Origin of the sequence: Amycolatopsis lurida (genome assembly GCF_900105055.1) — a bacterium.
GTDB classification, from domain to species: domain Bacteria; phylum Actinomycetota; class Actinomycetes; order Mycobacteriales; family Pseudonocardiaceae; genus Amycolatopsis; species Amycolatopsis lurida.
Window position 1 is genome coordinate 3,217,923 of the sequence record NZ_FNTA01000004.1, and the last position, 226,597, is coordinate 3,444,519.

Below are 226,597 nucleotides of genomic sequence, written 5' to 3' on the forward strand. Positions count from 1 at the left end.
TCGATCACCACCGGCTTCGCGGACGACGAAACCCTCCCGATCCTGCGTGACCTCCAGCGGAAGATCGCCCGGGCTCTCGGCTCGGCCCACTACCGCCCCCGGCGGCCAGAGCGCCTTTAGCGGGCTAAACGTGATACAGGAGGGACGCATGGGGCTGCTGGGACACCTGAGCACGAAAACGGCCCGGATCGCGTTTAGCGGGCTAAACGCGATCCGGGCCGGGAGCGAGCGTCAACGGCGGACGGTCAGGCCGACCCGCTGGAACTCCTTCAGGTCCGAGTAGCCCGTCTTCGCCATCGCGCGGCGAAGCGCGCCGAAGAGGTTCACGACGCCCTCAGCGTCCGAGGACGGCCCGAAGAGCAGCGTCTTCAGGTCGACGGCGTAGTCCGGCCCCAAGGCCACGCGCGAGCGCGGCAGCGACGGGTGCGCGGCCGCCGACGTCCAGTACAGGCCCTGCCCCGGCGCCTCGGAGGCGGCGGCCAGCGGCGCGCCCAGCATGACCGCGTCGGCACCGCAGGCGATCGCCTTGGCGATGTCGCCGGACGTGCTCATCCCGCCGTCGGCGAGCACGTGGACGTACCGGCCGCCGGTCTCGTCGAGGTAGTCACGCCGCGCGGCCGCGGCGTCGACGATCGCGGTCGCCATCGGCGTCCCGATCCCGAGCACGCTGTCGGTGCTCGTCACGCCGCGGCTGGCCCCGTGGCCGACGATGACGCCGGCCGCGCCGGTGCGCATCAGGTGCATCGCGGTGCGGTAGTCGCTGACGCCGCCCGCGATCACCGGGACGTCGAGCCGTCCGATGAAGTCCTTCAGGTCCAGCGGCTCGGCGTCCCGCTGGACGTGCTCGGCGGAAATGATCGTGCCCTGCACGACGAGGATCTCGACGCCCGCCGCGAGCAGGTCCGGCGTCAGCTCGGCGGCGTGCTGCGGGCTGACTCGCGCGGCCACGGTGACCCCGGACTCGCGGACGGTCTTGATCGCCTCGGTCAGCAGGTCCAGCCGGATCGGCGCGGAGTGCAGTTCCTGCAGCTCACGCACGATCGCGGTCGGGTCCTCGGTGTCCTCGGCCGCCCGGACGAGGCGGAAGATCGCGTCCTCGACGTTCGGGTGCCGCGCCCACAGCCCTTCGGCGTTGAGGACGCCGAGCCCGCCGAGTTCGCCGACGGCCACCGCGGTTCCCGGCGACACGATCGCGTCGGTGGGGTGGGTGACCAGCGGCAGCTCGAACCGGTACGCGTCGATCTGCCAGGCGGTGGACACGACCGAAGACGACCGGGTGCGCCGCGACGGCACGATCTCCACGTCATCGAGGTCATACGCCCGCCGCGCGGTGCGGCCCATGCCGATCTCGACCAGATCCCGCACGTCAAGTCCCTTCTCACCGACGACCGTTACACCCCATTGTCGCTAGGCCGCGTGGGTGACCTGCGCACGGGGCACCCGAACCGGGCCGGAAGTCACACCAGCCCCGTTCGCCCCACCCGTTTCACGTTTAGCCCGCTAAAGTCGCTCGGGTCAGAAGGAGACCTTCTCCACGGAGTCGGTCCGGAGGACGGATTCCTGCGCGAAGGTCTTCTTGTAGTCGGTCCGGATCTCTTCGATCTCGCGGTTCGCGTCGCGGTCGCTGAACGGGTACACGACGACGATCACCTTCGACTTCTCCCGCGAGATCACGCCATCCGAACCGCGCCACTGGCCGCGTCCGGTCAGCTCGGTGAACCCGTCCGGGAACCTCGGCGTGACGACCTTGTCGGTGAACGCGGCGAACTCGGCGTCGGTCAGCTCCCCGCCGCCCGGCTTCGTGGTCCCGAAGTACAGCTCGGTGCGCTTCCACACCTCGCCCGGCGACGTCTGAAAGGCGACGGCCTCGGGCGTGGACGGTGCGGCGGAAGCGGTGGGGACGGCGGAAGCGGCCACCCCGCCGCCGAGCCCGAGGGCCGCGGCGGCGAAGACGGCCAGAGCGGTCCGGCGCGACGTGAAAGACATCGGTTCCTCCCAGGAGACTTGATCAGCGAGCCAAGTCTCCCGGGAACGGAACCGGATGGGTAAGTGTCCTAAAGGGCGGACTAGCGGGTGGTGTAGTTCGGTGCCTCGACGGTCATCGTGATGTCGTGCGGGTGGCTCTCCTTGAGCCCGGCCGCGGTGATCCGCACCAGCTGCGCCTCCTGCAGCTCGGGAATCGTCGACGCGCCCGCGTAGCCCATGCCCGACCGCAGCCCGCCCACCAGCTGGTGGACGACGTTCGCGAGCGGCCCGCGGAACGGGATCCGTCCCTCGATGCCCTCGGGGACCAGCTTGTCTTCGCTCAGCACGTCGTCCTGGGCGTAACGGTCCTTCGAGTAGGACTTCGCCTGGCCGCGCGACTGCATGGCGCCCAGCGAGCCCATCCCGCGATAGGTCTTGAACTGCTTGCCGTTGACCAGGATCAGGTCGCCGGGCGATTCGGCGGTGCCCGCGAGCAGGCTGCCGAGCATCACGGTGGACGCGCCGGACGCGATCGCCTTCGCGATGTCGCCCGAGTACTGGATGCCGCCGTCGCCGATCACCGGGATCCCGGCCGGGCGCGCCGCCTGGTCGGCCTCGTAGATCGCGGAGATCTGCGGCACGCCGACCCCGGCGACGATGCGGGTGGTGCAGATGGAACCGGGGCCGACACCGACCTTGATCCCGTCGGCGCCCGCGTCCACCAGCGCCTGCGCGCCGGCCCGGGTCGCGACGTTGCCGCCGACGATGTCGACGGTGTCGCCCAGTTCCTTCTTCAGCAGCGCGACGGTCTCGACGACGGCGCGGGAGTGCCCGTGCGCGGTGTCGACCATCAGCACGTCGACCCCGGCGTCGGCCAGCGCCATCGCCCGCTTGTGCCCGTCCGGGCCGACGCCGACGGCGGCACCGACGATCAGGCGGCCGTTGGTGTCCTTGGAGGCGTTCGGGTACTGCTCGGTCTTGACGAAGTCCTTGACCGTGATCAGCCCGCGCAGCTTGCCGGCGCCGTCGACGATCGGCAGCTTCTCGATCTTGTGGCGGCGCAGCAGCCCGAGCGCGGCTTCCGCGGTGACCCCGACCTGCGCGGTGACCAGCGGCGGCTTGGTCATCACCTCATGCACCGGGCGGGTGTGGTCGACCTCGAACCGCATGTCGCGGTTGGTGATGATGCCCACCAGGCTTCCGGCCGCGTCCGTCACCGGGACACCGGAGATCCGGAACCGCGCGCACAGCGCGTCGACCTCGGCGAGGGTGTCCTCGGGCGAGCACGTGACCGGGTCGGTCACCATTCCCGCCTCGGAACGCTTCACGACCTCGACGGCGGCGGCCTGGTCGTCGATCGGCAGGTTGCGCTGCAGCACGCCCATTCCGCCCTGGCGCGCCATAGCGATCGCCATCCGGCCTTCGGTGACCGTGTCCATGGCGGCGGAGACCAGCGGGATGTTCAGGGTGACGTTGCGGGTGAGCCGGGTGCGGGTGCTGACCGCACTGGGCACCACGTCGGACTCGGCCGGCAGCAGCAGCACGTCGTCGAAGGTCAGCCCGAGCATGGCGAACTTGCTCGGGACGGGGGCGGTGACGCTGTCGCTGGTCATAGCAGGCGAACGGCCTTCCTAGCGGTGACTAATGGGGGCCGCCGTGGCTGGTGGCATCACGGCGAGGGCCTGCCCCTCATGATATCCGGGCCGGGCGGCCGCCCGGCCCGGGTGGGCGCCCGGTAGCGTGCAGGCGTGCCGCAAGATGCGTTGCCCCCAGACCCGTTCGCGGATGACCCGGACGACCCGGCCCGCGCGTTCATCGACGACGCCGACCGGCTGGACGAGCCGATCAGCGACGAAGAACGCACCGAGTTGCTGGCCGACCTCTCCGATCTCGCCGTCTACCAGGCGCTCCTCGAGCCGCGCGGAGTGCGCGGGATCGTGGTCGACTGCGGTGAATGCGACGAACCCCACTACCACGACTGGCATCTGCTGCGCGCCAGTCTCGAGCAGCTGCTCGCCGACGGCCGCATGCGACCGCATGAGCCCGCGTTCGACCCGAACCCCGGTGACTACGTGAGCTGGGACTACTGCCGCGGGTTCGCGGACGGTGTCACGGCCAACGAAAGCGCCTACTGATCGCGTTCAGCCCGCTAAAGGCGAAGGGCCTGGTGAGAGAGATCTCACCAGGCCCTTCGGCGTCTTCGGGGTGCTACGTCGTTTCGCCCGCGGCGGGCGCCTGCGCTCCGGCGCCCGGCGTCGGCTCGTTCCGCGAGCCACCGGGGTCGTTGCCCGAGGCCGGCGGCGTCGTGGACGTCGTGGGCGGTGGCGGCTCGCTGCTCGTGGTCGGCGGAGTCGGCGAGGGAGTCGTGGTGCCCGGCAGACTCGTGCCGGGGTTGCCGCCTCCGGGCAGCGACGTCGGCGGGGCGGTCGGCTGCGGGGTGGGCTGCGGAGTGGTCGCGACCGGCGTCTGCGTCGGCTGCTGCTGATCCGGCGGCAACGGCTGCTGGCCGGGGTTCTGCAGCTGAGCACTCAACTGGCGGTGCTGTTCGAGCAGCTGATCGCGGTTTTCTTCGTCGGTCACCTGGCTCAGCGCGGCCTGGGCCTCGTCGAGCGCCTTGCGGGCGTCGTCGAGGCGCCCACCGGCGAGCGCGAGGTTGGCCTTTTCGAGGTCGAGCTTGGCCGCTGCGGCGGCCTCGACCGACCGGGCGTGGTCGGCGTAAAGCACCTTGGTCAGGCCCCAGAGCGTGTCACCAGGCTGCGCGTCCTTCGCGGCGAGACCGGTACCGGCGAAGGCGATGGCCAGGACGGCCGCGGCGGCGGCCACCGGGACCAGCAGCCGGCGTCTTCCCCCGTGTTTGCGGGCGAGCGCGGCGGTCTTCACGGTGACGACGGCGGTGTCGACGTCGACGAGTTCCGCGAGCGGTTCGCTGTCGATGTCACGCCGCCAGGCCAGCAGCAGCGCGTTGAGCTCCTGATCGCCGAGGTCGTCGGCCATCTTCGGGTCCGAGCCGCCGAGGGCGTCGAGCAGCGCGTCATCGGCCTGGACGGCCGACAGATCCGCGGCGAACTCGGCCTCCGAGGGCGTCAGCCCTCTTTCGAAGGCCGTCAGTTCACGATCGGTCCCAGGGGAGAACCGATGGTCGCGATCGGTCACTCAGATCACCTCCTCAGCGGCCAGAACCTTACGTAGGCGCGCGAGGGCGCGATGCTGGGCCACCCGGACGGCGCCGGGCGTGGACCCCACGGCCTCGGCGGTCTCTTCGGCGGACAATCCCACGACCACCCGCAGGACCACGATCTCACGCTGTTTGTCGGGAAGGACGCGCAGCAGTTGCGACATGCGCTCGTTCAGCTCGCCCTGCAGGGCACGCTGCTCGGGGCCGACGCCGCCCTCGACCTCGTCGGGGACTTCGGCGACCGGTTCGGCGCGGTTGCGGGCCGCGGCGCGATGCGCGTCGGCCACCTTGTGCTGGGCGATCCCGTAGACGAAGGCCAGGAACGGGCGGCCCTGATCACGGTACGAAGGCAATGCCGTGAGCACCGCGAGACACACCTCCTGAGCAACGTCGTCTGCGGAAGCGAACGAACGCTCCTGCCTGCCAACCCGAGCGCGGCAGTACCGCACTACCAAAGGACGGATGGCCGCCAGCAACCGCTCGACCGCTTGAGGATCACCCTCAACAGCAGCGGCGACCGGCTCATCCAGTCCGTCCCCCACATTGGCCATCGCAGACAACAGTCCCAGTGTTACGTATAGGCGTGCAAAGAGTCCGGCGTGTGACTTCGGAATCCACTACCGGTGACAGCTACCGTACCGCTCGGGCTCGCCGCCTTCGTTGACGGCCGCCACCGGCGCGCCGCCCTGCGGCGAGCACGCTGAACCCGGATCTTCCTGGTCCCCTTCGCTCGTGGTCGAACTTTCAACGAGCCGGAACACAGTGGGGTACGACGGTCCACCCGGAGGCGGACTCGCTCGGGCCAGGGTGCCCGAGCGGTGAGCATAAATGCGCGAAGCGTGACAGGGAACACAGGTACGGGCCAGGGGTACACCCCCGGCCCGTTCGTCACCCGTTGTGCGATCTCGCCGTTGAAATCAAGAAAGCGTTGTCAGGAAACAAGCCCACGGCGGAATCCGTGGGCGACCGCCTGAGCGCGGTCTCGCACGCCGAGCTTGCGGAACAAGCGGCGGGCGTGGGTCTTCACAGTGTCTTCGGACAGATACAGCTCGCGGCCGATCTGCCCGTTGCTCTTGCCCTGGCTCATCCCGCGAAGCACCTGAAGCTCTCGCTCGGTGAGCTGGACGCCAGGGTCCGAGGGCTGACGCGGCGCCGGCACCGAAGTGCTGGCGAGGGTGTGCGCCAGCGCGGCGACCAGCTCGGGACGCGAGGCGTCCCAGCGCAGGTAGCCGCGAGCTCCGCCCGCGATGGCGGCGGCGATGCTGCCCGCGTCATCCGGGGCGCCGAACACGATCACGTTCGCTTGGGGGTTCGCCGAGACGAGCCGCCGGGTGGCTTCGACGCCGGTCGGGACGGCGCGCTGGGTACCGACCAGCACGACGTCGACCGGCTGACGGGAGTACCGGGCCAGCAGCTCGTCACCGTGCGCTACGCAGTCGATGCGACTGACCCCTGGGACCGCGGACATCACTCGAGTGAGCCCTTCGCGGACACTGCGTCGGTCGTCGCAGATCAAGACCGTCGTCACGGGGTTTCCTTCCTGCAGCCGGGTGACATTCCACTTCCCCTATCGGACGCTTTAGCCCGAACCTTGACACGATCCGGTGGCTTTTTTTGAAAGTTCTTAGCCCGGTTGCCGGAATGGGCCCTCCAACAGGCTAGACGCCCTCAGCGGGGGACCCACGGAGATTCCCGTGCGAGCCGCCTCCCGCAAGGATCTGCGTGCCGTAACACTGCGTGCAACAGTTCGGCGCCTCTGAATCGATACTCATCGGCGTGTCCTGCCCGGAAGTCGGCCTCGACCAGGCATGCCACCCACAGAAGTGAATTGAATTCGTATTTCTCGGCGGTTTCCCGCGCGCTCTCGACCAGCGCTTTCGCGCGGTCCCGCTCAGCGGAACCGGCATTCACGATCGTCACGCCGAGTACAAGCTGTGATTTGACGACGTGCCGCACGGCGCCCCGCGCCCGCGCCGTTTCCAACGCCATTTCCGCAGGTGCGATCCCCGCGGCGGAAATGTTACTCGCCAGTTCGATTTCCGCGCCCACCCAGCCGGCCCTGGTCCGGGTCCGCCAGTTGCCGGTGTGCACGACCGCACGGGCGAGCAACCTGCGGGCGGCGGCCAGCCTGCCGCGCCCGAGATTGTCCGCCGCGAGGCCGAGGAGCGCGTCCGCCCGCGCCCCCTCGGCGTCCAGACCGTCGGGATCGGGTTCACCTCGCGGCTCCTTGATCACCCGGGCAAGCGCCTCGCCATCGAGGGCGAGTGCCGCCGCGTGCCCGCCCAGCTGCCGCCGATGCGAAGCCAGCGCGCTCGCGGCCAGCGACGCGGCCACCGGCTCCTTGCCCGCACGCAAACCGTTCAGCAGCGTGGCCGCCGCCGCGTACCGGCCGCGGGCGCCGAGCCCGATCGCCGCGAGCAGCCGGCCACGAGGCGACGCGGGCACCGCGAAGGGGCTCGGCGGTGGCATGCCGTCGCCGAACGCGGCGGACCGCAAGGACGATTCCATGCGTCCTTTCTATCGCCTCGCACCGACAAGAACGTGCTCGATCCGGTCGGCGGCCGTCGACAGTTCGCCGAGCAGTTCGATCTTGTCCGGGAGGGCGGCGGGATCCCAGCCGGGACCGCACGCGAACAGCCTGCTGCGCTGACGGCCGCGGGAGATCCTGGCGAACAGGCGCGGGTCCGCGGTCGCGCGCCGTCCCGACCACAGCACCACCGCCGCCGGGACACTGCGGCGCACGGTCACCGCGAGCACTTCGGCAGGCAGGGCCGCACCGAACAGCTGGGCGCCGATCCGGCGTCCCGCCAGCGCCGCGGCGAGCGCGTACATCGGCATGTTGTCGCGCTCGTCCGGAACGCAGGTCAGCAGGACCGGGCGCTGGTTACGCGGTTCGCGCAGCACCGGCGTCGCGCGGACGAGGGCGGCGTACACGCATTCGGCGAGCAGGTACTCGACCTCGGCGCCGGCGCTGACACCGCGCCAGCGCGCGCCGAGCGCGGTCAGGACCGGCGACACGACACCGGTCCAGGCGGGCAGGACACCGAGTTCGCGGATCGTGTCGGCGAGCATCCGCTGGACCGCGCCGAAGTCCATCGCGAGCGCGGCGGTGCTCAAGCGTCTGGCGAGGCGGGAGGGGACGTCGTGGTCGTCAGCGGGCGGTGCGGCGGCCCGCTCCTCCACTTGGACCAGGTCGGCTTCCGGCGGCTCCGTCGCCGTCCGGGGCATCTGCTCCAGCGCGTACTTCGCCGCTTCAGCCGTCGACGCGCCGCGAAGCAACGCGCGCTGCATCAGTTCGAGGCGGCCGATGTCGGAACTGCCGTAGCGACGGTGACGGCCGTTGGTGTGGCGACTCGGTCCTACGCCGTATCTGCGGTCCCAGGTGCGAAGGGTGGACGGCGCGACCCCGAGCCGACGAGCGACCGAGGCCACCGGCAGGGTGGGTTCTTCACTGCTGATCCGAGATCCCACTCGACCCAATATCCAGGCAGGCAGGGACCGGGGCAACCGGAACGGAAAGTACCGCTCACACATCCGGGGGATGCCTAACGGCTGAATCGTCTCGAATCTCTTGAACAAGTATTGGCGCGCTTCTAACGTTACCGCCGTTGCACCGAATGGAGTATCCGCAGCGCAGCAGAGCAGGTAAACGCTTCGACCGGATGACGGAGGCGGTCAGGATGGCGGACACACGCAGGCTCCCGGGGCCCAACGCGGATGTATGGGACTGGCAGCTCGAAGGGTCGTGCCGAGGCATGGACAGCGCGTCCTTCTTTCACCCTGACGGCGAGCGCGGGCCGGCCAGAGCCCGCCGCGAGGCGAGGGCCAAAGCCGTGTGCCTGGCCTGTCCGGTACTGGCGATGTGCCGGAACCACGCGCTCGCCGTGCACGAGCCGTACGGGATCTGGGGCGGACTGTCGGAATCGGAACGCGAGCACATCATCAAGGCGGACAAGCGCCAATTGAGCATGTCGAACGGCTGATCCGGCCGAGTCGGCGACGCGGAAGGGCGGCATCCGGGTGGGGTGCCGCCCTTCCGCGTCTCCGGCCCCGGATCGCGTTTAGGGGGCTGAACGCAGGTCGGTGCGGCCGTGGGCACGCGCGCGACCCGGATCGCGTTTAGGGGGCTAAACGCAGGTCCCCGCCGCGTGCGCCCAGATCGCGTTTAGGGGGCTAAACGCAGGTCGGCGGTCGGCACAAAAACGGGGCGGCACTCCGGTTGGAGTACCGCCCCGCTTCAGGGGTGGAACTAGTGCGCGTGGCCGTGACCGGCCGCGGCGGGCTCCTCCTCGACCGGCTTCTCGACGATGGAGCTCTCCGTCGTGAGCACGAGCCGGGCGATGGAAGCGGCGTTCGCCACCGCGGACCGGGTCACCTTGACCGGGTCGACGATGCCGGCGGCCAGCAGGTCGGTGAGCTCACCGGTGGCGGCGTTGAAGCCGTGCCCCCAGCTCTGCTCCTGGACCTTGTTCACGATGACCGCGCCCTCGTGGCCCGCGTTGGTCGCGATCCAGAACAGCGGGGCGGACAGCGCGTCGCGGACGATGCGGACACCGGTCGCTTCGTCGCCCTCGAGGCCGAGGCCGCCGTCGAGCTCCTTGACCGCGTGCACCAGCGCCGAGCCACCGCCGGGCAGGATGCCCTCTTCGACGGCCGCCTTGGTCGAAGCCACGGCGTCCTCGATGCGGTGCTTGCGCTCGTTCAGCTCGGTCTCGGTGGCCGCGCCGACCTTGATCACCGCGACACCGCCGCCGAGCTTCGCCAGCCGCTCCTGCAGCTTCTCGCGGTCCCAGTCGGAGTCGGTGTTCTCGATCTCCTTGCGGATCTGCGCGACGCGCGCGGCGATGTCGTCCTTGGTGCCGGCACCGTCGACGAGCGTGGTGTCGTCCTTGGTGACGACGATCCGGCGCGCGTTGCCCAGCTGGGCCAGCGTGGTCTCGGACAGCTTGTGCCCGATCTCGGCCGAGATGACCTCGCCGCCGGTGACGACCGCGAGGTCGTCCAGGAACGCCTTGCGGCGGTCGCCGAAGAACGGCGCCTTGACCGCGACGGCGGTGATCGTCTTGCGCAGCGAGTTCACGACGAGGGTCGACAGCGCTTCACCGTCGACGTCCTCGGCGATGATCAGCAGCGGCTTCTTGGCCTCGACGACCTTCTCCAGCACCGGGAGCAGGTCGGCCAGCGCCGAGATCTTCTCGCGGACCAGCAGGATGTAGGCGTCCTCGAGGATCGCCTTCTGCTCCTCCGGGTTGGTCGCGAAGTGCGCCGACAGGAAACCCTTGTCGAACTGCACACCCTCGGTGATCACGAGCTCGGTCGCCAGCGTGGACGACTCCTCGATCGTGATGACACCGTCTTCGCCGACCCGCTCGACGGCCTCGCCGAGCAGGGCGCCGATGGCCGCGTCACGCGAGGTGACGGTGCCGACCTGGGCGATGTTGTCGCGACCCTTGACCGGGGTCGCCTTCTCCTTGAGGACCGCGATGACCTTCTCCGCGGCGGCCTCGATGCCGCGGCCGACGGCGGTCGGGTTGGCGCCGGCGGCGACGTTGCGCAGGCCGACCTTCACCAGTGACTGCGCGAGCACGGTCGCGGTCGTGGTGCCGTCACCGGCGACGTCGTTGGTCTTGGTGGCGACGCTCTTGGCGAGCTGGGCGCCGAGGTTCTCGAACGGGTCGTCGAGCTCGATCTCACGAGCGACGGTGACGCCGTCGAGGGTGATGGTCGGGCCACCGAACTTCTTGTCGAGCACGACGTGGCGACCGCGCGGGCCGAGGGTGACCTTGACCGCGTCGGCGAGCTTGTTCACCCCGCGCTCGAGCGCGCGACGAGCGTCCTCGTCGAAACTGATCTGCTTGGGCATGGCCTGTTCCGCTTACCTTCCAGTTCTAAAGCACGGAATACACGAACGCCCCGTCCCCCGGCAATGCGGGGCCCGGGGCGTCATGCGCTGAGAGCGGACGTCAGTTGATGACGGCCAGCACGTCGCGAGCGGAAAGGATCAAGTAGTCCTCACCGTTGTACTTCACTTCGGTGCCGCCGTACTTGGAGTAGATGACGACGTCGCCGACAGCCACGTCCAGCGGAACGCGGTTGCCCTTGTCGTCGATGCGGCCCGGGCCCACGGCCAGAACCTTGCCCTCCTGGGGCTTCTCCTTGGCGGTGTCGGGGATGACGAGGCCGGAAGCGGTCGTCTCCTCGGCCTCACTCGTCTGGACAACGATCTTGTCCTCGAGCGGCTTGATGTTCACGCTCACCGGGTTGACCTCCACGGTCGTCGAAAGCGTTGGCAGGATGAGTTACGGCTCCTACCACCCCCGCCGTCGCGGGTGCCGGGGCGTGTTCGGGCCGTGCAATTAGCACTCTAGCCATGTGAGTGCCAGCTTCGCAAGGAGGGTCCGCTCACCCCGCGAAAACTCGGCCCCCGAGCCCCTGACCGGCCGTTTCGTTCCGCCCGGTACCCCCGGATCGCGATTAGGGGGCTAAACGCAAGTCCGCGACGTCGGTCACCAGGGCATCGGGATGGAGGGCCCCTAGGGCCCTGCGCTTCGCTGGTGTCTTCGCCAGAGCGATCGAAGTGACGCCTGCGGCGCGAGCGGCCAGGATGTCCGCGGCCGAGTCGCCGACCATGACGCACTGCACCGGTGACGTGCCGAGAGCCGTCACAGCGGCATCGAGGAGCGCCGGCTGTGGCTTCAGCAGCGCCGGGTCGCTCGTCGTCCGCGCGCTGATCCCGCGAACGAACTCGACGAGGTCGTGCAGACCCAGGAAGGACCGGATCGCGTCGACGGAGTTGTTGCTGACGACCGTCACCGTGAACCCCTGCGCACGCCAGTCGCGCAGCACTTCCGCGATACCGGGAGCAGGCGAGATCAGGGCGACGGCCTCCCCCTCGAAGCGGGTGAGCTGCCGCTCGACGACGTGCGCGGCGTTCGGCCCGCACGAGGCCGCGAACCGGAGCACGTCGAACGGATCGGACGAGGCGATCACCTCGGGCTCGATGAGGCGTTGGAGCCGGTCCGCGACCTCGCTCGCCGGAAGCCTGGCGAACACGTCGCACACCGGCCCGTCGAAGTCGAGGAAGACGTGGTCCTTCTCGCGCAGGAGCTCCATCCCTCCACCTTGCCACCGACCTGCGTTTAGCCCCCTAATCGCGATCTGGAGGGACCTTACGGACGAAGCCGGTTTCTGGTTAGGTTCCGACCATTGGGGTCGGTCCTGTTCAGCAGACCTAGTCACTGGGGGTATACGCCCATGCCGCGTCCCTTCCGTCCCGTAACCCTCGAGCCGCTCCGGCGCCGGTCCAAACGGACCGCCGGGCTCGCGGTCCTCGCCCTCGCCGCCGGGCTCCTCGCCGCGGTCCCCGCCGAAGCCGCCCCCGCGGACCAGCAGCGTCAGCGGGACTTCGCGGCCGCCGCGCGGGAATTCGGCGTCCCGGAGAACGTCCTGCTCGGCGTCTCGTTCCTGGAGTCGCGCTGGGATTTCAACGCCGGCACCCCGAGCACGTCCGCCGGGTACGGCCCGATGCACCTGACCGACCTGCGCGAAGCGGGCACGGGCACGCATCACGACGAAGGTGAGGAGGATCCGCGCGGCGACGACGCCCGCCCGGCGAAACTCCCGGCGACCCCGGCGCCGAAGCCTCCCCCACCCGGCCTCCAGACCATCGACGAAGCGGCCACGCTGATCGGCCAGGACGTCGCGACGCTGCGAACGAACACCACCCAGAACATTCGCGGTGGCGCCGCCCTCCTGGCGAAGTATCAGCGCGAGACCGGCGACTGGAGGGCCGCCGTCGCGCGCTACAGCGGCGCGAAGGACGCCGAGGGAGCGCAGTCCTTCGCCGACGAAGTCTTCGACACCATCTCCAAGGGCGTCAGCCGCAGGACCGACGACGGCCAGAACGTCACCCTCGCCGCGTCACCGATGAGCCCGGCGCGCACCCAGGCCGAAGCCCCGAAGACGGAGTGCCCGAAGAAGGTCTCGTGCCTTTCGGTGCCGGCGCCGTACCAGGAGTTGCCGGACAACGACTACGGCAACCACGACAAGGCGGACCGGCCGAAGAGCCAGAAGGTCGAATACATCATCATCCACGACACCGAGGGCTACTGGGACACGGCGATGGACCTTGTCACCGACCCGACGTACGTGAGCTGGCACTACACGATCCGCTCGTCCGACGGCCAGATCGCGCAGCACGTGCCGACCAAGGACGTCGCCTGGCACGCGGGCAACTGGTACGTCAACGCGAAGTCCGTCGGCATCGAGCACGAGGGCTTCGCCGCGAAGGGCACTTGGTACACGGAGGCGATGTACCGCACGTCCGCGAAGCTGGTCGGCTACCTCGCGCGGAAATACGACATCCCGCTCGACCGCGCGCACATCCTCGGCCACGACAACGTCCCCGGCACGATCCCCTCGACGATCCGGGGCATGCACTGGGATCCGGGCCCGTACTGGGACTGGGCGCACTACTTCGAGCTGATGGGCGCGCCGCTTTCCGGCTTCGGCCGTCCGGGCTCACCGCTGGTGACCATCACGCCGGACTTCGCCACGAACCAGCCCGCGTTCACCGGCTGCGAGTCCGCCGGAAAGCCTTGCCCGGCAAGGGGTTCCGGTTCCGTCGTACTGCGCAGCGAGCCGAACGACTCGGCGCCGCTGCTCAAGGACATCGGCCTGCGCCCGGACGGTTCGGCGAGCACGATGGCCGTTTCCGACATCGGCAGCCGGGCGGAGACCGGCCAGCGGTACGTGGTCGCCGAGCGGCGTGACGGCTGGACGGCGATCTGGTACCTCGGACAGAAGGGCTGGTTCCGCGACCAGCGCACGACGAGCCCCGCGTTCGGCCTGGTCGTCACGCCGAAGCCCGGCCTGGCGACCGTGCCGGTGTTCGGGCGCGCGTATCCCGAAGCCGAGGCCTACCCGGCGAACGTGCCGGTGCAGCAGGTCATCCCGCTGCCGTACACGTTCTCGGCCGGGCAGCGGTACTCCGTCGGCAACGTGCTCGGTTCCGAGTACTACTCGGCGACGACGTTCGACCCGGCGAACCACGTGGTCGTCAAGGGCAAGACGAAATACGTGCAGATCCAGTTCGGACACCGCATCGCCTTCGTGAAGGCGGACGACGTCCGAATCCTGCCCGCCCTCTGAAACCGTCCCCGGGGTCAGGAGTCCAGCGCGACCTTGACCCCGGGGGCGTGCTCGGTGTTCCGCCGCGTCTTCGACCAGCCGTTGCGGCCGCGCACCAGCCGGAACAGCGCCCGCCACGACGTGATGTAGAACGTGTAGATGTACAGCGCGTAGGCGAAACCCATCCCGAGTCCACGTAGGACATTGCGGCTCTTCAGGCATTTGAACTGGTAGATCGGGCCCCACACGATGAACGGCAGCAGCCCGAACGAGCCGTAGATGGCGAACAGGATCCACGCGCCGTCGTCGGCGAACCAGGTCCAGACCTGCGCCGGATCGCCCGCGGTACTGAAGAGCAGCAGGATGAACGGGATCGGGTACAGCAGCGAGCCGAGCAGCTGCATCCACGGCTGCGCGAGGTAGTACATCATCTCCGCCGCGCCCAGCGTGCTCACATGCGGCGAATCCCAGATCCGCCGGAGATACCGCGAACACTGCATCGTGCCCTGGCCCCAGCGCGTGCGCTGCACCAGGAACCGCCGCAGGCTGTACAGACCTTCCTGCTTCACATGGGAATCCGGGGTGTAGCCGGTCCGCCAGCCCGCGGTCAGCAGGTGCACGCCGAGTTCGAAATCCTCCAGCAGCGAACCACGCCACGGCTGTTCGTCCGGCCCGGCGATCGAGTCCAATGCGGACAGCCGGGTGAACTGACCGTTGCCGCCCATGGAGATCGTGCCGGTGAAGCCGCGCGAGGTCTGGATGGCCGCGATGGCCGTGCGGAACTCGAGATCCTGCATCTGGGCCAGCTTCAGCCCGAAAGCGCGCGAAAACCAGTTCTTCCCCGGCGGGCGGGTGTCGGCGTTGCCCATCCAAACGTCGAGCTGGACGGCGCCGATCGTCTCGTCGCCGAAAAGATGGTCCGCCGCGCACACCTCGAGGCAGTTCGCCGCCGGCCGCCCGTCCGCGTCGACGACCACGACGACCACGTCGTCCCGGCTCGCGTCCGGTCCCATCCAGTCGTTGAGCGCCTGATAGGCCGCGTTGAGCGCGTCCCCCTTGCCCGTCCGCGCCTCCGGACGGCGCCGGGGAACGAGATGCAGGTACGGGTCGTAGCCGCCATTGCGGCGCCAGATCGACCTCACCACCCGCGCCGTGCGGTCCTCGGAGTCGTCGTCGACGACCCAGACGTGCGCGTGCCGGAACGTCGACCGCAGGTACCGCACGGTTTCCCGGATGACGGTCTGTTCGTCCCGGCATGGAACGAAGAAGTGCCAGGTGAAGTCGGCGGCGTCACCGACGGGCGCGGGTTTGCGCCGCAGGTACGGCACGACGATCACGACCACGTACACGATGAACGCCACGCTCATCGTGAGCGCGAACGCCTGCGTGATCGCCAGAAGGATCTTGATCGAGCCGCCGCCCATCAGGCGGCCACGCGTTCGGCACGGGGCTTGCGGGTGCTCAGCCAGACGAACAGCACGAGGGCGATCGCGCCGCCGAGGACGCTGACCATCGAACCGAGCAGGGTGTGTCCCCAGTAATAACCTTCGTCGATACCCATCACGTTCACGAGACCGACGATGGCCAAAACCCTCATCTGATTGACAAGAATGACGACGATCGCGGAAATGAGCAACGAAGTGAAGAGTCGCTTCGCATTTTTCGGCCGGAAATACAACATGACGGCGGTCACCAGCAGCAGTGGCAGCAACATGAATGCCGACGAGCATTCCGGAGTCATTCTTAACCCGAGTGGAGTATCGCCGGACAACCCAAAGTAGACAGTCTCGCGTTCACCGGCGACGAAGACACCCGATGTGGTGATAACCCTCAGTATCAGGCCCGAGAGCTGGACTTCGAAAACCCGGTACAGGCGTTCGGCCAGCACCAGGCCGACCGCGACGGCGAGCACCGCCAGTACCGCCATACGCAGCGGAAACCGGCTGGAACTCGGCAAAGGAGCGCTCGCAACGGCCACGATGACCCTCTCAGGAAAGACGCAGCAGACGACGGGACACGTCGAAGCGGACAGGGGACCTCGCCGACGAGAGTAAGTCAGCGAGAACCGGCCCTTTCGACCGGGGTTCGCCTTTTCAACGTGATCATGGGCCCTTTCGGCACGATCGTGGAGAAACTGACTAGGCCGAAAGAGTGACGCGATCGGCGACCTGCGGGAAATGTCCGCAAAGACCACCCGATCCGGTGATCCTCACAATTTTCTGTGCAATTTAAGAAACACTCGGCGATAGACGATCCGCGAGCCGAGTCAGGCCAGCTGAGGATTCGTCCGCGACGGTTGCGCCCTCGTGCCGACCGCAGATCCAGAGAAACTCCCCACGAATCAATTCGGAGGACCAGTTGAAGAACACGCACCTCTTGCGACGAGGTGGATTGCTCGCCGCTGTGGTGGCGAGCGTGGCCATCGCCGGCGCGGCGCCCGCCTCGGCGGCCCCCGGTGACGGCTCCGCGTACGGCGTCAAGGTCGATGTGAAGCTCCTCGGCCTCGACGCGGTGAAAGCCGGGCCGCTCGCCGAGGCGAAGACCTCCGGGCCGACCGCCAACAGCCTCGCGAAGGTCGACCTTACCGGCGTGCTCACCGCGGGCGCGATCAACACCGAAGCCAAGCGCGACGACAACTCCGGTGCCGTGACCGCCAAGGCCAGCACCGCCGATGTCGGCTTGCCGCTGCTGAAGAGCGCGCTCGGTACGGTCGGCGTCAAGGTCGTCGAAGCCACCTGCACCGCGACCCAGAAGGGTGTGCAGGGCGCGACGAACCTGGTCGACGCGAAACTCGGCAGCGCGGGGACGGTCGACTCGACGCCCGCCCCGAACACGCAGATCAAGGTCGGCCTCGGGACCGTCAACGTCGCGACGATCATCCTGAACGAACAGATCAAGAACAGCGACGGCAGCCTCACGGTCAACGCCATCCACGTGAAGCTGCTCGGCGAGGCCCTCACCCCGCTCGGGTCCGGCGACGTGATCGTCTCGTCGGCCACCTGCGGGCCCGCCGGCCTGCCCGTGCCGCTCGCTTCGGGCGCGGGGCTGTGGATCGGTCTCGGCCTGCTCGGTGCCGTCGCCATCCCGGTCGGTATCCGCGTCGTCCGCAACCGGCGTCCGGCGACCACCGCCTGACCAGGGTGAAGTGAGGTCGAAATGTACAAGTTGCCTGGCGCCGGAGTCGGCGTCGCCGGTGGCGGGGTGGGTGCCCTCGCCGCCACCGGGGCCGATGTCGGCTGGTGGCTGGCCGTCGGGGTGATCCTGCTGGTTCTCGGAACCATCGCGGTCATCGCGGGCTACCGCCGCACGAAACGGCTCGGCGAGATGGGGAGCTGACACTCCCCTGGACGAAACGGCCGCCGGCGTGGGCCCCTCGCACGCCGGCGGCCATCACCCGCGTTGTGCGGGACACTCGAAACGTGGATGAGGAGCGCGAACGCGTGGATGTGATGTTGCTGGCCGGAACGCGGCCGGAGGCGGTCAAGCTCGCGCCGCTGGCGTTGGCGCTGGCGGAGCACCCGCACCTACGGCCCTTCGTCGTCCACAGCGGACAGCATCAGGGCATGGTCGATCAGGCGTTGATCCCGTTCGGACTACCGGTCGACGCCTGGCTCGACACCCCGCCCAGGACCACCGGCTCCCAGGCGGAACTCGTTTCCGGGCTGCTGCCCGCGCTCGACGACCTGCTGCGCCGTGTCTCCCCGGCCGCGGTCGTCGTCCAGGGCGACACGACGACGGGACTGGCCGGCGCGCTCGCCGCGTTCTGGCGGGGAATCCCGGTCGTGCATCTGGAGGCGGGCCTGCGCACGCACGACCTCGCCGCACCGTTCCCCGAAGAGGGGACGCGGCAGATGATCTCGCGCATCGCCGCCCTGCATCTCGCGCCGACAGCGGCCGCCGCGGCCGCGCTGCGCACGGAAGGTGTTCCGCGCCAGCGGATCGCGGTCACCGGCAACACCGTCGTCGACGCCGTGATCGCGATCGCCGAGCGGGATCTCCCGGCGAGGGACACCGCGCTCGCCTTGCTGGAGATGGAAATCGCCGAGGCCGGCGAACGCCTGGTCCTCGTCACCTCGCATCGGCGTGAGTCCTGGGGCGAGCCGCTGAGCCGCACGCTCGCCGCCATCGAACTGATCGTCGCGGAGCACAGCGACGTCCAAGTACTGTTCCCGGTGCATCCCAATCCGGCCGTGCGGGACCAGGTGACGACCGCGCTCGGCGGGACCCCGCGGGTGACGATCACCGAGCCGCTCGAGTATCCCGACCTCGTGCGCGCGCTGCGGCTCGCCGAGCTCGTCCTGACCGATTCCGGTGGTATCCAAGAGGAAGCGCCGACGTTCGGCACGCCCGTCCTCGTGCTCCGCGACGTCACCGAACGGCGCGAAGCCATCGAGGCGGGCTGCGCCTGGCTGGTCGGGACGGACACCGGCCTCATCGCAGACACCGCGGCGAAGGTCCTGCGTGGCGATCTCCATCCGACGCACGCCGGAAACCCTTACGGCGACGGCAATGCCGCCACGTTGTCGGTGGCCGCGCTGGAGGAACTGCTCAACCTCGCCCCGGCGCCGCGCACCGCCGCCGAATCGCGTTAGATCGAGACGATCTGCACCGGCAGCGCCGGATTCGCGGAGAAATCGAGCGACGCACGTGGCCGTCCGGCGGCGACCACGTGCGCGCCGAGCGCGGCGATCATCGCGCCGTTGTCCGTGCACAGCCGCGGCCGCGGGACCCGCAGGGTGATCCCGGCTTCGGCGCAGCGCTCGGCGGCGAGTTCGGACAGCCGCGAATTCGCCGCCACGCCACCGGAGATCACCAGCGTGTCCACGCCGTGTTCCTTGGCGGCGCGGATCGCCTTCATGGTGAGCACGTCGGCGACGGCCTCCTGGAACGACGCGGCGACGTCGTCGACGGGAATGTCCTCGCCCCGGCGTTCGGCGCCTTCGACCCAGCGCGCGACGGCGGTTTTCAGGCCGGAGAAGGAGAAGTCGAATTTGGCGTCACGCGGGCCGGTCATCCCCCGAGGGAACGCGATCGCCGCCCCGTCACCGTTCTTGGCGGCCTTGTCGATGGGCGGGCCGCCGGGGTACGGCAGGCCGAGTACGCGGGCGACCTTGTCGTAGGCCTCGCCCGCCGCGTCGTCCACAGTGGACCCGAGTTCGGTGATCTCGGACGCGATGTCGTCCACCAGCAGCAATTGCGTGTGCCCGCCCGAAACGAGCAGGGCGAGGCAGCGGTCAGGCAGCGGGCCGTGCTGGAGCGTGTCGACGGCGATGTGCCCGGCCAGGTGATTCACGCCGTAAAGCGGGATGTCGAGCGCGGCGGCGTACGCCTTGGCCGCGGCGACGCCGACCAGGAGCGCGCCGGCGAGACCGGGTCCGGCGGTGACCGCGATCGCGTCCACATCGGACAGTTTGAGCCCGGCCTTTTCGAAGGCCCGCTCGACCGTCGGGACCATCGCCTCCAGGTGCGCGCGGCTGGCGACCTCGGGCACGACGCCGCCGAAGCGGGCGTGCTGGTCGACGCTGGAGGCGACCTCGTCTGCGAGGAGTTCGACGGTGTTGTCGTCGTGCAGGCGGACGAGGCCGACACCGGTCTCGTCGCACGAACTCTCGATGCCCATGATGATGCGCGACATCAGCCCGCCACCTCGTCTCGGACCTGGGCCCGCGGGCGGGCCATCGTGTAGGCGTCGGCCCCGGAGGGCTGGTAATAGCGCTTCCGGAGGCCGATGCGTTCGAAACCGTGTCGCTCGTAGAGCGTGATCGCCGCGTCGTTGTCGGTGCGGACTTCGAGGAAGACCGGCGCGGCGAGTTCGTCCGCGCGGTCGAGGAGCGCCTTCAGCAACGTGGTGCCGATGCCCTTGCGCTGGTGGCCGGGGTCGACGCCGATCGTGTGAATGCTCGCCTCGTAGTCGCCGCGGCGGCCGACGACGGCGAGCCCGGCGTAACCGATGACCTCGTCGCTTTCCTCCGGACGGGCGACCAGGTAGTAGCCGCCGCCGTCGAGTTCCGCGTGGAAGGCGTAAGCGCTCCACGGCGAATCGCCGGGGAAGAGGATCTTCTCTATCTCGACACAGCGGGGGATATCCTTGCGGCGTAAGGGTTCCAGCCTCACGGCGTGGTCACCTTCTTGCGCGCGGCCGGTTCGACGGCGTCCGGGCGGCGGAGGTAGAGCGGGGTGAGCGGGGCGGGCTCGTTGTCGAAGTCCTTGCGAGCGGCCTTGACCAGTCCGATAGGCGACGGAAAGCGCGGCTCGATCGGCTGGACGCCGAGGGCGTCCGCGTAAAGGAGGGCGCCGTCGCCCGCCGCGACCTTGATGGTGGTCTGGAGGTCGGCAGGCCGCTCGACGTGGGGGCCGTCGGTGCGCGAGCCGTCGGCGGCGTACGCGGCCCAGTAGACCTCGCGGCGCCTCGCGTCGGTGAGGACGAGGAAGGGCGCTTCGCCGGGGGCGACGTCGGCGGCGATCGCGTCGAGACTGCACACCGGGTACGCGGGGATGCCGAGGGCGTGGGCGAGCGACGCGGCGGTGGCCATGCCGGCGCGAAGGCCGGTGAAGGGGCCGGGGCCGACGCCGCAGACGATGGCGTCGAGGTCGCGAAGCGTGACGCCCGCGGCCTTGACGGCTTCGAGGGCGTGGGGCGTGATCAGCTCGCCGTGCGCGCGCGGGTCGACCGTGACGCGGTCGCCGCGCGACTCGAGGACGTCGCCGTCCAGGGCGACGAGGCCCGCGGTGACCGCCGGGGTCGAGGTGTCGATGGCCAGTACCAGCACGGTTACCCAGCCTACGACCAGCGCCCCGGATCGCGTTTAGCGGGCTGAACGCGATCGGGTGGCGCTCCCTCTCCCCCGCCGCCGAATCGCGTTTAGCCCGCTAAACGCGACGCGCGCCGGGGGCCTGCCTGCCGGGCCCAGGGCCTGCTGCCGGATCGCGATTAGGGGGCTAAAGTCGCTCCCCGCTCTTCGGCCCGCACGTCGCGTTTAGCGGGCTAAACGCGATCCGGTGGACTCGGCCCGCCAGACCCTCAGATCGCGATTAGGGGGCTAAACGCAGGTCGGCCCACCGTGTGAAGCAGGTCGCAGGGGTGCGGGTGGGCAGCGCGGTACGGTCCTCCGAGGGGCCACGCGCCCGGCCGGCGGAGTCGAGCAGGAGGTCACACGGTGCCCGATCGGTTGTTCCCCACGCTGGCGAGCGGCTCGGCCAAGGAGGCGCTCCGCTTCGGCGACATCTCCCTCACCTATGACGACGTCGCGGCCGTCGCCGGCACACTCGCCCGCGACCTCCCGAGCGGCCGCGTCGCCGTCTGGGCCACGCCGTCGGTGCACACCAGCGTCGCCGTAGTCGCCGCCCTGCTCGCCGGCGTCCCGGCCATCCCGCTCAACCCGAAGATCGGCGAGCGGGAACTCGCGCACATCCTCACCGACAGCGAGCCCGTCCTCGTGCTCGCCGAGCCGGGCGCCGATCTGCCCGTCGGCCTGGGCGGCCTGCCGCGCCGCGACATCGTCCTCGAAGGCACGTCCGTCGATCTCCCCGCGGAACCGGCCCTGATCGTCTACACCTCGGGCACCACCGGCCCGCCCAAGGGCGTCGTCCTCCCACGGCGCGCCATCTCGACGACTCTCGACGCACTCGAGGACGCCTGGGAATGGACCGCCGACGACGTCCTGGTCCACGGCCTACCGCTGTTCCACGTGCACGGCCTGATCCTCGGCATCCTCGGCCCGCTCCGGCGCGGCGGCTCGGTCCGGCATCTCGGTCGCTTCTCCACCGAAGGCGTCGCACGCGAACTCGCCTCCGGGGCGACGATGATGTTCGGCGTCCCGACCATGTACCACCGCATCGCGGGCGAAGTCGGTGAAGACCCATCACTCGCCGAAGCGCTCAGCAGCGCCCGGCTGCTCGTCTCCGGATCGGCCGCGCTGCCCGTCCACGACCATCAGCGCATCACCGCGGCGACCGGCCGGCGCGTGATCGAGCGCTACGGGATGACCGAGACCCTCATGAACACCAGCATCCGCGTCGACGGCGAGCACGTCCCCGGCACGGTCGGTGTCCCGCTGCGCGGCGTCGATCTCCGGCTGGTCGACGAAGCGGGCGAGCCCGTCGAGGAGATCGAGACCGTCGGCGAGATCCAGGTCCGCGGGCCGAACCTGTTCACCGAGTACCTCAACCGCCCCGACGCCACCGAAGCGGCCTTCGACGACGGCTGGTTCCGGACCGGCGACATGGCGACCCGCGACGCGGCCGGATACGTGAAGATCGTCGGCCGGAAGGCGACGGACCTGATCAAGAGCGGCGGTTACAAGATCGGCGCGGGTGAGATCGAGAACGCGCTGATGGAGCATCCCGGTGTCGCGGAGGTGGCGGTGACCGGCGAGCCCGACGACGACCTCGGCGAGCGCATCGTGGCCTGGGTGGTGCCCGAAGGAGATCGCCCGGCGGAGTCGGAACTCGCCGACCACGTCTCGCGCCTGTTGTCGCCACACAAACGGCCGCGGGTGGTCCGCTACCTGGAAGCGTTGCCGCGCAACGACATGGGCAAGGTCATGAAGCGGGCGCTCGGATGAGCAGGCCCTCGGCGCGGTCCGTCATCAAGGAGATCGCGACCGGTTTCGAGGATCTCGACGTTCCGCGTTCCGACGAGCCGGACGACGGGCCGATCGGCTGGCCGGGTTATCGCTCGGCACGCGAGGCCGCCGAAGAGCGGACCGGAGAAGACGAGTCCGTGCTGTGCGGGACCGCCAGGATCGGTGACGTCGACGCGGTCGTGATCGCCTTCGAGTTCGGCTTCCTGGGCGGGTCGATCGGTCAACGAACCGGTGATCGGGTCGAAGCGGCGTTCGCGCGGGCGGTGGAATCCCGGTTGCCGGTGGTATCGCTGATCGCGACCGGCGGCAGCCGCATGCAGCACGGGATGCGGGCGCTTTCGCAGTTGCAGCGCATCGCGCGAGCAGCGGCCGGAGCCCGATCGGTACCGCAGATCTCCGTACTGCGCGATCCGACCACGGGCGGCGGTTGGGCGACCCTCGGTGCGAGCGCCGACGTCGTTCTCGCGTTGCCCGGAGCTCAGGTCGGTTTCGCCGGGTCTCGCGTGCGGCCCGCCGACGCGCCCGCGGAGGCGTACACGGCCGAAGCGAAACTCGCGTGGGGCCAGGTCGACCAGATCGTGGCGCCTTCAGACCTTCCCTCGGCACTGGAACGGTGGCTGCGCCTCCTGACTTCGCCGACTGCGGACACAGCAGAGCCGCCCGGCGCGCTCGGAACGACGGACTTGCCCGACAGCGGATGGGACGCGGTCCAAGCCGCGCGCTCTGCCGAGAGGCCTCGGGCAGCGGAGTATCTCGACGCGTACTTCGACTGGCGTGAGGCCGTCTCGGGCGACAGGTGCGGCGGAGTCGACTCCGGCGTCTTGTGCGGCTTCGGCTGGCGAAGCGGCCGAGCGATCGCGTACGCGGCGCAGTGTGGGACGCCGACACTGCCCGCGGGCTTCCGGACGGCGGCACGTCTGGTGCGGCTCGCGTCGAGGCTCGGAGTCCCGGTCCTCACCCTCGTCGACACCCCGGGCGCGGCGAACGACGAGGCGGCCGAACGGGCGGGGGCCGGCGCGGCGATCGCGGAGTTGTTCGAGGCGGTCGCGAGTGCGACCGTGCCGATCACGACCCTCGTGATCGGGGAAGGTGGTTCCGGGGGCGCGCTCGCGTTCGCGGCGCCGGGGTCGACCTGGGTGACGCCCAACGCGTACTTCTCGGTGACGTCGCCCGAGGCGGCCGCGGCGATCCTCAAGTTGCCCACCGACGAAGTCCCCGCCCTCGCGGACCGGCTCCGCCTGCGCCCCCAAGACCTGGTGGACCTGGGAATCGCGCGCTCCGTGGTGGGCTCCGCGGACCTGCGTTTAGCCCCCTAATCGCGATCCGGTGCCACAGATCGCGATTAGGGGGCTAAACGCAAGTCGGCCCCGCAGATCGCGATTAGCCCGCTAAACGCAGGTCGGGCGTGCGGGAGGTCCAGGTGCCATGGGGCTCCAGGGTGACCATGCGGACATCGTCTTCGCGGCGCTCAAGGCGCACGATGAGGTAGTCGTCCGAGAGGCGTTCGGCGGACCCTTCGCCCCACTCGACGACCAACGCGGACCGCTCCAGTTCGGTATCGAGGTCCAGGTCGTCCAGCTGCGAGAGATCACCGCCGAGCCGGTACGCGTCCACGTGCACCAGGGCGACCCCAGAGGCCCCGGCCGGATGCACCCTGGCGAGCACGAACGTCGGCGAGCTGACCCGCCCACCGACCCCGAGACCGTCCGCGATCCCGCGGGTCAGCGTCGTCTTGCCCGCGCCGAGCGGCCCGGCGAGCAGCACCAGATCGCCCGCGCGCAGCGAGCGTCCGAGCTCACGCCCGAACTCCATCGTCGACTCGGGAGTCGGGAAAGCGAAATTCATCAGCGTTGCCACCACCAGGTCCGCCGTTCGGAAGTCTCACCATCGGTGCCGGTGCATCGTTGCACCAAGTCGATCAGGTGGCTGTTCACCAGTTCGGGTTGTTCCAGCTGCACCATGTGCCCCGCGCCGCGGACGCGCACCAGCTCCGCGTCCGGCAGCTCCGCCGCGATCCGCTCGGCGTGCGAGATCGGCGTGAATCGATCGGAATCCCCGCCGACGACCAGCACATGCGCGTGCTTCAAGCCGGCGAGCGCGGCGTACCGGTTGTGGCTGCCGAGCGTGTCGACGAAGTTCACGAGCCCGCGCACCGGCGTGACTTCGAGCATTTCCAGCATGAAGTCGACAAGTCGAGGGGACACGTCACGGCTGCCGAAAGCCAGCCTGCGCACGGCCTGCCGGGTCAGCTGGCCGCCTGCCGCGCGCACGAATTCGACGAGTCCCGGCTGCCACCCGGCCAGCCCGCCGACGCCTCGCGTGAGCGGGTTGTACTTCGAGAGCAGTGATCTCGGAAGCCCCCGAGCACCGACTTCACCCGCCGCGGTCGCGATGAACGCGACCCCACAGACACGGTCGTCGAACAGCTCGGGATGCTCCGCCGCGAGCTCCATGATCACCATGCCGCCCATCGAGTGCCCCATGAGCACGATGGGCCCCTCCGGCACCACCGAACGCAGGACCATGTCGAGGTCGCGCGCCAGCTGCTCGATGGTGCTGGTCTCGGCGGTCGCGGCACCGGATTGCCCGTGCCCGCGATGGTCGAAGTACACCTGACGCACGCGCGGCAGCCTCAGCGATGCGAGGTCTCGCCGCTGGAAGTGCCAGCAGCGCTTCGACAACGCGAATCCGTGCACGCCGACGACGGTCAACTCCGGTTCTCCTCCATCGCCCGGATCGATCTCCTCGACCGCGAGCGGCGTGCCGTCCTCCGCCGCCACTGTCGATGTCCGATCCGGTGCGAGATCCCCCAACGGCTCGTCCACGAACGGATCCTCACTCTGCCGCCGCTGCTGGGCGGCGACGGCGATCACGGCGGCGGTGCCGGTGGCCGCGGCCCCGACACCACCGACGATGGCCAGCAGTCTTCGTGAAGGTGTCACGAGCCTGCCTCCAGATACGTCCGGTGGACACGCGGGCGGTACATCGAAGTCACGATCTCGTAGTCGATCGTCCCCAGCTTGTCGGCCCATTCCCGCGCCGTGGGCTCGCCAAACGCGCCCTTGCCGAAAAGGATCACTTCGCTGCCGATGGACGGCTCGTCGTCTCCGCAGTCGACGATGAGCTGGTCCATGCAGACGCGGCCGACGACCGGCCGTCGCTTTCCGCCGAGCAGGACGTCCATCCGTCCGGACAGCGACCGCGGCACGCCGTCGGCGTATCCGACGGGAACCAGCGCGAGGGTGGTGTCGCGTTCGGCCGTCCAGCTGTGGCCGTACGAGACCGACTCGCCGGCCGGGAGCCGCTTCGTGAGCACGACCGACGACTTGAAGGTCATGGCCGGGCGGAGATCGTCACCGGTGGGCACCGGATTCAGCCCGTAGATCGCGATCCCGGGGCGAACGAGGTCGAAGTGCAGGTCGGGCCTGGTCAGCACGGCGGCGGAGTTCGCGATGTGCCGTATCGGGTTCAGACCGGCGGCACGCGCGATGTCGTAGGCCTCGTCGAACCGCTTGGCCTGCGCGTCGATAGAGGGGTGGCCGGGCTCGTCGGCGCAGGCGAGGTGCGACCAGATCGCGACGACCTCGATGAGCGGCTTCGCGGCCGCCGCGGCCTTGACCAACGCCGGCCATTCCGCAGGTGGGCAGCCGTTTCGGGACAGCCCTGTGTCGATCTTGAGGTGCACCCGGCAGATCGCGTTTAGCCCGCTGAAGTCGCGTGCGCGGCGAGCGCCGTCGGCCACGCGCGCCAGCTCGTCGAGGGAGCTGACGGCAACGTCGATGTCTTCGGCGACCGCGGGCGCGAAGTCGGCTTCAGGAGTGTCGAGCCAGCTGAAGAGCCGGGCTCCGATCCCCGCCCGGCGCAGCGCGAGCGCCTCGCCGAGGGAGCAGGTGCCCAGCCAGGTGGCGCCGCCCTCGACAGCGGCACGGGCGACCTCGAGGGCTCCGTGCCCGTAGCCGTCCGCCTTGACCACGGCCATGGTCTGGGCCGAGGGAGCGCGGGAGGCGAGCAGGGCGACGTTGTGCCGGATGGCGGACAGGTCGATGACGACCTCGGCACGCGGGAAACTGGCGGTCATAACGACCACCAGTTTCCCACGAACCGGCTCAGGACAGGCGCGCCCCGTCGGTGGCGGAGAACACGTGCAGCTCGTCGGGACGGATCCGCAGGTGCAGGGTGTCGCCCATGGCCGGCGGCTTGCGCGGGTCGACACGGGTGACGACGTTCGACTTCGTGCCTTCGGCGTCGGTCTCGGCCAGCTTGCCGTACACGTACGCGTCCGAGCCGAGTTCCTCGACGAGGTCGACCTTGACCGGCACGGTGCCGTCCTCGCTGGTGGTCACCTCGAGCGACTCCGGACGGAAGCCGAGGGTGACCGTGTCACCGTCGGCCTTGGCGAGGATCTCGCGGGTCAGCGGCACGCGCGCGCCACCCAGCTCGGCACCGTCTTCGGTGAGCTTCGCGGTGACGAGGTTCATCGCGGGCGAGCCGATGAATCCGGCGACGAAAGCGTTTGCGGGCCGGTCGTACAGGGCGCGCGGGGTGTCGCACTGCTGCAGGAGACCGTCCGAGAGGACCGCGACCCGGTCGCCCATCGTCATGGCCTCGACCTGGTCGTGCGTGACGTACACGGTGGTGACGCCGAGGCGGCGCTGCAGCGCGGCGATCTGGGTACGGGTGGAGACACGCAGCTTCGCGTCGAGGTTCGACAGCGGCTCGTCCATCAGGAAGACCTGCGGCTCACGCACAATGGCGCGGCCCATCGCGACACGCTGGCGCTGACCACCGGAGAGCGCTTTCGGCTTGCGGTCGAGGTACTGCTCGATGTCGAGCAGCTTGGCCGCGTCGAGCACCTTCTGCTTGATCTCCGACGCCGGGCGGCCCGCGATCTTCAGCGCGAAGCCCATGTTCTGGCCCACGGTCATGTGCGGGTACAGCGCGTAGTTCTGGAAGACCATCGCGATGTCGCGGGCACGCGGCGGCAGCTGCGTGACGTCGCGATCGCCGATCCACACGGCGCCTTCGTCGATGTCTTCAAGGCCGGCGAGCATCCGCAGGCTGGTGGACTTGCCACAGCCGGAAGGCCCGACCAGCACGAGAAACTCGCCGTCGGCGATCTCGAGGTCGAGTGCGTCCACGGCGGGCCGCTCGGAGCCCGCGTAGCGCCGGGTCGCCTTGTCGTAGGTGATCGTGGCCATCGGTTCAGTCCTCTTTCGGTTTCGCGGAAATGCCGTGCCCGAGTTCGCGGGCTTCGAGATGCCGTTGCTGGATCCGGTGCCCCTCGGCGCGGTCCGCCTCGGTCGGCTCGAGTGGGGTGTAGCCGTGCTGTTCCTGCCAGCGGGGAGGTTCCGTGCTGGAAGCGAGGGCCCAGGCCGCCTGCCGCGCGGCACCGACCGCGACGTACTCGGCGACTTCGGGGATGACGACGGGCACGCCGAACACGATCGGCGCGACCGCGCGGACGGCGGCCGACTGCGCGCCGCCACCGATCAGGAGCACGCGGCGGACTTCGAGCCCCTGCTCGCGCAGGGCGTCGAGACCGGCGGCGAGTCCACACAGCATGCCTTCGACGGCGGCGCGGGCAAGGTTCTCGGGCGTCATGTTCGCGCGGGTCAGGCCGAAGAGCGTGCCGTTGGCGTCGGGGAGGTTCGGCGTCCGCTCACCATCCAGATAAGGAAGGAAGGTGAGGCCGCCGGAGCCGGGCCCGGCCGTGAGCGCCAGCCTGTCGAACTCCGCGAGGTCGACGCCGAGCATCGCGGAAGTGGCCGTGAGCACGCGGGCGGCGTTGAGGGTGCAGGCCAGCGGGAGGAAGCGGCCGGTGGCGTCGGCGAATCCCGCGACGATTCCGGAGGGGTCGGCGCTCGGGGTTTCGGAGACTCCGAAGACGGTGCCGCTGGTGCCCAGCGAGACGACGACGTCGCCGGGGGCGAGTTCGAGACCGAAAGCGGCGGCCATGTTGTCGCCGGTCCCGGCCGAGACCAGGATCCCGTCCGGAGTGTGACCGGCGGCTTCGGCGGGGCCGATGACCTTGGGGAGTTCGGGCGTGCGGCCGCCGAAGGCATGCGCGAGGAGGTCTTGGCGGTACTCGCCGGTGGCGGGCGAGAAGTATCCGGTGCCGGAAGCATCGCCGCGGTCGGTGACCGGCTCGGCGCCGTCGCCCAGCAGCCGCCAGGTCAGCCAGTCGTGCGGGAGCAGGACCCGGGCGACGCGATCGGCCAGCTCTGGCTCGTTCTCGGCCATCCAGCGCAGTTTCGTGACGGTGAAGCTGGCGACCGGCACCGAGCCGACGGACTTCGCCCAGCTCTCCGGGCCGAGCTCGCCGCTGAGGTCTTCGGCCGCCTTCGCGGACCGGGTGTCGTTCCACAGCAATGCGGGCCGGACGACGGCGCCCGCCTCGTCGAGGGCGACCATGCCGTGCTGCTGACCACCGATGCCGATGGCGCCGACGCCCTCGAGCAGACCATTCGTGGCCTCGCGGAACGCATCCCACCAGGCGGCGGGGGCGACCTCCGTGCCGTCGGGGTGCGAGGCGCGGCCGGTGCGGACGATCTCGCCGGTGTTCGCATCGCAGACGACGACCTTCGTCGACTGGGTCGACGAGTCGATTCCGGCCACCAGATCAGAACTCATATTCCGGGCCCTCCGGTGCGCATTCGACCTGCTCGATGGCGGTTCCCGCGGTCAACGCCGCCTCGATCTCCTCGGTCGGCGCCTCTTCGTCGGTGATCAGGAGGTCGTAATCGCCGATGTCGCCGTACGCGTAGGTGGCGGTGCGGCCGAACTTGGAGTTGTCGACGACCAGGACGTTGCGGTCGGCGGTGCGCAGCGCGGCTTTCTTGAGCTCGGCGTAGTCCTGGACCGGGTGGAACAGACGGCCGACCGCCACCGCGGCGACCGAGACGAACGCGATGTCGGCGTGCGTGCGGTCGAGGAACGCGACGACGTCCGGGCCGGCGCACGAGTCGAACTCATGGTGATAGCGGCCGCCCGCCAGGACGACCTCGACGTTCTTGGCCGGGCCGAGGATGCGGGCGGCTTCGAGCGAGTTGGTGAGGACGGTGAGGTCTTCGACCTGGCCGAGGCGGCGGACGAGCGGGAAGAGCGTCGTCGAGTCGTCGACGAAGACCGTCTGGCCGGAGTGGACGTGCGCCGCGGCGGCCTCGCCCAGGGCATCCTTCGTGGCCTGGTTGAAGGTGTCGCGGAAGCGGGCGGCGGACTCGATGGTCGTCGCGGGGTAGGCCTCGACCTTGCCGCGGAGTTTGCGGAGGAGGCGGCGGTCCGCGAGGTCGTCGAGGTCGCGGTGCATCGTCATCAGGCTGACGCCGAAGCGGGTGGTGAGGTCGTCGATGCGGACCTCGCCGGTGGCGATGACGTGGTCGAGGATCTCCTGGCGCCGGTGCTCGACGGCGGCGTCCGAGGGCCTGGTCTTAGACATGGGTGACACCGTTCACGACCCGGACCATCGCGGTCTCGGCGGGGCGGGTGTCGGCGCTCACACCTGCTTCTTACCAGATTATTCGCCCGGAGTTAACACGTAACTCGATAACTCTCGCATTTTTTGCCATCTTCCTCCCCCGCCCCGCCGACCTGCGTTTAGCCCCCTAACTGCGCTCTGCGGGCGGGTGCCCTCAGAGCGCAGTTAGGGGGCTAAACGCAGGTCCGGGCTCTGGTCAGGAGGTCAGGGAGCGCACGGACCGGATGGCGTCCGGGACCGCGGCGAGGATGCCGGATGCCGAGGTCGGGGCGCCGTCGGCGGCGAGGGATCCGGCGAGGGAATGGACATGCGTGGCCGCGCCGGCCGCCAGCCACGGGTCGAGCCCCGAAGCGAGCAGCGCGCCGACCAGACCGGACAGCACGTCCCCCGAACCGGCCGTCGCGAGCCACGACCCCCGCGGCGTGTTCACCAGCGCCCGCCCATCCGGCGCCGCGATCACCGTGCAGTGCCCCTTCAACAGCACGACGGCGTCGTACTTGCGCGCGGCCGACCGCGCCGCCGCGACCCGGTCCGCACCCGGCGGCGCGCCCATGAGCCGCTCGAACTCCCCCGCGTGCGGAGTCAGCACGAGCGGCGTGCCCGGGTCGCGCGCGTCGAGCACGTCGGGCGAACGCGCGATGATCGTCGTCGCGTCGGCGTCCGCGCACACCGGCACACCGCGGCCGAGCACGAACCGCAGCACGTCCCGCCCCTCGTTCCCGGTGCCGATCCCGGGACCGACGACCCAGGCCTGCACCCGGCCCGCGTCGGTCACCGATCCCGTCGCGATGATCTCGGGCCACTGCCCGCGCACGACATCCGCCGCATGACCGGCGTAACGCACCAGCCCGGACGTCGCCCGCACCGCCGCACCCGCCGCGAGCACGGCCGCTCCCGGGTACGTCGCCGACCCGGCGGCGATCCCGACCACGCCCTGGCTGTACTTGTCGTCGTCCGGGCCGGGCACCGGCCACGCGGCGGCGACATCCGCCGTATCGAGCCGCTGCAGATCGGGGTCGGTGAGCCGCAATCCGATGTCCACCAGGAACACCTCACCGCACGACGCGGGCGCGAGGGCGTGCACCGGCTTAAGCGCGCCGAAGGTGACGGTCCGGTCGGCCACGACCGCCGGGCCGTCGACCGCACCCGTGTCCGGATCCACCCCGCTCGGCAAATCGACCGCGAGCACCGGCGAACCCACGTGCCCCAGCAACGCGGCGGCGTCCGGCCGCAACGACCCGCGCGCCGAAATACCGACGATCCCGTCGACGACGAGGTCGGCTCGACTGATCCACTGTGGACCGTCCTCAAGAGACACGATCTTGCCGCCGGATCGCTTCAAGGCGGCCAAACCGGGGCCGTGCGCACGTTCAGGCTTCAGCAGGATCGCCGAGACTGCCACATTGCGACGGCGCAGGAACGCGCCCGCCCACAAGGCGTCACCGCCGTTGTTGCCCGACCCGACCAGCAGCGTCACCCGCCGCCCGGAAACCGAACCCGTGTGCTCGGCCAGCATTTCGGCGGCGTGCACCGCGAGGCCGAAAGCCGCGCGCCGCATGAGCTCGCCGTCGGGAGTGACGGCGAGCAACCGGTCTTCCGCCGCGCGAATCCGTTCCGTGGTCCAGATTCCCTGCACGACGCCTCCGGTCTCTTACTCGACGGTGACCGACTTCGCCAGGTTACGCGGCTTGTCGACGTCGTACCCACGCGTGCGGGCGATCTCGGCGGCCAGCACCTGCAGCGGCACCGTGGAGACCAGCGGCTGCAACAGCGTCGGCACGGCCGGGATCTCGATCAGTTCGTCGGCGAACGGGCGGACGGTCTCGTCGCCCTCCTCCGCGATCACGATCGTGCGGGCGCCGCGCGCCTGGATCTCGCTGATGTTCGACACCAGCTTCGAGTGCAGCACCGCGCGGCCCTTCGGCGACGGCATCACCACGACGACGGGCAGGCCTTCTTCGATCAGCGCGATCGGGCCGTGCTTGAGCTCACCCGCGGCGAAGCCCTCGGCGTGCATGTACGCCAGTTCCTTGAGCTTCAGCGCGCCTTCGAGGGCGACCGGGAAACCGACGTGACGGCCGAGGAACAGCACAGCCTTCGAGTCGGCGATCCGGCGGCCGAGGTCACGGACCTGGTCCACAGTGGACAGGACCTTCTGCACCGCGGCGGGCATGGCCTCGAGCTCGGCGAACTCACGGGCGACCTCGTCCGGGTACTTGGTGCCGCGGGCCTGCGCGAGCGCCAGGCCGACCAGGTAGTTGGCCGCGATCTGCGCGAGGAACGCCTTCGTCGAGGCGACACCGATCTCCGGACCGGCGTGCGTATAGAGGACGGCGTCGGACTCGCGCGGGATCTGCGCGCCGTTGGTGTTGCAGACCGCCAGGACGCGGGCCTTCTGCTCGCGCGCGTGGCGGACGGCTTCGAGGGTGTCCGCGGTCTCGCCCGACTGGGAGACGGCGACGACCAGCGTCGCGCGGTCCAGCACCGGGTCGCGGTAGCGGAACTCGCTGGCCAGCTCGACCTCGACCGGGAGGCGGCACCAGTGCTCGATGGCGTACTTGGCGACGAGGCCCGAGTGGTACGCGGAACCACAGGCGACGACGAAGACCTTGTCGACGTCACGCAGATCCTGGTCGGAGATGCGCTGCTCGTCGAGGATGATCCGGCCGCCGTCGAAGTGGCCGCGCAGCGTGTTCGCCAGCGCCTCCGGCTGCTCCTCGATCTCCTTGAGCATGAAGTATTCGTGGCCGCCCTTTTCCGCGGCCGAGAGGTCCCAGTCGACGGTGAACGGCTTGGCCTGCGCGGCGTCGCCGTGGAAGTCGGTGACCTCGTAACCGTCGCGGGTGATCACGACGAGCTGGTCCTGACCGAGCTCGACCGCCTCGCGGGTGTGCTCGATGAACGCGGCGACGTCGGAGGCGACGAAGTGCTCGCCCTCGCCGACACCGACGACCAGCGGCGAAGAACGGCGGGCGGCGACGACGGTGTCCGGCTGGTCGGCGATGGTCACTACCAGGGTGAACGCGCCTTCGAGACGACGGCAGACCGCGGCGACGCTGGCCGCGAAGTCGCCCTTCGTGTCGCCCTCGGTGTAGGCGCGGGCGATCAAGTGCGCGGCGGTCTCGGAGTCGGTGTCGCTCGCCATTTCGACGCCTTCGGCCTCGAGCTCGGCGCGCAGTGCGGCGAAGTTCTCGATGATGCCGTTGTGCACGACGGCGACGCGCTGGGAGGCGTCGCGGTGTGGGTGCGAGTTGCGGTCGACCGGGGCGCCGTGCGTGGCCCAGCGGGTGTGCCCCATCCCGGCGGTACCGGTAAAGGCATCCCTGCCGACGGTGTCGAGCTGGGTCTCCAGGTTGGCCAGGCGGCCCGCTTTGCGCTCGACGTTCAGCGCGCCGGCGCCGTCGAGGACCGCGACGCCTGCCGAGTCATAGCCGCGGTACTCCATCCTGCGCAGGCCGCCGATGACGACGTCCAGGGCCGGGCGGTGTCCGACGTATCCCACGATTCCACACACGGCCACCAGCCTAACGACGGAAATTCGGCCCCTTCGCCCGGGCGCCCGCACCTGCGTTCAGCGGGCTAAACGCGACGCTTAGGCACGCTAAGCAGCGCGGTTAGCCCGCGAAAGGCGAACGCCGGGGCGGCGCGCGGGCCGGACGGGGGCGCGGGCAGTAAGGTCACGAACATGGCCAGCAAGCCCAAGCAGCTGCTCGCGGAGCTGTCCCACCCAGGTCCGCACGAGGTTCTGCGCGGCAACCTCGCCCTGGTCGGACTGCCCGGCGTCGTGTTCACCCCCCGTTCGGGACTCGGTCTGCCCGCGATCGCGTTCGGGCACGGCTGGTTACAGCCGACCGGGAGCTACCGGCATCTTCTCCGGCATCTCGCGAGCTGGGGCATCGTCGCGGCGGCCCCGGCCACGCAGCGCGGTCCGTTGCCTTCGCACCGGCTTCTGGCCGGTGACCTGCTCACGACGCTCGACTTGATCACGACGGTCCGCCTCGGGCCGGACGGCATCAGCGTCGACCCGGCGAAACTCGGCCTGGCCGGGCATTCGACCGGCGGCGGATCGGCGGTGCTGGCCGCCGCGCAGGCCGCAGCGAACGAAGAGCGACCCGAGATCCGCGCGGTCGCGACCATCACCCCCGCGCAGACTTTGCCGTCGGCGACGGTGTCGGCCCGCTCGGTGACCGCGCCCGGCCTGCATCTCGCGGCCGGCGAAGACCTGGTCGCGCCGCCCGTCGGACATGCCGAGGCCATCGCGGGCGCGTGGGGCGGGCCGGTGCAGCTGAGGACGCTCGGCAAATCGTCGCATCTCGGCGTCACCGAGGGCAGGCACTGGAGCCAGTTGCTGCTGCACGGGAAGCCGCACCGCGGGACCCAGCAGCTGACGCGGGCGCTCTTCACCGCGTTCTTTCTCACTCACCTGACGGGGACGACGAAGTACCAGCCCCTCCTGGACGCCGACGTCAAACGCGCCCCCATCGAGCTCCAGGACGAACCCGCCGCCTGACCGCCGGTTCGCGTTTAGCCCGCTAAACGCGATCCGGCGGTGAAGCCGGTCAGTCGACCATCCACGAGTTGTTCGAGAAGTCGTCGTCGTCGAATCCCTTGTCGTCACGGGCGTGACGACCGCGGCGACGCGCGGGCGTGCCGGGCTCTTCGGGCGCCGCGGCGCTGGGAGCGGGCGTCGGCGCCGCGGGCGGGACGTCCACCGTCGCCGGCATTCCGGGCACCCCCGGCGCGACCGGGAGAGGCGGCGGAGGCGGCGCCGGTCGCGACACGTCGGCGCGGGCACCGAACTCGGCGAACCGGGCGTCCGGCTTGTCGTCGTCCTCGATGTCGAAGCCGATCGTGTGGCTGCGGTCGGCGGTCGTCTTGCCGGTCAGCCAGCCGCCCGCCTCCTTGCTCCGCTTCCCCAGCTCCTGCATGTGCGCGGCGTACTTGTCGTGGATGGCGGCGTCCTTCTGCATGGTCTCCGCCGCCTGGGCCTTGGCATCGGCGAGATGCCGCTCCCGCAGCCCGCGCTGCTCCAACTGCTCCGTGATGGCGGCGTCCTGCCTGGACATGGCGGCCGCCAGCCGGTCAACAGCGCTCATCGGTCCTCCCTCGTTCCCCGGCTACCGATCATCGCTCGTAACTGATCGAACGGTCGCCGCCCTCGTCGTCGAGCGACCCGCTGATCCGGCCGCCCGCACCACTGGTCTCGAAAATGCCACCCTCGACGCGATACTGGCTCGACCCGCGCTGCGTGTCGCCCCCGCCGCCACCGGCCGCGCCGCCCATGGCGCCCATTCCGCCCATCATGCCGCCCATTCCGGCGGGCGAACTCGCGGCACCGGCGCTCGCGGGCGCCGGGTCCATCCCGCCGGGAGCCATCCCGAGACCACCTTCGGCCCCGGCAGGCTGCGCACCGCCGCCGGACTGCATGCCCGCTTCCAGGGAACCGGCTTCGTTCAGCGACCCCGACGAAGCACCTTCGAGGGGGCTTCCGATCGCGCCTTCGAAGCTGCCGCCGCCTCCCGCGGTCGGCACGGTGCCATCGCCGCCGGCACCCGACGCGCCACCCGCGCTGGCTTCGGCCCCCGCCGAGACCGAAGCGGTCCCTTCGGCGCCGACACCGACCTCGACTCCGCCCGGAGCGCTGAAGCCACCGCCGCCGCCACCACCGGGAGGAGCGATGCCGTCAGCCGGGGCGGGCATGGGACGAACGTCTTCGACCTTGCCGGGCTGCGGGTTGCCGGGGTTCCGGTCGTCGAGGCCGTTCTTGATGTCGTCGGTCTGGAGGGTGTCGCCGGGCTTGAGCTCCTTCTTCTCACCCTTTTCGTCGAGGGTGTAGGTGGTCGGCTCGCCCTTGCCGTCGTCGACGGTCACCACGGTCGGACCGTTCGGTCCCTGCGGCTGCTCGGCGGTGATCTTGAGGTTGCCGTCCTGGATGTGGATCTTGCCGTCCGGGCCGGGCCGGTAGACGCCGTCGGGGCCGGGCTCGCCCTCCTTGACGGTGCCCTTCGGCCCGAACTCGCCGTCCTTACCTTCTTCGCCGGGCTTGCCGTCCTTGCCCTCTTCGCCCTTCGGGTCGTCGAAGTCGAGCTTGTAGTCCTTCTCGTTGCCCTTGCCGTCGTCGACCTTGATGTCCATTTTGCCGTCTTTATCCGGCTCGGTCATCTCGATCTTGTTGTCGCCCTTTTGGACGGTCATGGTGTCCTGACCGTCGATGCCGTCCTTGATCGCCTCGCCCGTCGCCGGGTCGATCGGATACGGCTTGCCGGTCTCGGGGTCCAGCTCGAGCGGTTTGCCGGTGACCGGGTTCATGCCCTCCGCGGGCTTGTCCTCCGGCTTCGGCGTCTCGGGAACCGTGGCGGCGGGCGGGGTGCTGGCACCGCCGCCGCTTCCGCTTCCACCACCCGTTCCCCCACCGGTTCCCCCGCCAGTACCGCCGCCGGTGCCCCCACCGGTGTCACCGCCGCCACCCTTGTCCTTGCCCTTGCCGTCGTCGACGGGCGGCTTCTCGGACCCGGGCGCGGGGAACGGGTTCGTGTAGTCCTCCATGAACCGCGACAGCTCGTGATACTGCGTGTTGATCGTCTCGTTCGCGTTCTTGCAGAGCTTCTTGAAGTTCTCGAACCGCTCACCGAACTCGGTGGCGAACGAGCCCTTCAGCCACTGCTTCGCGGCCCCGATCGCGTAGTCCTTGTTCTCGTCGTTCAGCTTGCAGTCGTCGTCACGCAGCCGTTCGGCGAGATTGTTGCCCGGACACGCGGAGTCGAGCCAGTACGCGACGTCCATGAGCTTTTCTTTGGAATCGACCTTGCCGTTCGCGATCTCGACGACCTGCTTCGCCGTGAACAGCGGCGCCGTGGCGACTTTGTCGACTCGCAGCTTCAGCGTTTCGTCGACCTTCAGCTTGAGCGCGCTGTAGATCTTGTCGATGGTCGACGGCACCAGTTTGATGGCGCCGTCCATCTGCGCGATGAGCTCTTTCGCGTCGGGCTGGATCCGCTGCTCGTACTTGACCTTCGCGGCCGTCGCGCCCTTGCCCTTCCAGTCGTGGAAGAGCGTGGACAGCGCCGCCGACGCGTCCTTCTGAGTCTGCTCGACGGCCTTCTTCGCGTCGCCGAGATCTTCGACCTCGTCGAACATCTTCTGGAAGTTGATCTCGCGGTTCTCGTGGAACCGGTCCCAGATGTCGGTCTTGTAGCTGATCTCGTACGGCTTGTCCGGCATCTTGTTCCAGACCTGCTCGGCCCAGTCGGAGAAGAAGTCCAGCGCCGGCTTCCCGAGGTCGAGCACCTGGTCGGACTTGGTGGTGGAACCACCCGCGGCAGGCCGGGACATGGAGTCGAGATCCTTGTCGGCCTGTTTCGTGGCGGCCGCCTGCTTCTTGTCACCGGCCGCGTTCGAGTCACGTTCGGCGACGGCCTTCTTGTAGGCCTCTTCCCTGCCGCCGAACGACAACACCAACGCGTCTTTGGTGCCCTGAGTGACGTACGGGTCGTTCAGGATTTCCTTGATCTGTGCGGGCGTCGGTTCACTCATTACTGGGTTCCCGCCTTGTTGGCCGCCGCGGCGTTCGCCTGGTCGGATGAGGTGTAGCGGGTCGACGCGGTGCTGACCCCGCCGGCGAGCTGGGTGAGCTGGCCCGCGTAGCCCTTCATCGCGTCGGAAATGGCGAGAATTCCGGTGGCGTAGCCCTTTTGGTAGTCCTTGTGGATCCGGCCGAAGTCGGCGGGCTGGACCTGCGTCGGCCCTACCTTCCCCGCCTCGGACGTCGTGTTCTCAGCCGCGCGCTCCAACGACGTCGACGCCGTGAGCATCGCCTCTGAATCGGCTTTGTAGCCCCCGTCCGGCATGACCGGTGCCCCCTTCGTCCCGCTGTATCCGCCTCGTTGTCCTACCTACGACGCACGCCGGCGGCATCAGGTGCCATCGCATATGCACACAGAATGTACCCATCGGCCATCCGGACCGCAGGGACATTCACACCTTTGCTAACTCAAACGATTTCGGCGTAAGAAGCCTGGTAGACCGCGTTTTCGCGGTTTCGCGCCCGCGTCGATGGCTTCGGCGAGCACGGTGGCCGCGCCGCGGATGTCGACCAGGCGATCCAGCTCGTCGAGGTCGATGTCGATACCGAACTCCACCTCGACGGTCGCCAGGAGCCGGACGCGGCGCCGGGAGTCGACGCCCATCTCGGCGAAGGGCGTGTTCTCGTCGATGGTGTCCGGATCGACGTCGAAGGTTTCGCAGACGAGGGCCTTGATCTCGTCGACGTACTCGCTCCCGTCAGCTGCCATGGGGGAATTCTGTCCCATCCGCGGTCCAGTACCGCGTTCTGGCCGCGGAACGCGCGACCTTGCCGCTGGAGGTCCTGGGCAGGCCGCCGGGTTTCACCAGGAAGAAAGCACGAAGCCGCACGTCGTGCCGCTCGGCGACGGCGCGGGTGGCGGCCCGCGCGATCTCGGCTTCGTCGAAGTCAGGGGCTTTCCGCGCGCGTTCGGCGACCACGACGACGCCCTCCCCCTCATCGCCGTCGACCGAGAACGCGGCGACTCGGTCGGGCCCGAGAAGGGGGTGCGCGGCGGCGACCGTCTCCTCGATGTCGTGGGGGCTGTGATTGCGGCCGTCGATGATGATCAGATCCTTGATGCGACCGGTCACCGACAGCCTGCCGTCGCGGATCATGCCCAGGTCACCGGTGCGGAGCCAGCCGCCTTCGCCGTCGAGTTCGGCGCCGAACACCTCGGCGGTCAACTCCGGACGGCGCCAATACCCGGCGGCCACATTGGGCCCCTTGACCCAGATCTCGCCCGTGTCGACTTTAGCGGGCAAACTGCGATCCGGCGGTGGCACGACGCGGACCCGCTGCCCCCTGGGCCAGCCGATTTCGACGATTTCCCGGCCGTCCACTTCGGTCACCACCGGGCCGCCGGAATCGCCGCTGGCGACGTAGACCGTAGCCTCGGCCAGACCGTAGGACGGCCGGAACGCGCCCCTCGGGAAGCCGTGGGGTTCATAGGCGGCGAGGAACTCTCGCACGGTCGCCGCCCGGACCGGTTCACTGCCGCTGAGCGCGATCGACACCGTCGAGAGGTCGTACTCCGCGCGCTTCGACTCGGGCACGGCCTCGGTCACCAGGTCGTACGCGAAGTTCGGGGCCGCGGTGAGCGTGTTCGGATACGACGACATCAGCAGCAGCCAGCGCTCCGGGCGCCGGATGAACTCCAGTGGCGCGATGAACACCGTCCGGCCGCCGGCGTGCATCGTCCCCGCGAGCAGTTGCGCCAGCCCCATGTCGTGGAAGAACGGGATCCAGCCGACGCACGTGGTGTGCTCGCCGACGTCGTAGGCGTCGCAGATCTGCCAGCAGGCGGCCGACAACGCCCGATGCGTGATGATCACGCCGGCGGGTGATCGCGTCGTGCCGGAGGTGTACTGCAGGTAGGCGGGGTCTTCGGGGGAGACCGGCGACGGCGGCGACTGGTCGGCCGGGTCCAGCGTCAGGGTGTCGACGGCGATGATCTCGCGAGGCACCGGAACCGGCTCGGCCTCGGCGAACTCGGTCAGCCGCTCGACCAGGGCCTCCGACGTGAGCCAGATGTCGGCGTCGCAGTCGTTGAGGACCCCGACGAGCCGCTCGCGGTGAGCGCGGACGTCCGGTGCGGACAGTGGCACCGCGACAGCCCCGGCGTACAGCGCGCCGAAGAAGGCGACGACGTAAGAGAGGTCCTGCCGCGCAGTGATCGCGACGCGGTCTCCCGGCTGGATCACCTCACGCAGCTTCGCCGCGACAGCCCGGACGTGGACGAGCAGTTCGGCCCAGGTCAGCGTGTCCTCGACGGGCTCATGCCGGTTCGAGCAGTCGAGGTGCGTGTACGCCGGACGATCGACGTCGGCGCGTTCGAGCAGGCGGAACACGAGCGGCGTCCGCAACACTTCCTCGGGCACTTCTGGTGACACTGGCACATCCTCCGGCGGCGCATGGGCATCATACGAACGTGGACGACTTCTTCGTGCTGGACGATCCGGCGGATCGCGTCAAGGCCCTGCGCGACCGCGAGCTCAGCTCGAACCCGGGCGGTGCCGCCGCCGAGACGCCGAACCTCCTGCTGATGGACGGCTCGGACCACCGGCGGCTCCGCGCGGTCGTCAAGGAGGTCATCGCCCTGGTGGAACCCCTCCCGAATGCCCTGCTCACAGACCTGCGCGTCACGATTAGCCCGCTAAAGTCGAGTGCGCGCTTCGACCTGGTGGCCGATTTCGCCAGGCCGGTGGCGGCCAGGGTGACGGAGGCGGTGCTGGGCACGGTCGAGCCGCTCGGCGAAAAGCTCCTGACGAATCTTTCGGAGACCGCCGCGAATCTGGACGTCTGGTCGGGCGGGCCCGCCGGGGCCGACACCGCCGCGCTCAGGGTCGCGATGTTCTTCCTCAAGGCGAAGGCCGTCGACGGCGGCGGGCTGGCGCTGCTCCGCGAAGCGCACGAAGCGGGCCGGATCACCGAAGACGAGCTGATGATCACGCCGGTGATGCTCGCCCACGCGGCGTACGAGAACTCCATGAACTTCCTCGCCCTCGCCGGACTGGAACTCCTACGCCGTCCAGACGTCCTCGACGACGTACGCGGTTTGATCCACGAAATCGCCCCGACACGCTTCGCCGCCCGCCGCGTGACCACGCCGTTCTCCTTGGCGGGCAAGGACTTCACGACCGGGGACAAACTGGCCATCCCCCTGGGCCCCGGCGACGAACTCGCCTTCGGCCTCGGCAGGCACACCTGCCCCGGCTCGCGAGTGGCGGTCGCCGAGGGCGAAGTCGCGCTTCGCGCCCTTGCCGAGATCCTGACTCCCGACCACGTCGCCGAGGAGGTGCGGTACAAGACGCACGCCGTCTTCCACGGCGTCGAGCGGGCCATCGTCGCGCTGCGAACCTGACCGTTCAGGTCGCCAGCCAGTCGGTGTCGGCGAAATCGTCGTCGTCGCCTCGCGCTGCGGCCGCCCGCCGATGCCGCCCGGCCGGACGCTCGTCCGGCACAGGCGCCGGTGGCTGCGGCGGCGCGGGAACGGACGGAGCAGGCGGCCGGTACGCGATCGGCGGCTCCTCGGCCGTCCGATACCCGGCTCGGCGCTCGTTCTCGGTCTCGTCCTCCTCGAACCCGAAGTCGCCGTCGTCCTCGACCTTCTCGGAGAGCGTCGACTCGGTCGCCCAGCCACCCGCGGCCTTGGCCTTACGGTTGCGCTCCTGCAACCGGACGATGACACCGCCCTGGATCTTCGACTGTTTGTCGAATTTCTCCTTGGCCTCGGCGAGCGCCTCTTCACGGCGTTTGTCGAGCAGAGCCATCCGGGCGGAGTTCTCGCTCTCCAAGTTCGCCAATTTGCTCTTCATCGCGGCAAGCGCGTCTTCGGAACCCACGGTCAGTCCTCCCCTCGCTGATGCCGGCCGCTAGCGGAACCCGATGACACCGTCGTCGTCGAGAGAGCCACTGATCCGGCTGCTCGACGTCGCGGTGTCGAACAGGCCGCCGTCGACGCGGTAGCCGCTCGAGGTGCGCTGCTGATCCTCGCCACCGCCGCCCGCTCCGGCACCGCCCATCATGCCGCCGCCCATCATGCCCATTCCGCCGCCCATGGCCATGGCGGACTGATCGCCGCCGCCCGGCGCCGAGCCGAGGCCTGAGGATGCGGGCGTGGACGCGCCGCCGCCGGCACCCGCCGGGTCTGAGACCTCGCCGAGTCCGTCGTCGCCCATGGGATTGCCCAGCGACTGTGGCGAGGTCGACTCCGAATCCGCCGCCGGTGCGGTCTGCTCGGTGGCGGCCGCCGGGACTTCGACCGCGCCGGAAGCCGGAACGTCGTGCGGCCGCCCGGGCTGGCCTCCGTTTTGTGCTGCCGGCTCCGGATCGGCCTGCGGCGTCGCATGGTCCCTCGCCACCGCTTCGACCGGCTGACCGGGAACGTGCTCGGCGGCGTGCCTGCCACCCGGCACGGCGGCGTCCGAACGAGCTTCGGGAGCACCACCGCCGGCTGTCTTGGCCGGAGGGCTCTCTTCGCCGAGGGTGTAGGTCGTCGGCTTGCCGCTGCCGTCGTCGACCGTGACACGGGTGGGTCCATCGGGCCCGTCCGGCCGCTCGGCGGTGATCTTGAGGCCACCGTCCTCGATGTGGATCTTGCCGTCCTGGCCGGGTTTGAACGCCTGGTCGTCCGCGCGCGGAGCGTCCGGCGACTGAGCGGCGTCACCCCCGGGTCCGCGGTTCGGTGTGTCGAACGGCAACGGCCGCGAGTCACCGAAGTCGAGCTTGTACTCCTTCGGCTGTCCTGTGCCGTCTTCGACCGAGATCCCCATCTTGCCGTCCTTGCCGGGCTCGGCCATGGAGATCTTGTGATCGCCCTGCTCGACGGTGACGGATTCCGGGCTCTCCGGTTTGACCGCCTCGCCGGTGCGTGGATCGATCGGATACGCCTCGCCGGTCTCCGGGTCGACTTCGAGCGGCTTGTCCGTGACGGGGTTGATGTTCGGATCCGGCGGGGTCGGCGGCGCCGGAGGGGCGGGAGGCTTCGTGTCGCCGATCGGCGTGGTGTTGCCCCCGCCTCCACTACCCGGCCCGGCACCCGGTCCTCCGCTACGACCGCCGCCGTCGTCCGGTCCTCCGCCGGTCTTGAACCCACCGTCCGAGGTCCCGGCCGCCGCGTCGAGATTGACGAACGGGTTCTCTTCGAGCTGGCTGAAGAAGTCGGTCAAGCCCTGCCAAGCCCCCGCGACCGCGGCGTGCGTGTTGGCGCACATGGTCCGGAAGTCGGTCAGGTACTTCGAGTAGAACGCGTTGAAGGTGCCCGACAGATACGCCTTGACCTGCCCGATGATGTGATTGATCGTCTCGTCGTCGAGGTCGCAGTCCTCGTCGTTGATCATGTCGCGCGACTGCTGATCGAGGAACTTCGAGCAGTGCCTGAAATCGTCCTGGCTGGCGTTGTTGCCGAGCTCGGCGATGCGGATGATCCGGTCCAGATCCTGCGCGGTCACCTCGCCGAGACGGTCACACGACGCCTTGATCATCCAGTCGGCCTTGTCACGGCAGAACTTCGCGACCGAACCGGCCGCCGTCATCATCGCGACGGCGGCGTGTTCCGCGCCGTCGGCGACGACCTTCGTCTTGGCCTCGTAGTTCTGCTGATAGGTCCGCGCCTGGTCGGCGGCGGCACCCTCCCAGCCGCCGAGGTTCTTCTTCATCTCCCCGGAGACATCAGCGGAGGAAGTGGCGACCGCTTCCTTCAGCTTCGTGAACTCGTCGGCACCGGCCGCGAATTTGCCGAAAGGGATCTTCCGCTGCTGGTCGTACAGCTCACGCAGCTGGTTGATGTCGGCCGGAGTACCGGAACGCACCGCCGCGACCGAACGGTTGTAGAGCGGGACGAAGATCTCGATGTTCCGGAACGAGGGTTTGCCGAAGTCCAGGATCTGGTCCGAGGTCTCCGCGGCGGGGTTGGTCGCGGAGGCCTTGGAGGCCATCTGGTCGAGGCCCGTCCTGGCGTCGGCGTTGGCCTTCTGGTTCGCCTGACGCTCGTCCTCGGCGAACTTGTCGACATAGCCCTTGGCATTGCCGTACGCGACCTGGACGCTGTCTTCCAGGCTGTTGATCAGCTGGGTGTCGGAAAGCATCCCGCCCCAGAAGTTGTTCCCGTTGAGATCGCCTTCGCTGATCTTCATCTGCGCCTTTACGGCGTCACGGAAACCGTTCTTGTCCTCATCGCTGGCGAAGCCGACCTCATCAGGGTCTTCATCTTCGATGTAGTCGATGTACTGAAGGGCGAGATCACGCCGGACGTCCCACGGGATCCGCGTGTCGTTGATGATCTGCTCGACCTCGGCACGGGTCGGGAGGTCGTCTTCTTCCTGGGCGGTCACCGGCCGCTCGCCTTCACGGCCTGACTCGTGTCGGCTTCGTTGGCCTCGTACTTGCCGCCCGAAGCGTTCAGCTTCTGCGCGAACAGGTCAGCGGCCTTGAGGTAGCTGTCGGCCATATTGGCCAGCCGTGTGACGGCCGGCCGGTACGGGCCGTAGCTGTCCTGGTGCCCCTGCCCGAAATCCATCGCGGTCAGCTGGATGTCCTTGACCGCGGCCAACGGCTGTTCCAAAGCGTGCTTCGGAATGTCGCTCAGTGCCTTGGCCGCCTGCGTCAACGCCTGCGGATCGACCTTGTGGCCGCCGGCCATGTCTCCCCCTCACCCTGGGCAACGATCTGCGTCGGAGATCAGACGTGGCCCAAGCCCTCCCGGTGCCGCTCCTTGCACACGGAATGTACCGGGCCGGTAACCCCAGCGCAGCGACTTGGGGAGATCGTGAGAGGGGTTACGAGGCGGAGGAGACGACTCCCGCGAGCCGGTCCGCGGCCGCCTGTGCGGTGTCGTGCGCGGTGGCCTCGACCATGACGCGGACCAGCTGCTCGGTGCCCGACGGGCGCAGCAGGACACGGCCTTCTTCACCGAGTTCCGCCTCGACGGCGCCGACGGCGTCGCGGACCGCGGCCGAGACGGCGACGGCCGCCTTGTCCGCCACCGGGACGTTCACCAGCACCTGCGGCAGGCGGTTCATGACCGCGGCGAGCTCGGCGAGCGATTTGCCGGTGGACGCCATGCGGCTCATCACACGCAGCGCGGTGAGGAGGCCGTCGCCGGTGGTCGCGTAGGCGGGCAGGACGACGTGGCCCGACTGCTCGCCACCGAGCGCGAACCCGCTCGCGCGGAGCTCTTCGAGGACGTAGCGGTCTCCGACGGCGGTGGTGACGAGGTTGATGTCGTGCGCGCGCATCGCCAGATGCAGGCCGAGGTTGCTCATCACGGTCGCGACCAGGGTGTTCTTGGTCAGTTCGCCGGTCTCGGCGAGCGCGAGCGCGAGGACGGCCATGATCTGGTCGCCGTCGACGAGTTCACCCGCGGCGTCGACCGCGACACAGCGGTCCGCGTCACCGTCGTGCGCGATCCCGAGGTCGGCGCCGTGCTCGACGACGGCGGCGCGCAACGCTTCCGGGTGATTCGAACCACAGTGCTCGTTGATGTTCACGCCGTCCGGGTCGGCGTGGATCGCGATGACCTCGGCGCCGGCCTTGCGGTACACCTCGGGGGCGGCGAAGGAGGAGGCGCCGTTCGCGCAGTCGACGACGACCCGCAGCCCTGCGAGCGGGTGCGGGGTGGCCGACAGCAGGTGCTCGATGTAGCGGTCACCCGCGTCGGGGACGTCCTTCACCCGGCCGACGCCGATGCCGGTCGGGCGGGTGACGGGAGCGGAGAGACCGGCTTCGATCTCGTCCTCGATCCCGTCGGGCAGTTTGTGGCCACCCGCCGCGAAGAGCTTGATGCCGTTGTCGGGCATGGGGTTGTGGGAGGCGGAGATCATCACGCCGAGATCCGCTTCGAGCGCGCCGACCAGGTAGGCGACGGCGGGCGTCGGGAGGACGCCGAGGCGGAGCACGTCGGCACCCGCGGAGGTGAGGCCCGCCACGACGGCGGCCTCGAGCATCTCGCCGCTGGCGCGCGGGTCACGGCCGACGACCGCGACCGGGCGGTGCGAGCGGTCGTGGGCGGCCAGAACGCGGGCGGCGCTGGCGGCGAGCGAGAGCGCCAGCTCCGGGGTCAGCTCCTCGTTGGCGAGGCCACGTACGCCGTCGGTACCGAATAGACGAGCCATCTGTCGACCTCCTTGAAAAACCACCACGACAACCTAGCCAGTCCCCCTGCCGACCTGTCCACGCCCCCGTCTCGCCTTCAGCGGGCTAAACGCGACGCGCGCGACTTTAGCGGGCTAAACGTGACACGGGTGGGGCGCATGGGGTGGGTGTGACGGGTGGGGCTGGGGGCGAGAGGGGCCGAAGGACCCCGGAAACACGGAAGCGCCCATCCGAGAGACGGATGGGCGCTTCCGCGGGTTGCGCCAGAGGCGCGATCAGCGCTTGCTGTACTGCGGAGCCTTACGGGCCTTCTTGAGGCCGTACTTCTTCCGCTCCGTGGCGCGGGCGTCACGGGTCAGGAAGCCGGCCTTCTTCAGGGCCGGACGGTCGTCGGCGTCGACCTCGACGAGCGCACGGGCGATCGCGAGACGGAGCGCGCCGGCCTGGCCCGAGATCCCGCCACCGTGCAGGTTGGCGAAGATGTCGAACGAGTCGGGCTTGTCGACCGTCACCAGCGGCTCACGGATGAGCTGCTGGTGCACCTTGTTCGGGAAGTACTCTTCGAGCGTGCGGCCGTTGAGCTTGAACTCACCGGTACCGGGAACGACGCGCACCCGGACGACGGCTTCCTTACGACGGCCGACGGTCTGGGCGTTGCCACCGGCGGCACGCGACGGGCGCGGGGCGGCGGGGGTCTCGCTGGTCGCGACGGCGTCGCCCACCGGAGCGGTCTCCGTGGTCGCGACAGCCTCGACGGCCTCGGTCTCGGTGCTGGTCACAGACTGTTCCTCACTCACTGCGCGACCTGCGCGATCTTGGTGATCTCGCGCGCCTGCGGCTGCTGCGCGGCGTGCGGGTGCTCGGCACCGGCGTAGACCTTGAGCTTCTTCGCCTGGGCGCGGCCGAGCTTGTTCTTCGGGAGCATGCCCTTGACGACCTTCTCGAGCAGGTGCTCGGGCTTGGTGTCGAGCAGCTCGCCGAAGGAGCGCTTACGCAGACCACCGGGGTAACCGCTGTGCCGGTACGCGAACTTCTGCTCTCGCTTGTTACCGGTGAGCGCGACCTTCTCGGCGTTGACGATGATGACGAAGTCACCGGTGTCCACGTGCGGGGCGTAGGTCGGCTTGTGCTTGCCGCGCAGCAGCGTGGCGACCTCGGTCGCGAGCCGGCCGAGCACGACATCCTCGGCGTCGATCACGTGCCAGGCACGAGTGACGTCGCCGGGCTTGGGGCTGTACGTGGGCAAGGGTCTACCTCGTCGTCAACATTGCGTGTGGGTTCTGTGCGGGCCTAGCGCTTACGCGCCGCAGCGCACAACGACATATGAAGATACCCCCACGCCCGACCCTACTGCGAAGCGGGGGTCGGTCCGGGGTCCCATACTAGGACCGGCGCCCGGCGGGCGCCCCGCAACTGTACCCCGCCGGTGTGGCGGAACCGCCCACGGCATCGTCGTTCGCGGGAGAGGATGAGACGATCCGGACGCGCACCGCGCGCGGGGGACTCGATCAGGGGAACGGCGATGAACAAACGTCCAACGACCATCTTGTGCGTGCTGAGCGCCGTGCTGGCGCTCACCACCGCCTGCGGCCAGGGGCGGGCGGGCACCGCCGTGCCGAAGGGTGACGACGCGGCGACCTACGTCGGCACGAAGTTCGAAACGGCGATGAACAAGCTCCAGGACACCATCGGCCAGCAGCGCGACGTCACCAGCGAGTCGGGCGCCTACTTCCGGTTCGACGAGAAGTACATCCGCAGCACGATCTCCTCGGCCCGCACCGGTTCGCCGGAAGGCCGGGTCAGCCGTCAGCGCTCGCAGAAGAACCCGGACGACAGCATCGACTGGTACACGCCCGCCGACGGGACTGTCGAGTACGTGTACCTCGGCCCCGTCTACAAGAGCCTCGCCCCGACACCGTGGGTCTCGATGCCGAAGTCGGAGGCCGGGCTGGCGATCCCGTGCGCCTGGGTCGGGATCATCACCGCCTGCAAGATGGCCGACGCGATCGCCGTGTCCTACAACGCGGACAAGAAGATCGTGAAGGGCGCCAAAAGCCTTCCGGAGAACCGGATCGAGCTGACCGCCGACATCCCGTTCGGGAAGTTCATGGAACGGCGGGTGGAGATCCTGCCGCCCACGATCAGCGGGGCCGTCACGGCCGAGATGAAGAAGGCGCCGGTGCGCACCACCGTCTCCCTCAACTCGGACGGCACGCTGAACCAGATCGTCATGGACGCCAAGATCGAGGGTGGTGGGCACAAGATCGAGCTGCGCTACGACTTCCGCTTCACCGGCAAGGCGAGCGCGCAGGACCTGCCCAAGCTGCCCGACGCCTCGCAGATCACCGTGCTGCCGGACAAGGCGGCCAAGGACGACTTCAACCGCCGGTTCAGCGAGTTGAAGGGCGTCTGAGGCATGGCCCCCTTTCGTCCCGACGCCGTGAAGTTCCCGAAGTCCCGAGGTGACCACCGATGAGCCAGCCCCCCGAACAGCAGCCGCAGCAGCCGCAGCAGTGGTGGCAGCCGCCCGCCAATCCCGCGAACCAGCAACAGGGCTGGCAGCAGGAAGGGCAGGCCACCGGACCGCACGCCGGGCAGTGGCAGCAGAACGATCCGAACGCGGCGACCACCGGTTCCTACACGGGACAGTGGCAGCAGCAGCCCGGCGTCACCGGCTCCTTTTCCGGGCCCTGGCAGCAAAGCGGCACTCCCGCACCGGGGACGGCGTGGCAGCAACCGCAGCAGCAGCCCGCGCCACAGCAGGATTGGCAAGCACCGCACCAGGTTCCGGGCACTCCCCCGCAGGGACAGTACGGCGGCGGATTCCAGCCCGCCCAGTCCTCGCAGTACGGCGGGCTCGGCGCTTTCGGAACAGAGCCGGCGAAGAAGCCCAAGGCCTCCAAGAAGACCTTGCTGATCGGCGGGATCGCCGCGGCCGTCGTGATCGCGGGCGGCGTCGGCGCTTGGCTGCTCGGCGCGTTCGCGGGCGACACGCTCGATCAGAAGTCGGTCCAGGACGGTGTCGCGCGGGTGCTCAACGAGCACTACGGGGAGCCGGACGTGAAGAACGTGTCCTGTCCTTCCGGCCGGCCAGTGGAGAACGGCACCACGTTCGACTGCTCGATCGATCTTTCGGGGCAGCAGAAGAAAGTCACCGTCCGGGTGCTGAACACCACCCCGGAATTCGAGGTCGGCGCACCGCACTGACACGAAAAAGCCGCGACGGGTTTCCGTCGCGGCTTTTCCTTTGACACAAACGAAACGGCGGGCTCGGCATCCGAAGATGCCTGCCCGCCGTTGCTCGTTCGGAGCCGGAAGACTCAGAACAGGCCGGTGACGCCCTGTTCCGTGGCCTGGTAACCGTCGGCCAGCTGCGGCAGCACGCCGGCGACCTGCGCGAGCAGCTGCTTGAGCTCCTCGAACTTGTTGTCCCACTCGGTCTGCGCGGCGAGGTACGCGGTCTGCGCGTCACCCTGCCAGGTGTTGACCAGCGGAGCGAGGTCGCTCTTCAGCTGCCCGAAGAGGGACTCCAGCTCGCCGCCGGTGTTCTTGCAGTCGTCGGCCGCCGCGTGGATCGTGGCGTAATCGACCTTCATCTCGCCCATGAATTCCTCCAGTGATTAAGAAAAGTCTTGGATTGGTGCGGGGGTGGAGCCAGATCAGCCGAGGACGCCGAAGCCCTTGTTGACCGAGTTGATGAGTTCCTGCTGCTGCTGCTCGGAAGCGTTGTACTTCGAGCCGGCCTGCTCGAGCAGGTCACCGATGTTCTGGAGGGCCTGGTTGAGCCCACGGCCCGCCTCGTCGAAGCGCTTCATCACGTTGTTGAACGCGATCGAGGCGTCGCCGGTCCAGCCGGCGCGGGTGGCCTCGATGTTGTCGCGAAGCTTGCTCAGGTTCTGGTCCATCGAAACGCGAACCTCGGTCACCCGCTTCTCAGCCTGGGTGAACTGCTCGACATTCCCCTGAAAACCGCCAGCCATGGGAGCTACCCCCTTCGTTCGTGGTTATCCGTACTTGGTGAAGTTCGTTTGGTACGGACCTACGACGGAGACACTGCCACGTCTGGTTCCCTCTTGTCGCTCGTTGGTTTCAAGTAGTTGCTTGCGTTAACGCTCCCGGAGGGAACCCGACGCGGGAACTCGGCGCGCACGCTGCGTTCCGCGCGGAGAAAATGGCCCTCACCACGCGATTTAGCGATCGCACACAGGCCGTTCAATCGCCGCGGCTCATGATTCGCGACTGCGAAAAGTCCTCGTCGTCGTCACCCACTCGTGGCCGTCGGGGCGCCGGTTCTGTCCGAAGGGGAACCAAGTCCGCCGCCGAGGGCAATGCGGGAACCGGAAGACCGGCACCGACACGGAACCGTTTCGCGGCGTTCCGGACGGCGGCGGGCGTCGGCGCGGTCTCGCCGCCCGCGAGCCTTCCCTTGCCGAATTGCTTCGCCAGTTCAGCGTTCTCACCGCGGCGGCGTTCGTAGCGCGCCTTGGCCGTGCGGGCGACCTGCCGCGCATAAGTGACCGCGTCGCGCCCTGTACGCGCGAAGTGTTCGGCGGCGGTCTCGGGTTCGGGTGGCATATGCCTCCCCCTTCAGTTGATGACCACCATCGTCTTGACGACCTGCTCGCAGGCCGCGCTCACGCGTTGTTCGAGCGGCGAGCCGGTGCCGTACTGGCACCCGATGTGGACGCGAGTCTTCCCCTGCACGACGACGTACCAGTCGACGCGCGCGCTCGGCTTGGTCTCGCGGTAGTAGATGACGGTCTTCCCGGCGTACTGCGCGGCGCCGTTGAAGCCGCTGTACTTGTCCGGCTTCAGGCGCGCCAGCGCGGCGAGTTCGTCGACGAGCTTCTGCCTGTCGGCCGTCGCGTCGTAGTCCATCACGTTCTCCTGGGCGACCACGAGATCGTCGCCGGTGAGGGATTCGCTGGGGTGGATCACCACCTGGCGGTTGGCGACGCGGTCGTCGGTCTGTGTCCAGTCCGGCGGCGCGATGAAGCGGTAGTCGTACTGGGCGAGCGTGCGGCCCTCCGGCTCGGCCTCCCCGCCGTTGACCGCGAAGAGGATGCCTGTCACGGCCGCCGCGACGGCCACCACGGCCCCCGCGATGATCCAGGGCAGCTTCTTGTTCTTCCCGCCTTTCTCGGCGGCCTTGGGTTCCCGGGCGGGCTCACCCGGCCGCCACGGCGGCGGCGCTATCCCCTGCTGCCCCATCGGCGGCGACGGCGGCCCGTGCCGCGTCGCGTTTAGCGGGCTAAACGCGCTCTGCGGCGGGACGGGCTGGTGAGGGCCGGGCGGGAACGGGGGGCGCGGGGCATCGGGACGCCGGTCGGCCGCGACGGGCGCGGGGCCACCGCCGACGCGGGAGACCGCGGAGCCCGCGAGCGAACCCGTCCGGTCCGGATCGATCAGCACCGCGCGCAGGGCACCGCGGGCGACCACCGTCTCCGGCTGATCCAGGGTCGTGGGTACGACACCGGTCCGCTCGTGCACCAGCCGGGACACCATCGGGATCCGGCTGGACCCGCCCACGAGGAAGATCGCCGTCAGCTGTTTCGGCCGCAGCCCGGAATCGCCGATCGCGGCCACGGTCAGCTCGACCGCGCGGCCGAGCGGGCCCGCGATGAGCCGCTCGAGGTCTTCCCGGGTCACATGCGCGTCGGCGAACGGCGGCGGCATCGGGACGTCGGTGTACGCGTGCCGGGAGAGCGTCTCCTTCGCACCTCGCACGTCCTGCCGCAGGACGCGGCGCCGCCGTCTGTCCGTGAGCTCGCGGCCTTCGACCAGCTTCCGCCATTCCGGCGGGTCGACGGACGACACCAGCGACCCGACGTGCTCCAGGAGCGCCTGATCGACATCCGCTCCCCCGAAGCTCGGATCCCCCCGGGTGGCCAGCACCTGGAACCCAGCGCGTTTAGCGGGCGAACTGCGATCCGCCGGGCTGCCGGGCATGCGCTGCACCACGGAGACGTCGACGGTGCCACCGCCGAGGTCGAGTACCGCCAGCGCGTCGCCGGGGCGGCCGCTGAACTCGACGGTGCGCTCGGAATTGAGGTCGGCCGGGGCGAACGTCGCCGCGTGATAGACCGCCGCGGCGACCGGCTCCGGCACGAGCGCGACCTGACGCGCGAGCCCGCCCGCCGCCTGCCGGAGCAGCCGAGTGCGGGTCGCGCCCCAATCGGCGGGATGGGTCAGGACGAGCAGCTCGACCTCGGCGTCGCCGGCGAGCCGGCGCGCTTCGGTCACCGCACGCTTCAGCACGGCGTGGACGACGTCGGTCACGCGCAGGACGTTGTCGCCCAGCAGCAGGTCGCCTTCGTCGATCCGGCGCTTCGGGTTCGGCTCGTAGCGCGACGGATCCACCGCCGCCTGCCGCTCCGCCTCCTGGCCGACGAACAGCGTCCCGTCCGGCGCGGCGTAGACCGCCGACGACATCAAGGGCTGCCCGTCCACCACGACGACCTGCGGCTCGCGGCCGTTGATCGAAGCGACTACGCAGGTGCTCGATGTCCCGAAGTCCACCGCTACCCGCACTGTCACAAGCCACTCCCGCAGATCGTCGTCGTCACCCCACGCCCGGCCCTTGCCTCACCTGGTTCCGCGGGAGGTCAGTCCGGCTGAATCCACGAGACCTGCATGAGCTGCTTGCCGTGCTTCCGGGTCACGAGGTTGCCTCGGCCCGGCGGCATCTGGCTCGGCTTCACGTTGGCGACGAGGTTGCCTTCGTCTCGCGAGCCGTTCATGACCATACCGGGCGCCGCGATCTCCCTGAGCTTGCCGAGGATCGGGTCGAACATCGCCCGGCTCGCGCCACCACTGCGGCGCACGACGACGATGTGCAGACCGACGTCCTTCGCCTGCGCGAGGAATTCGGCGAGCGGCTTCAGCGGGTTGCTCGTCTGCGTGGCGACCAGGTCGTAGTCGTCGACGATGACGAACAGCTCCGGACCGGTCCACCAGGACCGGGTCTTGAGCTGTTCCTGCGTGACGTCCGGGCCGGGGAGGCGCCGGGTCATCGACCCGTGCACGTCCTTGACCATGCTCTCCAGCTGCGCGGCGGACACCGCGTAGCCGAGCAGCTGGTCCCCGCCGATGAAGCCGAGCATCGTGCGCCGGTAGTCGACGAGGATGATGACCGCTTCCTGCGTCGTGTACCGCTCGGTGATGCCCCTGGTGATCTGGCGCAGCAGGTTCGTCTTGCCTGACTCGCCGTCCGCGAACGCGTAGAAGTGCGAATCGGCGGCGAAGTCCAGGTAGATCGGCTGGAGGTCTTCCTCGTTGACGCCGATCGGAACCAGCTTCGTGTTGCGCTTGGTGTCGATGGACAGGACCTCGTCGTAGGTGACCATCTCCGGCAGCAGGCGGACCTGCGGCGCCGGGCGGCCCTTCCACGCGGCCTTGATCTTCGCGACCGCGTCGGCGACGCCGGCGGCGACGTCGTCCGGGTTGCTCGATCCGTCGATACGCGGAAGACCGGTCAGCAGGTGCAGCTTGTCCCTGGTGAGACCACGACCGGGGCGTCCGGCCGGGACGTTCACCGCGACCCGGCGGTCGATGTCCGACTCGCTCGGGTCACCGAGACGCAGCTCGAACCGGGTACCGATCATGTCCTTGATCGCCGGGCGGATGTCCGCCCACCGGTTCGCCGCGATGATGACGTGCACACCGTAGGAAAGACCCTGGGTGGCGAGCTTGGTGATCGAGGTCTCCAGCTCGTCGAAGTCGTCTCGCAGCGCCTTCCAGTTGTCGACGATCAGGAAGGCGTCACCGAAGGCGTCGTCCTCGGGCTTGATCTCGCCCCGCCGCTTACGGTTGCGGAACTCGTTCATCGAGTCGATGCCCATGGCACCGAACCGGCCTTCCCGCTCGGTGAGCAGGGTGGTCAGCTCGGCCACGATCCGGCGGGCCTTGTCCGGCTCGCGCCGGGCGACGGCCACGCCGCCGACGTGCGGCAGGCCCTGGAGACCGGCCAACGTACCGCCACCGAGGTCGAGCGCGTAGAACTGCGCTTCCTCGGGGGTGTGGGTCAGCGCCATCGACATGATCAGCGTCCGGAGCATGGTCGACTTGCCCGACTGCGGACCGCCGACGATCACACCGTGCCCGGCGCCACCGGAGAAGTCGGCCCACAGCAGGTCACGGCGCTGCTCGTACGGGCGGTCGACGATGCCCATCGGCACCTGGAGCCGTCCGTTGCCGAAGAACCCGACCGGGGAAAGACCGCGGTCGTCGGTGGGGTTTAGGTTCGGGAGCAGGGTGTCGAGCGAGTTCGGCTCCTTGAGCGGCGGCAGCCAGACCTCGTGCGCGGGCGGGCCCTGGCCGATCAGCCGGGACACGATCACGTCGAGCTCACTGGGCTCGACGGCCTCCTCCGACTTGGCCTCTTCCACCGGCGCGGCCTCGATCTGCTGCGGCTCCGGTTCCTTCGGCAGTTCGACGAAGTCCGGGACGAACAGCTGCGGGCGCTTGTCCGCGCGGACCACGGTCGCGACCGGGCCCGCCGCCTTGATGCCCGCGGGCCGGTACGGGCCCGAGACGTACGAGGCCTTGAAGCGGACCAGCGTCGAGGTGTCGTACTTGAGGTAACCGCCACCGGGCACGGACGGCAGCTCGAACGCGTCGGGCACGCCGATCGCGGCACGGGATTCCGCGGCGGAGAAGGTCTTCAGACCGATGCGGTAGGAGAGGTGCGAGTCGAGACCGCGCAGCTTGCCCTCTTCCAGCCGCTGCGACGCGAGGAGCATGTGCATCTGCAGTGACCGGCCAAGACGGCCGATGGCGACGAACAGGTCGATGAAGTCCGGTTTCGCGGCCAGCAGCTCGGAGAACTCGTCACAGACGATGAAGAGCGCGGGCAGCGGGTCGAGGTCGGCGCCGTTCTCGCGGGCCTTCTCGTACTCCCAGACGTTCTTGAAGTTACCGCCGTTCTTCAGCGCCTCCTGGCGCCTGTTCATTTCGCCCGCCAGCGCGTCCTTCATGCGGTCGACCAGCGTGACCTCGTCCGCGAGGTTGGTGATGACCGCGGAGACGTGCGGAGCGGCGTCCAAACCGAGGAACGTCGCACCACCCTTGAAGTCGACGAGGACGAAGTTCAGCGTGCTCGACGAGTGCGTGGCGAGCATGCCCAGCACCAGGGTGCGGAGGAACTCCGACTTACCGGAACCGGTCGCCCCGATGCACAGGCCGTGCGGGCCCATGCCCTCCATCGCGGCTTCCTTGATGTCCAGCTCGACCGGCTGGCCGTACTCGCCGACACCGAACGGGACGCGGTAGCGGTCTCGCACCGGGCGCGGCCGCCAGGCCTGCTGGACGTCGAAGGTCATCGGGTCGCCGGGGATGCCCAGCAGTTCGAGCAGACCGGGGTTGGACAGCAGCGGCTCTTCCTCGGCGGCGTCCTGCGCGGCGGTGCCGACGCGGTACGGCGCGAGAAGGCGTGCCAGCGCTTCGGCCTCGACCACGCTGAGCGTGTCCGGACGGCCGAACCACTCGACGCCGCCGGCGCTGCGCGCGCCGAGGCGGTCTTCCTCGACGACCAACCGCAGACCACGACGGGCCGCGAGGTTGCCGATGGAGTCGGAAAGGTCGATCAGGGTGACGCCGACCAGACCCTCTTCGAGGATGATCTGCTCCTCGCGGGTGACCTCGGCGTCGTCGACGATGATGACGACGTGCGGCTGGTCCGGGGCGGGCGTCGCGTTGCGGGAGAACCGCTGGCGGTCACGGAGTTCCTCGTCGAGCCACTGCTCGATCTGCGCGAGGGAGCCGGCCATCATCCGCAGCTGGCCGATACCGTCGGCGAGCGCCGGGTGCTGGGCGTGCGGCAGCCACTTCGCCCACTCCCACTCCTCTTTGGCGCGGCCCGCCGTGGCGACCGCGATGAGGACGTCGTCGGGGCTGTGGAAGGTGACCAGCTGGGCCAGCATCGCGCGGGTGAGGCCGCGGGTGAGGCCGCGATCGCCCTGCATGCTGACCGCGGCGAACCCGCGGAGGGTGATCTGGGTCGGCAGGTCCGGGACGATGGAATGCGCGCGGACGAACCGGCGCAGGGCGAGCGTCGCGATCGGCTCCAGCTCGTCGACCGGGCCGGTCTGCGGCGGCACCAGCCGCGTCGCGAGGCGGTGCGAGCTGCGGCCGACGCGGAGGTGGAGGAAGTCCTGGTCGTTCTGGCGGCGTTCCCACATCCGGCGGCTCGCGGCCAGCGACCACAGTGTCTGCGGGTCGGGGTGTACCCATTCGAGAGCGGCGCGCTGGTCGACCATGGCCTCGCGGGCCCTGTCGCGCATCTGGCCGAGGTAACGCAGGTAGTCCTTGCGGTCCTCGTCCATCTCGGCCTTTTTGGCGCCGCCGCCCTTGCCCGCGCCGCCGGCCATCATGCCGACGGTGCTGAGCACCATCATGCCGCCCATCATCATCATCATGGGATTGCGTCCACCCGTGGTGAACATGAAGATCATCATGCCGATGGAGGCGAAGATCATCACCGCGGGCAGCAGCTTCATGACGATGTTGCCCGGGATGGTGCGCGGCACCTCAGGCGGCGGTTCGAGATGCACCTCGCCGCCCGGCGGCCGCGGCGCCGCCAGACGCGGTGACTTCTTGAACTGCAGCGTGCTCATCGAAGGACCCCTCTTCAAACTCGACGATGGCGGCCACCGTTGGTGCGCGTACTGGTGCGCGAGACAACCTATCGAACGTGGCCGGCGAAATCCGGACAACGCCGAGAACGGCCCCGGCCGGGGCCGTACGCATGTCGGGAGTGTAGGGCTCCGGCTCCGCCGACGTGCGTTTAGCGGGCTAAGTGCGATCCGGCGGCCCAGAGGCCCGACGTGCGTTTAGCCCCCTAATCGCGATCCGGCGGCCCAGACGGCCCGACATGCGTTTAGCCCCCTAATCGCGATCCGGCGGTCGTGGGCACCCGGGGGCCCAAGGCTCCGGCGCGTCGCGATTAGGGGGCTAAAGTCGACGCGCCGGCAGCCGGTCTGAGGGGGCTCGGAGGCCTTTCCGAGGTCGCCTCTCCTACTTTTGCCGGTCTTTTTCCGACAGTCGATGATGTGGGCACCCGGGTTCGGTATAGGTTCCCCCGGGAGCAGACTCTCAGGGCAGGGGGAAGGCAGTGGCAACGGGCACGACGGTATTCAGCAGGGTGACGGTGGTCGCGCCACGCACCCGGATCGACGTGGCTTTGCCGGCTGACGTCGCGGTGGCGGACCTGCTGCCCATGCTGTTGGAGATGGCGAAGGAGGCGACGCCCGACGGCGGCGCCCGCCACGGCGGCTGGGCGCTGGCGAAGCTGGGCGACGCACCGCTCGACCCGAGCCGGACGCTCGCGTCCCTCGGCGTGGTCGACGGCGAACTGCTGCAGCTGCGCAAGCGCAACGAGAACCCGCCGCCTCCGCTTTACGACGACGTCGTCGACGCGATCGCCGAGTCGTCCCCGGACAGCTTCCGTCCGTGGACCAAGGAGACGGCACGCCGCTTCGGGCACATCGCGGGCGGCCTGTCGCTGTTCTTCGCCGCCCTCGCGCTCTTCACCAGCGGCTCTTTCTACGGCGGCAACGCGCTCGCCGCCGCGATCGCCGGCGGTGTCGGCGCGATCGCGTGCGTCGCGATCGGCGCGACGCTGGCCAAGGCCTACCAGGCCGAGGCGACCGGCGTGCTGATCGCCGCCGCGGGCGGTCTGCCGCTGGCGTTCGTCAGCGGGTTCTACATCGTGCCGGGGCTGTCCCTGTGGGCGAACCTGCTGCTCGCGAGCGCTCTCGTGATCATCGTGGCGGCGGTCTGCATCCTCGTCATCGGGCACGGGATCACCACCTTCATCGCGGCCGCGACGACGGCCACGATCTCGGCGCTGACCTTCCTGGCCGCGACGCTCATCGACACCCCGATCGCCGGGATCGCCGCCGGCGCCACCGCGTTCTCGCTGGCCTGCATTTCGATCCTGCCGCGCGCGACGATCAAGCTCGCCGCCCTTCCGACGCCTCACGTTCCTGGCAGTGCCGAAGAGCTCAAGGAAGACTCGGGCTTCCCGGACTACCGCGCCATCGAGCGCCGCACGGCGGTCGCTCACGAGTACATGACCGGCCTGCTGACCGGCTGCGGCGCGGCCACCGCGCTGTTCGCGATCATCGCCTCGACTTCGCCGACGGTCTTCGGCCCGATCCTCGGCGTGATCGCCACGCTCGTCCTGCTCCTCAGGGCGCGCGCGTACGCGAACGGCGCGCAGGCCATCGCCCTGCTGACCACCGGCATGGTGTCCGGCGCGGGCATCCTGCTCGGCTGGATGTGGTCGGCGAGCCCGCTGAACCGTGTCCTGTTCGTGTTCGGCGCACTGCTGCTCATCGGCGCCGGCGCGCTCGTGGTCGGCGTGATCTTCCCGAACCAGCGCTTCTCGCCGCCGTTGCGGCGGACGGTGGAGATCTTCGAGGCCGTCTTCATCGCGACGGTGCTCCCGCTGGCGCTCGGCGTCATGGATCTCTACACGACGCTGCGCCACCTCAACTTCAAGTGACGACCCGATCGGATGATGTTCTGATGGCCGTAGCGCGGAAGTCCAGGGGGACGCGCGTCCGCCACCTCGGCCTCGCCGGACGTACCGGAACGGTGCTGCTGGCGGCCGGGATCGGTGTTCTCTCGCCGGCGTCGGTGGCTCTTCCCGCGTGGGCGCAGCAAAGCAGCGTCGCGCCGGACGCCGGTGGCTACTACGCGACCCCGCCCCGGGTGGACCCGTCCAAGAAGCCGAACGACTCGGGGAAGCCGGACAAGACCTACGAGAAGAAGACCGAGTGCGTCCAGCGCAGCAAGCTCGGCGGCGACCAGGTCGACATCAAGAACCGGCCATGGGGCCAGGAGTACCTGCAGATCGAAAAGGTGCACCAGCTGATGCGCGGTGCCAAGAAGTCGGTCGGCGGGGGCATCAAGGTCGCCGTGATCGACACCGGCGTGTCCGCGCACCCGTACTTCGGGGGCCGGGTCGAATCGGGTGGCGACTACGTCGCGACCCCCGGTGGCGGCAAGGCGCCCGGGCTCGAGGATTGCGACGGCCACGGCACCGAGGTGGCGGGCATCATCGCCGCGAACCCGCCCGACGCGAGCATCGGCTTCCGAGGGGTGGCGCCGGACGCGACGATCCTGTCGATCCGCCAGTCCAGCCAGAACTACGAGGAAGCGGAAAAGAAGGAAGAGCCGCCGCCCGCGTCCAGCTCGGCTCCGCCGCCTTCGTCGAGCAACCCGGGATCGCAGCTTCCGCCGTCCTCGCAGGGGAATGGCGCTGTCGGCGGCGCGGCGGACGGGACCGCGCCCGGCCAGGACAGGGGCGGACGGCAACAGGAACAGGGCAAGACCGCCGGTACGCTGACCACGCTCGCGCAAGCTGTGGTCCGGGCCGTCGATCAGGGTTCCAATGTCATCAACATGTCGGTCGACAACTGCCGCTCGGCCACCGGCGGCATCACCAAGGGCGAGCAGGAGCTTCAGGCGGCGGTGAACTACGCCGTCAATCGCAATGTGGTCGTCGTCGCGGCAGCGGGCAACGTCGGCGACAAGTGCCCGCAGAACGATCAACCGGATCCAAAGGCCCCCAAGACGATCGTCACTCCGCCTTGGTTCTCCGAAGACGTGTTGTCGGTCGCGGCGATCGACGAGACCGGCGGTGTCGCGGAGTTCAGCGTCCACGGGCCGTGGGTCAGTGTCGCCGCGCCGGGCACCAAGATCATCTCGCTGGACCCCGCGGAGGGGTCCAGCAGCCTGGCCAACCTGACCATCGAGGGTGGCAAGGACCCCGGCCCCATCCAGGGGACCAGCTTCGCCGCCCCGTACGTCGCCGGCGTGGCCGCGCTCGTGCGCCAGAAGTTCCCGGAGCTGACAGCGCGTGAGGTGATGAACCGGATCATGGCGACGGCGCAGCACCCTGCGGCTCCGGGCGGGCGGGACAACTTCGTCGGCTTCGGCGTCATCGACCCGATCGCGGCGCTTACGGCGATCGTGCCGGCGGAGGCGGACAAGGCCAAACCGATCCAGCTGCCCGCGGACCTGCCGCCCGCGAACGACCGCGACCCGGCCCCGATGATCATCGCGCTCGCCGGAACGGGTGGGGGTCTGGTGGCCCTGCTCGTCACGCTGTTCGTGGTGCACTCGGTCCGCCGCAACCGGCCGACCGCCTCCTCAGGCCGCAAGACCCCGTAGGACCTGCGTTTAGCGGGCTAAGTGCGATCTGACGCGGACTCGCCTCCGAGCCGCCCAGATCGCACTTAGCCCGCTAAAGTCGCTCTGCCTACTTGGCGGGCTTGGGTTTCGGAGCGGGCTTCGCCGGCTTCTCGTCCTCACCGATCACGGGCGGGACGACCTGGCCGGGCTCACCGACCACATCGGACGGCTTCGACGCGGGCCGGGTCTTGGACTGGTGAGCCGTCTGGCCGCCCCCGCCCATGCCGCCCATCCCCATCATCGGCGCCATCCCCATCGGCATCATCGCCGAACCGGCCCCGGCGACCCCGTGCCCCTGAGCCGGAGCGGCCTGAACGGGCGCGATCTCCGGAACCAGCGCCTGCCCTTGCTCGATCAGCGGCTCGTGCGAGCCGGTCTGCCTGCCGTCGGCCGCGGACGGCGACGTCGACTGCTCCTCGGCCGCCGCCCCGGAATCCGCCTCAGCGGGGGCCTTCTCGGGCACCGGCGCACCCTGTGCCTCGGAATCGTCGTGAAGCTTGAACTCGTCCTGCGGGTACCGGTGCGCGATCGAAATGCTCCGCGAGCCGGCATCAGGATCGTCGACGCCGTCGCAAAACCGCACGAAGCCTTCGAGGACATTGCGCGCGGCTTCGTAGAGCGCTTTGGCCGACTCCTGCGCCTCCTCCAGCTGGGTCCGCGCACGCCGGACACCGCCGACCGGCAGCATCGCGGTCTCGGAGGTCAGTTCCGCCGTGTCGACCAGGACCTCGACGAGGTCGGTCAGGATGCGGCGGATCGACAGCACCAGTTCGTCGAGCGAGCTCGCCAGCGTGGTGAGGGCGTCTTCGACGTCGGAGCCCGCGGCGTTGATGTCCACGATGTACGCGACGAAGGCGTCAGCGTCCTTGCCGGACCACCCTGCGTCGAGACGTCCGAGGTCCTCTGACAGTTCCTTCGAGACGTTGCCCGCGGTCTTCGCCGCTTTCCGGAGCAGGTCTGCCTCGTCCTTCAAGTCCTCCCATCGCCCCACCAGCGGGGTCAGGTAGGCCTCGACCGGATCGATCAGCCCCAGATGCCCAGACAGCTCCGAAACGAAGGCGAGATGGGGCGCCGCGGACTCGATCAGCTCCTCACCGCCCGACCCCGTCGCGTTTAGCGGGCTAACCGCGATCGGGGGCGCCACGGGAGCCGCAGGGCGTGCGGCCGCCATCGGGTGCGGGATGGAATCCGTCGGGTTCTCCGATTCGGCGATCATGCGGTTCAGAGCTCCACTGCGCGCTTGATCGTCTGCGCGGCCTCGTCGTCGTGCCCGGCGTGCCGCGCGGTCACCGTGTGCAGGGCCTCCGACGCCGACCTCAGCGCGGCCGCGCCTTCCACCAGCTGCCGCCGGATGGCCTCGGCCGCACGCCCGTAGGACGCGCCGAGGCCCAGCTCCTCGCCCAGCGTGCCGTGGGACTCGACGGTGACGCCCTCACCCGTCACCTCCGCGGCCGCCAGGTCGAGTTCTCCGGCGGCCGCGTCCACCCGTTTCGCGTAGTCACCGACGACGTCGCCGTCGATCTTCAGGCCGGCCACTGCACCTCCACTCACCCGATTCCGCTCGGGCGTTGAGACGCTCGCGCCGTCCGAGGGGTTCCCGTGATCAGTTACCCGCCGGAGCCTGCGACTGCGTGGCGACCGAACCGGCCCTGTCGTCGATCGGCACCGTGTCGAACGTCCGGAGCACGTCCTGCGTGTTCAGCGAAGCGCCGGTGGGCAGGATCCTGACGATGGACTCGGGCGCGGGCACCCGCTTGTTCAGCCCGATCGAATCCGCCGTGACGGCGTCGGGGACGCCGTACCGGATCCCGCGATCGGAGATCAGCTGGATCGGCCCCTTGTCGAAGGTCTCCTTGCCGGTCGCCGACTGGACGACCGCGGCGAAGCCGGGCTCCATGTAGAAGCTGTTGATCGGCGCGCCGACCGGGCCGGGGGTACCGATCTTGACGCCGGGCGCGGATCCGTCGGCGTTCCGGCCCTTCGGCAGCTTGTCGTCGACGAACACGGCCGTGTGCGCGTCCCGGGAGCCGCCTTCGCCCGCGATGGACCAGCTCAGGCAGGAGACCCGGGAGCCCTGGGTCGCGTTGAGCACCGTCGGCACGGTCTGGGGGTACGCGTCGAGCTCGACGACCTGGGAAACCCGCGTGAGGTTGCGGATCGCGGCCAGCGGCACGGACGTGACCGAGGTGCTGCCGTCATTCTTCCCGGTCTTCACGATGTCCGCGACGGCGGGCGAGATGGACTGGATGCCTTCCCTCGTAATGAGGTAGAAGTCCTTCCGCCCTTCGGCCTGCTCCGTGGAGAACACGTCGCCGACCTTCATGCCTTCGATCTCGTAGCTCGGGCTCTCGCCCTTGCCCGGGACGTCCGGGAGTTTCAGCTCCGGCACCTCGGGGATCGCGTCCAGCAGGCCCTGCGAGATACCGCGGGGCTGATTGGGCAGCTTCAGCGCGGAACGGACGGCGTCGGCGTCAGGCTGGATCTCGGCCTTGACTGCGTTCGCGTTCCGGACGTTCGGGTCCGGCTTCTGCCGGTAGATCAGGTACTCACGGCCGTTGGCACCCTTGGCCAGCAACGCTTCGTTCTGGCCGAGCTCACGGCTTCCGAGCTGCTTCACGCCCGCGTAGACGGTCGTCTCCGTCTTCGTGAGGTCCGGCTGAGGCACGGACGGGTCGTACATGACCTCGTCGCACACGCCCCAGTCCGGGGAGACCCGCTGAGTGTCCGTCGGCATCAGCTGCGGGCCGTTCGGAATACCCATGAGCTGGCCGCGGGGGATGTTCTTCAGCTGTTCATCCGAGACGACTGTGGGGTTCTTCACTTCGGAGGCCTGTGCGGGCCCGGAAGGCTTGGCGCCCGCCTGCTGCGCCCCTTGTTTCGACTGCGCGATGATCAGCAGTCGCGCGGAGGCGAGGTTGAAGGTCGGGATCAATTTCTTCGGGTTCCCGGCCACGACGTAAACCGTTCCGGACTGCTCGCCGATGACGATGTTGCCCGCTTCCGGCACGGCAGGCTTCGGGCTCAGCAGGCCCCAGATGATGAAGACCAGGACGCCCAGCGCGGCCAGCACGACACCCACGATGGTCGCCCGCGTGTGCGTGCGCATCGGGTCGTGGAGCATGACGGCGTCGCGACGGACCAGCGCGGATTGCATCCGTCGCAGAACGAACTGATAAGCCTGAACTTGAGACTTAGTAGTCGGTGTTGATGGCATTCTCGACCTACAGTCCTCCCCGTCGCGGTACGGTTCCGCAGGATAGCCGTACGGGGACCGTCTGGTGTGGGGTTTCTACCAACTCCAGCTAGTGTCAAGTTCCTCGGGACCGGCTTTCCGGGTACGCAGCAAGCACGAGGGGAAGAGAAAGCGCGGATGTCCGTCACCACTCCTCCACGTCCGCCCGGCCCTCCGGGGCCGCAACCTCCCGGTCGTCCGCCGGGGCCGCCGCCCAGGCCCAGCAGACCGGGTGGTCCGGGCGGCCCGGCCGGAGGCCCGGGAGGTCCCGGTGTTCCTCGCGGTCCGGGGGGCCCAGGTGGCCCTGGAGGGCCTGGCGGACCGCAGGGTCCCGGCGGCCCTGGTGGTCCCGGTGGTCCCAAGGGCCCCGGCGGACCTGGGGGTCCAGGAGGGCCCGGTGGGCCTGGAGGGCCAGGCGGTCCTCCGTCCGGCGGCCCCGGCCCGCAGTCCGGTCCTCCGCCCGCTCCGGCGGTACGGATCGCGGCGCCCGCGCGGCGCCGGACCGGCGGGATCAACCTCGGCCCGCTGCCCGTGGCGAACCTGGTCGTGCTCGAACTCGGGCTCGCGATCGGCCTCGTCCTGCTAGCGATCGACATGAAGCTGAAGTACGTCGCCATCGGCGTGCTCGCGTTCGCGATCATCATCGCGTTCCTGCGCTGGGGCGGCCGCTGGTTCACCCAATGGGCTGGACTCACCATGCGGTACATGTTCCGGTCGCACGATCGGGTGGCGAATCCGCTTCCGCCGAGCAGCATCGAGTCGCTCGCGGCCGAAGAGGACGCCGTCACCGGTCCCGACGACGCCCGCGTGAACCTGCTTCGCCTCGCCGTTCCCGATCTCGTCGTCGCGCACGGTGTCGACCACGAGCGCCAGCAGGTCGGCATCGCGTGGAACGACGGCACGTGGACCGCCGTCCTGCTCGTCGAACCCGCGCCCGCGCTGATCACCCAGGCGGGTGGCGCGCCGAGCCTGCCGCTGTCCGCGCTCGCGCCGTGCCTCGAAGACCGCGGTGTGGTCCTCGACTCGATTCAGATGATCTGGCACTGCTACCCGGGCAGCGCCGCGCTTCCGTCGGACTCGCCCGCCCTCAGCTCCTACATGGAGGTGCTCGGCCCGCTCCCCGCGGCGGCGCGGCGGACGACATGGGTCGCCATCCGGCTCGACCCGCGCCGGTGCCCGGCGGCCATCCGCGAACGCGGCGGCGGTGTCGTGGGTGCGCATCGCGCCCTGATCGGCGCGCTCTCGCGCGTGCGCAACGCCTTGGAATCGCAGGGCGTGCCGACCCGGCCGCTCGACCCGGACGAGCTGCTGCGCTCCAGCATTTCGGCCGCGGAACTGACCGCGGTCGCCGGTTCGCAGGGCAAGGTCGGTCTGCAGGAACGCTGGACCGGCGTCACCGCGGCAGGCATCGGTCACGCGAGCTACGCGATCACCAGCTGGCCGAAGGGCAAGATCAGCGGCAGCCTGAACGCGCTGACCAGTGTCCGCGCGCTGTCGGCGACGGTGGCGATGTCGATCTCGCCGTCCGCGGACGAAGGCAAGATCGGCCTGCGGGGAATCGTTCGCCTGAGCGCGCGGAACCCGCGTGAACTGGACGCGGCCGACCAGCGGCTGCAAGGCGTCTCGGACCGGCTGGGTGTGACGCTGACGCCGCTGCGCGGACTGCAGATCTCCGGGTTCTCCGCGACTTTGCCGATCGGAGGCACGGCATGAGCACCCGCATGCGCGACGCCGGCCAGAGCGCCGGTGTCGCCCCGGAATTCACCGTCGACCCGGCGATGCTCGACGCGATCAGCCCTTCCGGCGATCGCGGCGGGATCGTCCTCGGCTCCGGGCTCAAGGGCGAGCCGCTGACGATCTCCGCGCTGCGCTCGACACCGACCAGGATCGTGCTCGTCGGCGGTCTCTATCTGGCTCGCCAGGTGGCGCTGCGGGCGATGGCGGTCGGGGCGTGGGTCGTCGTGGCGACCGGACGTCCGGCCGCGTGGCAGGTGCTCCCGCAGGCCGCGGGGAACCAGCCCAACGGCAGGCCTTCGCCGCTGGTGCAGATCCGGCGGCTGTCGCCGGTGGACCTTCCGCGGCCCTCCGAGGACGCGCCGCTGCTCGTGGTGACCGATGGTGGCCCGACGCCGCAAGACCTGTTCCCGCCGCGGTCGCCGTGGCAGACGACGATCTACGTGCTGCCGTACCTGCACCCGCAGGCCGGGGCGACCGCGAACGCGGCCGACCTGGTGTTGATGCAGCGGCTCCCGCCGGGACAGGCCGAGCTGGCCGCCCGGATCTGGCGGCTCCCGCCCCAGATGATGAAGCAGCTCACGACGCTGAAGGACGACCAGGTCGTCGCTCTGGGCCGGAACCTGTGGCGCCCTCTTCGCCTGGTCACCACGGCGAAAGAGCAGCAGATCCTGGGCCCCGTGCGCCGAGGCGACTAACCCGCCCGCGTCGACTTTAGCGGGCTAAGCGTGCTCTGCGGGGGCACTGTCCTTTTCGGACAGTGCCCCCGTTTTGCGTCCTGCCCGCGTCACGGTTAGGCCGCTAAACGCGATCCGATGCGTGGGGTTTCTCCGTCAAGGGGAAATCGCGTCGGCTGTGGATAGACCGGTGGTTGTGGATAAACCGCCCTCGAGCAGGCGGTCCCCGCCATGGGTTGCCGGTCATGTCGATCACCGTGTCGATATGACCAAACCCTTCGATTCGTCTCATCTTCCCGACGTCTTCCGTGGCTCGGAAGCGCGCAAGGCAGGCCTCATCACGGCCAGCCAGCTACGCGGCTCGAGTGTCCGACGGCTGTTCCAGGACGTCTACACACGCGCTGATGTCGAGGTCACGCACGAGTTGCGTTGTCGAGGAGCCGCGTTGCTGGCGCCTCCCGAAGCGGTGCTGACCGGGCGATCGGCCGCGACCGTTCAAGGTGTCGAGTTGGCGAAACCCCATGATCCGGTCGAGATGGTCGTACCGGAGAAACACCGCTTCGGCCCGATAGTCGGTATCAAGGTTCGGCGCACCGAAGTCACGCCCGAGGAATCGAGGCCGTGGAACGGCATTCGGATCGCCCGGAAAAGCCGAATCGCGCTGGATCTGCTTCTCCGGCTTTCTCCCCGCAAATCCGGTTGGGTGCGACGGCTCCGCATCGGCGTGCCGGATCTGGACCAGTTCATGAGGGCCGAGAGCCTGACCGATCTGCACCTCAACAGGGAGTTCTACGGCCGCCGCAACAGGGGAATCCGCTTGGCCAGACATGCTTTACGACTGTCCGACCCTCGCGCGGAGTCGCCCCCGGAGTCGGAGCTTCGCATCGTCCTGGCCGCCGGCGGTATCACGGCGACGCCTCAGCTTGAGGTCACCGCCCGAACCGGCCATTTTCTCGCTCGCCTCGACCTGGGGGACGAAAAGTTCAAGGTCGCCGTCGAATACGACGGCCGATGGCACAACACACCGAAGCAACGAGCCCACGATCGCAAACGCCGAAGACGCGTGGAGGCCGAAGGCTGGCGTTTCGTCATCGTCACCGCGGAGGACCTGGCGAACGACTTCGAAGGCATCGTCGAGTCCGTCTGGCGGGCTCGCCGCCGCGGCGCGTTTAGCCCGCTAACCGCGCCGCGCCCGGATCAGAAGGGAGTGCGCATGGCGCGCGTTTGATCGGCACGGGAGGCAAGCTCCGCGTCCGGCGGGTAGTCGACCGCCATCAGCGTCAGGCCGTGTGCGGGGGCCACCGCACTGTCGCGCGTCCGGCTTTCCAAAACGTCGCCGGGCCAGCCCAGCGGACGGCGGCCGTCACCGACCAAGAGCAGCGCTCCCACCAGGCTGCGCACCATCGAGTGGCAGAACGCGTCGGCGGAGACGGCGACCTCTACTGCATGCGGCCCGGTCCGCCGCCATTCGAGCCGCTGCAGCTCGCGAATGGTGGTCCCACCTTCTCGCTGCTTGCAGAAGGCCGCAAAATCCTGAAGGCCCAGGAGAGCCGTCGATGCCTCGTTCATCGCGTCGATCGATAGCGGACGGCCCCAGGCCAGGGTGTCGTGACGCCGCAACGGATCCACGCCCCAGGGCGCGTCCGAAACGCGGTAAAGGTAGTGACGCCGCACGGCCGAGAACCGCGCGTCGAACCCAGGCGCCGCGACCCGGGCATCCAACACCCGTACGTCGCCCGGCAGGTAGCGATTCCAGCGGTGACGCATCCGCCCCAGGTCAGGAATGCCCTGCTCGTCCAGTTCCAGACGACCGGATCGCGTTTTGCCCGCTAAAGGCGACGCGTCGACGTGGACCACCTGGCCGGCCGCGTGCACACCGGCATCGGTGCGGCCGGCGACGACAACGGACTTCGGGACCGAAGCTCCCGGAGGCTGCTTCGCGAGCGCCTCTTCGAGGACTCCCTGCACCGTGCGCCGTCCGGGCTGCCGCGCCCAACCGGAGAAATCGGTGCCGTCGTAGGAAACATCCAGACGCAGACGAACGAGCCCGCCCTCCGCAGTGGGAGTGGCGGGCTCGTCCGGGGTGTTCGGTGCCGTCAGGACGTCAGTCCTTCTTGCTGTCCGCGTCCGCGGCGGGGGCCTCAGCGGCCTCGTCGGCGGCGGGAGCCTCGGTGGCCTCCGGAGCCTCGGTGGCGGCCGTGTCGGCAGCCTCAGGGGCGTCGGTGGTCTCCTCGGCGGCCGGGGCGGCAGCCTTCGGCTCGTCCTTGGCGAACTTCGTCTTGCGCGCGGCCTCGGCCTCGGCGGTGACGGTCTTCTCGGCCACCAGCTCGATGACGGCCATGGGGGCGTTGTCGCCCTTACGTGCCATCGTCTTGGTGATCCGGGTGTAGCCACCCGGACGCTCCGCGAAGAACGGACCGATCTCGGCGATCAGCTTGTGCACGACGTCCTTGTCGCGCACGATGCGCTGGATCTGACGACGGTTGTGCAGGTCGCCCCGCTTCGCCTTCGTGATCAGCTTCTCGGCCAGCGGGCGCACCCGCCGGGCCTTCGCCTCGGTCGTCGTGATCTTGCCGTGCTCGAACAGCTGGGTGGCCAGGTTGGCCAGGATCAGCCGTTCGTGCGCGGGCGACCCGCCGAGACGGGGTCCCTTTGTGGGGGTGGGCATCGGTTCTCCTCGTTCAGCTCACAGCTGGAGGCCGTCGCTCCCCCACCCCTACTGGTGTGAGGGAGCCGTAGCTGGCCTTACAGCTGCTCCGTCTCTGCGTAGTCCTGGCCATCGTCGTGGCCGTTGTCCGAAATTCCGTCCGTGATGCTGTCGACGCCCTCGGACCAGCCTTCACCGTCGTAGCTGGCCGCGGCCGCGGTCGGGTCGAACCCGGGCGGGCTGTCCTTCAGCGCGAGGCCGAGACCGACGAGCTTGAGCTTGACCTCGTCGATCGACTTCGCACCGAAGTTGCGGATGTCCAGCAGGTCGGCCTCGCTGCGCGAGACCAGTTCGCCGACGGTGTGGATGCCCTCGCGCTTGAGGCAGTTGTACGACCGGACGGTGAGGTCCAGGTCCTCGATCGGCATCGCGTAGGCGGCGATGGTGTCCGCCTCCTGCGGCGACGGGCCGATCTCGATGCCTTCGGCGTCGACGTTCAGCTCGCGCGCGAGACCGAACAGCTCCACCAGCGTCTTACCGGCCGACGCGACAGCGTCCCGCGGCGTGATCGACGGCTTCGTCTCCACGTCCAGGATCAGCTTGTCGAAGTCGGTGCGCTGCTCGACACGAGTCGCCTCGACCTTGTAGGTCACCTTCAGCACCGGGGAGTAGATGGAGTCGACCGGGATCCGGCCGATCTCCGCGCCCGCCTGCTTGTTCTGCAGGGCCGGAACGTAACCGCGGCCGCGCTCGACGACGAGCTCGATCTCGAGCTTGCCCTTGCCGTTCAGCGACGCGATGTGCAGATCCGGGTTGTGCACGGTGACACCGGCCGGGGGCACGATGTCGGCGGCGGTGACCTCACCGGGGCCCTGCTTGCGCAGGTACATGGTGACCGGCTCGTCCTCTTCCGAGGAGACCACGAGCTCCTTGAGGTTCAGGATGATGTCGGTGACGTCTTCCTTCACCCCGGGAACGGTGGTGAACTCGTGCAGCACGCCGTCGATGCGGATGCTCGTCACGGCCGCGCCCGGAATGGACGACAGCAGCGTACGACGCAGCGAGTTGCCGAGCGTGTAGCCGAAGCCGGGCTCCAGCGGTTCGATGGTGAACCGGGAGCGGGTCTCGTTGACCGTCTCTTCGCCGAGAGCCGGTCGCTGGGAAATCAGCATCTTTCCTAATTCCTTTCCAAACGGCGCCCGCCATATGACACCGAAAGGGATGGCGAAACGGCGGCGCACTCCGGGCGCCGCCGCCCGTGCCCACATCGGGCCGGGGAAACCCCGGCCCGATGGTGGATCACTTCGAGTAGAGCTCGACGATCAGCTGTTCCTGGACCGGAACGTCGATCTGAGCGCGCTCCGGGAGCTGGTGGACCAGCACACGGAGGTTGGACGGAACGACCTGGAGCCACGCGGGAACGGGACGCTCGCCGAAGGACTCCTTGGCCGCGACGAAGGGCAGCATCGCGAACGACTTCGGCCGCACGTCGATGATGTCCCACTTCGTGACCTGGTAGGACGGGACGTTGACCTTGACGCCGTTGACCAGGAAGTGGCCGTGGCTCACCAGCTGACGCGCCTGACGGCGGGTGCGGGCGATGCCGGCGCGGTAGATCACGTTGTCCAGCCGGGACTCGAGGATCTGCAGCAGGTTCTCACCGGTCTTACCCGGACGCCGGACGGCTTCCTTGTAGTACCGGACGAACTGACGCTCGAGAACGCCGTAGGTGTAGCGAGCCTTCTGCTTCTCCTGCGACTGCAGGAGGTACTCGGACTCCTTGATGCGCCCGCGGCCGTGCTGGCCCGGCGGGTAGGGGCGACGCTCGAAAGCCTGGTCGCCGCCGATGAGGTCAACCTTGAGGCGACGCGAAATACGCGTCGCGGGGCCGGTGTAACGAGCCATTTCTTCTTACTCCTCCCCGTTCCTCAGACCCGGCGCCGCTTGGGCGGGCGGCAGCCGTTGTGAGGCTGCGGGGTCACGTCCTGGATGGTGCCGACCTCGAGGCCGGCCGCCTGCAGCGAGCGGATCGCCGTCTCGCGGCCCGAACCCGGGCCCTTCACGAACACGTCGACCTTCTTCATGCCGTGCTCGGCAGCCTTGCGGGCGGCGTTCTCGGCGGCCATCTGCGCGGCGAACGGGGTGGACTTACGCGAGCCCTTGAAGCCCACGTGACCACTCGACGCCCACGCGATCACGGCACCGGTCGGGTCCGTGATCGAGACGATGGTGTTGTTGAAGGTGCTCTTGATGTGCGCGTGACCGTGCGCGACATTCTTCTTTTCCTTACGGCGGACCTTCTTGGCCCCCGCCGCAGTACGAGACTTCGGTGGCATGTTTTGAGGGTTCTCCTGTTAGCGCGCGTTCTCTTGGTGAGCGGCGACCGCTTCGGCCTGTCCGCGCCGGATGATCGAACCGGCGTCGGTGTACAGGTTGCGGAGCGCCATCGGGCGGGCGTAGAGCGCCTTGGGCGAGACACAAGCCGAGCCACGACGGCGGACGCCGCCCATCTGCACGACCTTCTTGCCCTGGACGCTCACTTCTTGCCAGCCTTCTTCTTGCCGGCGACCGTCTTCTTCGGACCCTTACGGGTGCGGGCGTTCGTCTTGGTGCGCTGACCACGGACGGGAAGTCCGCGGCGCCAGCGAAGGCCCTCGTAGCACCCGATCTCGATCTTCCGACGGATGTCGGCGTTCACCTCGCGGCGAAGGTCACCCTCGACCTTGAAGTTCTCCTCGATGTAGACCCGCAGCTTCGCGAGGTCGTCATCGCTCAGATCCTTGACGCGAGTGTCCGCGTTGAGCTCGGCAGCCGCGATGAGCTGCTTCGAGCGGGTACGGCCGATGCCGTAGATGTAGGTCAGCGCGATCTCCAACCGCTTTTCGCGGGGGAGGTCTACGCCAGCGAGTCGTGCCATTGGCGTTGATGCTCCTTCATAGAATTCATCTTCAGGTCTGCTCCCCGTCCGGTCCCGGGACCGACTCGCCTGTCGTGCCCTCTGCTTGCGCTTCGGGTGTCCCGGCCTCGGCCTGAAGTCCGAGGGTGAACCGGGCCGTTCGCACGGCCCGGCAGGTGCGGGGAGATTGTGTAGCCGTCAATCCACTCTGTACGAGTGCGAGTGATCAGCCCTGCCGCTGCTTGTGCCGCAGGTTTTCGCAGATCACCATGATCCGGCCGTGACGGCGGATCACCTTGCACTTGTCGCAGATCTTCTTGACGCTCGGCTGAACCTTCACGTCTCCTGCTCTCCTGCTTGTGCTAACTCGTCGTGATCACTTGTAGCGATAGACGATGCGACCACGTGACAAGTCGTAGGGCGAGAGCTCCACGACAACCCTGTCCTCGGGCAGGATGCGGATGTAGTGCTGCCGCATCTTGCCGCTGATGTGTGCAAGGACCTTGTGGCCGTTCTCCAACTCGACGCGGAACATCGCGTTGGGGAGCGGCTCGACTACGCGGCCTTCGACCTCGATGGCCCCGTCTTTCTTGCCCATGTCCTCCGCATTTCCTGTCGCTACGCTGTGTTATCAGTCAGAGCTTGAGTGCTTGGCTGGGTGGTGCATCGGCACACTCCTGCCCGGGTCCAATGTCCGTTCGCGAGAAGTCACGAGCGCGCAGGATCCGGGCGCGATGAGTACACCGACTTGACAGTGTACGCAACCCGTGTCGCGAGCCCCAAACGGGGGTGACTGTGTTAGGTGGCCCCTGAGCCCGCCTGATGCGGCCTCCACCATCGTACGCCCTCGCCGACCTGCGTTTAGCGGGCTAATCGCGATCCGGCGGGCTCGCGACCTGGGGGCGCTCGGCGGACGAGGTGCACCCGATGGAGGCAGCCGGCAGGCACCTCAACGGCGGGCCCGGACGCTCCCCCGACAAGCGGACGCACTTGCGTTTAGCGGCCTAACTGCGATCTGTGGGCGCACTTGCGTTTAGCGGCCTAAACGCGATCCGGAGGGAGAGAAGCGAGGTCAGGCGTCTTCGGGGGCGGTCAGCACCCACGGGCCGTCATCGGTGATCGCGACGGTGTGCTCCCAGTGCGAGGCCCGCGAGCCGTCGGCGGTCACGACGGTCCACCCGTCCTCGAGCTCGACGGTCTCACCGCCACCACCGGTCAGCATCGGCTCGATCGCGAGCGCCATACCGGTCTTGAGCCGGGGTCCCTTGCCCGGCTTGCCCAGGTTCGGCAAGAACGGGTCCATGTGCATCTGGCGCCCGATGCCGTGGCCGCCGTACTCGACGATCATCCCGTATTCGGTGCCGTCTTCCCGGCCGGCCTTCTCGGCCGCGGTCTGCACCGCGTGCGAGATGTCTGTGAGCCGGCCCCCGGACGACACCGCGGCGATTCCCGCCCACATCGCCGCCTCGGTGGCGGCCGAGAGCGCGAGATCCGCCTTCGACACCTCGCCGATGGCGAGGGTGACCGCGGAGTCTCCGTGCCAGCCGTCGAGGATGGCGCCGCAGTCCACCGAGATGATGTCGCCGTCGTTCAAGACCTGGGTCTTCGACGGGATGCCGTGCACGATCTGCTCGTTCACCGAAGCGCAGATCGACGCCGGGAAGCCGTGGTATCCCTTGAACGAGGGCACCGCGCCCGCGTCACGGATCGTCTGCTCGGCGAGTTCGTCGAGATCGGCCGTGGTCACCCCTGGCTTGGCTAGCTCACGCACCGCGGTGAGAGTGCGCCAGACGACCAGTCCGGCGGCCCTCATCGCCTGAAGCTCGCCAGGGGTCTTGATTTCGATCATGCGCCCACGACGAAGCCGTTGCAGTACACGCAGTCCTCCGAGATTCACGTGCGGTCGCGCAGCGCTTCCAGCACGCGGGCGGAGATCTCGTCGACCGAGCCGACGCCGTCGACCCTGACCAGGATGTCCGAGTAGTACTCGAGCAGCGGAGCGGTCTCGGACACGTAGATCTGCTGGCGGCGGCGGATGACCTCTTCGGTGTCGTCCGACCGGCCGCGGGACAGCAGCCGATCGACGACGACGTCTTCCGAGACCTGGAGCTGGATGACCGCGTTGAGCTTGGCGTCGACCTCGCCGAGGATCTCACCGAGGACGTCGGCCTGCTTCGTGTTCCGGGGGAACCCGTCGAGCAGGAAACCGACCTTGGCGTCGGGTTCGGCGAGGCGTTCACGCACCATCTCGTTCGTGACCGAGTCGGGCACGAGTTCGCCGGAATCCAGGTAGCGCTTGGCTTCCTGGCCCAGCGGCGTCTGCTCGCCCACGTGGGCGCGGAACAGATCGCCGGTCGAGATGTGCGGGATCCGGAGCTTCTCCGACAGTGCTACCGCCTGAGTACCTTTGCCCGCGCCAGGAGGGCCAACGAGAACCAGGCGCGTCACTTCAAGAACCCTTCGTAGTTACGTTGCATCAGCTGGCTTTCGATCTGCTTCACGGTGTCGAGACCGACACCGACCATGATCAGCACAGCCGTGCCACCGAACGGGAAGTTCTGGTTGTTCCCGCTGCCGGTGACGGACAGGAAGAAGTTCGGAAGGATCGCGATGATGCCCAGGTACAGCGAGCCCGGCAGGGTGATGCGGCCGAGGACGTAGCTGAGGTACTCCGCGGTGGGTCGGCCCGGGCGGATACCCGGGATGAAGCCACCGAACTTCTTCATTTCTTCCGCACGCTCGTCCACGTTGAACGTGATCGTGATGTAGAAGTACGTGAAGAAGATGATCAACGCGAAGTACAGCAGGACGTGCGCCCAGCTGGACTGGTTGACGATGTAGTTCTGGATGAAGACCTGCCAGCCCGCGTTGCTGTTGGCGTCGCCGACGAGACGGCTGATCAGGTCCGGCAGGTAGAGCAGCGACGAGGCGAAGATGACCGGGATGACACCGGCCTGGTTCACCTTGATCGGCAGGTAGGTCGAGGTCCCGCCGTACATGCGGCGGCCGATCATGCGCTTGGCGTACTGCACCGGGATCCGGCGCTGGCCCTGCTCGACGAAGATGACGCTGGCGATGATCACCAGGCCGAACACACAGATCAGGGTGAAGACCACCGGCCCGGCGCTGCTGAGGATGTTGCCACCCTCGATCGGGATCCGGGCCGCGATGTTCAGGAAGATGAGGACGGACATGCCGTTGCCGACGCCGCGCTCGGTGATCAGCTCACCCAGCCACATCATGACGGCGGTACCGGCGGTCATCGTGATGACGATGATGGCCAGCGTGTAGACGCTGTTGTCCGGGATGATCGCGGTGTCGCACTGCGGGAAGAGCTGCTTGCGGTCGGCGAGTGCCACCACACCGGTCGCCTGCAGGATCGCGAGGGCGATCGTCAGATACCGGGTGTACTGGGTCAGCTTGCCCTGGCCGGCCTGGCCTTCCTTCTTCAGCTCCTCGAACCGCGGGATGACCACGGTGAGAAGCTGGACGATGATGCTCGCCGTGATGTACGGCATGATGCCGGTCGAGAACAGCGACAGCTGCAGCAGTGCACCGCCACTGAACAGGTTCAGCAGCTGATAGACGCCCTCCTGCGACCCGGTCTCCGTGCATTGCTGCACGGCGGAATACGAGATGCCCGGGGCCGGGATGGTGGCACCGATTCGGTAGACCGCGACGATGGCTAGCGTGAACAGGATCTTCTTACGTAGATCCGGCGTCGCTAGAGCCGAGCGGAAGGCGCTGAGCACGCGGGGAACCTCCTCGGCGTCGTCGGCTGTCTTACCGACGATCGGCTTGGCCGGCCTGGGGCCGGCGGGAACACACAGCTTTCTGGCACAAGCCAGGAACGCTTCGGGGCACACTCGTCCCGAAGCGTGTCGCCGACTCTAACAGCTTCACAGGGCGTGTCCGCAGTGCGTGTGGGTTTTCCGGACGAAGGTTGGTCCGCGGGGTTGATCGACCGCCGTTTCTCGCTCCGGGATCTTGACAGAACGCCTTGCCGCTCCTCACTTTTCCGGCCACCGGATCGCGATTAGGGGGCTAAACGCAACGTGATCAGGAGCCCGATGCGGCGAGGGCGCCCGCCATGCCGAGGAGCACGACGCCGGTGCCGCGGTCGACGTTGCGAGTCACCCGGCGGGACAACCGGAACGACTTCACGAGCGCGCCAGCACCGACGTAGGTCGCGCCCGCCACGAACTCGGCGAGCAGGTAGACGGCGCCGAGAATCGCGATCTGGCTGGGAAAGGAGCCGTGAGCTGCGTCGATGAACTGGGGTACGAACGCCGTGAAGATGAGGATCGCCTTCGGATTCGTGATCGCGACGACGAATTCCTTCCTCGCGATCCGGAGCGCAGGTACGGATTCGGTGCCTCGCGGCGCCTGGACCAGCGCGGTCCGCCCGGCACCGAACGTCGACCACAGCAGGCGCCCGCCGATCCAGACCAGGTAGGCGACGCCGGCCCACTTGATCACTGTGAGTGCAAGCTCCGAAGCCGCGAGGAGCTGTCCGAGCCCCGCGGCGACGGCCGCGATCAGGACCGTGAATGCGGCCAATCGGCCTAACAGGCCGGCGAGCCCCTTCCAGGCCCCCTGCGTCATGCCGTTGTGCATGCCGAGCAGATTGTTCGCCCCTGGCGTAAAAGCCACGAGGACCGCCGCTCCGAAGAACACCGCCGCCCAAGTCATCAGCCACCTCCTCCCCCACCGTATCGGCCGCCGCGAGCGCGTTTAGCGGGCTAATCGCGCTCTTTCGCGCCAGGGTCCGGCGGAGGCGCGAAGGCCGAATAGTCCGGTTTCTCGGGCTGCGGCTCCGGTGGGAGCACCATGATGGAGATGCCGTCCTTCGGTGTGGGCATGTCCGCGAGACTCGGGTCGCCACTCATCGGGACTTCGCCATCCTGGACGCGGTGGCTCATGACGGCCGCGCCCACCGCGGCCGCGACCGCGGCGAAGAGGGCCCACATCCCCGCTTCGAGAGTCAGGGTCACCTTGAGGTCGTCGCCCAACTGGCGTCCGGATCCCAGCGTGGCGACGCTGCTGACAGCTCCGGCGAGGAACACCGCCGCGATAGTGGTGAGCCACCTGTCCAAAGTGCCTGGACGTTGACGCCCGGCGACGCGCGTACTGACGACCGTGGCCGCCAGCAGGAGCGCCGCGGCGACCAAGAGCGGGATACCGATGGGCGCCGTCGACGTGGTGAAGGCAGGTTGGCCGGTCTGATAAGCCGTCGTGTCCCAAGCTCCTTGCACGAACACGATCTCGAGCAGGTCGCTGGCGTCGAAGCCGAACCGATGTTCGGTCTTGAAGTGCGGGAAGAAGCAGCCCACGAGGGTCAGCACCAGGGCCAAGGCGGCCAAGCCCGCTGCGACGAGCCTGCGGGGCTCAAGCCGACCGGACCGCACCGGTTCGTCCGGGGGATCCATGGGCCCTGAAACCGATACGACCATCGGCGGGGCGTCCGGCTGCTGCTGGAAGGGCTGCGGATCCTGCCCGGGAGGTATGGCCACCTAGCGATCCTTCCAGCCCAGGCCCCCTTCCGCCACGCCCTCGGCCTGGCGGCCGACCTGCGTTTCGCGGGCTAACCGCGATCTGGACGCCGGGCACCTGGGCGACCGACGGATCGCGTTTAGCCCGCGAAACGCAAGTCGGGTACCGGGAGGGCTACCCGCGCCCGGATCACGATTAGGGGGCTAAACGCAGGTGGGCGCGCAAGCGCACGCCCGAGGGACCAGATCGCGATTAGCCCGCGAAACGCAGGTCGGGCCGGCGCAAGCGAAAGGCCCGCCGGGCGGAGCCGGGCGGGCCTTTCGGTGAAGCGAGCGAAGAAAGCTCAGAGCGTGGTGGCGGAGCCACCGGCAGCGGAGAGCTTCTCCTTGGCGGAGCCGGAGAAAGCGTCGGCGGTGACGTCCAGCTTGACGCCGTTCACGTCGCCGTTGCCGAGCACCTTCACGAGCTTGCCCTTGCGGACCAGACCGTTCGCGACGAGCTCCTCGGCGCCGACCTTGCCACCCTCCGGGAAGACGCGGGCGATGTCGCCCACGTTCACCGGCTGGTACTCGGTGCGGAAGCGGTTCTTGAAGCCGCGAAGCTTCGGGAGCCGCATGTGGATGGGCATCTGCCCACCCTCGAAGCCGGCGGGCACGTTCTTCCGGGCCTTGGTGCCCTTGGTACCGCGACCGGCGGTCTTGCCCTTCGAGCCCTCACCACGGCCGACGCGGATCTTGTCGCGCTTCGCGCCCGGAGCCGGACGAAGGTGGTGGATCTTGATGGCAGTCATGCCTTGACCTCCTCGACCTCCACCAGGTGGCGGACGGTGTGGATAAGGCCGCGCACCTCGGGAGTGTCATCACGCACGACGCTCTGGCGGATCTTGCGCAGCCCGAGGGTGCGCAGCGACTCGCGGTGAGCGTGCTTCGTGCCGATCTTGCTCTTGACCTGGGTCACCTTGAGCTGAGTCATGTCAGACCCCCTGGCCCGCGCGCTGGCGCAGCATCCGAGCCGGAGCGACGTCCTCGAGCGGGAGACCGCGGCGGGCCGCGACCTCTTCGGGACGCTGCAGACCCTTCAGGGCCGCCACGGTCGCGTGCACGATGTTGATCGCGTTGTCGGAGCCGAGCGACTTCGACAGCACGTCGTGGACACCCGCGCACTCCAGCACCGCGCGCACCGGGCCACCGGCGATGACACCGGTACCGGCCGAGGCCGGACGGAGCAGCACGACACCGGCGGCTTCCTCACCCTGGATCGGGTGGGGGATGGTGCCGGCGACGCGGGGGACGCGGAAGAAGTTCTTCTTCGCTTCCTCGACGCCCTTGGCGATGGCCGCGGGAACTTCCTTGGCCTTGCCGTAGCCGACGCCGACCTGACCGTCGCCGTCACCGACGACCACCAGGGCGGTGAAGCTGAAGCGGCGACCACCCTTGACGACCTTGGCGACGCGGTTGATCGTCACGACCTTCTCGAGGTGCGGGGTCTTTTCCTGGCCGGCCCCGCCACGGCCGCTGTCGCGCCGGTCACGGCGGTCGCGACGGTCATTGCGGTCGTTGCCGCCCTGTCCGCCGGGTCCGCCCTGGCCACCGCCGAATTGCCGTGTACGTCCCGGCATCAGGCTTTCCTTCCATTCACGAGCATCTGCTGCATCAGAACTCCAACCCCGCCTCACGCGCGGCGTCGGCGAGCGCCGCGATGCGGCCGTGGTAGGCGTTGCCACCACGGTCGAACACCACGGTCGAGACACCGGCGTTCTTGGCGCGGGCGGCGACGAGTTCCCCGACCTTGGCGGCCTTGGCCTTCTTGTCGCCTTCCAGCGCGCGGACGTCCGCCTCGAGGGTGGACGCCGACGCCAGGGTCTTGCCGGCGAGGTCGTCGATCAGCTGCACGGCGATGTGCCGCGACGAACGCTTGACGACCAGGCGCGGACGCTGGTCCGTGCCGTTGATCTTCTTGCGAAGGCGGAAGTGCCGACGGGCCTTCGCGACGCGGCGGCGGGTCGAGATGTCCTTGCCGACCGGCTTGCGCTTCGTAGTCGTGTCGCTCATGATCACTTACCCGTCTTTCCGACCTTGCGGCGGATCTTCTCACCCTCGTAGCGCAGGCCCTTGCCCTTGTACGGGTCCGGGCGGCGCAGCTTGCGGATGACCGCGGCGATCTGGCCGACCTTCTGCTTGTCGATGCCCGAGACCGAGAACCGGGTGGGGGTCTCGACCTTGAAGGTGATGCCTTCCGGGGCCTCGATCTTCACCGGGTGGCTGTAGCCGAGGGCGAACTCGAGGTCCGAGCCCTTGGCCTGCACGCGGTAACCGACACCGTGGATCTCGAGCTTCTTCTCGTAGCCCTCGGTCACACCGACGACGAGGTTGTTGACCAGCGTCCGGGTGAGACCGTGCAGGGCACGGCTGGTGCGCTCCTCGTCGGGCCGCTTGACCTCGAGAGTGCCGTTCTCGGCCTTCTCGACGGTGATCGGCTCGGCGATGGTGTGCTCAAGGGTGCCCTTGGGCCCCTTGACCTTGATCTGCTGACCTTCGATGGTCACCTCGACCCCGGAGGGGACGGCGACCGGCAGCTTTCCAATGCGTGACATGTCTTTGCCCCCTTCCTTACCAGACGTAGGCGAGGACTTCGCCGCCCACGCTGTTTCGCTTGGCCTGACGGTCGGTCTGAAGGCCGGACGACGTCGAGATGATCGCGACGCCGAGGCCACCGAGAACCGACGGCAGTTCGGTCGATTTTGCGTAGACCCGCAGGCCGGGCTTGGACACGCGGCGGAGGCCGGCGATGCTGCGCTCACGGTTGGGGCCGTACTTCAGCTCCACGACGAGGTTCTTGTGCTTCTCGCCCGGCTCGTCGCGGTAGCCCGAGATGTAACCCTCGCGCTTGAGGATCTCGGCGATGTTCGCCTTGATCTTCGAGTGGGGAAGCACGACCTCGTCGTGGTACGCCGAGTTCGCGTTACGCAGACGGGTCAAGAAGTCTGCGATGGGGTCGGTCATCGTCATGGTGACCTGTCAACCTTTCTCGCCCTGGTTCCCTGCGATACGTGCGGGGCCTGTGGCGAAGTGGGAGTTAAAAAAGACTCTTACCAGCTGGACTTGCGGACGCCGGGCAGCTCGCCCGCGTGTGCCATCTCGCGAAGGCAGATCCGGCAGAGCCCGAACTTGCGGAACACCGAGTGCGGGCGACCGCACCGCTGGCAACGCGTGTAACCGCGAACCTTGAACTTCGGCGTCTTCGCGGCCTTGTGGACCAGTGCTTTCTTGGCCATCGACTCAGTTCTCCTTGAACGGGAAGCCGAGCTTGCGAAGCAGCGCGCGGCCCTCGTCGTCGGTGTTGGCGGTGGTGACGACAGTGACGTCCATACCGCGCGGGCGGTCGATGGCGTCCGGGTCGATCTCGTGGAACATGGACTGCTCGTTGAGACCGAACGTGTAGTTGCCGTTGCCGTCGAACTGCTTCGGCGAAAGCCCGCGGAAGTCACGGATACGCGGCAGCGCGATGGTCAGCAGCCGGTCGAGGAACTCCCACATCCGGTCGCCGCGCAGCGTGACGCGCGCACCGATCGGCTGGCCCTCACGCAGCTTGAACTGCGCGATGGACTTGCGAGCCTTGCGAACCTCGGGCTTCTGCCCGGTGATCGCGGCCAGGTCGCGGATGGCGCCTTCGATCAGCTTGCTGTCACGGGCGGCGTCACCGACACCCATGTTCACGACGACCTTGACGACGCCCGGGATCTGGTGGACGTTCTCGAAGGAGAACTCCTGCTGGAGCTGCCCCTTGATCTCCTCGCGGTACCGCACCTTGAGGCGCGGGGCGATCTTCTCTGCGGTGGTCATGATCAGATGTCCTTACCGTTCCGGCGCGAGACCCGGACCTTCTTGCCGTCCTCGCCGATGCGGTAGCCCACCCGGGTCGGCTTGCCGTCGGAGTCGACGACCATCACGTTCGAGACGTGGATGGGCGCTTCCTGCGTGACGATGCCGCCGGACTGCGCACCGCGCTGGGTCTGGGAGATCCGCGTGTGCTTCTTGATCCGGTTCACGCCCTCGACCAGCACGCGCTCGCGCTCGGGGTAGGCCTGGATGACCTTGCCCTTGGCACCCTTGTCCTTGCCGGCGATGACGACGACCGTGTCGCCCTTCTTCACCTTCATGCTCTACAACACCTCCGGCGCGAGCGAAATGATCTTCATGAACTTTCGGTCGCGCAGCTCGCGGCCGACCGGCCCGAAGATGCGGGTGCCGCGGGGCTCATTGTCGTTCTTGATGAGCACAGCAGCGTTCTCGTCGAAGCGGATGTAAGAACCGTCCGGACGACGGCGCTCCTTGCGCGTGCGAACGATGACCGCCTTGACGACGTCACCCTTCTTCACGCCGGCGGCCGGCATGGCGTCCTTCACGGTGGCGACGATGATGTCGCCGATGCCCGCGTAGCGCCGCCCCGAGCCACCGAGAACGCGGATGCAAAGGATCTCCTTCGCGCCCGTGTTGTCGGCAACCCGAAGCCGCGACTCCTGCTGGATCACGTCTACTCCTGTATGTCGCGCTGGTTCTCGCGCTGAAGCGCGAGCCTTGCGGAACTAAGGGACTCAGAGAGCCCTACTTACTTGGCCTTCTCCACGATCTGCACCAGACGCCAGCGCTTGGTCGCCGACAGCGGGCGGGTCTCCATCAGGGTGACCCGGTCGCCCACGCCCGCCTCGTTGTTCTCGTCGTGCACCTTGACCTTGCTGGTGCTGCGGAGAACCTTGGCGTAACGACGGTGCTTCTTGCGGTCTTCGAGCTCGACCACGATCGTCTTGTTCATCTTGTCCGAGACGACGTAACCCTCACGGACCTTGCGGTCGTTGCGGGGGGCCGCCTCAGCGTTGGGCTGCTCGCTCATGCGGCACCTTCACTCTCGGCGTCAGGGGAAACGGACAGGCCGAGTTCACGCTCGCGCATGACCGTGTAGATCCGCGCGATGTCCGTGCGGACGGTGCGCAGACGGCGGTTGTTGTCGAGCTGTCCGGTCGCCATCTGGAAGCGGAGGTTGAAGAGCTCCTCCTTGTATTCCTTCAGACGCAGAACGAGCTCTTCCGCGGTGAGCTCACGCAGCTCCGATGCCTGGGCGGCACCTGCCTTCGCCATCAGAACTCACCACCTTCACGGGTCACGATGCGGCACTTCATGGGCAGCTTGTGGATCGCGCGACGGAGCGCCTCACGGGCGGTCTCCTCGTTCGGGAACGAGATCTCGAACATCACGCGGCCGGGCTTCACGTTGGCGATCCACCACTCGGGCGAACCCTTACCGGAACCCATGCGGGTTTCCGCCGGCTTCTTGGTCAGCGGGCGGTCCGGGTAGATGGTCGTCCACACCTTGCCACCACGCTTGATGTGACGCGTCATGGCGATACGAGCGGACTCGATCTGCCGGTTGGTCACGTAGCTGTGCTCAAGCGCCTGGATGCCGTACTCGCCGAAGTTCACCTTCGTACCGCCCTTGGCGGCACCGTGGCGCTTCGGGGAGTGCTGCTTCCGGTGCTTGACCCTGCGCGGGATGAGCACGTGTCAGCCCTCCGTCTTTTCTGCAGTCTCAGCAGCCGGGGCCTCGGTGGCGGTGCCACTCTTGGGGGCGTCGTCGCTCTTGGCGGCGGCGGCCGCCCGGCCGGCTTCGGTCGAGGTCGGCGTCGTGCCCGACGAGCCGGAACGGCGCGGTCGGGACGGACGGTCACCACGGTCACGGCGCGGGGCGCGCTCGGCGGCCGCGGCGGCGTCACGCGCCTCCTTGGCCTTGAGGCCACCCACGAGCTCGCCCTTGTAGATCCACACCTTCACGCCGATGCGACCGAACGTCGTCTTGGCCTCGAAGAAGCCGTAGTCGATGTCGGCACGCAGCGTGTGCAGCGGGACGCGGCCATCGCGGTAGTGCTCGGAGCGGGACATCTCGGCACCGCCGAGACGACCGCCGCACTGCACGCGGATGCCCTTGACCTGCGGCGAACGCATGGAGGTCTGGATCGCCTTGCGCATCGCGCGGCGGAACGCCACACGGTTGCTCAGCTGCTCCGCGACACCCTGAGCGACGAGCTGGGCGTCGGCCTCGGGGTTCTTCACCTCGAGGATGTTCAGCTGGACCTGCTTGGCGGTCAGCTTCTCCAGCGCGCCGCGGATGCGGTCGGCCTCCGCGCCGCGACGGCCGATGACGATGCCCGGCCGGGCGGTGTGGATGTCGACGCGGACCCGGTCACGGGTGCGCTCGATCTCGACCTTGGAGATCCCGGCGCGCTCCATGCCCGTGGACAGCAGCTTCCGGATCTTGACGTCCTCGGCCACGTACTCCGCGTACTGCTTGTCGGCGTACCAACGCGACTTCCAGTCCGTGGTGATACCCAGGCGGAAGCCGTGCGGGTTGATCTTCTGGCCCACTACCGGCCACCTGCCTTCTTCTTGCCCTGTGCCTTCTTGGCCTCGGCCTTCGGACGCGACTCCACCTCGACGGTGATGTGGCTGGTCCGCTTGCGGATCCGGTACGCGCGGCCCTGGGCCCGCGGACGGATGCGCTTGAGGGTCGGGCCCTCGTCGGCGTAGGCGTTCTTGACCCAGAGGGTGTCCGGGTCGAGATCGAGGTTGTTTTCGGCGTTGGCCACGGCGCTGGCGAGCACCTTCGCGACCGGCTCGCTTGCCGCCTGCGGGGCGAACTGGAGCACGGCCAAGGCGTCGGCGGCGCTACGTCCCTTGATCAGCTCGATCACCCGGCGCACCTTGGTAGGCGAGTCCCGGACGAAGCGAGCCCGCGCGTAAGCCGTCGGCAGAGCCTCGGCCACGTCGTTCTGGGCGTTCATCGCTAGCTTCCTTGTTCTCTCGTGCCCGCTCAGCGGCGGCGCGACTTGCGGTCGTCCTTGATGTGGCCCTTGAAGGTCCTAGTCGGAGCGAACTCGCCCAACTTGTGACCCACCATCGCCTCGGTGACGAACACCGGGACGTGCTTGCGGCCGTCGTGCACCGCGATCGTGTGACCCAGGAAATCCGGGATGATCGTGGAACGACGCGACCACGTCTTGATCACGGTCTTCTTGCCCGACTCGTTGAGAGCGTCCACCTTCTTGAGCAGGTGGTCGTCCACGAAGGGGCCCTTTTTGAGGCTACGTGGCATGTTCTTCTACCTCCCTGCTCAGCGCTTCTTGCCGGTACGCCGGCGGCGGACGATCATGGCGTCGGAGGCCTTGCGGCGGCGGGTGCGGCCTTCGGGCTTTCCGTTCGGGTTCACCGGGTGGCGACCACCGGAGGTCTTACCCTCACCACCACCGTGCGGGTGGTCGACCGGGTTCATGACGACACCACGGACGGTGGGGCGCTTGCCGCGCCAGCGGTTACGGCCCGCCTTGCCCCAGTTGATGTTGGAGTGCTCGGAGTTGCCGACCTCGCCGATGGTGGCGCGGTTGCGCACGTCGACGTTGCGGATCTCGCCCGACGGGAGACGAAGCTGGGCGTACGGCCCGTCCTTCGCCACCAGCTGCACCTTGGCACCGGCGGACCGCGCCATCTTCGCGCCGCCACCGGGGCGGAGCTCGATCGCGTGGATCACGGTGCCGACCGGGATGTTGCGCAGCGGCAGGTTGTTACCCGGCTTGATGTCGGCCCGGGGGCCGTTCTCCACCGTGTCACCCTGCTTGAGCTTCTCCGGGGCGATGATGTAGCGCTTCTCGCCGTCGGCGTAGTGCAGGAGCGCGATACGAGCGGACCGGTTGGGGTCGTACTCGATGTGCGCGACCTTGGCGGGAACGCCGTCCTTGTCGTTCCGGCGGAAGTCGATCAGCCGGTACGCACGCTTGTGGCCACCGCCCTTGTGGCGGGTGGTGATCTTGCCGCTGGAGTTACGGCCGCCGGACTTGCTCAGCGGACGCAGCAGCGACTTCTCCGGGGTGGACCGAGTGATCTCGGCGAAGTCGGAGACGCTGGAACCGCGACGACCCGGGGTCGTCGGCTTGTACTTGCGGATGCCCATGTGTCAGCTCAGTCCTTTACGCGGTGGGTCCGCCGAAGATCTCGATCGGCTTGCTCTCAGCCGAAAGAGTCACGATGGCGCGCTTGGTGTCCTTGCGCTTGCCGAAGCCGGCGCGAGTCCGCTTACGCTTGCCCTGGCGGTTGGCCGTGTTGACGCTGACCACCTTGACGCCGAACACCTTCTCGACCGCGATCTTGATCTGGGTCTTGTTGGCGTCCGGGCGGACGATGAACGTGTACTTGTGGTCCTCGAGCAGCCCGTAGGACTTCTCGGAGATCACCGGCGCGAGCAAGATGTCGCGGGGATCGGGGATGGCGATCGCACTCACTGCTCGTCACTCCCTTCAACCTCGCTCGACCGAGCCGAAGCCTTCGCGCCCTTGCCCCGGACGGGGCCGGCGACGAACACGTCGTAAGCGGCCTTGGTGAACACCACGTCGTCGTTGACCAACACGTCGTAGGTGTTGAGCTGGTCGGGCGTGATGATGTGGACCTCGGCCAGGTTCCGCAGCGAGTTCCAGCTCAGCTCGTCGTCGCGGTGCAGCACCACGAGAACGCGCTTGGCCTGGGTCACCGCGGCGATGGCGGCCTTGGCGGACTTGGTGGACGGCTTCTCGCCGGTCACCAGTTCGGTGACGACGTGCAGCTGCCCGGCGCGGGCCCGGTCGGAGAGGGCGCCACGCAGGGCGGCGGCCTTCATCTTCTTCGGGGTGCGCTGGGTGTAGTCACGCGGCGTGGGGCCGTGGACGACGCCACCACCGGTGAACTGCGGCGCACGGGTCGAACCCTGGCGGGCGCGGCCGGTGCCCTTCTGGCGGTACGGCTTCTTGCCACCACCGCGGACTTCACCGCGGGTCTTGGTGTCATGCGTGCCCTGGCGAGCGGCGGCCAGCTGGCCCACCACGACCTGGTGCATGAGGGGCACGTTGGCCTGCACGTCGAAGATCTCCGAGGGGAGCTCGACCGTGCCGTCGGCTTTACCGGCCGGGGTCTTCAGCTCGACGCTGGTCATGTTCAGTTACCACCCTTCGCGGCGCTGCGAACGAACAGCAGGCCGCCCTTGGGACCGGGCACGGCGCCCTTGATCAGCAGCAGGCCGTCCTCGGCACGCACCGCGTGCACGGTCAGGTTCTGCGTGGTGACCCGGTCGTTGCCCATCCGGCCCGCCATGCGCAGGCCCTTGAAGACGCGGCCCGGGGTGGCGCAGCCACCGATCGAGCCGGGCTTGCGGTGCACGGCCTGGGCACCGTGGCTCGCGCCCTGGCCCTTGAAGCCGTGACGCTTCATGACACCGGCGTAGCCCTTGCCCTTGCTGGTACCGGTCACGTCGACCTCGATACCGGCCTCGAACACCTCGGCGGTGATCTCCTGGCCGACCTCGTAGGTCTCGGCGTCGGTGGTACGCAGCTCCGCAAGGTAACGACGCGGGGTCACGCTCGCCTTGTCGAAGTGGCCGGTGCGCGGCTTGTTCACCCGGCGCGGGTCGACCGCGCCGAAAGCCAGCTGCACGGCCTTGTAGCCGTCGTTCTCCTGGGTCCGAACCTGGGTGACCACGTTCGGCCCGGCCTGGACGACGGTCACCGGGACGACCCGGTTGTTCTCGTCGAAGACCTGGGTCATGCCGAGCTTGGTGCCCAGGATGCCCTTCACTTGCCTGTCAGACATGAGTCTCTTACTCTCCGCCGCTCGCCAGCCGCTGCTACTGGATGTTGACGTCGACGCTCGCCGGCAGGTCGATGCGCATGAGCGCGTCGACCGTCTTCGGCGTCGGGTCGAGGATGTCGATCAGACGCTTGTGCGTGCGCATCTCGAAGTGCTCGCGCGAGTCCTTGTACTTGTGCGGCGAGCGGATGACGCAGTAAACGTTCTTCTCGGTGGGCAGCGGCACCGGCCCGACAACACGGGCGCCGGTGCGCGTGACCGTCTCGACGATCTTGCGCGCCGAGGTGTCGATCGCCTCGTGGTCGTAGGCCTTGAGCCGGATGCGGATCTTCTGTCCCGCCATGGTGGCTGCTCGTTCCTTGTCGTCTCGTGCCGCTTTTGTCTTTTCAAACCTCAGTCTGACTGAGGTTTTCCCAGTTCAACGGCCCTGTCCCCGGTCCACGCGGTCGGGCGTGTCGAGCCCGACGCACAGACGGATCCCGCGGGATCTTCGTCTTGCCTGGTCTTCCTCAACGTGAGGAGGCATCGAGCCGGCGGAAAAGCTTGGATCGCCGTCTCAAACGCCCTTGCCCGCTAGCCTCACCCGAAGGAAGTGCTCCGCGGACCGTGGCCGCTCATACCAGGGCGGCCGGAACCTGCCTTCCGAAGAAGAACGAGTTCGGCCGCCCCAGGACGAGCAACCTGAATAGTGTCGCACACGTGATTTGACGCCTTGAACCCGGGGGTGTATCAGACCCCCGGGTCGGCGTTAAATCACTTGATGATCTTGGTGACCTGGCCGGCGCCGACGGTCCGTCCACCCTCACGGATGGCGAAACGCAGGCCCTCGTCCATGGCGACCGGCTGGATCAGCACGACGCTGATGTCCGTGTTGTCGCCCGGCATGACCATCTCGACACCCTCCTTGAGGGTGACGACGCCGGTCACGTCCGTGGTACGGAAGTAGAACTGCGGCCGGTAGTTGTTGAAGAACGGGGTGTGACGGCCACCCTCGTCCTTCGACAGGATGTAGACCGAGCCCTCGAACTCCGTGTGCGGGGTGGTGGTGCCCGGCTTCACGACGACCTGGCCGCGCTCGACGTCCTCGCGCTTGATACCGCGGACCAGCAGACCGACGTTGTCGCCGGCCTCGCCGGTGTCCAGCAGCTTGCGGAACATCTCGACACCGGTGACGGTGGTCTTGGTCGACTTCTCCTTGATGCCGACGATCTCGACCTCTTCGTTCACGTTGACGCGGCCACGCTCGATACGGCCGGTCACGACCGTGCCACGGCCGGTGATCGTGAAGACGTCTTCGATCGGCATCAGGAACGGCTTGTCGAGCTCACGCACCGGGTCCGGCACGTTCTCGTCGACGGCCGCCATGAGCTCGAGAACGCTCTCGCCCCACTTGGCGTCGCCCTCGAGGGCCTTCAGGCCGGAGACCTTGACGACCGGAGCGTCGTCACCAGGGAAGTCCTGGGAAGACAGCAGCTCGCGGACCTCGAGCTCGACGAGCTCCAGGATCTCCTCGTCGTCGACCATGTCGGCCTTGTTCAGCGCGACCACGATGTAGGGCACGCCGACCTGCTTCGCGAGCAGCACGTGCTCACGGGTCTGCGGCATCGGGCCGTCGGTCGCCGCGACCACGAGGATCGCGCCGTCCATCTGCGCCGCACCGGTGATCATGTTCTTGATGTAGTCCGCGTGACCGGGGGCGTCCACGTGGGCGTAGTGACGCTTCTCGGTCTGGTACTCGACGTGCGAGATGTTGATCGTGATACCGCGCTGCTTCTCTTCCGGCGCGTTGTCGATCTGGTCGAACGCCGACGCCGTGTTCAGCTCGGGGTACTTGTCGTGCAGAACCTTGGTGATCGCCGCGGTCAGAGTGGTCTTACCGTGGTCGACGTGACCGATGGTCCCGATGTTGACGTGCGGCTTGGTCCGCTCGAATTTCGCCTTCGCCACTGGAATGTCCTCCTGGACTGTTTTGCTTACTCACCGGCCAACGTGGCTGTCGGACGGGGATTCGTTTCTTGACGGATGCTGCGGACGTTCAGGAGTGTTCCTTATGCCCGCGAGCGGACGGGAACTACTCCCCCGTCGCCTTCGCGATGATTTCCTTCGCGACGTTCGCGGGAACCTCGGCGTAGGAGTCGAACACCATGGAGTAGTTGGCACGTCCCTGCGTACGCGAACGCAGGTCGCCGACGTAACCGAACATCTCCGACAGCGGGACCAGTGCCTTGACGACACGGGTACCGGCGCGCTCCTCCATGGCCTGGATCTGGCCACGGCGGGAGTTGAGATCGCCGATCACATCGCCCATGTAGTCCTCGGGCGTGGTGACCTCGACGGCCATCAGCGGCTCGAGGATGACCGGACCGGCCTTCTTCGCGGCTTCCTTCATCGCCATGGAGCCGGCGATCTTGAAGGCCATTTCCGAAGAGTCGACCTCGTGGTACGCGCCGTCCAACAAGGTGAACTTCAACCCGACGAGCGGGTAGCCGGCCAGCACGCCGTACTGCATGGCGTCCTGTGCGCCCGCGTCGACCGACGGGATGTACTCCCGCGGCACGCGGCCACCGGTGACCTTGTTGTCGAACTCGTAGAGGGCACCGTCGGTGGACTCGAGCGGCTCGAGCTTGACGATGACCTTCGCGAACTGACCGGAACCACCGGTCTGCTTCTTGTGCACGTAGTCGAGCTTCTCGACCGTCTTGCGCACCGTCTCGCGGTAGGCGACCTGCGGCTTACCGATGTTCGCCTCGACCTTGTAGTCGGACTTCATGCGGTTGACCAGCACCTCGAGGTGCAGCTCGCCCATACCCGCGATGATCGTCTGACCGGTGTCCTCGTCCAGGTTGACCTGGAACGTCGGGTCCTCTTCGGCCAGCTTCTGGATCGCCAGGGACAGCTTCTCCTGGTCGGCCTTGGTCTTCGGCTCGATCGCGACGCGGATGACCGGCGCCGGGAACGTCATCGACTCGAGGACGACCGGGTTCTGCGGGTCGGCGAGGGTGTCACCGGTGGTGGTGTCCTTCAGGCCGATGACCGCGTAGATGTGGCCCGCCTGGGCCTCGTCCACCGGGTTCTCCTTGTTGGAGTGCATCTGGAAGAGCTTCCCGATGCGCTCCTTGCGCTCCTTGGTGGCGTTGATCAGCTGCGCGCCGGAGGCGACCTTGCCCGAGTACACCCGGATGTAGGTCAGCTTGCCGAAGAACGGGTGCGCGGCGATCTTGAACGCCAGAGCGGAGAAGGGCTCCTCGGTCGACGGCTTGCGCGACACGACGGTCTCACCGTCGGGCAGCGTGCCCTCGACGGCCGGGACGTCCAGCGGCGACGGAAGGTAGTCGATGACCGCGTCGAGCATGGGCTGAACGCCCTTGTTCTTGAACGCGGAACCGGTGAGCACCGGGTACGCCTCGCGGTTCACGGTGAGCTTCCGGATGCCGGCCTTGATCTCGGCCTCGGTCAGCTCCTCACCCTCGAGGAACTTCTCCATCAGGGAGTCGTCGGTCTCGGCGATGGCCTCGACCAGCTTCTCCCGGTACTCGGCCGCCTTGTCGGCGAGCTCGGCCGGGATCTCCTCGACGGCGTAGTCCTCGCCCTTCTGGACCTCGCCGCGCCAGGTCAGCGCCTTCATGCGGACCAGGTCGACGACGCCTTCGAACTCGTTCTCGGCGCCGATCGGCAGCTGGATGACCAGCGGGCGGGCGCCGAGGCGCTCCTCGATGGTGCGGACGGTGAAGTAGAAGTCCGCGCCGAGCTTGTCCATCTTGTTGACGAAGCAGATACGAGGAACCTCGTACTTGTCCGCCTGACGCCAGACCTGCTCGGACTGCGGCTCGACACCCTCTTTGCCGTCGAAGACGGCGACGGCACCATCGAGCACGCGGAGCGAACGCTCCACCTCGACGGTGAAGTCGACGTGGCCCGGGGTGTCGATGATGTTGATCTGGTGATCGGCCCAGAAAGTGGTGGTGGCAGCCGAGGTGATGGTGATACCCCGCTTCTGCTCCTCCTCCATCCAGTCCATGGTGGCGGCGCCATCGTGGACTTCACCGATCTTGTAGTTGACCCCGGTGTAGAACAGGATCCGCTCGGTGGTGGTGGTCTTACCGGCGTCGATGTGGGCCATGATGCCGATGTTGCGGACCTTGTTCAGGTCGGTCAGCACTTCACGTGCCACGAGAGTGTTCCCCTGTCTCAAAATTGGGGCCCGGCAAGGCTTTGATCGGCAGCCGGGCGGACATCACCAGCGGTAGTGCGCGAAGGCCTTGTTGGACTCGGCCATCTTGTGCGTGTCCTCGCGCCGCTTCACGCTGGCGCCGAGGCCGTTGCTCGCGTCGAGGAGCTCGTTCTGCAGACGCTCGATCATGGTCTTCTCGCGACGAGCCTGCGAGAAGGAGACCAGCCAGCGAAGCGCGAGCGTGGTGGAGCGTCCCGGCTTGACCTCGATCGGCACCTGGTAGGTGGCACCACCGACGCGGCGGCTCTTCACCTCGATGGTGGGCTTCACGTTGTCGAGGGCGCGCTTCAGCGTGACGACCGGGTCGGTGCCGGTCTTCTCGCGAGCGCCTTCGAGGGCGCCGTAGACGATGCGCTCGGCCAGGGACCGCTTGCCGTCCTTCAGCACCTTGTTCACCAGCTGGGTGACCAGCGGGGATGCGTAGACGGGGTCAGAGATCAGCGGCCGCTTCGGGGCCGGACCCTTGCGGGGCATTAGCTCTTCTCCTTCTTCGCGCCATACCGGCTGCGCGCCTGCTTACGGTTCTTGACACCCTGGGTGTCGAGGGAACCGCGGATGATCTTGTAACGGACACCCGGCAGGTCCTTCACACGACCACCGCGCACGAGCACCATCGAGTGCTCCTGCAGGTTGTGGCCTTCACCGGGAATGTAGGCGGTGACCTCGATGCCGCTGGTCAGCTTCACACGAGCGACCTTGCGAAGCGCCGAGTTCGGCTTCTTGGGGGTTGTGGTGTACACGCGAGTGCACACGCCACGCCGCTGCGGGCTCCCCTTGAGGGCCGCGGTCTTCTGCTTGGCAGCCTTGTCCTGGCGGCCCTTACGGACCAGCTGCTGGATCGTGGGCAATGGACCAGCTTTCTGTTCGCGATCTTGCTACTACGTGTTGTCTCCGGCCCCCGCGGTCGGGCGTGTCGGCCCGCGTCACGGTCTTGCGACCGGTAACTTCCCGTAGGGATTTTCCGTCGGATCCCGCGTGGGCGAAGCCTTCGGACCGGATGCCTGAGCACCCCGTCCATGCCGCACGGCACACGGGACGGCCCGACGCCTGCCGGGCACGGTCTCCAAAGATACCCGGCCACTTCCGGACCGGCCAAATCGGGGGGTCGATAACTATATCGTGCCGGGCGCCACGCCGCGGCGACCCTGATGGAACGGCGTTTCGGCCGGTTTCATTCCACTCGCCGGGCTTGGCGTCGCACTTCCCGGCAGAGGCCTCATTCCTCGTCGGGCTTGGCGTGGTCCGCTCGGCCCGGATGCGGGTCCCGGGAGAGGTCGATCAACGGATGCACGGGTGCCCCCTCCGGCGCCGCGTGACTCCCCCGCCGGGGTTCTTCGCTGCTTTCCTTCTGCTCGGCGTCCACGACGCCTCCCCTCGTTCGTACTGATACCGCCCTGCTCGGCGGACCACGCTACCTATTCCCCTCTCGGGGGAGCCGGATGGATCCGGAATGGACACTGGCACCACGAGGCCTTCCGAGCCCTTTTCAGGACAGTCGACCTGAGCATTGGGACGCCCGCCCCAGACCGCGTTTAGCGGGCTAAACGCGGTCTGGGCTGCGGCGGAGAAGCCTGGAGGATGCTCTCTTCCCAATGAGTGAGCCGGGGTGGATCCAGGACTGATGACGTCGCGTCGAACCCGTGAATAGGTCACGATGACACCGATCACACGTAAGGCACGGGAGGTTCCATGTCGGCCGAGTTCGAACAGCTGGTCGCGGAATTCGACAAGTTCCAGTCCAAGCTCCAGAACGTCGACGATCGCTTGGCGAACATCGGCGGGATGCAAGACGAGCTGAGCAGGCTCGAGGCGACGGCGACCTCGCCCGACCGTTCGGTGACCGTGGTGGCGGGCCCCGGCGGCGCCATCATGGACGTCCGGTTCACCGAGGAGGCCCTGCGCCAGCGCCCCGAGGGCCTCTCGGCCGCGCTGATGTCGACCATCCAGCAGGCCGTGGCCGAATCGGCCCGTAAGCAGGCCACCATCGTCGAAGAGCACATGGGCGACGACCTCCACCTCGTCGACCAGGTGCTGGAGACCCAGGCGGAGCTGTTCGGGACCACGGTCGAGGACCTGAAGGCGCAGATGGAGGACGCGCCCGCGCGGGAACGGGCCGAGCAGCCCGACGACTACTCCGAGCGCTCGGTCCTGCGGTCCGAAGCGGAACCGCAGCAGCCCACCCCGCCGCCGGCCGCCGCCTCCGACGGCGACCGTTTCCTGAAGAACCTGTTCGACGAAGACGACCGCTGACCGGCGCCGATCGCCTTTAGCGGGCTGAACGCGATTTGAAGGTCCGGGGAACCGGGCACGGCGCCTCCGGGTCCAAGGGGCCGATCACGACGATCCGCACCGGAAAGGTGCTTGAGGAGGGTCACTGATGGGCGAGGGACACGCGGTGGTCATCAACGCTCTGCGCACTTACTCGGGCAAGCTCGCGCAGGACGTCCGGGTCCCGGCCGAGGTGGGGCGGCTGGTGCAGCAGTCCGACGTCGGTGACGAATCCTGGGGCGTGGTCGGCCTGTTCGTGAAGAACGAATACACGGGGATGCTCACCGACCTGCAGGATCTGCTGATCGAGATGTCGGCGGGGCTGACCGCGGCGTCGGAGAAGCTCGGCAGCGCGGCCACCATCTACGAGCGCAACGAAGAGGACAACGTCAAGTCGCTCAACGAGATCCTCAAGATGCTCGAGCAGCCCGCGCAATCGCGGACACCGAAAATCGGACCGGCCAAGTAAAAAGGGGGCACGATCGTGGCCGACCAGAAGATCACCGGCGAGCACACCGGCATCAAGATCAACGACTACAACCCGGACGTCATCCGCACGGACAAGATGCTGACGTCATTGCCCGGTCCGCTCGGCAGCGGGGTCAGCACCTTCAACACGGTCAAGAGCGCGACCGCGGACGGCTTTCAGGCGAGCGACATCGGCACCATCGCCGCGAGCGGGGCCGGTTTCATCAGTTCCTGCGCCGGCGTCGCGGACATCGCGAGCGATCCGATCGGCTGGCTGGTCGGCCAGGGGCTCAACTTCCTGATGAACGTGTGCCAGCCGATCCAGGACGCCATCCACATGGTCAGCGGCGACGGTCCGGCGTTGTCGAACGCGGCGAGCAACTTCAACAACATCGGTGTCTGGCTGCAGAAGTACAGCAAGGAATTCAGCGACAACGCGGTGCGGTCACTGTCCCAATGGGACGGTGACGCGGCGAACGCGGCCGGCGAGAAACTGGCGAAGTTCGGGCAGGGCATCGACGGGATCGCGGCACAGGCCGGGGACATCGCGCAACTGCTGCAGATCTCCAGCATGGTGATGACGGTGATCGAGGAGTTCATCAAGGCGATCCTCACCGAGTTCATCACCTGGCTGATCATGATCTGGATCCCCGCGCTGGCCGCGGCCGTCCCGACCTGCGGCGGCTCGACGGCGACGGCGGGCGGGCTGACGGCCACCCGCGCGGTCTCCACGACGTCGAAGGTGCAGAAGTTCCTGAACAAGCTTCGCCAGCTGCTCGACAAGATCAAGCAGTTCCTCGGCAAGCTCAAGGAGTTCTTCGGCAAGTGGAAGGGCAACTACAAGGACCTGATGGCCCACAACAAGGCCGCCGGGCAGCTGGCGGCGGGGCCGGGCGCGTCCGCGTGGGGCAAGTTCGCTTCGAAGGACGGCGCCATGGGCGGCAGGCTCGCGGACGGGTTCGGCGAGCGGATGACGTCGGCCACGAAGAAGGCCGCGTTGAACACCGTTGGGCTCGGCAAAGCCACAAACCCGGACGGCAGCTGGAAGACGCCCGAGACGGGCAGGGAGAAGGGCGAAGTCGCGGCCGGCGTCACCGGCAAGGTCGGCACGTACACGTCGGGCGGGATCAAGGCCGGCGAGTACGGTTCCGTGGGTGATGACGAGCAGACGACCGAGGAGACCAGCGACAACCTGGACTTCTGAGCTGTGACCGGGTGGATCGTCGCCATCGTCGCGGTGGCGCTGCCTCTCGTGCTGGCCGCTTGGTGGATCGCCGCCGGGGCGGCGAAGAAACGCGGGCTGGCCAAGCTGGCCAAGGAACGGGGCTGGGACTTCTTCAGCGGCGCCCGTCTCGGGTCCTCGGGCGGGCGGCACGAGCAGGCCGCAACGGGTCGGGCGCCCGCCCCCTTGCGGCGGACCGGCGAGTCGATCGACCAGGCCGTGGTGGGCACGCACCGCGGGGTGCCCTTCGGCGTCTACCGCTACCACCAGCCGGGTGCCGGGTTCCGTCAGGACGGCACCCGGGAGTCCGGTTCGCTGCGGACGGTCGTGCACGTCGAGGTGGGGACGGCCATGCCCGACTGCACGCTCTCCATCAGCGGATCCGAAGTGGACTGCTCGAATCCCGGATTCGTGCTGCGGCCCGAGGTCCGCGAATGGCTGCTGGCGAACGTCGGCCGGTGCCGCGAGTTCCACACGTCCGGCCGGACGGTGGCGGTGGTGCCGAAGTCGTTGCCGAGCGGGCCCAGGCTCCTGCGCACCTTGGACTACCTGACCGACGTCGCCGGCCAGGTACCCCTCAATCGCGTTTAGCGGGCTAAACGCGATCCGGCACGGCCGGGGCCAGGGACTTCGCGAAGTAGTGATGCGCGAAGGGGTCGTCGTTGAAGGGCTCGACCGTCTCGTAACCGAGGCGCGCGTACAGGGCCCTCGCCTCGACGAGGTCGTCGCGGGTGTCGAGGCGGATCAGCGTGGCGCCGAGGCCGCGGGCGACGTCTTCGGCGGCGGCCACGAGCAGCGCCGCGCCGCCCTTGCCGCGTTCGGACTTCCGCAGGAAGACGCGTTTGAGTTCGGTGATCTCGGGCGTCATCACCCGGAGCCCGGCACAGCCCGCGAGCACCCCGTCGCGCCACGCGAGAAGGAAGGCACCGGTCGGCGGGACCATGTCCCTGCTGTGCTGCTCCTCGAGCAGGACGTCGAGCTCGTCTTCGGTGACCTGGCGCTCGTAGTAGCGGGACGCGATCTCGTCCAAGTACTCGCGCAGCAGCTGGGCGGCGTCCGGGTGATCGACGGGGGTGACTTCAAAGATCCAGGTCATGGCTACATTCTGCCCATCCCTGGCCACCGGTTTTCGCCTGCCGCCAGATCGCGATTAGGGGGCTAAACGCAGGTCAGGAGGGGGCGAGGCGGCCGGCGCAGGTGGCGACCTCGCCCGGGGCCGACTTCTCCGAGGTGACGACGGCGCCGCCCACGGCCACCCGGCATTCGACGGCGCCCTCGCCCTGCCCCATCAGCTGGACGGTCGGCGGGGTGCCGGTGTTCTTCCACGTGAGCTCTTTGCGCCACGGCAGCCTCACCTGCAGCTCCTGGTGCACGAGCCCCAGCCCGTTCGAGTCGTAGACCACGGTCGCGGTCCCCGTCCCGGCCAGCTCGTAGGCGATCCGCCAATCGTTCGACACCGGCTGCGGCTGCGCCTGGCTGAGCGTCCGCGTGATCGTGCGATCCGGCCCCCGCGACGGCGCGGCCTCGGCCGGCTCGCCGACCACGGCCACGGTCTCGGCCTGCGGCTCCTCACCGCCGTTGAGCAGCACCACACAGGTCGCGAGCGCGGCCACCACGATCCCCGCGATGGCGATACGCCCGATCAGTTGTCTGTCAGCCATCTGTTCTCCTCGCCGAAGCGGCGGCGCGGCCCGAGAGCCGCGCCGCCGCGGAAGTCAGGACGGCAGCAGCCGGCCGGGGACGCCGTTGAGGGACTGGATGAGGCCAAGCACCGGGACGCCGAGCGGCGCGAACGTCCAGATGTTGTGGAGGTCGCTCGTGTCCGGTTCGTCGACGACCACGACATCGTTCGGGGCGTCCTGCGCGGCGAGCGCCGGAGCGGCCGAGCCGAGCACGACGAGACCGGCGAGCGCCGCGCCGGTGACCGCGCGGACGAAGGTCTTCTTCATGAGATTCTCCTTTGCTGGTAACGGTTTTACGAAATCGGCGTGATGATCCCGTAGATCGGGGCGAGGACGTCGGTGGGCACGGGGACGGTCGGGCCGAGCAGTCCGCCGAGGTCGACGCCGGGGATCAGCCAGAGCGCCGGATCGCCGCCACCGGTCGGCAGGGGGTCTGCCGAGGCGACCCCGCCGGCGAGTCCGGACAGCGCGCCCGCGACGGCGAGCGGCAGCAGCACACGGGCCGCGATTCGTTTCATTTCTCTTCTCCCTTTTCTTTCGGTGAAATCGGATCGTTCACCGCAGTACCGAGCTGACCGGCACGATCGTGCCGTCGGGGATCCATTGCCCCGCGTAGTTCCGATCGGCGATCATCCCGACGGCGTGCGGTTCGCCCGGGTACATCGGCATGGCATTGACCTGCGCCGCGGCGAAGATCTGGACGTCGCCGTTCACCGACCTCCACTGGTCGCCCAGCCAGCTCCGGAACCCGCCGAGCGTGGGGCTTTCGCCGCCGAAGGCGTTGCCCGCGGCGACCGCGAAACTCACGGCGACCTGCTCGCGCGGGTCGAACCTCAGCGGCACCGAAGAACTCGCGACGGAGTTGACGATCGGCCCGTTCAGGAGCCAGGGCGCCAGGTACAGGCCGTATTGATGGGTCGGCTTGAGCCGTTGGGACTCGGCCGCGCGGGTCATCGCCGTGTAGCCGCCGGCCCAGCCGGACACGACGACCAGCGCGGTGTTCGGCCCTGCCTCGGTTTGCACCGGCAGACCGGAACGCGCGGCGGTCTCTCGGACCAGCTTCGCGGCGGCCACACCGCGCCGAGAAGTGTCCTCGACGAGCGTGAGCGCGGAAGGCTTGCGCCCGGCGAGGAATTCGACGAGCTTGACGAGAGAACCGCTGTCCTCATTCGAAAGCGCGTCCGCCGGGCATGAGGTGAGGACTTCGCGGCGGTCGGCGACAAGGCCGCCCAGCGCCGCCGAAGCACACTCGGGTGCATCCGCGTCCTCGATGGCGGGGCCCGGCTCGTCCCCCGCGTCGACCTCGATCTTCGTCTTTTCCTCGCCGCGGCCGATGACGAGGTCGCTGCGGCCCTTCGGCAGGTCGACCTCGGCCCAGGTGCCCTCGGCGCCTGGGCGCACGATGGCCTTGGCGATCAGGCCACCTTCGATTCCGGCGGACAGGTCTTCTCCCGCGCTCGCGGGGAAATGGACGAGGTTCTTGCCAGGCCGCTGCGGACTCACCAGTACGGGCAATCGCTGTTCACCGAGGGAGGCCTCGGCGAGCAGCGCGACACCGGGAACCGGAAGCTCGGGTGGTTTGGGAATGGCCGCGAGGGCGCTCCACGCAATGAAGGCAACGGCCACGGCGACCGCGCCGAACCGGTAGACACGCGTGGAATCGTTGCGGGAGAAGAAGAAAACTGCGGCGAGCGGCAGCACAGCGGTCACCAGCAACGTGAGGCCGAAGAGGGTGCCGTAGATCCGGCGGTCGAACCCGAGCCCCGAGGTGAACAGCTGGACAGCGCCGGCGACGACGAGAAGCCCGCCCAGCGTCAGGGAAAGCGGGCCGAGCCGGAAGTTCGTCTGGCGCCATCGCTCGGCGGGAACCCAGACAGAGAGAACGGAGACGCCGAACCACAAGGCCGCGGCCGCGACGTAGACGGTGTCGATGGCGAATTCGACACCTGTCCGCCCGAGCGAGGTTTCGAGCACCACCAGCGCGGCGAGCGCGAGAGCGGCCCAGCGGCCTGCCGACGGCCTGCGGATCAGGACGGGAATAGCCAGCGCGAGCACGAGATGCACGATCAACGCGATGACGTTGACATCGGTCGCGAAGGCGGAAACCGCGGCCAGCGTGGCGGAAACCCCGCCGAGTACGGCGATCGTGAGATGGAGCCGTCGGGGCAGCTCACCCACCAGCGGGCGCAGGATCCCTGTGCCCGCGAGGAAAGCGGTTGCCAGCAGAAGTCCGAGCCGAAGCAGGACGAGGGCGATGTCGGCTCCGGCCGAACCCGAGCTAGCCGGTATGACGTGGTGATCCATGGGACCTTCTCCGAACAGATCGGCGGAGCCGTGGGTGACGGGGCGCGCCCGCCACCCACGGCCTTCCGCGCCGAGCAGGGTTACTTGAGATCCGCGTCCGCCACGACGAACAGTTCGGAGTGCGGCTTGGCGTTGCCGAAGGACCCGTGCGGCCAGGTCTTCCGGTTGAAGTTGATCCCGACCTGTCCGGTGAACTCGTCCCGGAAGTTCTGGTCGACCGCGACCTTTCCGTCCTCGCCGAGATTCAGCAGGTTGACCTTGTGGTCACCGTCCAAACCGGACCGTGCGACGAAGTAATTCGACACCGCGAGGTGCTGTGGCTTGTCGGTTTCGTGGTAGTAGCCGTCGTCGCCGAGCACGAAGTTGTCGTACGCGCCCCAGTGCGGGCCGCCGCCGGGCGTACCCGGGTTGATCGGTGCCGCGCCGACGACGGTCGGCAGGTCGCCGCCACCGCCCTGCTGGGACTTCTCCTTCGTGTCGATCCGGCCCTTGATGTTCTCGACCTTGTCGCCGGCGGCGACCAGCTTCTGGATGTCGAGGACGTACACGCCGCCGGTGGTGCCGGGGTCGTGCGGGCCGAGGGCGCCCTTGGAACGGCCGGTGATCGCGCGATAGAGGTACTTGTCGTCGGGGCTGGTCTGGATCCAGCCACCGTTGGAGCCACCGCCGTTGGAGTCGTTGCTCGGATGGATCGCCTTGTTGGCGGCACCGTCGTCGAACACCTGGATCCAGTGCGGTTCCTTGGCGGTGATGTCCGGCGTGTAGAACACCGCTCCGCCCTGCATCGTCTGGGCGAACGCGCCCTTGTGGCCGGGCAGGTTGGTCACCGTGGTCTCCATGACCGCGCGGCTTTCCGCGTGCAGCGGGTCCGCGGGATCGGCGCGAGGGCCGTCCGGCAGGTACGAGACCGCCTTGAGCTTCGGCTTGTTGCGATCGGAGATGTCCCAAGTGCGGACCGTCGGGCGCCGCAGGTACGGTGACGGCTGCTTCACCGGGTCGAGGATGATGTTGCGCGGCTCGGCGTAGTCGCTGGTGACCAGGGTGTCGAGATCCTCACGTGCCTGGATGCCGTGCGGGTTGGCGCAGGTCGGCTTGTCCAGCTGCGGAAGGTTGTCGCACAGCTTCTTGTTGTCGCCCTGCGGTGTGGCCGCCGGGGACTCGGAAAGCACCTGCGCGTTCTGGTCGAAGCGGACGACCTCACCGGGGCTGCCGGCGAAACCGTTGCCCACGACCGTGGAACCGTTGGCGTAGGTGTGCGGGCCGGGCACGACCGGGCCGCCCATGTAGGTGCCGTAGGCGGTGCCGTCCTTGAGCACCCAGTACGCGTCCGGCACGGAGCCGCCGAGGGTCTGCGTCGGGAGGCTGACGCCCTTGAGCTTCAGTTGCGGCAACGCGGAGACATCGAAGGCGTACGTCGCGGCGGCGAACAGCGCGCCGGCGTAGATCGTGTCTCCCTTGTGCCACACGTATTGCATGTGGTGCGGCTCGTTCTCGACGAGTGGTCCGACGGTGGCGGTGTTGACGACCTTGCCGTACGTCGGCGAACCCTGCGTCGCGTCGATCACGGCGAGGAAGTCCGGACCGGGCAAGGCGTTCTTGATCTTGTTCAGGCCGCCGCCGAGCGAACCCGGAAGGTTCTTGATGTCCTTGACCAGGGTGTCGGCGATGTTCTCGTCACCGGCCCAGACCAGCAGCCACTTCTTGCGCTTGCCGTCCGCGCTCCGGGATGCCGCGACGTCCTTGGACACCAGGTGGTTCTGAACCCAGTACTCCTTGCCGTCGGCCGCCTTCTTCGCGTCCTTGACGACCTGGACGTCGGCGTAGGCGCTCGTCGTGGAGCCGGTGTAGGTCACCGTGCCCACGGCGAGCGCCGCCGCCAAGGCGCCGATCACCACTTTTCGCCACTTGGGCGAGTTGGATAGCATTCTTTCTCCCTGTTTTCGCTAGCGAAGCGCCAGACAATTGGCACACCTCTCCCTTTTCGTGCAGGCGTCTCCACCGCGGATCGAAGGGAAAGCAATCAGCCGCCGGTTCCACCTGGGAACCGTTGCGGCACAGTGGAAAGCGTCAGCGTACGAGGAAATGTCACAGCCGTTGTGAATACGCTGATCGAGTAAGCCCGGAAAGGGTCAGGAATACATACACAGCGCGCTGGCTTGCTGCCGCAAGTCAACGTGCCGGCGCCACACCAAGGCGACTGGGGATTGCATGGGCGAAATACTCGTGTGAAGCCGTTGGAGTGTCAATCTCGTGATCAAAGAATGAGACATGCCACGGCAGAGTGAATTTCCCACGATGCGGATAGGCCGTTGAGCCGTATGGGTGGCGGTTTTCCGAGTATTGGGAATTAGGCCACCTGGGCGCACTACCGCACGTCACAACGGACCAGTAACCCACATCCAACCCAGCCGAGGCCGTTATGGTTTCGTTACGCTTTCCCGGGAACTCTGCTGCGTCCCGGGCCCTACGAGGCGGCGCGAGCGATCCGATACCGGGACTTCGTCGCGAGAAGAGGCCAAGGCGAACGGGCCCAGTCGAGGCAGCCGACCCCCGCACTCGCCGAGGCGTGGTGGCGCCCTTCCCGAACACCCGCTGACCTGCGGCCCCTCCGCCGGATCGCGATTAGGGGGCTAAACGCAGGTCGAGCGAAGAGGCGGGCGGCGGGCGGGCAGATCGCGATTAGCCCGCTAAACGCAAGAGGCCACCGGATCGCGTTTAGGAGGCTAAACGCGGTCCGGTGGCATCGGGCGCGGGCAGGTGACAGATCGCGATCAGGGGGCTAAACGCAGGTCAGTCGGCCTGGTGGCGACGGCGGCGCGAGGTGAAGACCAGACCCGCGCCGAGTACCAGGGTGGCCAGGGCGAGGGCCCCGAGGCCGAGGACGTCGGCGCCGGTGCGGGCCAGACCTGTTCCGCCGCCGGAAGCCTGGTTACCGGGCGCGCCGGGGGCGGGCGTGGTGGTTGCGGACGCGTCACAGCCAGGACGCCGGGTGGGCAAGGTGGGCGGCGGTTCGTCACCCTGTCCGGCTTCGACGTAAAGCCGGGCAGGATTGTCCACCGGACCGACGACGTAGATCGAGATCGGGTTGTCGTACAAGATCCGCCAGCCCTGCGGTGGGGCGAAGAAGAGGCGGTACTTCGGCCCCGGCACCAGGTTGGCGATCTTGAAGTGCCCCTCCGCGTCGGTCGCCGTCTCGACGATGGTCGGGCAGTCGCCGTCGGAGGCGAGTACGACCTTGACCCCGGCGAGCCCCTTCGCCGGTTTGTCCGGATCGGCGGTGTGGATCACCTGGCCCGCGAGGGTGGCGATCCCACCCGGCACCGCTGCTTCGTCGGACGCGTGCGGGTTGCCGCCGATGCCGACGTCGGTATAGCCGAAGTCGCACGACACCGAGACCCGGCCATGGTTCAGCGCGCCGTCCGGGATCTTCTCGGTCACGTCGAAGATCCGGGTCTGGCCTGGAGCGATCGTCGCCCCGGCGAAGTACTCGAGCTCTCCCCAACCTGGACCGCCCTTCAGGGCAAAGTCCACGCCTGCGCGATTGCAGCCGGCGACGATGCCGACGAGCGGGAGACGTCCGTAGTTCGTCAGCTTCACCGTGACATGGGCGAGCTCTCCGGGCTTGTAAGTGTCCTTTGTGAAGGACACCGACGCTTTGAGTGCGTCGTTCAACGGCCGCACCCCACGAATGGGCAAATCCGTGGTGTCCGCCCCGGCCCGAATGACCTTGAGCGGGAACAACCAGCCCTTGATCGAGTCGCCTCCGCCGCTGAGAAGATATTCGACAGCCGGGACGTCCCCGAAATCGATCTTCCCGTCGGCGTCGCTCGTGGCCTTGTACTCCTTGGAACCGATGGAGTACCGCAAGGTGAGCGGGATATCGGCCAGCTGTTCGCCGTCATCGAGCTTGCCGTTGCCGTTCTTGTCGCCGAACACGACACCCGCCACCCGGCCAGTGACCTTCGTGACGGGGACAGTGCCGTTGAACTCACCGGCGTTGAGCCCGGTCTCGTCGGAGACAAAGCCCCGGACGACCGCGATGTCCTTGTCGAGGTCCCCGATCTGGCCGGTGACGGTCACCTCTTTGGTCTCGTCGGGCTCGAGGCTCACCCCCGGCGCACGTCCCCACGCTCCCCAGCCCGGCTCGTAAGGAATCGACAAGGATCCCGGCTCGCTGAAGAATTGGTTCACCTGAAGTCCGACCGCGCGAGTTCCGCCGACGTTCTTGATCTTGAACGTGAAACGGACGTCTTCGCCGACCTTGTACGACGGTTTTTCGAAGGTGACCGAAGCTTCGACCCTCGCTCGCTCAGCCTCCGGCTTCGGCGCGGCGGGTGAAGAATTCTCCACTGGCGGCGCGCTGGGCGTCGGGGCCGGAGTGCTACTCGGCGTTTCGGACGTCGCCGGCGCGCTGGAGGTCGGCGCCGAAGGCTCCGGATCCGCCAAGGCGGGCGCGGCGAACACGCCGGTCAGCGCAGCGCCGGCGGCGATCGTCGCGAGATAGACCCCCGCGATACGCGCGATGGATCTCGCCCCAGGTGATTTGTTCACGCAGAGTCTCCCCAGATAACCCAATGGAACGCGCACAGCCCCCGAGCCGCGTGGAACCCGATCAATTTAGCGAGCGCTGAGGAGGGTGCGTACCCGTTTCGGGTGAAGAGAGCCGAATTGGAACATTCGGGGAAACGGGAAGGGCCCCCGCCGGATCGGCGGGGGCCCTTCTCGTGGATTTCACTTCGGTCAGCGGAAGTCGCGGCCGAAGTCGTAGTCGTCCAGCGGCACCGCGGCGCCCGGCGTGGAGCCGAACACATCCGGGGTGTAGTAGCCGTCGTCGTAGGACGGGATCGCGTAAGCGGCGACCCGCGCCTCCTCGGTCGGCTGCACCTGGATGTTGCGGTATTTGTTGATCCCGGTACCGGCCGGGATCAGCTTACCGATGATCACGTTCTCCTTGAGGCCCACGAGCTTGTCCGAGCGGCCGTTGATGGCCGCGTCGGTCAGGACCCGCGTGGTCTCCTGGAACGAGGCCGCCGACAGCCACGAGTCCGTGGTCAGCGAGGCCTTCGTGATCCCCATCAGCACCGGACGACCCGAGGCGGGCTCGCCGCCTTCGGCGACCGACGCGCGGTTCTTCGCCTCGAACTTGGTCCGCTCGGGCAGCTCGCCCGGCAGGAAGTCCGTGGCACCGGAGTCGATGATCGTCACCCGGCGCAGCATCTGCCGGACGATGACCTCGATGTGCTTGTCGTGGATCGACACACCCTGCGCCCGGTACACCTTCTGGACCTCGTCCACCAGGTGCATCTGCGCCTCGCGCGGCCCCATGACCCGCAGGACCTCGTGCGGGTCCGGCGTGCCTTCGAGCAGCTGCTGACCGACGTTGACGCGGTCACCGTCGCCCAGCGGGCCGTTCGGGGTGTTCGCGAGCCGCTGACGCTTGGACAGCTTGTCGAAGACGATCTCTTCGCTGCCGTCGTCCGGGATCAGCGTGATCTTCCAGAACCGCTCGCTCTCCTCGATGCGCACACGGCCATCGACGTCGGCGATCGGCGCCTTGCCCTTCGGGACCCGGGCCTCGAACAGCTCCTGGACACGGGGCAGACCGGTCGTGATGTCGTCACCGGCGACACCACCCTGGTGGAACGTACGCATCGTCAGCTGCGTACCCGGCTCACCGATCGACTGGGCCGCGACGATACCCACGGCCTCGCCGACGTCGACGAGCTGACCGGTCGCCATGGACCGGCCGTAGCAGGTGGCGCAGATACCGACGGCCGACTCGCAGGTCAGCACCGAACGCACCTTGACCTTGGAGATCCCGCTCGAGATGAGCTTGTCGATCGCCGGGTCACCGATGTCGTCACCGGCGTTGAGCACGACGTTGCCCTTGGCGTCGACCGCGTCGGTCGCCAGGTTCCGCGCGTACACGCTGGTCTCGACGTGCTGGTCGCGCAGGACCTTGCCGTCGCCGATGTCCTCGCCGATCGGCATGTTGATGCCGCGGGTGGTGCCACAGTCGATCTCGCGGACGATGACGTCCTGCGACACGTCCACCAGACGACGGGTCAGATAACCCGAGTCGGCGGTACGGAGCGCCGTGTCCGCCAGACCCTTACGGGCACCGTGCGTCGCGATGAAGTACTCCGCCACCGACAGGCCTTCACGGAAGTTGGCCTTGATCGGACGCGGGATGTACTCACCCTTCGGGTTCGACACCAGACCACGCATACCGGCCAGCGACCGGACCTGCGTCATGTTGCCCGCCGCGCCCGACTTCACGATCATCGCGATCGGGTTGTCGTCCGGCAGCGCCGTCTCCATGATCTTGTGGACCTCTTCGGTGGCCTGCGTCCACACCTTGACGAGCTCGTTGTTGCGCTCGGCGTGCGACAGCTGACCACGCTGGTACCGCTTCTCGACCTGGTCGGCCTTGCCTTCGTACTCGTCCAGAATGGCCTTCTTGCCGGTCGGGACGAGAACGTCGGAGATCGCGACCGTGACGCCCGAACGGGTCGCCCAGTAGAAACCGGCGTCCTTCAGGCGGTCCAGGGTCTGCGCGACCTGGGTCATCGAGTAGCGCTCGGCGAGGTCGTTCACGATCGCGGCCTGACGCTTCTTCGGCATCGGCTCGTTGATGAACGGGTAGTCCGCCGGCAGCAGCTCGTTGAACAGCACGCGGCCCAGGGTGGTCTCGGCCAGCCACGCCTTGCCCGGCTCCCAGCCCTTCTCCGCGAGCGCCGCTTCGTCGGCCTTGGCGGGCTGACGGTCGGTGATGCGGATCTTGACCGGGGCGTGCAGGCTCAGCGCCTTGCGGTCGAACGCCATGATCGCCTCGGCGGGCGACGAGTACGCGTTGCCCGCGCCCTCGGCGGTCTCGGTCAGGCGGGTGAGGTGGAACAGACCCGTCACCATGTCCAGACGCGGCATGGCGAGCGGACGGCCCGACGCCGGCGAAAGGATGTTGTTCGCCGACAGCATCAGGATGCGGGCCTCGGCCTGCGCCTCCGCGGACAGCGGGAGGTGCACGGCCATCTGGTCACCGTCGAAGTCCGCGTTGAACGCTTCACAGACCAGCGGGTGCAGCTGGATGGCCTTGCCTTCGACCAGCTGCGGCTCGAAGGCCTGGATACCGAGGCGGTGCAGGGTCGGCGCACGGTTCAGCATCACCGGGTGGCCGGTGATGACCTCTTCGAGCACGTCCCACACCTGCGGACGCGACCGCTCCACCATCCGCTTGGCGGACTTGATGTTCTGCGCGTGGTTCAGGTCGACCAGCCGCTTCATGACGAACGGCTTGAACAGCTCGAGCGCCATGTCCTTCGGCAGACCGCACTGGTGCAGCTTCAGCTGCGGACCGACGATGATGACCGAACGGCCTGAGTAGTCGACACGCTTGCCGAGCAGGTTCTGACGGAACCGGCCCTGCTTGCCCTTGAGCAGGTCGGACAGCGACTTCAGCGGGCGGTTACCGGGACCGGTGACCGGGCGGCCGCGGCGGCCGTTGTCGAACAGCGCGTCGACGGCCTCCTGCAGCATCCGCTTCTCGTTGTTGACGATGATCTCGGGCGCGCCGAGGTCGATCAGCCGCTTCAACCGGTTGTTCCGGTTGATGACCCGGCGGTAGAGGTCGTTCAGGTCGGAGGTGGCGAACCGGCCACCGTCGAGCTGGACCATCGGGCGCAGGTCCGGCGGGATCACCGGGACGGCGTCGAGCACCATGCCGCGCGGGTCGTTGCCGGTGGCCTGGAAGGCCGCGACGACCTTGAGCCGCTTCAGCGCGCGGAGCTTCTTCTGCCCCTTGCCGTTGCGGATGGTGTCGCGCAGGCTCTCGGCCTCCGCGGCGACGTCGAACTCGGTGGCCAGCTTCTGGATGGCCTCCGCGCCCATGCCGCCGGTGAAGTACTCGCCGTAGCGGTCGACGAGCTCGCGGTAGAGCAGCTCGTCGGCGATCAGCTGACGGGTGTCGAGCTTGGTGAAGGTCGTCCAGACCTCCTCGAGACGGTCCAGCTCGCGACCGGCGCGGTCACGCAGCTGACGCATCTCGCGCTCGCCGCCTTCCTTGACCTTGCGGCGGACGTCGGACTTGGCGCCCTCCGCCTCCAGCTCGGCCAGGTCGGCTTCCAGCTTCTGCGCCCGAGCCTCGATGTCCGCGTCACGCTTGGTCTCGAGGTTCTTGCGCTCGACACCGATCTCGTTCTCGAGGGTCGGCAGGTCGTTGTGCCGCAGCTCGGTGTTCACACCGGTGATCACGTAGGCCGCGAAGTAGATGATCTTCTCGAGGTCCTTCGGCGCCAGGTCGAGCAGGTAGCCCAGGCGGGAGGGAACACCCTTGAAGTACCAGATGTGGGTGACGGGAGCGGCCAGCTCGATGTGGCCCATCCGCTCACGACGCACCTTGGCGCGGGTGACCTCGACGCCACAGCGCTCGCAGATGATGCCCTTGAAGCGGACCCGCTTGTACTTACCGCAGTAGCACTCCCAGTCCCGGGTCGGGCCGAAGATCTTCTCGCAGAAGAGGCCGTCCTTCTCGGGCTTGAGCGTCCGGTAGTTGATGGTCTCCGGCTTCTTCACCTCACCGAAGGACCACTGACGAATGTCGTCGGCGGTGGCGAGGCCGATGCGGAGCTCATCGAAGAAGTTGACGTCCAGCACGTCTTTACATCCCCTTGGGGTTGATGCGACTAGAGGAGTTGGCGAGCGGAGGCGGGAGCCCACGGGAGGCAGGCTCCCGCCTCATCGCGAATCAGTGCACGACGTCGTCCACCGAGGGCGACTCGTTGCGGGACAGGTTGATGCCGAGGTTGGCCGCGGCGCGCTCGAGGTCCTCGTCGTCGGAGTCGCGCATCTCGATCGCGGCGCCGTCGCTCGACAGCACCTCGACGTTGAGGCAGAGCGACTGGAGCTCCTTGAGGAGCACCTTGAACGACTCGGGGATACCCGGCTCGGGGATGTTCTCCCCCTTGACGATGGCCTCGTACACCTTGACGCGGCCGACCACGTCGTCCGACTTGATCGTCAGGAGCTCCTGCAGGGTGTATGCGGCGCCGTACGCCTGCATCGCCCAGCACTCCATCTCGCCGAACCGCTGGCCACCGAACTGCGCCTTACCACCCAGCGGCTGCTGCGTGATCATCGAGTACGGACCGGTGGACCGGGCGTGGATCTTGTCGTCGACCAGGTGGTGCAGCTTCAGGATGTACATGTAGCCGACCGAGACCGGGTACGGGAACGGCTCGCCGGAGCGGCCGTCCAGCAGCGTGGCCTTGCCGTTCTGCTTGACCATGCGCTCGCCGTCGCGGTTCGGCTTGGTCGCGCCGAGCAGCCCGGTGAGCTCCTCTTCCTTGGCTCCGTCGAACACCGGGGTCGCGGTGTTCGTGCCGGGGTCGACGTCGTAGAGCTCCTCGTTGAGGTTCTTCGCCCAGTCCGGGTTGCCCTCGATCTTCCACCCCTGCGACGCCAGCCAGCCCAGGTGAAGCTCCAGGACCTGGCCGATGTTCATACGACGCGGGACACCGTGGGTGTTCAGGATGATGTCGACGGGCGTGCCGTCCTCCATGAACGGCATGTCCTCGGCGGGGAGGATCTTGCCGATGACACCCTTGTTCCCGTGGCGGCCGGCGAGCTTGTCACCCGGCTGGATCTTCCGCTTCTGGGCCACGTAGACGCGGACCAGTTCGTTGACGCCCGGGGGCAGCTCGTCGTCGTCTTCGCGCGAGAACACGCGGATGCCGATGACCTTGCCGGTCTCACCGTGCGGCACCTTCAGCGAGGTGTCGCGGACCTCACGGGCCTTCTCGCCGAAGATCGCGCGGAGCAGGCGCTCCTCCGGGGTCAGCTCGGTCTCGCCCTTGGGCGTGACCTTGCCGACCAGGATGTCGCCGTCGCGGACCTCGGCACCGATGCGGATGATGCCGCGCTCGTCGAGGTCGGCGAGGACCTCCTCGGAGACGTTCGGGATGTCCCGGGTGATCTCCTCGGCGCCCAGCTTGGTGTCGCGGGCGTCGATCTCGTGCTCCTCGATGTGGATCGACGTGAGCACGTCGTCCTGCACCAGGCGCTCGGAGAGGATGATCGCGTCCTCGTAGTTGTGGCCCTCCCACGGCATGACCGCGACGAGCAGGTTCTTGCCGAGCGCCATCTCACCGTTCTCGGTGGACGGGCCGTCGGCGATGACCTGACCCTGCTCGACCCGGTCGCCCTCGTTGACGATCGGGCGGTGGTTGAAGCAGGTGCCGTGGTTCGAGCGACGGAACTTGTACAGTCCGTAGCTCTTCCGCGTGCCGTCGTCGTGCATGACCGTGATCAGATCGGCCGAGAGCTCCTCGACGACACCGGACTGCTCGGCGACGAGCACGTCACCGGCGTCCACCGCGGCGCGCAGCTCCACACCGGTGCCGACGTACGGCGCCTGGTTGCGGAGCAGCGGCACGGCCTGACGCTGCATGTTCGCGCCCATCAGCGCGCGGTTCGCGTCGTCGTGCTCGAGGAACGGGATCATCGCCGTCGCGACCGAGACCATCTGCCGCGGCGAGACGTCCATGTAGTCCACGTCCAGCGGGTCGATCAGCTCGACCTCGCCGCCCTTCTTACGGACCAGGACGCGGTCTTCGACGAAGGTGCCGTCTTCCGAGATCGGCGCGTTCGCCTGCGCCTTCACGTAGCGGTCTTCCTCGTCCGCGGTGAGGTAGTCGACCTGGTCGGTGACGCGGCCCTCGACGACCTTGCGGTACGGGGTCTCGATGAAACCGAACGGGTTGACCCGCGCGTACGAGCAGAGCGAACCGATCAGGCCGATGTTCGGGCCTTCCGGCGTCTCGATCGGGCACATGCGGCCGTAGTGCGACGGGTGGACGTCACGGACCTCCATGCCGGCGCGCTCACGCGACAGACCACCCGGGCCGAGGGCGGACAGACGACGCTTGTGCGTCAGCCCCGACAGCGGGTTGTTCTGGTCCATGAACTGCGACAGCTGCGAAGTACCGAAGAACTCCTTGATCGCCGCCACGACGGGTCGGATGTTGATCAGGGTCTGCGGCGTGATCGCCTCGACGTCCTGGGTGGTCATCCGCTCGCGGACGACGCGCTCCATCCGGGACAGACCCACGCGGATCTGGTTCTGGATGAGCTCGCCGACGGTGCGGAGACGACGGTTGCCGAAGTGGTCGATGTCGTCGGTCTCGACCGGGATGACCTGGTCGCCGACGGTCGCCTTGTCCTCGCCCGCGTGCAGGCGGACCAGGTACTCGATCGTCGAGACGATGTCCTCTTCGGTCAGCGTCCCGGTGTCGTACGGCGTGGTCAGGCCGAGCTTCTTGTTCAGCTTGTACCGGCCGACCTTGGCCAGGTCGTAGCGCTTCGGCTTGAAGAACAGGTTCTCCAGCAGCGTCTGCGCGCTCTCCTTGGTGGGCGGTTCGCCCGGGCGCAGCTTGCGGTAGATGTCGAGGAGTGCCTCGTCGGTGCCGGCGGTGTGGTCCTTCTCGAGGGTGGCGAGCAGCGTCTCGGAGAAGGAGAAGCGCTCGCGGATCGCCTCGGTGGTCCAGCCGAGCGCCTTCAGCAGCACGGTGACCGGCTGGCGGCGCTTGCGGTCGATGCGGACGCCGACGGTGTCGCGCTTGTCGACGTCGAACTCCAGCCAGGCACCCCGGCTCGGGATGACGCGGACGTTGAAGACGTCCTTGTCGGTGGTCTTGTCGACGCTGGTGTCGAAGTACACACCCGGCGAACGGACCAGCTGGGACACGACGACACGCTCGGTGCCGTTGATGACGAAGGTGCCCTTGTCGGTCATCACCGGGAAGTCGCCCATGAAGACCGTCTGGCTCTTGATCTCGCCGGTGTTGTTGTTCACGAACTCGGCGGTCACGAACAGCGGGGCCGCGTACGTCATGTCCTTGTCCTTGCACTCCTCGACGGAGGCCTTGACCTCGTCGAAGCGCGGGTCGGAGAAGGACAGCGACATGGATCCGGAGAAGTCTTCGATCGGCGAGATCTCGTTGAGGACCTCTTCCAGGCCACCGACCGGGTTTTCTTCACCTTCTTCGACGCGGCGTTCGAACCACGCCTCGTCGCCGGTGAACCATTCAAAGGACCTGATCTGCACGTCGAGCAGGTTCGGGGTGCTGAGCGGCTCGCGAATCTTTGCGAAGGAGACCCGCTTGGGGGCTCCCGGGATTCCCGTGGACTCCGAGCGAGATACAGCCGAGGTGGTCGCAGCAGTGGCCTGGTTCGCGGGAGAGACTGCCAAGATGCGTCCTTCCGGGGACAATGAGCGGTGAGCAGCCGCGTCAGCAACAGCTGATGCGGTCTGTCAAGGGTGCCGTGTGCCCACTATCCTAACTACCGGCTCCGGGCAGCCTGAAAGAGGGCAGCGCAAAGAAGCAGTCTAGCCCGAACGTCGCGGTCTGTCCAGGGGGCGCTCCCGATGGGGCCCAGCCTGCATCGCAACGTCTTCAGGTATGCCTCTCCTCGGCCTCCCCGGACCGTCCCTCCCGCAAGGGCACCGCCGGTTCTCACCGTTGCCAGTAAGCGTGACCCCACAGGGGCTCTGAGTCAAGATGCCGCGCGGTGGTCCCGCCGGTTGGCGCAGCGTCGAAGTAGCTCCGGGCGGGACGCTTCACAGGACGATCATCCTGGTTACCGTCCGGTACGCGCAGGTGACGGCGACGGCGCGCCGACCTGCGTTTAGCGGGCTGATCGCGATCCGGCCGGCGGGGCTTCCCGGACGGTCACCGGGTCGGGCCAGGCAGGCGGCGGGGGTGCCCCGGACGGACTCGGGCCGTGTGACCGCTGTGACCGGTGGGCCGTCTGGTGCGGCGCACAGGCAGGGCGACGCACCTGCGTTCAGCGGGCTAATCGCGACGCGCGCCCGGCGGCCGGTGCCAGACTGGGCCGCGTGCGCGAAACGTGGGAGCAGGACGCCAGTGCCGAGGTGACGCCGACGATGCCCCCGGTCTTGTTGAAGCCGGAAGCCGAGCTGCGGCTGGCCGCGGAGCGGACCCCCCTCCTCGACGATGTCCGCGGATACGTCGCCGGGTTGGACGAGAACATGGAGCCGCGCGACGCGCTTACCCCTCGGTGGGCGGAGGCTTCCGGGCTGGTTCGGGTCGTCAAGGGCAAGCACGTGCCCTTGACGAGCCTCGACGACCCTCTCCGGCTCTGGGAGCGGCTGTTTTCGGCGATCGGTGAAGCCGGGCCGCCTGCCGCCGGCCAGCTGCTACCCCGAGCGGTCGCATCGATCTCACTCACGCTCTATCAGTCGGGTCAGGCCCAGGTGCCGGTCGAACTCCTTTTCGAAGCCGTCGAACTCGGGCAGGCACCAGACGAGTCGACGCGGTACGCGACGACCGTCGCGCTGGACCTGCTGGACCGGCTCGGCGCGATCGAGCAGGTCACCGCGGACCCGGCCGGGCTCGCGATGATCGCCGAGATCGCCGGCAAACCCGATCCGTTCCCGTTCCTCGTCAGCCTCACCCCGCTCGCCGTCTGGGCGATCAACAGGGAGCTCCGCGAGGCAGGAATGGACGCACCGGTCATCGGTGAAGCCTCGGGCGAGAGTCTCGGCGAGCTGAGCCTCCGCCTCATCGACTCCGCACCGGAGATCATCGACGCGGAGCTGAAGGCCTGGGTGCGGCACCGGTCACCCTCTGACGCGGCAGCGGAAGCGAGCGAGTTCCTCCGCGCGGCGCGGCTTCCCGAAGAACGACTGTTCGCCTTGATCGCGCTCGGAGAAACCGGCGAGATCGGCCTCGAGACCGTTGTGAGCGTCCGAGCCGAAGGCGGCCTGGTCGGCGCGGCCGCCGCGATGTGGCTGTCCGAACGTGGAGCGGTCGACCGGGAAACGATCACCCGCGACGAGGTGGTCCTCGGGATGGCCGACCATTTCGCGGCGATGCACGCGCTCGGCGCGTTCGTCCATCAACTCGCCGACATGGACGACGGCTTCGACGTAGTGGACCTGCTGACGTCCTCTCGCCATCCGGACAGACTCGAACTCCTGAACGTCGTCGGCGCGAACCATCCGGACCGGGACCTGGCCAAGAAGGCGCGGACGGCGAGCTTCAAGCTCCGGTCGAGCGGCGCGCAGACGCGTCACGCTTAGCCCGCTAAACGCAGGTCAGGGAGCGGGACGGCAGAAGCCGTGAAGGCCTCCTTGAGGGACTCTGGGTCCCTCAAGGAAGCCTTCACGGAACGGGCGCACGCGGCCGGACCCGGATCGCGTTTAGCGGGCTAAACGCGATCCCGGGGTTACTTGGAGGGGGCGGGCGAGGCGGGGGCCGAGGAAGCGGCCGGGTTGGGCGGAGCGGCGTAGGTGTTCATCGCCGTGATCTTCCACTTGTCGCCCTGCAGCTCCGCGTTCAAGTGCAGCTGCGCGCTCCCGGCGGTGGTCTTGTTCGTGTCGGCCCGCGTCGAGCTCTGGTCGACGAACACCATCACGTCGGCCCGGTCACCTTCCAGCCGGATGACGGCGCTGCGGGTGACCTTGCAGGTCACGACCATCTTCTGCTGCGGGGCCAGCCGCTTGACCTCGCCCATCAGCAGGTTGTACTTCGCCCGAACCTCGTCGTTGACCAGCAGGTCACCCGCCGCGGTCTCGGTCTTCGCGATGTTGTTGTAGTCGTACGAGAACAGCGCCTCGGTCGCTTTCGAGACCTGGTCCTTGACCTGCGCGGTCTTCGCGACGTCCAGCAGCGCGGTGTTGTTCGTCGAGCTGGACACCTCGTCGGCCTGGATCTTGAAGAGCACGGCGGTCGCGGCCAGCAGTAGTCCGACGACGACCAGCGCGCCCGCCAGGATCAGCTGCCTGGAGGCCGGCTTCTTCCCGGGCTCCGAAGATTCATCGGAAGCGACCTCGGCTTCGGCCTCTTCGAGGTCGTCCGGCTTGTCTTCGGCAGCCGCGCGGACCTTCGCACGCGGGCTCGGCTTCGCGACAACCTCGGCTCCGGAGACTTCGGAGTCTTCAGGAGCTTCGGGAGCCGCAGGCTCTTCAGGAGCCTCGACAGCGGCCACCTCAGGCTCAGGCTCAGCCGCCTCGACGACCTCGGGCTCCGGTTCGGGCGCAGGCGCGGGACGCGGAGCCGGCCGCGGCGACGGGCGGCGAACCGGCGTCGGCGTTTCGTCGGCCTTGACCTCTGAGACCTCTGCGGCAGGGACTTCCGGAGAGGCGGGAGCAGGAGACGCACCGGGCCGTCGCAGGCCGGCCACCCGGGGGCGGCGCACCGGCGGAGTGCTGCGAGGAGGCTGGCGACGGGAGGGGGGCACTACGTGGCTCCGTTCTAGGTGACGCTCTTACTGACCGGCCGCGACGAGGGGCACGTTGTCGATCCCGGACAGCTTCCACTCATCGCCGACCCTGGTCATCGAGACCTCCAGGCGCAGCGCCTTCGAGCTCGCCTTGTCGCCCTGGGTGACCTGCGTGGAGATGGCGGCGAGGAAGCTCGCCTTGCCCTCGTGGTCGTCGAGTTCCTCGACCGCGATGTCCTGGATGGTGGTCACGACCTTGGTCTTCGCGTCACCGAGCGCCTTGCGGTAGGTCGGCTCCAGCTGGGCCAGCTGCTGGCTCATCTTGTCGTCGGAGACGGCCTTCTGCCTGGCGAAGAACTCGTCGAGTTTCTCGAAGTCGACCTCGGTGTACGCCTTGATCGCGGTACCGCCCGCCTTGACCACGTCGTCCCGGGAGCGCGCCAGATCGGCGTTGTCGTCCGACGCTGCCACGGCCCACATGACACCGAAGATCGCCGCGGCGACGAAGGCGGCGAGCGCGAACGCCGCCGCCCCGAGGACCAGGGTCCGCGATCGAGAAGAACTCATGACACTCCAGGTTAGATATACGGTCTCGGCGTCAGCCGGGCAGGCCCAGCAGCGTGCCGAGGGTGGGCAGGCTGACCCCGGGGCTCTGCAGGACGCTCGGCATGCCCTGTGCCGCGCGCAGGCTGGCCAGTTCCTCGGCCGAGCGGTCGGCGTTCGCCGCGACGTCGCCCTCCGACGGGATCTGCGGGACCCCGTTGTACGGCGCGTTCTGCGAACCGCGCACGTTGATCGGGCTGCCCTTCGGCTCGGCACAGTACGCGTTGTCCTTGGGCGGACGCGGCGTCGTGTCGGTGCCTTCGCGGTACTTGTCGAGGCCGATGTAGCCCTTGGTGCACGACGGCGGGTTGAACAGGTTGAGCGCGAGCCCGAGGTGCGCGGTGCCGTCGTTGGCGACGGTGTTCGCACCGGCCGCGAGCATCGGGTACGTCACGAGGCCCTGTTCGAGCCCGTCGAGCCGCGTCACCAGCAGGTTCGACGTCGTGAGCAGGTTCGCCGTCAGCGCGCCCAGCCCCGGCCCGGATTCGGCGAGCACCGAGCTGATCTGGTTCGCCACCTGCGGGGTGATCCCGATCAGCTTCCGGATGTCGGCGTCGGAGTTCTTCAGGGTGCCGGAGAGCTTGTTGAGGTCCGCGCTGAACGACTTCATCGAGCTCGCCATGTCGTTCTGCGTTTCGAGGACCTGCCCGCCCTTTTCCAGCAGCTGGACGGTCTGCGGCAGGTAGTCCTGCGCGGTCGCGGTGAAGCTCCGCGCGGTGTCGAGCAGCCGCTGCAGGTCCGGGCCGGTGCCGTTGAAGGCGTTGTACGACTCGTCGACGACCTTGCGCAGCGAGTCGGTCGGCACCGAAGCCGCGAGACTGTCGAGGTCGCCGATGAGCTGCTCGGTGGGCACGGGCGTCTTGACCCTGTCGGCCGGGATGACCGAACCCGAGTTCAGGAACGGTCCCTTCTCGCTCTTGGGCTTCAGGTCGACGAACTGTTCGCCGACCGCCGACCGGTTCGCGACGACGGCGTCGAGATCCGCGGGCACCTGCGGGGCGTCCGGCGAGATGTTGAGGTCGGCCTCCAGCCCGGTCTTGGTCAGGCGCAGCTCTCCGACCCGGCCGATGTTGAAGCCCCGGTACGTGACCTCGGCGTTCTGGAAGATGCCGCCCGACTGCTTGAGCTGCAGTTTCACCGTGTAGCCCTCGTCGCCGAAGACCTGGCCGAGCCCGGCGAACCGGATCAGCGCGTACACGATGGCGACCACGGAGATGATCGCGAAGGCGACCAGCTGGATCTTCGTCCTACGGACCAGCATCAGCCGGCACCTCCCGACAGCACGCCGAAGATCCCGGCGGGTCCGGTCTGTCGCGGCTGTCCGCCGCCCTGCGGCGCGCTCGCCTGGCCTGCCTGGGTGCCGCCCACGCTGTTCGGGATCGGCAGCGGCGGGTTCTCGCCCGGTCCCTCGGTGCCCCCGGTCAGCCCCGGCACCGGGATGACGTCCTGGAGCGGGTTCTGACGGCTGCGGCCGAGGTTCTTGAGGATCTCGTTCAGGTTCAGGTCGATCTTCGCGAACAGGTTGAAGTAGTCGCCCTTGACGCCGTCGTAGGCGGCGTCGCTGAACGGGAAGGTCAGCAGGATCTCCAGCGCCTTCGGCAGATCCGAGCCCGCCTCGCCGAGCTTCTGCAGCGTCGGCTGCAGCGCCTTGAGGTCGGCGACGAGGTCTTCCTTGCTCTTGTTCACGGTGTCGACGGCGACCCCGGAGAGGTTGTTGAGCGCGTTCAGCATCGTCACCAGCTGGCCTCGCTGCTGCTCCAGCACGCCGAGGCCGGGGCCGAGGTTGTCGACCGCGCCGACCAGCTTGTCCTTCTGGCCGTTCAGGGTGAGCGAGAGCCGGTTCAGCCCGTCGAGCGCCCGCGTGATGTTCGCGGACTGCTTGTCCAGGTTCGTGACCAGCTCATTGGTGTTGTTCAGCAGCGCCTTGAGCTCCGGCGAGCGCCCGGTGGTGGCGTTGTTGAGTTCCTTGGTGATGGTGTTGAGCTGTTCGACCCCGCCGCCGTTGAGCAGCAGCGAGAGCGCGCCGAGCAGTTCTTCGACCTCGACGCTGCGGTTCGTACGGGCCAGCGGGATCACCGCGTTGTCGGCGAGCTTGCCCTGTCCGTCGGCGGGCGCCGCCAGCTCGACGTACTTCTCACCGAGGAGGCTCGACTGCTTGACGTTGGCGAGCGCGTTCGCCGGCAGCTTCACGTCGCCGTTGACCCGGAGGGTGACCTCGGCGTTCCAGCCGTCCGGGGTCAGCCCGATCGCTTCGACGCGGCCGATGGCGACCTCGTTGACCTTCACCCCGGCCTGCGGGGTCAGATCGAGGACGTCCCGGAACTGCACCTTGACCGTGTACGGGTGGTCGCCGAGTTCGGCGCCGCCGGGCAGCGGGACGTCGTAGATCCCGCTGAACCCGCAGCCGCTCAACGTCAGCGCCGCGACAGTCCCGGAGGCGATAAGAGCAAGTTTCTTCATCACTTGGCCGCCGTTCCATAGAGCTGCCCCGCGATCGGGAGCGGCAGCGGCGGCAGCTGACCCGCCTGCGAGGACTGGATCACCTGAGCGATGGACGGCAGCGGCACCAGCCCGTCGACCAGTCCGGCGACCCCCTTGCACGCGTCGCCCAGCGCGTCGAGCGCGTCCGGGGTCTGCTTGAGCAGGTTGCACACCATCACCAGCGGCGGCTGGGTGAGCTCGTTGAGGTTGGCCCGCGCGTCGAGCGTGCCCGACGAGGCGTTGTAGGTGTTGACCAGGTTCCCGAGGCCGACCGGGGCGACGTCGAGGATCTCGGCGAGCGCGCCGCGCTGGTCCACGAGCACCTTGGTCACACTGGCCAGCTTGTCCACATTGGACTTGAGCCGGTCGCGGTTCTTCTCGATGAACGCCTGCACCGCGGTGAGCGTGTCGGACAGCTGCTTCACCGTGGCGGAGAGGTTTTCCCGCTCCCCCGCGAGGAATCCGCTGACATCGGCGAGCTGACGTTCGAAGTCGCGGACCTGCTTGTCGCTGTTCACCAGCGTCTGCGAGAAGGAGCCGAGGTTCTCGACGGTCTTGAACAGGTCGTCCTTGTTGCCGGACAACGTGCCCGCGGCTTGGCCGAGTTTCGTGATCGTGTCGTGCAGCGCCTGCCCGTTGCCGTCGAAGTTCTTCGCGGCGGTGTCGAGCAGGTTCGACAGCGACCCGTTCTTGTTGGCGCCGTTGGGCCCGAGCGACTGGCTGACCCGCGAGAGGCTGGCGGCGAGCTCGTCGACTTCCAGCGGGACCTCGGTGCGGTCGAGCCCGATGACGGCGCCGTCGGCGATCCGCGGGCCGCCCTTGTAGGCCGGGGCGAGCTGCACGTAGCGGTCACTGACCAGCGACGGCGACACGATGATCGCCTTCGCGTCGGCGGGCACGGGCACCGAACGGTCGTACTCGAGTTCGACGCGGACCTGGTTGCCCATCGGCTGGATCTTGGTGACCGTGCCCATGTCCACGCCGAGCATGCGGACACTGTTGCCTTCGTAGAGGCCGACGGTGCCGGCGAAATACGCGGTCACGTGGTTGCGGCCGGCGTCCTTGAGCGTCCACCACAGCGCGCCGGCGACGACCAGCGCGAGCACGATCGCGATGGTGAAACCGCGGGCGAGGCCGGCTCCGAGACGGGTACTCATTTCTCGTAGCACCCCTTGTCGTTGATCGGCCCGAACGACGGCAGGACCAGTCCGCAGATGTAGTTGTCGAACCAGCGGCCGTTGCCGATCGTGTTCGTGAACACGCGGATGAACGGCGCGAAGCGCGCGATGCCCTGGCCGAGGGCGTCCTGGTTGCGCTGGAGCATCGAGGTCAGCTGGTCGAGCTGGGTGAGCACCGGGTCGAGCTGCGCGTCGTTGTCGTCGACCAGGCCCTTGAGCTGGGTGGCGAGATTGCGCGAACCGTCCAGCAACGCGGAGATCGCGTCCTTGCGCTTGGCCACCTCGCCGAGCAGCTTGTTGCCGTCGGCCAGGAGCTTCTGGAACTCGGCGTCACGGTCGACGAGCGTCTGCGAGACCTGCCGCGTGTTCGCGAGCAGGCTCGACAGCTGCGAGTCACGTTTGGCGATGGTGTCCGAAAGCCGGGAAAGGCCGTTCAGTGCGCCCTTCACGTCGGCTGGGGTGTCCGCGAAGGTCTCCGTGATGACGTCGAAGCTCTTCGCCAGCTGCGTCGTGTCGATGTCGTCGACGGTCTGCGAAAGCCCGCGGAAGGCGTCGAGGACGTCGAACGGCGACATCGTGCGCTCACGCGGGATCGTCGCGCTCGGGTCGAGCGTGCGCTGCCCCTGCGGGTCGAGCGCCAGGTACTTCTGGCCGAGCACGGTCTTGATCTTGATGGCGGCGCTGGTCTTGTCGCCCAGCCAGGCGTCCTTGACCTTGAAGGAGATCCGGACCTTGTCGCCGTCGAGCTTGATCTCGGAGACCTTGCCGACCTTCACGCCGGCGACCCGCACGTCGTTGTCCTCCTGCAGGCCCGAAGCCTCGCTGAAATCCGCGGAGTACGTCGTCCCGCCGCCGATGACCGGCAGGTCCTCGGAGTTGAGCGCGGCGAGGAAACCGAGCAGCAGCACCGAGATGCCGACCAGCGCGATCGGGATCGGATTGCGTTTCTGGAACGACTTCATGCCGTGCACCTCGCCCGGTTCACCGGCAGCAGCGGCAGGTTGATCGGTTCGTTGATCAGCGGAGGCAGGGCGACGGCTCCCGTCATCTCACAGGCGAAGAAGTTGAACCAGGAGCCGTAGTCGGCCGTGCGGGTCAGTGCCGTCACCTTCTGCGGCAGGAACTGGATGAAGTGCTCGACGATCGGCTGACTGTCGTTGAGGTTCTTCGTCAGCGTGCCGAGCGCGGCGATGTCCTGCTTGAGCGGCTCACGGGCCTCGCCGAGCAGACCGGACGTCGTCTGGGCGAGGGTGCCGAGCGAGTCGATGGCGTCGCCGATCGGCTCGCGGTCCGCGGCCAGCCCGGAGACCAGCTGCTGCAGTTTGACGATCAGGTCGTTCAGCTGCGGGGTGTGCGCGTTGACCGTGGTGAGCACCGAGTTCAGGTTGTCGATGACCTCGCCGATCACCTTGTCCTTGTCGGAGATCGTGGTGGCCAGCGACGCGGTGTGCTTCAACAGGCTTTCGACCGTGCCGCCCTCGCCCTGCAGGACCTGGATGACCTCGTAGGACAGCTTGTTGATGTCGTCCGGGTTGAGCGCGGTGAACAGCGGTTTGAACCCGTTGAACAACTGCGTCAGGTCGAGCGCGGGCGTGGTCCGCTCCAGCGGGATGTTCCCGCCGGGCTCCAGTGTCTTGCCGGAGCTGTCGGTGCCCTGCCCGAGCGAGAGGTAGCGCTGGCCGACCAGGTTCCGGAACTTGATCTGCGCGGTCACCCCGGCGGGCAGTTTGCGGCCAGCGTCCACTTCGAACTCGATCTCGGCCTGACGCCGGTCGACGATGCGGACCTCCTTCACCTGCCCGACCCGGACACCGGCGATGCGGACGTCGTCGTTGGGCAGCACGAGGGTCGCGTCGCTGAACCGTGCCTTGTAGGCGTTGGTGCTGGTGGTGTTCACGTTGGCGATGCTGATCCCGAGGATCGTCGTGAACAGCACGGTGACGACGATGAAGGCGCAGAGCTTGATCAGCGGAGCGAGTAGACCCCTCATTTGACGTGCACCTCCGCCCCGCGATAGAGCGGACCGACGAGCAGCGAGCCCCAGCCGGGCACGTCCGAGGCGGCCATGCCGACCTGCGGCGCGACCAGCCGTGCGAGGAAGTCCGATTCGGAAGCGCTGTAGGACGGGCTACCGCCGGGCGCTCCCCCGCCGTTGCCGTTGTAGCCGCCGTAGTTCGCGAAACCGTTCGACGGCGAGAGACCGTCGTTCGCCGAGCGCGCCGGCGCCTTGACCGTGCTGCCGTCCTTGATCGGGCCGTCCGGCGGGTACTGCGGGAACGGGTCCGGGAACTGCTTCAGGTCGTAGCAGCGCGGGCCGCGTTTGTCCTCGAACCGCGGCTCGTCCTTGCCGGGCAGGTACGGCCCTCGGTTGACGGTGACCTCGATGGTCGCGTGCAGACCGGGCCGGTCGGTGCCCTTGCCGAGGGCCTTGTCGATCTTCGGCAGGTTGTCCGCCATCTGCCCGATCACGCACGGGTATTCCGGCGCGTACTTCGCCAGCAGCTCCGCCGTCGGGCGGGCGGTGTCGGCGAGCCGGATCAGGTTGTCCGCGTTGTTCCGCAGGAACGTCTGCAGATCGACCGAAGCCTGGGTGACGTTGCCGTAGAGGTTCGCCAGGTTTATCTTCTGGTCCACCACGGTGCGGGTGGTGGTGCTCAGGTTGTCCAAGGTCTGCACCAGATCCGGGGCGACGGCGCCGAGGTTGTCCGAGAACTTCGCGAGTTCCTTGAGGTTCTGCTGGAGCTTGGGCTCGTGCGGGTTCAGTTCCCCGACGTAGCTGCCGAGCTGCGCGAGGGTGTCGCCGAGCTGGTCGCCGCGGCCGTTGAGCGCGGTCGAGATCGCCGAAAGCGTGCTCGACAGCTTCTGCGGCTGGACGGCCTGCAAGACCGGCATCAGATGGGCGAAGGCCTGTTCCAGCTCGACCGCGCCGGACGTACGGTCCTGGGTGATCACGTCGCCCTCGGCGATCGTCTTCTCCGAAGGCACGTCCGGGATCTCGAGGGAAACGAAACGCTCACCGAACAACGTCTTCGGCAGGAATCGCGCCGAAACGTTCTGCGGGATCAGTTTCGCCGACTCCGGATTCAGCGCGAGCGTGAGTTCGGCGCCGTCCGGGGTCGCGTTGATCTCCTTGACCGAGCCGACGATGAGCCCGCGGACCTTCACGTCGGACTGCTTCAGCAACTGGTTCCCGATGTTGCCCGACTGGAGCTTCACGCTGACGACGGGCGTGAACGCCCGTTGGTACAGCGCGATGCTCAGCGCCACTCCGCCGATGAGCACGGCGACCAGAAGCAGGCCCAACAGCCTGCGCCGCAGTGTTGTCACCAACCCATCCACCCCCGCATCATCCTGCGATCCTCACCGTGACGTCGGTTCCCCAGATCGCGAAACCGATGAAGAAGTTCATGATGGACACCGTGACGATGCTCAGCCGGACCGCCTTGCCGACCGCCACGCCGACACCGGCGGGGCCGCCGGAGGCCCGGTAACCGAAATAGCAATGGGACAGGATGATCAAGACGCTGAACAACAGCACCTTGATGAACGAATACAACACATCCTGTGGTGGTAGGAACAGGTCGAAGTAATGGTCGTAGGTACCCGCTGACTGGTTGTAGATGTAGATAACGACCAACCGCGACGCGAGATACGAACTCAGCAGGCCGATCACGTACAGCGGGATGACCGCGACGAAACCGGCGATGATCCGCGTGGTCACCAGGTACGGCAGGCTGGGCACGCCCATGACTTCGAGCGCGTCGATCTCCTCGGAGATCCGCATCGCGCCCAGCTGGGCGGTGAACCCGGCGCCGACCGTCGCCGAAAGCGCGAGACCGGCGACCAGCGGGGCGATCTCACGGGTGTTGAAGAACGCGGTCAGGAAGCCGGTGAAGGCCGACGTGCCGATCGAGTTCAGCGCCGAATAACCCTGAAGACCGACGAGGACACCGGTGAACAGCGTCAGGCCGACCATTACGCCGACCGTGCCGCCGATGACCGCGAGCGAGCCGGATCCGAAGCTCACCTCGGCCAGCAGCCGCAGAACTTCTTTCATGTAGCGGCGAAGCGTCCTCGGCGTCCACAGCAACGCACGGCCGTAGAACGACATCTGGTCACCGAGGTTGTCCAGAGTCTGCAAAGGACGGTTGGCGACCCGCTTGGCGCCCTGGAGGAAGGTCATGCGTCAGTCCAGCTTTCCGGGCACGATCTGCAGGTAGATCAGCGTGATCACGAAGTTCACCACGAACAGCATGAGGAACGTGATGACGACCGACTGGTTCACCGCGTCCCCGACGCCCTTCGGGCCGCCGGACGGGTTCAGTCCCCGGTAGGAGGCGACGACCGCGGCGATGAAGCCGAAGATCAGCGCCTTCAGCTCGCCGACCCAGAGGTCCGGCAGCTGGGCCAGCGCGGAGAAACTCGCCAGGTACGCACCCGGCGTCCCGCCCTGGAGGACGACGTTGAAGAAGTACCCGCCGAGCACGCCGATGACGCTGACCATGCCGTTCAGCAGGAGCGCCACCAGCATCATCGCGAGCACGCGCGGCACGATCAGGCGCTGCACCGCGGAGACGCCGAGCACCTCCATGGCGTCGATCTCTTCGCGGATCGTCCGCGCGCCGATGTCCGCGCAGACCGCGCTACCGCCGGCGCCCGCGACCAGCAGCGCCGTGACCAGCGGGCTGGCCTGCTGCACGGTGGCGAGCACCGACCCGGCGCCCGTGTAGGACTGGGCGCCGAGCTGGCGGGCGAGCGAACCGAACTGCAGTGAGATGACCGCGCCGAACGGGATCGCGACGAGCGCCGTCGGCAGGATCGTGACGCTCGCGATGAACCAGGCCTGCTGGATGAACTCCCGCAGCTGGAACGGGCGCTGGAAAATGCCACGAACGATGTCGAGGCCGAGAGCGAACAGGTTCCCGGTCTCGCGCAACATGCCGATCCCGGGAATCTTCGCCGATGAAGCGGAAGAGCTCACGCGCCACCTGACCCCGGATCTTGTGGCCGCAAGCGGTGGTTGCCCGCTCTCCCGGGATGCGGGATGTGGGCGACCTGGTCGTCGGGCAACTGGCCCTGGTGGTGGTTCGGGATCGAGGTCTCGGCCGGCGCGGACCGGTGGCCGGCGGTCGCGAGCCGCTGCGGGCGGACACCGTAGCGCTGCTGCTCCTCCGGGGAGAGCGACTCGATGATGCTCTGCTGCGCCTCGGCCGGGAGACCGTGCAGGATCTGCATGACGCGGTCCTTGCGGCGGACCGCGCCCATCCGGGTCGGCACGCCGGGCGTCGGCTGCATCTGCGGCGGCACCCCGCTGACGTCCTCGACACCACCCGCGTGGTGACCGGCCTCGAACATCGCGCGCTCCGCGGCGAGCTGGGCCGAGTCCTTCTCCTCGCTCATGCCGATGGGGCCGTCCATCTTGCCGTTGAGGAACTGCTTGACGACCGGTTCCTCGCTGGTCAGCAGCACCTCGCGCGGGCCGAACATGACCAGTTCCTTGCGGAAGAGCATGCCGAGGTTGTCCGGGACGGTGCGGGCGAGGTTGATGTTGTGCGTGACGATCAGGAACGTCGCGTCGATCTGCGCGTTGACGTCCAGGAAGAGCTGCGAGATGTAGGTGGTGCGGACCGGGTCGAGACCGGAGTCCGGCTCGTCGACCAGGATGATCTGCGGGTCCAGCACCAGGGCGCGGGCGAGCCCGGCGCGTTTGCGCATACCACCGGAGATCTCGCCGGGCAGCTTCTTGTCGGCGCCGTTGAGACCGGTCATCTCGAGCTTCTCGAGCACGATCCGGCGGACCTCGGTCTCCGACTTCTTCGTGTGCTCGCGCAGGGGGAACGCCACGTTGTCGTAGAGGTTCATCGAGCCGAAGAGCGCGCCGTCCTGGAAGAGGACGCCGAAGAGCTTGCGCACCTCGTAGAGCTGGTGTTCGGAGCACGTCACGATGTCGACGCCGTTGATCATGCACCGGCCACGGTCCGGCTTGAGCAGACCGATCATCGACTTCAAGAAGACGGACTTACCGGTTCCGGACGGGCCGAGCATCGCCGAAACCTCGCCCGGAGGCAGGGTCAGCGTGACGTCCCGCCAGATGGCCTGCTTACCGAAGGACTTGGAAAGACCTTCGATGACCACCTCGGCACCCATCGCACCTCCAGGAGCTGTTCCGCGTCGTCGCGCACTGCCGTCCCGTGCCACTGGCCCGGGAGGACGCATGCGTTCGCGCAGCGATCCCCGCGTCAACCAGGTGCAACGAGCTGAGTGCGAACAGGTTACTCACGAGTTTTCTTTTCTGGCCAGACCCGCGGGTAACTTTTCGCGCAGCCCGCCGCCTGCCCACGCACCGCTTGCAGCACCGTAGTGCACGTCACTCCGGTGCGCAGATCCACAGCGGGAGGTGCCCGGCCCGGATCGCGATTAGGGGGCTAAACGCAGGTCAGCGCCCCTGTCGCCGTCCGCACCGCGCGGATCGCGTTTAGCGGGCTAAACGCGATCCGGTGCCCAGATGCTTAGCGTGGCTACGCGTCGCGATCAGGGGGCTAAACGCAGGTCGGTGGCCGGAGACAGCGAAGGGGCGGGCATCCGTGTGGATGCCCGCCCCTTCGACGGTGCTGCGGTAGGCGCTGACGCGCCCGGGATCACTTGATGGTGATCTTGGCGCCCGCGGCCTCGAGCTTCTCCTTGGCGGCCTCGGCGGCCTCCTTGTCGACCTTCTCCAGGAGGGCCTTGGGAGCGGCCTCGACCAGCTCCTTGGCCTCCTTCAGGCCCAGACCGGAGACGACCTCACGGACGACCTTGATGACCTGGATCTTCTTGTCACCGGCGGACTCGAGGACGACGTCGAACTCGTCCTGCTCCTCGGCGGCCGCGGCGGGGGCGGCACCCGGGGCGGCGGCGACGACGGCAGCCGGGGCGGCCGCGGTCACGTCGAAGGTGGTCTCGAATTCCTTCACGAACTCGGACAGCTCAAGAAGGGTGAGCTCCTTGAAGGCGTCGATCAGCTCGGCGGTGCTCAGCTTCGCCATGGTGGCTTTCCTCTCTGAAACGAACTAAAAGTTCGGGGTGGGGGTGTTCAGCTCTCGGCGGGTGCTTCGGCTGCTTCGGTACCGGCGTTGCGCTGCTTCTCCTCCAGCGCGGCAGCCAGGCGGGCGACCTGGGACGCCGGCGCCTGGAACAGCGCGGCGGCCTGGGACAGCTTCGCCTTGAACGCGCCCGCCGCCTTGGCGAGCAGGACCTCACGGCTGTCGAGATCGGCGATCTTGGTGATCTCGTCCACGGACAGCGTCTTGCCGTCCATGTAGCCGCCCTTGATCACAAGCGCGTTGTTGTCCTTCGCGAAGTCGCGAAGCGCCTTCGCGGCGTCAACAGCTTCACCTTCGACGAAGGCGATCGCGGTCGGGCCGACGAACAGGTCCTCGAGACCCTCGATTCCGGCGTCCGTGGCGGCACGCTTGACGAGGGTGTTCTTCGCGACCCGGTACTTGGCATTGGTGCCGAGAGCGCGGCGCAGCTGGGACAGCTGGGACACGGAGAGGCCGGTGTACTGGGTAACGACTGTGGCCGAGCTGCTGCGGAAGCTCTCCGCGATCTCGGCGACGGCCGCCTCCTTGTCGGGCTTCGCCATGGTCGCCTCCTCTCTTGGCTAGTGGTCCACTGGCCTTGAGAGCCCTGAAACGACGAAACGCCCCAGCGCAGACAGGCGCGGGGCGTCAGGGCACACGACGACATGCGTCGTGGACGAGCCTCGTTCCTCCTGCGCGGGTCGCCCGCCCTAGCGGGGCCTTCGTTCTCCAGGCCAGATGACCGGGAGAAGACCAGCGGTCTTCGGTAGAACCTTGACAAGAATACGTGACCCTGATTTGCCTCCGGCGGCACCCCCTGCCAAATCGCGTTCAGCGGGCTAAACGCGACCGGCGGAGTGCGCGGAACGGCTCGCGAGGCATCATGGTGACGTGGCGGAGCAGCGTGATGACGGAAAGCCGGACAACGAGCCCGGCACGGACATCGAGCCCAAGGCGGGAGGTCAGCCCGCGCCCCGGCTGGATGAGGAGCAACTGCGCCAGTTCCAGCAGTTTCAGCAGTTCCAGGACTATCTGAAGTTCACCGAGGCGCAGCAGCAGGGTCTCGTGCCGACACAGCCCGCGCAGCCCATGACCCAGCACTACGGAGGACAGCCTCCGGCGCCTCCGGGCCCGCCGCATGGCGAGCTCGTGCATGCCCCTCGGCCACGCGTGCCGCGCTGGCTGCGGCGACTGGGCGGAAAGCTGCTCGCCTGGGTCATCGTGATCGTGCTGATCTGCGTCGGCGCCACCATCGTCTACCGGCAGTTCTTCCCCAGCGACGCCGGGCAGAACACGGCGACATTCGTCCAAGGCGGCGGTGGCAAGCACCGCACGAACCAGGTGCTTTCGACCAACCCATGGGAGGCCGTGCGGGCCATCTACGACACGATCGGCAAGCCGTACCCGCCTGCCACCCGCGTCGAAAAGGTCTGCCTGTCGATGAGTGAACAGGCGCAGGCCCAATTCGCCCGCGACCTCGGCTATCCGGACTGCGCGACCGCCGTCCCGGCCTTGAACGCGAAGGTCACCGACATCACGCCGTACATCTACGCCGTACGCCCGATGTCGAGCGTGGTCCCGCGGCAGAATCTGACGATCCACTCGTGCTGGTACACCATCCGCGGTGGCCCCCAGCTGGGCAGCTTCACCCTGCAGGAAGTCGAGATGGGCCAATGGTTGATCACCGGGCACTCGAACTCCCCCGACCCGTGCCCCGCCCCGCCCACCGGCAACTGACCTCGCGTCTTCACCCTCAGATCGCGTTTAGCCTGCTAAAGGCGACGTGCGCCCCGGATCGCGATTAGGGAGCTAAACGCAGGTCGGCCGCCAGATCGCGATTAGGGGGCTAAACGCAGGTCAGAGGTCGTGCGAAGTCAGGAAGCCGGTCAGGGCGGAGCCGAAGGCGGGGTGCATGACGGCGGCCATGTGGTCGCCGGGGACGCGGACGAGGCGGGCGCCGGCGATGGCGGCGGCCAGGCGTTCGGGTTCCGCGGCCAGCGGGTCGGTGTCCCCGGCGAGGATCAGGGTCGGCACCGCGATCGCCGTCAGGTCCAGTTTCGGATTCGCCGTCCCGCGCGCGACGGCCGCCAGCGCGATCCGGTCCGCCCGCAGGGCGTCGGCCAACAGACGAAACGGCGCCGAAGACGGCGGAAGCGTCGAAGGGTCCGAAGCGAGCAGCGCCTCGCTGATCGCCTCCGGCGTGACGACACGGGTGTCCACGCCGCCGAAGTCGACGATCCCCGAGCCGACCCCGCCGATCGCGAGACACCGGATCCGCGGGTCGGCGGCCACCGCGCCGAGCGCGATCATCGCGCCCATCGAGTAGCCGACCATCGACACCTCGTCGAGGTTCAGCGCGTCGAGCAGCGCCGAAACGTCGCGGACCATCGCGTCGTCGCCGTAGCTCGCCTCGTCGTGCGGTTTCGCCGATCGTCCGTGGCCGCGCGCGTCCAGGCTGATCACGGTCAACCCCGCGTCCTGGAGCGTGTCGACGACACCCGGCGCGATCCAGTTGGCGTTCGTGTCCGCGGCGAAGCCGTGTTGCAGCAGCACCGGACGCCCTCGGCCTTCCCAAACGGTGTAGCTCAGCTGAAGCCCGTCGAACGACGCGAAGGTAGGCATGCCCTCAAGCAAACACGAAAAAGGGGCGGCCCCGCCGTAGCGGGACCGCCCCCTTGTCAGTGATGTCTAACTCAGACTCACGCGTCCTCGGAGAGGAGGTTGCGGGTGCGGGCCGGGTCGACCGGGACACCCGGGCCCATCGTCGTGGAGATCGTGACCTTCTTCAGGTAGCGACCCTTCGCCGACGACGGCTTGGCGCGGAGGATCTCGTCCAGCGCGGCCGCGTAGTTCTCCACCAGCTTCTCGGTGTCGAACGAGGCCTTGCCGATGACGAAGTGCAGGTTGGCCTGCTTGTCCACGCGGAAGTTGATCTTACCGCCCTTGATGTCCGTCACGGCCTTCGCGACCGCGGGGGTCACGGTGCCGGTCTTCGGGTTCGGCATCAGGCCACGCGGGCCGAGGATGCGGGCGATACGGCCGACCTTCGCCATCTGGTCCGGCGTCGCGATCGCGGCGTCGAACTCGAGCCAGCCACCCTGGATGCGCTCGATCAGTTCGTCGGTGCCGACCACGTCCGCGCCGGCGGCCTCGGCCTCGGCGGCCTTGTCACCAACGGCGAAAACAATGACGCGGGCGGTCTTACCGGTGCCGTGCGGCAGGTTCACGGTGCCGCGGACCATCTGGTCGGCCTTGCGAGGGTCGACACCGAGGCGCATGGCGACCTCGACGGTGGCGTCCATCTTCGCGGAGGAAGTCTCCTTGGCCAGCTTCGCGGCCTCGAGCGGGGCGTAGAGCCGCTCGCGGTCCACCAGCTCAAGAGCCTTGCGGTAGGCCTTGCTGTGCTTGGGCATTGCTTCTGTCCTTAACTCTTCAACGGATCAGTGTGGTGTTGGAGCCAGCACTCGGCTCTCCCACGGTGGTGCTGGGTGGAACTCAGTCGACGACCGTGATGCCCATCGAGCGGGCGGTGCCGGCGATGATCTTCGCGGCCTGGTCGATGTCGTGCGCGTTCAGGTCGGATTCCTTGGTCTTCGCGATGTCGCGGACCTGGTCCCAGGTGACCTTGGCGACCTTGGTCTTGTGCGGCTCGCCGGAACCCTTCTCCACGCCCGCGGCCTTCAGCAGCAGCTTCGCGGCCGGCGGCGTCTTGAGCTTGAAGTCGAACGAACGGTCTTCGTACACGGAGATCTCGACCGGGACGACGTCCCCGCGCTGCGACTCGGTCGCGGCGTTGTAGGCCTTGCAGAACTCCATGATGTTGACGCCGTGCTGACCCAGCGCGGGGCCGACCGGCGGCGCGGGGTTGGCCGCACCCGCCTTGATCTGCAGCTTGATGATCGCCGCAAGCTTCTTCTTCTTGGGTGGCATTTCGTTTGTTCCTTCTTACTGACTTGAGTCCCCCGCACACCTGCCAGTACGCGGGGACTGCCGGCCGTCTGGCGGCCGTCAGATCTTGGAGACCTGGTTGAACGACAGCTCGACCGGGGTCTCCCGGCCGAAGATCGACACCAGGACCTTCAGCTTCTGTCCGTCCACGTTGACCTCGGAGATCGTCGCGGGCAGCGTCGCGAACGGGCCGTCCATGACGGTGACCGACTCGCCGACCTCGAAGTCCACCTCGACCGCGGGGCCGCCCAGCTGCGACTCGGAAGCGGCGGCCTCGCCCTTGCCGGATTTGGCGGGGGCGGCCGTCTCGACCTTGGGCGCGAGGAATTTGAGCACCTCGTCCACGGTCAGCGGCGACGGACGTGACGTGGCACCGACGAACCCGGTGACACCCGGCGTATTGCGCACCGCGCTCCACGAGGCGTCGTTCAGGTCCATGCGGACCAGGATGTAGCCGGGCAGCACCTTGCGCTGCACCTGCTTGCGCTGGCCGTTCTTGATCTCGGTGACCTCTTCGGTCGGGACCTCGATCTGGAAGATGTAGTCCTCGACGTCCAGCGTCTGGGTGCGGGTCTCGAGGTTGGTCTTCACCTTGTTCTCGTAACCCGCGTACGAGTGCACGACGTACCACTCACCGGGAGCGGCGTTGAGTTCCGCGCGCATCTTCGCGACCGGGTCGACGTCCTCGTCGGCTTCGGCGGCGGTGTCGTCGGCTTCGTCGGATGCCTCTTCGGCCTCCGCGACATCTCCGGCTTCGTCGACCTCGTCGCCTGCGGCGGGCACCTCGACGGAGTCCAGGTGCTCGGACTGCTCGTCACCGAGTGCCGCGTGCACCTGCTCGTCGGAAAGCTCGGTCAGCTCATGACCGGCTGCTGTGCCGTTGTCGGAGGTCACGTTCCGTCCTCTCAGTTGATCGGTTGCCGTGGCGCAGGCCACCGTGCGGTGCTCTCAGGCACCGCGGCCGGCTGCCTCAGCTGCCGAAGACGGCACCGACGACCTCTTTGAAGGCCAGGTCGAGGCCGCTCACCAGCGCCACCATGAACACCACGAAGACCAGCACCACCGCGGTGTAGGTGACCATCTGCTTGCGGTTCGGCCAGATGACCTTGCGCAGCTCGGCCCAGACCTCACGGATGAAGCGCATGAGCCGGGCGAAGATCGACGCCTGCTTCGGCTTGCGGTCGCGCTTCGGAGTCGCCGTGCCTTTGGCGTCCTTGGACTTCTCGGTCTTGTCCCCGGCCTTCGCCTTGCCGGCGGGGCGGGTCTTGTCGTCCGACTTGGCGTCGGCCTTACCGGACGGGCGCGCGGACGCACGGCGCTCACGCCGGGCAGCGGCGGTCACCGGGCGGGACTGTTCGTCGGGCTTCCGCCCGGCGCCGTCCTGCGCCTTCTCACCGCTGGCGTCGCTGTCGCTCACGACCACTCCTCCGCCTTCACCAGTTCGCTAACGCAGGGGTGACAGGACTTGAACCTGCAACCTGCGGTTTTGGAGACCGCTGCTCTGCCAATTGAGCTACACCCCTTTGGAACCCCGATGCTCTGAGGTCCCGAGGACGCATTCCATCGTCCCCACCGCCGTGGCGGGGATGACCGTAGTGCGTTCCGAGACCAGAAGTCTACGGCAACCCCCGAACAGCTTCGCAACCGCGCCCCTCAAAGCGGCGCGGAGCAGCCTTCCGCGGGGAAACTCCCCCACGGCCGACCCCATGATCGTGCCACGATGTCGCCATGAGCGCTCCCGCACCCTCGCCTTCGACTGCGACCCGCGTCTCGGCCCGCATCGGCGGCATCACGCCCTCGGCCACGCTGGCCGTCGACGCGAAGGCCCGGGAGCTCAAGGCGCAGGGCCGTCCGGTGATCGGGTTCGGCGCCGGGCAGCCGGACTTCCCCACCCCGGCGAACGTGCTCGAAGCAGCCGAAGCGGCCGTCCGGGACAAGGTCAATCACGGCTACACGGCCGCGGGCGGGCTCCCGGAGCTGCGCGAGGCGATCGCGGCGAAGACCGTCCGCGACTCCGGGTTCGAGGTCGACCCTGGCCGCGTCCTGGTGACCAACGGCGGCAAGCAGGCGGTCTACTCGGCGTTCGCGACACTGCTCGACCCCGGCGACGAGGTGCTGCTGCCCGCGCCGTACTGGACGACGTACCCGGAGTCGATCGCCCTCGCCGGCGGCGTCGCGGTGCAGGTCACGGCGGACGAGACGACGAGCTACCTGGTCACCGTCGAGCAGCTCGAAGCCGCCAGGACGCCCCGCACGAAGGTGCTGTTGCTCGTGTCGCCGTCGAACCCGACCGGCGCGGTGTACCCGCGCGAGCAGGTCGAGGCGATCGGGCGCTGGGCGCACGAGAACGGTCTCTGGGTCATCACCGACGAGATCTACGAGCACCTGGTCTACGACGGCACCGAAGCGCCTTCGCTGCCCGTGCTGGTCCCGGAGCTCGCGGACCGCACGATCGTCCTCAACGGCGTCGCGAAGACGTACTCGATGACCGGCTGGCGGGTGGGCTGGCTGCTCGGTCCGCAAGACGTGGTCAAGGCGGCGACGGCGTACCAGTCGCACTTGTGCGGCAACGTTTCGAACGTGGCGCAACGAGCCGCGCTGGCCGCGGTGAGCGGTCCGCTCGACGCCGTTTTCGCGATGCGCGAAGCGTTCGATGCCCGGCGAAAGGCCGCGCTTTCCCTGCTTTCCGAGATCCCGGGCGTGGAAACTCCGGTGCCGCTCGGCGCCTTCTATGTCTACCCGTCGGTGAAAGCGTTGCTGGGCAAGGAGATTCGCGGTGAACGCCCGGCCGACACGGTGGCGCTGGCCGATCTGATCCTGCGCGAGGCAGAGGTCGCCGTGGTGCCCGGTGAGGCGTTCGGGACACCGGGATACTTCCGGATTTCCTATGCGCTGGACGAAAACGAACTCACCGAAGGGATCTCCAGGATGGGCCGGCTGCTCGCGGAGGCACGGTGACCGTGATGCGCTTGGGAATCGCTCTTCCGCAGTATGGCCCCCTCGCGTCGATGGACGCCGTCACCGGCTTCGCCGCGGCCGCCGAGGAACTCGGGTACGAGTCCTTGTGGGTCGGGGATCGCGTGCTGGCCCCGGTGTCGCCGTCGGACTTCTACCCCGGCGGCACGCCGGAACGGCCGTACCCGCCCGAGTTCGTCACCTTCGCCGATCCGCTCATCTTGCTGACCGTCGCCGCGAGCGTCACGAACAAGGTCCGGCTGGGCACCAGCACACTCACCGGAACGGTGTATCCGGCCGTCGTGCTCGCCCGGATGCTCACGACACTGGATCAGGTGAGCGGCGGGCGTCTGGACGTCGGCCTGGGCATCGGCTGGCTTCGCGACGAGTACACGGCGACGGGCACGCCCTGGAAGGGCCGTGGCGGGCAGTTGGAGGAGCTTCTCGACGTCCTTCGGAAGTTCTGGACCGGCGACCCGCTCGAGCACGAAGGCGAGCGCTGGCGGATCCCGGCGGCGAAGGTGGGCTTGCGACCGGTGCAGAGCCCGCATCCGCCGGTGCTGCTGGGCGGGCTGTCGCCGGTGGCGCTGGACCGCGTCGGCCGCCGCGCGGACGGCTGGCTTCCCGCGGGACTGCCCGCGCCGTATCTGGCGAAGCTCTGGGAGACCGTGGTGAGCGCGGCCGAGAAAGCGGGCCGCGATCCCGGCACGTTGCGGCGGGTCCTGCGGGTCAACCCGAAGCCAGGAACCGCTCTCCAAGACGTCGCCACGCAGCTCAAGGCGGCTGCCGAGACCGGGATCGCCGAAGCCTTCGTCGACCCGCACTACCTCGCGCGGGACGTCGACCACGCACTCGATCTCGCCGCTGAACTGCGCGACCTCGTCCCCCACGGCTGAAGGCCCTCCCCGGTTCACCGGGAAGGGCCTTCCGAAGGTCAGGATTCGCCGTCGGCGAGCTGGACGAGCGCGTGGGCCTTAGCGGCGTACTTCCAGTTGCCGAGGTCCCGGACGGTCTTGATCTTGAGCTCGGCGAGGAGTTCGTCGTGCTTCTTGGTGAGGCCCTCGAGTGCGGACGGGGGCGCGTCCAGCAGCTCGTTGATCCCCTTGTCCTCCCACGCCTTGTCGACCAGCTTGGTCAAGTTCAGGCTCACGTTTTCGCCTTTCCTCGGTGCCAGGTACCCGCCCACTTTGAATGTGATCCATGTCTCAGGCAACCGGAGATCACCCGTTCACGCGTCGTTCACCGACGAGCGGACCGGTGACAAAGGTGACCCAGGTCGCGTACAACGAACGGGTGACGCAGCGGAGAACGGGCGGAGGCTGCCTCTTCCTGGTGATCGTGCTGTCCGCCCTGGGGATCGCTTACCACCTGTGGGAGCGTGGGACGTCGGTGACACCTGCCGGAGTGACCGTTTCGGACGGCTCAGGACGGTACGTGGCGCTGGGGGATTCCTACACGGCTTCGCCTGGCACCGGACGGCCCGTGGGCGCGCCGCCGGGTTGCGACCGCTCGGACAACAACTATCCGAGCCTGCTCGCCGCGAAGCTGCGCCCGGCCGAGTTCGTCGACGCGAGCTGCGGCGGCGCCACGACCGAACATCTCACCGGTGAGCAGAAGACCCGCGACGGCACGAACGCTCCGCAGCTCGACGCCGTCGACGGCGACACGACTCTCGTGACCGTCGGCATCGGCGGCAACGACGTGGGCTTCGTCGGCTTCGCGAGCCAGTGCTCGACGCAGGTGCAGACCGCTTCGCCCTGTAAGACCCAGCTGACCGCGGGCGGGCGCGACCAGCTGGCCGAGCGGATCACCGCCGCGGCGGGGCGGCTCGGCGGAATCCTGGACCAGATCCGCTCGAAAGCCCCTTCGGCGCGCATCGTGGTCGTGGGATACCCGACGGTGCTTCCGGACGACGACGCCGGTTGCTGGCCGGTCCTACCGGTCGGCGCGGGGGACGTGGCGTACTTCCGCGACTCGCTGAAACGACTGAACACCGTGCTGCAAGAGACGGCGAAGGACCACGAAGCGGGCTTCGCCGACATGTCGACAGCGAGCAAGGGGCGGGACATGTGCAGTGCCGCGAACCGGCGATGGATCGAAGGCCCCGCTCCCTCCGTACCCGCGGCGCCGCTGCACCCGAACGCGCGGGGTGCGGAAGGGATGGCGGAGGTCATCGGAAAGCTGCTCAAGCTGGCCTCGTGAGTGGCAAGGACGGTTCTAACCGTCCTTGCCACTCACGAGGGCTTGAGGTCAGACGCGGACGACCGCCTGCGCCTTGCCCAGGACGGCCTTGCCCTCGAACTTGGCGGTGATGTCGACGCGGGCGGTGCCGTCGTTGTTGACCACGGCGACCTTCCCGGTGAACTCGATCGTCGCCGCGCCGTCGTTCGGCACGACCACGGGGCGCGTGAAGCGCGCGAAGTAGTCGACGAGGCGGCCGGGGTCGCCGAGCCAGTCGGTGACGAGCCGCGCCCCGAGCGCCATCGTCAGCATCCCGTGCGCGATGACGTCCGGCAGGCCGACCTCCTTGGCGAAGGCCTCGTTCCAGTGGATGGGGTTGAAGTCCAGCGAGGCGCCGGCGTAGCGCACCAGCTGGTCGCGGGTGACGTCGATGGTCAGCGGGGTCAGTTCTTCCCCGGCGGTGAACGTGCTCACGCGTCCTCCCCTCGGACCACGAGCTGGGCGTTCGTGGTGGCGATCGGGCCGCCGTCGGCGCCGGAGATCTCGGCGCGCAGGTTGATGAAGTCGTTCCCGGCGCGGGTCATGATGTTGTCGATGTACGTGGTGAGCGACAGGACGTCGCCCGCGTGCACCGGCCGCGTGTAGGTGAACCGCTGGTCGCCGTGGACCATCCGCGAATAGTCGAGACCCAGCTCGGGGTCCGAGACGATCGCGTTGATCGAGGCGAGGTTGATGATCGTCAGGAACGTCGGCGGCGCGATGACGTCGGGGTAGCCGGCCGCCTTCGCCGCTTCGGTGTCGCGGTAGAGCGGGTTCGCGTCGCCGAGCGCGTCGGCGAACTCCCGGATCTTCTCGCGACTCACTTCATAGGTACTGGTCGGCGGGTACACCCGCCCGGTGAACGACTGGTCCAAGGCCACCCGAGCAGGCTACCGAACCCGGAAAAACCCGAAGCCGCCCTGGTGACCAGGGCGGCTTCGGGTGAGACAGGTAGAACCGCTAGACGCTCAGCGGGTCTCTTTGTGAGTCCGGTGCGTACCGCAGTTCGGGCAGAACTTCTTCATCTCCAGGCGATCCGGGTTGTTGCGCCGGTTCTTCTTGGTGATGTAGTTGCGGTGCTTGCACTCCTCACACGCGAGCGTGATCTTCGGTCGCACGTCAGTGGCAGCCACAGCATTTCCTTCTCTACTAGGCCTGGGATACCCAGGATTACCGCGTAGCGGTGGCCGGACTTGAACCGGCGACACAGCGATTATGAGCCGCTTGCTCTGCCAGCTGAGCTACACCGCCTTACATGAACCTGGCCGCGACACGCTTGCGTGACGCGGCTGAGGTTCTGAGCCCCTTTACGGAATCGAACCGTAGACCTTTTCCTTACCATGGAAACGCTCTGCCGACTGAGCTAAAGGGGCCTTGCCTCTCGCGAGGACTTGGAAAGATTAGCAGACTGGTTCAGGGGTCTTAACCGGGGGGCCGAGTACCGCAAAACCTCAGGTCAGCAGGGTCAGGACGGTCTCGGAGTGCCGCCCCGGCGAGCGTGCCGTGCGAGCCTGCAGCCATGCCTCCAGGCGGTCCTCCGGCAGCGGCCGCGAGATGAGGTAGCCCTGTGCCACGTCACACCCCATCGCCTCGAGCTGATCCCGCGCGACATCCTCCTCGACACCCTCCGCCACGACCGTGAGGCCGAGCGAGTGGCCCAGTTCGACGATGGAGCGCACCACGGCGAGGTCACCGAGGTCGGTGCCCATGCCGAGGACGAAGCTCTTGTCGATCTTGACCTGGTCGACCGGGAGCTGCCGCAGGTACGCCAGCGACGAGTAGCCGGTGCCGAAGTCGTCGACGGCGAGCACGATGCCCAGGGAGTGCAGCTCCCGCAGGATCGGCAGCGCCTTCTGCGGGTCGGACATCACACCCGACTCGGTCAGCTCGAAGGTGAGCAGCTCGGGCGGGATGCCGAAGCGGTCGAGTTCACGCGCGACCTTCGTCGGGAAGTCCTCGTCGGCCAGGTTCCGCACCGACAGGTTCACCGCGGCGGAGATGCGCAGACCTTCGTCGAGCCATTTGCGCACGCGCTTCAATGACTCTTCGAGCACGAACGACGTCAGGACACCGATGAGGCCTGCCGCTTCGATCGCTGGGACGAACTCGTCGGGGCCGAGCCTGCCGAACTCCGGATGCACCCAGCGCACGAGCGCCTCGACGCCTTGGATCTGGCGGTTCGGCAAGGTGATCTTCGGCTGGTAGTGGACGCTCAGCTGGCCTTCTTCCAGCGACTGCCGGAACTGCGTGACCATCTGGAACCGGCGCATGAAGATCTGGCCCATGCTGGCCATGTAGCCGCGGACCTCTTCGCCGCCCTTGGTCGCGCGGACGGCGACGTCGGCGCGCTGCAGGAGCCCGTCGACGTCGACCTGGTCGTCGTCTTCCGCCGACGAAGTGGCGTAGCCGATCATCGCGTTGGCTTCGACGGAGAGCCGGTCCACCGGGTACGGGGCGACGAGCTCCGCGCGCAGCAGTTCCGCGGCGGCCTGGGCGCGTTCCGGCGCGCAGCCGACGAGGAGCGCCGCGAAGGACGCGCCTTCGAGCCTGGCGAGCGGGACGTCGGGGCCGAGCGCGTCACGGATCCGGCGGCCCGCGGCGATGACCATCCGGTCGGCCCACACGTAGCCGAGTGCGTCGCTGACGGTGGAGAAGACGTCGAGGTCGATCCGGAGCACGACCGCGTCGACCTGTTCCCGCAACGGTTCCTTGGCGACCTGGCGGAAGCCCGGCCGGTTGAGCAGGCCGGTCAGCGGGTCGTGGTAGGCGTCGTGGCGCAGGGTCGCGAGGAGGCGCCGGTTGTCCAGCGACGTCGCGAGGTGGCTGGCCATCGTGCCCAGCAGCTGGACGTCGTACTTGCCGAACCCGCGCCAGCGGGACAGCCTGTCGTGCGCTTCGACGACGCCGAGGAGCTGGTTCGCGCTGCGCAACGGGACGACCAGCGCCTCCTGCGCGCCGCGGTCGAGCAACGCGGAGCGGACGTCGGGATTGGCTTCGGTGATCCGGAAATGCCGGACGTGCGCGCCGGGCAGGCGCAGCAGCGGGTCGTCGGCGGCCGGGTCGACGGGCGGCAGTTCGTCGCCCGCGACGACCATCCGCATGGTGTCCTTCGGTTCCAGCCGCAGCCTGAGCACGACCCGGCCGGCGGCGAGCTGGTCCTTGATGCGTTCGGCGATGGTCGCCCATTCACGGACGTCGACCCCGCCGACGAGTTCGTCGGCTCGCCCGGCGGGCCGCGCGGCGGCCTGTTGACCGGATCGCGCGACCATCAGGCTCACGTCGGACAGCGCTTCCATGTCGCGCTGCTCACGGAGCAGGTCCGAGTACGCCCAGTACAAAGCGGTGAGCCCGAGGAAGACGGCCAGTACGAGCGGCCAGGCCTTCGGCGTCCCGGAAATGACCAAATATCCGGAAAGACCGACCGAAGCGTTGACGAAGCCGACGACGAGGATGCGGCCGGTCAGCCGGATCGCGGTGCTGACCCGCATCCGTCGGCGCAGCACGCGGACGGCGGCGAGCGCGAGCAGCGTGCTGACCAGTGGCGCGGTCAAAGTGCCCGCCAGCGCGGCGATCCAGGTCATGTCGTGGGCGCCGGAGGCCTGCTTCACCAGTCCTGCCACGGCGAACGCGCCGGTGATCTCCAGCAGGAAGGCGCCGGCGTTGTAGAGCACGCGGCCCGCGACCTTGCGGGCCAGCAAGGTCCCGATGCCCGCCGCGAGATGGGCGGCGAGCACGACTTCGAAGGGAGCGACGAAGAATCCGATGACCAGCGGGATCTCGGTGAACGAGATCGTCCACGAGATACCGCTGCGGACGTCGACGTTGATGCCGAGCTGCTCGGCGAGGAGGAACGCGAGCGCGAGGATCGGCCCGATCCACAACAGGTCGTCCGAAGCCTCGAAGTCCAGCCAGAGACTGACCGCGGCCGCGGCGGCGATGCCCATGGTGAGGACCGCGAAGGTGTAGACGCGGAATCGTCGCTCGTCGGTACGAGCCTCCGTAACGGCGCCTCCCTTGCCCGCTGCCGCCTGTGCGGCGCTCCCGGGCCTGCCGTTCGTGTCCGGCATCCGACCTTCCTTCCCGGCTGCCCAACCGGTCTTGTCCTACCGCGACCTCGGGGACGAGGGCAATACAGTACCCCGGAGGGCGTACCCGAGTCCCATTCGAGACAGTATGAGATCACCCCAGGGTTAACAATGGGCGCGTCGCGCTGACCTGCGTGGACCAAGGGGTGAAATGGGAGCGTTATTCGCGTTCCTTCCGACTACCGGAAGTCACCTGGCGCCACGCCCCGGCCGATCTCGTGAAGTTCCCGGCGGACCCGTGAGTAGGGGCTTGAATAGCCCTATGAATAGCCACGCCATCGCCGCCGGGCATGCCGAGCGGCTCGCCACCGTGGACGCCCTGCTCCCCGAAATGCCTGCACTGGAGCCTGTCGAGGGCTCCGTGTCACTCTCCGCGACGGCAGGCGACTCGGCCGCCGCCGGATTGTCGGTACGGACCGAGGCGGGTCCCGATTCTGTTGACTCTCCGTGGCGGGCGCTCGTCGAACATCGCCTCGAAGCGCGACTCACCGGACCACGCCCGGAAGCGGCCCTTGACGCATTACTCACCCGATGGGATGAACATCTGAAGACCGTGGCCCCACCTGGGGATGTCGAGACCGCGGCGACCGTGGTGCGGCCCAGCCGGGACTCCCCCGGCTCGGCCGAACTGCTGCGCCGCGGCTTCGCGCCGGTGCTGGTGATCGCGGTCCGCCCGGCCGACCGGCTCGCCGTGACGGGACCGCCCGCCACTCCCGGAGTGCACATCCGGCCCGCCGTGGCGGATGATCTCGAAACCGCCGTCGGACTCGAACTGGAATTGCAGCGTTATGACGCGCAGTTCGGTTCTGTCACTTTGCGCGAAGGCGCGGAGGAAACGATCACGGCGGAGCTGTCGAAACACGTCGGCCGCGAAAATCCGACGTTGTGGATCGCCGAACTGTACGGCCGCCCGCTGGGCATGGTCCGGGTGCAGTTCCCCGGCGAGACGGGGTGGATCGGCGGCCGGGTGGCGGCCGACCGCGTCGGCTATCTGTCGTCGCTGGCGGTCGCCGAACCGGCGCGATCGAGCGGAGTGGGGACGGCGCTCGCCGCGCACGCGCACCAGGTCTTCGACGAATGCGGCACCGAAGCCGTGCTGCTGCACCACGCGTTGGCGAACCCGCGCTCGACGCCGTTCTGGTACGCGCAGGGCTACCGGCCGCTCTGGACGTACTGGCAGCGCCGACCCGCGGTGCCCTGATCCCGATAGGCTCATTTCGTGAAGAGGGACGATGACGCGGCCCCGGTGGCGCCGACCGGGGTCGACACCGAAAAGCCTTCCGCGGCGAGGATCTACGACTGGTTCCTCGGCGGGACCCACAACTGGGCGGTCGACCGCGAGTTCGCCCGTGCGCTGGAAAAGCAGTGGCGGTGGGTCAAACCCGGCGCGCGGCACAACCGCGAGTTCATGAACCGGGTCGTGCGCGCGGCCTTGAACGCCGGGATCCGGCAGTTCATCGATCTGGGCTCCGGTGTCCCGACCGCCGGGAACGTGCACGAGATCGTCCAGGAGGAACTGGAGCCGGGCGATACGGCGAAGGTCGTGTACGTCGACTACGAGCCAGTGGCGGTGGCGCACGCGGAGCTGATCCTCGAACGGCACGAGGCGACCGACTGGGCCGGGATCATCCAGGCGGACATGCGGCGGCCGAAGGACGTCCTGCGGCATCCGGAGACGCTGCGGCTGATCGATTTCGACCAGCCGGTGTGCCTGATGATGATGGCCGTCCTGCATTTCGCCGGGCCGCACGACGATCCGCCCGCGCTCGTCGCGACCTATCGGAACGCGCTGGCGCCCGGCAGCTGGCTGGGGCTGTCGCATATGAGCTTCGGCGGCCAGACGGGCCAGGACGCCGACGGGCTCCACTGGATGGTCGAGCAGTACCGGAAGACGAGCAACCCGGTGTGGATGCGGGACCGCGAAGAGATCGAGCCGCTCTTCGGGGACTGGCCGCTGCTGGAGCCCGGCGTCGTCCACCTACCCGACTGGCGGCCGGTGCGGGAGCTGCGGCGGGACGAGGAAGGTGCCCGGCCGTTCGCTTGGTGCGGGGTCGCCGTCCACCCCTGACATCCGACCTTTGCGTCCAACACGTCGCGTTTAGCCCCCTAAACGCGACGCGTTGCGCGCTAGAGGTCGGAGGGCAGGGTGATCGCTGACGGCGAACGCGGAAAGGAAACAAACGGGTCGATCGGAGAGTTGAGCTAGACAGACTCAACTAACCGAGGAGTGCACAGATGACCGACAACCGCCTCCTGCCCGTCCTCCCGCTCGATGACGACGTCGTGCTGCCGGGCATGATCGTCCCGCTCGACCTCGCCGACACGGAGACGCGCGCCGCGGTGGAGTCCGCCCAGGCCACCACGCCTGCCCAGGCTTCCTTCCCGGGGATCCGGTCCAGCGCCGCCACGAAGGCCGAAGTGCTGATCGTCCCCCGCGTCCACGGCGAGTACGCCGGACTCGGCACCATCGCGACCGTCGAGCGCATCGGGCGTGTGCCCGGCGGCAAGACCGCGGTACTGCTGCGCGGCACCCGCCGCGCCGTCGTCGGCCACATCGCCGACGGTCCCGGCGCCGCCCGCTGGGTGCACGCCGAGGTCGCCGCCGAGACCACCGACGACAACTCCGCGAAGCTCGCGTCCGAGTACAAGTCCGTCGTCATCGCGATCCTGCAGCAGCGCGGCGGCTGGCAGATGATCGACGCCGTCCAGGAGGTCGAGGAGCCATCCGCGCTCGCCGACCTGGCGGGCAACTCGTCCTACCTGAAGACCGAGCAGAAGCTCGAACTGCTGACCACGCTCGACGTCTCCACGCGGCTGGAGAAGGCGCTCGAATGGAGCCGCGAGCAGCTGGCCGAGCTCGAGGTCACCGACACCATCCGCAAGGACGTCCAGGAGGGCATGGAGAAGCAGCAGAAGGAGTTCCTGCTGCGCCGCCAGCTCGAAGCCATCCGCAAGGAGCTGGGCGAACTCGACGGGACCGCGAACGACGACGACTACCGCGCCCGCGTCGAGGCCGCCGAACTGCCGGAAGCGGTCAAGAAGGCCGCACTGTCCGAAGTGGACAAACTGGAGCGGACCTCCGACCAGTCCCCGGAGGGCGGCTGGATCCGCACGTGGCTGGACACCGTCCTCGAACTGCCGTGGAACGAGCGCACCACCGACGTCCACGACATCGCGGCCGCGCGCGACATCCTCGACGCCGACCACGCCGGTCTCGACGACGTGAAGGAACGCATCATCGAGTACCTGGCCGTGCGCAAGCGTCGCGCGGAGTCGGGGCTCGGCCCGGTCGGCGGCCGTCGTTCGGGGGCGGTGCTGGCGCTCGCCGGCCCTCCCGGGGTCGGCAAGACGTCGCTCGGCGAGTCCGTGGCGAAGGCGATGGGCCGCAAGTTCGTCCGGGTCGCGCTCGGTGGCATCCGCGACGAGGCCGAGATCCGCGGTCACCGCCGCACCTACGTCGGCGCGCTGCCCGGCCGGATCGTCCGCGCCATCAAGGAAGCCGGGTCGATGAACCCGGTCGTGCTGCTCGACGAGATCGACAAGGTCGGCGCCGACTACCGCGGCGACCCGACGGCCGCGCTGCTGGAGGTGCTGGACCCGGAGCAGAACCACACCTTCCGCGACCACTACCTCGAGGTCGAGCTGGACCTGTCCGACGTCGTGTTCCTGGCGACGGCGAACGCGCTCGAGACCATCCCCGGCCCGCTGCTGGACCGGATGGAGCTGGTCACCCTCGACGGCTACACCGAGCACGAGAAGGTCACCATCGCCCGCGACCACCTGCTCCCCCGCGAGCTGGAGCGTGCCGGTCTCGGCAAGGACGACGTCACGCTGACCGACGGCGCGTTCAGCCGCATCGCCGCCGAGTACACGCGGGAAGCCGGGGTGCGCAACGCGAACCGGACCATCGCGAAGGTGCTGCGGAAGGTGGCGACCAAGGTCGCACTGGACGAGGTCGAGCTGCCGCTGACGATCGACGCCGACGGCCTCGAGACCTACCTCGGCCGCCCGCGGCACCTGCCTGAATCCTCACTGCCCGCGTCGACGCAGCGCACGTCGACCCCTGGTGTGGCGACCGGCCTGGCCGTGACCGGCGCCGGCGGTGACGTCCTCTACATCGAGGCGTCGCTGGCGGATCCGGAGTCGGGCTCGACCGGGCTGTCGCTGACCGGCCAGCTGGGTGACGTGATGAAGGAGTCGGTGCAGATCGCGTTGTCGTACCTGCGCTCGCGCGGCGCCGAGCTGGAACTGCCGGTCGGCGATCTGAAGGACCGCGGCATCCACGTGCACGTCCCGGCGGGCGCGGTGCCCAAGGACGGGCCGAGCGCCGGAATCACGATGACGACCGCGCTGGCGTCCCTGCTTTCCGGCCGGGTCGTGAAGTCGGACGTCGCGATGACCGGTGAGGTGTCGCTGACCGGGCGCGTGCTGCCGATCGGCGGGGTCAAGCAGAAGCTGCTCGCCGCGCACCGGGCGGGGATGAAGACGGTGATCATCCCGCAGCGCAACGAACCCGATCTGGACGACGTGCCTGCCGAAGTGCTGGCGCAGCTGGACGTCCACGCCGTGGCGAACGTCCGCGACGTCCTGGACATCGCGCTGGCCCCGGCGACGGCTCCGGTCGCCCAGGCGGCGTAACAGCGCGAGGCCCGACAGCCCTGAAGCCCCGGATCCTGCCCAGGATCCGGGGCTTTCGGCGTTCCGAGATCCGGACGAACCCGGACATTGCTTCGCCTTAAACTCCCTATCACATTTTGATAACGTGTATTGCGTGCCACCCAGCAGGGGTGCGTGATCCTTGAGAGGGCAAGGTCATGAGTCAAGGAATTCTTTCCCCGTTGCGGCCGAGGCGCAGGTGCGTTTCAGCCGGTCAGATCGTCTGTCTGAGCATTCTCACCGGTTTCACCGCGGCGCTGACCTTCGCCGGCACCAGTGCCTCGATCGCCGCGGGCATCGCCATCGCCCTGTTCGGCGCCGTTCTCCGCCACCCTGTGCCCGCCAGGGTACCCAGGTGAACACCGAATCGGAGTTCATGGCGCGGCTGCGTGAACTTCGCGACCGAAGCGGCCTCAGCATCCGCGCGCTGGCCGCCGCGACCGGTTGGTCCCGCAGCACCTTGGCCGACCTGCTGGCCCGGAACACCTTGCCCGGCAATGAAAACCAGATGAGGGCCCTGCTGCGCGCGCTGCTCCGGTCGGTTCCCGGAGAGCCGGGGATCGACGAGTATCTCGCGGAGTGGCGTCACCTGATCGGACGTCGCCACCACCGCAATGGCGGATGCGCGCCGATCGATCGGATACTGCTCGCTTTGGCCGTCGCGGAACAGCGCGGCGGGGCCGACGCGCCGGGGCTCCGCAAAGCCCGGGAAATCGTGCTGAACGAGGGTTCCCTACGAAAGTTCTCTTCTCGCGGTGAATACGCCGCGAATTCACCTGGAAGTCCCGTTCCGCCCGTACTCTCCGACCCGCTCCTTCCCGCACCACCACATCAGCGGATGTCTCGGAGGCATGAGTGAAGCGACGGAATTTCCTGCGCGCGGCCGTGGTCGGCGCCGGTGTCACGGCGTTCGGAAACAGGCTCTCGGGAGCGGCTCTCGCCGCGCCCGCCCAGAATGGACCCAGCCCGTACGGCGCGCTCCAGGCGGCCGACGCGAACGGGATCCAGCTGCCGGCGGGATTCACCAGCCGCGTCATCGCGCGGTCCGGCCAGCAGGTCGCGAACACCGGGTACACCTGGCACAGCGCCCCGGACGGCGGCGCGGTGTTCGCCGACGGCAGCGGCTGGATCTACGTGTCGAATTCGGAGATCACGCCCGGCGGCGGGGCGAGCGCGATCAAATTCGACGCGAGCGGGAACATCACCGGCGCCCACCGCATCCTCTCGAACACGCGCCAAAACTGCGCGGGCGGCAAGACTCCTTGGAACACCTGGCTTTCCTGCGAGGAGATCGACCTCGGGTTCGTCTACGAGTGCCAGCCGAACGGCCCGGCCACGGCCGCCGTCCAGCGGCCCGCGATGGGGAAGTTCAAGCACGAGGCGGCGGCGGCCGACCCGGTGCGCAAGGTCGTCTACCTGACCGAGGACACCTCGGACGGCTGTTTCTATCGCTTCGTCCCGACGACGTGGGGCAACCTCTCCGCCGGAACACTGCAGGTGCTGAAGGCGGGCACGGGGACCTCGGGCAGCTTCACCTGGGCGAACGTGCCCGACCCTGACGGCTCCCCCACCGCCACCCGCAACCAGGTGTCCGGCGCGAAGCGGTTCAGCGGCGGCGAAGGACTGCACTACGCCAACGACACCGCGTGGTTCACCACCAAAGGTGACAACCGCGTCTGGCAGCTCAACCTCACGAACAACACCTACGAGCTGGCCTACGACGACTCGCTGGTCAGCCCCGGCTCGGCCCCGCTGACCGGCGTCGACAACGTCACCGGCACCTCCTCGGGTGACCTGTTCGTCGCCGAAGACGGCGGCAACATGGAGATCTGCATCATCACGCCGAACGACATCGTGGCGCCGTTCCTGCGGATCAACGGCCAGAGCTCGTCGGAGATCTGCGGCCCCGCGTTCACCCCGGCGGGGAACCGGCTGTACTTCTCGTCGCAACGCGGTACCTCCGGTTCGTCCTCCGGCGGGATCACCTACGAGGTGACCGGCCCCTTCCGTTCCTGAGTGCCTGTTGGTGAACCCGCGCCGCGATAGCGGGGCCTTCGGCCGGGCGGGTTCACGCGTGTCCCTTTTCGAGTCCATACCGCGTGCGGGGCGCCCGGCCGGGCGCCCCGCACGCGGTTCAGGCGTTGGTGCGGTTCTTCTCGCGCAGGCGGTTCACCACGAAGAGGGTCACCGCGACCGCCACGGCGGCGATCACGAAGTACTGGAAGAACCCGGCGTATTTCTCGACCAGGTGCCAGCTTTCCCCGAGGCCGTAGCCCGCCAGCACGAACACCGTGTTCCAGATCAGGCTGCCCAGCGTGGTCAGGGCCAGAAACCGCCAGAACGGCATGCGCTCGATCCCGGCGGGCAGCGAGATGAGGCTGCGGAAGATCGGCACCATCCTGCCGAAGAACACCGCCTTGGTGCCGTGTTTCTGGAACCAGGCCTCGGTCTTGTCGAAGTCGGAGGTCTTCACCAGCGGGATCTTCGCCATCCAGCGGCGGGTGCGGTCGCGGCCAAGCAGCTGTCCGAGGTAGTACACGATGATCGCGCCCGCGACCGAGCCGAACGTCGTCCACACCAGCGCTTCCACCAGGGTGAACGTGCCCTGGCTGGCGGAGAACCCGGCGAGCGGGAGCACCAGTTCGCTGGGGATCGGCGGGAACAGGTTGTCCAGGCCGACGATGATCGCGGCACCCGGACCGCCCAGCGCGTCCATCAGTGACACCGCCCAGCCGGCGAGTCCTCCCATCGATTCGCTGGCGGTTTGGGCGAGCAGGAGGTTCATGGCGGCCTTTCGTGGTCGTCTGCAGTTGCCAACGAACGTACGAATCACCCGGGTTCCGCACCCTGCGGTGAAGCGGCACAGATCACTGCGGAAAACCGCAATACCGCCCTTCGGATACCCCGCTAACCTGGCGCTATGCCTTTTCCGGCAGCGATGCGCCGCTACCTGCGCAAAGCACTCCGCGGCACCCTCGGCCTGGCGATCGGCGCCATGACCTCCGTCGCGGAGTTCTTCTACGTGCTCTTCGGCGGCTTGGCGCTCACGATTCCCGCCCTGCGGCAGCCCGTCTTCGCCGGTGCGCGCGTACTGTCCGAAGTGGAACGGCGGCGGCTGGAGAAGTACTTCGGCGAGGAGAACGCCACGGACTACACCGGCCGTCGCGCGATGGCCTACCTCGTCCCGCGATGCGTCATCGGACTGCTGTGCGCCGCGATCTTCCTCATGACCGTGCTGGGCGCCGGATCCGGCGTGATCATCGCCTCTCAGCTCCTCACCGGTCAGTCCCCCGGCGGGGGAGCGCCTGCCGACTGGTACGACCCGCTCACCACCGGACTCGTCGGCGCGCTGCTTGTTTTCCTCGCTTTGCAGGGGCTTCTCGGAGCCGCGACACTGGACGCCAGATTGGCGAGGCACTTTTTCGGGCCCAGCAAGAAGGAACAGTTGCGCCGCCGGGTCTCCGAACTCGCGACAAGCCGGGCCGAGGTGGTCGAGGCGGTCAACGGTGAGCGCCGCCGGATCGAACGGGATCTGCACGACGGCGTCCAGCAGCGGCTCGTCGCGCTCGGGATGCTGCTCGGCCGGGCACGGCGGGCCACCGACCCGGCGCACGCGTCGGACCTGCTCCGGCAAGCGCACGAGGAATCCCAGCGCGCCCTCGTCGACCTGCGCGAGGTCTCGTGGCGGGTGTATCCGATCGCGCTGGACGCGGACGGGCTGCATCCCGCGCTGGAAGCGCTCGCGGAACGCTCGGGGGTCCCGGTCCACCTGCGGGTCGACCTGCCGGAACGGCCACCGGCGGCCATCGAGACCGTCGTCTACTTCGTCGCGTCCGAGGCGGTCACCAATACGATCAAGCACGCCGCGGCGACGCGGATCGACATCGAGGCCGAACGAGACGGGGACAGGGTGCGGGTGCGGATCACCGATGACGGCACGGGCGGGGCCCGGGAGTCCGGCGGCGGCCTTTCCGGCCTCGCCCGGCGCGTCGCGGCCGCGGATGGGGAGTTCACTGTGGACAGTCCGCCCGGCGGCCCGACCGTGGTGACGGCGGTGCTGCCGTGCGGGTGATCCTCGCCGAGGACTCGACCCTGCTGCGCGAGGGGCTGGTCCGCCTGCTGGCCGAAGAGGGGCACGAGGTCGTGGCGTCGGTCGGCGACGGTGACGCGCTCCTCTCGACGACGGCCGCCTATCAGCCGGACGTGATCGTCACCGACGTCCGTATGCCGCCGACCCATACCGACGAGGGGCTTCGCGCGGCGCTCGAGATCCGGCAACGCTGGCCGGAAATCGGGGTGCTGGTGCTCTCGCAGTACGTCGAGAAGCGCTACGCCGCCGAGTTGATCACCGGCGACGGTGAGCGCGTCGGCTATCTCCTGAAGGACCGGGTCGCTCAAGTGGGCGAATTCCTGGACGCGCTCGACCGCGTCGCCGCGGGCGGGGCGGCGTTCGATCCGGAGGTCGTCCGGCGGCTGCTCGCGCGGACCACACACACCGATCCGCTCGCGAAACTGACCGTCCGCGAGCGCGAAGTGCTGGAGAAAATGGCGCAGGGCCACACGAACGCCGGGATCGCCGAGTCGCTGTTCGTGTCGCTGAGCGCCGTCGAGAAGCACGTGAACGCCATCTTCGACAAGCTCGGACTGGCCAGCACCGCCGGGTACAGCCGTCGCGTCCTCGCGATCCTGCGGTACCTCGGTTCCTGAGCCCTGAGGTTGACAGGCAAGTGACGACTTGCCTATAACTGCGGCGTGGACGGCGACCTGTTCAAGGCGATCGGCGACGCGACGCGACGCACCATCCTGGACGAGCTGACCGAAAAGGACGGTCAAACCCTGTTCGAGATCTGCGGCAGGCTGACCATGAAACACGGCCTGGCCTCGTCACGGCAGGCCATCTCGCAGCATCTCGCAATGCTCGAACAGGCGGGCTTGGTGCACACCCGGCGACAGGGCCGCTACAAGTTCCACCACATCGACACGAGCCCGTTGCGGTCGATCGTCGAGCGGTGGCCCATCGACCGAGAGGAACCGAACCCGTGATCCGGATCAACATCACCAGCGTCTTCGTCGACGACCAGGCCAAGGCGCTGGAGTTCTACACCGAAAAGCTGGGGTTCATCAAGAAACACGACGTGCCCACCGGCGACGCCCGCTGGCTCACCGTGGTCTCCCCCGCTAACCCCGACGGTGTCGAACTGCTACTGGAGCCGGACGGCCACCCCGCGGCGAAGCCGTTCAAGCAGGCACTGACCGACGACGGCATCCCGTTCACCCAGTTCGCCGTCGACGACGTGTACGCCGAGGTCGACCGGCTCAAGGGCCTGGGCGTCGAGTTCACGCAGGACGCCGTCGACATGGGGCCCGTGGTCACCGCCGTCTTCGACGACACCTGCGGCAACCTGATCCAGCTCGCCACGATGAAGTAGGCCAAGACACGAAAAGCGGGGCTTGGTCCACTGTGGACCAAGCCCCGCCGCGAATTTCCTTACTGCTGCACCCATTCCACGAGTTCCACGGGCACGCCGTTCGGGTCGGTGACCATAAGGAGGCGCTCTCCCCACGGCTCTTCCCGCAGCGGCAACGTGATCTCGACACCCTCTTCGCGCAGGCGCTTCTCCTCGGCTTCGAGGTCCTCGACCGTGAAGGCCACGATAACCCCGGACGCACGCTGCTGACGCAGGTTCTCCGGAAGGACCTCGATCCCCGCCCGAAGCAGGACGATGGTCATCTTCGCGGTTTCGTGCCCGAGGGAGACGAAGCCCTCCGCGGCCATCTGCTCGGTGAAGCCGAAGTGCTCGGTGAAGAAACGGCTGGATGCGGCGACGTCGTCGACGGTCAGCGAGACGGTGGAGGCAAGGACGTTCATGGGCTATCCCCTTCGGGTCGGCGGTGGGTTTCGGAGAAGCGGGCCGGTCAGTACGACCGGCGGCGCGGGACGCCGATCGAGCGGCGCGCCGGCATCGAGCGGCCCGGGAACGGCTGCTGGTGACGACGGTCGTTCCGGCGGGCCTGGGCGCGGTTGGCGCCTTCGTTGCCTTGGGGGATTCGAGCGGTCAAGGAGCCTCTTCTCTCACTGGTCGGTAGTACGGACGTAAGTTTACATCCGACGCACCGTAAGTCAAGGATATTTTTACGACGGTGGTAAACTTCGCTCATGACCAGCACGGATGTGGGTTTGCGCGAGCTCAAGAAGCAGGAGACACGGCAGCTGATCTCCGACCAGGCGACGCTGCTCTTCATCGAGAAGGGGTTCGAAGAGACGACGATCGCCGAGATCGCCGCGGCGGCGAGAGTCGCGAAGAAGACCGTCACGAACTACTTCGCACGCAAGGAGGACCTGGCGCTCGACCAGCACGAGGAGTTCACCAACGGGCTGGCGAACGCCGTCCGGGACCGGAAGCCGGGTGAGTCGGCGCTGGCCGCACTACGGCGCACCTTCCTGGACGCGGTGGCCGAGCACTCGCCCGTGATCGGCTTCACCGGGCCGGTTTTCGCCAAAATGGTGCTGGAGAGCCCGACCCTGACCGCCCGGCTGCGTGAACTGCACGAACTGCGGGAAGCGGCGCTCGCGGAACTGCTCGCGAGCGAGACCGGAGCCGCCCCGGACGACGTCACCCCGATCATGGCCGCCGCCGAGCTCAACGCGATCGACCGCGTCCTCTTCCGCGAGGTCCTCCGGCGCTCGCATGCCGGCGAGAGCAACGCCGAGATCGCCAAAGCGCTGACGAAGGCGACACGACGGGCTTTCGAGTTGCTGGAACCGGCGTTCGGTGACTATGCGATCCGTGAATAGCCCTGGGTTTTGTCGGTGGTTCACGCTAGGTTCCGCCTCATGTCTGAGGGGACCTTGCTGGACGTCGTCTATTGCGAAGGCTGGGATCCGGCCGCCGGCGCGGTGATCGGAAGACTCTCGTCCGGCACCGCGCGCGGGCGCGACGCCGCCGGAGAGCAGTACGCCGTCGCCTTGGTACGTCCTGGCACCGAGGTGCCGCTGGTGCTCCTCGAAATCGCGTGGAAGCACTGCTTCGCCCGCACGGTGCAGTTCGACGAGTCGGGCAGGCGCAGGGGTTTCTTCGAGTTCCGGGTATTGGAGGACGGCGCGCTGTTCCTCATGAAGGTCGAGCAGTGGACCTACCGGTTCGACGACCAGGAGGAGTTCGACAAGAAGAGCGCCGGCCATCTGGAGATGTCCTTCGGCCCGGACGGCAAGGGATGGATACATCAGGCGCCTCAGGGTTACGGCGGCGGCTCCAGCAGTGGCCAGGTGAGCAAGCAGGTGTCGGAGCTGACGATGCCGAAGCCCGCCTTCGGTGACTGGGAGCCTCTCGCGAATTCGGGGCCGTTGACCCTCCGGACCCCGGACGCGCCCGACGCCGATCCGTCGCTGCCGGTCGACGAACGTCCTTGGCGGCCGTCGGTTCCGCTGCGCCCTTCCGGCATTGACGAGATGTTCACCGCGGGCACGCGCTACTCGCTGAACGGCGACCACCGCCTCGTCGAGGTCGAACTCCAAGACGCCGGGAAGCTCCGCATGCCCAGCGGCAGGCTCGTGGCGGCGGACCCGGCGTTCCTGGACGCGGACGCGGAGTACTTCACGGTCACCGTGCCGCCCGGTGAGTACCAGGTCGAAGTCTCCGTGATCCGGTTCGTGGACGAGCCGGCCCACGAACGGGTCGCGGCCGCCAAACTCGTCGTCGCCGATATTCCCGTCGCCACCTGGGAAACCGCGCTCTGGCCCGGGCAGAACGCGCTTTTCCTCGGGGACGGGGAGTTCTACGGCTACGGCGTGGACAGCGGCACGGGCTGCTTCGCCGACGCGGCCGCCCTTCCCGAGGAAATGGGCGACGAACTCCTGGAGAAATTCGAGGAGGTGGACCCGTACATCGATGTCACTCCGGACGGAGCCGAGGGCAACATCATCGCGTTCACCACCGGCTGGGGCGACGGCAGCTATCCGACCTGGATCGGCCGGGCGGCCGACGGGACGCCGGTCTGCTTCGTCACCGACATGCTGGTCCTCAACCGCGCCCGGATGATGGCGTCATGACCTTTACAGACGATGAGATCGCATACCTGCGCTCGCAGCCTTTAGCCCGCTTCGCGACCCTCTCCGAGGACGGCGAACAGCCTGATGTCGTCCCGCTGGCGTTCGAATTCGACGGCACGCATTTCTGGGTCGGCGGAGTGGGCGCCTCGGTCCTCGCGACCCGGAAGTTCCGCAACATCCGGGCGGGGCGGAGCAAAGTCGCCCTGGTCATCGACGACATGGTCTCCTTCGATCCGTTCGTCGCCCGCGGTATCCGCGTCTACGGCGAGGCCGACGAGCCGATCGAACGAGTGGGAGCGGTCGGCCCGGGCATCTACGCGCGCGTGACGCCGAAGGTGTCGTGGAGCTGGAACATGGCGGGCGAACCCGCGGGCGAGACGTGGTACCCGTCGAGGCGAGTGGTGCACGGCGAGGCGTGACGCGCCGTTTTGTCGGTGGGCGGCGGTACGGTCTGGTCCATGCGGGAGCTGATCGTCACCGAAAACTGCACGATCGACGGCGTCATCGAACTGACGGGCGACTGGTTCAGCCCTGGCGACACGGATCCGGACGTGGACCGGTCGGACGTCCTGGCCGTGCTCGAAGAACAACGTGAGAACTCCGACGCGCTCCTCCTCGGACGCGTCACCTTCGAAGACATGCGCGGCTACTGGCCGAAGCAAACCGAAGACACGACGGGAATCTCCGCCTACCTCGACTCAGTGGACAGGTACGTGGTCTCGAGCACGCTGACGGAGCCGGCATGGCAGAACACGACGGTGCTCTCCGGTGAGGTGCGTTCGGAGATCGAGAAGCTGAAGGGCGCCGAAGGCAAGGACATCGTGACGACCGGCAGCATCTCGCTGGTGCGGGCGCTCATCGCCGAGGGACTGGTCGACGAGTACCGGCTTTTCGTCTATCCCGTCGTGGCCGGTGAAGGCCGCAGGTTGTTCGAGGGTGTTACCGGCGTTCCGAAGCTTCGCCTGGCGGAGGAGCGGACGTTCGCGTCGGGGATCGTGCTGCTGCGCTATCGGGCCGCGTCGCGCTGACGCCACCGAAAACGGGATGAGAAGCGCACGGTCGCGGGCGTAGCGTCGGCGACCGTGATCAGTGAGACGGACACGGGAGACGACCCGGCGGACGGCTGGTTCCCCGAGAGTGTGGCCGCGGGCTATGACGCGCCAGGCGGCGCGAACGCGCCCGAAGTGGTGACGCCCGCGGTGGACGTCCTCGAAGACTTGGCCGACGGTCCGGTGCTCGAGTTCGCCGCCGGGACCGGACGGATCGCGATCCCGCTGGCGGCACGCGGTGTACCGGTGAGCGGTCTCGAACTGAGCCGGGCGATGGCGGACCGGATCGCGGGCAAGCCGGGCGGCGACGCGGTCGAGGTCACGATCGGCGACATGACGAAAACCCGGGTGCCGGGCGAATTTTCGCTGGTGTACCTGGTCTACAACACGATCAGCAACGTGACCACCCAGGACGGCCAGGTCGACGTCTTCCGCAACGCGGCCACGCACCTGCGGCCGGGCGGGCTGTTCCTCATCGAGGTCGGCCTGCCGGAGCTGCGCCGCTTGCCGCCCGGTCAGGACATCGTCCCGTTCGCGATGGCGCCCGGCTACGTCGGGTTCGACCAGTACGACGTCGTCAGGCAGGAGTTCACTTCGAACCACGTCACGGTGTCACCGGAGGGAGAGGGGCGGTTCCGCCGCATTCCCTTCCGGTACGCGTGGCCCGCCGAAATGGACCTCATGGCGCGCATCGCCGGAATGCGCCTGAAGTACCGCTGGGCGGACTGGGACCGTTCGGAACTCACCGCCGAGAGCACCAAGCACGTGTCCGTGTGGGAGCGCGCCGTTCCGTCGTGATGATGACCGCGCTGACGACGAGCAACGGCAGCGCCCACAGAGCCGTCGTGAGATAGCCGTCCCGGGTGGGGAACAGCGCGCCGTCCGGAGTGGCGGCGCCGAGCAGCAACCCGGCGAGGGCGCTGCCCACGGCCATGCCGATACTGCGGGCGATCTGGTTGATCGAGAGCACACTGGCCGTTTCCCCTTGCGGCACACCGACGAGCACGAGTTCGGGCATCACCGCGAAGATGCCGCCGGCGGCGAATCCGAGCAGGGCGATCGCGGCGAGGACGAGAACGAACGACCGACTGCCGACGGCGAACAACAGCGCGCCTGCCACGGCGAACAGGGTCGAGACCAGGTACCTCCACCGCCCGTTGACGCGCGGAATCGCTTTCCCCGCGACGAATCCGAACAATGAGAACGGGATCAGCGCCGCGCCCGCGGCGACACCGGGGAGCGCGAATCCGTACTGGGCGTCCGCAGGCGTCTGCACGTAGCGGGTGAAGAGACTGAACAGGAGGTACAAACCCGCCCCGGCCACGAGAATCGCCAGGTTCGCGCGGAGGACGGAGCCTTGGCCGAGCAGCCGAAGGTCGACCAACGGCTCCGTCGTGCGCAGCTCGATGAACGCCCACACGGCCAGGAGCGCGGCGGTACCGGCGAGGAGACCACCGGCCTGCCACGTCGTCGCCCACAGGGAGGGCACGGCGATGAGCAGGAGGGCCCCGAGCGTGCCGAGAGCGAGGAGCAGCGCGCCGGGGACATCGATCCGGGGCGGTTCACCAGGCGCTTCGACAGGCAGCATCCGCCAGGCGATGAGGAACGCGACGGCCGAGAGGAGGAAGCCGAATCCGTACGCGACGCGCAGCCCCGCGAGCTGATCGAGGAGGCTGACCACCGGGTAGCCGACTCCGATGCCGACGGTCGACGCGACCGACAGCGCGGCGATCGTCGAGGTCGAGCGCTCGGGCGGCAGGTGCGCGCGGGCGACGCTCATCAACAGCGCCCCGGCCGCGACCCCGAGCCCCTGCAGGCCGCGGCCGATCACCAACGCCATGTACGGAAGCGGGAGCACCGTCAGCAATCCGCCGGCCATGACCAGGGCCAGGGTGACCAGGATCGTGGTGCGGCGGTACGGGCCGCCGCCGAGCCTGCCCAGGACCGGGCCCGCGATCGCGCCGCTGAACAACGTCACCGTCAACGTCCACTGCGCCGCGTCGAGGGACACGTGCAGCCCGGTGGCGACCGGGGTGATCAGCGGCGCCCCGACGCTGCCGATCACGGCCCCCGCCAACGCCGTGCACACGAGTGCGGCGCTCAGCCGTCCGTCGTGCCGGACGGGGGCACTCATCGGTTCGTCTCGGTGGTGACGTGTGTGAACAGGCCCGGCTGGATCCGGGTGCGAACCCCCTCGGCCCAGACCGCGTCGACCTGCCCGACGTCCATCGCGGCGCCGGCGTTCAGCAGCATCCCGAAGGCGAGGAACGTCTTCACGGTCACCGGGTCGAGCCCGGTGCCGTGCTCGGCCGTGTCCCACATCCGCGCGAAACACGACCGCACCACGTCACGTACCTCCGGGTCTCCGCACGCGGCGAAGCCCTGAAGCTGCAACAACAATCCAGTCCGATCGGCCAGCAGATCGAAGTATTGGGCACCCATCGCCGAAAGCGCGCCGAGGCCGGTCTCCCCTTCGCCCGCGTCTCGCATCGCGTCGCTGAGCCGCTCGAAAGCGGCCTGGACCAGCTCCAGGAACAGGGCCTTCTTCGTCCCGAACATCCGGAAGACGTACGCCTGCGTGATCCCCGCCGTCTTCGCGATCGCTTCCGTCGACGCCCCGTGCAGCCCGTGCCGCGCGAACTCCTCCGCGGCGATGGCCAGCACCTGGGCACGTCGTTCGGGTCCGCTCATCCGTACCGTCATAGCCCGAAGTTACTGGTTACTAACCACTAACCAAAGGTGTCTTGCGCTACAGCCTTCGGCACATCGATCGGAAACCCTGAACGCGATGATCCGGATGGCCAGTCGGGACGGCGGCGAGCTTCGGGGCCCACTCGGCGAGGGCAGCCGCGAGGGCCCGCGAAGCCGCACACAACGAAAGCGGCCCCTGGCCTGGTTTCCCAGTTCAGGAGCCGCTTCGGTGTGGCGAGTGAGGGATTCGAACCCCCGAAGGCTGTGCCGTCTGATTTACAGGGAAACGACCGCGGCGCCATGACCTGCGTGTTTGCCAAATTGCGCCCCCGTGCGCCCGTCATGCGCCCGTGGCGGGATCACCAGCCCCCCGCCCTTGTCCTCCGTGCCGCGGCCTCAGCGCGTCCGACAAGATCCACTGGCGGTGCCAGGTGGCGCCTTCGCCGGGAGTTCCGAGGGGATAGGCGACCCATCCGACCCAGTGCCCGGTGACCGTGACCCCCCACCTGTTTAGCGTTCCGGGGACAGTTCCGGTGAGGTCGAGCCCACCTGGAAGCGTTGCTCGGGGGGCGCCGATCGGGAAAACCTGACGCAGGTCAACCCATACAGGCTGAGGCGGTTCAACCGTGCGCAGGTACGCCGCACCCTGGGGCCTCAAGCCATCGCGATCGACCATAGGTTCGAGTATGCGCCTTGACGACGGGCAGACATACCCCCGCCTTCGACCTGCGGAAACCCGCCTTCAATCACGGATACGATCAAGTTCGTCACGTAGCGCAAATGCGTCAACTGAGTGACCCTGTGACAATCGAGAGCTTAACTCCGATACTGGAGGTGTGGTGACCAGAGTGGATGTGGAAGCAGACGTGATCGCGTGGGCACGCGATCGCTCTGGCTTGCCCGTAGCCGACCTGGAGCGCCGCTTCCCTCGCCTGCCCAGCTGGGTCGCCGGCTCCACCGCCCCAACGCTCAATCAGCTCGAAGAATTCGCCGAAGCCACCCACACGCCAGTCGGCTTCTTCTTTTTGAGTGAACCTCCAGTTGAGGACGTGCCATTACCAGATTTCCGAACGAGGCGCAGCTCGGGAGTGACTCACCCAAGCCCCGACTTGCTCGACACAATCTACCTCGTGCAACAGCGCCAGGAATGGTACCGGAACCACGTCATTTCCTTGGGGCAAGATCCAGTTTCGGTCGTTGGTTCCGCGACCATCCGAACCAGAGTAATTGACGCTGCGCAGCAAATTCGCGAAGCACTCCGCCCGGCAAGCGGGGAACCCTACAACCCGAGGGACGTCGGCGACGCGTTCCGACTAATAAGCGAGTCCGCAGAAGAGATCGGCGTACTCGTCATGGCTAACGGCGTAGTAGGAAGCAACACCCACCGGCGACTCAACCCAGACGAATTTCGAGGATTTGCGCTTGCCGATCGCTACGCTCCCGTCGTGTTCGTGAACGGCGCCGACACAAAATCTGCGCAAAACTTCACGCTCATCCATGAACTCGCGCACATATGGCTAGGCGAGACCGCCCTGAGCGGAATTGACCCACGTTCATCGGCAGATGAGAACGCGTCGGAGAAATGGTGTAACGCAGTTGCAGCCGAAGTCTTGGCTCCGCTAAGGGTTGTCCGCGATCTTTTCCAGCGACAAGCAGAGCTGCAAGGCGAAGCCCAAAGGCTTGCAAATATTTTCAAGGTCAGCACTCTCGTAATTCTGAGTCGATTACACGAGGCAGGGCTTGTCGATTGGACCACCTACCGCGCAGCGTATGCACAGGAAGAAGCGCGCCTACGCGCACTCCTTGCCAAACCCCGAGAGTCATCCGGCGGGAATTTCTACAACACACACGTCGTCCGCACTAGCCGAAACTTCGCCCGCGCTGTCTTAATTAGCGCCGCCGAAGGGAGCACCCTTCAGCGCGAGGCGATGCAATTACTTGGACTGAAGACCCGGGAAACGTTCGACAAGCTGGCAAACCACCTGGGGGTTTCCTAGCGTGTACCTACTTGATTCGAACGTTTTTATCGAAGCCAAGAACTCCTACTACGGATTCGACTTCTGCCCCGCTTTTTGGGATTGGCTTGTCAAGGCCAATGCGGCTAGGCGAGTTTGGAGCATCGAAAAGGTTCGCGACGAGTTGGTCGACGCGCAGGATGATCTTTCCAAATGGGTTCAGGGAATCTCTCCCGGCTTCTTCCTCAAACCAGTTTCCCAAAGTTTTCCAAATCTGGCAAAGGTAAGCAACTGGGCCAACACGAGAGGTTTCGATGCGGCAGCCGTGTCAACCTTTCTTGCGACTGCCGACTACTACCTCGTAGCAGAAGCACTGACATATGGCTTCACGGTCGTAACACGAGAAAAGTACGATGCAAACTGCAAGAAACGAATCAAGATTCCTAACGCCTGCAAGGAACTGGGCGTATCTTGCATAACATCACATGAACTTCTCAGGCGCGAAAAGCCTCAGTTCATACTAGGCCCCTAGTGCTCTATGCAGTAATTTCTTTTTCGATACTCCCCCGCAGACCGACCTTGCCGGTACATGGCTCCGTACTGTCCCCCGACAACATCCTGCATCACGATCTCATCCGGCCCAGAGGACGACCTCAAGTTCGGCCGGCCATTGGTGGACGACCTCACCGAAGTACCTTGCCGCCTCACCCCACGAGATGCCGCGCAGGATCACTTACCGGCCAGTTCCAAGACACACACATGTCCTTGCTGCTCAGACATGGTTGTCATCGTACTAAAAGCGCCAGACAGGCGGAAACGACCTCGCCACGCTGACCTGCACGTTTACCAGCTGCACCCCCGCGCGACAGCTCAGTCGTGACCGCATCGCCGAAGGCACACGCCTGGGGGCTTGCAGCCCAACAGGGCAATGACCAAGATCGACGAAATGAACGAGCTGGTGCTGACGGACGCACGTCGTAACGAGTTGGCAGCACTACTTGCCGATGAGCAGCGGTTTCGTGCTGAATACCCAAAGGTCGCCGACTACCTCGACATGGCCCCTCAATTGCAGGGAACCGGGGATGAGCGGACGGATGCGGCCTTCGATCTTCGAATGGTCCACTACCTGACCGCCGACGTACCTATCAGCTCAAATCCATACTGGGACATTGTTTCCCCCTTCGTGTTCGAGCATGAGGGGCGCCAAGTCGTGAACGGAGGCCAGACGGCAGGCAGCAGCCGACTCAGCTATGCGGCGATGCTATTGCAATCTACTTATGCATACGCAATACCATCGCCAGACACCCTTGACTGGATTGCCGCAGTGTCATCAGGGCGCTCGCTGATCGAACTGGGATCTGGCCGAGGATACTGGGCCGCCCAGATTGCTCAACATGGTTTGTCGATCGACGCATACGACGTCGATCCCCCAAAAGCAACAAATAATCCTTCATTCCCGACCGCCAAAGGACAGCGAAGTGAATGGCATAAAGTCGGGAGCATGGAGGACTTCAACCGCCAAAAAGGTGGCCAGGAAGACACAGTGCTTTTTCTCTGCTGGCCCCCCGGTTGGGGTAGCGAAATGGCCTCTAAATCCCTCGAAGACTTCGAGAGGGCTGGTGGCACCGAATTAATATTCATCGGCGAGCCGCGCGGCGGAAAAACAGGCGATAAAAGGTTTTTCGACCTATTATCGGAGAATTGGACACTTGCATCTCAAGATGCACGCTTTGTCTCGTGGTGGAATCTGAAGGACGCCGCCCAGCATTGGACCAAATCCTGAGCCGGGGCCAGAGGCGAAGCAAGTTCACCTCTGGCCCCAGCCCAGGTTTGCTATCAAGCTCGCTGCAAACCAGCGTTCCTAGTCAAGCGTCATCCGAAAGACGAACGCATCGTAGCGGTCACGCGGATAAGAAACGTCCGAAACCATGACGACTCCCCCGTCTGCATCAACGAACCGCTGATGGACCGACTTCACCAACCCTCCCGAGCTTACCTGCAGCCACTCTGCATGCTCAGCCGAGGGAATTCGATCCCTAATCGTCTCTTCGAGGACTTTTGCGGTCGAAATACCCTCAATTTGCGCAGGCTGATAGGTATCAGAAATTGAAATCGGCCGCCCTCCCTCTGAAGCCCGGGTAACAACCCGGGACACCTCAGAGCCAATTTCCAGGCCGAGCGCTTCGGCGATTTCCGACGTAGCGGCCACTTGCTCAATATCCCGCTCGACTCGAACCTCGCGTTCAGTCTCGTTGCCAAAAGTGGTCTCAGGATCTTGCATTTGCCGCTCGGGCGAGATTCGAACCAAGTTGGTACGACTGGCGACGAAAACTCCGCGACGCGACTCTGAGCGCACAAGCCCTTGGTTGCGCAACAACTCGATCGCCTTTCGGACCACGATATCCGAAACGCCGCTTCTTTGAGCAATTTCCCAGTAGCTCGGCAACTGAGTGCCCGGCGATAGTTCTCCCGTCCGGATACGACGCGCGTAATCGCCTGCAATGGATACATATGCTGGCTCCGCCACGATGCTTTGTCCCTTCATTGAACTCTGGCATCCCGCAGGACTCAAGCACAGTATACCCAACTTCGTATACGCAGGCTCACTCGCCGACAGCCAGTCGTCCGCCAAGTCCCACGGGGCACCCCCCAGACAAGGCATGGATCGGTTCATTTTTCGACTCCGCCCCAGGTCGGGCGCGTGATCGCTAGGCCAAACGAGTGAACTTAGCCCTCTGCGTATACGCAGATCTTGTGCGTATACGCAGCCTGCGTATACGTTGATTAAGCAAGCTAATCCGAACCACCGGCGGGACGCAGATCGACCGCGACACAAAGGACGAAAGTATGAGGAAAGTGCACAGTAGCCGCCGTCAGATCGAGATGGACGCCGTCGATCTGGACTTTGACTTCTTCGCTGACACGACCGGCCTGGCCGGCGACGTGACTACCGCGGTGACCTTCGGCGGCCTGGCCAACCTGGCCGACCTCTTCACGGAGATTGCGGAGTTCGATCGGGAGTTGGAGCTGATCGAGGCTGAGTTGCTGGCGCACGAGGCGCGTCACGCGGCGGACGACGCCCTTGTGCCCAGGCTCCAGGTGGGTGAGACCAGCATGGAGCGGGGGTGGGCAGCGTGATGACCATCGACCGGTTATTCGTTCCGGCCGCGTTCTGCGGGCTGGTGGCGACGATGCCGCCCGCATCGGCGACGCCGTTCGAGCGGCTGGATTGGCTGGACCGCACCGTTGACCAGCTGCGGGGGCAGGTTCGCGGCCCGCACGGCTTGAGCGCACTTCGCCTGGTCGAGGCGATCAACCAGGTCCGTCACGCCACGCACGACGAATTCGCTTCCGCCGCCTGACTTTCTGATTCTTGGCGCGTTTCCGCGCCGCATTCACGAAATTTCCCGCATTCGTTCCGGGGCACCGCCATGCCTTGTGCCGGTTCCTCTTGCTCGGAAGGACTTCCCATGACTCGCACGGTGAGCACCGAGATCGCCGCCCGGTTCCGCGACCTGGCCGACACGCTAGCCCGCAACGCCGCGGTGCTGTCCTCGGCTGGTCTGCCGGAGGTCGTGACCTCGGTCCGGGCGACGGTCTACGGCGACGTCGCTGCCCAGCTGCGGACGCTGGCCGAAGACGAGATGGCGCAGGCCGCGGGGAATCCGCTGGTGGTCCCCGCGGCCGAGAGCGAGATCGCCTCTGGGGTGGCTCGCCGGTTCGAGCAGCTGGCCGGGCTGCTGGCGGCGAACGCCCGTCTCCTGGTCCGCCGCACGACCGAGGCGGGGCTACTGGCCCGGGCCGGGGTGTACCGGGACGTCGCCGCGCAGGTCCGGATCCTGGCCGAGGAACACGCCCACCAGGCCACCATCCGCCCGGAGCGGGAAACCCGTCCGCCGCTGTCCAACCTCACCCCGCTGAGCCCGGTGGTGGTGCGGGCCGCGACCCGGGCGCCGAAGGTCCGGCCGGCGTTCCTGGAGCAGCTGGTCGCCGCGATCGCGAAGCGCCGCGCCCAGGGCTGGTCGGTAGCCCGGTTGACGCGCTGGTTGCGCGAGAGCCTGCGCGACCCGCAGACCGATCACGTGCACCCGTGCGCCCAGCGCTCGTTCGTCGCCTACGTCACCGGCCTGCTGACCACCCCGGCCGCGACTGTCCGCGCCGCCTGACCCTGCTCGGTTCCCGTCCGCTGCTGATCGTGTCCCGAAAGGACGTCCCCTGATGTCGCTGATTGGTTCGCTCGCCGCGAAGATCGCCGCGAGATTCGATGACCGTGACCCGGTGTTCTACGCCGCCGATGTGCTGCTGTTCGCCAAGTCCCGCACTGGCCTGCTGCACGTGCTCCTGATCGAACGGGGCTGGGACCCGCACAAGGGCAGGCTCGCCGCCCCGGGCGGCCACGTCGATGCCGGGGAGACCTCGGAACAGGCGGCCCGCCGGGAAGCCGCCGAGGAAACCGGCCTGGACCTGACCAGGGTGCCGCTGCACCGGGTCGGGATCTACGACCAGCCGGGCCGCGACGCTCGGGGCCGGTACGTGTCGGTGGCCTACACCGCGGTCCTGCCGGACATGCCCGCCCCGGTTGCCGGGGACGACGCGGCAGCAGCGGCCTGGATGCCCCTGCACGTCGCCACCCGGCTCGCCCAGCAGGGCAGGTTCGCGTTCGACCATGCCGACATGCTGTTCGACGCCTGCCGGATCCACGGGTGGTGAGCGGCATGACGGAGCTGATCTACCCCGCCACCGCCGTCCTGAATGGACAGCACCGGGTCCCGGTGTCCCTGATCTACGACCCGGCCGACCCGTGGGCGGTCACTCTCGCCGTCGGTGCGCGGCTGTGGCTGTTCGCCCGGGACCTGCTCGCTTCGGGCGTCTACGAACCCGCCGGGCACGGCGACGTCCAGGTCCGCCCCGACACCGGCGGCGCGGTCGACGCGGTGCTCGTGAGCCTGTCGAGCCCGTCCGGAACCGCCGAACTCGCCCTGCCGCGCGGCACCGTCGAAGCGCTGCTCGACGCCGCCGACGCGCTCGTGCCCGCCGGCCACGAGGAAATCGACTGGGACACCGAGTGGTCCCACCTCACCGAAGGTCCGGCCGCCGCCTGACTTCTGCGCACGTCCGATCAACCCCAACGTTCTTTCTGGAAAGGGAATTCGTCATGTCCTTGATCAAGCTCGATGCCCACTACGTCGAACGGTCCTGCGTGGGCGCGGTACACCTGTCGATCGCGTTGAACGACGGGACGACTGTGGTGTTCCCTGCCCCGTTCCTGCCGCTGACCGCGTCGCTCGCGATCACACCGCACTTCGCCCCGGAAGGTGATTCGGGGCTGCGGATCGACTTCACCCACTGGTCGCCGATGCGCTACGGCCTCACCGACACCGCCCGCTTCCCGGTAGCGCTGCCCTCGCAGGAACTCGCGATGCGGGTGGCACGAGCGTTCGACGCTGACCCGGCCACGACCTGGACTGACCCGCCTGAGCAGATGCAGGCGTGGCTGCGGTCGTGGACGGCAACCAACAACGCCGCACCGACGACCTGACGGAGGCCAAGTGATGAGCGTGTTCGAGATCGCAAAGGAGCACGGGTCCTGGCGGCTGGCCGGGTTCGCGGTAGCGGTGCTGCTGTTCCTGGCCGTCGGGTTGCTGCGCTGGCCGCTGCTGCTCACCGCGCGGCTGCTGCTGGCGGTGCAGTCCGGGTTGGACGCCCGGATCACCCACAGTTTCGCCGGGAACGTCCCGGCCCCACAGGAGACCGGGTGAAGGGAGAAACGATGACAGGCAACGAGATCCGTCACCGTGACCGCGGTGACCTGACCGCCCCCAGCGGGCCAAGGGTGGACCGGGCGATCGCCCGGGTCGGATGGTGGCTGCCCGAGGCCGCCGCCGCCGGGCTCCTGGCCGGTCTCGCCGCCTGGGCCGGATGGGGCTGGGCGCTCTGGCCCATCGGGATCGGCCTGGCGGTGCGGATCGGCTGGGAATGGACACCGGCCCGGCGCTCGGCCCGGTTCATCACCACGGTGATCGGCTGGCTCACCGGCCACATCCGCCAGTGGCGGCAGCGTCGCCACGACCGCACCGGCTCGGCCACCAGCCCGGAGCAACGAGGTGCGGCACAGCGGGACGAGGTCGCGTCGTGACCGCCCGCACGCCCCGCACCGCACCAGGTGTCCCTTCGAGACGCAGGACAGGAGGTGAATTCCCATGACGCTGCTGGGGAAAGTCGGCGCGGCCGCCGCGTTGTTCGTGATCGCCGCGGTCGCCGTCGGCTACACCAAGGACGAGGGCCTATTCAACGATGACGTGGGCCTGGCCGCCGAAGCCGGGCCCGGGGTGGCCGACATCCCGCCCGCCTACCTGGCCCGCTACCGGGCGGCGGCCGGGACATGCCCGAACCTGGACTGGGCGCTGCTGGCCGCGATCGGGAAGGTCGAGACCAACCACGGCCGGCTCAAGGCCCCGGGCGTGTCCTCGGGGGCGAACTTCGCCGGGGCGGCCGGGCCGATGCAGTTCCTGCCCGCCACCTTCGCCGGGGTCCGCAAGCGCCACCCCGGGCTCGGTGGCAACCTCTACGACCCCGACCACGCGATCCCGGCGGCCGCGCACTACCTGTGTGACTCCGGCCTGGCCCGTGGTGACGCGTACCGGGCGATCTTCGCCTACAACCACGCCGACTGGTACGTCGACAAAGTGCAGGCCCAGGCCGCCGCCTACCGGCGCGCCGCCTGACGCTGCTCGGTTCACGCCGGGTTCTCCGGCCACCTGATCCGGCGCTGTTTTTGCGCCGTAGCAAGCGTTCCACTGTTTCAACCGCTCCACCGTTCAACGGGGCGCGGTCGCATCGTGGCGCCCGCATCCCGGCTCCATCCCTTGTGTCACACCAACCCTTGGAGAAAAACCATGAAGCTCATCGCCTTCGTCGTCGCCGTCATCACCGCCTGGCTCACCTGGGGCGCGACCAGCCTGCACCAGAAGAACCCGGCCGAGTACGGCCTGACCCTGCCGCTCGTCCTCGGCGCGATCACCGTGCTCGCGCTGGCGGTCACCTTCTCCGGCAAGGCCAAGGCCAAGGCCAAGTAACACCGCGCTTCACCACGTTCACGGGTCCCGGGTTCCGGGCGGCCGCACACCGATGCCCGCCCGGAACCCGACCCCCAACTCACGTTGACCCGCAAAGGAAAACCTCTATGCACCCTCTCGCACCTGCCGCCCGTCGCGGCAGGATACGGCGCTGGCTGGCGCTGCTGGCCGTGGCGGTCACAGCGGGGTCGCTCGCCGCCTGCACCGCCTCCGGCGACACCCGCCCCGCTCGCCCAGCCTCGCCGGCCACGGCCGGGCCGTGGCTGATCGATCACCTGACCGGCGAGGAAGACGCCTCCACCGCGCTGGAGCGCTACGTCGCGTTCTGCGCGCCGCCGGACGCGTTCAGCCCCACCGGTGGTCCTGCCGCCGATGAGCTGGTCCCGGTGGCCATCACCGCGGCCGACTTCTCCCGGTTGCGGCCGGGTTCCCCGTGTCCGGCCGACTTGCGCGGCACGCGATGACCGGATCCGAGCAGGTACCGGACAGCGGCGGGCCTCCGGCGGCCGATCACGTGAGGAACTACCCGGTCACCGTCACCGGGACGGACACGCGGTTCACGTTCGGGCTGGTGCTCGACGTCGCGAACGTGCTCACCGCGCACGGCTACCCGCCGCTGGCCGGTGGAGCCGATCACGTGGACCTGCAACAGGCGCTGTTCGGGTTCCTGTACCGATCGTCTCGAAAGGACTGATGCCCCGTGCGCATCATCATCGGCCTGGTCGTGTTCATCGCCCTGTGGGCGCTGTTCCTGGTGGGCTACCGCGTCACCCCGCCCGTGGTGATACCGCCGCCCCCGCGCACGTCGGCACCGTGCCCGACCCCGCGCCCGGATCCCGACGGCACCGCACCGATGGTGCCCGGCACGGGCGCCGGACCGACGGCGACCGCACGCCCGGTGCGCGACGCGGCGTGCCCGGGAACGACCACCACGACCCTCACCGTCACCGCGGTGCCCACACGAGACACACCCTGACCACGCGAGGAGTGCCCGACCATGACCACCGCGAAAACCGTGACAGCACAACAGAATCTCCGGCGTGCCCTCTGCGCCGGTCTGGCCGCGGCAGGACTGCTGACCGGCTGCGTCCCGGCATCGAACGTTCCTGCCGGGCCGGAACCCTCGGCCCCGGTGCGCTGGTTCATCGATCACCTCAGCGCCCCGGGAGACACCACCATCCGCCCCGTGTCGACCTACACCGCGTTCTGCGCGTCCACCGACATGGTCACCCCGTCGCACCTTCCCCAGCCGCATGAACTCCAGGCGGTCACCGTCACCAAGGCCGAGTTCGCGCGGCTCCAGGAAGGCGACCCGTGCCCGCTGGAGACGGGAGACGGCCGGTGAGCCCCCGGCTGGAGGTCGTGTCGTTCGGGTACGGACACGAGGACACCCCGGCGGCCGACATCACCATCGACGTCCGCCAGCGCTTCCGCGACCCGCACACCTCGCCCGCGCTGCGGGCGCTGACCGGGAAGCATCCCGACGTCTACGTCAAGGTTGCCGCCTATCCCGGCGTCCGCGACCTGATCGCGCACACCTACCGGGCGGCGCTCACCCTGGCCAGCCTCGGCCCGGCCCCGGTCACCGTGGCATTCGGGTGCGTCGGCGGACGGCACCGTTCGGTCGTGCTGGCTGACCTGCTCTACCGGCGCGCCCTCGGCACGAGACTGCCCGGCGGCGTGATCTTGCAGACCTCGATCCGCCACTGCCACATCGACCTGCCCGTGCTGGCGCGGCAAGGCGAACCCAGCCCCGACGACTCCGGCATCACCACGGTGGCCGGAGAGGAGTGCTGACCTGGCTGCTGGTGGTGCTGGCCACCGTCGCGGTCGTGCTTGTCACGACCGCGACGGCGCTGTGGCGGATGTTGTGGCGAGTCCGCAACCAACCCGAATTCCCGCCGTATCGGCCCACCGCAAGCCCACCCGAGACGAGTCAGTGACCACTGTGGACACCCGGCCCCTTTGCCGCTGGTGTTCTCCGGCGAAGAGAGGTTGACCATGAGCTGGCAGAAGGAGATGCGGGCGAACCGGCTGGCGAAGGCCGAGGCTGCTCGGTTGGACGAGACCGCGCGGACCGGGAACGAGATCGCGCGGATGAAGGCGGCCGGCGAGGTGGCCCGCGCCGACCGCGAACAGGCCGCGAAGCTGGCGGCCGAGGCAAAAGCCGTCGCCGACGCCGTCCGCGCCAAGCGCCGCGCCGACCGCAAGGCCAAGTGGGGCACGGTGACCGCGTTCGCGAAGGCGCATGTGGTGGACGGGCTGATCTACGGGATCGCGCTGGTGTCGTTCGCGATGGCGGCCCCGGCGATGTCCGGCTACGGCGAGGACGTCTACCGGTCCCCGCTGGGCGGGTTCCTGCCGCTGATCACCGAACTCGGCATGTGGGCGTTCGCGATCGCGGTGCTCGTCTCCCGGGTGAAGGCCCCGGACCGGCCGGTGTGGGGCTACCAGGCCGGGGTGTGGGTGTTCGGGACGCTGGCGTTCCTCACCAACGCCACCCACGGCTGGCCCCGGGGCTTCGACGCCGCGCTGATCATGGGCGTGGTGTCGGTGGCCGGGGTGATCGCGCACCAGCTGGCGATCGCGACCCCGCCGCGGTCGAAGGCGCAGCGGGCGGCGGACAGGCTCGCCGCCGCCCGCGCGACGAAGACCCACGCGGCGGCCCGCGCGGCGCTCAAGGCCGCCGCCGCGCAGATCGACGCCGACGGCAACGCCCGCCTCACCTACGCCCCCGGCACCTTCGAGGTCCGCCGGAGGCGCCTGGTCCCGGTCACACCGGACCTCGACGTCGTCGGCCCGCCGGACGCGCTCGACGCCGAACTGGCGAAGCTGCTCGGTTCGGGACAGCCCGACCCCGAACCGGGGCCGGGCGGCGGGATCGCGACCGACCCCGGACGGCCGCCCGGACCGGCTCGCGAAGCCACGCCGGACCGTCCGGCACCGGGCCGGACCGCCAAGCGGCGGGACCGGTCCGGCCCGGCGACGAAGACGGGCCGCGATGCCCACTTCGAAGCGCTGCGGGAGCGGTTCGTCAAGGCGGTCGAGGCCGGGGACATCGACCCCGGGACCGCCTCGATCTACCGGATCGCGAAGACGCTGCGGTGCGGGAAACCGGCCGCGAAGCGGCTGCTCGCCGAACGGCACGACACCGACCAGGACTGACCCCGGTCTGGTCCGGCCCGGCCCGCACGGACGCCCCCTGTCCGCGCGGGCCGGAACCGGTCCGCACCGGGTTCGCACACCCACCCGAGGCGGGTTCGAGAAGGGATCACCGACATGGCGCACGACGACACCACACCCCACGGGACCGGGGACAACAGCACAACCGGACCGGCTCCGGCCGGTCCCGAGCAGGCCGGTACGGACCAACCGGACACGCGGGCGACGGTGGTCCCGTTCCGCCGCCCCGAACCCGGTCCGGCCCCGGCCACGATCGACGGCGAGGTGGTCGAGCCCGGAACCGGTCTGGAGGTCGGTGCGGCCCGGGAGACGTTCGGCACGCGGGTGCTGCACGGCACCGGCCGGATCCTCGCCGGACCGTCGGACGAGACCCGGGCGCGGCTGGCGGTGGCGACCGTGGACGCCGCCCACGCCGCCGGCCACCGGGTCGCGGCAGGGACCCGGTCCGGGATGCGGGTCACCGGCCGGTTCGGCCGGTTCCTGAACCGGCACAGCCGGATCATCGGCAAGGGCATGGAGGCCGCCCGGCAACGCCGCCGCGCGGACCACGACCACACCGACCTCAAGGCCGCCCGGGCCGAGGCGAAGGACAAGGGCGACACCGCCGCGGTGGAGGCGCTGACCCGCCAGCACAACGAGAGCCGCCACGTCGGGATCGACGCCGCGCAGAAGAAGGCCGAGCTGATCTGGTCGGTCACCTGGCGCGCGGCGGCCGCCCTCGGGGTCCTGTTCGTCGTCTCGGTCGTGGTGGGCGGGATCAACGGGTTCGGCCGGTGGCTGGGGGTGTTCAACGCCAACGACGTCCTCGCCGTCTGGCGCGACGCGCTCACCCTGCTCTACACCGTCGCGGTGGTCGCGGTGACCTGGTGGTGGGCGTTCCCCGCCGTGTGGCTGCTGCTGAAACTGTCCCGCTGGTGGCGCGACGGGAACCGCCTCGGGGACCAGGTTCTGCCCGTTCACCTGCGGAAACAGGCCACCAAGAACCTGCGGGTGGAGCTGACCGAGTCCGCGCTGGTGAACGCGCTGGCCAACATCGGCAACAGCAAGCTCAACACCAGCATCAAGGACGGGTGGCCGCACCGCGACACCGACAACGCCTGGGTGCAGCCGCCGATGATCGACGGAAAGGGCTGGTCCACCAAGATCCGGCTCCCGCAAGGCGCGCCGGTCAAGAGCGTCGACAAGGCCAAGGAGATGCTCGCGCACAACCTCGCGTGCAGGCCGATGGAGCTGTTCATCCGCGCCGATGCCGACGACCCCACGGTGATGGACCTGTTCCGGCTCAACCCCGGGGTGCTGCGGGACCCGGTCGACCCGTATCCGTTGCTGCACGAGGGATCCACCGACTACTGGCAGGGTTTCCCGGTCGGGGTGAACCTGCGCGGGGAACCGATCGTCGCGGACATGCCCGAACGGAACTTCGTGCTGGCCGGCTCCCCGGGTTCGGGCAAGTCGACGCTGATGCAAACCCTGCTCAACGGGGCGATCCTGGACCCGCTGGTGGACGTGGATGTGTTCGTATTCGCGGAAAACAACGACTACGAGGCCATCTCACCCTGCCTGAACGTGTACTCCCCGGGCGCCGGGGAGAACAACGTCAACGCGGCGCTGGATCACCTGCAAGAGCTGTACGACGACCTGTCCGCGCGCGGCCGCCTGCTGCAAAAGCACAACGTCAACAGCGTCCTGGAGGCCGGACGCGAGGTCGTCGCCCGTGAACCCGGACTGCGGCCCCGGATCGTGGTCCTGGAGGAATGCCAGCGGCTGTTCCGCCAGGACAAGCCCGAAGACCGCAAACGGATCGTGAACCTGGTGATCAACCTGTTCATGGCCTCCCGCAAATACGCCGTCCACCTGGCGTTTCTCACCCCCAGCCCCTCGGATCAGAGCCTGCCGCGGGACCTGGTGGCGATGTCGACCAACCGGGCGTGCGGGGCGGTCAACGGGAACAAGGCCCGCAACAACGCCGTCCTCGGGGAGAAAGCGCACGAGGAAGGGATTTCCGCGCTGGACCTCAAGCCCAAGACCAAAACCAGCCTCAACGACTGCGGGACGCTGATCACGGTCGGGTTCATGGACGAACCCGGCGCCCTGCGCAGCTACTACCTGTCCCCGGACGACCAGCAGCGCATCGCCGAGCGGGCCCTGGAAGCCCGGGGCGGCGGCGCGAACGGCACGGCCGAGGTCGTGGTGGTGCGGGATCCGCTGGCCGACATGCTCACCGTGCTGGCCGAGATGACCCCGCGCGAGGGCGAGCAGCACCCGCGTGCGGCGGCCGTCGCGGCGGCACTGGCCTCCCGCTGGAACCACTACACCGGGTGGCAGATCCAGCACGTCACCGACGTGCTGGCCGAGCACGGATACAAAGTCCCGATCACGCAGCGTATGTACCCGGTGGACCCGGCGAGGGTCGCCGACGCCGCCGCCGCGCGGGACTCCGTGCCCGCCGAGTGAGTTCCACTCCGGTCGCCCGCGAACCCCGAAATCGGGGGTTCGCGGGCGGCCCCGGCGGGCGACTCACTCGCCTCACCCAACTCACTTCGGCTCATTTTCGCTGATCACGCCGTCTACCAGGCAACTCACCCGCCGAATGAGCCAGCTCACTCGATTTTCCCGAACTCACTGATCAACTCACCGCCGACTCACTCGCCGCCGATCGTGCTTCCCCGCGCCGGACGGCACCCCGCACCCCACCCGGTCGCTACCGCGAGTAGCCGCCGGGTGGGGTGTGTCGTCTCTCCGCCCGGCACTCAACCCGGCCCATCTCCGATCACTGACCGTGAAGGGAAGTCCCGTCATGACGTCTCGCGTTTCGCTGCCCCTGCCCGCTCACGGCACCGCCGGTACCCGCCTGCCGCCTCGGACGCGGTGGGTGTGCCGCTCGTGCGGGGCCCGCAACCGGATGCGACAGCGCTGCTGCCACCGCTGCTGCCAGATCCGCCCCCGCCGCTGAAAGGAGGGATATCGCGTGGACGACACCGACACGGTCGCGGTGCCGGTTCTCGAGTATCGGGCGCTGATCGCGGACGCGGGCGCCTGGCGGTTGCTGAACTCCAGCCCGCATGTGGCGCATCTGCTGGCCGAGTGGATCGAGTGGGACCGCCGCGCCACCGCCCGCGCCACCTCGAACGCCATCTGCGGGGGCGCGGCCTGGCGGGCGATCGCCGGCGGGCCCCGCTACGCCGAACTCGCCCGCCGCCGCGCTGCGTACACCACCGAACCGCTGACCCCGGACCAGATCCGGGCCCGCGCCACCGCGTCGTGGGCGCGGGTCGAGCACTGGATCGCCACCCGTACCGCCGCCTGACCATGGAAGGACTTCTTCGCCATGACCATCACCGCACCGCCCGCCGCGCAGACCCGGCGGGCACGTCGCGACCTGTTCCCGAACCATCCGCTCCCCGCGGCCGAGACCGCGCTCGCCGAGGTGGCCATCGCCCGCCACAACGGGCTGTCCCCGATGGTCGGGGAACGCACCTCGCTGCCCGGGCTGGCGCTCACCCCGCACGCCGCCGGGGCCGTGCTGCGCTACACCGGCACCTGGACGCTGACCCACGTGGCCTCCGGGCGGCGGGTCTCACCCCCCGCGTCGTTCCTGCGCACCCACGAAGCCGCGCTGTGGCTGGAAAACGCCGGGGTGGACTGGGACCGGTCGATGCAGGAGCTGCACGCCGACCCGGCCGCCAAAGCCGCGTTCGGGGACCTGTACTTCGCGATGCACCGCGCGCAGGATGCCGGTCGCCCGCTGGTGTACGCCCGCGCGTCGTGGGCGGTGCGGCCGCCGCTGTGGCGGATCCGGCACCGCGGCGTGGTCTCGGCCGAGGGGTTCGAGACGTTCGAGGACGCCGCCGCGCTGGCCGAGGTCGCCTGCGAGTACCCGGACAGTGAGCTGCTGCTGCACCCGGACGCGGTCGTCCTCCGTGATCTCCAGCCCGCCGGGTGGGGACTGCGGTGTTCCTCGATCGGCTGTGCCGGTGGCGAGACGTGGATCCCCGACGACTGGACCGGCAATGCCGCCACCGGTACCCGCGCCGAGCTGGCCGCCCGGGCCCGCGCCGGTGGGTGGGTCGAACACGACGCCGGGCATTGGACCTGCCCGGGGTGCGCCTGCCACTACCCGCTGAGCTGGGAAGGGTGACGCTGATGGCCGCCATCGCGCACCGCTGTGCCTGCGGGCACCTGGACTTCTTCCACAGCTCGGTCACCGGCGCCTGCACCACCGAGGGGTGCCTGTGCCAGACGGTCAACGCCGGGCCGCCGGAGGTCATCCCGACCTGGCGGTCCGACGGCACGCCGACCGGGCCCACGGTCGAGGAACCGGCCGTCATCGCGCCGGGTACGCGCGGCGCCGGGATGGGCGGGCTGTGCGGCTGCGACGCCTGCCAGACCCTCTATGCCTCGGTCTCGGGGAACGCCGCCTGACCAGTTCGGACAGACGTGCAGGGCCGGACACCACACCAAGGTGTCCGGCCTGCTCTGTTCGCTCCGCCTTTTCGTGAAAGGGAGTTGCTGCCATGCCCACCAACCCCGTCGCCGACGCGGCGACGTTTCCCGTGCTGGTCGAGGTGGCCGAGGAACGCGGCCGCCAGGACGCCAAGTGGGGCCGCCAGGACCATGCCGACGGCACCGGCCCGGACGAGCCGAACCAGGTCCGGTTCTGCGTGACCGTGGCCGAGGCCGCCGACTTCGCCCGCTGGCGCACCGATCTGGCCGCTCGCCACGACGCACCGACCTTCGCCGACCTGCTCACCGAGGAAACCTTCGAAGCCCTCGCCGAAAAGGATCCGGCCGCGCTGCGCGCCGAGCTGGTCCAGGTCGCCGCCGTGGCGGTGTGCTGGATCGAGGCCATCGACCGCCGCGCCGCGCGGCCGGCCGGGTTCGCCCCGGGCGAGGTCGTGCGCAACCGCGGCACCGGCGAGGTGCTGACCGTCACCGGGGACCCCGACCTGTGGGACGCCCGCTACTACGAGCCCGCCGACATCGTCACCGACGGGGAGAACGGCGGCCCCGGGGAGGTCGCGTGAGCCCGACTCTGATCGTCACGATCGGCCCGTGCGGGGCCGGGAAAACCCGGTGGCGCCGACGGCACGCGCCGCCCGGGGCGGTGGTGGTGTCGTTGGATGAGACCCGCGCGGCGCTCTCGCCCTGTGGCTGCTCGGGAAACCCGGCCGTCAACGCCGCCGCCGTCGCCGCCGGGCACGCCACCACCCGCGCGGTGCTGGCTGCCGGGGGCACGGTCGTGTGGGACGTCACGAGCTTCCTGCCCCGGTTCCGCGCCGAGCTGCTCGCCATCGCGGCCGAGTACCGGGCCCGTGCGGTGGGGCTGGTGATCCTGCCGCCGCTGTTGCGTGTGCTCGCGCAGAACGGCCGCCGAGACGGGAACCGTTGCCCTGACTGTGGAACCGCCCGCCGGGTCGCGGACCCGGTGGTGTGGCGGATGCATCACGACATCACCGTGGCGCTCCCGCGCCTGCACACCGAGGGCTGGACCGAGCTGCATTACCTGACCTTGCCGCCCTACCTCCGTCCCCACGCGCATCGCCGATTCGAGGAGGCACGATGACCTGGACCACCTATCACGAGTTCGCCGGTTTCGGCGGGGACACCATCGGTGTGCTGCGGGTGCCCGGCACGCGGGGCGTGCTGGCGGCGAACCACAACGAAGCCGCGATCGACACGCACGCCCTGAACCACCCGGAGATGGACCACTACCGCGGGGACATCGCGAAGGAGGACATCGGGCGGTTCCCGCGCGTGGACTTCTTCGCCTCCACGCCGTCGTGTCCGCCGTGGACGGACGCCCGGGGCCAAAAGCGGGACTTCGACCAGTCGACGCAAGGCGTGCTGTTCGACCCGGTGCGCGGGCCGAAGGCGCTGAACCCGGACACCGCACGGGCACGGGCGCTGATGGAGGAGATCCCGCGCTACCTGCAAGCGATGAACCGGCGCGGGAAACCGGTGCTCGGGGGCCTGGTGGAGAACGTGGTGCAGGTCGTGAAGTGGGACCAGTTCAAGCGCTGGCGGGGCGAGATCGTGGCCGAGGGCTACCGCACCCGCATGATCGCGCTCAACGCCATGCACGTCACCGGCCCCACGCTGGGCAAGGTCGCGCAGTCCCGCAACCGGTTCTTCCTCGCATACTGGCACGAGAGCCTCGGCCGGGACCCGGACTGGGACAAGTGGCTGCGCCCCAAGGCCTACTGCCCGGTGTGTGACGAGATGGTGGCCGCGGTGCAGGTGTTCAAGGACCCGCGCACCAAGATGGGCGTCTACGGGATCAAGCACGGGCAGTACGTCTACCGGTGCCCGCACCGCTCGTGCCGCCACCAGATCGTGGAACCCGGTGTCCTGCCCGCCTCGGGCATCATCGACTGGTCGCTGGATCCCGGGCCGAAGATCGGCGACCGTGCCGACCACGGCAAGGACCCGCTCCAGCCCACCACGATGGCCCGCATCGAGGCCGGGCTCGCCCGCCACGTCGGCGCACTGCTCACCCCGGCCGGCGGCACCTGGCGCACCGACGCCACCAGCGTCGATGTGCCGCTGCCGACCAGGACCACGCGGGACAACGACGCGCTCGTGTGCCCGCCCCTGCTCGTGTCGTGCGCGGCACGGGCCGGAGTCGACACCGCCACCACCGTGGCGGACCCGATGCGGACGCAGACCTGCCGCCGGGAGACCGCGGTGGTGGTGCCGCCGTTCATCTCCATCCAGCGCAACGGCGGATCAGCCACCGCCGCCTATCCCGTCCACGGGCCGATTCCGACCGTGTCGGCCGAGGGCAACCACCATGGCCTGGTCGGTCCGCCGACCCGAGCCGAGCAGGTCGAGTTCCTGATGGCCTACTACGGCAACGGCGGCACCCAGGACACCGACCGTCCGATCGGGACACTCACCACCCGCGACCGCTACGCGCTCGTCGGCGGCACCCCGCCGGTGGAGCAGTGCACGTTCCGCATGTTGGAACCGCACGAGATCGGGGCGGGCATGGGGTTCCCGCCCGGCTACAAGATCCCGCCGCATGTCGCGAAGTCCAAGCGCAAGGTCGTGCGCGGCTACGGCAACGCCGTGCCCCCGGCCATGTCCGAGGTGATCGCCTCGGCCGTGATCGAGACCTTCTCCGGCGAACCGCTCGACCCCGCCGCCTGATCCGCCGGTGACACGGCACCGGCACGTCCCTTCCACCCTTCGATGGAGGCAACCGATGACTCTCTCGACCCTCGGTCTGGACCACCCCGACGTCCTCGCGGACACACCCCCGCCGGAACTCGGAGGCGGCGGGACCCGCACCAGCCACCGGTGGGCGACGATGCCCGGCAACTGGGACAAGCTCAACTGTCGTGCCCTGTGGCCCACGGACAACCCGTGGGGCATCCCCGCTCTGCCGAGAGCCACGTTCACACCTGCTCGGTTGGTGGCCTACAACGACCGGCGCGCCGCCGCCACCGCCGGGCCCCAGGCCGCGGTGCACTTCTTCCTGGACGACTACCGGTTCGAGGTCGTGTGGTCCAAGCCGGAACGCGGCCTATCCCGGTGCGCCACGGTGGGTGCGGCGCTGACCCCGGATTTCAGCCTGTACCGGGACATGCCGCTGGCGATGCAGCTGTGGCAGGTCTACCGGTCACGCTGGTGCGGGGCGTGGCTGCTGCACCACGGCGTCACCGTCGTCCCCACCATCAGCTGGTCCACAGCGGACTCCTACGACTTCGCGTTCGCCGGGATCCCGCCCCGCTCAGTGGTCGCGGTCTCCACCGTCGGGGTGTGGCGCGACCCCGTGGCGCGCGGCCTGTTCGCCGCCGGGTACGCCGAAATGCTGCTCCGGCTGGAACCGACCCTGGTGCTGGTCCACGGCAAACCACCAACCGAGCAGGATCGAGGTGGTGTGCCGATCCGGTGCTACCCGTCGCGCTGGGACGGCGGTGACCGGTGATGGGCGGACGAGGATCCTCCCTCGGCAAGGGAAATCGGGCATCCACCACCAGCGGCAGCGGCCAGCTCGGTGACGGCGGCCCGGCGCCGGTGGAGCCGGCCGTGCCCGCAACCGAACAGCCTCGCCCCGAGCCGGAGACGGACATGCCGGAGAAGCCCCGCGCCAAGCCCGACCCGGCCATGCCGGTACCGGACGGCGAACCGACACGGTCGACCGAGGACCGCATCCGCGAGGCCGTGGCCGAGCTGACCGCGCGCGGCAGTAGCTGGGCCGGAATCGTCGACATCCGCAAGGCGCTAGCCGACGTCGACCACGACGAGGTCACCCGAGTCCTTCAGGACATGGCGCGCAACAACCCCAACATCCACCTCGCCCCGGAAGCCAACCGCAAGGCCTTGCGCCAGGAAGACCACGACGCCGCTGTCACCTTCGGCGCCGGGGAGCAGCAGCACCTCATCGCCATCGAACCGATACCGGACGCGGGCGCACTCGGCCGCGTCCAGGCCGCTGGCTTCGCCGACGCCACCGACGCGGACCTCGAAGCGGCACGCCTGCACCACGACACCCCGTCCTCGACCTACGACCAGATCCGGGCCGAGCAGAAACGCCGCGCCCAGCAGTGACCGACCCTGCTCGCTTCGGGTCCTGACCAGCCGGGGCGCGGCCCACCTTCCCGCATCGCTGCGCCCCGGCCGTCAGCACCCTGTTCCACACGAAGAGATCGCGGAGGTACGTCATGTCCGCAGCATCCGCCAGCACCGAGGGAAGTCCAGCCAGCACGACCGACATGCACGACCAGAGGGAGGACGTCATGCCCGACCTGGACACCGCGCTCTCGGCCATCGACGCCGCCATCGCCGACCCCGAAGGCGGCACACCCCGGGCCTGCGGACACTGCGGGACCACGCTGAACGGATCGCCCTCGGACGACTTCTGTGGCGAGGAATGCCAGAACGAGTGGCTCGCCGGACACGTGGCCGGCCCCGGCCCCGTCGACAACGGCGCGAGCCCCGATCGGGACCTGGCCGAACAGGACCCGGCCCGGCCGATGCCGTACATGCCCGAACCCCCGCCACCCCCGACCGGGGCACAGATCCTGGACAAGGTGACCGCGTTCGTGAAGCGGTTCAACGTGTTCCCCTCCGAGCACTGCGCCCCCATGCTCGCGCTCTGGTACGCCCACACCCACGCCGCCGAACACTTCTACGTCACCCCGCGCCTGATCCTCGACTCCGCCGAACCCGGCAGCGGCAAGACCCGCGTGATGGAGGTCGCGCAGTTTCTCGTCCGGTCGGCGGAGATGACGCTCTCGGCCACCACCGCGGCACTGTTCCGACTGGTGTCCGACGGGCCGATCACCATCCTTTTCGACGAAGTGGACGCCATCTTCAACCCGCAGAAAGGCGGCAACACCGAAGACCTGCGCGCCATGCTCAACGCCGGATACAAGCGCTCAGCCACCATCCCGCGTTGCGTCGGTGACGCCCGCGCCATGAAAGTCGAGCGGTTCAAGGTCTACGCGCCGGTCGTGCTGGCCGGGATCGCCGGGCACATGCCCGACACCATCACCACCCGCGCCATCACCATCCACATGCGCCGCCGCGCACCCACCGAAACCGTCGAACCGTTCAAAGAACGCGTCGTGGAGAAACAGGCCGCCCCACTGCGTGACCGGCTCGCCACCTGGATCGGCGGCATCGCCAACCAGCTCAGTGATGCCGAACCCGACATGCCCGACGGCGTCACCGACCGCGCGGCCGAAATCTGGGAGCCGCTGCTGGCCATCGCCGACGCCGCCGGTGAGCACTGGCCCGAAACCGCCCGCGCCGCCTGCACGCATTTCGTCGCCAGCAACAGCAACCGCAAGGGCAGCCTCGGAATCCAGCTGCTCGCCGACCTGCGCCGGATCTTCACCGAACGCAACACCGACCGGCTCCCCAGCACCTTCATCGTCGCAGCGCTGCTGGATATGGAGGAATCCGACTGGACTGACGTCCAGGGGAAGGGCAGACCGATCGAGCCGCGCAGGATGGCCAAGGAACTCGCCAAATACGGCGTCAAGCCCACGCCGTTCAAGTACGACGGCGACACCGTCAAGGGCTACCAGACCACCGGCGAAACCGGCCTCACCGACGCGTGGAGCCGCTACCTGCCCGCCGACCCCCGCCAGTAACGGTAACTGCGGTAACTGCGGTAACCGCGCAGGTCAGGCGGTTACCGATAAAAACCCGGTTACCGATGCAACGGTAACCGCCAACCCGCCCCACCAAGCCCGGTTACCGATACGACGGTAACCGGGACACCTATCGGTAACCGCCTGACCAGGCAAGTTACCGCAGTTACCGCAGTTACCGACACTGCCAGCCCTCCCCGCAGCCCTCATCGGTAACCGCCACGCACTTCACCCGGTTCCGCACCCGCCGTCCGAGAGCGGAGCCGTCTCGTCATGCCCACGCCAGCGACTCCACGCCGCCGGCCTAGTTGACGTGCTTGCAGGAGAGGACCCAACGCCATGCCTTCCAATCCCCGATCGACGAAGCGCGCATCTCGATCTCGCCAGCCGATCACTACGCCGGTGGTCGACGAACAGCTCACCATCAAGGAGGTCTGCGACCTGCTCAAGATCGCCCGTTCCACATTCAGCGACTGGCGCGACAAGGGCGAGGCCCCGCCGTGCACTCGTCTTCCGAACAACCAAATCCGTGTTTCTCGATCGGCCTTGAACAGCTGGCTTGCCAACCGCCTGGAGGCCGCATGACGGACCAGATTTCCTATGACGTGAAGATCTGGGCCCTGAAATCACGTCGGCACAGAAGCGGGAAGGTCTCCTATCGGGTGCGGTGGTCAGTGGCCGGCAGGGAGTTCGGCGAGCCATTCCAGAAGTTCAAGCTGGCCGACAACTTCCGCAACGACCTGATCGCCGCCACCAAAGCCGGTGAAGGATTCCTAGTCGAGAAACCCGGATTGCCGACATCGATGATCCGCAAGGAGGCCACGAAGCTATCCGCGTTCCAGCTGGCCTGCGCGTACATCGACATGAAGTGGCCGGATGCGTCACCGAAGTACAGGCGATCGCTGGCCAGTTCATTGACCGGCATCACGGTGTCGATGCTGCGAGGCCAGACCGCGGTGGACGGAAAGGTGCTTAGGAAAGCATTGACGCAAGCGTTCAACACCACGCTGCGAAAAGAAGGACTCTCGCCCGACGTCGCCGCGGTACTCGACGAGGTCGGGGCCGGGTGCCGACGTGCGGACGAGTTTTCGAACCCGGACGTGCTGCGCTCGGTGCTCAGCGGGATCGATCGCAACATCGACGGCTCGAAAGCGGCGCCGGACACAGTCCGGATTCGGCGAGTGGCGTTGCGGGACCTGCTCGATTTCGCCGTAGAGCGGGAAGTCTTCGACGCGAACCCCCTGGAGGAGATCAAGGTCAAGAAGCGCAGCTACGAAATCCAAGAGGTCGACCCAGGCGTAGTGGTGAGCCCGATCCAGGGGCGGATGCTGCTCGAGGCAGTGCGCGATACCCATCCGGAACTGGTCGCGTTCTTCGCGGCCATGTACTTCGCTGGCCTTCGCCCCGAGGAAGCCGCCGACCTCAAGAGGTCGAATCTGCCTCTGTCTCTGGAGGGAGAGGGCTGGCTCAAGCTGGAAGGTGCACGCCCCGAGGTCGGCGGGGAGTGGACAGATTCCGGCGAGGCATCGGAAGCTGGGCCGCTCAAGCACCGGAACGTCGGGGCGACCCGCCAGGCCCCGTGCACATCGGAGCTGGCTGCCCTGCTGCACGCGCACCTGGTGATCTTCGGAACCGCTCCGGACGGCCGACTCTTCCGTGGTGTGCGCGACGGCGGGCGGCTGAGCAGCTCTGTCTACGGACGGGCATGGGCAACTGCCCGCGCGGCTGTGTTCACGCCCGAGGTCGCCGCTGGCCCGCTCGGCAAACGACCCTACGACCTTCGTCACGCGGCGGTGTCGACATGGCTCAACAACGACGTGGAAGCCACCCGGGTCGCGAAGTGGGCTGGGCACAGCCTGGCGGTGCTCCTGCGCGTCTACGCCAAGTGTCGCGCGGGCGGGGAGGTGACTGCCCTGGAGAAGCTCGAACGCGCCTACAGCATGACCTGAGCAGGCTCAGACGTGCGCCCGTAATGCGCCCGTGGATTGACCGGAACAGCCGGTCGCAGCCGTACACAGCCGGACATCACAAGATCGGCCCGGTGACCTGTTCTTGCTGGTCACCGGGCCGATCTTGCTGGTGTGGCGAGTGAGGGATTCGAACCCCCGAAGGCTGTGCCGTCTGATTTACAGTCAGATCCCTTTGGCCGCTCGGGCAACTCGCCGTGACCGGGTGTCCCCGGCCAAGACGAAAGAATACCCAATGCCGTGGCGGGCCGGTCAACCGGGTTCCGCAGGGCTAGGGTGGAAGCTCCTGACAAGCGAGTACGAGGTGTGAGAACACGTGGCGGATCCCTCTTTCGACGTGGTGAGCAAGGTCGATCGCCAGGAGGTGGACAACGCCCTGAACCAGGCCAGCAAGGAACTCGGTACACGGTTCGACTTCCGGGGTACCGGGACCAAGATCGACTGGTCCGGTGAGGAAGCGATCTCGATCGAGTCCGAGACCGAGGAGCGGGCGCTGGCGGCGGTCGAGGTGTTCAAGGAGAAGCTGATCAAGCGCGGCATCTCCCTGAAGGCCTTCGAGGCGGACGAGCCGGCGTTGTCCGGCAAGATCTACAAGATCGGCGGCAAGATCCTGCAGGGGATCGCGTCGGACAAGGCGAAGCAGATCGCCAAGTTCATCCGCGACGAGGGCCCCAAGGGAGTCCAGGCGCAGATCCAGGGCGACCAGCTGCGGGTGTCCGGCAAGAAGAAGGACCAGCTGCAGGACGTGATCGCCTTGCTGAAGGGCAAGGACTTCGAGATCGCGCTGCAGTTCACGAACTACCGCTGATCCGATGCCGTCCGCGGGTACTCCCCCGCAGTACCCGCGGAGGCACGGACGGCACACTTCCGGTGAGGTCCGCCGAAGCGAACGGCCACTCGTCCGAGCGTTCGTCCACGAGTCTGCCGTCGGGCAGGTAGGCGAGCTTCGGAATTCCCCGCTTCAGGGCGACGTCGAATTCCCAAGCCGTCCACGGGGTCTTCCGATAGGTGACGCTGACCACAGCGACGAAGATCGAGGCCCGCACCAGTTCGCGGTGCACCGCGTCCTCCCGATCGAACCCGGACGCCGCCCAGTCGAGGTCGTCCACGTAGACGTCGGCGCTTCCCGCCAGCCGAGCACGAAGTGCCACCAACCGTTCCAGCGAGTTGTCGGCACGGGAGTAGCTCACGAACATCCTCATGGGGTGCCCCGGAGAACGCCGGACGCGTAGGCCGCCAGCGCCGCTCCGACCATCGCCGCGAGGATCAGGTAATAGATCATGGAGGAGTTGAACGCGGCCCGGAACCAGCTCACCGCGGTCACCTTCTGCACGTGGTCGTAGCCCTCCGCGCAGCGCTCGGCACGCCGGTTCCAAATGTCTTTCATGAGCACCCGAAGTCGTCTTTGGTAATAGAAGCTGAAGGCGTCGGCGATCCAGAACGCCGCGATCACCATGAAGCCCGCGACGAAAACGGCCGGATTCAGCTTCTTGTCGCTGAAGGTGGCGACCAGGACACCCGCGGGGACGAGCACCGTCGCGCACAGCTTCTTGAGTTCGAAACAGGAGTCGGCGGCTTTCAACGTGGCCGCGTGCAGCTGGTCCAGCTGCTCCTTGTCCAGCGCGTCGGCAGTCGGCCCCTCGGACTTCGTTTCCGCCGCCTTCACCTCACGACCCGCCCGGACGATCGAGATCACGGCCGCCGCTCGTCCCACCACGGCGTCAAGTCTGCACCAAGATCGCGGCGGGCTCCAAGATCTAGGACGCGGTGACCGTCCAGGTCCCGTCACCTTCCACCGACACGAAGGCCGGGCCGGCCACGGGCACGCTGCCCCGGTAGTCGCCGAGCTGGTTGACGGGCAGTTCCGAGTGGTCGCCGCTGTGCACCCACACCGCGGTCCGGCCGCTGTTCTCGGTGGTGATGGCGATCGACGTGGCGGTGCCGGGCACGGCGAACACCGCTTCGCTCTTGCCCGACAAAGGCTTGCCCGGCTCCAGGACGGGCAGGCCCCTTTCGTCGGTGATGGTCAGCGTCCAGGCGGCGTTGGCCTTGATGGTGAAGGTCTTCGCCTGTCGGCCGGGCATGTCGTTGATCCACCGCGTGCCCTTGTACGGGCCGATGTCGTTGACGATCAGCTCGTTCTCGGTGTTGACCGCGACGTGGCCCGAACACTTCGGGCAGTCGAAGGTCACGAAGCCGAGGCGCGTCGGCCAGGCCATGGGGACCGACGCGTTCCCCTTGCCCGAGTGCTTCTCTTCCGGCTGCGGGCCGGGCCTCGGGGTGGTCGTGGGGGCCGGCGAAGGCGCGGCGAGGCCTTCCGGTGCGGCCGCCTGCGGGACGACGCGGCCCAGGTTCGGCGATGAGCAGGCCACCAGGCCCACGGTCAGCAGCACAGCCGCGCACAAGCGCCTGATCACGTGTTTCCCCCTAGTCGAACCCGTCAACGGATCTTCGCCTGCCGATAGCCCAGCGTTACCGGGCCACTCGGCCGAGCGATTAAACCCACTCGGAAGTGGGTTTCCGCCGCGACGCCTTCGCGGGAGTCCGAAAGGGACAAAAGCCCGTGTTGTAATCCGGCGATCGCGTTCGAGGAAGGTCACGATGAAGCGCCGTTTCAGCTCCGCACTAGCCTTCGCGCTGTCACTCACGGTGATCGCGTCCCTGTCCACCTCCGCGCAGGCCGCCGAGCGCCAGCAGCTCGTTCCGGGCTACGGCTCGTACCCGCGGCTCATCCGGCTCGAGCATTCCCCGATCGGCCGCGGCCGCATCATCGCGTCGCTGACCAGCGAGGACGCGAACGGCAAGTTCACCCCGATCATGGAGAGCACCGACGAGGGCCAGAGCTTCCACAAGATCGGTGAGATCCGCGACCGCGACGGCCGCCGCGGCATGTGCTGCGGAACGCTGTACGAACTGCCGCAACGGGTCGGCAGGCTCCGCGCGGGCACCCTGCTGTGGGCCGCGAGCTACCGGCAGAACGCCGGTCCGGAGCGGCGCATCGGCATCAGGATCTGGTCCAGCCGCGACGCCGGCCGCACGTGGGGTTTCCTGTCCGAGGCGGCGCGTTCGCACAACCACGACGGCATCTGGGAGCCCGAGTTCGTCGTCGACGCGGGCGGCACGCTGTGGCTGCACTACGCCGACGAAACCGAGGCGCCGCAGTTCGCGCAGGTGATGAACCGGGTCGCCTCCACCGACGGGGTGAAATGGGGCACCAAGCAGCGCACGATGGCCATCCCTCCGCATCGGGTGCGTCCGGGGATGCCGATCATCCGCCGCCTCCCCGACCGCCGGTACTACCTGGCCTACGAGATCTGCAACTACCGCGACCGCTTCTGCGACCCGTACTTCAAGATCTCCTCCGACGGCGCCAACTGGGGCGACCCCCTCGACCCCGGTACCCGCGTCACCACCGCGAACGGCAACTACTTCCAGCACGCCCAGACGGTCACGTTGTTCCCCGGCGGCCCGAACGGCGTGCGGCTGGTGATGGTCGGGCAGATCTACACCAACGCCGCCGGGGTGCCGCAGAGCAAGAACGGCAAGGTGCTGCTGGTCAACGACAACTTCGGCGCCGGGCACTGGTACGAACTCCCGGCGCCGGTGCACATCACCGGGATCCACGACAACTTCTGCCCCAACTACAGCTCGACGCTGCTGCCGGTCGACGGCGGAAAGAACGTGTTGCAGATCTCCACCGAGAACAACGCCGGCTGCAAGGCGTACTTCGCGAAGGGCCCGGCGTTCTGAGCCACCCGGTAGTGTGAGGTCCCGAGCGATCGGCTACGAAGCGGGGGCATCGCATGAAGGGCATCGTGCTGGCGGGGGGCAGTGGGACGCGTCTGCATCCCATCACCCAGGCGATATCGAAACAGCTGCTACCGGTCTACGACAAACCGATGATCTACTACCCGATCTCGGTGCTGATGTTCGCCGGGATCCGCGAGATCCTGATCATCTCGACCCCCGTCGACCTGCCGCATTTCCGGCGGTTGCTCGGTGACGGCAGCCAGTTCGGGCTCAGTTTCAGCTACGCCGAACAGGCCGCCCCGAACGGGCTGGCCGAAGCGTTCGTCATCGGCGCGGACTTCATCGGCGACGACGACGTCGCACTCGTGCTCGGCGACAACATCTTCTACGGCCAGGGATTCTCCAGCAGGCTGCAGGCCGCGGCGACCTCGCTCGACGGCTGCGTGCTGTTCGGCTACCCGGTCAAGGATCCGCAGCGGTACGGCGTCGGAGAGATCGACGCCGATGGCAAGCTCCTCTCCATCGAGGAGAAACCCGAGAAGCCGAAGTCGAACAAGGCCATCACCGGCCTGTACTTCTACGACAACCAGGTCGTCGAGATCGCCCGTGACCTCAAGCCCTCCCCGCGCGGGGAACTGGAGATCACGGACGTCAACCTCACCTACCTGCGCCAAGACCGCGCGACCCTGATCGACCTCGGCCGTGGGTTCGCCTGGCTCGACACCGGCACGCACGACTCGCTGCTGGAGGCAGGCCAGTTCGTGCAGGTCCTCGAACACCGGACGGGTGTCCGGATCGCCTGTCTCGAAGAAGTCGCGCTGCGTATGGGCTTCATCGACGCTGAGCAGTGCTACGCGCTCGGCGCGAAGCTGGCGAAGTCCGGCTACGGCGAATATCTGATGAACGTCGCACGCACCCAGGGCGCTACCGGCTGAACAGGTGCTCGCGCAGGGTGTCGCCGGTGTAGTCGGTCCGGAAGACACCCCGTTCCTGAAGCAGCGGAACGACGTCGTCGACGAAAGTGTCCAGCCCGCCCGGGGTCAGGTGCGGTACCAGCACGAAACCGTCGGCGGCGTCGCTCTGGACGTACTCGTCGATCGACTCCGCGACCTGCCGGGCGGTGCCGACGAACTGCTGGCGCGCGGTCACCTCGATGACGAGTTCGCGGATGGAGAGCTTCTTCTCCTCCGCGATCGCCCGCCATTTCGCGGCCACGGCGAGGGGATCCTTCTCGTGCCGGACGCGGCCCCAGGTCAGCGGTTCGGCGTCGGGGTCCGGGTCGACCTCGGGGAGCGGACCGTCGGCGTCGTAGGCGGAGAGGTCGCGGCTCCAGACCTGTTCGAGGAACTGGATCGCGGTCGCCGGACGCACCTGCTGGTAGCGGATCTCGCGGGCGTATTCGTGCGCATCCTCCTCGGTGTCACCGAGGACCAACGTCGCCGCGGGCATGATCAGCAGGTCGCCGCGCTCGCGGCCGTAGGCGGGTAGCCGCCGCTTGACGTCGGCGAAGAACTCCTTGCCGCTTTCCAGTGAGCCATGGCGGCTGAAGATGACGTCGGCAGTCTTGGCGGCGAACTCCCTGCCCTCGTCCGAGTCGCCGGCTTGGATGACGATCGGCTGCCCCTGCGGGGTCCTCGGGACGGTGAACTCGCCGCGGATGTCGAACTGCGGTCCACTGTGGACAAAACGCTCGATGCCGCGCGCGAAGACGCCGTTCTCCTTGTCCCCCATTAGTGCGCCGGGCGCCCAGCTGTCCCAGAGCTCACGCACGGTGGCGAGGAACTCCTCGGCGCGACGGTAGCGGTCCTCGCGTTTCAGGAAGCCGCCGCGGCGGAAGTTCTGGCCCGTCCACGCGTCCGGTGAGGTGACGACGTTCCACGCGGCGCGGCCGCCGGAAAGGTGGTCGATACTCGCGACCTGTCGCGCGACCTCGTACGGCTCGTTGAACGTCGACGACAGCGTGCCCGCGAGCCCGAGCCGGGTGGTGACCGCCGACAGCGCGGCCAGCACGGTGGTGGTGTTCGGCCGCCCGGCGACGTCGGAGTCGAGGATTTTGCCCGCGTGTTCGCGCAGGCGCAGGCCCTCGGCGAGGAAGAGGAAGTCGAACTTGCCCCGCTCGGCCGTGCTCGCGAGATGCTCGAAGGACGAAAAGTCGATTTGGCTACCCGAACGCGGGTCGCTCCACACGGTGGTGTTGTTGACGCCGGGGAAGTGTGCGGCGAGTTTGACCTGCTTGGGCATCTGTCACGCCTCCGTGTACTGGTTGGCGGCGACCCCGAGTCCGAGATGGTCGCGCAGGGTGGCGCCGGTGTAGGTCTGCCGGAACGCGCCCGCGGCCTGGAGCGCGGGGACGGTCTCGGCGGTGAAGAGCGCCAGGTCGTCGGGCAGGACCGCAGGGCGGATGTGGAAGCCGTCGAGTCCGTTGGACGCCGCGAGGCGGGGCAGCTCGATCGCGAGGTCGGCGGGAGTGCCGGTGAAGCTCAGGCTGTGCGGGAAGGGCGCGTAGGTCTCCAGCGCGCGACACCGGTCGAGCGCCGCCAGCTCCGTCTCGGCGAGCACGATCGTCAGACCCGCCAGAAGCTTGGCGTCCGGGAAACGTTCGCGGGCGCCGCGGACCTCGTCGACCAGGACGACGTCTGCACCGTGTGCGTACGGCGAGTCGCCGTACACCGCGACGACGGGATGCCCCTGCGGCGGGCGCGGCGTGATCGAAGGTCCCTTGATGCTGAAGAAGCGGCCCTCGAAGTCGACGTAATGGAGCTTCTCCCGGTCGATGAAGCGGCCGGTCGGCTCGTCGCGGATGATCGCGCCGTCCTCCCAGCTGTCCCAGAGCCGCGCGATCACGTCGACGACCTCGGCGTTCTCGGCTTCGGCGTCAGCCTCGGACGGCAGGGTGCGCCTGCCGAAGTGCGCGACTTCGGCTTCGGTGCGCGAAGGCACCGCGAGGACGCCTGCGCGGCCGCGGCTCGCGAAGTCGAGCGAAGCGACGGCCGTCGAGATGTGGAACGGCTCTGTGTGCGTGGTGGTTACCGTCGGAACCAGGCCGATTCCGCTGGTCACCGGGGCTATCGCGGCGAAGGTCAACAGCGCGTCGAGCCGGCCTCGGACGACCTCCTCGCCTCCTGGTTGGAGCGCGAGGGTGTCGTCGAGGGTGACGAAGTCGAGCGAAGCCGCTTCGGCAAGCTTCGCATGAGTCAGGTAGTGGGCGGCGGTGAACAAGGCGGCCGGGCGGACGTCGGAGACCCGCCAGGCGGCCGGATGCCGACCGGCCCCGTCGAGCGCGACCCCGATGTGCAACTGCTGTGCGGAAGCCATGCCCGGGGAACTCGCGCGCCCATGCCCCGATTCCCGCTCCCACGACCTGGGACAGCGGGCCGACCTGCGTTTAGCCCCCTAATCGCGATCCCGGGCCGACCTGCGTTTAGCCCCCTAATCGCGATCCGGCTGGTCAGTGGGGGTGGCGTGCCATTTCTTCCAGGCGCCGGATGCGTTCAGCCATGGGCGGGTGGGTCGAGAAGAGCTTCGTGAGGCCTTCGCCCGAACGGAACGGGTTCGCGATCATCAGGTGCGACTGCGAGACCAGCTTCGGCTCCGGCACGAGCGGAGCGGCGCGCGTCCCTCGGTCGAGTTTCCGCAGGGCCGACGCCAGCCCGAGCGGGTCGCCGGTGAGTTCCGCGCCCGACGCGTCGGCCTGGAACTCGCGCGAGCGGCTCACGCCGAGCTTCACCACGGCGGCCGCGATCGGCCCGATCATGACCAGGAGCAGCCCGACCAGCGGGCTCTCGCCGTCCTCGCGGTTGCTGCCGCCGAAGACGCTGGTGAACATCGCGATGTTGGCGATCACGCTGATGACGCTCGCCAGCGCGCCCGCGACACACGAGATCAGGATGTCGCGGTTGTAGACGTGGGACAGCTCGTGCCCCAGCACCGCGCGCAGTTCGCGTTCGTCGAGCAGGTCGAGGATGCCGGTGGTGCAGCACACCGCCGCGTGCCGAGGGCTGCGACCGGTGGCGAAGGCGTTCGGGGCCTGTGTGGGGCTGACGTAGAGCCGCGGCATCGGCTGCCGCGCGGTGGTGGCCAGCTCCCGCACGATCCGGTACATCGCCGGGTGCTCGGCCTCCGAAATCGGGCGGGCGCGCATGGCCCGCAGCGCCAGCTTGCCGGAGTTGAAGTAGGCGTACGCGTTGACCCCGAGCGCCACCATGAGGCCGATGACCAGCGCGCCTCGCCCGAAGAAACCGCTGATCCCGACGATGAGCGCGGACAGCAGGCCGAGCAGGACGACGGTCTTGAGCCCGTTCTGGTGTTTGTGCACGGCGTCCTGCTCCTTCCATTCTGCGGGGTGGGGGTTACTCATCGGAAACAACGCGATCGGGGGACGCGAAGTTCCTTCGCGTGCTCGGCTCGCGGGTTATCGTCGAACCCCGGAACGATCATCGGGAGGCGCCTGTGCGAGGACCCGAACTGAGCCGCAGAGCCCTGCTCACCCTGGCCGCGGCCGGCGCCTCCGCGGTCGCCTTCGCGCCGGCGGCCCGAGCCGAAAAAGTGCTTCTTGTCGAGGTCGGAGGCGCCCCGGAGGCGGTCGCGGTGAATTCCGTCACCGGTTTCGCGTACCTCTCGGACCCGTCCACCGGCACGATCGTCGTCCTCGATTCGCGGTCCGGCACGGTCGGCGACGTGATCCCGGTCGGCGGCGAGCCCGCCGGGCTGGCCGTGGACACGGTGACCAACCGGATCTTCGTCGCGAACCCGCCCGGCGGGACCGTCCTCGTCATCGACGGGCGGACCAATGACGTCGTCAGCGTGGTGCCTGCCGGCCCTGGAGCGTCCAGCGTCGACATCGACGAGCGGGCGAACCGCATCTACGCGGTCAGCGCCCTCACCGGGACGCTGGCCGTCATCGACGGCGTGGGCTGCCGCCTGCTGGACCTCGTCCCCGGTCCCACCCGGGGGTTGTCGTCGACGGCGGTCGACGGCGGACGCAAGCTCGCGTACTGCACCAGCACGGCCACCGACTCGCTGGAGGTCTTCGACATCGGCGCGGGCAAGTTCACCGGCGGGATCCCGGTCGGCAAGTCACCGACGGGGGTCGCCGTGCACAACGCGTCCGGGACGGTGTTCGTCGCGAATTCGGCGATCCATCATCTGTCCGTTGTGGACCCGGGCACGCGCAAGGAGAAGGCGACCGTGCTGTTGCGCTCGGAGTCTTCCTCGGTGGCGGTCCACGAGGGGTCGAACACCGTGTACTCCAACGGAGGGCCGAACGGCGTCGCCAGGATCGACGGGGTGACGAGCCTGCTCACCGGCGACCTGTCACTCGGCGTGAACCCCGGCGCCGTCGCGATCGACCAGCGCACCAGGATGGTGTACGTGGCGGATCCCTTGCGCGGCAGGGTTTCCCTGATCCGGGATTTCTGACGCCGGAGCGGGCATGATGGCGGGGTGAGCGAGTACGAATTGCGCGGCGGGCTGCAACCGGACGTCTCGGCCGTGGCCGCCGTACTGGCGCATCACGGTGTCGAAGGGCCGGACGGGAAGTCGCCCGGCGAGGCGCTGGTCTTCGCCGTGTCCGGCGGGATCGGGGCCGGCTACATCCTGTGGGACTTCGCGCACGAAACGATGTCGACGATCGTGTTCGGTTTCCGCGCGCGCTGGCAGTATCCGCAGGAATGGCTCAAGTCCACAGTGGACCGTTTGGGACTCGGCATCGATCTCCACACCACCGGCGGCAAACGCGCCGCCGCGAAACGGCTCACCGCCGATCTCGAAGCGGGGCGGCCGGTGATCGTCCTCCCGGACCGCGAGTCGCTCGGCTACTGGCATCTGCCGCCGGAGATGTCCGGCGGTGGCGGCCACTTCGTCGTCGCGTACGGCGAAGAAGACGGCCGGGTGCTCGTCGACGACCGGAACCTCGCCCCACTGACTGTCGACCGGAAGACGTTCGACGCCGCGCGCGCCAGGGTCGGCTCCTACAAGAACCTGCTCGCGACGATCGAGCCCGGCGAGGTCTCCGACTGGCGGACGGCCGTGCGCGCCGGGCTGACGGATTGCGTCCGGAACCTTTCGGCGCCGTCGAAGTCGTTCTCGCTGCCCGCCTGGGGACGCTGGGCGAAGGCGATGAACGACGAACGTGACCCGAAGGGCTGGCCGCGCGCGTTCGGCGAGCGGCGCGGGCTCGTCGGGGCGCTGTTCACCGTCTGGGAGAGCGTCACCCCGGCCGGGATGGAGGGCGGGCACCTGCGCGGGCTGTTCGCCGACGCGCTCACCGAAGCCGCCGTCCTGCTCGAACTCCCGACGCTGGCCGAACAGGCATCGACCTGGCGCGCGATCGGCGAACGCTGGGCCGAACTGGCCGAGACGGCCGTCCCGGCGTCGAATGCCGAGTTCGCGTGGGTGCGCGGGCTGGTCAGCGCGGTGTCGGCGGGCGTGCGGGAAGGCGACGCGGGGCAGGACGCCGCCGCCGCGGCCGGTGCGGAAATGTGGAAACTGCGCGCGCACTACAACGACGAAACGCCGTTCACCGACGTCGAAGTCCGGGAACTCTTCGGCACGATGGGCGCCATGATCCAAGACATCCACACCGCCGAGACCGCCGCGATCCGCGAACTCTCCGAAGCCCTGATGGAGTGAACCGGGCCGACGTCCGTTGCGCCGCGCGGCCGTAACACCACGCCATCGTTCAAGATCCACTTCGTGCACGCACATCCGCTGGGGACGACCAGTGCGCGTCCCGCTCCCGAGATCCACCTCCACCGCCATCGCCTGCGTGTCGCCGACCTGGACTGTCTCGGTCACGTCGGGAACGTGCGGCTGCTGGACTACTTCCAGGAAGCCCAGATCGCGCTGCTCGACCCGCGGCGCGAGTGCCTTCTCCAGGCCAAGGGGCCGGCGTACCTGATCGCGAAGCACAACGTCAGTTACCTGCGCAGGCTGACTTTCCGTGACAACCCGGTCGAGGTGGAGACCGTGGTCGGCCGGATCGGCACCTGCGACGTCGTGGTGAACAGCAGGCTGCGCGACGAGCGGGCCGTCTACGCGCGTTGCCGCACCATCTGGGTCGCGTGCACCCTGCCCGAAGGCAGCACGCGGCGGCTCGCCGAAGAGGAACGTGAGCGGCTGACGCGATTCAGCGGGGCAATCGACGAGATCTCCTGAATCAGTTTTTAACCGTTTATGCTCCATTTCCCGCACTACCGGAATACGGCTGGGCCGTTCAGCGGCTGATCATCACGCTTTTCGGCCGGTACCTTCGAAAGACCTCTCTCCCCTGCAGAGCTCCCCGGAGGTATTTCATGCCACGGCCGAAGTCTGTCCGCTTCCTCGCGCCCATGATCGGCGCGATGCTACTGACGAGCGGGGCGGCCGTCGCCGCCCCGGCCGCCGAAGATCCCCAGTTCATCCGTCTGGCCAGCAGGACCTTCGACCCGCTGAGCCAGCGCGCGGCGGCGAGCCAGGACTGGAAGGGCGCGTACCTGCTCCAGGTCCGGAGCGCGCTGACCGACGCGCAGCGCGGGAAATTGCGCTCGCTCGGCGTGCGGATCGGGACCTACATTCCCGATTTCGCCTACGTGGTCCGACTGAAGCCGGAGAACCGTGAATCGGTGGCGGAATTGGCATTCGTCCGCTGGCTCGGCGAATACCGGCCGGACGACAAGATGGAGATGTCGGCGGCCGCCACCGGCAGCCATCTGGTGACACTGGTCGAGCCGGACGCGCGGGACCAGCGCGTCGTGGCCGAGCGGATCCTGCGGCTCGGCGGCGGTATCGAGGCGATTTCGCAGAGCGGGCAGCACATCGTCGCGAAACTCGGTTCCGGGCAGGCCGCCGCCGTGGCGCAGGGGGCCGAAGTGCTCGCGGTCGGCGCCATCACCGCCCCCGAAACCGACATGGCCAACGCCAGGGAGAGCGGGGGCGCGAACTACGTCGAGAGTGTCGGCGGCTACCGCGGTCAGGGCGTACGCGGCGAGGTGATGGACGGCGGCCTGCGCGTCACCCACCAGGAGTTCAAGGCACGGCCGACGGTGATGCACGGCTCGAACTCCACCAGCACCAGCCACGGAACATCGACCTACGGCCAGATCTTCGCGTCCGGGGTGAGCGCGCCTCAACGGGGGCTGCTGCCCGAGGGACAGGGGATCTTCGCCACCTACAACAAGCCGGACCGCTACGCCCACACCAAGGAACTGGTCGACCCGGCGGGCAAGTACCGCGCGGTGTTCCAGAGCAACAGCTGGGGCGGTGGGCTGACCACGGCCTACAACTCCGTCTCCGCCGAGCTCGACAAGATCGTCTTCGACCACGACCTGCTGATCTGCCAGTCGCAGAGCAACGCGGGCACCCAGCAGTCGCGGCCGCAGGCCTGGTCGAAGAACGTGCTCTCGGTGGGCGGGCAGTACCACTACAACACGCTGGGCCGCACCGACGACAAGTGGAGCGGCGGCGCCAGCATCGGCCCGGCGGCCGACGGCCGGATCAAACCGGAACTGTCGAACTACTACGACCGGATCGACACCACGTCGTCGGGCAGCGACACCTCGTACACGACGTCGTTCGGCGGCACGAGCGGCGCGACCCCGATCACCTGCGGGAACGCCGGGTTGCTGTTCCAGATGTGGGCCGACGGCGTGTTCGACGGCGGGCCCGGCAAGGCCCGCGACGTGTTCACGAGCCGACCGCACGCCGCCACCGCGAAGGCGCTGCTGGTCAACGGGGCCGACCAGTTCGCGTTCAGCGGCACGTCGCACGACATGACCAGGACGCATCAGGGCTGGGGCACCGCGAACGTGCGGTACCTGCACGACCAGGCCAAGGCGAACGGATGGAAACTGCCGGTGCTGGTGAACGAGACCGACCTGCTGGGCACCGGGCAGTCGAAGAAGTACACGGTCGCGGTGAACGGGACCAAGCAGTTCAAGGCGACGCTGGCCTACACCGACCCGGCGGGCTCGCCGAGCGCGTCGGTCGCCAGGGTCAACGACCTGACCCTGAAGGTCACCGCGCCGAACGGGACCGTCTACTACGGCAACAACGGGCTGAAGGCGGGCAACTTCTCGACCGCGGGTGGATCGCCGAACACGGTCGACACGGTGGAGAACGTCATCCTGGAGAAGCCGGCCGCGGGTACGTGGACGGTGGAGGTCGTGGCGACGCAGGTGAACGCCGACGGGCACCCGGAGACATCGGCCACCGACGCGGACTACGCGCTGGTGGTTTCTTGACGCTCTGAGGCCCCTGCCGGCCACTTCGCGTTTAGCCCGCTAAACGCGAAGTGGCCGGTGGGCGTGGCGACCGCGTGTCGCGCCGGCCTCGCGTATCGCGTTCAGCCCGCTGAACGCGAGTACCCGGGCCCGGATGGCGGAGGCGCCTGCGCCGATGGCCGAGACGACAGGTTTCGGTTGTGAGACGGAAGCGTGAGACCCCTGAAAGGCATGTAACGAGGCGACCCGAGGTGCCGACGTCTGGGATACGTGACGCGAGCCAAGGAGCCTTTTCGATGACCACCTGCCGACTCTGCGGCTCGGCCCATCTCGCCAGTGTCGTCGACCTAGGGGCGACGCCGCCGTGCGAACGGTTCCTCACCGCGGAGCAGCTCGCGGAGCCGGAGCCGACATACCCCCTGCACCTGCGAGTCTGCACCGAGTGCCGGCTCGCCCAGATCCCGCCCCTGATCACCCCGGAAGAGACTTTCACCGAATACGCGTACTTCTCGTCGTATTCCGCCTCCTGGGTCGAACACGCGAAGACCTTCGTCGACGGTGCCGTCGAGCGGCTGGGGCTCGACGAGTCGTCGTTCGTCGTAGAGGTCGCCAGCAACGACGGATATCTGCTCAAACACGTTGTGGCGCAGCGGATCCGCTGTCTTGGCGTGGAACCCTCGGTGAACGTGGGCCAAGCCGCGCGTGACGCCGGGGTGCCGACGAAGACCGCTTTCCTCGGCCCCGAGACCGGGCGTGCGGTCCGCGACGAGCACGGTCCCGCCGACCTCGTCGTGGCGAACAACGTCTACGCGCACATCCCGGACATCATCGGTTTCACGCACGGGCTGCGCGCCCTGGTCGCCGACGACGGCTGGGTCAGCATCGAGGTCCAGCACCTGCTGACGCTGATCCAGGAGAACCAGTACGACACGATTTATCACGAGCATTTCCAGTACTACACGGTGGAATCCGCGCGCCGGGCCCTCGCGCGCGGCGGATTGTCCGTTGTGGACGTCGAACTCCTGCCCACACACGGCGGTTCGATCCGGTTGTGGGCGCGCCCGGACGCCGTCGCCGGCGAGCCGAGCGAGCGGATGACCCAGGTCCTCGACGCCGAGAAGGCCGCCGGATTGCACGAAATGTCCGGCTACACCGAATTCTCCGAGCGGGTCACCAAGGTCCGGCTCGAGCTGAACAAGTTCCTCACCGACGCGGCGCTCGAAGGCAAGACCGTCGTCGGTTACGGCGCCCCCGGCAAGGGGAACACGCTGCTGAACCACTGCGGTATCCGCCCGGACGTGCTGCGGTACACCGTCGACCGGAACCCGTACAAGCACGGCCGCTTCACCCCCGGCACCCGGATCCCGATCCTGCCGCCGGAACGGATCGAAGCGGACAAGCCCGACTACGTGCTCGTCCTTCCGTGGAACCTCCGGAAGGAGCTGACCGCCCAATTGTCCTTTGTGGACGAATGGGGCGGAAAACTGGTCTTTCCCATCCCGCACCTGGAAATCGTCGAGGTGAAGTCGTGAAGGTAGTCCTCTTCTGCGGCGGCTACGGCATGCGGATGCGCAACGGAGACGCGTCCGACGTGCCCAAGCCGATGGCCATGGTCGGCCCCAGACCCCTGATCTGGCACGTGATGCGGTACTACGCGCATTTCGGCCACACCGAGTTCGTCCTCTGCCTCGGCTACGGCGCGCACCACATCAAGGAGTTCTTCCTCAACTACGAAGAGACCACCTCCAACGATTTCGTCCTGCGCAACGGCAAGGCGGAACTGCTGTCGACCGATATCGCGGACTGGTCGATCACCTTCGTGCAGACCGGCCTCGAATCGGCCATCGGAGAGCGGCTGCGCCGGGTGCGCCCGTACCTCGAGGGCGACGAGATGTTCCTCGCCAACTACGCCGACGTCCTCACCGATGCCCCGCTGCCGGAGATGGTCGAGCGCTTCACCGATTCCGACGCCGGCGCGTCGATGATGGTCGTGCCGCCGCAGTCGTCGTTCCACTGCGTCGAAATGGGCGAGGACGGCCGGATCGGCGCGCTGACCCCGGTCAGCGAGATGCCGCTGTGGGAGAACGGCGGGTACTTCGTGCTGCGCCAGGAGATCTTCGACCACATCCCCGAGGGCGGCGACCTCGTGGCCGACGGCTGCGGCGAACTCGCCAAACAGGGGAAACTGCTCGCGTACCCGTATCGCGGGTTCTGGAAGCCGACGGACACCGTCAAGGAACGCGTCCAGCTGGACGACGCCTACGCGCACGGCGACCGTCCGTGGGCGTTGTGGGAGCACGAACCTGCTCCGGTGAGCATCGCGTGATCGGACTCGGTACCGGCGGGATCGAGCGGATCGTCGCGCTGGGCGCGCATTGTGACGACATCGCCATCGGCGCGGGCGGCACCCTGCTCACGCTCTGCGCCGCCCACCCTGGTGTCCGGGTGGACGCGCTCGTCCTGTCCGGTGGCGGCACGGAGCGGGAGACCGAGGAGCGAGCCGCGCTCGCGGCCTTCTGCCAGGAGGCTGACGTCGACGTCACCGTGCTCAAACTGCCCGACGGCCGGTTCCCCGCGCACTGGGAAGAGGCCAAGAACAGCCTGGAAGAGCTGCGCCGCCGCACCGACCCGGACCTCGTCCTCTCCCCGCGCACGGCGGACGCGCACCAGGACCACCGCGGGCTGGCCACGCTGGTGCCGACGGTGTTCCGCACCCATCTCCAGCTGGAGTACGAAATCGCGAAATGGGACGGCGACCTCGCCAAACCCACCGCGTACGTGCCGCTCACCCCCGAGATCGCCGAACAGAAGGTCCGGCTGCTGCAGGAGCACTACGCCTCGCAGCGGCACCGGCCCTGGTACGACCGGGAAGCCTTCCTCGGCCTCGCCCGCATTCGCGGAATCGAATGCGGGCAGCGCTATGCGGAGGCCTTCGACCTCAAAAAACTGACGCTCGACCTCACTCCGAAAGGCTGAAAGCCATGCGTGTGCTGCTGACCGGGCACAAGGGTTACCTGGGCACGGTGATGGCCCCGGTGCTGGCCGCCGAAGGCCACGAGGTCGTCGGCCTCGACTCCGGTCTCTTCGACACCTGCGTGCTGGGCCCGAAGCCCGACGATCCCAAGGGCTACGAAGTCGACCTCCGCGACGTCACGGCCGAGCACGTGACCGGGGTGGACGCGGTGATCCACCTCGCCGCGCTGTCCAACGACCCGCTGGGATCGCTGGCGCCGGAGCTGACCTACGACATCAACCACCGCGCCTCGGTCAAGCTCGCGAAGCTGGCGAAGGACGCCGGGGTCAAGCGGTTCCTCTACGCCTCGACCTGCTCCGTCTACGGCGCTTCGGGCGGAGACGGCCTGGTCGACGAGGACGCGCCGCTGCGCCCGGTGACGCCGTACGCCGAGTCGAAGGTGCGGGTCGAGGACGACCTCCACGCACTCGCCGACGACGATTTCACCCCGGTGTACATGCGCAACGCCACCGCGTTCGGCTTCTCGCCGCGACTGCGGTCGGACATCGTGCTCAACAACCTCACCGCGCACGCCCACGTTTCGGGCGAGATCCTGGTGCTGTCGGACGGGACGCCGTGGCGTCCGCTGGTGCACGCCAAGGACATCGCGCGCGCCTTCGAGGCCGCGCTGGTCGCCCCCAAGGCGGCCGTCCACGACAAGGCGTTCAACATCGGCACCGAGCGCAACAACGTGACCGTGGCCGAGATCGCCCAGCAGGTCGTCGAGGCCGTCCCCAGCGCGAAGCTGCGGATCACCGGCGAGTCCGCGGGGGACCCACGCTCCTACCGCGTCGACTTCTCCCGCTTCCGCGAGGCGATCCCCGGTTTCGAATGCGACTGGTCGGTCAAGGACGGCGCGCTCGACCTGATCTACGCCTACCGCACGCACGGCCTGACCGCGCACGACTTCAAGAACCGCTTCACCAGGCTGGCCACGCTCAACGCGCGGACCGCCGCGGGCGAGATCGACGAAACCCTGCGGCGACGGTGATGACGCGCGAACCCCTGGACACGGGCGCCGACCTGCGCGAGCTGGTCGAGCGCCTGTATCCGCTCTGCCGCAGCATCACCGGCGACGGCGTCCGCGCCACGCTGGAGATCCTCGGCGAGCACATCCCGCTCGACGTCCACGAGGTGCCGACCGGGACCCAGGTGCTCGACTGGACCGTTCCGCAGGAGTGGAACATCCGCGACGCCTGGGTCAAGGACCCGTCCGGCCGGAAGGTCGTCGACTTCCGGGAGTCGAACCTGCATGTCGTCGGCTACAGCGTCCCGGTGGCCGAGACGATGCCGCTGGCGGACCTGCGCGAGCATCTCCACACGCTGCCCGAGCAGCCGTCGCTGGTGCCGTACCGCACGAGTTACTACGCGCCGACGTGGGGTTTCTGTCTGGCGCAGGACACGCTCGACGCGTTGCCGAACGGCGACTACGAGGTCCGGATCGAGTCCACTTTGGACGACGGACACCTGACCTACGCCGAGCACGTGGTCCCCGGCGAGGTCACCGACGAGGTGCTGGTGTCGTGCCACACCTGCCATCCGTCGCTGGCCAACGACAACCTCGCGGGTATCGCCGTCGCCGCGGCGCTCGCGCAGCGGCTGGCCGCACGGAAACCGCACTTCACCTATCGATTCCTCTTCATGCCGGGCACGATCGGCGCGATCACCTGGCTCGCGCGCAACACCGAACGGCTCGGCAAGGTCAAGGCCGGGATCGTCCTCGCCTGCGCGGGCGACCCCGGATCGCCGACCTACAAGCGAAGCCGCCGTGGGGACGCCGAGATCGACAGGGTGCTCGAATTCGTCCTGGCCGGGAGACCGCACAAGGTCCTGGACTTCTCGCCGTACGGCTACGACGAACGGCAGTTCTGCTCGCCCGGGTTCAACCTCGGTGTCGGCTCGCTGACCAGGACGCCGTACGCCGGCTATCCCGAGTACCACACCTCGGCGGACAACCTGGATTTCGTGTCCACCGAAGCGATGGAGGACACCCTCGCGACCTTGGGCGAGGCGTTCTCCGTACTGGACCGGAACCGCCGCTACGTCAACCTGAGCCCGTACGGCGAGCCACAGCTCGGCAAACGCGGGCTCTACGACTCTCTCGGCGGCCGAAGCGACGCCAAGACGGCCCAGATGGCGATGCTCTGGGTGCTCAACCTCTCGGACGGCGAGCACAGCCTGCTCGACGTCGCCCAGCGATCCGGTCTCCCCTTCGATTCCGTCGTCGCCGCCGCTCACGCGCTGCAGGGCGCCGGATTGCTGAAGGAGTGACGCCGGTGGCAGGCGGCAGACATCGGGCGACACTGGCCTCCGGGGCCGTACGCGCCATGGCGGGCAGGCTCAGCTGGGGCCTCGGCGACCAGGCCGTTTCGAGCCTGACCAACTTCGCGGTCGGGCTGTTCGTCGCGCGCTCGCTCGGCACGTTCGCCTTCGGCATGTTCAGCCTCGCGTGGGTGACCTACGGCGTGGTGCTCAACCTCTCGCGCGGCCTGGCCACCGACCCGATGATGGTGCGTTTCTCCGCGGTGTCGGAGGAAGCCTGGCGCCGGGCGGTGTCGCGGGCGGCGGGGACGGCGATCGGTGTCGGCCTGGCGACCGGCCTGGTCAGCATGATCGTCGGGTTCCTCGCGGTGCAGCCGCTGGGCGGCGTGTTCGTCGCGCTCGGCGTCGTGCTTCCCGGGCTGATGCTGCAGGACGCGTGGCGGTTCGCGCTGTTCGCCAAGGGCGACGGCAAGAAGGCCTTCGTCAACGACACGGTGTGGGGTGTCGTGCTGATCCCGGCGCTCGGCATCGCCTCGCATTTCGGCACCGTGGTCGCGTTCGTCCTGGCCTGGGGCTTGGCCGGTGCGGTCGCGGCGGTCTACGGGATGTTCCAGACCGGCATCGTGCCGAGACTTTCGGAAATGACGGGCTGGGTGAAGGAGCAGCGCGACCTGAGCGTGCGCTACCTGATCGAGAACGTCAGCAACGCCGGCTCGTCGCAGCTGCGCGCTTACGGACTCGGGGCCATCGCGGGGATCACCGCGGTCGGCGCGGTCCGCGGTGCCGAGCAGCTGCTCGGGCCGTTCCTGGCCCTGCTGATGGGCCTTTCGCTCACGACGGTGGCCGAAGGCGCCCGTGTCCTGCACCACGCCCCGCACCGGCTGAAGCACTTCTGCGTGGTGCTCGGCGGCGGCCAAGCGGGGGCGGCCCTGCTGTGGGGACTCGGATTGCTGCTGCTGGTACCGCACGACGTCGGGCGCTGGATCATGGGCTCGGTCTGGGACGCGGCGGAACCGCTGATCCTGCCGGTCACCCTGTCGGTCACCGCCGCCGGCTTCATCGCGGGCGCGGCCGCCGGATTGCGTGCCCTCGGTAACGCCAAACGCAGTCTCCGCGCCCAGCTGGTCGCTTCAGTGGGCTATGTGGTCTTCGGGATCATCGGCGCCTACATCGACGGCGCCGAAGGTGCCGCGTGGGGCTCGATGCTCTCGGTCTGGCTGGGCGCCGCGCTGTGGTGGTACCAGCTCCGTGTCGCGTATCGCGAGTACCGGCCGGCCGCGCCACGCACCAACGACGAAGAGGTGGGAACGGTATGACCCAGATTCCACGGCTCAGCATCGGGCTGCCCGTCTACAACGGCGAGGAGTACCTGTCCGAATCGCTCGACGCCCTGCTGGGCCAGAGCTACGAGGACTTCGAGCTGATCATCTCGGACAACGCTTCGACGGACGGCACCGAAGAGATCTGCCGGGACTACGAGCGCCGCGACGCCCGGATCCGGTATCTGCGGCTGCCGAAGAACGTCGGCGCGTCCCCGAACCACAACCGCGTCCTCGACGAAGCCCGCGGCGAGCTGTTCAAATGGGCGTCCCATGACGACCTTTATGGCCGTGACCTGCTGAAACTGTGCATCGAGGCACTCGACGAGCGACCGGAGACGATCGTCGCCCACAGCTGGCAGGCCATCATCGACGACCACGGCGCGGTGACCCACAAACTCGACTACCCGCTGGCGACGGACTCGCCGCACGCGCCGACGCGGTTCCGCAGCCTGCTGTTCGAAACCGGCGGCGACGACTTCTACGGCGTGATGCGCACGAACGTGCTCCGCCGGGTCAAACCGCTCGACAGCTATCACCACGCCGACCGCACCTATGTCGCCGAACTGAGCCTCCACGGCCCGTTCCACCAGGTCCCCGAGGTGCAGTACTTCCGCCGCGACCACCCCGGCCGCGCCGAGCGGGCGAACCCGAGCATCCGGAAGCGCTGTTCGAACCTCGACCCGCGGCGTGCCGACCCGGTGCGGAACCCGATGCCGCGGCTGATCGGCGAGTACATCGGCGGCTTCGTCGGCGGTATCCGCCGGGCGCCGCTCTCCTCGGCGGACCGGCGCGAGTGCTACCGGCACCTGGCGTCCTGGCTGGCCGACCGGTCCCGCGGCCGGAACGAGGACCGCGCCGAGGACGCCGAACCCGAAATCGACGGAATGAACATCGACGCCGTGGTCCCTGGACGGCAGAGGAGGACGTCGTGACCTCTCGCTCCGGAGCGAGAAAGCGAAGACATCCCCGAGTGGGCTTCTTCGGCCTGCTGGGGGCAGGGAACATCGGTAACGACGGATCACTCGAGGTCGTCCTCGAGTACGTACGACAACGACATCCGGAGGCGGAACTCAGCTGCCTCTGCTCCGGACCGGAACTGGTCGAGGCGCGCTACGGCGTCAAAGCGGAGTCACTGCTCTGGTACCACTCGCGCAACCGCGACGCGACGGGGGTGCTCGCGGCCCTGCTGAAGGCCGTGGGCAAGGTCGCCGACACGATCAAGATCCTCACCTGGACCCGCCGGTGCGACGTGGTGATCGTGCCCGGCGCCGGCGTCCTCGAAACAACGCTTCCCTTGCGGCCCTGGGGTTTCCCGTACGCGATGGCACTGCTGGGGGTGTCGGGCAGGCTGTGGGGGACCAAGGTCGCGCTGCTCAACGTCGGCTCGAACGTCATCCGCCAGCGAACCACACGGTGGCTCTACCGGATCGCCGCCCGCTCCGCGCACTACCGGTCCTTCCGCGACGAGCTGTCCCGCGACGCCTGGCGCGAGATGGGGCTCGACACCACGAAGGACGACCTCTACCCGGATCTGGCGTTCGCGATGCCGATCCCCGCCGGGCGGCCGTCGGACGTCGTCGGGGTCGGCGTCATGGAGTTCCACGGGGGCAACGACGACCGGCGCCGCGGCGAGGAGATCCGTTCGTCCTATGTGGCCGCCATGAAACGGTTCGTGCGCAGGCTGGTCGACGACGGGCGGGAAATCCGGCTGCTCACCGGCGACGAGATCGACGACCCCGTCGTCGAGGAGATCTTCGCCGATCTGCGCGAGCAACGGCCCGGCCTCGACCCGAACCGGGTGACCGCGGCGAAACTACCCACGCTCGGCGACCTCGTCACCGAGATCGCCTCGCTCGGTGCCGTCGTCGGGACGCGCTATCACAACGTCTTGTGCTCGCTGAAGCTCGCGAAGCCGACGATCTCGATCAGCTATTCGCAGAAGATGGACAGCATCATGGCGAACATGGGGCTGGCGGAGTACTGCCAGTCCGCGCGCGCAGTCGACGTCGACCTGCTCGTCCGGCAACTCGCCGAACTCGAGGCCAAACCCGAGGAGTTCTGGCAGCGCCTGCGTGATCGGAGCGCCGCCAAGGGGAAGCTGCTGGAGAAGCAGTACGACGTTCTCGACAAGACGCTGTTCCGCGAATCCGAGGAGATCCGATGAAGGTCGAAGCGGTTACCGAAATCGAAGGTGCCTACCTCTTCACGCCGACACCGTTCGCCGACGAGCGCGGGTTCTTCAGCCGCACCTTCGACAGCGAGGTCGTCGCGTCGGTCGGCATCGACCCCGGCGGCTTCGCGCAGGACAGCCTTTCGCGCTCGCGCAAGGGAGTCGTGCGCGGCCTGCATCTCCGTGGCGGACGCGGTGAAGCCAAGCTGGTCCGCTGCTCGTCCGGGGCCATCTTCGACGTCATCGTGGACCTGCGGCCGGACTCCCCCACCTTCCGGACCGTGAAAGGGTTCGAACTGTCCGGGGAGACTCAGGTCTCGCTGTACATCCCGGCGGGCTGCGCGCACGGATTCCAGGCGCTCACCGACCCCGCCGACATCTCCTACCGCATCGACCGGCCGCACGATCCGGCCGAGGACATCGCGATCTCCTACGCCGACCCCGAACTGGCCATCCCGTGGCCGCTCCCGGTCAGCGCGGTGTCCGAACGTGACGCCCACGCTCCCCCTCTAGCCGCCGCACTGACGACCACGAGGTGATCCCGTGAACCGCCCATTGCCGCGCTCCGACCAAGCGAACGAACGACTGCACCGGGCGATCCCCGGTGGTGCGCACACCTACGCCAAGGGCCAGGACCAATACCCCGACGACTGCTCGCCGGTCATCGCGCGCGGCCTCGCCGGCCACGTGTGGGACGTCGACGGCAACGAATACATCGAATACGGCTCGGGGCTCCGCGCGGTCAGCCTCGGGCACGCGCACCCGCGGGTGCTGGAGGCCGTCCGCACCGAAATCGAGAAGGGCGGCAACTTCGTCCGGCCGTCCATCATCGAGGCCGAAGCCGCGGAGCGTTTCCTCGCCGCCGTGCCGACCGCGGAGATGGTGAAGTTCGCGAAGAACGGCTCGGACGCGACCACGGCCGCCGTCCGCCTGGCCCGTGCGGCGACCGGACGGGCGCTCGTGGCGATCTGCCGCGATCACGCGTTCTTCTCGACCGACGACTGGTTCATCGGGACCACGCCGATGTCCGCCGGGATCCCCGGCGACACGACGGAACTGACGGTTTCCTTCCCCTACGGCGATCTCGCGGCCACGGAAGAGCTGCTGCGGACGCACGAGGTCGCCTGCCTCGTCCTGGAACCCGCGACCCAGACCGAGCCGCCTCCTGGGTATCTCGCCGGTCTGCGCGACCTGTGCGACCGGTACGGCTGTCTGCTGGTGTTCGACGAGATGATCACCGGGTTCCGCTGGTCGGACGCCGGGGCGCAGGGGCTGTACGGCGTCAGCCCGGATCTCTCGGCGTTCGGCAAGGCGCTGGGCAACGGTTTCGCGGTCTCGGCGCTGGCGGGCAAACGGGAGTACATGGAACTCGGCGGGCTGCGCGATCACCGCGAACGGGTCTTCCTGCTTTCGACCACCCACGGCGCCGAGACGCATTCCCTCGCCGCGGCGATCGCCGTCTTCGACACCTATGCCGAAGAAGGGATCACCGCGCGGCTGCACGCCCTGGGCGACCGGCTCGCCGCCGGGGTCCGCGACGTCGCCGCGAGCGCCGGGGTCGGCGATCACGTGCTCGTGCGCGGCAGGGCGAGCAACCTGGTCTTCGCCACGCTCGACGAAAAGGGTGAGCCGTCGCAGCCGTACCGGACGCTGTTCCTGCGGGAACTGATCACCGGCGGGGTGATCGGGCCCTCGTTCGTGGTCAGCGCCGGGTTGACCGAGGCCGACATCGACAAGACGATCGACGTCGTCTCCCGGGCCTGCACCACGTACCGGAAGGCCCTCGAATTCCAGGACCCGACGCCGTGGACGGGCGGCCGTCCGGTGAAACCGGTGTTCCGGAGGTTCGCGTGATGACCACACTTTCGTGTCCATCCGGTGTGCTGCGCGGTGACTTACCTTGAAACCCATGACTTGGGCAAGAACGACGGCGCTCACGCTGTCGGTGGTCCTGACGGCCGGCTCCTTCACCGCTGTGGCATCGGCGGCCGAGGCGCCGGCCGTCTGCGCGTCCGGGCCGGCGAGTTTCCCGAAGCCGGACAACGCCGTCGTCGTCGATCCCGGCGAACACCTCGCGATCGAGACCTCCGCGCATCCGCCGGGGACGACGTTCTGGCTCAGCACCGGGACGCATATCCTCGCCGACGACCCATACAGCCAGGTGATCCCGAAGGACGGCAACGTCTACATCGGCGCACCCGGCGCGGTTCTGGACGGCCGCGGCATCAACCGGGCGGCGTTCACCCAGCACGCCAAGGACGTCGTGATCCGCGGGCTGACGATCCGCGGCTTCGTCGCACAGCAGGACCAGGGCGTGGTGAACCACGATTCCGGTGAGCACTGGGTGATCGAGGGCAACGTCATCGAGCACAACCGCGGCGCGGCGATGATGGCCGGGCCGCGGCAAGAGGTCCTCGGGAACTGCCTGCGGAAGAACGGGCAGTACGGGATCAACGCCTACCGCGCGGGCGGCGGCATCACCGGGCTCGTGGTGGAGGGCAACGAGATCGCCTGGAACAACACCGAAGACTGGGAGAAGAAGCAGCCCGGCTGCGGATGCAGCGGCGGGGCGAAGTTCTGGGCCGTCGACGGCGCGGACATCCGGGGAAACTGGGTGCACCACAACCACGGCGCCGGGCTCTGGGCGGATACGAACAACAACGACTTCATCATCGAAGACAACACGATCGAGGACAACGACGCCGAGGCGCTCTTCTACGAGATCAGCTACAACCTCATCATCCGCAGCAACACCTTCCGCCGCAACGCCCTGGTGCTGGGACGCGATTTCGCCGCGCGGGGCAACAACTTCCCGATCTCCGCGGTGTATCTGAGCGAGTCCGGTGGAGAGCCGCGGATCTGGGCGCGGACCGACATGATCGAGATCGCGGAGAACGAGTTCGAGGACAACTGGGGCGGCCTGACGCTGTGGGAGAACGCCGACCGGTTCTGCAACAGCCCCTCGAACACCTCGACCGGAACCTGCACCCGGGTCGTCGCCTCGCCGTCGGACTGCGCGCCCGAATCGATCGCGCTGCCACCGGCGTACGACGACTGCCGATGGAAGACCCAGCGGGTCAACGTGCACGACAACGTCTTCCGAAGCGCGCCCGACTGCACCGGGCTGTGCGGGCGGATGGCGGTGCTGGCGAACTACGGCACTTATCCGTCCTGGTCGCCCTATCGGGGCAACGTCGTGTCCGAGGCGGTGACGTTCCATCAGGACAACGAGTGGTTCTCGAACACCTACGTCGGGCATTGGTCGTTCGTGGCGCATGACGCGTCGCGGTCGCTGGACGTGACCGCCTGGCAGGCGGCTCCTTACCGGCAGGACCCTTGCAGCACCTTCGACGGCGCCGGCGGCGGCTGCCCGGCCCGGTGACCGAAGGCGCGACTCGCGTGATCGGAGCCGTAACTCGCGTGCTTGAAGACGCAACTCGTGGAGTTGCCCCCTGGGAGCGGACACCTTGATTCCAGACGTTGGTCTGGAGGGAGGATGTCCTGGTGTCTCGCAGGTCGAAGTATCCGGAGCAGTTCCGTCGTGACGCGATCGAGCTGGTCAACACGAGTGACAGGCCGTTGCGTCAGATCGCTCGTGAGCTGGGTGTCAATCACGAGACCCTGCGGTCGTGGGTGAATACCGCCAACCAAGCCGTGGAAGTCGGGCCGGTGGAGGATCCCGCGGTCACCGACGAGGTCCAACGACTGCGGAAACAAGTCGCTGAGCTGCAGAAAGAGAAGGAGATCCTGCGCAAAGCAGCCGCTTATTTTGCCAAAGAGATGGATCGATGATCTACCGCTACCGGTTCATCTCCGAGCATCGCGCCCGAGTTCGGCGTGAAGCGGCTATGCCAGGTCCTGGGTCTGCGCCGGCAGGGCTTCCACGAGTGGGCCGCCGCCGAGGCGGCCCGGGAGGCCGCGGCGGAACAGGAGCGGGAGCTGATAGCGGTGATCGCCTCGATCCACACGCAGCACCGGGGCGCCTATGGGCAGCCCCGGATCACCGCGGAGCTGCGCCGCCGCGGACACGTGGTGAACCACAAACGAGTCGAGCGGCTGATGCGGGAGCAGGGCCTGGCCGGGATCACCCGCCGCAAACGCCGGAGCCTGACCAAACCCGCCGCTGCTGCGGTGACACCGGTGGCGGACGTGATCCGCCGTGATTTCACCGCCGAGCATCCTGGCCGTCGGTTCGTCGGGGACATCACCTACCTGCCCACGTTCCAGGGCTGGCTTTACCTGGCCACGGTGATCGATCTGCACAACCGCGAGATCGTCGGTCACGCGATGGGCGATCACCTGCGCACAGACCTGGTCTGCGACGCGATCACCCTGGCCACCGCACGCGGCCGGATCCGCCCCGACGCGGTGTTCCACTCCGACCGCGGCGTCCAATACACCTCCGGCCAATTCCGCGCCGCGCTCACCGAACACCGGATCCGGCCCTCGATCGGACGGACCGGGTCCTGCTACGACAACGCCGTCGCCGAAGCGTTCTTCGCCACCCTCAAAACCGAGATCGGCACCACCATCTGGCGCACCCGCCACCAGGCACGACACGACCTATACCGCTACCTCCACTACTACAACCACAACCGTCTACATTCGACACTCGGCCACCGCACGCCCCACGAAACCCGAACCAGCTACAGTCACCAACAAGCCGCGTGAAAACCCCGTGTCCGCCATCCGGGGGCAACTCCACTCGCGTGCTTGGACGGACGACACACGTGATCAGACGGACGACACGCGTGTTTGGAGGGACGACACACGTGATCAGGCGGCCGACTCTCGGTGGTCACTCCCGCGTTCGCGTGTCGTCCGTGCAATCACGCGTGTCGTCCGTGCAATCACGCGTGTCGTCCGTCTGATCACGTGAGTTACGCTTTCGGTCACGCGATTGGTCGGCTGAATGCGGAAGTCAGGGCTTCGTCAGGAAGAAGTAGGCGTAGCGCTCGTCCAGCTCGTTCTTCGGCATCAGCTGGATCGCCTGGGGCGTGAACCCGCACCGCTCCGCCAGCTGCCAGAAGGCGTCGACGCGGTAGGTCGTCATCGCCGCCAGCCCCGAGCGGTACGAACGACGGCGCGGCCGGGTCCGCCAGGTGCCGGGGTCGTACTTGACCTGGATCAGCGCGAGCCCGCCGGGGACGAGCAGTTCCCGTGCGATGCGCAGCAGGCGTTCGCCGTATTCCGGCGTCGGGATCAGCTCGAAAACGTAGAAGCTCACATAGACGTCGCAGGGTTCCTTCACCACCGAGAGCGCGGCTTCCGGATTCGCGACGTCGATCTCGACGGCCTGGAACGGGGTGTCACAGACGCCGGCGACCTGCTTCTCGCATTCGGCGAGCGTCTCGGCCGAGATGTCGACGCCGACGAATTCCTGGGCACGCGGGGCGAAGTGGATGGCGTTCGCGCCGCCACCGCAGCCCCATTCGACCACGCGATTCCACGGCCGGTCGAAGCCCGCGAGCCGGGCTCCGCCTTCGAACATGTCGAGGTGCCGTTTCCCGATTTCGGCCCAGAGGTCGTTGCCGTCGAAGGTGTCGGACTCGCGCCAGTGCGAATTGTCCTTCCATCTCTTCTCGCCGGGCGAGTTCCAATAGCCCTGTGCGTCGGCCGAGATGGCGGACTCGGACTGTTTGGCGCCGACCGTCGCCAGCGCGCGCTGGCCGAGGTCCTCCGCCCGTGCGGCGATCTTCTTGGCGGCATCGAGGAGGGACATGGGGAGCCGTCCTTTCGCTGTGCGGTGTTCGAGGAATACCGTTCACTGCGTTCGCCGGGTCGCTCCTTTGTCGATGAGCAGTGCGGTCACCGGAACCACCGCGAGTGCCACACCGAGGCCGCCCAGCGTGTCAGTCGGGTAGTGCGCGCCCATTGTTACCTCGGCCCAGCCCATCGCGGCCCCGGCGACGACGACCGCGACGACCAGCAGCACCGACGCCGGACCGCGCCGAACGCCGCCGAGTACGCCGAGCGCGGCGGTGAAGGTCAACGCGGCGGCGAAACCGGTGTGCCCACTGGGATACGCCAGGAATTCGCCGTGGATGTACCGGCCGGTGACCGGTTTCAGCCCGCTCGTCAGCCCGACGGTGAGCAGAACGGCCACCACCCCGGTGACGGCGGTGCGCGGCCGTCGCGAATACCAGCACAGGCCGAGGAACACGGCCATGGTGACGATCGCGCCGACCGGTTCGCCGACGAAGTCGATCACCGTCGCGATCGTCCACCAGGGGTCGCCGGACCAGGCGAGCGCGTCGACCAGCGTCGCGTCCGGCCCGGTCGGCCCGGAGGTCCCGGCGTAGACCAGGCCCAGCACCAGAGCACCGAGGCCACCGGCGACGGCCAGGACGAACGCGGCCGGGCGGAGCGCCGGCGGCAGGGCCGGGTTCACTCCGCGGCCACCCGCCCGATCGCGTCCTGGTAACCGCCGATCAGCCGCTCCAGCCCCACTTCCGGGGTGAATTCCTGCTCGTAGACCAGCCGTGCCGCCAAGCCGAGTTCGCGGTTCCGGCCGTCGTCACCGACGACCTCCCGCAGCCGCCGCGCCAGCGACTCGGCGTCGCCGGGTTCGTGCAGCAGTCCGGTCACGCCGTCCTCGACCAGTTCGCGGAACGCGCCGTGCGCGGCCGCGACGGTCGGGACCCCGGCGGCCATCGCCTCGACGACCACCAGTCCGAACGTCTCCAGCCATTCCGACGGCGCCACCGCCACCGCCGCGCGAGTGACCAGTCCGGCGCATTCCGCCTTGCTCCGCAGCCCTTCGTAGCGGACGTCGTCGCGGCCTTCCGCCCAGCGCGCGACTTCGTCCTGCATCGGGCCGGTACCCGCGATCACCAGCGGCATGCCGAGCCCACCGGCCGCGGCGATCCGGTCCCAGGCCGCCATGAGCAGGCCGATCCCCTTCTCCGCGGTGATCCGGCCGAGGAACAGCACGTGCTCGCCGGTACCGGAGCGCCGGATGCCGGGATCGGTGACGAAGTTGTACTTCACCGCCAGCCGTTCGGCGGGCATTCCGGCGGCGACCAGCACCTCGCGTTGCGCCCGTGAGATGCAGAAGAACCGGGACACCCCGGACCACCAGCGGCGCCGGTTGAGCATCAGGCTCGCCGCCATCGGCACGGTCGCGAGCGCCGATCCGCGATAGCAGCCGTGCCGCACCGCGGGCACCGGTGTCCGGCCGACGCAGTCCGTGCACACGTGCCCGTCGCGGTACAGCGTGCCCGGCGGGCAGATCAGGGTGTAGTTGTGCACGGTCGCGACGACGGGCACGCGCGCGTCCGCGCACGCCGCCAGCACCGACGGCGACAGCAGCGGGAACGTGTTGTGGACGTGGACGACGTCCGGCCGGTCTTCGGTCAGCCGTCGGACGAGATCGGCGCGCACCGCCCGGTTCCACGGCACCTGGAGCGGGACGACGGCCTTGCGCGGCAACGACATCGCGGAGATGTCGTCGCTGCGCCGTTCGAACAGGCCGACGTCGTGCCCGGCGGCCGCGAGCAAGGCGACCTCCTGATCGACGACGTTGTTCTCCCCGCTCGGCTGCTCGGACCGGTAACGGTTGTGGACCACGAGGACCTTCACACAGGCTCCTTGGCCGGGACGAAATTCTTCTCGGTGACAGGCACCCGCACCAGCAGCGACGCCGCCAGCGCCAGATGCAGCAGGTACGGCGACGCGTCACCGAGACCCGCCTCGGTGTAGGACGCCGAAACGCAGTAGGTGATCAGGAAGATCGCGCACGCCCTGGCCAGCGACGGTGGCCGTAGCGCGGCGACCACGATCAGCACCAGCATGAAGGCCGCGACGATCGCGATCCCGACGTAGCCCTGTTCGTGGTAGACCGCGAGCCAGCTGTTGTCGATGGGCAGGCCGATGTAGGACTTGTTCGTCAGCCCGACACCGAACACGTACTCGCCGAGGGTGCGCGGGTCGGACAGCAGCGCGTCCCACACCTTCGCGCGGCCGGTGAGGCTGGAGAAGTTCTCCGAGCTCTGGCCGCGCAGGAACCACGCCTGCACCAGCGAACCGAGGACGACGGCGGACACCGCGCCGATCAGCGCGACCCCGGCGAACACCTTCCTGGCCCGCGCGCTGGACATCCAGAGGGAGAGCAGCGCGATCAGCACGCCGGCGACCAGGCCGAGCGTGGCGGTGCGGGTGTGGGTCAGCAGCAGGATGCCGGTCGAGGGGACGATGACGATCAGCGCGTTCACCCGGTCGAGCTCACCGCCGAGCCACAGCAGCAGCGTGAGCCCGATGACCACCGCCGAGTACTGCCCGACCTGCGGCGGGGTCAGCGGCCAGATGGTGCCGGTCAGCCGTCCGCCGTACTCCTCGGCCAGCGCGATCCCCGGTGACGCGGCCAGCCCGATGACGACCGTCAGCAGCACGACCGAGTAGGTCCGGATGTGGTGCCGCACGAGCCGGATCCCGCCGTCCCACCAGCGGGTCAGCAGCCACAGCGTGCTGACGAACAAGCCGAACCGGAAGCAGCGGAACAGCGCGCCGTACCCGACTTCGAGGTTCAGGCTCGCCATCAGGCTGAGCACCACCAGGATGCTGAGCAGCAGCAGGTACGCGCTCGGCCGGATCCGGAGCCGGGCGTTCAGCGCCAGGGCGACGCAGAACGCCAGCACGAGCGAGCCCATGGTGACCAGCTGGATCACCGAACGCGGGATCGGGATGACGGTCGTCGCGCCGGTGGAGCCCAGCGTGTTCAGGATCAGCAGCGCCCACACGAGGGCGACGGCCTTCGGCATGCCCGGCGACTGCGAGGAACGTTCGCCCCGGGGCAGATGCGGGAAACGGGTCCGTGGCCGCATGTCAGCCTCCCCCTTGACGGCTGTAGGTCGATCCGGCGTCCTGGTTGTACGGGCCGCCCTGCCATTCTCCGATGCTCAGGTTCCGGCTCGGTTCGAAGGCGACGAAGTTCCACGGCCCGACGTAGGTGTTGTCGCGCCACTTGTTGCCTTGGGCGAAGGTGATCGCCTGCTGCACCACTTCGCCCTGGTACGGCGACCAGTCCGGGTACGTGCCGAAGTTCGCGAGCACGGCCATCCGCGCGCAGGTGTTCTCGCAGCCCGCCACGGCCGGGTCGAGGACGAACCGGTTGTGGTGGATCTCGACGCGCTGGGTCTTCCAGCGGCAGTCGTCGAACAGCGGGCCGGACGCGATCGCCGGCCGGGCGCAGGTCTCGTGGTCCGGCACCAGTTTCGTGCACGACCCGGACGAGGTGTTGGCGGGGCTGTTGCAGAACCGGTCCGAGTTCTCCCAGAGCGTGATGCCGTTCCAGTTGTTCTCAAGGACGTTCCCGGCGATCTCCACCTTGTCCGTCCGCGCCTTCACCCTCGGTTCGCCGCCGGATTCGGAGATGTAGATCGCCGCCACCGGGAAGCTGTCGCCTCGGTCGATGAAGGTCTTGCCGTCCACGCGGTTGTTACGGCGGAGGGTGTTGCCACGGATGACGGCGTTGTAGCTGGTCTCGTACATGAGCCCGGTGCTGTCGTTGCCCTCGACGAGATTGCCCTCGATCAGGAAGTCGTTGTTGTTCGTGTCGGCCCACAACCCGACCCCGCGGTTGGCGTGCACCCAGTTGCCGCGGACGTCGGCGCCGTCGACGGCCCAGAACTTCACGCCGCCGGTGCAGCCGCAACCGTCGACCTTCTTCTCCCAGTCACCGGTGTTGTTCCCGGTGATCTCGTTGCCTTCGACGACGAGCCCGGTGATCCGGTTCCCCCCTTCGTAGGCGTTCATCCCGTACTGCCCGTTGTTCCGCAGGCAGTTCCCCCGCACCTGCTGCCGCGCGCCCGCCATCAGGCCCGCGCCTTCGTTGTCCTGCACCGTGTTGTGCTCGATGATCCAGCCGGGAGCGGAGTCGTGGTTCACCACGCCCTCGTCGCGCGGGGCCTGGAATCCGCGCACCGTGAGGTACTGGATCTTGACGTCGGCGGCGCTGCCGGAGAAGGCGTACTGGTTGATCTTCCGGCCGTCGAGAACGGCTTCCGGTGCGCCGAGGTAGACGTTCCCGGCCTTCGGCTGGACCTGGTCGAACCGGTCGTCGCCGAGCCGGTGCGTGCCGGACGCCAGCCAGAACGTCGTACCCGGCCCGCTCGCCCGGGTCTTCGCCACGAGATCGCCCGCGACGGCCGGATCGACCGTCACCGCTCCCGCCGGTGCCGCCGCCGGACCCGGCGGCGGTTTGCCGCATACCTGCGCCACCGCACCGGATGGTGCTCGCCCGGGGTCGGGCGGTGCGCCCGCCTCGTCGGCGGGGTCCGAGGTGCAGGCGGCCAGTGCCGTCACGGCCAGCAGGATCGGCAGGACGGTACGGCGGAAGCGGTGCGGTCGAGCCGTCACAACGGAGGTCCTTCGGGGTCGAAGGTGAGCATCGTGGTCATCTCGGTCGAGGCGGTCCCGGCGCCGATCAGCGTCCACGCGGGCTCGCGGCGGCCGAACCCGGCCGAGTACCAGCCGAGGGGCGGGGTGGTCTCGCCCCGGTGCGCGGACCACCTGAGCTGCGAAGGGAGTTCCATCGAAGCGCTCCGTTCCCGGCCGTCGGCCGTCCACGACAACTTCGCCGTCGCCCCGGTGAGGACGACCTCGACGGCCGGGCCGAAGTGGAACGCGAGGCGGCACGGCCGGGTCTCCCCGCGGACCTCGTCGAGAATCCGCAGTTCAGTGCCGTTCAGCTCCACCGAACGCCGGTGGATCGACGGCGCGTAGCCGTCGTGTTCCGCGCTCCAGCGTGACGGCGTGCCCGCCGCGATCACGGTCGTCGCGGCGTGTTTCGTCCACAGGAACGGGCCACCGGAGACGGACTGGTCGGTACCGGCGAGTTCGAGCGTGTTGTGCCCGGCCGTGGACCGGAAGTACGACCGCCACTTCGGCTCACCGTGGTAGCAGTAGGTCCCGGGGTCGGCGAGGATGTCGACGCCGTCGTGCCGGACCTCCACCGAGAGCGCGTCCGCGTGCGCGTGCGCGGCGATGGACAGGAAGCCGTGCGGCCCGCCGTCGCAACGGCACCAGATCGCGCCGTCCCGCAGGATGGTCATCCCGGCGTCGGCGAAGTCGTCCCGCCGCCGTGATGGACGCCGCGCGCCGACCCGGATGTCCTTGGCCAGCGCGGAGAAGAGCTGCGTGCGAACGTCCCCGCCCGGTGTCTCCGGCCACCAGTCCAAACGTCCGAAAAGGACGGATCCGGTGTCGAGCAGCGACGCCCAGCGGCTCGTCTCGGCACCATCGACGATGAGCCCGAAGCCGTCGTCCGCGTCACCCTGCCTCGGCGGACGCAGCCGGTTGTCCACAATGGACGCCAGAGCGTCGGTCATCCGGAGCAGCACGAGCCAGGTCGACTCGGGCACCGCGACCCCGGCGGACTTCGCCTCCAGCGCCCCGGCGAGCCCCAGTTCCAGCACGAGCCCGTGGTACTCGGTGGCGAGTTCCCGGTTGAGCCCGGAGTCGAAGGTGTTGTGCCGCAACATCTTGTCGAGTGACGCGAGTGCCGTGTCCCGCCAGCGGGCGGATTCCGGGAACCAGGCGAACGCGCAGGCTGCGGCGAGCTGCCCCGCGTCTTCGGCGATCACGTGGTTGTTCGCCGACGAGCCCCGGCTCGGGAACGCCGTCAGCCAGCGCTGGTGGTGCCAGATCTGGCCGAGCGCCACGGGGTTGTCCTCGAACAGCGCAGGCGCCTGCGCCCAGCCGTCGAGCAGGCGCCGCACCCAGACCCACGACAGCAGCCGGATGCCGAGTTCGATCCCGCTGACCCAGTGCACCCCGCGCATCGGCGGGTTGGAAGCCCACCACGACTTCAGGTGCGCGGCGACGCGTTCGGCGTACCGGTCCTCGCCGGTCAGGGCGTACGCGGCGGCCAGCACGGTGAGGTGCTGGTGCCGCGACGGCTCCCAGATCTGCTTGATGTCGCCGACGGCGTCCTCGCTCCGGTAAGGGATGTCGAAGGAGTACACGTCGGACGGCGCGCGGCGGCCGGTCTTCGGGTCGTACGACCAGTCCGGGGCGACGAGGTCGTCCCGCTCGACGCCGAAGTACTCGGCGCGTCCGTCCATCAGCCGGTCGGCGGTGACGAGCAGGTCCTTGACGGCTTCACCCGATACGGCGGCGAGGACGTCTTCACCGGGCGCCGTCACGAACCGGCGCTCCGGCAGCCAGGCGGGCTTCTCCCCCGCGACCCCGCGCCACTGGCGTTTGCGCACGACGTCGGTCACCCGGCCGGCGATCTCGGCCGGCCCCATCCGCGACAGTCTTCGGAGGTACCAGGAGGGATCCATCAGCCGAGTCCGATCCGGACCGGCATCCCGGTCTCCAGGCTGCGGTTGACCGCGAGCGTGGCCAGCGTCGTCGAAACGAGCGACTCGACCGAGACCGGCATCGCGACACCGGTGCTCAGCGCGTCGACGAACGCTTCGAGTTCGGCCGCCTGCCCCTTGTCCCGGCCCTTGGGGATGCGCGAGCTCGCCCACTTCTTGCGGCCGAACACCGACGCGCGCGCGAAGTCGTCGAACTTCAGCACCTTGCCGTCGGCGGTGAGATCGATCGTCTCCTTGGGAAACGCCGATGAACCGCTGGTGGTGTACGCGATCGACGCGGTCGAGCCGTCCGGGTAGCGCAGCAGGATCTGGAGGTCCTGGTGCCCGGGCGTCGCGGTGGCATACACGGAGACCGGGTCGGAGCCCACCAGCCAGCTGACCGTGTCGATGAAGTGGCCGCCCTCACCCGCGAACCGCGAGCCCTCGCTGTCGGCCTGGTTGTACCAGCTGTTCGCGTCGAGCTGCCCGGCGTTGACCAGGTACCGCACGGAAGCCGGGCCGATCCGCGGGCCGAACTGGCGCACCGACTCGTTCAGCAGCGGGGCGAACCGGCGGTTGAAGCCGACCTGCAGCCGGTCGTTGCCGGATTCCTCGATCGCGCCGAGCACGATCTCCAGTTCCTTCTCCGACAGCGCGAGCGGTTTCTCCACGAAGACGGCCTTGCCCGCGAGCAGCGCGCGCCTGGTCAGTTCGGCGTGTGAGCTGTGCCTGGTCACGATGAACACGGCGTGGATCGAGTCGTCTTCGAGCATCGCGTCGACGTCGGTGGAGGCGCGGGCGAAGCCGAACTTGCGCTTGGCGTTCGCGCCCGAGAGCGCGGACGTGGTGACGACTTCGAAGAGGTCGAGGTACTCCATCTCCACGAGATGCGGGAGAAGCATCGAGGACGCGTAGTTGCCGGCACCGATGAAGCCGATCCGCAAGCTGTCGAGCTTCGGCACCGCGCGGCTCGTGACGGGCTTGGGCAGCGAAACCGCGGTGACGGGCTCGGTGGTGGTGGCGGCGCGCTTCTCGTACTCGAACAGCACCGCGACGGCCTTGAGTTCGCCCTCGTTCAGCTTCCGGTAGGTCTCGACGGCGTCGGAGAAGGCCGAGACGTGCGAGATCAGCGGCTCGACGTCGAGACGGCCGCTGCCCATCAGGTCGACGACGCATTCCAGGTTGCGGCGCTCGGTCCAGCGGACCTGGCCGATCGGGTAGTCGCGGCCTTCGAGTTCGTACTCCGGGTCGTAGCGGCCGGGGCCGTACGAACGGGAGAACCGGACGTCGAGTTCCTTTTCGTAGTAGGCGTTCCACGGCAGGTTCAGCGAGCACTTGCCGATGTCGATCACCCGGCCGCGATCGCGGGCCAGCTTCGCGGCCAGCTCCACCGGCTCGTTCGTGCTGCCGCCCGCGGCGAGGTACACCTGGTCGACGCCGTGCCCGGAGCTGATCTCCGCGACCGCGGTGTCGATGACACCGGAGCCGGGATCCCCGCATTTCAGCGCCCCGAGCCGTTCGGCGAGCGCGCACCGCGCCGGATCCGGGTCGACGCCGACCACACGGACCCCGGCGGCGACCAGCAACTGCACGACCAGCTGGCCGATCAGCCCGAGCCCGATGACCAGCGCGATGTCGCCGATCTGCGGTTCGCCCTGGCGGACCCCCTGCATCGCGATCGAGCCGACCGTGCCGAACGCGGCGTGCCGCGGGTCGACGCCGTCGGGCACCTTGGTGTAGAGGTTCTTGGGCACCCAGTTCAGTTCCGCGTGCAGCGCGTGCTCGTTCCCCGCGCACGCCACGTGATCGCCGACGGCGACGTCGTCGATGCCCGCGCCGACCTCCTCGACGACGCCGCACAGCGAGTACCCCAGCGGTGTGTACGAGTCGAGTTTGTTCATCGCCTTGCGGTACGTGGCGCCCAGCCCGTTCGTCGCGACGCTCTGCATCACCTTCGCGACCTGATCCGGCCGGGCCTTCGCCTTGCCCACCAGCGAAAGGCTCGCCTCGGACACCTTCATCATCTCGGTGCCGGTGGAGATCAGCGAATAGGCGGTGCGCACCAGCACACCCCCCGGTTTGCACGCGGGCACTTCGACGTCGAGGAGCGCCAGCTCCCCGCTCTTGTAGTTCTGCACTACCTGCTTCACGTCGCTCCTAGTGATGGATAAGGCAAGTGGTGTGACGGCTGCGGTACCGCGTCGGTACAGGTGTTCGTGAGTGGCGTTTCGGGTTGCCGAAGGGCAAGGCAAAGGTGCCGGGTGTCGCGAAGGGGAATTTCGCTGCATCGGATGCGGGGAAAGTCCCCTTCACCCGTGCTCCAGGCGCTGCCGACACGCCTTGACCGTGAGGCACGCAAGGAACCCCATCGGCGTCGTATCACTAGAACCCGAATCATGTCTCACCTTGCCGAGCCGAAACGGCGCCGCGATACCAGTACTCGAGGGTCAAGATGTGCCAGAGATGCTTGGACCGGTCCTGCTGCCCGGACGCGTCTTCGTCCACGAGCTTCCGCAGGGCCTCACGACGGAGGAACCCGGCCTTCACCAATTCACCTTCGTTCGTCACCTCGCGCACCAGGGGCGCGAGGTCGCGGCTCATCCAGGCCCGCAGCGGCGCGCTGAACAGGCCTTTCGGCCGGTGCACGATCTCGGCGGGAAGGATGGACAGCGCCGCTTCCTTCAGCGCCATCTTTCCTTGGCGCTTCACGATCTTCCGGTCACCGGGGATCCGGAACGCGGCCTTCACGACCTCGACGTCGACGAACGGCGTCCGCACCTCGGTGGAGGCGGCCATACTGGACCGGTCGGTGTAGGCGAGGTTGAGCCCCGGCAGGAAGAGCCGGGAATCGGCGAGACACATGCGGTTCACGAAATCCGACAACGTGTTGTCGTGATAGGTGTCCGCGTGCTCGGTGAGCACGTCGCCGACCGCGCCGGCGAGGTCCGGGTTCAGCAGACCGACCAGTTCCGCTTGGTCGTACATCGTGTAGCTGCGCCGGAACGCGGTCTCCTCGGGCAGCTCCGCGAACGAGAGGAACCGCTTGGCGAACCGGACGGACCGGAACCCGCGCTTCGATGTCGCCACCGGCAGTCTGTCCACAAGGGACTCCACCGGACGGCGGACAAGACCCGGAACCCGTTGGTACTGAACGGCGAGCGTGTTCGCGAGATGCTTGCGGTATCCGGCGAACAGCTCGTCGGCGCCCATGCCCGAGAGCATCACCTTGACACCGGCCTCGCGGGCGGCGGTGCAGATCAGGTAGCTGTTGATCGCCGCCGGGTCGCCGATCGGCTCGTCGAGGTGGTACGTCATCCGCGGCAGCAGATCCAGCACCTGCGGCGCGATCTCGATCTCGTGCAGGTCGACGCCGAACTTCGCGGCGACCTTCTTCGCGTACATCAGGTCGTCCGGCATCGCTTCGAACTTCGCGTCCTCGGCCCGGAAACCGATGGTGTACGCGGAGATCCCCGGCCGTTCACGAGCGGCGATCGCGGTCAGATAGCTGGAGTCGAGCCCGCCGGAGAGGAACGTCGCGACCGGCACGTCCGCGATCAGGTGCTTGCGCGTCGAGTCCTCGATGACGGCGTTGAGGTCGAAGTCGCCTTCGTAAGCCGCGCCTTCCTCGGCGACCTGGCGCAGCGACCAGAAGGTGCCGCGTTCGACGTCGCCGTTCGGCCGGAACCGCGCCCAGCTGCCCGGCGGCAGCTTCTCGGCCTCCTTGAACGCGCAGCGGCCGTCCGGGACCCAGTAGTAGAGCAGGGAGGCGACGAGCGCGGTGTCGTCGACGGTCAGCGATCCGCCCAGTTCGGCGGCCAGCGCCTTCAACTCGGACGCGAAGGCGACGCCCTTGCCGCGGCGCACCAGGAACAGCGGCTTGATCCCCAGCTGGTCGCGGACCAGCACCAGCTCACCGGACCGCTCGTCGAAGACACCGAACGCGAACATGCCGCGCAGCCGGTGCAAGCCCTCGGTGCCCCACGCACGCCAGGCTTCCAGCAGGACCTCGGTGTCGGACGTGCCCCGGAAGCGCACACCGGTGGCTTCGAGTTCCTTCCGCAGCTCCGGCGCGTTGTACAGCTCGCCGTTGTAGGTCAGCGCGAGCCCGTCCTTGACCATCGGCTGCGCGCCGGTCTCGGTCAGGTCGACGATCGACAACCGCCGGTGTCCTAAGTGGACTTCCCCGTGGTCGTAACTGCCCGAACCGTCCGGGCCCCGGTGGGCGAGTGTCTTGGTGAGCCGATCCCGTAGCGGTCCCCCGTCCGGCCAGTGGTAGGCCCCTGCGATGCCGCACATCTGCTTTCGCTCCCCTTCTCTAGCGGTGAACCCGCGACCGCGGCCGACGTCGGCAGGGCGCTGGCCGTCGTTTCACGTCACGTCCGGTTCGGCAATGGCGGGTTCACGCGTGTCGTCCTTCATCGCGCTGCACCTCTGCTCCACCCTCCGTCCCTATAAGGCTTCGACGTTGTCCTGCGTGACCGGTGCGAATCGGGTGGTCGGCTGGTCGGCGTCGTGCACTTCAGCCCGCTTGTACGGCGTCGGCGGGCGGCGCGGCGCCGTCTTCGGGGCGGGCTCGGGTGGCGCCACCGCGAGCCGCCGCACGGTGGGCTCGTCGTCCGGGAACATCTCGACCGGTTTCGGCGGCGGCCCGGCGGGCCTCGCGTGCGGGGTCCGGTCGAGCTTCGGCTGCGGACGGCGCGCGGGCAGCGGCTCGGGTGCCCGCGCGGGCTCGGCGGCCCGGCCGCGCAGCGCGGTGTGCAGGCCGTCCCACAGGGTGCCGTCGGTGTGGTCGCGCGGATCCGGGTCGACCAGTACGACCCCGATGATCGGGATCCGCCGTTCGGCCAGCTGCCGCGCGACGGTGTGCAGCCATTCCGTGTTCGCCTGCCCGGCGCGCACGACGAGGATCGCTTCCGCGCCGAGGTGTTCGAGATCCGTCCACGCGGTCCCCGGCTCGATGGAGCCGACGCCGATACGGCGCTCACCGGGAACCTTGGGCTCGTCGCGGTCCAGCACGCGGACCTTGGATCCGGCGGCCAGCGCGCGCAGGCCCGCCTTCGGCAGTTCGTCGACGAGCGCGACCGGGGCCTGTTCCGCGAGCTCGTTCGCGATGTCGACGGCCAGCGCGGCCGTCGTGGTGCGCGCTCCGAGGTCGAGCAGCGACACCGTCCCGTCGTCCTCGCGGATCGTGCGGATCAGTGTCTTCGCGACCCGTCTGCGTTCCTCCAGCGCACGGCGCTTCCGGAACCAGCGCGGCGGTTTCGGCAGCTGGGCGAGCACCGACGCGCCGAGATGGCGGGAGATTTCGCGGCGCAGGACCGGCCGGTCCTTCACCACGCTGCCGATGGCGGCGAGGACGAGGCCCGCCAGGAGGCCGAGCACCAGGCCGATCCCGGCGGCGGTGCCGGCGGACTTCAGCAGCGACTTCGGCAGGATCCGCGGCGCGTCCACGATCTGCGTCCCCGCGCCGACCTTCGGGGTGCCGATGCCCGCTTCCTGCGCACGGCCGTCGTAGTCGGAGATCTTGGACGTCAGCTCCGCGCGGCGGGAGTACAGCCGCTCCAGCTGAGCCGGGTTGGGGTTCCGCTTCGCCTCTTCGGCGACGATGTCGTTCTGGACGGTGCCGAGCTCGGCCTGCGCCTGGTTGCGCTGGTCGAGCAGTGCCTTCTGCTCGGCCGCCGCGCCCGCCTGGTTCCGTGCGACGTACTCGGCGATGAAGGCGTCGGAGAGCGCCTGCGCGCGGGCGATCGCGTCGGCGTTGTCCTTGCCTTTGACCGTCACCTGGAGGACGTTGTTCGTCACGCCCAGCGCGGCGTAGTCCTTGAGGAACTCTTCGGGCGGCTGGGTGCTGTTCAACTTCTTGAGCGCGTCGCCGGCGATCTTCGTCGTCTCCAGCACGGCGACGTCGGTCTCCATCAGCGTGCCGCTGTCACTGGGCGAATCGTCCGCGTGGACGACCAGGATCTTCGCCACGGCCGTGGGCGGCGACGGCAGGAACATCGCCACCAGCCCGCCGGCGATCAGCCCGGCGAGGGCGGTGGCCAGCCACAGGCGACGACGCCGCCGGACCGAGACCACGAGCCGCTGGAGATCGATGAGCGGCTCGGATTTCTCTTTTTCGGCGGTCGTCACGGGGTACCTGCCAGTGCTTCTCGATCTTTCCCGGCCTGCTTCCCGGGTTTCGCACCCGGGGCGCGGGTCGGCCGGACGGGGCGGATCAGGGCCGCTCCCACCACGGCCAGCCCCGCGTCGGCGCACGCCTCGGCGACACCGACCAGTTCCCACGCGGTCCGCGTGCCCAGACCGAGCACGACGAGCACGCCTTCGGCGGTTTGGTCCTCCACGACCGGCCTGGCCGGAGCCACCGTGACGACGGTGAACCGGCGGCCGGCGAGTCCGGCGATCCTGGTGGCCGCGGTCCGCGCGGCGTGATCGCCCTCGGCCACCAGCACCAGCAGCCGCCGCCGCGGGAGCCGGGACACGAGGCGGCGGTAGTGGACGTCGCCGTCGATCTCGTCGGGGGTGACGTCGATCCGCCGGATGTTCCACGGCTTGTCGTCGCCCAAGAGCTTCGCCCGCAGGCTCGGCTTCGCTTCGGGATCCGGCTCGTCGGCGATGTCCGGGATGTCGACAGTGGCCAGCACCGGGCCACCGAGCGCCGCCCCGATCTCTTCCTCGTCCCGCAACCGCCGGTCGGTGCGGGCCGCGAAGAGGTGACCGAGCAGCCCGAACACGAAGAACAGCGCCGCGCCGCCGAGGGCGAGCTGCGGCAAGGTCGGCGCCGCCGCCGAAGTCGGCCGCTCGGCCGCGCCCATCACGACCATGCTGCCGAGACCGCCGCTCGTGGTGTCGGTGGCGTTGAGGGTCGACATCGCCTGCTCGATCGACGAGCGCAACGCGGCCAGCTCGGTACGCAGCTGAACGGTCTCCACCGAGGTCGTCCCGTCGGAGACCTTCTCCGCCAGTTCGGTGATCCGCTGGTTCGTCTGCGCGACCTGCTGGCGCAAGGTCTCGCGGCGTTCCTGCGCCACCTTGACCGCGGCGTCGCCGGTGCTGGCGAGGACCTGCGTCGAGTACTTCACGAATTCCTGGGCGACCTGGTCCGCGACCTGCTGCGCGTGCTCGGCGGAATCGTCGGTCGCGGCGATGGTGATGACGTTGCCCTGCGCGACCGTGGTGCTCACCCGGTCACGCAGGTCGGCGCCGCTGCCGCGACCGAGGACGGCGGCGGCCCGGTCGAGCACCACCGAACTGGTCGCCACCTCGGCCTGGGTGAGCAGTTCGTCCGCCTCGCGCGGCCCCTGCAGCAGCACGTTGGACGTCGTCCGGTAGCCAGGGGAAAGGATCACCGACGATCCCGCGCCGACCAGGGCGCCGAGGAGGGCGAGGGCCACCAGGGTCCGCCACCTCCCGCGCAGGACCTGTCCGATCATGGACAGGCGCACCGTGTCGTCAGTCAAAGCCGGGATCTCCGTCCGGTGCGTGGGGGTGTGCATGAATCCCGTCGGACCGGCCACCGTGTTGGTTACAGGGTTGCCCGACTCTTGTTCAAAACGCGACCGGGAAGTCGATCACCGGACCGCGGCCGCATAGGCCGCGAGCAGGGCTTTCTGGGAGTTCTCCCACGACAGCGGACCGGCGACGCGCGCCCGTCCCAGCTCACCCATGGCGGCCCGCTGGTCCGGCGAGTCGAGCAGATGCGCGATCAGCTTCGCGAACTCCGGCTCGTCGTTCGCCGGGGCGTAAAGGGCGGCCTCCCCGGCCGAAACCCTGGCCTCCCGCAGTTCGAAGGACACGATCGGACGGCTCATCGCCATGTACTCCATGATCTTGTTCATGGTCGACACGTCGTTGAGCGGGTTCAGCGGATCCGGCGAAAGGCAGACGTCGGCCGAGGACAGGTAGCGCAGCAGGTCCTCGTCGGAGATCCGGCCGGTGAACTCGACCTGGTCGTCGAGCTTCAGTTCCTTGGACAACGCCACCATGGCGTCGAAAGCGTCGCCGGAGCCGATGAACACGGCGTGCCAGTCGCTGCGGCCGACCTCGTCCCGCAGCGACGCGAGCGCGCGCAAGGCGTAGTCGACGCCGTCCTGCGGGCCCATCACACCGAGGTACGCCAGCAAATGCGGCTTGCCCTTCTTCAGTTCGGGCTCGGCCGGAACCAGGTGGAACCGCTCGACCACGGGCGCGCTGCGCACGACGAAGACGTCGTCCGGCGACTTGCCGCCGCGTTTCACGGCGACGTCCTTGTAACTCTCGTTGGTCGCGATGACGACGTCGGCCGTCTTGTAGGTGCGGCGCTCCAGCGCGCAGACCGCGCGGTACAGGAAGTCCTCGCCGCGGTCGAAGCGCGAGAGATACAGCTCGGGGCAGAGGTCGTGCTGGTCGAAGATGAACTTCGCGCCCTGGCGCTTGAGGTACAGCGCGACAAGGAACAGCAGGTCCGGCGGGTTGCAGGCGTGCACGACGTCCACCCGGCCCACCTTGCGGGCGAGCCGCAGCGTGTGCCACAGCGCCGAGCCGTACTCCTGGACGTACCCGGCCGGGCCACCCGTCGCGGCCTTCAGCGGGTACCGCAGGATGTGGACGCCGTCGATGGTGACCTCGGCTTCGGTGTCCCGCTTCGTCCCTTGTGGACAGATGACGTGGACTTCCCAGCCTGCGTCGCGAAGCGTCTGGCACTCCTGCCAGACGCGGCGATCGAAGGGGACGGACAGGTTCTCGACGAGGATGAGAGCTTTACCAGGCAAGACCGACATATCCCTCTTCAGCCCGGCGACGGTCGGCGTCGGGTACGCGGACGAGATCGATGATGGTGTGGCCGCCGCCCGCCGGGAGGGCCGCGAGGACCTCCGGATCGGTGGAGCCGATGAGGCAGACCTCGGCGTGATCGACGACCTCGCCGACGGAGCCGGCGAGCAGCTGGCCGAGATGCGGCAACCTGCCCTCGATGTACTCACGGTTCGCGCCGATCAGCCGCGAAAGGCTGACGTTGGCGTCGTAGATGCGGAGGTCGTACCCCTTGCCGAGCAGGCGCTCGGCGAGTTCGACGAGCGGGCTCTCCCGGAGGTCGTCGGTGCCGGGTTTGAACGACAGGCCGAACAGGCCGACCTTGCGTTTCCCGGTGCGCGCCACCAGATCGAAGGCACGCTGGAGGTGTTCGTCGTTGGAGGGCAGCACATGCGACAGGATCGGGACGGCGACGTCCGCGCGGTGCGCGGCGTAGACCAGGCCGCGCAGATCCTTGGGGAGGCACGAGCCGCCGAAGGCGAACCCGGGGCGGAGGTAGGCGGGGCTGATGTTGAGCTTGCGGTCGGCGAGGAAGACGTCGATCACCTGATGCGAGTCGAGCCCCAGCGCCCGGCAGATCGCGCCGAGCTCGTTCGCGAAGCCGATCTTGAGCCCGTGGAAGGAATTGTCGGCGTACTTCGTCATCTCGGCGACCGGGATCGGGACGCGGAAGACCTCGCCGGGAAGGCCTTCGTACAGCGCCGCGACGACGTCGCCACTGGCCGCGTCGAGCTCGCCGATGACGGTCTTGGGCGGGTCGAAGAAGTCCTTGACGCTGCTCCCCTCGCGCAGGAACTCGGGGTTCACCGCGACCCCGAAGTCGACGCCCGCGGTGCGGCCGGACGACTTCTCGAGGATGGGGACGAGCAGATCCAGGCAGGTGCCGGGGAGCATGGTGCTGCGGAAGACGACGGTGTGCCGTTGCGTCTTGGTCGTGAGCGCTTCGCCGATTTCCTCGGCGACGCGCTCCAGGAACGCCGTCGAGAGGCTGCCGTTCGGCGCCGACGGGGTACCGACGCAGATGAGGGAGACTTCGCTGTCCGCGATCGCCTGTCTCACGTCGGTCGTCGCTCTCAGCTTGCCCGCGGCGACCACCTCCGCGGTCAGTTCCCCGATCCGCTCTTCGACCACCGGCGCCTTGCCGCTGGAGACGAGTTCGATCTTCACCGGGTTCACGTCGACCCCGACGACCTCGTGCCCGCGTCCGGCAAGGCACGCCGCCGACACGCAACCGACGTAACCGAGCCCGAAGACACTGATCTTCATGACGAATTCCTCCAGCCGCATTCCGCTGCCCGTTGGTCGGCGGGACGGCCGGGTTCGTTACCGGTGTCCGTCGTTCGCCTGCTTTTGGCGGAATGCCTGTGCGGCAAGGGAATTACTCATCGTCCGAGGGGTGCGAAACGCTACATGAAGCGCGTAAGGGTTTCGTCTCGATCTCTCGTACACGCGCGAAACACTCTCCCGGTTGCCCGGCAACGGCACCGGAATGTTCCGTACTGGTCAAGCCGTCGACGCCGCTTTTAGGTTGGTTTCGTCAACGACGAGCACCTGGGGAACCGATGCGTAAAACCCTGTCCAGAAGATCATTTCGCGCCGTCGGCGCACTGACCTTGGCCTTCACCCTCGCCGGCACGCTGTCCGCGGTGCCCGCGTATGCCGATCCCGGCCCGAACATCAAGGTCACGGCGGCCGTGCCGGACGGGCGCTGGCTCCGGGACGAGACCATTCCGATCGACCTGACGATCACCAACATCGGCGACGCCCCGGCGACCGAGGTCAAGGCGCAGGGAAGTACCTACTCCGGCCCGCATTACAGCTTCGAACCGAACACCTGGGGGGAGCTGGACTTAGACAGCCCCGGAGCGACCCTCCAGGCGGGCGAAAGCCGCACCTACCGCCTGACGGGCCTGATCTGGGCCGTCGAACCGGGCAATCCCGTGGTGAGACTCGACGTGAGGACCCCGGTCGACACCGATCGCGCGGACAACACCGTCGATGTTCCGGTGAACGTGATCCCACCCGAGACCACCGAACGTGTCGCCGGCCAGGTTTACGGGGACAAGAACCTCGACGGCGTGTTCTCCCCCGGAGAGGAGCTGGCCGGGATCACGGCGCGGATAGGCAGTTTCACCATGCCACAGGAACTGTCGGTGGTCACCGACGCCGCCGGACGGTTCTCCTTTGACGCCGTCCCGGTCGGCTCCCATCGAGGGCTGTACTTCCGGGACGTCGCCGGCGGCTGGCTGATGCCGGAAAGCACCGTGATGCGCCTCGATGGCAGCGGTAAGTACGAAGCACTGAGCATCCGGGGCCAGCAGCCGCTCAGCCAGGCACTTCAAGCGAAGATCGCGCTCGACAAGACGAGTTATGCGCCTGGAGGGGCGGCCAAGGCGACGGTCACGCTGACGAACAGCGGCGCCCACCCGCTCTCCGGCCTCTTCGTGACTTGCAGGGACGACTCCGGAACGGACCTGAAGATCCCGCAGGAACAATGGGGCGCGTTCGGCTCCCCGCAGGCGGGCGCCCTGGCTCCGGGACAACGACTGGTGCTCTCCGTGACCGCCCAGGTACCCGACATGGCCGCCTACTACGGCACCACGGCTCTTCACTGCGACTTCAACGGCAAGACCTACCTGTCCGGCCCGCAGGTATTCCTCGAAGCCAAGGTGCCCGGCAAGCGCGCCGACGCCCGGGGACTGGCCTGGGTCGACAAGAACAACAACTGGCGGCCGGACGACGGTGAAGGCCTCGCCAACACCGTCGCCACTTTGTCCACAAGGGACAACAAACTGGTTTCGTTCGCCAGGACCGACGCCAAGGGCTATGTGACGTTCCCCGGGGTCGCGGTCGGCGAGTACGTGTTCCGTGTGGCGGGCCCGTGGAAGCCGATTCAGGGCGACTCGACCATCCTGCACGTCGCGCCGCCCTACGGCTGGGAGTGGCGGGTGCAGCTGGAGCCGCGCTGACCCTCTTCCGACTGTGTGGATTTCGGGACATCTGACGTCCCGAAATCCACACAGTCGTCACTTACGAGGTCCTCAGCCCTGAACGAACTTCGCCGCCAGGCCCTGCCCGACCGAGGCCGACTTCCCGTTGTCCTCGATCGGCGACACCTTCGAGTTCTTGAAGCAGATGTAGGTCACGCCCGAGTCGACGCCGCCGTTCTTCGGGTCCGGGTTGATCCCGAGCGCCTTCGCGGCCGCGTAAGACGCTTCGCCGATGATGTCCTTCGGGCCGGTGTCGCCGATGACGGTGTAGAGCACCTTGTCGTTGTAGATCACCGCGCACGAGCCGGCGCCCTTGAGGCCGGCCTTCTCGAAGTTCCACGTGCTGCTGATGCTCGGCACGACGACGTACGGCGTCTGGTCGGCGATCAGCGCCTTGCCGTCGGAGCGCGGGTACGCGGTGCCGTCTTGGAACCACGGGTCGGTGTTCTTGTTGCAGCGCGCGGTCGGCTGCCCATCGCAGTCGACGTCCATGTCGGCCTTCCAGAACACGGCGCTCCCCGCGTCGCAGACCGCGATGGTCCGGCCGGTTTCCTCGTCGGTCTTGTATTTGCCGTTCGAGACCTGTTTGCAGCTGGTGGTCTTCGCCAGCAACTGCTGGGCGGTCGGGGCCGCTTCCGGTGATGCGGCGGCCGTTGCCGCGGGAGCCAACCCGGCGGCCACCACCATCGCCGAGAACAAGAGGAGTTTCCGCATTCCGAGCACCCCTTTGTTAATAAGACTTCTTTATCGAGGGTGCTCAGAATGCCGCCGCCGACGGCTTCGATTCAAGGGTTATTTTCCCACCGCACAAGGAAATCCGGTCAAAAGCGGGCAAGCCTGGCGACCCGCGCCATGAGCCGTCCCGCTCGGCGGTACAGCCCTTCCCGCTCACCGAGCACACTGTCGATCCACTCCTGGTCGACGTCGTGCCGCACCTCGATCCGCGGCCGCAGCCAGCCGTCGCGCGAAGCCGCGCCGCCTTCGGTCGTGTAGACCCTCGTCGCGCCGGAACGCCGGAGCCTGCTGAGCACCCGCCGGTCGTAGGCGCCGAACGGCGGCGCGTACGCGCGCACGGGTTTCCCGCTCAAGTCCGCGAGCAGTTTCGGCGCGGTTTCCAGTTCACGCCGGGCGTTCCGATCGTCGAGCCGCCGCCAGTCGCGGTGCTCCCAGCCGTGCGAGCCGATCGACATGCCCGCCTCGACCAGCTCGCGAAGGCCGTCGGCGTCGAGGAAACCCCGCTGCCCGATCCGGCCTGCCAGCGGGAAGAACTCGGCCGTGAGATCGCGCTCCACCAGCCTGGGGAGCGCGATCTCGACGTCCGAGGAGTTGCCGTCGTCGAACGTGAGGCCGACGTCTTCGCGTCCGGCCACGGTGTCGAGCACCCGCTCGAACTGTTCGACCGTCACCCATGTTTCGTTTTCACCGGGATCCAGCGCGCGCACGGGCCTGCCCACGCCGCCTATCGCCAGGATCACCATCCGCGCCTCATTCGGGACCGAGTGTGTTTCCCGATTAATCGAGTTGGCGAACGGAGTAGTTACATGATCCCGCAAGGTGTCCACGAACGGATTACTTGCGGATCTCCAGGGTGCAGCACTTCGGGCCGCCG

General features: G+C 68.2%; 236 protein-coding genes and 4 tRNA genes (2 of these 240 only partly in view). 94 read left to right on the top strand and 146 right to left on the bottom strand.

What is annotated here, in order from left to right:
* On the top strand, positions 1-120 hold the 3' end of the coding sequence (locus tag BLW75_RS20035; RefSeq protein ID WP_241783207.1) for a hypothetical protein. Its footprint begins 276 nt before the window's first position; only the last 120 of its 396 coding nucleotides appear in the window; its start codon lies off the left edge, out of view; the stop codon is at positions 118-120.
* Between the two features lie 111 nt (positions 121-231).
* Here BLW75_RS20035 and BLW75_RS20040 read toward each other — a convergent pair whose 3' ends face one another.
* The 3 genes from BLW75_RS20040 to guaB form a co-directional block, all read right to left on the bottom strand.
* On the bottom strand, positions 232-1,365 hold the full coding sequence (locus BLW75_RS20040) for a GuaB3 family IMP dehydrogenase-related protein (RefSeq protein ID WP_034304399.1): 1,134 nt from the start codon (positions 1,363-1,365) through the stop codon (positions 232-234).
* A gap of 150 nt (positions 1,366-1,515) precedes the next feature.
* On the bottom strand, positions 1,516-1,986 hold the full coding sequence (locus BLW75_RS20045; RefSeq protein ID WP_034304397.1) for a DUF3574 domain-containing protein: 471 nt from the start codon (positions 1,984-1,986) through the stop codon (positions 1,516-1,518).
* A gap of 80 nt (positions 1,987-2,066) precedes the next feature.
* Positions 2,067-3,578, bottom strand: coding sequence for an IMP dehydrogenase (gene guaB / locus BLW75_RS20050; protein ID WP_034304394.1), 1,512 nt, complete (start codon positions 3,576-3,578; stop codon positions 2,067-2,069).
* A 135-nt stretch (positions 3,579-3,713) separates the two neighbouring features.
* Between guaB and BLW75_RS20055 the strand changes: the two genes are divergently transcribed.
* Positions 3,714-4,100: a DUF5319 domain-containing protein gene (locus BLW75_RS20055; protein ID WP_005166667.1), complete on the top strand. Its 387-nt coding sequence runs from the start codon at positions 3,714-3,716 to the stop codon at positions 4,098-4,100.
* A 73-nt stretch (positions 4,101-4,173) separates the two neighbouring features.
* Here BLW75_RS20055 and BLW75_RS20060 read toward each other — a convergent pair whose 3' ends face one another.
* The 5 genes from BLW75_RS20060 to BLW75_RS20080 all read right to left on the bottom strand — a co-directional run bounded on the left by BLW75_RS20060 (position 4,174) and on the right by BLW75_RS20080 (position 8,572).
* On the bottom strand, positions 4,174-5,118 hold the full coding sequence (locus tag BLW75_RS20060; protein WP_034304391.1) for an anti-sigma-D factor RsdA: 945 nt from the start codon (positions 5,116-5,118) through the stop codon (positions 4,174-4,176).
* Complete coding sequence (locus BLW75_RS20065) at positions 5,119-5,691, bottom strand: sigma-70 family RNA polymerase sigma factor (RefSeq protein ID WP_026467317.1); 573 nt, start codon at positions 5,689-5,691, stop codon at positions 5,119-5,121.
* A 380-nt stretch (positions 5,692-6,071) separates the two neighbouring features.
* On the bottom strand, positions 6,072-6,668 hold the full coding sequence (locus BLW75_RS20070; RefSeq protein WP_003073605.1) for a response regulator transcription factor: 597 nt from the start codon (positions 6,666-6,668) through the stop codon (positions 6,072-6,074).
* 140 nt (positions 6,669-6,808) lie between these two features.
* Positions 6,809-7,648: a hypothetical protein gene (locus BLW75_RS20075; RefSeq protein WP_034304386.1), complete on the bottom strand. Its 840-nt coding sequence runs from the start codon at positions 7,646-7,648 to the stop codon at positions 6,809-6,811.
* Positions 7,649-7,657: 9 nt separating this feature from the next.
* Positions 7,658-8,572, bottom strand: coding sequence for a MerR family transcriptional regulator (locus BLW75_RS20080; protein ID WP_206743471.1), 915 nt, complete (start codon positions 8,570-8,572; stop codon positions 7,658-7,660).
* Positions 8,573-8,802: 230 nt separating this feature from the next.
* Here BLW75_RS20080 and BLW75_RS20085 point away from each other — a divergent pair, with 230 nt between their 5' ends.
* Positions 8,803-9,123 carry a WhiB family transcriptional regulator gene (locus tag BLW75_RS20085; protein ID WP_073847344.1) on the top strand — a complete coding sequence of 107 codons (321 nt, stop codon included), beginning with the start codon at positions 8,803-8,805 and terminating at the stop codon, positions 9,121-9,123.
* A gap of 266 nt (positions 9,124-9,389) precedes the next feature.
* Here BLW75_RS20085 and groL read toward each other — a convergent pair whose 3' ends face one another.
* From groL to BLW75_RS20100, 3 genes are all read right to left on the bottom strand, one after another.
* Positions 9,390-11,003, bottom strand: a complete 1,614-nt coding sequence (groL, locus tag BLW75_RS20090) for a chaperonin GroEL (protein WP_034304382.1) — start codon at positions 11,001-11,003, stop codon at positions 9,390-9,392.
* Positions 11,004-11,103: 100 nt separating this feature from the next.
* Entirely contained in the window at positions 11,104-11,397 is a 294-nt protein-coding gene (gene groES / locus BLW75_RS20095) for a co-chaperone GroES (protein WP_009072407.1), read from the bottom strand.
* A gap of 217 nt (positions 11,398-11,614) precedes the next feature.
* Positions 11,615-12,253 carry an HAD family hydrolase gene (locus tag BLW75_RS20100; protein WP_034304381.1) on the bottom strand — a complete coding sequence of 213 codons (639 nt, stop codon included), beginning with the start codon at positions 12,251-12,253 and terminating at the stop codon, positions 11,615-11,617.
* A gap of 141 nt (positions 12,254-12,394) precedes the next feature.
* Between BLW75_RS20100 and BLW75_RS20105 the strand changes: the two genes are divergently transcribed.
* Positions 12,395-14,290, top strand: a complete 1,896-nt coding sequence (locus BLW75_RS20105; RefSeq protein ID WP_034304379.1) for an N-acetylmuramoyl-L-alanine amidase — start codon at positions 12,395-12,397, stop codon at positions 14,288-14,290.
* Positions 14,291-14,304: 14 nt separating this feature from the next.
* Here the strand turns inward: BLW75_RS20105 and BLW75_RS20110 are convergent, their stop codons facing one another.
* Both BLW75_RS20110 and xrtP read right to left on the bottom strand, forming a co-directional pair.
* The gene (locus BLW75_RS20110) at positions 14,305-15,693 is read right to left on the bottom strand and encodes an XrtP-associated glycosyltransferase (protein WP_034304376.1); all 1,389 of its coding nucleotides are present in this window, start codon (positions 15,691-15,693) and stop codon (positions 14,305-14,307) included.
* Positions 15,693-16,196 (bottom strand): exosortase P, encoded by a 504-nt coding sequence (xrtP, locus tag BLW75_RS20115; RefSeq protein ID WP_034304374.1) that lies wholly within the window; start codon positions 16,194-16,196, stop codon positions 15,693-15,695. Before xrtP ends, BLW75_RS20110 begins: the two co-directional genes overlap by 1 nt.
* 431 nt (positions 16,197-16,627) lie before the next feature.
* On the opposite strand from xrtP, the gene BLW75_RS20120 reads away from it, so the two are divergent.
* The 3 genes from BLW75_RS20120 to wecB all read left to right on the top strand — a co-directional run bounded on the left by BLW75_RS20120 (position 16,628) and on the right by wecB (position 18,861).
* Positions 16,628-17,404, top strand: coding sequence for a choice-of-anchor protein CoaP (locus BLW75_RS20120; protein ID WP_034304371.1), 777 nt, complete (start codon positions 16,628-16,630; stop codon positions 17,402-17,404).
* 21 nt (positions 17,405-17,425) lie between these two features.
* A complete protein-coding gene (locus BLW75_RS20125) occupies positions 17,426-17,605 on the top strand; it encodes an LPXTG cell wall anchor domain-containing protein (protein WP_007031099.1) in 180 nt (59 codons plus the stop codon).
* 104 nt (positions 17,606-17,709) lie between these two features.
* Positions 17,710-18,861 carry a non-hydrolyzing UDP-N-acetylglucosamine 2-epimerase gene (gene wecB, locus BLW75_RS20130; protein ID WP_034305016.1) on the top strand — a complete coding sequence of 384 codons (1,152 nt, stop codon included), beginning with the start codon at positions 17,710-17,712 and terminating at the stop codon, positions 18,859-18,861.
* Here the strand turns inward: wecB and tsaD are convergent.
* The 3 genes from tsaD to tsaB are packed head-to-tail and all read right to left on the bottom strand — an operon-like array spanning position 18,858 to position 21,039.
* Complete coding sequence (gene tsaD / locus BLW75_RS20135) at positions 18,858-19,904, bottom strand: tRNA (adenosine(37)-N6)-threonylcarbamoyltransferase complex transferase subunit TsaD (protein WP_034304369.1); 1,047 nt, start codon at positions 19,902-19,904, stop codon at positions 18,858-18,860. The two genes, wecB and tsaD, sit on opposite strands and share 4 nt — an antisense overlap.
* Positions 19,904-20,383: a ribosomal protein S18-alanine N-acetyltransferase gene (rimI, locus tag BLW75_RS20140; protein WP_034304367.1), complete on the bottom strand. Its 480-nt coding sequence runs from the start codon at positions 20,381-20,383 to the stop codon at positions 19,904-19,906. Before rimI ends, tsaD begins: the two co-directional genes overlap by 1 nt.
* Positions 20,380-21,039 (bottom strand): tRNA (adenosine(37)-N6)-threonylcarbamoyltransferase complex dimerization subunit type 1 TsaB, encoded by a 660-nt coding sequence (gene tsaB, locus BLW75_RS20145; RefSeq protein ID WP_034304364.1) that lies wholly within the window; start codon positions 21,037-21,039, stop codon positions 20,380-20,382. Before tsaB ends, rimI begins: the two co-directional genes overlap by 4 nt.
* Positions 21,040-21,426: 387 nt before the next feature.
* Between tsaB and BLW75_RS20150 the strand changes: the two genes are divergently transcribed.
* Together BLW75_RS20150 and BLW75_RS20155 are read left to right on the top strand one after the other, a co-directional pair.
* Entirely contained in the window at positions 21,427-22,833 is a 1,407-nt protein-coding gene (locus BLW75_RS20150) for an acyl-CoA synthetase (protein ID WP_034304361.1), read from the top strand.
* The gene (locus BLW75_RS20155) at positions 22,830-24,170 is read left to right on the top strand and encodes a carboxyl transferase domain-containing protein (RefSeq protein WP_034304358.1); all 1,341 of its coding nucleotides are present in this window, start codon (positions 22,830-22,832) and stop codon (positions 24,168-24,170) included. The genes BLW75_RS20150 and BLW75_RS20155 overlap by 4 nt, the downstream gene beginning before the upstream one ends.
* 64 nt (positions 24,171-24,234) lie before the next feature.
* Here the strand turns inward: BLW75_RS20155 and tsaE are convergent, their stop codons facing one another.
* From tsaE to glmS, 8 genes are all read right to left on the bottom strand, one after another.
* The gene (tsaE, locus tag BLW75_RS20160; protein ID WP_034304355.1) at positions 24,235-24,699 is read right to left on the bottom strand and encodes a tRNA (adenosine(37)-N6)-threonylcarbamoyltransferase complex ATPase subunit type 1 TsaE; all 465 of its coding nucleotides are present in this window, start codon (positions 24,697-24,699) and stop codon (positions 24,235-24,237) included.
* The gene (locus tag BLW75_RS20165) at positions 24,699-25,796 is read right to left on the bottom strand and encodes an alpha/beta fold hydrolase (protein ID WP_034304352.1); all 1,098 of its coding nucleotides are present in this window, start codon (positions 25,794-25,796) and stop codon (positions 24,699-24,701) included. The genes tsaE and BLW75_RS20165 overlap by 1 nt, the downstream gene beginning before the upstream one ends.
* On the bottom strand, positions 25,793-26,932 hold the full coding sequence (gene alr, locus BLW75_RS20170; RefSeq protein WP_034304349.1) for an alanine racemase: 1,140 nt from the start codon (positions 26,930-26,932) through the stop codon (positions 25,793-25,795). The genes BLW75_RS20165 and alr overlap by 4 nt, the downstream gene beginning before the upstream one ends.
* A gap of 28 nt (positions 26,933-26,960) precedes the next feature.
* Positions 26,961-28,052 carry an ABC transporter ATP-binding protein gene (locus BLW75_RS20175; protein WP_034304347.1) on the bottom strand — a complete coding sequence of 364 codons (1,092 nt, stop codon included), beginning with the start codon at positions 28,050-28,052 and terminating at the stop codon, positions 26,961-26,963.
* A gap of 4 nt (positions 28,053-28,056) precedes the next feature.
* Positions 28,057-29,484 (bottom strand): xylulokinase, encoded by a 1,428-nt coding sequence (xylB, locus tag BLW75_RS20180; protein ID WP_034304344.1) that lies wholly within the window; start codon positions 29,482-29,484, stop codon positions 28,057-28,059.
* Positions 29,474-30,289: a DeoR/GlpR family DNA-binding transcription regulator gene (locus tag BLW75_RS20185; protein WP_034304342.1), complete on the bottom strand. Its 816-nt coding sequence runs from the start codon at positions 30,287-30,289 to the stop codon at positions 29,474-29,476. Before BLW75_RS20185 ends, xylB begins: the two co-directional genes overlap by 11 nt.
* A 235-nt stretch (positions 30,290-30,524) precedes the next feature.
* Positions 30,525-31,964 carry a bifunctional ADP-dependent NAD(P)H-hydrate dehydratase/NAD(P)H-hydrate epimerase gene (locus tag BLW75_RS20190; RefSeq protein WP_034304340.1) on the bottom strand — a complete coding sequence of 480 codons (1,440 nt, stop codon included), beginning with the start codon at positions 31,962-31,964 and terminating at the stop codon, positions 30,525-30,527.
* 15 nt (positions 31,965-31,979) lie between these two features.
* On the bottom strand, positions 31,980-33,842 hold the full coding sequence (gene glmS, locus BLW75_RS20195; RefSeq protein ID WP_034305013.1) for a glutamine--fructose-6-phosphate transaminase (isomerizing): 1,863 nt from the start codon (positions 33,840-33,842) through the stop codon (positions 31,980-31,982).
* A 171-nt stretch (positions 33,843-34,013) separates the two neighbouring features.
* On the opposite strand from glmS, the gene BLW75_RS20200 reads away from it, so the two are divergent.
* Positions 34,014-34,838, top strand: a complete 825-nt coding sequence (locus BLW75_RS20200) for a dienelactone hydrolase family protein (protein ID WP_034304337.1) — start codon at positions 34,014-34,016, stop codon at positions 34,836-34,838.
* 49 nt (positions 34,839-34,887) lie between these two features.
* On the opposite strand, the gene BLW75_RS20205 is transcribed toward BLW75_RS20200, so the two are convergent.
* The 5 genes from BLW75_RS20205 to BLW75_RS20225 form a co-directional block, all read right to left on the bottom strand.
* Positions 34,888-35,424, bottom strand: coding sequence for a hypothetical protein (locus BLW75_RS20205; protein WP_034304334.1), 537 nt, complete (start codon positions 35,422-35,424; stop codon positions 34,888-34,890).
* Between the two features lie 28 nt (positions 35,425-35,452).
* Positions 35,453-37,861 (bottom strand): collagen-like domain-containing protein, encoded by a 2,409-nt coding sequence (locus BLW75_RS43220; protein WP_034304332.1) that lies wholly within the window; start codon positions 37,859-37,861, stop codon positions 35,453-35,455.
* A complete protein-coding gene (locus BLW75_RS20215; protein ID WP_034304329.1) occupies positions 37,861-38,175 on the bottom strand; it encodes a hypothetical protein in 315 nt (104 codons plus the stop codon). Before BLW75_RS20215 ends, BLW75_RS43220 begins: the two co-directional genes overlap by 1 nt.
* Positions 38,176-38,313: 138 nt before the next feature.
* Positions 38,314-38,619 carry an acyl carrier protein gene (locus BLW75_RS20220; RefSeq protein WP_034304326.1) on the bottom strand — a complete coding sequence of 102 codons (306 nt, stop codon included), beginning with the start codon at positions 38,617-38,619 and terminating at the stop codon, positions 38,314-38,316.
* The gene (locus BLW75_RS20225; RefSeq protein WP_091597923.1) at positions 38,609-40,270 is read right to left on the bottom strand and encodes a fatty acyl-AMP ligase; all 1,662 of its coding nucleotides are present in this window, start codon (positions 40,268-40,270) and stop codon (positions 38,609-38,611) included. The genes BLW75_RS20220 and BLW75_RS20225 overlap by 11 nt, the downstream gene beginning before the upstream one ends.
* A 50-nt stretch (positions 40,271-40,320) precedes the next feature.
* Between BLW75_RS20225 and BLW75_RS20230 the strand changes: the two genes are divergently transcribed.
* Positions 40,321-41,253, top strand: coding sequence for a cytochrome P450 family protein (locus BLW75_RS20230; RefSeq protein ID WP_034304322.1), 933 nt, complete (start codon positions 40,321-40,323; stop codon positions 41,251-41,253).
* Positions 41,254-41,257: 4 nt separating this feature from the next.
* Here the strand turns inward: BLW75_RS20230 and BLW75_RS20235 are convergent, their stop codons facing one another.
* The 6 genes from BLW75_RS20235 to rplM form a co-directional block, all read right to left on the bottom strand.
* The gene (locus BLW75_RS20235) at positions 41,258-41,734 is read right to left on the bottom strand and encodes a hypothetical protein (RefSeq protein ID WP_034304320.1); all 477 of its coding nucleotides are present in this window, start codon (positions 41,732-41,734) and stop codon (positions 41,258-41,260) included.
* Between the two features lie 30 nt (positions 41,735-41,764).
* A complete protein-coding gene (locus tag BLW75_RS20240; protein ID WP_034304318.1) occupies positions 41,765-44,224 on the bottom strand; it encodes a hypothetical protein in 2,460 nt (819 codons plus the stop codon).
* Positions 44,221-44,532, bottom strand: a complete 312-nt coding sequence (locus BLW75_RS20245; RefSeq protein ID WP_034304317.1) for a hypothetical protein — start codon at positions 44,530-44,532, stop codon at positions 44,221-44,223. Before BLW75_RS20245 ends, BLW75_RS20240 begins: the two co-directional genes overlap by 4 nt.
* Before the next feature lie 136 nt (positions 44,533-44,668).
* Positions 44,669-46,003, bottom strand: coding sequence for a phosphoglucosamine mutase (gene glmM / locus BLW75_RS20250; protein ID WP_034304315.1), 1,335 nt, complete (start codon positions 46,001-46,003; stop codon positions 44,669-44,671).
* A gap of 255 nt (positions 46,004-46,258) precedes the next feature.
* Entirely contained in the window at positions 46,259-46,762 is a 504-nt protein-coding gene (gene rpsI / locus BLW75_RS20255; RefSeq protein WP_034304312.1) for a 30S ribosomal protein S9, read from the bottom strand.
* Between the two features lie 14 nt (positions 46,763-46,776).
* Positions 46,777-47,229, bottom strand: a complete 453-nt coding sequence (rplM, locus tag BLW75_RS20260; RefSeq protein WP_005166833.1) for a 50S ribosomal protein L13 — start codon at positions 47,227-47,229, stop codon at positions 46,777-46,779.
* Between the two features lie 276 nt (positions 47,230-47,505).
* Between rplM and BLW75_RS20265 the strand changes: the two genes are divergently transcribed.
* Both BLW75_RS20265 and BLW75_RS20270 read left to right on the top strand, forming a co-directional pair.
* Entirely contained in the window at positions 47,506-48,396 is an 891-nt protein-coding gene (locus BLW75_RS20265; RefSeq protein ID WP_034304309.1) for a hypothetical protein, read from the top strand.
* Between the two features lie 59 nt (positions 48,397-48,455).
* Positions 48,456-49,190 (top strand): DUF4333 domain-containing protein, encoded by a 735-nt coding sequence (locus BLW75_RS20270; protein WP_034304306.1) that lies wholly within the window; start codon positions 48,456-48,458, stop codon positions 49,188-49,190.
* Between the two features lie 113 nt (positions 49,191-49,303).
* Here the strand turns inward: BLW75_RS20270 and BLW75_RS20275 are convergent, their stop codons facing one another.
* The 5 genes from BLW75_RS20275 to eccCa form a co-directional block, all read right to left on the bottom strand.
* Positions 49,304-49,588, bottom strand: coding sequence for a WXG100 family type VII secretion target (locus tag BLW75_RS20275; protein WP_034304304.1), 285 nt, complete (start codon positions 49,586-49,588; stop codon positions 49,304-49,306).
* Positions 49,589-49,642: 54 nt separating this feature from the next.
* Entirely contained in the window at positions 49,643-49,963 is a 321-nt protein-coding gene (locus BLW75_RS20280) for a WXG100 family type VII secretion target (RefSeq protein ID WP_091597926.1), read from the bottom strand.
* Positions 49,964-50,195: 232 nt separating this feature from the next.
* Positions 50,196-50,558: a hypothetical protein gene (locus BLW75_RS20285; RefSeq protein ID WP_034304302.1), complete on the bottom strand. Its 363-nt coding sequence runs from the start codon at positions 50,556-50,558 to the stop codon at positions 50,196-50,198.
* A gap of 12 nt (positions 50,559-50,570) precedes the next feature.
* A complete protein-coding gene (locus tag BLW75_RS20290; protein WP_034304299.1) occupies positions 50,571-52,520 on the bottom strand; it encodes a type VII secretion-associated protein in 1,950 nt (649 codons plus the stop codon).
* 68 nt (positions 52,521-52,588) lie between these two features.
* A complete protein-coding gene (gene eccCa / locus BLW75_RS20295) occupies positions 52,589-56,596 on the bottom strand; it encodes a type VII secretion protein EccCa (protein ID WP_034304297.1) in 4,008 nt (1,335 codons plus the stop codon).
* Positions 56,597-57,123: 527 nt separating this feature from the next.
* Here eccCa and eccD point away from each other — a divergent pair.
* Together eccD and mycP are read left to right on the top strand one after the other, a co-directional pair.
* Positions 57,124-58,488, top strand: coding sequence for a type VII secretion integral membrane protein EccD (eccD, locus tag BLW75_RS20300; protein WP_091597929.1), 1,365 nt, complete (start codon positions 57,124-57,126; stop codon positions 58,486-58,488).
* Positions 58,489-58,511: 23 nt separating this feature from the next.
* The gene (gene mycP / locus BLW75_RS20305; protein WP_034304293.1) at positions 58,512-60,161 is read left to right on the top strand and encodes a type VII secretion-associated serine protease mycosin; all 1,650 of its coding nucleotides are present in this window, start codon (positions 58,512-58,514) and stop codon (positions 60,159-60,161) included.
* An 88-nt stretch (positions 60,162-60,249) separates the two neighbouring features.
* Here mycP and BLW75_RS20310 read toward each other — a convergent pair whose 3' ends face one another.
* The 3 genes from BLW75_RS20310 to eccB all read right to left on the bottom strand — a co-directional run bounded on the left by BLW75_RS20310 (position 60,250) and on the right by eccB (position 63,396).
* Entirely contained in the window at positions 60,250-61,398 is a 1,149-nt protein-coding gene (locus BLW75_RS20310) for a WXG100 family type VII secretion target (RefSeq protein WP_034304290.1), read from the bottom strand.
* Positions 61,399-61,403: 5 nt separating this feature from the next.
* On the bottom strand, positions 61,404-61,718 hold the full coding sequence (locus BLW75_RS20315) for a hypothetical protein (protein WP_034304288.1): 315 nt from the start codon (positions 61,716-61,718) through the stop codon (positions 61,404-61,406).
* A 67-nt stretch (positions 61,719-61,785) separates the two neighbouring features.
* On the bottom strand, positions 61,786-63,396 hold the full coding sequence (gene eccB, locus BLW75_RS20320) for a type VII secretion protein EccB (protein WP_091597934.1): 1,611 nt from the start codon (positions 63,394-63,396) through the stop codon (positions 61,786-61,788).
* A gap of 549 nt (positions 63,397-63,945) precedes the next feature.
* On the opposite strand from eccB, the gene eccE reads away from it, so the two are divergent.
* The 3 genes from eccE (at position 63,946) to BLW75_RS20340 (ending at position 67,053) form a co-directional block, all read left to right on the top strand.
* Positions 63,946-65,127 carry a type VII secretion protein EccE gene (gene eccE / locus BLW75_RS20330; RefSeq protein WP_034304283.1) on the top strand — a complete coding sequence of 394 codons (1,182 nt, stop codon included), beginning with the start codon at positions 63,946-63,948 and terminating at the stop codon, positions 65,125-65,127.
* Complete coding sequence (locus BLW75_RS20335) at positions 65,124-65,846, top strand: hypothetical protein (RefSeq protein WP_034304279.1); 723 nt, start codon at positions 65,124-65,126, stop codon at positions 65,844-65,846. Before eccE ends, BLW75_RS20335 begins: the two co-directional genes overlap by 4 nt.
* A gap of 244 nt (positions 65,847-66,090) precedes the next feature.
* Entirely contained in the window at positions 66,091-67,053 is a 963-nt protein-coding gene (locus tag BLW75_RS20340; protein WP_034304277.1) for an endonuclease domain-containing protein, read from the top strand.
* Here the strand turns inward: BLW75_RS20340 and truA are convergent.
* The 40 genes from truA to BLW75_RS20540 all read right to left on the bottom strand — a co-directional run bounded on the left by truA (position 67,023) and on the right by BLW75_RS20540 (position 92,110).
* On the bottom strand, positions 67,023-67,856 hold the full coding sequence (gene truA / locus BLW75_RS20345; protein WP_091599855.1) for a tRNA pseudouridine(38-40) synthase TruA: 834 nt from the start codon (positions 67,854-67,856) through the stop codon (positions 67,023-67,025). The two genes, BLW75_RS20340 and truA, sit on opposite strands and share 31 nt — an antisense overlap.
* Positions 67,857-67,929: 73 nt before the next feature.
* The gene (gene rplQ, locus BLW75_RS20350) at positions 67,930-68,493 is read right to left on the bottom strand and encodes a 50S ribosomal protein L17 (RefSeq protein WP_034304270.1); all 564 of its coding nucleotides are present in this window, start codon (positions 68,491-68,493) and stop codon (positions 67,930-67,932) included.
* Positions 68,494-68,570: 77 nt separating this feature from the next.
* A complete protein-coding gene (locus BLW75_RS20355; protein ID WP_005166811.1) occupies positions 68,571-69,644 on the bottom strand; it encodes a DNA-directed RNA polymerase subunit alpha in 1,074 nt (357 codons plus the stop codon).
* 127 nt (positions 69,645-69,771) lie between these two features.
* Positions 69,772-70,377: a 30S ribosomal protein S4 gene (gene rpsD / locus BLW75_RS20360; protein ID WP_007031054.1), complete on the bottom strand. Its 606-nt coding sequence runs from the start codon at positions 70,375-70,377 to the stop codon at positions 69,772-69,774.
* Between the two features lie 23 nt (positions 70,378-70,400).
* Positions 70,401-70,808, bottom strand: a complete 408-nt coding sequence (gene rpsK / locus BLW75_RS20365; RefSeq protein WP_004558885.1) for a 30S ribosomal protein S11 — start codon at positions 70,806-70,808, stop codon at positions 70,401-70,403.
* A gap of 18 nt (positions 70,809-70,826) precedes the next feature.
* A complete protein-coding gene (locus BLW75_RS20370) occupies positions 70,827-71,012 on the bottom strand; it encodes a hypothetical protein (RefSeq protein ID WP_034304268.1) in 186 nt (61 codons plus the stop codon).
* The gene (gene rpsM / locus BLW75_RS20375; protein ID WP_005166805.1) at positions 71,009-71,389 is read right to left on the bottom strand and encodes a 30S ribosomal protein S13; all 381 of its coding nucleotides are present in this window, start codon (positions 71,387-71,389) and stop codon (positions 71,009-71,011) included. The genes BLW75_RS20370 and rpsM overlap by 4 nt, the downstream gene beginning before the upstream one ends.
* Before the next feature lie 205 nt (positions 71,390-71,594).
* On the bottom strand, positions 71,595-71,708 hold the full coding sequence (rpmJ, locus tag BLW75_RS20380) for a 50S ribosomal protein L36 (RefSeq protein WP_004558882.1): 114 nt from the start codon (positions 71,706-71,708) through the stop codon (positions 71,595-71,597).
* A 36-nt stretch (positions 71,709-71,744) separates the two neighbouring features.
* Positions 71,745-71,966, bottom strand: a complete 222-nt coding sequence (gene infA, locus BLW75_RS20385; protein ID WP_005166804.1) for a translation initiation factor IF-1 — start codon at positions 71,964-71,966, stop codon at positions 71,745-71,747.
* A 474-nt stretch (positions 71,967-72,440) separates the two neighbouring features.
* Positions 72,441-73,217, bottom strand: a complete 777-nt coding sequence (gene map, locus BLW75_RS20390) for a type I methionyl aminopeptidase (RefSeq protein WP_034304265.1) — start codon at positions 73,215-73,217, stop codon at positions 72,441-72,443.
* A 44-nt stretch (positions 73,218-73,261) separates the two neighbouring features.
* Positions 73,262-73,816, bottom strand: a complete 555-nt coding sequence (locus tag BLW75_RS20395) for an adenylate kinase (RefSeq protein ID WP_034304263.1) — start codon at positions 73,814-73,816, stop codon at positions 73,262-73,264.
* Positions 73,813-75,120, bottom strand: a complete 1,308-nt coding sequence (secY, locus tag BLW75_RS20400; protein WP_034304262.1) for a preprotein translocase subunit SecY — start codon at positions 75,118-75,120, stop codon at positions 73,813-73,815. Before secY ends, BLW75_RS20395 begins: the two co-directional genes overlap by 4 nt.
* A gap of 307 nt (positions 75,121-75,427) precedes the next feature.
* On the bottom strand, positions 75,428-76,060 hold the full coding sequence (locus BLW75_RS20405; RefSeq protein ID WP_034304260.1) for a LysE family translocator: 633 nt from the start codon (positions 76,058-76,060) through the stop codon (positions 75,428-75,430).
* A gap of 50 nt (positions 76,061-76,110) precedes the next feature.
* Positions 76,111-76,881, bottom strand: a complete 771-nt coding sequence (locus tag BLW75_RS20410) for a hypothetical protein (protein ID WP_241783205.1) — start codon at positions 76,879-76,881, stop codon at positions 76,111-76,113.
* 323 nt (positions 76,882-77,204) lie between these two features.
* The gene (rplO, locus tag BLW75_RS20415; RefSeq protein WP_034304258.1) at positions 77,205-77,651 is read right to left on the bottom strand and encodes a 50S ribosomal protein L15; all 447 of its coding nucleotides are present in this window, start codon (positions 77,649-77,651) and stop codon (positions 77,205-77,207) included.
* Positions 77,648-77,833, bottom strand: coding sequence for a 50S ribosomal protein L30 (gene rpmD, locus BLW75_RS20420; protein ID WP_007031047.1), 186 nt, complete (start codon positions 77,831-77,833; stop codon positions 77,648-77,650). Before rpmD ends, rplO begins: the two co-directional genes overlap by 4 nt.
* 1 nt (position 77,834) lies before the next feature.
* Positions 77,835-78,479, bottom strand: coding sequence for a 30S ribosomal protein S5 (rpsE, locus tag BLW75_RS20425; protein ID WP_007031046.1), 645 nt, complete (start codon positions 78,477-78,479; stop codon positions 77,835-77,837).
* A gap of 34 nt (positions 78,480-78,513) precedes the next feature.
* Positions 78,514-78,912 carry a 50S ribosomal protein L18 gene (gene rplR / locus BLW75_RS20430; RefSeq protein ID WP_007031045.1) on the bottom strand — a complete coding sequence of 133 codons (399 nt, stop codon included), beginning with the start codon at positions 78,910-78,912 and terminating at the stop codon, positions 78,514-78,516.
* A gap of 2 nt (positions 78,913-78,914) precedes the next feature.
* On the bottom strand, positions 78,915-79,454 hold the full coding sequence (gene rplF / locus BLW75_RS20435; RefSeq protein ID WP_034304256.1) for a 50S ribosomal protein L6: 540 nt from the start codon (positions 79,452-79,454) through the stop codon (positions 78,915-78,917).
* 16 nt (positions 79,455-79,470) lie between these two features.
* A complete protein-coding gene (gene rpsH / locus BLW75_RS20440; RefSeq protein ID WP_007031043.1) occupies positions 79,471-79,869 on the bottom strand; it encodes a 30S ribosomal protein S8 in 399 nt (132 codons plus the stop codon).
* A gap of 80 nt (positions 79,870-79,949) precedes the next feature.
* Positions 79,950-80,135 (bottom strand): type Z 30S ribosomal protein S14, encoded by a 186-nt coding sequence (locus BLW75_RS20445; RefSeq protein ID WP_005166789.1) that lies wholly within the window; start codon positions 80,133-80,135, stop codon positions 79,950-79,952.
* Between the two features lie 4 nt (positions 80,136-80,139).
* Entirely contained in the window at positions 80,140-80,703 is a 564-nt protein-coding gene (gene rplE / locus BLW75_RS20450; protein ID WP_007031042.1) for a 50S ribosomal protein L5, read from the bottom strand.
* A 2-nt stretch (positions 80,704-80,705) separates the two neighbouring features.
* Positions 80,706-81,020, bottom strand: coding sequence for a 50S ribosomal protein L24 (gene rplX / locus BLW75_RS20455; protein WP_005166786.1), 315 nt, complete (start codon positions 81,018-81,020; stop codon positions 80,706-80,708).
* A gap of 3 nt (positions 81,021-81,023) precedes the next feature.
* On the bottom strand, positions 81,024-81,392 hold the full coding sequence (gene rplN, locus BLW75_RS20460; RefSeq protein WP_005166785.1) for a 50S ribosomal protein L14: 369 nt from the start codon (positions 81,390-81,392) through the stop codon (positions 81,024-81,026).
* A gap of 77 nt (positions 81,393-81,469) precedes the next feature.
* Complete coding sequence (gene rpsQ / locus BLW75_RS20465) at positions 81,470-81,751, bottom strand: 30S ribosomal protein S17 (protein ID WP_007031041.1); 282 nt, start codon at positions 81,749-81,751, stop codon at positions 81,470-81,472.
* Positions 81,748-81,996, bottom strand: a complete 249-nt coding sequence (gene rpmC / locus BLW75_RS20470) for a 50S ribosomal protein L29 (protein WP_007031040.1) — start codon at positions 81,994-81,996, stop codon at positions 81,748-81,750. Before rpmC ends, rpsQ begins: the two co-directional genes overlap by 4 nt.
* A complete protein-coding gene (rplP, locus tag BLW75_RS20475; protein ID WP_005166782.1) occupies positions 81,996-82,415 on the bottom strand; it encodes a 50S ribosomal protein L16 in 420 nt (139 codons plus the stop codon). The genes rpmC and rplP overlap by 1 nt, the downstream gene beginning before the upstream one ends.
* 3 nt (positions 82,416-82,418) lie before the next feature.
* Positions 82,419-83,276: a 30S ribosomal protein S3 gene (gene rpsC, locus BLW75_RS20480; protein ID WP_034304251.1), complete on the bottom strand. Its 858-nt coding sequence runs from the start codon at positions 83,274-83,276 to the stop codon at positions 82,419-82,421.
* On the bottom strand, positions 83,276-83,692 hold the full coding sequence (gene rplV / locus BLW75_RS20485) for a 50S ribosomal protein L22 (RefSeq protein WP_005166780.1): 417 nt from the start codon (positions 83,690-83,692) through the stop codon (positions 83,276-83,278). The genes rpsC and rplV overlap by 1 nt, the downstream gene beginning before the upstream one ends.
* A 29-nt stretch (positions 83,693-83,721) precedes the next feature.
* Complete coding sequence (gene rpsS / locus BLW75_RS20490) at positions 83,722-84,003, bottom strand: 30S ribosomal protein S19 (protein ID WP_003102083.1); 282 nt, start codon at positions 84,001-84,003, stop codon at positions 83,722-83,724.
* An 18-nt stretch (positions 84,004-84,021) separates the two neighbouring features.
* Positions 84,022-84,855: a 50S ribosomal protein L2 gene (gene rplB, locus BLW75_RS20495; RefSeq protein ID WP_005166779.1), complete on the bottom strand. Its 834-nt coding sequence runs from the start codon at positions 84,853-84,855 to the stop codon at positions 84,022-84,024.
* Between the two features lie 16 nt (positions 84,856-84,871).
* Positions 84,872-85,183, bottom strand: coding sequence for a 50S ribosomal protein L23 (rplW, locus tag BLW75_RS20500; RefSeq protein ID WP_005166778.1), 312 nt, complete (start codon positions 85,181-85,183; stop codon positions 84,872-84,874).
* On the bottom strand, positions 85,180-85,866 hold the full coding sequence (gene rplD / locus BLW75_RS20505) for a 50S ribosomal protein L4 (RefSeq protein WP_034304244.1): 687 nt from the start codon (positions 85,864-85,866) through the stop codon (positions 85,180-85,182). Before rplD ends, rplW begins: the two co-directional genes overlap by 4 nt.
* A 2-nt stretch (positions 85,867-85,868) precedes the next feature.
* Positions 85,869-86,519: a 50S ribosomal protein L3 gene (gene rplC / locus BLW75_RS20510; protein WP_007031036.1), complete on the bottom strand. Its 651-nt coding sequence runs from the start codon at positions 86,517-86,519 to the stop codon at positions 85,869-85,871.
* 34 nt (positions 86,520-86,553) lie between these two features.
* Positions 86,554-86,859 (bottom strand): 30S ribosomal protein S10, encoded by a 306-nt coding sequence (rpsJ, locus tag BLW75_RS20515; protein ID WP_003102098.1) that lies wholly within the window; start codon positions 86,857-86,859, stop codon positions 86,554-86,556.
* A gap of 410 nt (positions 86,860-87,269) precedes the next feature.
* A complete protein-coding gene (tuf, locus tag BLW75_RS20520) occupies positions 87,270-88,463 on the bottom strand; it encodes an elongation factor Tu (protein ID WP_034304241.1) in 1,194 nt (397 codons plus the stop codon).
* Between the two features lie 124 nt (positions 88,464-88,587).
* On the bottom strand, positions 88,588-90,687 hold the full coding sequence (gene fusA / locus BLW75_RS20525; RefSeq protein ID WP_034304237.1) for an elongation factor G: 2,100 nt from the start codon (positions 90,685-90,687) through the stop codon (positions 88,588-88,590).
* 63 nt (positions 90,688-90,750) lie between these two features.
* Entirely contained in the window at positions 90,751-91,221 is a 471-nt protein-coding gene (gene rpsG / locus BLW75_RS20530) for a 30S ribosomal protein S7 (RefSeq protein ID WP_007031033.1), read from the bottom strand.
* On the bottom strand, positions 91,221-91,595 hold the full coding sequence (gene rpsL / locus BLW75_RS20535; RefSeq protein ID WP_003102113.1) for a 30S ribosomal protein S12: 375 nt from the start codon (positions 91,593-91,595) through the stop codon (positions 91,221-91,223). Before rpsL ends, rpsG begins: the two co-directional genes overlap by 1 nt.
* 368 nt (positions 91,596-91,963) lie before the next feature.
* Complete coding sequence (locus BLW75_RS20540; protein ID WP_091597937.1) at positions 91,964-92,110, bottom strand: hypothetical protein; 147 nt, start codon at positions 92,108-92,110, stop codon at positions 91,964-91,966.
* A gap of 326 nt (positions 92,111-92,436) precedes the next feature.
* On the opposite strand from BLW75_RS20540, the gene BLW75_RS20545 reads away from it, so the two are divergent.
* From BLW75_RS20545 to BLW75_RS20560, 4 genes are all read left to right on the top strand, one after another.
* Positions 92,437-92,997 (top strand): YbaB/EbfC family nucleoid-associated protein, encoded by a 561-nt coding sequence (locus BLW75_RS20545; protein ID WP_034304235.1) that lies wholly within the window; start codon positions 92,437-92,439, stop codon positions 92,995-92,997.
* Between the two features lie 127 nt (positions 92,998-93,124).
* A complete protein-coding gene (locus BLW75_RS20550) occupies positions 93,125-93,484 on the top strand; it encodes an ESX-1 secretion-associated protein (RefSeq protein ID WP_034304233.1) in 360 nt (119 codons plus the stop codon).
* Positions 93,485-93,499: 15 nt separating this feature from the next.
* Entirely contained in the window at positions 93,500-94,687 is a 1,188-nt protein-coding gene (locus tag BLW75_RS20555; RefSeq protein ID WP_091597940.1) for a hypothetical protein, read from the top strand.
* 3 nt (positions 94,688-94,690) lie between these two features.
* Complete coding sequence (locus BLW75_RS20560) at positions 94,691-95,296, top strand: hypothetical protein (protein ID WP_034304231.1); 606 nt, start codon at positions 94,691-94,693, stop codon at positions 95,294-95,296.
* 4 nt (positions 95,297-95,300) lie between these two features.
* Here BLW75_RS20560 and BLW75_RS20565 read toward each other — a convergent pair whose 3' ends face one another.
* From BLW75_RS20565 to rpoB, 9 genes are all read right to left on the bottom strand, one after another.
* Positions 95,301-95,801, bottom strand: coding sequence for a GNAT family N-acetyltransferase (locus tag BLW75_RS20565; RefSeq protein ID WP_034304229.1), 501 nt, complete (start codon positions 95,799-95,801; stop codon positions 95,301-95,303).
* Between the two features lie 73 nt (positions 95,802-95,874).
* On the bottom strand, positions 95,875-96,366 hold the full coding sequence (locus BLW75_RS20570; RefSeq protein WP_034304226.1) for a hypothetical protein: 492 nt from the start codon (positions 96,364-96,366) through the stop codon (positions 95,875-95,877).
* A 54-nt stretch (positions 96,367-96,420) separates the two neighbouring features.
* Positions 96,421-96,654, bottom strand: coding sequence for a hypothetical protein (locus tag BLW75_RS20575; protein WP_034304224.1), 234 nt, complete (start codon positions 96,652-96,654; stop codon positions 96,421-96,423).
* Positions 96,655-96,680: 26 nt separating this feature from the next.
* On the bottom strand, positions 96,681-96,905 hold the full coding sequence (locus BLW75_RS20580; RefSeq protein WP_034304221.1) for a hypothetical protein: 225 nt from the start codon (positions 96,903-96,905) through the stop codon (positions 96,681-96,683).
* Between the two features lie 37 nt (positions 96,906-96,942).
* The gene (locus BLW75_RS20585; protein ID WP_034304219.1) at positions 96,943-98,691 is read right to left on the bottom strand and encodes a hypothetical protein; all 1,749 of its coding nucleotides are present in this window, start codon (positions 98,689-98,691) and stop codon (positions 96,943-96,945) included.
* Positions 98,692-98,771: 80 nt separating this feature from the next.
* Positions 98,772-100,616 (bottom strand): selenium-binding family protein, encoded by a 1,845-nt coding sequence (locus tag BLW75_RS20590; RefSeq protein ID WP_241783203.1) that lies wholly within the window; start codon positions 100,614-100,616, stop codon positions 98,772-98,774.
* Between the two features lie 865 nt (positions 100,617-101,481).
* Complete coding sequence (locus BLW75_RS20595) at positions 101,482-103,242, bottom strand: hypothetical protein (protein WP_241783201.1); 1,761 nt, start codon at positions 103,240-103,242, stop codon at positions 101,482-101,484.
* Between the two features lie 189 nt (positions 103,243-103,431).
* The gene (locus tag BLW75_RS20600; protein ID WP_034304217.1) at positions 103,432-107,343 is read right to left on the bottom strand and encodes a DNA-directed RNA polymerase subunit beta'; all 3,912 of its coding nucleotides are present in this window, start codon (positions 107,341-107,343) and stop codon (positions 103,432-103,434) included.
* 91 nt (positions 107,344-107,434) lie between these two features.
* Positions 107,435-110,935, bottom strand: coding sequence for a DNA-directed RNA polymerase subunit beta (gene rpoB / locus BLW75_RS20605; protein ID WP_034304215.1), 3,501 nt, complete (start codon positions 110,933-110,935; stop codon positions 107,435-107,437).
* A gap of 648 nt (positions 110,936-111,583) precedes the next feature.
* On the opposite strand from rpoB, the gene BLW75_RS20610 reads away from it, so the two are divergent.
* Positions 111,584-112,789 (top strand): hypothetical protein, encoded by a 1,206-nt coding sequence (locus BLW75_RS20610; protein ID WP_241783199.1) that lies wholly within the window; start codon positions 111,584-111,586, stop codon positions 112,787-112,789.
* A 146-nt stretch (positions 112,790-112,935) separates the two neighbouring features.
* Here the strand turns inward: BLW75_RS20610 and BLW75_RS20615 are convergent, their stop codons facing one another.
* The 13 genes from BLW75_RS20615 to rplJ all read right to left on the bottom strand — a co-directional run bounded on the left by BLW75_RS20615 (position 112,936) and on the right by rplJ (position 125,817).
* Positions 112,936-113,892, bottom strand: a complete 957-nt coding sequence (locus tag BLW75_RS20615) for a hypothetical protein (protein ID WP_034304213.1) — start codon at positions 113,890-113,892, stop codon at positions 112,936-112,938.
* Between the two features lie 84 nt (positions 113,893-113,976).
* Complete coding sequence (locus tag BLW75_RS20620) at positions 113,977-114,498, bottom strand: hypothetical protein (RefSeq protein WP_034304211.1); 522 nt, start codon at positions 114,496-114,498, stop codon at positions 113,977-113,979.
* Positions 114,499-114,529: 31 nt separating this feature from the next.
* Positions 114,530-115,795, bottom strand: a complete 1,266-nt coding sequence (locus BLW75_RS20625; RefSeq protein WP_034304209.1) for an MCE family protein — start codon at positions 115,793-115,795, stop codon at positions 114,530-114,532.
* A complete protein-coding gene (locus BLW75_RS20630) occupies positions 115,795-116,994 on the bottom strand; it encodes an MCE family protein (protein WP_034304206.1) in 1,200 nt (399 codons plus the stop codon). The genes BLW75_RS20625 and BLW75_RS20630 overlap by 1 nt, the downstream gene beginning before the upstream one ends.
* A complete protein-coding gene (locus BLW75_RS20635) occupies positions 116,994-118,172 on the bottom strand; it encodes an MCE family protein (protein ID WP_034304204.1) in 1,179 nt (392 codons plus the stop codon). Before BLW75_RS20635 ends, BLW75_RS20630 begins: the two co-directional genes overlap by 1 nt.
* Positions 118,169-119,155, bottom strand: a complete 987-nt coding sequence (locus tag BLW75_RS20640) for an MCE family protein (RefSeq protein ID WP_034304202.1) — start codon at positions 119,153-119,155, stop codon at positions 118,169-118,171. Before BLW75_RS20640 ends, BLW75_RS20635 begins: the two co-directional genes overlap by 4 nt.
* Entirely contained in the window at positions 119,152-120,183 is a 1,032-nt protein-coding gene (locus tag BLW75_RS20645) for an MCE family protein (protein WP_034304200.1), read from the bottom strand. The genes BLW75_RS20640 and BLW75_RS20645 overlap by 4 nt, the downstream gene beginning before the upstream one ends.
* Entirely contained in the window at positions 120,180-121,520 is a 1,341-nt protein-coding gene (locus tag BLW75_RS20650) for an MCE family protein (protein WP_034304997.1), read from the bottom strand. The genes BLW75_RS20645 and BLW75_RS20650 overlap by 4 nt, the downstream gene beginning before the upstream one ends.
* 19 nt (positions 121,521-121,539) lie before the next feature.
* Positions 121,540-122,376: an MlaE family ABC transporter permease gene (locus BLW75_RS20655; protein ID WP_016331063.1), complete on the bottom strand. Its 837-nt coding sequence runs from the start codon at positions 122,374-122,376 to the stop codon at positions 121,540-121,542.
* A gap of 3 nt (positions 122,377-122,379) precedes the next feature.
* Entirely contained in the window at positions 122,380-123,132 is a 753-nt protein-coding gene (locus BLW75_RS20660; protein ID WP_020633292.1) for an MlaE family ABC transporter permease, read from the bottom strand.
* 38 nt (positions 123,133-123,170) lie between these two features.
* Positions 123,171-124,340: an ABC transporter ATP-binding protein gene (locus BLW75_RS20665; RefSeq protein ID WP_034304196.1), complete on the bottom strand. Its 1,170-nt coding sequence runs from the start codon at positions 124,338-124,340 to the stop codon at positions 123,171-123,173.
* Between the two features lie 491 nt (positions 124,341-124,831).
* Positions 124,832-125,218, bottom strand: a complete 387-nt coding sequence (rplL, locus tag BLW75_RS20670; RefSeq protein WP_034304194.1) for a 50S ribosomal protein L7/L12 — start codon at positions 125,216-125,218, stop codon at positions 124,832-124,834.
* A gap of 47 nt (positions 125,219-125,265) precedes the next feature.
* Positions 125,266-125,817 (bottom strand): 50S ribosomal protein L10, encoded by a 552-nt coding sequence (rplJ, locus tag BLW75_RS20675; RefSeq protein WP_034304192.1) that lies wholly within the window; start codon positions 125,815-125,817, stop codon positions 125,266-125,268.
* A 328-nt stretch (positions 125,818-126,145) separates the two neighbouring features.
* Here rplJ and BLW75_RS20680 point away from each other — a divergent pair, with 328 nt between their 5' ends.
* Entirely contained in the window at positions 126,146-126,991 is an 846-nt protein-coding gene (locus BLW75_RS20680) for a hypothetical protein (RefSeq protein ID WP_034304188.1), read from the top strand.
* A 120-nt stretch (positions 126,992-127,111) separates the two neighbouring features.
* Here BLW75_RS20680 and BLW75_RS20685 read toward each other — a convergent pair whose 3' ends face one another.
* From BLW75_RS20685 to BLW75_RS20710, 6 genes are all read right to left on the bottom strand, one after another.
* A complete protein-coding gene (locus BLW75_RS20685; protein WP_034304186.1) occupies positions 127,112-127,876 on the bottom strand; it encodes an alpha/beta fold hydrolase in 765 nt (254 codons plus the stop codon).
* Positions 127,877-127,953: 77 nt separating this feature from the next.
* Entirely contained in the window at positions 127,954-128,667 is a 714-nt protein-coding gene (rplA, locus tag BLW75_RS20690) for a 50S ribosomal protein L1 (RefSeq protein WP_007031003.1), read from the bottom strand.
* A gap of 82 nt (positions 128,668-128,749) precedes the next feature.
* Positions 128,750-129,184 (bottom strand): 50S ribosomal protein L11, encoded by a 435-nt coding sequence (rplK, locus tag BLW75_RS20695; RefSeq protein WP_020633284.1) that lies wholly within the window; start codon positions 129,182-129,184, stop codon positions 128,750-128,752.
* A gap of 78 nt (positions 129,185-129,262) precedes the next feature.
* Positions 129,263-130,096: a transcription termination/antitermination protein NusG gene (gene nusG, locus BLW75_RS20700; RefSeq protein WP_034304182.1), complete on the bottom strand. Its 834-nt coding sequence runs from the start codon at positions 130,094-130,096 to the stop codon at positions 129,263-129,265.
* 76 nt (positions 130,097-130,172) lie between these two features.
* Positions 130,173-130,625: a preprotein translocase subunit SecE gene (secE, locus tag BLW75_RS20705; RefSeq protein WP_034304181.1), complete on the bottom strand. Its 453-nt coding sequence runs from the start codon at positions 130,623-130,625 to the stop codon at positions 130,173-130,175.
* 27 nt (positions 130,626-130,652) lie between these two features.
* Positions 130,653-130,725, bottom strand: a tRNA-Trp gene (locus BLW75_RS20710).
* Positions 130,726-130,930: 205 nt separating this feature from the next.
* Here BLW75_RS20710 and BLW75_RS20715 point away from each other — a divergent pair.
* Positions 130,931-132,160, top strand: a complete 1,230-nt coding sequence (locus BLW75_RS20715) for a pyridoxal phosphate-dependent aminotransferase (protein ID WP_034304179.1) — start codon at positions 130,931-130,933, stop codon at positions 132,158-132,160.
* Positions 132,157-133,053, top strand: coding sequence for a TIGR03619 family F420-dependent LLM class oxidoreductase (locus tag BLW75_RS20720; protein WP_034304177.1), 897 nt, complete (start codon positions 132,157-132,159; stop codon positions 133,051-133,053). Before BLW75_RS20715 ends, BLW75_RS20720 begins: the two co-directional genes overlap by 4 nt.
* A gap of 38 nt (positions 133,054-133,091) precedes the next feature.
* Here the strand turns inward: BLW75_RS20720 and BLW75_RS20725 are convergent, their stop codons facing one another.
* Positions 133,092-133,307, bottom strand: coding sequence for a hypothetical protein (locus BLW75_RS20725; protein ID WP_034304175.1), 216 nt, complete (start codon positions 133,305-133,307; stop codon positions 133,092-133,094).
* A gap of 116 nt (positions 133,308-133,423) precedes the next feature.
* Here BLW75_RS20725 and BLW75_RS20730 point away from each other — a divergent pair, with 116 nt between their 5' ends.
* Positions 133,424-134,359, top strand: coding sequence for an SGNH/GDSL hydrolase family protein (locus tag BLW75_RS20730; RefSeq protein WP_091597943.1), 936 nt, complete (start codon positions 133,424-133,426; stop codon positions 134,357-134,359).
* 48 nt (positions 134,360-134,407) lie between these two features.
* Here BLW75_RS20730 and BLW75_RS20735 read toward each other — a convergent pair whose 3' ends face one another.
* The 6 genes from BLW75_RS20735 to BLW75_RS20760 all read right to left on the bottom strand — a co-directional run bounded on the left by BLW75_RS20735 (position 134,408) and on the right by BLW75_RS20760 (position 138,444).
* On the bottom strand, positions 134,408-134,812 hold the full coding sequence (locus BLW75_RS20735; RefSeq protein ID WP_034304173.1) for a MaoC family dehydratase: 405 nt from the start codon (positions 134,810-134,812) through the stop codon (positions 134,408-134,410).
* Positions 134,809-135,258 (bottom strand): MaoC family dehydratase N-terminal domain-containing protein, encoded by a 450-nt coding sequence (locus BLW75_RS20740; RefSeq protein ID WP_034304171.1) that lies wholly within the window; start codon positions 135,256-135,258, stop codon positions 134,809-134,811. Before BLW75_RS20740 ends, BLW75_RS20735 begins: the two co-directional genes overlap by 4 nt.
* Before the next feature lie 87 nt (positions 135,259-135,345).
* The gene (gene rpmG / locus BLW75_RS20745; RefSeq protein WP_005152047.1) at positions 135,346-135,510 is read right to left on the bottom strand and encodes a 50S ribosomal protein L33; all 165 of its coding nucleotides are present in this window, start codon (positions 135,508-135,510) and stop codon (positions 135,346-135,348) included.
* A gap of 45 nt (positions 135,511-135,555) precedes the next feature.
* Positions 135,556-135,628 (bottom strand) — tRNA-Met (locus BLW75_RS20750).
* Positions 135,629-135,677: 49 nt separating this feature from the next.
* Positions 135,678-135,750 (bottom strand) — tRNA-Thr (locus tag BLW75_RS20755).
* Positions 135,751-135,828: 78 nt separating this feature from the next.
* A complete protein-coding gene (locus BLW75_RS20760) occupies positions 135,829-138,444 on the bottom strand; it encodes a putative bifunctional diguanylate cyclase/phosphodiesterase (RefSeq protein ID WP_034304169.1) in 2,616 nt (871 codons plus the stop codon).
* 280 nt (positions 138,445-138,724) lie between these two features.
* Here BLW75_RS20760 and BLW75_RS20765 point away from each other — a divergent pair, with 280 nt between their 5' ends.
* The 5 genes from BLW75_RS20765 (at position 138,725) to BLW75_RS20790 (ending at position 145,134) form a co-directional block, all read left to right on the top strand.
* Positions 138,725-139,663 carry a GNAT family N-acetyltransferase gene (locus BLW75_RS20765; RefSeq protein ID WP_034304167.1) on the top strand — a complete coding sequence of 313 codons (939 nt, stop codon included), beginning with the start codon at positions 138,725-138,727 and terminating at the stop codon, positions 139,661-139,663.
* A gap of 18 nt (positions 139,664-139,681) precedes the next feature.
* A complete protein-coding gene (locus tag BLW75_RS20770; RefSeq protein WP_034304165.1) occupies positions 139,682-140,530 on the top strand; it encodes an SAM-dependent methyltransferase in 849 nt (282 codons plus the stop codon).
* Positions 140,531-140,697: 167 nt separating this feature from the next.
* Complete coding sequence (gene lon, locus BLW75_RS20775; protein WP_034304163.1) at positions 140,698-143,100, top strand: endopeptidase La; 2,403 nt, start codon at positions 140,698-140,700, stop codon at positions 143,098-143,100.
* Positions 143,101-143,473: 373 nt separating this feature from the next.
* Positions 143,474-143,977 carry a helix-turn-helix domain-containing protein gene (locus BLW75_RS20785; protein WP_034304161.1) on the top strand — a complete coding sequence of 168 codons (504 nt, stop codon included), beginning with the start codon at positions 143,474-143,476 and terminating at the stop codon, positions 143,975-143,977.
* Positions 143,974-145,134, top strand: a complete 1,161-nt coding sequence (locus BLW75_RS20790; RefSeq protein ID WP_034304159.1) for an alkaline phosphatase PhoX — start codon at positions 143,974-143,976, stop codon at positions 145,132-145,134. The genes BLW75_RS20785 and BLW75_RS20790 overlap by 4 nt, the downstream gene beginning before the upstream one ends.
* A 118-nt stretch (positions 145,135-145,252) precedes the next feature.
* Here BLW75_RS20790 and BLW75_RS20795 read toward each other — a convergent pair whose 3' ends face one another.
* On the bottom strand, positions 145,253-145,903 hold the full coding sequence (locus BLW75_RS20795; protein WP_034304157.1) for a DedA family protein: 651 nt from the start codon (positions 145,901-145,903) through the stop codon (positions 145,253-145,255).
* Between the two features lie 135 nt (positions 145,904-146,038).
* Between BLW75_RS20795 and BLW75_RS20800 the strand changes: the two genes are divergently transcribed.
* From BLW75_RS20800 to BLW75_RS20815, 4 genes are read left to right on the top strand one after another with little or no spacing between them, the layout of a single operon-like run.
* On the top strand, positions 146,039-147,190 hold the full coding sequence (locus BLW75_RS20800; RefSeq protein ID WP_241783196.1) for a sensor histidine kinase: 1,152 nt from the start codon (positions 146,039-146,041) through the stop codon (positions 147,188-147,190).
* On the top strand, positions 147,181-147,825 hold the full coding sequence (locus tag BLW75_RS20805; protein ID WP_034304155.1) for a response regulator: 645 nt from the start codon (positions 147,181-147,183) through the stop codon (positions 147,823-147,825). The genes BLW75_RS20800 and BLW75_RS20805 overlap by 10 nt, the downstream gene beginning before the upstream one ends.
* Before the next feature lie 45 nt (positions 147,826-147,870).
* Positions 147,871-148,161, top strand: coding sequence for an ArsR/SmtB family transcription factor (locus BLW75_RS20810; RefSeq protein WP_005152025.1), 291 nt, complete (start codon positions 147,871-147,873; stop codon positions 148,159-148,161).
* Entirely contained in the window at positions 148,158-148,547 is a 390-nt protein-coding gene (locus BLW75_RS20815) for a VOC family protein (protein WP_034304152.1), read from the top strand. Before BLW75_RS20810 ends, BLW75_RS20815 begins: the two co-directional genes overlap by 4 nt.
* Positions 148,548-148,606: 59 nt before the next feature.
* On the opposite strand, the gene BLW75_RS20820 is transcribed toward BLW75_RS20815, so the two are convergent.
* Positions 148,607-148,987, bottom strand: coding sequence for a VOC family protein (locus BLW75_RS20820; RefSeq protein WP_034304150.1), 381 nt, complete (start codon positions 148,985-148,987; stop codon positions 148,607-148,609).
* A 47-nt stretch (positions 148,988-149,034) separates the two neighbouring features.
* The gene (locus BLW75_RS42870; protein ID WP_158005342.1) at positions 149,035-149,178 is read right to left on the bottom strand and encodes a hypothetical protein; all 144 of its coding nucleotides are present in this window, start codon (positions 149,176-149,178) and stop codon (positions 149,035-149,037) included.
* A 97-nt stretch (positions 149,179-149,275) separates the two neighbouring features.
* On the opposite strand from BLW75_RS42870, the gene BLW75_RS20825 reads away from it, so the two are divergent.
* From BLW75_RS20825 to BLW75_RS20845, 5 genes are read left to right on the top strand one after another with little or no spacing between them, the layout of a single operon-like run.
* The gene (locus BLW75_RS20825) at positions 149,276-149,914 is read left to right on the top strand and encodes a TetR/AcrR family transcriptional regulator (RefSeq protein ID WP_034304148.1); all 639 of its coding nucleotides are present in this window, start codon (positions 149,276-149,278) and stop codon (positions 149,912-149,914) included.
* 39 nt (positions 149,915-149,953) lie between these two features.
* Positions 149,954-151,168: a DUF4241 domain-containing protein gene (locus tag BLW75_RS20830; RefSeq protein WP_091597949.1), complete on the top strand. Its 1,215-nt coding sequence runs from the start codon at positions 149,954-149,956 to the stop codon at positions 151,166-151,168.
* Positions 151,165-151,587, top strand: coding sequence for a PPOX class F420-dependent oxidoreductase (locus tag BLW75_RS20835; protein ID WP_034304146.1), 423 nt, complete (start codon positions 151,165-151,167; stop codon positions 151,585-151,587). The genes BLW75_RS20830 and BLW75_RS20835 overlap by 4 nt, the downstream gene beginning before the upstream one ends.
* 39 nt (positions 151,588-151,626) lie before the next feature.
* The gene (locus BLW75_RS20840) at positions 151,627-152,196 is read left to right on the top strand and encodes a dihydrofolate reductase family protein (RefSeq protein ID WP_034304988.1); all 570 of its coding nucleotides are present in this window, start codon (positions 151,627-151,629) and stop codon (positions 152,194-152,196) included.
* Between the two features lie 54 nt (positions 152,197-152,250).
* A complete protein-coding gene (locus BLW75_RS20845) occupies positions 152,251-153,015 on the top strand; it encodes a class I SAM-dependent DNA methyltransferase (protein ID WP_034304144.1) in 765 nt (254 codons plus the stop codon).
* Here BLW75_RS20845 and BLW75_RS20850 read toward each other — a convergent pair.
* Both BLW75_RS20850 and BLW75_RS20855 read right to left on the bottom strand, forming a co-directional pair.
* Positions 152,960-154,351, bottom strand: a complete 1,392-nt coding sequence (locus tag BLW75_RS20850) for an MFS transporter (RefSeq protein WP_034304142.1) — start codon at positions 154,349-154,351, stop codon at positions 152,960-152,962. The genes BLW75_RS20845 and BLW75_RS20850 overlap by 56 nt on opposite strands.
* Entirely contained in the window at positions 154,348-154,920 is a 573-nt protein-coding gene (locus BLW75_RS20855; RefSeq protein WP_241783194.1) for a TetR/AcrR family transcriptional regulator, read from the bottom strand. The genes BLW75_RS20850 and BLW75_RS20855 overlap by 4 nt, the downstream gene beginning before the upstream one ends.
* Positions 154,921-155,747: 827 nt before the next feature.
* On the opposite strand from BLW75_RS20855, the gene BLW75_RS20865 reads away from it, so the two are divergent.
* The 3 genes from BLW75_RS20865 to BLW75_RS20875 all read left to right on the top strand — a co-directional run bounded on the left by BLW75_RS20865 (position 155,748) and on the right by BLW75_RS20875 (position 158,646).
* Positions 155,748-156,905 (top strand): ImmA/IrrE family metallo-endopeptidase, encoded by a 1,158-nt coding sequence (locus BLW75_RS20865; protein WP_198935642.1) that lies wholly within the window; start codon positions 155,748-155,750, stop codon positions 156,903-156,905.
* Position 156,906: 1 nt separating this feature from the next.
* Positions 156,907-157,395 (top strand): DUF4411 family protein, encoded by a 489-nt coding sequence (locus BLW75_RS20870; RefSeq protein WP_091597958.1) that lies wholly within the window; start codon positions 156,907-156,909, stop codon positions 157,393-157,395.
* A 414-nt stretch (positions 157,396-157,809) separates the two neighbouring features.
* Entirely contained in the window at positions 157,810-158,646 is an 837-nt protein-coding gene (locus BLW75_RS20875) for a hypothetical protein (RefSeq protein WP_091599863.1), read from the top strand.
* A 78-nt stretch (positions 158,647-158,724) separates the two neighbouring features.
* Here BLW75_RS20875 and BLW75_RS20880 read toward each other — a convergent pair whose 3' ends face one another.
* Positions 158,725-159,390: a GntR family transcriptional regulator gene (locus BLW75_RS20880; RefSeq protein ID WP_091599865.1), complete on the bottom strand. Its 666-nt coding sequence runs from the start codon at positions 159,388-159,390 to the stop codon at positions 158,725-158,727.
* Positions 159,391-159,710: 320 nt separating this feature from the next.
* Here BLW75_RS20880 and BLW75_RS20885 point away from each other — a divergent pair, with 320 nt between their 5' ends.
* The 29 genes from BLW75_RS20885 (at position 159,711) to BLW75_RS21020 (ending at position 179,174) form a co-directional block, all read left to right on the top strand.
* Positions 159,711-160,001 (top strand): hypothetical protein, encoded by a 291-nt coding sequence (locus BLW75_RS20885; protein WP_091597961.1) that lies wholly within the window; start codon positions 159,711-159,713, stop codon positions 159,999-160,001.
* The gene (locus BLW75_RS20890) at positions 159,998-160,225 is read left to right on the top strand and encodes a hypothetical protein (protein WP_143055335.1); all 228 of its coding nucleotides are present in this window, start codon (positions 159,998-160,000) and stop codon (positions 160,223-160,225) included. The genes BLW75_RS20885 and BLW75_RS20890 overlap by 4 nt, the downstream gene beginning before the upstream one ends.
* A 108-nt stretch (positions 160,226-160,333) precedes the next feature.
* Entirely contained in the window at positions 160,334-161,029 is a 696-nt protein-coding gene (locus BLW75_RS20895; protein ID WP_034304136.1) for a hypothetical protein, read from the top strand.
* 52 nt (positions 161,030-161,081) lie between these two features.
* Positions 161,082-161,573: an NUDIX domain-containing protein gene (locus tag BLW75_RS20900; RefSeq protein ID WP_034304983.1), complete on the top strand. Its 492-nt coding sequence runs from the start codon at positions 161,082-161,084 to the stop codon at positions 161,571-161,573.
* A gap of 5 nt (positions 161,574-161,578) precedes the next feature.
* Complete coding sequence (locus BLW75_RS20905) at positions 161,579-161,965, top strand: SsgA family sporulation/cell division regulator (protein WP_034304977.1); 387 nt, start codon at positions 161,579-161,581, stop codon at positions 161,963-161,965.
* Positions 161,966-162,018: 53 nt separating this feature from the next.
* Positions 162,019-162,402, top strand: a complete 384-nt coding sequence (locus BLW75_RS20910; RefSeq protein WP_034304134.1) for a hypothetical protein — start codon at positions 162,019-162,021, stop codon at positions 162,400-162,402.
* Positions 162,403-162,415: 13 nt separating this feature from the next.
* Positions 162,416-162,622 carry a hypothetical protein gene (locus BLW75_RS20915; RefSeq protein ID WP_034304132.1) on the top strand — a complete coding sequence of 69 codons (207 nt, stop codon included), beginning with the start codon at positions 162,416-162,418 and terminating at the stop codon, positions 162,620-162,622.
* A gap of 11 nt (positions 162,623-162,633) precedes the next feature.
* Positions 162,634-162,999 carry a hypothetical protein gene (locus BLW75_RS20920; RefSeq protein ID WP_143055336.1) on the top strand — a complete coding sequence of 122 codons (366 nt, stop codon included), beginning with the start codon at positions 162,634-162,636 and terminating at the stop codon, positions 162,997-162,999.
* A 64-nt stretch (positions 163,000-163,063) separates the two neighbouring features.
* A complete protein-coding gene (locus BLW75_RS20925) occupies positions 163,064-163,588 on the top strand; it encodes a lytic transglycosylase domain-containing protein (protein ID WP_091597963.1) in 525 nt (174 codons plus the stop codon).
* 171 nt (positions 163,589-163,759) lie between these two features.
* Positions 163,760-163,939, top strand: a complete 180-nt coding sequence (locus tag BLW75_RS20930; protein ID WP_034304127.1) for a hypothetical protein — start codon at positions 163,760-163,762, stop codon at positions 163,937-163,939.
* 107 nt (positions 163,940-164,046) lie between these two features.
* Positions 164,047-164,403, top strand: coding sequence for a hypothetical protein (locus tag BLW75_RS20935; protein ID WP_034304126.1), 357 nt, complete (start codon positions 164,047-164,049; stop codon positions 164,401-164,403).
* Positions 164,400-164,633 (top strand): hypothetical protein, encoded by a 234-nt coding sequence (locus BLW75_RS20940; protein WP_241783192.1) that lies wholly within the window; start codon positions 164,400-164,402, stop codon positions 164,631-164,633. Before BLW75_RS20935 ends, BLW75_RS20940 begins: the two co-directional genes overlap by 4 nt.
* Positions 164,634-164,639: 6 nt before the next feature.
* Positions 164,640-164,915, top strand: a complete 276-nt coding sequence (locus BLW75_RS20945) for a hypothetical protein (RefSeq protein ID WP_034304125.1) — start codon at positions 164,640-164,642, stop codon at positions 164,913-164,915.
* Between the two features lie 21 nt (positions 164,916-164,936).
* Entirely contained in the window at positions 164,937-165,284 is a 348-nt protein-coding gene (locus BLW75_RS20950; protein ID WP_034304124.1) for a hypothetical protein, read from the top strand.
* The gene (locus tag BLW75_RS20955) at positions 165,281-165,736 is read left to right on the top strand and encodes a RapZ C-terminal domain-containing protein (protein WP_198935641.1); all 456 of its coding nucleotides are present in this window, start codon (positions 165,281-165,283) and stop codon (positions 165,734-165,736) included. The genes BLW75_RS20950 and BLW75_RS20955 overlap by 4 nt, the downstream gene beginning before the upstream one ends.
* Positions 165,730-165,882: a hypothetical protein gene (locus BLW75_RS42875; RefSeq protein WP_158005341.1), complete on the top strand. Its 153-nt coding sequence runs from the start codon at positions 165,730-165,732 to the stop codon at positions 165,880-165,882. The genes BLW75_RS20955 and BLW75_RS42875 overlap by 7 nt, the downstream gene beginning before the upstream one ends.
* Before the next feature lie 58 nt (positions 165,883-165,940).
* Positions 165,941-167,104 carry a hypothetical protein gene (locus tag BLW75_RS20960; protein WP_034304966.1) on the top strand — a complete coding sequence of 388 codons (1,164 nt, stop codon included), beginning with the start codon at positions 165,941-165,943 and terminating at the stop codon, positions 167,102-167,104.
* Between the two features lie 114 nt (positions 167,105-167,218).
* Positions 167,219-169,576 (top strand): FtsK/SpoIIIE domain-containing protein, encoded by a 2,358-nt coding sequence (locus BLW75_RS20965; RefSeq protein ID WP_091597970.1) that lies wholly within the window; start codon positions 167,219-167,221, stop codon positions 169,574-169,576.
* Between the two features lie 514 nt (positions 169,577-170,090).
* Positions 170,091-170,429 (top strand): hypothetical protein, encoded by a 339-nt coding sequence (locus BLW75_RS20970; protein ID WP_034304123.1) that lies wholly within the window; start codon positions 170,091-170,093, stop codon positions 170,427-170,429.
* A gap of 21 nt (positions 170,430-170,450) precedes the next feature.
* On the top strand, positions 170,451-171,260 hold the full coding sequence (locus tag BLW75_RS20975) for a hypothetical protein (protein ID WP_034304121.1): 810 nt from the start codon (positions 170,451-170,453) through the stop codon (positions 171,258-171,260).
* A gap of 5 nt (positions 171,261-171,265) precedes the next feature.
* Positions 171,266-171,544: a hypothetical protein gene (locus BLW75_RS20980; protein ID WP_143055337.1), complete on the top strand. Its 279-nt coding sequence runs from the start codon at positions 171,266-171,268 to the stop codon at positions 171,542-171,544.
* 92 nt (positions 171,545-171,636) lie between these two features.
* Positions 171,637-172,146: a hypothetical protein gene (locus BLW75_RS20985; RefSeq protein ID WP_198935640.1), complete on the top strand. Its 510-nt coding sequence runs from the start codon at positions 171,637-171,639 to the stop codon at positions 172,144-172,146.
* Complete coding sequence (locus tag BLW75_RS20990; RefSeq protein ID WP_034304118.1) at positions 172,143-172,685, top strand: AAA family ATPase; 543 nt, start codon at positions 172,143-172,145, stop codon at positions 172,683-172,685. The genes BLW75_RS20985 and BLW75_RS20990 overlap by 4 nt, the downstream gene beginning before the upstream one ends.
* Complete coding sequence (locus BLW75_RS20995) at positions 172,682-174,271, top strand: DNA cytosine methyltransferase (protein WP_034304117.1); 1,590 nt, start codon at positions 172,682-172,684, stop codon at positions 174,269-174,271. The genes BLW75_RS20990 and BLW75_RS20995 overlap by 4 nt, the downstream gene beginning before the upstream one ends.
* Before the next feature lie 55 nt (positions 174,272-174,326).
* Entirely contained in the window at positions 174,327-175,052 is a 726-nt protein-coding gene (locus BLW75_RS21000) for a DUF4417 domain-containing protein (RefSeq protein ID WP_091597976.1), read from the top strand.
* On the top strand, positions 175,052-175,675 hold the full coding sequence (locus tag BLW75_RS21005) for a hypothetical protein (protein ID WP_143055338.1): 624 nt from the start codon (positions 175,052-175,054) through the stop codon (positions 175,673-175,675). The genes BLW75_RS21000 and BLW75_RS21005 overlap by 1 nt, the downstream gene beginning before the upstream one ends.
* 188 nt (positions 175,676-175,863) lie before the next feature.
* Positions 175,864-177,225: a DUF3631 domain-containing protein gene (locus BLW75_RS21010; protein WP_091599869.1), complete on the top strand. Its 1,362-nt coding sequence runs from the start codon at positions 175,864-175,866 to the stop codon at positions 177,223-177,225.
* A gap of 339 nt (positions 177,226-177,564) precedes the next feature.
* Complete coding sequence (locus BLW75_RS21015; RefSeq protein ID WP_091597982.1) at positions 177,565-177,810, top strand: helix-turn-helix transcriptional regulator; 246 nt, start codon at positions 177,565-177,567, stop codon at positions 177,808-177,810.
* On the top strand, positions 177,807-179,174 hold the full coding sequence (locus BLW75_RS21020; protein ID WP_034324224.1) for a tyrosine-type recombinase/integrase: 1,368 nt from the start codon (positions 177,807-177,809) through the stop codon (positions 179,172-179,174). The genes BLW75_RS21015 and BLW75_RS21020 overlap by 4 nt, the downstream gene beginning before the upstream one ends.
* Positions 179,175-179,307: 133 nt before the next feature.
* Here the strand turns inward: BLW75_RS21020 and BLW75_RS21025 are convergent.
* Positions 179,308-179,389, bottom strand: a tRNA-Tyr gene (locus BLW75_RS21025).
* A 119-nt stretch (positions 179,390-179,508) separates the two neighbouring features.
* Here BLW75_RS21025 and BLW75_RS21030 point away from each other — a divergent pair.
* Entirely contained in the window at positions 179,509-180,000 is a 492-nt protein-coding gene (locus BLW75_RS21030; RefSeq protein WP_034324222.1) for a YajQ family cyclic di-GMP-binding protein, read from the top strand.
* On the opposite strand, the gene BLW75_RS21035 is transcribed toward BLW75_RS21030, so the two are convergent.
* Genes BLW75_RS21035 through BLW75_RS21045 form a run of 3 tightly spaced genes read right to left on the bottom strand, consistent with a single transcriptional unit; the run spans position 179,984 to position 181,609 of the window.
* Positions 179,984-180,382, bottom strand: a complete 399-nt coding sequence (locus BLW75_RS21035; RefSeq protein WP_158005449.1) for a TIR domain-containing protein — start codon at positions 180,380-180,382, stop codon at positions 179,984-179,986. The two genes, BLW75_RS21030 and BLW75_RS21035, sit on opposite strands and share 17 nt — an antisense overlap.
* Positions 180,383-180,390: 8 nt before the next feature.
* A complete protein-coding gene (locus BLW75_RS21040; RefSeq protein WP_143055339.1) occupies positions 180,391-180,909 on the bottom strand; it encodes a hypothetical protein in 519 nt (172 codons plus the stop codon).
* 40 nt (positions 180,910-180,949) lie between these two features.
* A complete protein-coding gene (locus BLW75_RS21045) occupies positions 180,950-181,609 on the bottom strand; it encodes a hypothetical protein (RefSeq protein WP_091597991.1) in 660 nt (219 codons plus the stop codon).
* A gap of 184 nt (positions 181,610-181,793) precedes the next feature.
* Here BLW75_RS21045 and BLW75_RS21050 point away from each other — a divergent pair, with 184 nt between their 5' ends.
* Both BLW75_RS21050 and rfbA read left to right on the top strand, forming a co-directional pair.
* On the top strand, positions 181,794-182,942 hold the full coding sequence (locus BLW75_RS21050) for a sialidase family protein (RefSeq protein WP_034324215.1): 1,149 nt from the start codon (positions 181,794-181,796) through the stop codon (positions 182,940-182,942).
* 53 nt (positions 182,943-182,995) lie between these two features.
* Positions 182,996-183,877 carry a glucose-1-phosphate thymidylyltransferase RfbA gene (gene rfbA / locus BLW75_RS21055; protein WP_034324212.1) on the top strand — a complete coding sequence of 294 codons (882 nt, stop codon included), beginning with the start codon at positions 182,996-182,998 and terminating at the stop codon, positions 183,875-183,877.
* Here rfbA and BLW75_RS21060 read toward each other — a convergent pair.
* From BLW75_RS21060 to htpX, 3 genes are all read right to left on the bottom strand, one after another.
* Positions 183,867-185,183 carry an NtaA/DmoA family FMN-dependent monooxygenase gene (locus tag BLW75_RS21060; protein WP_034324209.1) on the bottom strand — a complete coding sequence of 439 codons (1,317 nt, stop codon included), beginning with the start codon at positions 185,181-185,183 and terminating at the stop codon, positions 183,867-183,869. The two genes, rfbA and BLW75_RS21060, sit on opposite strands and share 11 nt — an antisense overlap.
* 3 nt (positions 185,184-185,186) lie before the next feature.
* Complete coding sequence (locus BLW75_RS21065) at positions 185,187-186,257, bottom strand: LLM class flavin-dependent oxidoreductase (RefSeq protein ID WP_034324206.1); 1,071 nt, start codon at positions 186,255-186,257, stop codon at positions 185,187-185,189.
* 133 nt (positions 186,258-186,390) lie between these two features.
* Positions 186,391-187,257, bottom strand: a complete 867-nt coding sequence (gene htpX / locus BLW75_RS21070) for a zinc metalloprotease HtpX (protein WP_034324232.1) — start codon at positions 187,255-187,257, stop codon at positions 186,391-186,393.
* 134 nt (positions 187,258-187,391) lie between these two features.
* Between htpX and BLW75_RS21075 the strand changes: the two genes are divergently transcribed.
* The 17 genes from BLW75_RS21075 to BLW75_RS21155 all read left to right on the top strand — a co-directional run bounded on the left by BLW75_RS21075 (position 187,392) and on the right by BLW75_RS21155 (position 205,577).
* Positions 187,392-188,360, top strand: coding sequence for a YncE family protein (locus tag BLW75_RS21075; RefSeq protein WP_034324230.1), 969 nt, complete (start codon positions 187,392-187,394; stop codon positions 188,358-188,360).
* A 24-nt stretch (positions 188,361-188,384) separates the two neighbouring features.
* Complete coding sequence (locus BLW75_RS21080) at positions 188,385-189,572, top strand: BtrH N-terminal domain-containing protein (RefSeq protein ID WP_034324204.1); 1,188 nt, start codon at positions 188,385-188,387, stop codon at positions 189,570-189,572.
* Between the two features lie 63 nt (positions 189,573-189,635).
* Positions 189,636-190,097: an acyl-CoA thioesterase gene (locus BLW75_RS21085; RefSeq protein ID WP_241784173.1), complete on the top strand. Its 462-nt coding sequence runs from the start codon at positions 189,636-189,638 to the stop codon at positions 190,095-190,097.
* 185 nt (positions 190,098-190,282) lie between these two features.
* Positions 190,283-192,160 carry a S8 family serine peptidase gene (locus BLW75_RS21090; protein ID WP_241784171.1) on the top strand — a complete coding sequence of 626 codons (1,878 nt, stop codon included), beginning with the start codon at positions 190,283-190,285 and terminating at the stop codon, positions 192,158-192,160.
* Between the two features lie 275 nt (positions 192,161-192,435).
* Positions 192,436-193,671 carry a class I SAM-dependent methyltransferase gene (locus tag BLW75_RS21095; protein ID WP_034324199.1) on the top strand — a complete coding sequence of 412 codons (1,236 nt, stop codon included), beginning with the start codon at positions 192,436-192,438 and terminating at the stop codon, positions 193,669-193,671.
* A complete protein-coding gene (locus BLW75_RS21100) occupies positions 193,668-194,465 on the top strand; it encodes a sugar phosphate nucleotidyltransferase (protein ID WP_034324196.1) in 798 nt (265 codons plus the stop codon). The genes BLW75_RS21095 and BLW75_RS21100 overlap by 4 nt, the downstream gene beginning before the upstream one ends.
* On the top strand, positions 194,462-195,115 hold the full coding sequence (locus tag BLW75_RS21105) for a PIG-L deacetylase family protein (RefSeq protein WP_034324193.1): 654 nt from the start codon (positions 194,462-194,464) through the stop codon (positions 195,113-195,115). The genes BLW75_RS21100 and BLW75_RS21105 overlap by 4 nt, the downstream gene beginning before the upstream one ends.
* Positions 195,116-195,120: 5 nt before the next feature.
* The gene (locus BLW75_RS21110; protein ID WP_034324191.1) at positions 195,121-196,143 is read left to right on the top strand and encodes an NAD-dependent epimerase/dehydratase family protein; all 1,023 of its coding nucleotides are present in this window, start codon (positions 195,121-195,123) and stop codon (positions 196,141-196,143) included.
* Positions 196,143-197,423, top strand: coding sequence for a DUF4910 domain-containing protein (locus tag BLW75_RS21115; protein ID WP_034324188.1), 1,281 nt, complete (start codon positions 196,143-196,145; stop codon positions 197,421-197,423). The genes BLW75_RS21110 and BLW75_RS21115 overlap by 1 nt, the downstream gene beginning before the upstream one ends.
* A gap of 56 nt (positions 197,424-197,479) precedes the next feature.
* Positions 197,480-198,730 (top strand): MATE family efflux transporter, encoded by a 1,251-nt coding sequence (locus BLW75_RS21120; RefSeq protein ID WP_091597997.1) that lies wholly within the window; start codon positions 197,480-197,482, stop codon positions 198,728-198,730.
* A complete protein-coding gene (locus BLW75_RS21125; RefSeq protein ID WP_034324183.1) occupies positions 198,727-199,668 on the top strand; it encodes a glycosyltransferase family 2 protein in 942 nt (313 codons plus the stop codon). Before BLW75_RS21120 ends, BLW75_RS21125 begins: the two co-directional genes overlap by 4 nt.
* Complete coding sequence (locus tag BLW75_RS21130) at positions 199,665-200,900, top strand: polysaccharide pyruvyl transferase family protein (RefSeq protein WP_091598000.1); 1,236 nt, start codon at positions 199,665-199,667, stop codon at positions 200,898-200,900. The genes BLW75_RS21125 and BLW75_RS21130 overlap by 4 nt, the downstream gene beginning before the upstream one ends.
* Positions 200,897-201,445, top strand: coding sequence for a dTDP-4-dehydrorhamnose 3,5-epimerase family protein (locus BLW75_RS21135; protein ID WP_034324168.1), 549 nt, complete (start codon positions 200,897-200,899; stop codon positions 201,443-201,445). The genes BLW75_RS21130 and BLW75_RS21135 overlap by 4 nt, the downstream gene beginning before the upstream one ends.
* A 4-nt stretch (positions 201,446-201,449) precedes the next feature.
* A complete protein-coding gene (locus tag BLW75_RS21140) occupies positions 201,450-202,760 on the top strand; it encodes a glutamate-1-semialdehyde 2,1-aminomutase (RefSeq protein ID WP_034324166.1) in 1,311 nt (436 codons plus the stop codon).
* A gap of 55 nt (positions 202,761-202,815) precedes the next feature.
* Positions 202,816-204,288 (top strand): right-handed parallel beta-helix repeat-containing protein, encoded by a 1,473-nt coding sequence (locus BLW75_RS21145; RefSeq protein ID WP_034324163.1) that lies wholly within the window; start codon positions 202,816-202,818, stop codon positions 204,286-204,288.
* 122 nt (positions 204,289-204,410) lie between these two features.
* The gene (locus BLW75_RS21150) at positions 204,411-204,698 is read left to right on the top strand and encodes a transposase (protein WP_034324161.1); all 288 of its coding nucleotides are present in this window, start codon (positions 204,411-204,413) and stop codon (positions 204,696-204,698) included.
* Positions 204,699-204,743: 45 nt separating this feature from the next.
* Entirely contained in the window at positions 204,744-205,577 is an 834-nt protein-coding gene (locus tag BLW75_RS21155; RefSeq protein WP_091598007.1) for an IS3 family transposase, read from the top strand.
* 250 nt (positions 205,578-205,827) lie between these two features.
* Here the strand turns inward: BLW75_RS21155 and BLW75_RS21160 are convergent, their stop codons facing one another.
* From BLW75_RS21160 to BLW75_RS21215, 12 genes are all read right to left on the bottom strand, one after another.
* Complete coding sequence (locus tag BLW75_RS21160; RefSeq protein WP_091598012.1) at positions 205,828-206,628, bottom strand: class I SAM-dependent methyltransferase; 801 nt, start codon at positions 206,626-206,628, stop codon at positions 205,828-205,830.
* Between the two features lie 42 nt (positions 206,629-206,670).
* Positions 206,671-207,297, bottom strand: coding sequence for a phosphatase PAP2 family protein (locus BLW75_RS21165; protein ID WP_034310755.1), 627 nt, complete (start codon positions 207,295-207,297; stop codon positions 206,671-206,673).
* Positions 207,294-208,487 carry a glycosyltransferase gene (locus BLW75_RS21170; protein WP_034310753.1) on the bottom strand — a complete coding sequence of 398 codons (1,194 nt, stop codon included), beginning with the start codon at positions 208,485-208,487 and terminating at the stop codon, positions 207,294-207,296. The genes BLW75_RS21165 and BLW75_RS21170 overlap by 4 nt, the downstream gene beginning before the upstream one ends.
* On the bottom strand, positions 208,484-209,728 hold the full coding sequence (locus BLW75_RS21175) for an O-antigen ligase family protein (RefSeq protein ID WP_395766716.1): 1,245 nt from the start codon (positions 209,726-209,728) through the stop codon (positions 208,484-208,486). The genes BLW75_RS21170 and BLW75_RS21175 overlap by 4 nt, the downstream gene beginning before the upstream one ends.
* A gap of 1 nt (position 209,729) precedes the next feature.
* On the bottom strand, positions 209,730-211,262 hold the full coding sequence (locus BLW75_RS21180) for a right-handed parallel beta-helix repeat-containing protein (RefSeq protein WP_034310750.1): 1,533 nt from the start codon (positions 211,260-211,262) through the stop codon (positions 209,730-209,732).
* Positions 211,259-213,190: a heparinase II/III family protein gene (locus BLW75_RS21185; protein ID WP_034310749.1), complete on the bottom strand. Its 1,932-nt coding sequence runs from the start codon at positions 213,188-213,190 to the stop codon at positions 211,259-211,261. The genes BLW75_RS21180 and BLW75_RS21185 overlap by 4 nt, the downstream gene beginning before the upstream one ends.
* Entirely contained in the window at positions 213,190-215,358 is a 2,169-nt protein-coding gene (locus BLW75_RS21190; RefSeq protein WP_034310747.1) for a bi-domain-containing oxidoreductase, read from the bottom strand. Before BLW75_RS21190 ends, BLW75_RS21185 begins: the two co-directional genes overlap by 1 nt.
* A 244-nt stretch (positions 215,359-215,602) precedes the next feature.
* The gene (asnB, locus tag BLW75_RS21195; protein ID WP_034310744.1) at positions 215,603-217,504 is read right to left on the bottom strand and encodes an asparagine synthase (glutamine-hydrolyzing); all 1,902 of its coding nucleotides are present in this window, start codon (positions 217,502-217,504) and stop codon (positions 215,603-215,605) included.
* Positions 217,505-217,657: 153 nt separating this feature from the next.
* On the bottom strand, positions 217,658-219,340 hold the full coding sequence (locus tag BLW75_RS21200; protein ID WP_034310741.1) for a Wzz/FepE/Etk N-terminal domain-containing protein: 1,683 nt from the start codon (positions 219,338-219,340) through the stop codon (positions 217,658-217,660).
* Complete coding sequence (locus tag BLW75_RS21205; RefSeq protein WP_091599871.1) at positions 219,337-220,641, bottom strand: GumC domain-containing protein; 1,305 nt, start codon at positions 220,639-220,641, stop codon at positions 219,337-219,339. The genes BLW75_RS21200 and BLW75_RS21205 overlap by 4 nt, the downstream gene beginning before the upstream one ends.
* A 138-nt stretch (positions 220,642-220,779) precedes the next feature.
* Positions 220,780-221,967, bottom strand: coding sequence for a glycosyltransferase family 4 protein (locus BLW75_RS21210; RefSeq protein WP_034310738.1), 1,188 nt, complete (start codon positions 221,965-221,967; stop codon positions 220,780-220,782).
* Positions 221,948-223,264: a nucleotide sugar dehydrogenase gene (locus BLW75_RS21215; protein WP_034310804.1), complete on the bottom strand. Its 1,317-nt coding sequence runs from the start codon at positions 223,262-223,264 to the stop codon at positions 221,948-221,950. Before BLW75_RS21215 ends, BLW75_RS21210 begins: the two co-directional genes overlap by 20 nt.
* 296 nt (positions 223,265-223,560) lie before the next feature.
* Here BLW75_RS21215 and BLW75_RS21220 point away from each other — a divergent pair, with 296 nt between their 5' ends.
* On the top strand, positions 223,561-224,967 hold the full coding sequence (locus BLW75_RS21220) for a hypothetical protein (protein WP_034310736.1): 1,407 nt from the start codon (positions 223,561-223,563) through the stop codon (positions 224,965-224,967).
* Between the two features lie 72 nt (positions 224,968-225,039).
* Here BLW75_RS21220 and BLW75_RS21225 read toward each other — a convergent pair whose 3' ends face one another.
* The 3 genes from BLW75_RS21225 to ddaH all read right to left on the bottom strand — a co-directional run.
* On the bottom strand, positions 225,040-225,702 hold the full coding sequence (locus tag BLW75_RS21225) for a glycoside hydrolase family 75 protein (RefSeq protein WP_034310734.1): 663 nt from the start codon (positions 225,700-225,702) through the stop codon (positions 225,040-225,042).
* Positions 225,703-225,809: 107 nt separating this feature from the next.
* On the bottom strand, positions 225,810-226,466 hold the full coding sequence (locus BLW75_RS21230) for a polysaccharide deacetylase family protein (protein ID WP_034310731.1): 657 nt from the start codon (positions 226,464-226,466) through the stop codon (positions 225,810-225,812).
* A gap of 91 nt (positions 226,467-226,557) precedes the next feature.
* Positions 226,558-226,597 carry the final stretch of a dimethylargininase gene (gene ddaH / locus BLW75_RS21235; RefSeq protein ID WP_091598015.1) on the bottom strand. Its footprint extends 806 nt past the window's final position, so 40 of the gene's 846 nt are visible here — the last part of the coding sequence; its start codon lies beyond the right edge, outside the window; it ends in the stop codon at positions 226,558-226,560.

Bases quoted from the DNA above. Each gene is read 5' to 3' on its own strand.
- BLW75_RS20045 (WP_034304397.1), bottom strand. From the start codon at position 1,986: ATGTCTTTCACGTCGCGCCGGACCGCTCTGGCCGTCTTCGCCGCCGCG.
- guaB (WP_034304394.1), bottom strand. From the start codon at position 3,578: ATGACCAGCGACAGCGTCACCGCCCCCGTCCCGAGCAAGTTCGCCATG.
- BLW75_RS20065 (WP_026467317.1), bottom strand. From the start codon at position 5,691: ATGGCCAATGTGGGGGACGGACTGGATGAGCCGGTCGCCGCTGCTGTT.
- BLW75_RS20075 (WP_034304386.1), bottom strand. From the start codon at position 7,648: ATGGAATCGTCCTTGCGGTCCGCCGCGTTCGGCGACGGCATGCCACCG.
- BLW75_RS20085 (WP_073847344.1), top strand. From the start codon at position 8,803: ATGACGGAGGCGGTCAGGATGGCGGACACACGCAGGCTCCCGGGGCCC.
- groL (WP_034304382.1), bottom strand. From the start codon at position 11,003: ATGCCCAAGCAGATCAGTTTCGACGAGGACGCTCGTCGCGCGCTCGAG.
- BLW75_RS20100 (WP_034304381.1), bottom strand. From the start codon at position 12,253: ATGGAGCTCCTGCGCGAGAAGGACCACGTCTTCCTCGACTTCGACGGG.
- BLW75_RS20105 (WP_034304379.1), top strand. From the start codon at position 12,395: ATGCCGCGTCCCTTCCGTCCCGTAACCCTCGAGCCGCTCCGGCGCCGG.
- BLW75_RS20110 (WP_034304376.1), bottom strand. From the start codon at position 15,693: ATGGGCGGCGGCTCGATCAAGATCCTTCTGGCGATCACGCAGGCGTTC.
- xrtP (WP_034304374.1), bottom strand. From the start codon at position 16,196: ATGGCGGTACTGGCGGTGCTCGCCGTCGCGGTCGGCCTGGTGCTGGCC.
- BLW75_RS20125 (WP_007031099.1), top strand. From the start codon at position 17,426: ATGTACAAGTTGCCTGGCGCCGGAGTCGGCGTCGCCGGTGGCGGGGTG.
- tsaD (WP_034304369.1), bottom strand. From the start codon at position 19,904: ATGTCGCGCATCATCATGGGCATCGAGAGTTCGTGCGACGAGACCGGT.
- BLW75_RS20155 (WP_034304358.1), top strand. From the start codon at position 22,830: ATGAGCAGGCCCTCGGCGCGGTCCGTCATCAAGGAGATCGCGACCGGT.
- tsaE (WP_034304355.1), bottom strand. From the start codon at position 24,699: ATGAATTTCGCTTTCCCGACTCCCGAGTCGACGATGGAGTTCGGGCGT.
- alr (WP_034304349.1), bottom strand. From the start codon at position 26,932: ATGACCGCCAGTTTCCCGCGTGCCGAGGTCGTCATCGACCTGTCCGCC.
- BLW75_RS20175 (WP_034304347.1), bottom strand. From the start codon at position 28,052: ATGGCCACGATCACCTACGACAAGGCGACCCGGCGCTACGCGGGCTCC.
- xylB (WP_034304344.1), bottom strand. From the start codon at position 29,484: ATGAGTTCTGATCTGGTGGCCGGAATCGACTCGTCGACCCAGTCGACG.
- BLW75_RS20185 (WP_034304342.1), bottom strand. From the start codon at position 30,289: ATGTCTAAGACCAGGCCCTCGGACGCCGCCGTCGAGCACCGGCGCCAG.
- BLW75_RS20200 (WP_034304337.1), top strand. From the start codon at position 34,014: ATGGCCAGCAAGCCCAAGCAGCTGCTCGCGGAGCTGTCCCACCCAGGT.
- BLW75_RS20205 (WP_034304334.1), bottom strand. From the start codon at position 35,424: ATGAGCGCTGTTGACCGGCTGGCGGCCGCCATGTCCAGGCAGGACGCC.
- BLW75_RS43220 (WP_034304332.1), bottom strand. From the start codon at position 37,861: ATGAGTGAACCGACGCCCGCACAGATCAAGGAAATCCTGAACGACCCG.
- BLW75_RS20215 (WP_034304329.1), bottom strand. From the start codon at position 38,175: ATGCCGGACGGGGGCTACAAAGCCGATTCAGAGGCGATGCTCACGGCG.
- BLW75_RS20220 (WP_034304326.1), bottom strand. From the start codon at position 38,619: ATGGCAGCTGACGGGAGCGAGTACGTCGACGAGATCAAGGCCCTCGTC.
- BLW75_RS20245 (WP_034304317.1), bottom strand. From the start codon at position 44,532: ATGGCCGGCGGCCACAAGGTCGATCCGCAGGCGTTGACGCAGGCGGCC.
- glmM (WP_034304315.1), bottom strand. From the start codon at position 46,003: ATGGCTCGTCTATTCGGTACCGACGGCGTACGTGGCCTCGCCAACGAG.
- BLW75_RS20265 (WP_034304309.1), top strand. From the start codon at position 47,506: ATGAACAAACGTCCAACGACCATCTTGTGCGTGCTGAGCGCCGTGCTG.
- BLW75_RS20270 (WP_034304306.1), top strand. From the start codon at position 48,456: ATGAGCCAGCCCCCCGAACAGCAGCCGCAGCAGCCGCAGCAGTGGTGG.
- BLW75_RS20275 (WP_034304304.1), bottom strand. From the start codon at position 49,588: ATGGGCGAGATGAAGGTCGATTACGCCACGATCCACGCGGCGGCCGAC.
- BLW75_RS20280 (WP_091597926.1), bottom strand. From the start codon at position 49,963: ATGGCTGGCGGTTTTCAGGGGAATGTCGAGCAGTTCACCCAGGCTGAG.
- BLW75_RS20285 (WP_034304302.1), bottom strand. From the start codon at position 50,558: ATGCCACCCGAACCCGAGACCGCCGCCGAACACTTCGCGCGTACAGGG.
- eccCa (WP_034304297.1), bottom strand. From the start codon at position 56,596: ATGAGCACGCTGCAGTTCAAGAAGTCACCGCGTCTGGCGGCGCCGCGG.
- mycP (WP_034304293.1), top strand. From the start codon at position 58,512: ATGGCCGTAGCGCGGAAGTCCAGGGGGACGCGCGTCCGCCACCTCGGC.
- BLW75_RS20310 (WP_034304290.1), bottom strand. From the start codon at position 61,398: ATGATCGCCGAATCGGAGAACCCGACGGATTCCATCCCGCACCCGATG.
- eccB (WP_091597934.1), bottom strand. From the start codon at position 63,396: ATGCCATCAACACCGACTACTAAGTCTCAAGTTCAGGCTTATCAGTTC.
- BLW75_RS20335 (WP_034304279.1), top strand. From the start codon at position 65,124: ATGAGCACCCGCATGCGCGACGCCGGCCAGAGCGCCGGTGTCGCCCCG.
- BLW75_RS20340 (WP_034304277.1), top strand. From the start codon at position 66,091: ATGACCAAACCCTTCGATTCGTCTCATCTTCCCGACGTCTTCCGTGGC.
- rplQ (WP_034304270.1), bottom strand. From the start codon at position 68,493: ATGCCCACCCCCACAAAGGGACCCCGTCTCGGCGGGTCGCCCGCGCAC.
- BLW75_RS20355 (WP_005166811.1), bottom strand. From the start codon at position 69,644: ATGCTGATTTCCCAGCGACCGGCTCTCGGCGAAGAGACGGTCAACGAG.
- rpsD (WP_007031054.1), bottom strand. From the start codon at position 70,377: ATGGCTCGTTACACCGGCCCCGCGACGCGTATTTCGCGTCGCCTCAAG.
- rpsK (WP_004558885.1), bottom strand. From the start codon at position 70,808: ATGCCACCGAAGTCTCGTACTGCGGCGGGGGCCAAGAAGGTCCGCCGT.
- rpsM (WP_005166805.1), bottom strand. From the start codon at position 71,389: ATGGCACGACTCGCTGGCGTAGACCTCCCCCGCGAAAAGCGGTTGGAG.
- infA (WP_005166804.1), bottom strand. From the start codon at position 71,966: ATGGGCAAGAAAGACGGGGCCATCGAGGTCGAAGGCCGCGTAGTCGAG.
- map (WP_034304265.1), bottom strand. From the start codon at position 73,217: ATGATCGAAATCAAGACCCCTGGCGAGCTTCAGGCGATGAGGGCCGCC.
- BLW75_RS20405 (WP_034304260.1), bottom strand. From the start codon at position 76,060: ATGACTTGGGCGGCGGTGTTCTTCGGAGCGGCGGTCCTCGTGGCTTTT.
- rplO (WP_034304258.1), bottom strand. From the start codon at position 77,651: ATGACTGCCATCAAGATCCACCACCTTCGTCCGGCTCCGGGCGCGAAG.
- rpmD (WP_007031047.1), bottom strand. From the start codon at position 77,833: ATGACTCAGCTCAAGGTGACCCAGGTCAAGAGCAAGATCGGCACGAAG.
- rpsE (WP_007031046.1), bottom strand. From the start codon at position 78,479: ATGCCGGGACGTACACGGCAATTCGGCGGTGGCCAGGGCGGACCCGGC.
- rplR (WP_007031045.1), bottom strand. From the start codon at position 78,912: ATGAGCGACACGACTACGAAGCGCAAGCCGGTCGGCAAGGACATCTCG.
- rplF (WP_034304256.1), bottom strand. From the start codon at position 79,454: ATGTCACGCATTGGAAAGCTGCCGGTCGCCGTCCCCTCCGGGGTCGAG.
- rpsH (WP_007031043.1), bottom strand. From the start codon at position 79,869: ATGACGATGACCGACCCCATCGCAGACTTCTTGACCCGTCTGCGTAAC.
- BLW75_RS20445 (WP_005166789.1), bottom strand. From the start codon at position 80,135: ATGGCCAAGAAAGCACTGGTCCACAAGGCCGCGAAGACGCCGAAGTTC.
- rplE (WP_007031042.1), bottom strand. From the start codon at position 80,703: ATGACCACCGCAGAGAAGATCGCCCCGCGCCTCAAGGTGCGGTACCGC.
- rplX (WP_005166786.1), bottom strand. From the start codon at position 81,020: ATGAAGGTGAAGAAGGGCGACACGGTCGTCGTCATCGCCGGCAAGGAC.
- rpsQ (WP_007031041.1), bottom strand. From the start codon at position 81,751: ATGAGCGAGCAGCCCAACGCTGAGGCGGCCCCCCGCAACGACCGCAAG.
- rpmC (WP_007031040.1), bottom strand. From the start codon at position 81,996: ATGGCGAAGGCAGGTGCCGCCCAGGCATCGGAGCTGCGTGAGCTCACC.
- rplV (WP_005166780.1), bottom strand. From the start codon at position 83,692: ATGAACGCCCAGAACGACGTGGCCGAGGCTCTGCCGACGGCTTACGCG.
- rpsS (WP_003102083.1), bottom strand. From the start codon at position 84,003: ATGCCACGTAGCCTCAAAAAGGGCCCCTTCGTGGACGACCACCTGCTC.
- rplB (WP_005166779.1), bottom strand. From the start codon at position 84,855: ATGGGCATCCGCAAGTACAAGCCGACGACCCCGGGTCGTCGCGGTTCC.
- rplD (WP_034304244.1), bottom strand. From the start codon at position 85,866: ATGACCAGCGTCGAGCTGAAGACCCCGGCCGGTAAAGCCGACGGCACG.
- rplC (WP_007031036.1), bottom strand. From the start codon at position 86,519: ATGTCTGACAGGCAAGTGAAGGGCATCCTGGGCACCAAGCTCGGCATG.
- rpsJ (WP_003102098.1), bottom strand. From the start codon at position 86,859: ATGGCGGGACAGAAGATCCGCATCCGGCTCAAGGCCTACGACCACGAG.
- rpsG (WP_007031033.1), bottom strand. From the start codon at position 91,221: ATGCCCCGCAAGGGTCCGGCCCCGAAGCGGCCGCTGATCTCTGACCCC.
- BLW75_RS20545 (WP_034304235.1), top strand. From the start codon at position 92,437: ATGTCGGCCGAGTTCGAACAGCTGGTCGCGGAATTCGACAAGTTCCAG.
- BLW75_RS20550 (WP_034304233.1), top strand. From the start codon at position 93,125: ATGGGCGAGGGACACGCGGTGGTCATCAACGCTCTGCGCACTTACTCG.
- BLW75_RS20565 (WP_034304229.1), bottom strand. From the start codon at position 95,801: ATGACCTGGATCTTTGAAGTCACCCCCGTCGATCACCCGGACGCCGCC.
- BLW75_RS20570 (WP_034304226.1), bottom strand. From the start codon at position 96,366: ATGGCTGACAGACAACTGATCGGGCGTATCGCCATCGCGGGGATCGTG.
- BLW75_RS20575 (WP_034304224.1), bottom strand. From the start codon at position 96,654: ATGAAGAAGACCTTCGTCCGCGCGGTCACCGGCGCGGCGCTCGCCGGT.
- BLW75_RS20580 (WP_034304221.1), bottom strand. From the start codon at position 96,905: ATGAAACGAATCGCGGCCCGTGTGCTGCTGCCGCTCGCCGTCGCGGGC.
- BLW75_RS20585 (WP_034304219.1), bottom strand. From the start codon at position 98,691: ATGGATCACCACGTCATACCGGCTAGCTCGGGTTCGGCCGGAGCCGAC.
- BLW75_RS20590 (WP_241783203.1), bottom strand. From the start codon at position 100,616: ATGCTATCCAACTCGCCCAAGTGGCGAAAAGTGGTGATCGGCGCCTTG.
- BLW75_RS20620 (WP_034304211.1), bottom strand. From the start codon at position 114,498: ATGAGTTCTTCTCGATCGCGGACCCTGGTCCTCGGGGCGGCGGCGTTC.
- BLW75_RS20625 (WP_034304209.1), bottom strand. From the start codon at position 115,795: ATGCTGGTCCGTAGGACGAAGATCCAGCTGGTCGCCTTCGCGATCATC.
- BLW75_RS20630 (WP_034304206.1), bottom strand. From the start codon at position 116,994: ATGAAGAAACTTGCTCTTATCGCCTCCGGGACTGTCGCGGCGCTGACG.
- BLW75_RS20635 (WP_034304204.1), bottom strand. From the start codon at position 118,172: ATGAGTACCCGTCTCGGAGCCGGCCTCGCCCGCGGTTTCACCATCGCG.
- BLW75_RS20640 (WP_034304202.1), bottom strand. From the start codon at position 119,155: ATGAAGTCGTTCCAGAAACGCAATCCGATCCCGATCGCGCTGGTCGGC.
- BLW75_RS20645 (WP_034304200.1), bottom strand. From the start codon at position 120,183: ATGAGGGGTCTACTCGCTCCGCTGATCAAGCTCTGCGCCTTCATCGTC.
- BLW75_RS20655 (WP_016331063.1), bottom strand. From the start codon at position 122,376: ATGACCTTCCTCCAGGGCGCCAAGCGGGTCGCCAACCGTCCTTTGCAG.
- BLW75_RS20660 (WP_020633292.1), bottom strand. From the start codon at position 123,132: ATGTTGCGCGAGACCGGGAACCTGTTCGCTCTCGGCCTCGACATCGTT.
- BLW75_RS20665 (WP_034304196.1), bottom strand. From the start codon at position 124,340: ATGGGTGCCGAGGTGGTCATCGAAGGTCTTTCCAAGTCCTTCGGTAAG.
- rplL (WP_034304194.1), bottom strand. From the start codon at position 125,218: ATGGCGAAGCTGAGCACCGCCGAGCTGATCGACGCCTTCAAGGAGCTC.
- rplJ (WP_034304192.1), bottom strand. From the start codon at position 125,817: ATGGCGAAGCCCGACAAGGAGGCGGCCGTCGCCGAGATCGCGGAGAGC.
- BLW75_RS20685 (WP_034304186.1), bottom strand. From the start codon at position 127,876: ATGCCTACCTTCGCGTCGTTCGACGGGCTTCAGCTGAGCTACACCGTT.
- rplA (WP_007031003.1), bottom strand. From the start codon at position 128,667: ATGCCCAAGCACAGCAAGGCCTACCGCAAGGCTCTTGAGCTGGTGGAC.
- rplK (WP_020633284.1), bottom strand. From the start codon at position 129,184: ATGCCACCCAAGAAGAAGAAGCTTGCGGCGATCATCAAGCTGCAGATC.
- BLW75_RS20715 (WP_034304179.1), top strand. From the start codon at position 130,931: ATGAGCGCTCCCGCACCCTCGCCTTCGACTGCGACCCGCGTCTCGGCC.
- BLW75_RS20760 (WP_034304169.1), bottom strand. From the start codon at position 138,444: ATGCCGGACACGAACGGCAGGCCCGGGAGCGCCGCACAGGCGGCAGCG.
- BLW75_RS20765 (WP_034304167.1), top strand. From the start codon at position 138,725: ATGAATAGCCACGCCATCGCCGCCGGGCATGCCGAGCGGCTCGCCACC.
- lon (WP_034304163.1), top strand. From the start codon at position 140,698: ATGACCGACAACCGCCTCCTGCCCGTCCTCCCGCTCGATGACGACGTC.
- BLW75_RS20795 (WP_034304157.1), bottom strand. From the start codon at position 145,903: ATGAACCTCCTGCTCGCCCAAACCGCCAGCGAATCGATGGGAGGACTC.
- BLW75_RS20800 (WP_241783196.1), top strand. From the start codon at position 146,039: ATGCCTTTTCCGGCAGCGATGCGCCGCTACCTGCGCAAAGCACTCCGC.
- BLW75_RS20820 (WP_034304150.1), bottom strand. From the start codon at position 148,987: ATGAACGTCCTTGCCTCCACCGTCTCGCTGACCGTCGACGACGTCGCC.
- BLW75_RS20825 (WP_034304148.1), top strand. From the start codon at position 149,276: ATGACCAGCACGGATGTGGGTTTGCGCGAGCTCAAGAAGCAGGAGACA.
- BLW75_RS20830 (WP_091597949.1), top strand. From the start codon at position 149,954: ATGTCTGAGGGGACCTTGCTGGACGTCGTCTATTGCGAAGGCTGGGAT.
- BLW75_RS20835 (WP_034304146.1), top strand. From the start codon at position 151,165: ATGACCTTTACAGACGATGAGATCGCATACCTGCGCTCGCAGCCTTTA.
- BLW75_RS20840 (WP_034304988.1), top strand. From the start codon at position 151,627: ATGCGGGAGCTGATCGTCACCGAAAACTGCACGATCGACGGCGTCATC.
- BLW75_RS20850 (WP_034304142.1), bottom strand. From the start codon at position 154,351: ATGAGTGCCCCCGTCCGGCACGACGGACGGCTGAGCGCCGCACTCGTG.
- BLW75_RS20855 (WP_241783194.1), bottom strand. From the start codon at position 154,920: ATGACGGTACGGATGAGCGGACCCGAACGACGTGCCCAGGTGCTGGCC.
- BLW75_RS20875 (WP_091599863.1), top strand. From the start codon at position 157,810: ATGAACGAGCTGGTGCTGACGGACGCACGTCGTAACGAGTTGGCAGCA.
- BLW75_RS20885 (WP_091597961.1), top strand. From the start codon at position 159,711: ATGAGGAAAGTGCACAGTAGCCGCCGTCAGATCGAGATGGACGCCGTC.
- BLW75_RS20895 (WP_034304136.1), top strand. From the start codon at position 160,334: ATGACTCGCACGGTGAGCACCGAGATCGCCGCCCGGTTCCGCGACCTG.
- BLW75_RS20900 (WP_034304983.1), top strand. From the start codon at position 161,082: ATGTCGCTGATTGGTTCGCTCGCCGCGAAGATCGCCGCGAGATTCGAT.
- BLW75_RS20905 (WP_034304977.1), top strand. From the start codon at position 161,579: ATGACGGAGCTGATCTACCCCGCCACCGCCGTCCTGAATGGACAGCAC.
- BLW75_RS20910 (WP_034304134.1), top strand. From the start codon at position 162,019: ATGTCCTTGATCAAGCTCGATGCCCACTACGTCGAACGGTCCTGCGTG.
- BLW75_RS20915 (WP_034304132.1), top strand. From the start codon at position 162,416: ATGAGCGTGTTCGAGATCGCAAAGGAGCACGGGTCCTGGCGGCTGGCC.
- BLW75_RS20920 (WP_143055336.1), top strand. From the start codon at position 162,634: ATGACAGGCAACGAGATCCGTCACCGTGACCGCGGTGACCTGACCGCC.
- BLW75_RS20925 (WP_091597963.1), top strand. From the start codon at position 163,064: ATGACGCTGCTGGGGAAAGTCGGCGCGGCCGCCGCGTTGTTCGTGATC.
- BLW75_RS20930 (WP_034304127.1), top strand. From the start codon at position 163,760: ATGAAGCTCATCGCCTTCGTCGTCGCCGTCATCACCGCCTGGCTCACC.
- BLW75_RS20935 (WP_034304126.1), top strand. From the start codon at position 164,047: ATGCACCCTCTCGCACCTGCCGCCCGTCGCGGCAGGATACGGCGCTGG.
- BLW75_RS20940 (WP_241783192.1), top strand. From the start codon at position 164,400: ATGACCGGATCCGAGCAGGTACCGGACAGCGGCGGGCCTCCGGCGGCC.
- BLW75_RS20950 (WP_034304124.1), top strand. From the start codon at position 164,937: ATGACCACCGCGAAAACCGTGACAGCACAACAGAATCTCCGGCGTGCC.
- BLW75_RS20960 (WP_034304966.1), top strand. From the start codon at position 165,941: ATGAGCTGGCAGAAGGAGATGCGGGCGAACCGGCTGGCGAAGGCCGAG.
- BLW75_RS20965 (WP_091597970.1), top strand. From the start codon at position 167,219: ATGGCGCACGACGACACCACACCCCACGGGACCGGGGACAACAGCACA.
- BLW75_RS20975 (WP_034304121.1), top strand. From the start codon at position 170,451: ATGACCATCACCGCACCGCCCGCCGCGCAGACCCGGCGGGCACGTCGC.
- BLW75_RS20980 (WP_143055337.1), top strand. From the start codon at position 171,266: ATGGCCGCCATCGCGCACCGCTGTGCCTGCGGGCACCTGGACTTCTTC.
- BLW75_RS20985 (WP_198935640.1), top strand. From the start codon at position 171,637: ATGCCCACCAACCCCGTCGCCGACGCGGCGACGTTTCCCGTGCTGGTC.
- BLW75_RS20995 (WP_034304117.1), top strand. From the start codon at position 172,682: ATGACCTGGACCACCTATCACGAGTTCGCCGGTTTCGGCGGGGACACC.
- BLW75_RS21000 (WP_091597976.1), top strand. From the start codon at position 174,327: ATGACTCTCTCGACCCTCGGTCTGGACCACCCCGACGTCCTCGCGGAC.
- BLW75_RS21005 (WP_143055338.1), top strand. From the start codon at position 175,052: ATGGGCGGACGAGGATCCTCCCTCGGCAAGGGAAATCGGGCATCCACC.
- BLW75_RS21010 (WP_091599869.1), top strand. From the start codon at position 175,864: ATGCCCGACCTGGACACCGCGCTCTCGGCCATCGACGCCGCCATCGCC.
- BLW75_RS21015 (WP_091597982.1), top strand. From the start codon at position 177,565: ATGCCTTCCAATCCCCGATCGACGAAGCGCGCATCTCGATCTCGCCAG.
- BLW75_RS21020 (WP_034324224.1), top strand. From the start codon at position 177,807: ATGACGGACCAGATTTCCTATGACGTGAAGATCTGGGCCCTGAAATCA.
- BLW75_RS21050 (WP_034324215.1), top strand. From the start codon at position 181,794: ATGAAGCGCCGTTTCAGCTCCGCACTAGCCTTCGCGCTGTCACTCACG.
- rfbA (WP_034324212.1), top strand. From the start codon at position 182,996: ATGAAGGGCATCGTGCTGGCGGGGGGCAGTGGGACGCGTCTGCATCCC.
- BLW75_RS21060 (WP_034324209.1), bottom strand. From the start codon at position 185,183: ATGCCCAAGCAGGTCAAACTCGCCGCACACTTCCCCGGCGTCAACAAC.
- BLW75_RS21065 (WP_034324206.1), bottom strand. From the start codon at position 186,257: ATGGCTTCCGCACAGCAGTTGCACATCGGGGTCGCGCTCGACGGGGCC.
- BLW75_RS21090 (WP_241784171.1), top strand. From the start codon at position 190,283: ATGCTACTGACGAGCGGGGCGGCCGTCGCCGCCCCGGCCGCCGAAGAT.
- BLW75_RS21095 (WP_034324199.1), top strand. From the start codon at position 192,436: ATGACCACCTGCCGACTCTGCGGCTCGGCCCATCTCGCCAGTGTCGTC.
- BLW75_RS21110 (WP_034324191.1), top strand. From the start codon at position 195,121: ATGCGTGTGCTGCTGACCGGGCACAAGGGTTACCTGGGCACGGTGATG.
- BLW75_RS21115 (WP_034324188.1), top strand. From the start codon at position 196,143: ATGACGCGCGAACCCCTGGACACGGGCGCCGACCTGCGCGAGCTGGTC.
- BLW75_RS21120 (WP_091597997.1), top strand. From the start codon at position 197,480: ATGGCGGGCAGGCTCAGCTGGGGCCTCGGCGACCAGGCCGTTTCGAGC.
- BLW75_RS21125 (WP_034324183.1), top strand. From the start codon at position 198,727: ATGACCCAGATTCCACGGCTCAGCATCGGGCTGCCCGTCTACAACGGC.
- BLW75_RS21135 (WP_034324168.1), top strand. From the start codon at position 200,897: ATGAAGGTCGAAGCGGTTACCGAAATCGAAGGTGCCTACCTCTTCACG.
- BLW75_RS21145 (WP_034324163.1), top strand. From the start codon at position 202,816: ATGACTTGGGCAAGAACGACGGCGCTCACGCTGTCGGTGGTCCTGACG.
- BLW75_RS21160 (WP_091598012.1), bottom strand. From the start codon at position 206,628: ATGTCCCTCCTCGATGCCGCCAAGAAGATCGCCGCACGGGCGGAGGAC.
- BLW75_RS21175 (WP_395766716.1), bottom strand. From the start codon at position 209,728: ATGCGGCCACGGACCCGTTTCCCGCATCTGCCCCGGGGCGAACGTTCC.
- BLW75_RS21185 (WP_034310749.1), bottom strand. From the start codon at position 213,190: ATGGATCCCTCCTGGTACCTCCGAAGACTGTCGCGGATGGGGCCGGCC.
- asnB (WP_034310744.1), bottom strand. From the start codon at position 217,504: ATGTGCGGCATCGCAGGGGCCTACCACTGGCCGGACGGGGGACCGCTA.
- BLW75_RS21205 (WP_091599871.1), bottom strand. From the start codon at position 220,641: ATGATCGGACAGGTCCTGCGCGGGAGGTGGCGGACCCTGGTGGCCCTC.
- BLW75_RS21210 (WP_034310738.1), bottom strand. From the start codon at position 221,967: ATGTCGGTCTTGCCTGGTAAAGCTCTCATCCTCGTCGAGAACCTGTCC.
- BLW75_RS21215 (WP_034310804.1), bottom strand. From the start codon at position 223,264: ATGAAGATCAGTGTCTTCGGGCTCGGTTACGTCGGTTGCGTGTCGGCG.
- BLW75_RS21220 (WP_034310736.1), top strand. From the start codon at position 223,561: ATGCGTAAAACCCTGTCCAGAAGATCATTTCGCGCCGTCGGCGCACTG.
- BLW75_RS21225 (WP_034310734.1), bottom strand. From the start codon at position 225,702: ATGCGGAAACTCCTCTTGTTCTCGGCGATGGTGGTGGCCGCCGGGTTG.
- BLW75_RS21230 (WP_034310731.1), bottom strand. From the start codon at position 226,466: ATGGTGATCCTGGCGATAGGCGGCGTGGGCAGGCCCGTGCGCGCGCTG.